Annotated in this window: 192 protein-coding genes, 2 tRNA genes and 1 other RNA gene (1 of these 195 cut by a window edge); 96 read left to right on the forward strand and 99 right to left on the reverse strand. The window is 47.9% G+C overall.

Translation table 11 applies throughout. From position 1 onward, the window contains the following. Positions 1-293: 293 nt before the first annotated feature. The gene (locus D1627_RS04880) at positions 294-1,328 is read right to left on the reverse strand and encodes an LLM class flavin-dependent oxidoreductase (protein WP_119431133.1); all 1,035 of its coding nucleotides are present in this window, start codon (positions 1,326-1,328) and stop codon (positions 294-296) included. Positions 1,329-1,545: 217 nt separating this feature from the next. Here D1627_RS04880 and D1627_RS04885 point away from each other — a divergent pair, with 217 nt between their 5' ends. After that, positions 1,546-2,043: an ankyrin repeat domain-containing protein gene (locus D1627_RS04885; RefSeq protein ID WP_119431134.1), complete on the forward strand. Its 498-nt coding sequence runs from the start codon at positions 1,546-1,548 to the stop codon at positions 2,041-2,043. A gap of 81 nt (positions 2,044-2,124) precedes the next feature. After that, positions 2,125-2,613 carry a GAF domain-containing protein gene (locus D1627_RS04890; protein ID WP_199688384.1) on the forward strand — a complete coding sequence of 163 codons (489 nt, stop codon included), beginning with the start codon at positions 2,125-2,127 and terminating at the stop codon, positions 2,611-2,613. Positions 2,614-2,698: 85 nt separating this feature from the next. Here D1627_RS04890 and D1627_RS04895 read toward each other — a convergent pair whose 3' ends face one another. Continuing rightward, a complete protein-coding gene (locus tag D1627_RS04895; RefSeq protein ID WP_119431135.1) occupies positions 2,699-2,908 on the reverse strand; it encodes a Sec-independent protein translocase subunit TatA/TatB in 210 nt (69 codons plus the stop codon). A gap of 459 nt (positions 2,909-3,367) precedes the next feature. Here D1627_RS04895 and D1627_RS04900 point away from each other — a divergent pair, with 459 nt between their 5' ends. From D1627_RS04900 to D1627_RS04915, 4 genes are all read left to right on the forward strand, one after another. Beyond that, entirely contained in the window at positions 3,368-5,056 is a 1,689-nt protein-coding gene (locus tag D1627_RS04900) for a chloride channel protein (RefSeq protein ID WP_158607144.1), read from the forward strand. Between the two features lie 254 nt (positions 5,057-5,310). Continuing rightward, complete coding sequence (locus D1627_RS04905; protein WP_119431137.1) at positions 5,311-5,568, forward strand: hypothetical protein; 258 nt, start codon at positions 5,311-5,313, stop codon at positions 5,566-5,568. Between the two features lie 323 nt (positions 5,569-5,891). Beyond that, a complete protein-coding gene (locus D1627_RS04910) occupies positions 5,892-6,746 on the forward strand; it encodes a TIGR02587 family membrane protein (protein WP_119431138.1) in 855 nt (284 codons plus the stop codon). Between the two features lie 6 nt (positions 6,747-6,752). After that, positions 6,753-7,169 carry a hypothetical protein gene (locus tag D1627_RS04915; RefSeq protein WP_119431139.1) on the forward strand — a complete coding sequence of 139 codons (417 nt, stop codon included), beginning with the start codon at positions 6,753-6,755 and terminating at the stop codon, positions 7,167-7,169. Between the two features lie 26 nt (positions 7,170-7,195). Here the strand turns inward: D1627_RS04915 and D1627_RS04920 are convergent, their stop codons facing one another. The 15 genes from D1627_RS04920 to D1627_RS04990 form a co-directional block, all read right to left on the reverse strand. Further along, positions 7,196-7,648 carry a YbhB/YbcL family Raf kinase inhibitor-like protein gene (locus tag D1627_RS04920; protein WP_199688385.1) on the reverse strand — a complete coding sequence of 151 codons (453 nt, stop codon included), beginning with the start codon at positions 7,646-7,648 and terminating at the stop codon, positions 7,196-7,198. A 684-nt stretch (positions 7,649-8,332) separates the two neighbouring features. Beyond that, positions 8,333-9,793 carry an NADH-quinone oxidoreductase subunit N gene (locus D1627_RS04925; RefSeq protein WP_119431140.1) on the reverse strand — a complete coding sequence of 487 codons (1,461 nt, stop codon included), beginning with the start codon at positions 9,791-9,793 and terminating at the stop codon, positions 8,333-8,335. 177 nt (positions 9,794-9,970) lie between these two features. After that, entirely contained in the window at positions 9,971-11,521 is a 1,551-nt protein-coding gene (gene nuoM / locus D1627_RS04930) for an NADH-quinone oxidoreductase subunit M (protein ID WP_119431141.1), read from the reverse strand. After that, entirely contained in the window at positions 11,518-13,404 is a 1,887-nt protein-coding gene (nuoL, locus tag D1627_RS04935; protein ID WP_119431142.1) for an NADH-quinone oxidoreductase subunit L, read from the reverse strand. The genes nuoM and nuoL overlap by 4 nt, the downstream gene beginning before the upstream one ends. 4 nt (positions 13,405-13,408) lie before the next feature. Continuing rightward, positions 13,409-13,717 carry an NADH-quinone oxidoreductase subunit NuoK gene (gene nuoK / locus D1627_RS04940; RefSeq protein WP_119431143.1) on the reverse strand — a complete coding sequence of 103 codons (309 nt, stop codon included), beginning with the start codon at positions 13,715-13,717 and terminating at the stop codon, positions 13,409-13,411. Further along, entirely contained in the window at positions 13,714-14,250 is a 537-nt protein-coding gene (gene nuoJ / locus D1627_RS04945; RefSeq protein WP_119431144.1) for an NADH-quinone oxidoreductase subunit J, read from the reverse strand. Before nuoJ ends, nuoK begins: the two co-directional genes overlap by 4 nt. Before the next feature lie 5 nt (positions 14,251-14,255). Beyond that, positions 14,256-14,750 carry an NADH-quinone oxidoreductase subunit NuoI gene (gene nuoI, locus D1627_RS04950; RefSeq protein WP_449421205.1) on the reverse strand — a complete coding sequence of 165 codons (495 nt, stop codon included), beginning with the start codon at positions 14,748-14,750 and terminating at the stop codon, positions 14,256-14,258. A 561-nt stretch (positions 14,751-15,311) separates the two neighbouring features. Then, positions 15,312-16,274: an NADH-quinone oxidoreductase subunit NuoH gene (gene nuoH, locus D1627_RS04955; protein WP_119431146.1), complete on the reverse strand. Its 963-nt coding sequence runs from the start codon at positions 16,272-16,274 to the stop codon at positions 15,312-15,314. Next, positions 16,244-18,973, reverse strand: a complete 2,730-nt coding sequence (nuoG, locus tag D1627_RS04960; protein ID WP_119431809.1) for an NADH-quinone oxidoreductase subunit NuoG — start codon at positions 18,971-18,973, stop codon at positions 16,244-16,246. The genes nuoH and nuoG overlap by 31 nt, the downstream gene beginning before the upstream one ends. After that, a complete protein-coding gene (gene nuoF, locus D1627_RS04965; protein ID WP_119431147.1) occupies positions 18,955-20,256 on the reverse strand; it encodes an NADH-quinone oxidoreductase subunit NuoF in 1,302 nt (433 codons plus the stop codon). The genes nuoG and nuoF overlap by 19 nt, the downstream gene beginning before the upstream one ends. An 18-nt stretch (positions 20,257-20,274) precedes the next feature. Next, positions 20,275-20,739 (reverse strand): NADH-quinone oxidoreductase subunit NuoE, encoded by a 465-nt coding sequence (gene nuoE / locus D1627_RS04970; protein ID WP_119431148.1) that lies wholly within the window; start codon positions 20,737-20,739, stop codon positions 20,275-20,277. Positions 20,740-20,984: 245 nt separating this feature from the next. Beyond that, positions 20,985-22,733: an NADH-quinone oxidoreductase subunit C/D gene (gene nuoC / locus D1627_RS04975; RefSeq protein ID WP_119431149.1), complete on the reverse strand. Its 1,749-nt coding sequence runs from the start codon at positions 22,731-22,733 to the stop codon at positions 20,985-20,987. 260 nt (positions 22,734-22,993) lie between these two features. Then, positions 22,994-23,632: an NADH-quinone oxidoreductase subunit B gene (locus tag D1627_RS04980; protein ID WP_119431150.1), complete on the reverse strand. Its 639-nt coding sequence runs from the start codon at positions 23,630-23,632 to the stop codon at positions 22,994-22,996. Positions 23,633-23,710: 78 nt separating this feature from the next. After that, a complete protein-coding gene (locus D1627_RS04985; protein ID WP_199688386.1) occupies positions 23,711-24,142 on the reverse strand; it encodes an NADH-quinone oxidoreductase subunit A in 432 nt (143 codons plus the stop codon). A 78-nt stretch (positions 24,143-24,220) separates the two neighbouring features. Then, positions 24,221-24,652 carry a CBS domain-containing protein gene (locus tag D1627_RS04990; RefSeq protein WP_119431151.1) on the reverse strand — a complete coding sequence of 144 codons (432 nt, stop codon included), beginning with the start codon at positions 24,650-24,652 and terminating at the stop codon, positions 24,221-24,223. A gap of 373 nt (positions 24,653-25,025) precedes the next feature. Here D1627_RS04990 and D1627_RS04995 point away from each other — a divergent pair, with 373 nt between their 5' ends. Both D1627_RS04995 and D1627_RS05000 read left to right on the forward strand, forming a co-directional pair. Further along, a complete protein-coding gene (locus D1627_RS04995; protein ID WP_119431152.1) occupies positions 25,026-26,315 on the forward strand; it encodes a hypothetical protein in 1,290 nt (429 codons plus the stop codon). A 448-nt stretch (positions 26,316-26,763) separates the two neighbouring features. Next, positions 26,764-27,123 (forward strand): SpoIIAA family protein, encoded by a 360-nt coding sequence (locus D1627_RS05000; protein ID WP_119431153.1) that lies wholly within the window; start codon positions 26,764-26,766, stop codon positions 27,121-27,123. Positions 27,124-27,252: 129 nt separating this feature from the next. Here D1627_RS05000 and D1627_RS05005 read toward each other — a convergent pair whose 3' ends face one another. From D1627_RS05005 to D1627_RS05020, 4 genes are all read right to left on the reverse strand, one after another. After that, positions 27,253-27,516, reverse strand: a complete 264-nt coding sequence (locus tag D1627_RS05005) for a hypothetical protein (protein ID WP_119431154.1) — start codon at positions 27,514-27,516, stop codon at positions 27,253-27,255. Between the two features lie 204 nt (positions 27,517-27,720). Beyond that, positions 27,721-28,800: an ABC transporter permease gene (locus D1627_RS05010; protein WP_119431155.1), complete on the reverse strand. Its 1,080-nt coding sequence runs from the start codon at positions 28,798-28,800 to the stop codon at positions 27,721-27,723. Beyond that, positions 28,797-30,188 (reverse strand): ABC transporter permease, encoded by a 1,392-nt coding sequence (locus D1627_RS05015; protein ID WP_119431156.1) that lies wholly within the window; start codon positions 30,186-30,188, stop codon positions 28,797-28,799. The genes D1627_RS05010 and D1627_RS05015 overlap by 4 nt, the downstream gene beginning before the upstream one ends. A 14-nt stretch (positions 30,189-30,202) precedes the next feature. Continuing rightward, positions 30,203-31,924 carry an ABC transporter substrate-binding protein gene (locus D1627_RS05020; RefSeq protein WP_233555519.1) on the reverse strand — a complete coding sequence of 574 codons (1,722 nt, stop codon included), beginning with the start codon at positions 31,922-31,924 and terminating at the stop codon, positions 30,203-30,205. A gap of 576 nt (positions 31,925-32,500) precedes the next feature. Here D1627_RS05020 and D1627_RS05025 point away from each other — a divergent pair. The 3 genes from D1627_RS05025 (at position 32,501) to D1627_RS05035 (ending at position 37,136) form a co-directional block, all read left to right on the forward strand. Next, positions 32,501-33,982, forward strand: a complete 1,482-nt coding sequence (locus D1627_RS05025; RefSeq protein WP_119431157.1) for a hypothetical protein — start codon at positions 32,501-32,503, stop codon at positions 33,980-33,982. A 263-nt stretch (positions 33,983-34,245) separates the two neighbouring features. Further along, positions 34,246-35,739: a hypothetical protein gene (locus tag D1627_RS05030; protein ID WP_119431158.1), complete on the forward strand. Its 1,494-nt coding sequence runs from the start codon at positions 34,246-34,248 to the stop codon at positions 35,737-35,739. 71 nt (positions 35,740-35,810) lie between these two features. Further along, positions 35,811-37,136 carry an MFS transporter gene (locus tag D1627_RS05035; RefSeq protein ID WP_119431159.1) on the forward strand — a complete coding sequence of 442 codons (1,326 nt, stop codon included), beginning with the start codon at positions 35,811-35,813 and terminating at the stop codon, positions 37,134-37,136. Between the two features lie 63 nt (positions 37,137-37,199). Here the strand turns inward: D1627_RS05035 and D1627_RS05040 are convergent, their stop codons facing one another. Together D1627_RS05040 and D1627_RS05045 are read right to left on the reverse strand one after the other, a co-directional pair. Continuing rightward, positions 37,200-38,849 carry an amidohydrolase gene (locus tag D1627_RS05040; RefSeq protein ID WP_119431160.1) on the reverse strand — a complete coding sequence of 550 codons (1,650 nt, stop codon included), beginning with the start codon at positions 38,847-38,849 and terminating at the stop codon, positions 37,200-37,202. Between the two features lie 15 nt (positions 38,850-38,864). After that, on the reverse strand, positions 38,865-39,638 hold the full coding sequence (locus D1627_RS05045; protein WP_119431161.1) for an AMP nucleosidase: 774 nt from the start codon (positions 39,636-39,638) through the stop codon (positions 38,865-38,867). Between the two features lie 89 nt (positions 39,639-39,727). Here D1627_RS05045 and D1627_RS05050 point away from each other — a divergent pair, with 89 nt between their 5' ends. Further along, the gene (locus D1627_RS05050; RefSeq protein WP_119431162.1) at positions 39,728-40,171 is read left to right on the forward strand and encodes a type I restriction enzyme HsdR N-terminal domain-containing protein; all 444 of its coding nucleotides are present in this window, start codon (positions 39,728-39,730) and stop codon (positions 40,169-40,171) included. Positions 40,172-40,220: 49 nt separating this feature from the next. Here D1627_RS05050 and D1627_RS05055 read toward each other — a convergent pair whose 3' ends face one another. The 3 genes from D1627_RS05055 to D1627_RS05065 all read right to left on the reverse strand — a co-directional run bounded on the left by D1627_RS05055 (position 40,221) and on the right by D1627_RS05065 (position 44,430). Beyond that, entirely contained in the window at positions 40,221-42,122 is a 1,902-nt protein-coding gene (locus tag D1627_RS05055) for an LTA synthase family protein (RefSeq protein ID WP_147383214.1), read from the reverse strand. Between the two features lie 170 nt (positions 42,123-42,292). Further along, positions 42,293-43,405, reverse strand: a complete 1,113-nt coding sequence (gene ald, locus D1627_RS05060) for an alanine dehydrogenase (RefSeq protein ID WP_119431164.1) — start codon at positions 43,403-43,405, stop codon at positions 42,293-42,295. Between the two features lie 239 nt (positions 43,406-43,644). Next, complete coding sequence (locus D1627_RS05065) at positions 43,645-44,430, reverse strand: DUF1573 domain-containing protein (RefSeq protein ID WP_119431165.1); 786 nt, start codon at positions 44,428-44,430, stop codon at positions 43,645-43,647. A 195-nt stretch (positions 44,431-44,625) separates the two neighbouring features. On the opposite strand from D1627_RS05065, the gene D1627_RS05070 reads away from it, so the two are divergent. Then, a complete protein-coding gene (locus D1627_RS05070; RefSeq protein WP_119431166.1) occupies positions 44,626-47,034 on the forward strand; it encodes an alpha-ketoacid dehydrogenase subunit alpha/beta in 2,409 nt (802 codons plus the stop codon). 84 nt (positions 47,035-47,118) lie between these two features. Here D1627_RS05070 and D1627_RS05075 read toward each other — a convergent pair whose 3' ends face one another. Next, the gene (locus D1627_RS05075) at positions 47,119-47,670 is read right to left on the reverse strand and encodes a hypothetical protein (protein WP_119431167.1); all 552 of its coding nucleotides are present in this window, start codon (positions 47,668-47,670) and stop codon (positions 47,119-47,121) included. A gap of 69 nt (positions 47,671-47,739) precedes the next feature. Between D1627_RS05075 and D1627_RS05080 the strand changes: the two genes are divergently transcribed. Both D1627_RS05080 and D1627_RS05085 read left to right on the forward strand, forming a co-directional pair. Then, positions 47,740-48,735, forward strand: a complete 996-nt coding sequence (locus D1627_RS05080; protein WP_119431168.1) for a long-chain-fatty-acid--protein ligase — start codon at positions 47,740-47,742, stop codon at positions 48,733-48,735. 33 nt (positions 48,736-48,768) lie between these two features. Then, positions 48,769-49,686 (forward strand): zinc-dependent peptidase, encoded by a 918-nt coding sequence (locus D1627_RS05085; protein WP_119431169.1) that lies wholly within the window; start codon positions 48,769-48,771, stop codon positions 49,684-49,686. 103 nt (positions 49,687-49,789) lie between these two features. Here D1627_RS05085 and D1627_RS05090 read toward each other — a convergent pair whose 3' ends face one another. The 4 genes from D1627_RS05090 to D1627_RS05105 form a co-directional block, all read right to left on the reverse strand. Continuing rightward, positions 49,790-50,956, reverse strand: coding sequence for a sigma-54-dependent transcriptional regulator (locus tag D1627_RS05090; RefSeq protein WP_119431170.1), 1,167 nt, complete (start codon positions 50,954-50,956; stop codon positions 49,790-49,792). 158 nt (positions 50,957-51,114) lie between these two features. After that, positions 51,115-51,585, reverse strand: coding sequence for a DUF4126 family protein (locus D1627_RS05095; protein ID WP_119431171.1), 471 nt, complete (start codon positions 51,583-51,585; stop codon positions 51,115-51,117). A gap of 144 nt (positions 51,586-51,729) precedes the next feature. Then, the gene (locus D1627_RS05100) at positions 51,730-53,211 is read right to left on the reverse strand and encodes a response regulator (RefSeq protein ID WP_119431172.1); all 1,482 of its coding nucleotides are present in this window, start codon (positions 53,209-53,211) and stop codon (positions 51,730-51,732) included. Next, positions 53,208-57,584 carry a PAS domain S-box protein gene (locus D1627_RS05105; RefSeq protein WP_119431173.1) on the reverse strand — a complete coding sequence of 1,459 codons (4,377 nt, stop codon included), beginning with the start codon at positions 57,582-57,584 and terminating at the stop codon, positions 53,208-53,210. Before D1627_RS05105 ends, D1627_RS05100 begins: the two co-directional genes overlap by 4 nt. On the opposite strand from D1627_RS05105, the gene D1627_RS18430 reads away from it, so the two are divergent. The 5 genes from D1627_RS18430 to D1627_RS05125 all read left to right on the forward strand — a co-directional run bounded on the left by D1627_RS18430 (position 57,490) and on the right by D1627_RS05125 (position 61,399). Next, positions 57,490-57,684: a hypothetical protein gene (locus D1627_RS18430; protein WP_199688408.1), complete on the forward strand. Its 195-nt coding sequence runs from the start codon at positions 57,490-57,492 to the stop codon at positions 57,682-57,684. The two genes, D1627_RS05105 and D1627_RS18430, sit on opposite strands and share 95 nt — an antisense overlap. A gap of 234 nt (positions 57,685-57,918) precedes the next feature. Beyond that, complete coding sequence (locus tag D1627_RS05110; protein WP_119431174.1) at positions 57,919-58,734, forward strand: MlaE family ABC transporter permease; 816 nt, start codon at positions 57,919-57,921, stop codon at positions 58,732-58,734. Between the two features lie 9 nt (positions 58,735-58,743). Further along, the gene (locus D1627_RS05115) at positions 58,744-59,517 is read left to right on the forward strand and encodes an ABC transporter ATP-binding protein (protein ID WP_119431175.1); all 774 of its coding nucleotides are present in this window, start codon (positions 58,744-58,746) and stop codon (positions 59,515-59,517) included. A 3-nt stretch (positions 59,518-59,520) separates the two neighbouring features. Next, entirely contained in the window at positions 59,521-60,549 is a 1,029-nt protein-coding gene (locus tag D1627_RS05120) for an MlaD family protein (protein WP_119431176.1), read from the forward strand. A 115-nt stretch (positions 60,550-60,664) separates the two neighbouring features. Further along, positions 60,665-61,399, forward strand: coding sequence for an EcsC family protein (locus tag D1627_RS05125; RefSeq protein WP_119431177.1), 735 nt, complete (start codon positions 60,665-60,667; stop codon positions 61,397-61,399). A 101-nt stretch (positions 61,400-61,500) separates the two neighbouring features. On the opposite strand, the gene D1627_RS05130 is transcribed toward D1627_RS05125, so the two are convergent. The 4 genes from D1627_RS05130 to D1627_RS05145 all read right to left on the reverse strand — a co-directional run bounded on the left by D1627_RS05130 (position 61,501) and on the right by D1627_RS05145 (position 69,240). Continuing rightward, positions 61,501-62,115, reverse strand: a complete 615-nt coding sequence (locus tag D1627_RS05130) for a DUF1684 domain-containing protein (protein WP_119431178.1) — start codon at positions 62,113-62,115, stop codon at positions 61,501-61,503. Beyond that, entirely contained in the window at positions 62,115-66,593 is a 4,479-nt protein-coding gene (locus D1627_RS05135; RefSeq protein ID WP_119431179.1) for a DUF7619 domain-containing protein, read from the reverse strand. Before D1627_RS05135 ends, D1627_RS05130 begins: the two co-directional genes overlap by 1 nt. Positions 66,594-66,746: 153 nt before the next feature. After that, positions 66,747-68,105, reverse strand: coding sequence for a M24 family metallopeptidase (locus D1627_RS05140; protein ID WP_119431180.1), 1,359 nt, complete (start codon positions 68,103-68,105; stop codon positions 66,747-66,749). Between the two features lie 127 nt (positions 68,106-68,232). Beyond that, positions 68,233-69,240 carry an endonuclease/exonuclease/phosphatase family protein gene (locus tag D1627_RS05145; protein ID WP_119431181.1) on the reverse strand — a complete coding sequence of 336 codons (1,008 nt, stop codon included), beginning with the start codon at positions 69,238-69,240 and terminating at the stop codon, positions 68,233-68,235. 240 nt (positions 69,241-69,480) lie between these two features. On the opposite strand from D1627_RS05145, the gene D1627_RS05150 reads away from it, so the two are divergent. The 5 genes from D1627_RS05150 (at position 69,481) to D1627_RS05170 (ending at position 77,006) form a co-directional block, all read left to right on the forward strand. Next, the gene (locus D1627_RS05150) at positions 69,481-73,542 is read left to right on the forward strand and encodes a DUF7149 domain-containing protein (RefSeq protein WP_119431182.1); all 4,062 of its coding nucleotides are present in this window, start codon (positions 69,481-69,483) and stop codon (positions 73,540-73,542) included. 47 nt (positions 73,543-73,589) lie between these two features. Beyond that, on the forward strand, positions 73,590-74,378 hold the full coding sequence (locus D1627_RS05155) for a hypothetical protein (protein ID WP_158607145.1): 789 nt from the start codon (positions 73,590-73,592) through the stop codon (positions 74,376-74,378). A gap of 13 nt (positions 74,379-74,391) precedes the next feature. Further along, positions 74,392-75,024: a DUF922 domain-containing protein gene (locus tag D1627_RS05160; protein WP_158607146.1), complete on the forward strand. Its 633-nt coding sequence runs from the start codon at positions 74,392-74,394 to the stop codon at positions 75,022-75,024. Between the two features lie 179 nt (positions 75,025-75,203). Then, positions 75,204-75,491 carry a hypothetical protein gene (locus tag D1627_RS05165; RefSeq protein ID WP_119431185.1) on the forward strand — a complete coding sequence of 96 codons (288 nt, stop codon included), beginning with the start codon at positions 75,204-75,206 and terminating at the stop codon, positions 75,489-75,491. Between the two features lie 261 nt (positions 75,492-75,752). Continuing rightward, positions 75,753-77,006: a hypothetical protein gene (locus tag D1627_RS05170; protein WP_119431186.1), complete on the forward strand. Its 1,254-nt coding sequence runs from the start codon at positions 75,753-75,755 to the stop codon at positions 77,004-77,006. 58 nt (positions 77,007-77,064) lie between these two features. Here D1627_RS05170 and D1627_RS05175 read toward each other — a convergent pair whose 3' ends face one another. Together D1627_RS05175 and D1627_RS05180 are read right to left on the reverse strand one after the other, a co-directional pair. Further along, positions 77,065-77,547, reverse strand: coding sequence for a DinB family protein (locus tag D1627_RS05175; RefSeq protein ID WP_119431187.1), 483 nt, complete (start codon positions 77,545-77,547; stop codon positions 77,065-77,067). 126 nt (positions 77,548-77,673) lie between these two features. Then, on the reverse strand, positions 77,674-77,865 hold the full coding sequence (locus tag D1627_RS05180; RefSeq protein ID WP_119431188.1) for a cold-shock protein: 192 nt from the start codon (positions 77,863-77,865) through the stop codon (positions 77,674-77,676). Positions 77,866-78,208: 343 nt separating this feature from the next. Between D1627_RS05180 and D1627_RS05185 the strand changes: the two genes are divergently transcribed. Then, positions 78,209-79,048 (forward strand): hypothetical protein, encoded by an 840-nt coding sequence (locus tag D1627_RS05185; protein ID WP_147383216.1) that lies wholly within the window; start codon positions 78,209-78,211, stop codon positions 79,046-79,048. An 81-nt stretch (positions 79,049-79,129) separates the two neighbouring features. Here the strand turns inward: D1627_RS05185 and dapA are convergent, their stop codons facing one another. The 3 genes from dapA to D1627_RS05200 all read right to left on the reverse strand — a co-directional run bounded on the left by dapA (position 79,130) and on the right by D1627_RS05200 (position 81,907). Continuing rightward, positions 79,130-79,999 (reverse strand): 4-hydroxy-tetrahydrodipicolinate synthase, encoded by an 870-nt coding sequence (dapA, locus tag D1627_RS05190; RefSeq protein WP_119431190.1) that lies wholly within the window; start codon positions 79,997-79,999, stop codon positions 79,130-79,132. A gap of 149 nt (positions 80,000-80,148) precedes the next feature. Then, positions 80,149-80,883: a LytR/AlgR family response regulator transcription factor gene (locus tag D1627_RS05195; RefSeq protein WP_119431191.1), complete on the reverse strand. Its 735-nt coding sequence runs from the start codon at positions 80,881-80,883 to the stop codon at positions 80,149-80,151. A gap of 4 nt (positions 80,884-80,887) precedes the next feature. Next, the gene (locus D1627_RS05200; protein WP_119431192.1) at positions 80,888-81,907 is read right to left on the reverse strand and encodes a sensor histidine kinase; all 1,020 of its coding nucleotides are present in this window, start codon (positions 81,905-81,907) and stop codon (positions 80,888-80,890) included. A gap of 313 nt (positions 81,908-82,220) precedes the next feature. Here D1627_RS05200 and D1627_RS05205 point away from each other — a divergent pair, with 313 nt between their 5' ends. After that, positions 82,221-83,156, forward strand: coding sequence for an ABC transporter ATP-binding protein (locus D1627_RS05205; RefSeq protein ID WP_119431193.1), 936 nt, complete (start codon positions 82,221-82,223; stop codon positions 83,154-83,156). A gap of 20 nt (positions 83,157-83,176) precedes the next feature. Further along, on the forward strand, positions 83,177-83,956 hold the full coding sequence (locus D1627_RS05210; protein WP_119431194.1) for an ABC transporter permease: 780 nt from the start codon (positions 83,177-83,179) through the stop codon (positions 83,954-83,956). A 73-nt stretch (positions 83,957-84,029) separates the two neighbouring features. On the opposite strand, the gene ligA is transcribed toward D1627_RS05210, so the two are convergent. The 6 genes from ligA to D1627_RS05240 all read right to left on the reverse strand — a co-directional run bounded on the left by ligA (position 84,030) and on the right by D1627_RS05240 (position 92,261). Next, positions 84,030-86,039 carry an NAD-dependent DNA ligase LigA gene (gene ligA, locus D1627_RS05215; protein WP_119431195.1) on the reverse strand — a complete coding sequence of 670 codons (2,010 nt, stop codon included), beginning with the start codon at positions 86,037-86,039 and terminating at the stop codon, positions 84,030-84,032. Positions 86,040-86,450: 411 nt separating this feature from the next. After that, positions 86,451-86,836, reverse strand: an RNA gene (rnpB, locus tag D1627_RS05220) — RNase P RNA component class A. 174 nt (positions 86,837-87,010) lie between these two features. Then, positions 87,011-87,964, reverse strand: coding sequence for a Smr/MutS family protein (locus D1627_RS05225; RefSeq protein WP_119431812.1), 954 nt, complete (start codon positions 87,962-87,964; stop codon positions 87,011-87,013). A 127-nt stretch (positions 87,965-88,091) separates the two neighbouring features. Continuing rightward, positions 88,092-88,931, reverse strand: a complete 840-nt coding sequence (locus tag D1627_RS05230; RefSeq protein WP_119431196.1) for a DUF2279 domain-containing protein — start codon at positions 88,929-88,931, stop codon at positions 88,092-88,094. A gap of 474 nt (positions 88,932-89,405) precedes the next feature. Continuing rightward, a complete protein-coding gene (locus tag D1627_RS05235) occupies positions 89,406-90,389 on the reverse strand; it encodes a pyruvate dehydrogenase complex E1 component subunit beta (protein ID WP_119431197.1) in 984 nt (327 codons plus the stop codon). Between the two features lie 87 nt (positions 90,390-90,476). Continuing rightward, entirely contained in the window at positions 90,477-92,261 is a 1,785-nt protein-coding gene (locus tag D1627_RS05240) for a tetratricopeptide repeat protein (RefSeq protein ID WP_119431198.1), read from the reverse strand. A 140-nt stretch (positions 92,262-92,401) separates the two neighbouring features. On the opposite strand from D1627_RS05240, the gene D1627_RS05245 reads away from it, so the two are divergent. Beyond that, on the forward strand, positions 92,402-92,620 hold the full coding sequence (locus D1627_RS05245) for a PspC domain-containing protein (RefSeq protein ID WP_119431199.1): 219 nt from the start codon (positions 92,402-92,404) through the stop codon (positions 92,618-92,620). Here D1627_RS05245 and D1627_RS05250 read toward each other — a convergent pair. From D1627_RS05250 to D1627_RS05330, 17 genes are all read right to left on the reverse strand, one after another. Continuing rightward, entirely contained in the window at positions 92,615-93,637 is a 1,023-nt protein-coding gene (locus tag D1627_RS05250; RefSeq protein WP_119431200.1) for a glycosyltransferase family 2 protein, read from the reverse strand. The genes D1627_RS05245 and D1627_RS05250 overlap by 6 nt on opposite strands. Further along, positions 93,627-93,962 (reverse strand): YbaB/EbfC family nucleoid-associated protein, encoded by a 336-nt coding sequence (locus tag D1627_RS05255; protein WP_025604989.1) that lies wholly within the window; start codon positions 93,960-93,962, stop codon positions 93,627-93,629. Before D1627_RS05255 ends, D1627_RS05250 begins: the two co-directional genes overlap by 11 nt. Before the next feature lie 148 nt (positions 93,963-94,110). Then, positions 94,111-96,045: a T9SS type B sorting domain-containing protein gene (locus tag D1627_RS05260; protein ID WP_119431201.1), complete on the reverse strand. Its 1,935-nt coding sequence runs from the start codon at positions 96,043-96,045 to the stop codon at positions 94,111-94,113. 129 nt (positions 96,046-96,174) lie between these two features. Further along, positions 96,175-97,665, reverse strand: a complete 1,491-nt coding sequence (gene hutH / locus D1627_RS05265) for a histidine ammonia-lyase (RefSeq protein WP_119431202.1) — start codon at positions 97,663-97,665, stop codon at positions 96,175-96,177. Between the two features lie 7 nt (positions 97,666-97,672). Continuing rightward, positions 97,673-99,070 (reverse strand): histidine--tRNA ligase, encoded by a 1,398-nt coding sequence (hisS, locus tag D1627_RS05270; protein WP_119431203.1) that lies wholly within the window; start codon positions 99,068-99,070, stop codon positions 97,673-97,675. Positions 99,071-99,141: 71 nt separating this feature from the next. Continuing rightward, entirely contained in the window at positions 99,142-100,026 is an 885-nt protein-coding gene (locus D1627_RS05275) for a glycosyltransferase family 2 protein (protein WP_119431204.1), read from the reverse strand. 47 nt (positions 100,027-100,073) lie between these two features. Further along, a complete protein-coding gene (locus tag D1627_RS05280) occupies positions 100,074-101,459 on the reverse strand; it encodes an undecaprenyl-phosphate glucose phosphotransferase (RefSeq protein ID WP_119431205.1) in 1,386 nt (461 codons plus the stop codon). Positions 101,460-101,485: 26 nt separating this feature from the next. Next, positions 101,486-102,751, reverse strand: coding sequence for an O-antigen ligase family protein (locus tag D1627_RS05285; protein ID WP_119431206.1), 1,266 nt, complete (start codon positions 102,749-102,751; stop codon positions 101,486-101,488). Positions 102,752-102,776: 25 nt separating this feature from the next. Beyond that, positions 102,777-103,895 carry a glycosyltransferase family 4 protein gene (locus D1627_RS05290; RefSeq protein WP_233555520.1) on the reverse strand — a complete coding sequence of 373 codons (1,119 nt, stop codon included), beginning with the start codon at positions 103,893-103,895 and terminating at the stop codon, positions 102,777-102,779. Positions 103,896-103,951: 56 nt separating this feature from the next. Further along, on the reverse strand, positions 103,952-105,073 hold the full coding sequence (locus tag D1627_RS05295) for a glycosyltransferase family 4 protein (protein WP_199688387.1): 1,122 nt from the start codon (positions 105,071-105,073) through the stop codon (positions 103,952-103,954). Continuing rightward, positions 105,054-106,160, reverse strand: coding sequence for an O-antigen ligase family protein (locus tag D1627_RS05300; RefSeq protein ID WP_147383218.1), 1,107 nt, complete (start codon positions 106,158-106,160; stop codon positions 105,054-105,056). Before D1627_RS05300 ends, D1627_RS05295 begins: the two co-directional genes overlap by 20 nt. Positions 106,161-106,354: 194 nt before the next feature. Next, entirely contained in the window at positions 106,355-107,353 is a 999-nt protein-coding gene (locus tag D1627_RS05305) for a glycosyltransferase family 2 protein (protein WP_119431208.1), read from the reverse strand. Between the two features lie 26 nt (positions 107,354-107,379). Next, positions 107,380-108,315 (reverse strand): glycosyltransferase family 2 protein, encoded by a 936-nt coding sequence (locus D1627_RS05310; protein ID WP_119431209.1) that lies wholly within the window; start codon positions 108,313-108,315, stop codon positions 107,380-107,382. Positions 108,316-108,395: 80 nt separating this feature from the next. Further along, the gene (locus D1627_RS05315; protein ID WP_158607147.1) at positions 108,396-109,175 is read right to left on the reverse strand and encodes a glycosyltransferase; all 780 of its coding nucleotides are present in this window, start codon (positions 109,173-109,175) and stop codon (positions 108,396-108,398) included. Positions 109,176-109,250: 75 nt separating this feature from the next. Continuing rightward, positions 109,251-110,243, reverse strand: coding sequence for a hypothetical protein (locus D1627_RS05320; protein WP_119431211.1), 993 nt, complete (start codon positions 110,241-110,243; stop codon positions 109,251-109,253). Next, complete coding sequence (gene glf / locus D1627_RS05325) at positions 110,243-111,358, reverse strand: UDP-galactopyranose mutase (protein WP_233555521.1); 1,116 nt, start codon at positions 111,356-111,358, stop codon at positions 110,243-110,245. Before glf ends, D1627_RS05320 begins: the two co-directional genes overlap by 1 nt. Further along, the gene (locus D1627_RS05330) at positions 111,351-112,628 is read right to left on the reverse strand and encodes a flippase (RefSeq protein WP_262697025.1); all 1,278 of its coding nucleotides are present in this window, start codon (positions 112,626-112,628) and stop codon (positions 111,351-111,353) included. The genes glf and D1627_RS05330 overlap by 8 nt, the downstream gene beginning before the upstream one ends. 230 nt (positions 112,629-112,858) lie before the next feature. Between D1627_RS05330 and D1627_RS05335 the strand changes: the two genes are divergently transcribed. Then, positions 112,859-113,590 carry a glycosyltransferase family 2 protein gene (locus D1627_RS05335; protein WP_119431214.1) on the forward strand — a complete coding sequence of 244 codons (732 nt, stop codon included), beginning with the start codon at positions 112,859-112,861 and terminating at the stop codon, positions 113,588-113,590. A 31-nt stretch (positions 113,591-113,621) separates the two neighbouring features. Then, complete coding sequence (locus tag D1627_RS05340) at positions 113,622-114,533, forward strand: Wzz/FepE/Etk N-terminal domain-containing protein (protein ID WP_119431215.1); 912 nt, start codon at positions 113,622-113,624, stop codon at positions 114,531-114,533. Between the two features lie 70 nt (positions 114,534-114,603). Here D1627_RS05340 and D1627_RS05345 read toward each other — a convergent pair whose 3' ends face one another. From D1627_RS05345 to D1627_RS05390, 10 genes are all read right to left on the reverse strand, one after another. Continuing rightward, complete coding sequence (locus tag D1627_RS05345; RefSeq protein WP_119431216.1) at positions 114,604-116,154, reverse strand: bifunctional GNAT family N-acetyltransferase/carbon-nitrogen hydrolase family protein; 1,551 nt, start codon at positions 116,152-116,154, stop codon at positions 114,604-114,606. Between the two features lie 165 nt (positions 116,155-116,319). Further along, complete coding sequence (locus D1627_RS05350) at positions 116,320-116,976, reverse strand: CoA transferase subunit B (RefSeq protein ID WP_119431217.1); 657 nt, start codon at positions 116,974-116,976, stop codon at positions 116,320-116,322. A gap of 17 nt (positions 116,977-116,993) precedes the next feature. Further along, positions 116,994-117,692: a CoA transferase subunit A gene (locus D1627_RS05355; RefSeq protein WP_119431218.1), complete on the reverse strand. Its 699-nt coding sequence runs from the start codon at positions 117,690-117,692 to the stop codon at positions 116,994-116,996. A gap of 124 nt (positions 117,693-117,816) precedes the next feature. After that, complete coding sequence (locus D1627_RS05360) at positions 117,817-119,688, reverse strand: DUF389 domain-containing protein (RefSeq protein ID WP_119431219.1); 1,872 nt, start codon at positions 119,686-119,688, stop codon at positions 117,817-117,819. 210 nt (positions 119,689-119,898) lie between these two features. Next, the gene (locus D1627_RS05365; RefSeq protein WP_119431220.1) at positions 119,899-120,828 is read right to left on the reverse strand and encodes a bifunctional riboflavin kinase/FAD synthetase; all 930 of its coding nucleotides are present in this window, start codon (positions 120,826-120,828) and stop codon (positions 119,899-119,901) included. Next, complete coding sequence (gene truB, locus D1627_RS05370; protein WP_119431221.1) at positions 120,812-121,510, reverse strand: tRNA pseudouridine(55) synthase TruB; 699 nt, start codon at positions 121,508-121,510, stop codon at positions 120,812-120,814. Before truB ends, D1627_RS05365 begins: the two co-directional genes overlap by 17 nt. 2 nt (positions 121,511-121,512) lie before the next feature. Further along, positions 121,513-122,346 carry an undecaprenyl-diphosphate phosphatase gene (locus tag D1627_RS05375; RefSeq protein ID WP_119431222.1) on the reverse strand — a complete coding sequence of 278 codons (834 nt, stop codon included), beginning with the start codon at positions 122,344-122,346 and terminating at the stop codon, positions 121,513-121,515. Continuing rightward, positions 122,347-122,565: a DUF3098 domain-containing protein gene (locus D1627_RS05380; protein WP_119431223.1), complete on the reverse strand. Its 219-nt coding sequence runs from the start codon at positions 122,563-122,565 to the stop codon at positions 122,347-122,349. Between the two features lie 4 nt (positions 122,566-122,569). Beyond that, positions 122,570-123,466, reverse strand: coding sequence for a cell division protein FtsX (locus tag D1627_RS05385; protein ID WP_119431224.1), 897 nt, complete (start codon positions 123,464-123,466; stop codon positions 122,570-122,572). Positions 123,467-123,565: 99 nt separating this feature from the next. Continuing rightward, entirely contained in the window at positions 123,566-128,047 is a 4,482-nt protein-coding gene (locus tag D1627_RS05390) for a translocation/assembly module TamB domain-containing protein (RefSeq protein ID WP_147383222.1), read from the reverse strand. A gap of 65 nt (positions 128,048-128,112) precedes the next feature. On the opposite strand from D1627_RS05390, the gene tsaD reads away from it, so the two are divergent. From tsaD to cphA, 9 genes are all read left to right on the forward strand, one after another. Beyond that, positions 128,113-129,120: a tRNA (adenosine(37)-N6)-threonylcarbamoyltransferase complex transferase subunit TsaD gene (gene tsaD / locus D1627_RS05395; protein ID WP_119431226.1), complete on the forward strand. Its 1,008-nt coding sequence runs from the start codon at positions 128,113-128,115 to the stop codon at positions 129,118-129,120. A 90-nt stretch (positions 129,121-129,210) separates the two neighbouring features. Next, a complete protein-coding gene (locus D1627_RS05400) occupies positions 129,211-129,630 on the forward strand; it encodes a thioesterase family protein (RefSeq protein ID WP_119431227.1) in 420 nt (139 codons plus the stop codon). After that, positions 129,631-130,098 carry an SsrA-binding protein SmpB gene (smpB, locus tag D1627_RS05405; protein WP_119431228.1) on the forward strand — a complete coding sequence of 156 codons (468 nt, stop codon included), beginning with the start codon at positions 129,631-129,633 and terminating at the stop codon, positions 130,096-130,098. A gap of 204 nt (positions 130,099-130,302) precedes the next feature. Further along, positions 130,303-131,079 (forward strand): C40 family peptidase, encoded by a 777-nt coding sequence (locus D1627_RS05410; RefSeq protein WP_233555522.1) that lies wholly within the window; start codon positions 130,303-130,305, stop codon positions 131,077-131,079. A gap of 80 nt (positions 131,080-131,159) precedes the next feature. Continuing rightward, positions 131,160-131,663, forward strand: coding sequence for an HNH endonuclease (locus tag D1627_RS05415; RefSeq protein ID WP_119431229.1), 504 nt, complete (start codon positions 131,160-131,162; stop codon positions 131,661-131,663). 622 nt (positions 131,664-132,285) lie between these two features. Then, complete coding sequence (gene rpsA, locus D1627_RS05425; protein WP_119431231.1) at positions 132,286-134,178, forward strand: 30S ribosomal protein S1; 1,893 nt, start codon at positions 132,286-132,288, stop codon at positions 134,176-134,178. Between the two features lie 415 nt (positions 134,179-134,593). Further along, positions 134,594-136,288: an asparagine synthase B gene (asnB, locus tag D1627_RS05430; protein ID WP_119431232.1), complete on the forward strand. Its 1,695-nt coding sequence runs from the start codon at positions 134,594-134,596 to the stop codon at positions 136,286-136,288. A gap of 255 nt (positions 136,289-136,543) precedes the next feature. Continuing rightward, positions 136,544-136,617, forward strand: a tRNA-Cys gene (locus tag D1627_RS05435). Between the two features lie 327 nt (positions 136,618-136,944). Then, the gene (gene cphA, locus D1627_RS05440) at positions 136,945-139,572 is read left to right on the forward strand and encodes a cyanophycin synthetase (RefSeq protein ID WP_119431233.1); all 2,628 of its coding nucleotides are present in this window, start codon (positions 136,945-136,947) and stop codon (positions 139,570-139,572) included. 178 nt (positions 139,573-139,750) lie between these two features. Here the strand turns inward: cphA and D1627_RS05445 are convergent, their stop codons facing one another. Next, on the reverse strand, positions 139,751-140,692 hold the full coding sequence (locus tag D1627_RS05445; RefSeq protein WP_119431234.1) for a hypothetical protein: 942 nt from the start codon (positions 140,690-140,692) through the stop codon (positions 139,751-139,753). Between the two features lie 116 nt (positions 140,693-140,808). On the opposite strand from D1627_RS05445, the gene D1627_RS05450 reads away from it, so the two are divergent. Continuing rightward, positions 140,809-141,405, forward strand: a complete 597-nt coding sequence (locus tag D1627_RS05450; protein ID WP_119431235.1) for a methyltransferase domain-containing protein — start codon at positions 140,809-140,811, stop codon at positions 141,403-141,405. A gap of 97 nt (positions 141,406-141,502) precedes the next feature. Beyond that, entirely contained in the window at positions 141,503-142,312 is an 810-nt protein-coding gene (gene kdsA, locus D1627_RS05455) for a 3-deoxy-8-phosphooctulonate synthase (protein ID WP_119431816.1), read from the forward strand. 75 nt (positions 142,313-142,387) lie between these two features. Here the strand turns inward: kdsA and D1627_RS05460 are convergent, their stop codons facing one another. Both D1627_RS05460 and apaG read right to left on the reverse strand, forming a co-directional pair. Then, positions 142,388-143,173, reverse strand: coding sequence for an O-methyltransferase (locus D1627_RS05460; RefSeq protein WP_233555523.1), 786 nt, complete (start codon positions 143,171-143,173; stop codon positions 142,388-142,390). A 73-nt stretch (positions 143,174-143,246) separates the two neighbouring features. Next, positions 143,247-143,633, reverse strand: a complete 387-nt coding sequence (gene apaG, locus D1627_RS05465) for a Co2+/Mg2+ efflux protein ApaG (protein WP_119431236.1) — start codon at positions 143,631-143,633, stop codon at positions 143,247-143,249. Positions 143,634-143,732: 99 nt separating this feature from the next. On the opposite strand from apaG, the gene ung reads away from it, so the two are divergent. Further along, on the forward strand, positions 143,733-144,395 hold the full coding sequence (gene ung, locus D1627_RS05470; protein WP_119431237.1) for a uracil-DNA glycosylase: 663 nt from the start codon (positions 143,733-143,735) through the stop codon (positions 144,393-144,395). A 65-nt stretch (positions 144,396-144,460) separates the two neighbouring features. On the opposite strand, the gene D1627_RS05475 is transcribed toward ung, so the two are convergent. After that, positions 144,461-146,005 carry a hypothetical protein gene (locus D1627_RS05475; RefSeq protein WP_119431238.1) on the reverse strand — a complete coding sequence of 515 codons (1,545 nt, stop codon included), beginning with the start codon at positions 146,003-146,005 and terminating at the stop codon, positions 144,461-144,463. A 165-nt stretch (positions 146,006-146,170) separates the two neighbouring features. Here D1627_RS05475 and D1627_RS05480 point away from each other — a divergent pair, with 165 nt between their 5' ends. The 5 genes from D1627_RS05480 (at position 146,171) to arsC (ending at position 151,041) form a co-directional block, all read left to right on the forward strand. Further along, on the forward strand, positions 146,171-147,337 hold the full coding sequence (locus D1627_RS05480) for a 2-isopropylmalate synthase (RefSeq protein WP_119431239.1): 1,167 nt from the start codon (positions 146,171-146,173) through the stop codon (positions 147,335-147,337). Between the two features lies 1 nt (position 147,338). Further along, entirely contained in the window at positions 147,339-148,733 is a 1,395-nt protein-coding gene (leuC, locus tag D1627_RS05485) for a 3-isopropylmalate dehydratase large subunit (protein WP_119431240.1), read from the forward strand. Beyond that, positions 148,733-149,329 (forward strand): 3-isopropylmalate dehydratase small subunit, encoded by a 597-nt coding sequence (leuD, locus tag D1627_RS05490; protein ID WP_119431241.1) that lies wholly within the window; start codon positions 148,733-148,735, stop codon positions 149,327-149,329. The genes leuC and leuD overlap by 1 nt, the downstream gene beginning before the upstream one ends. Then, positions 149,317-150,435 carry a 3-isopropylmalate dehydrogenase gene (gene leuB / locus D1627_RS05495; protein ID WP_119431242.1) on the forward strand — a complete coding sequence of 373 codons (1,119 nt, stop codon included), beginning with the start codon at positions 149,317-149,319 and terminating at the stop codon, positions 150,433-150,435. Before leuD ends, leuB begins: the two co-directional genes overlap by 13 nt. 264 nt (positions 150,436-150,699) lie before the next feature. Beyond that, positions 150,700-151,041, forward strand: coding sequence for an arsenate reductase (glutaredoxin) (arsC, locus tag D1627_RS05500; protein ID WP_119431243.1), 342 nt, complete (start codon positions 150,700-150,702; stop codon positions 151,039-151,041). Between the two features lie 7 nt (positions 151,042-151,048). On the opposite strand, the gene D1627_RS05505 is transcribed toward arsC, so the two are convergent. The 13 genes from D1627_RS05505 to D1627_RS05565 all read right to left on the reverse strand — a co-directional run bounded on the left by D1627_RS05505 (position 151,049) and on the right by D1627_RS05565 (position 165,512). Beyond that, positions 151,049-153,172, reverse strand: coding sequence for an ABC transporter substrate-binding protein (locus tag D1627_RS05505; RefSeq protein WP_119431244.1), 2,124 nt, complete (start codon positions 153,170-153,172; stop codon positions 151,049-151,051). A 224-nt stretch (positions 153,173-153,396) separates the two neighbouring features. Continuing rightward, a complete protein-coding gene (gene lepB, locus D1627_RS05510; RefSeq protein WP_119431245.1) occupies positions 153,397-154,503 on the reverse strand; it encodes a signal peptidase I in 1,107 nt (368 codons plus the stop codon). Between the two features lie 15 nt (positions 154,504-154,518). Further along, on the reverse strand, positions 154,519-155,235 hold the full coding sequence (dapB, locus tag D1627_RS05515; protein WP_119431246.1) for a 4-hydroxy-tetrahydrodipicolinate reductase: 717 nt from the start codon (positions 155,233-155,235) through the stop codon (positions 154,519-154,521). Then, entirely contained in the window at positions 155,232-155,906 is a 675-nt protein-coding gene (locus D1627_RS05520; RefSeq protein WP_119431247.1) for a DUF5683 domain-containing protein, read from the reverse strand. Before D1627_RS05520 ends, dapB begins: the two co-directional genes overlap by 4 nt. Before the next feature lie 6 nt (positions 155,907-155,912). Continuing rightward, on the reverse strand, positions 155,913-156,827 hold the full coding sequence (locus D1627_RS05525; RefSeq protein WP_119431248.1) for a ParB/RepB/Spo0J family partition protein: 915 nt from the start codon (positions 156,825-156,827) through the stop codon (positions 155,913-155,915). Positions 156,828-156,839: 12 nt separating this feature from the next. Beyond that, a complete protein-coding gene (locus tag D1627_RS05530) occupies positions 156,840-157,622 on the reverse strand; it encodes a ParA family protein (protein WP_119431249.1) in 783 nt (260 codons plus the stop codon). Positions 157,623-157,629: 7 nt separating this feature from the next. Beyond that, on the reverse strand, positions 157,630-158,310 hold the full coding sequence (locus D1627_RS05535) for a metal-dependent hydrolase (RefSeq protein WP_119431250.1): 681 nt from the start codon (positions 158,308-158,310) through the stop codon (positions 157,630-157,632). A gap of 358 nt (positions 158,311-158,668) precedes the next feature. After that, the gene (locus D1627_RS05540; protein WP_119431251.1) at positions 158,669-160,318 is read right to left on the reverse strand and encodes a beta-N-acetylhexosaminidase; all 1,650 of its coding nucleotides are present in this window, start codon (positions 160,316-160,318) and stop codon (positions 158,669-158,671) included. A gap of 170 nt (positions 160,319-160,488) precedes the next feature. After that, positions 160,489-160,746, reverse strand: a complete 258-nt coding sequence (locus D1627_RS05545) for a hypothetical protein (RefSeq protein ID WP_158607148.1) — start codon at positions 160,744-160,746, stop codon at positions 160,489-160,491. Between the two features lie 99 nt (positions 160,747-160,845). Then, positions 160,846-161,247 (reverse strand): DUF6438 domain-containing protein, encoded by a 402-nt coding sequence (locus D1627_RS05550; protein WP_119431253.1) that lies wholly within the window; start codon positions 161,245-161,247, stop codon positions 160,846-160,848. A gap of 167 nt (positions 161,248-161,414) precedes the next feature. After that, positions 161,415-161,945 carry a hypothetical protein gene (locus D1627_RS05555; RefSeq protein ID WP_119431254.1) on the reverse strand — a complete coding sequence of 177 codons (531 nt, stop codon included), beginning with the start codon at positions 161,943-161,945 and terminating at the stop codon, positions 161,415-161,417. Positions 161,946-162,038: 93 nt separating this feature from the next. Beyond that, positions 162,039-163,868 (reverse strand): membrane protein insertase YidC, encoded by a 1,830-nt coding sequence (yidC, locus tag D1627_RS05560; protein WP_119431255.1) that lies wholly within the window; start codon positions 163,866-163,868, stop codon positions 162,039-162,041. A 30-nt stretch (positions 163,869-163,898) separates the two neighbouring features. Continuing rightward, a complete protein-coding gene (locus D1627_RS05565; RefSeq protein ID WP_119431256.1) occupies positions 163,899-165,512 on the reverse strand; it encodes a CTP synthase in 1,614 nt (537 codons plus the stop codon). A 281-nt stretch (positions 165,513-165,793) separates the two neighbouring features. On the opposite strand from D1627_RS05565, the gene hslV reads away from it, so the two are divergent. The 3 genes from hslV to D1627_RS05580 all read left to right on the forward strand — a co-directional run bounded on the left by hslV (position 165,794) and on the right by D1627_RS05580 (position 168,820). After that, positions 165,794-166,336: an ATP-dependent protease subunit HslV gene (hslV, locus tag D1627_RS05570; RefSeq protein WP_119431257.1), complete on the forward strand. Its 543-nt coding sequence runs from the start codon at positions 165,794-165,796 to the stop codon at positions 166,334-166,336. Between the two features lie 175 nt (positions 166,337-166,511). Continuing rightward, complete coding sequence (locus tag D1627_RS05575; RefSeq protein WP_119431818.1) at positions 166,512-167,483, forward strand: deoxyhypusine synthase family protein; 972 nt, start codon at positions 166,512-166,514, stop codon at positions 167,481-167,483. 80 nt (positions 167,484-167,563) lie between these two features. Beyond that, positions 167,564-168,820 carry a porin family protein gene (locus tag D1627_RS05580; RefSeq protein WP_119431258.1) on the forward strand — a complete coding sequence of 419 codons (1,257 nt, stop codon included), beginning with the start codon at positions 167,564-167,566 and terminating at the stop codon, positions 168,818-168,820. 33 nt (positions 168,821-168,853) lie between these two features. Here D1627_RS05580 and D1627_RS05585 read toward each other — a convergent pair whose 3' ends face one another. Then, positions 168,854-169,405 (reverse strand): 2'-5' RNA ligase family protein, encoded by a 552-nt coding sequence (locus tag D1627_RS05585; protein WP_119431259.1) that lies wholly within the window; start codon positions 169,403-169,405, stop codon positions 168,854-168,856. Positions 169,406-169,749: 344 nt separating this feature from the next. Between D1627_RS05585 and D1627_RS05590 the strand changes: the two genes are divergently transcribed. Then, entirely contained in the window at positions 169,750-171,678 is a 1,929-nt protein-coding gene (locus D1627_RS05590) for an ABC-F family ATP-binding cassette domain-containing protein (RefSeq protein ID WP_119431260.1), read from the forward strand. Between the two features lie 302 nt (positions 171,679-171,980). Continuing rightward, entirely contained in the window at positions 171,981-172,709 is a 729-nt protein-coding gene (locus tag D1627_RS05595) for a hypothetical protein (protein ID WP_147383224.1), read from the forward strand. Between the two features lie 56 nt (positions 172,710-172,765). Here D1627_RS05595 and D1627_RS05600 read toward each other — a convergent pair whose 3' ends face one another. Further along, positions 172,766-174,373, reverse strand: coding sequence for an alpha-amylase family glycosyl hydrolase (locus D1627_RS05600; protein ID WP_119431262.1), 1,608 nt, complete (start codon positions 174,371-174,373; stop codon positions 172,766-172,768). A gap of 655 nt (positions 174,374-175,028) precedes the next feature. Next, positions 175,029-175,102: transfer RNA gene (locus D1627_RS05610), tRNA-Met, on the reverse strand. Between the two features lie 135 nt (positions 175,103-175,237). Here D1627_RS05610 and D1627_RS05615 point away from each other — a divergent pair. The 8 genes from D1627_RS05615 (at position 175,238) to bshB1 (ending at position 183,887) form a co-directional block, all read left to right on the forward strand. Next, complete coding sequence (locus tag D1627_RS05615; protein ID WP_119431264.1) at positions 175,238-175,642, forward strand: START-like domain-containing protein; 405 nt, start codon at positions 175,238-175,240, stop codon at positions 175,640-175,642. A gap of 98 nt (positions 175,643-175,740) precedes the next feature. Beyond that, positions 175,741-177,153: an LptF/LptG family permease gene (locus D1627_RS05620; RefSeq protein WP_119431265.1), complete on the forward strand. Its 1,413-nt coding sequence runs from the start codon at positions 175,741-175,743 to the stop codon at positions 177,151-177,153. Between the two features lie 111 nt (positions 177,154-177,264). Continuing rightward, on the forward strand, positions 177,265-177,540 hold the full coding sequence (gene rpsO, locus D1627_RS05625; RefSeq protein WP_119431266.1) for a 30S ribosomal protein S15: 276 nt from the start codon (positions 177,265-177,267) through the stop codon (positions 177,538-177,540). Positions 177,541-177,680: 140 nt separating this feature from the next. After that, a complete protein-coding gene (pnp, locus tag D1627_RS05630; protein WP_119431267.1) occupies positions 177,681-179,819 on the forward strand; it encodes a polyribonucleotide nucleotidyltransferase in 2,139 nt (712 codons plus the stop codon). Positions 179,820-180,011: 192 nt separating this feature from the next. Next, a complete protein-coding gene (locus D1627_RS05635) occupies positions 180,012-180,875 on the forward strand; it encodes a sigma-70 family RNA polymerase sigma factor (RefSeq protein WP_025605096.1) in 864 nt (287 codons plus the stop codon). Between the two features lie 151 nt (positions 180,876-181,026). After that, positions 181,027-181,965 (forward strand): thioredoxin-disulfide reductase, encoded by a 939-nt coding sequence (gene trxB, locus D1627_RS05640; RefSeq protein ID WP_119431268.1) that lies wholly within the window; start codon positions 181,027-181,029, stop codon positions 181,963-181,965. Positions 181,966-182,154: 189 nt separating this feature from the next. Next, positions 182,155-183,150, forward strand: coding sequence for a M23 family metallopeptidase (locus tag D1627_RS05645; protein WP_233555524.1), 996 nt, complete (start codon positions 182,155-182,157; stop codon positions 183,148-183,150). Positions 183,151-183,167: 17 nt separating this feature from the next. Then, positions 183,168-183,887 carry a bacillithiol biosynthesis deacetylase BshB1 gene (bshB1, locus tag D1627_RS05650; protein ID WP_119431269.1) on the forward strand — a complete coding sequence of 240 codons (720 nt, stop codon included), beginning with the start codon at positions 183,168-183,170 and terminating at the stop codon, positions 183,885-183,887. A gap of 78 nt (positions 183,888-183,965) precedes the next feature. Here bshB1 and accC read toward each other — a convergent pair whose 3' ends face one another. Continuing rightward, positions 183,966-185,465, reverse strand: a complete 1,500-nt coding sequence (accC, locus tag D1627_RS05655) for an acetyl-CoA carboxylase biotin carboxylase subunit (RefSeq protein WP_119431270.1) — start codon at positions 185,463-185,465, stop codon at positions 183,966-183,968. 213 nt (positions 185,466-185,678) lie between these two features. Between accC and D1627_RS05660 the strand changes: the two genes are divergently transcribed. Both D1627_RS05660 and D1627_RS05665 read left to right on the forward strand, forming a co-directional pair. Then, a complete protein-coding gene (locus D1627_RS05660; protein WP_119431271.1) occupies positions 185,679-186,917 on the forward strand; it encodes an aminotransferase class I/II-fold pyridoxal phosphate-dependent enzyme in 1,239 nt (412 codons plus the stop codon). Between the two features lie 105 nt (positions 186,918-187,022). Then, entirely contained in the window at positions 187,023-187,217 is a 195-nt protein-coding gene (locus D1627_RS05665) for a histone H1 (protein WP_119431272.1), read from the forward strand. Positions 187,218-187,293: 76 nt separating this feature from the next. On the opposite strand, the gene tyrS is transcribed toward D1627_RS05665, so the two are convergent. Next, positions 187,294-188,598 carry a tyrosine--tRNA ligase gene (gene tyrS / locus D1627_RS05670; RefSeq protein ID WP_119431273.1) on the reverse strand — a complete coding sequence of 435 codons (1,305 nt, stop codon included), beginning with the start codon at positions 188,596-188,598 and terminating at the stop codon, positions 187,294-187,296. Between the two features lie 231 nt (positions 188,599-188,829). Between tyrS and D1627_RS05675 the strand changes: the two genes are divergently transcribed. From D1627_RS05675 to D1627_RS05685, 3 genes are all read left to right on the forward strand, one after another. After that, positions 188,830-189,486: a hypothetical protein gene (locus D1627_RS05675; RefSeq protein WP_119431274.1), complete on the forward strand. Its 657-nt coding sequence runs from the start codon at positions 188,830-188,832 to the stop codon at positions 189,484-189,486. 45 nt (positions 189,487-189,531) lie between these two features. Beyond that, complete coding sequence (locus tag D1627_RS05680) at positions 189,532-190,047, forward strand: hypothetical protein (RefSeq protein WP_147383225.1); 516 nt, start codon at positions 189,532-189,534, stop codon at positions 190,045-190,047. A 94-nt stretch (positions 190,048-190,141) separates the two neighbouring features. Further along, entirely contained in the window at positions 190,142-190,735 is a 594-nt protein-coding gene (locus tag D1627_RS05685) for an acyl carrier protein (protein WP_119431276.1), read from the forward strand. A gap of 622 nt (positions 190,736-191,357) precedes the next feature. Here the strand turns inward: D1627_RS05685 and D1627_RS05690 are convergent. Further along, positions 191,358-192,425 (reverse strand): hypothetical protein, encoded by a 1,068-nt coding sequence (locus D1627_RS05690; RefSeq protein ID WP_119431277.1) that lies wholly within the window; start codon positions 192,423-192,425, stop codon positions 191,358-191,360. 176 nt (positions 192,426-192,601) lie between these two features. On the opposite strand from D1627_RS05690, the gene holA reads away from it, so the two are divergent. The 9 genes from holA to trmB all read left to right on the forward strand — a co-directional run bounded on the left by holA (position 192,602) and on the right by trmB (position 203,922). Next, positions 192,602-193,648: a DNA polymerase III subunit delta gene (gene holA, locus D1627_RS05695; protein WP_119431278.1), complete on the forward strand. Its 1,047-nt coding sequence runs from the start codon at positions 192,602-192,604 to the stop codon at positions 193,646-193,648. 234 nt (positions 193,649-193,882) lie between these two features. Then, positions 193,883-197,008: a tetratricopeptide repeat protein gene (locus tag D1627_RS05700; protein WP_119431279.1), complete on the forward strand. Its 3,126-nt coding sequence runs from the start codon at positions 193,883-193,885 to the stop codon at positions 197,006-197,008. 33 nt (positions 197,009-197,041) lie between these two features. Continuing rightward, positions 197,042-198,733: a porin family protein gene (locus tag D1627_RS05705; RefSeq protein WP_119431280.1), complete on the forward strand. Its 1,692-nt coding sequence runs from the start codon at positions 197,042-197,044 to the stop codon at positions 198,731-198,733. A 10-nt stretch (positions 198,734-198,743) separates the two neighbouring features. Continuing rightward, complete coding sequence (locus D1627_RS05710) at positions 198,744-199,901, forward strand: HU domain-containing protein (RefSeq protein ID WP_119431281.1); 1,158 nt, start codon at positions 198,744-198,746, stop codon at positions 199,899-199,901. Position 199,902: 1 nt separating this feature from the next. Next, positions 199,903-200,613, forward strand: a complete 711-nt coding sequence (locus tag D1627_RS05715) for a MotA/TolQ/ExbB proton channel family protein (RefSeq protein WP_199688388.1) — start codon at positions 199,903-199,905, stop codon at positions 200,611-200,613. 2 nt (positions 200,614-200,615) lie between these two features. Beyond that, entirely contained in the window at positions 200,616-201,011 is a 396-nt protein-coding gene (locus D1627_RS05720; RefSeq protein ID WP_119431282.1) for an ExbD/TolR family protein, read from the forward strand. An 11-nt stretch (positions 201,012-201,022) separates the two neighbouring features. Next, positions 201,023-201,949, forward strand: a complete 927-nt coding sequence (locus tag D1627_RS05725) for a hypothetical protein (protein WP_119431283.1) — start codon at positions 201,023-201,025, stop codon at positions 201,947-201,949. 20 nt (positions 201,950-201,969) lie between these two features. Further along, positions 201,970-203,265, forward strand: a complete 1,296-nt coding sequence (locus D1627_RS05730) for a bifunctional folylpolyglutamate synthase/dihydrofolate synthase (RefSeq protein ID WP_119431284.1) — start codon at positions 201,970-201,972, stop codon at positions 203,263-203,265. 3 nt (positions 203,266-203,268) lie between these two features. Further along, complete coding sequence (gene trmB / locus D1627_RS05735; protein WP_119431285.1) at positions 203,269-203,922, forward strand: tRNA (guanosine(46)-N7)-methyltransferase TrmB; 654 nt, start codon at positions 203,269-203,271, stop codon at positions 203,920-203,922. A gap of 95 nt (positions 203,923-204,017) precedes the next feature. Here the strand turns inward: trmB and trpF are convergent, their stop codons facing one another. Further along, positions 204,018-204,641, reverse strand: coding sequence for a phosphoribosylanthranilate isomerase (trpF, locus tag D1627_RS05740; RefSeq protein WP_119431286.1), 624 nt, complete (start codon positions 204,639-204,641; stop codon positions 204,018-204,020). Positions 204,642-204,884: 243 nt separating this feature from the next. On the opposite strand from trpF, the gene mnmA reads away from it, so the two are divergent. From mnmA to D1627_RS05765, 5 genes are read left to right on the forward strand one after another with little or no spacing between them, the layout of a single operon-like run. Further along, on the forward strand, positions 204,885-206,012 hold the full coding sequence (gene mnmA / locus D1627_RS05745; RefSeq protein WP_119431287.1) for a tRNA 2-thiouridine(34) synthase MnmA: 1,128 nt from the start codon (positions 204,885-204,887) through the stop codon (positions 206,010-206,012). After that, complete coding sequence (locus D1627_RS05750; protein ID WP_119431288.1) at positions 206,012-206,728, forward strand: hypothetical protein; 717 nt, start codon at positions 206,012-206,014, stop codon at positions 206,726-206,728. Before mnmA ends, D1627_RS05750 begins: the two co-directional genes overlap by 1 nt. A gap of 3 nt (positions 206,729-206,731) precedes the next feature. Then, positions 206,732-208,390 carry a S8 family serine peptidase gene (locus tag D1627_RS05755; protein WP_119431289.1) on the forward strand — a complete coding sequence of 553 codons (1,659 nt, stop codon included), beginning with the start codon at positions 206,732-206,734 and terminating at the stop codon, positions 208,388-208,390. 45 nt (positions 208,391-208,435) lie between these two features. Then, entirely contained in the window at positions 208,436-209,089 is a 654-nt protein-coding gene (gene rpe, locus D1627_RS05760) for a ribulose-phosphate 3-epimerase (RefSeq protein WP_119431290.1), read from the forward strand. Positions 209,090-209,106: 17 nt separating this feature from the next. Beyond that, positions 209,107-211,542: a TonB-dependent receptor gene (locus D1627_RS05765; RefSeq protein WP_233555525.1), complete on the forward strand. Its 2,436-nt coding sequence runs from the start codon at positions 209,107-209,109 to the stop codon at positions 211,540-211,542. 55 nt (positions 211,543-211,597) lie between these two features. On the opposite strand, the gene D1627_RS05770 is transcribed toward D1627_RS05765, so the two are convergent. Further along, a complete protein-coding gene (locus D1627_RS05770) occupies positions 211,598-212,362 on the reverse strand; it encodes a DUF2911 domain-containing protein (RefSeq protein ID WP_233555526.1) in 765 nt (254 codons plus the stop codon). 955 nt (positions 212,363-213,317) lie between these two features. Here D1627_RS05770 and hisG point away from each other — a divergent pair. The 4 genes from hisG to hisB all read left to right on the forward strand — a co-directional run bounded on the left by hisG (position 213,318) and on the right by hisB (position 217,694). Next, positions 213,318-214,169, forward strand: coding sequence for an ATP phosphoribosyltransferase (gene hisG, locus D1627_RS05775; protein ID WP_119431292.1), 852 nt, complete (start codon positions 213,318-213,320; stop codon positions 214,167-214,169). Between the two features lie 6 nt (positions 214,170-214,175). Further along, positions 214,176-215,465, forward strand: coding sequence for a histidinol dehydrogenase (gene hisD / locus D1627_RS05780; protein WP_119431293.1), 1,290 nt, complete (start codon positions 214,176-214,178; stop codon positions 215,463-215,465). Continuing rightward, on the forward strand, positions 215,458-216,501 hold the full coding sequence (gene hisC, locus D1627_RS05785; RefSeq protein ID WP_119431294.1) for a histidinol-phosphate transaminase: 1,044 nt from the start codon (positions 215,458-215,460) through the stop codon (positions 216,499-216,501). The genes hisD and hisC overlap by 8 nt, the downstream gene beginning before the upstream one ends. Before the next feature lie 89 nt (positions 216,502-216,590). Further along, positions 216,591-217,694: a bifunctional histidinol-phosphatase/imidazoleglycerol-phosphate dehydratase HisB gene (hisB, locus tag D1627_RS05790; protein ID WP_119431295.1), complete on the forward strand. Its 1,104-nt coding sequence runs from the start codon at positions 216,591-216,593 to the stop codon at positions 217,692-217,694. Between the two features lie 65 nt (positions 217,695-217,759). Here the strand turns inward: hisB and D1627_RS05795 are convergent, their stop codons facing one another. Then, positions 217,760-218,170: a hypothetical protein gene (locus D1627_RS05795; RefSeq protein WP_119431296.1), complete on the reverse strand. Its 411-nt coding sequence runs from the start codon at positions 218,168-218,170 to the stop codon at positions 217,760-217,762. Between the two features lie 283 nt (positions 218,171-218,453). Between D1627_RS05795 and D1627_RS05800 the strand changes: the two genes are divergently transcribed. The 12 genes from D1627_RS05800 to hisA form a co-directional block, all read left to right on the forward strand. Further along, positions 218,454-219,938, forward strand: a complete 1,485-nt coding sequence (locus D1627_RS05800) for a M20/M25/M40 family metallo-hydrolase (RefSeq protein ID WP_119431297.1) — start codon at positions 218,454-218,456, stop codon at positions 219,936-219,938. A 271-nt stretch (positions 219,939-220,209) separates the two neighbouring features. Next, positions 220,210-221,622, forward strand: a complete 1,413-nt coding sequence (locus D1627_RS05805; protein ID WP_119431298.1) for an anthranilate synthase component I family protein — start codon at positions 220,210-220,212, stop codon at positions 221,620-221,622. A 1-nt stretch (position 221,623) separates the two neighbouring features. Continuing rightward, positions 221,624-222,187 (forward strand): anthranilate synthase component II, encoded by a 564-nt coding sequence (locus D1627_RS05810; protein ID WP_119431299.1) that lies wholly within the window; start codon positions 221,624-221,626, stop codon positions 222,185-222,187. Positions 222,188-222,238: 51 nt separating this feature from the next. Further along, positions 222,239-223,246, forward strand: a complete 1,008-nt coding sequence (trpD, locus tag D1627_RS05815; RefSeq protein ID WP_119431300.1) for an anthranilate phosphoribosyltransferase — start codon at positions 222,239-222,241, stop codon at positions 223,244-223,246. A 65-nt stretch (positions 223,247-223,311) separates the two neighbouring features. Continuing rightward, a complete protein-coding gene (trpC, locus tag D1627_RS05820) occupies positions 223,312-224,127 on the forward strand; it encodes an indole-3-glycerol phosphate synthase TrpC (RefSeq protein ID WP_119431301.1) in 816 nt (271 codons plus the stop codon). Further along, entirely contained in the window at positions 224,124-224,750 is a 627-nt protein-coding gene (locus D1627_RS05825) for a phosphoribosylanthranilate isomerase (RefSeq protein ID WP_119431302.1), read from the forward strand. The genes trpC and D1627_RS05825 overlap by 4 nt, the downstream gene beginning before the upstream one ends. A 141-nt stretch (positions 224,751-224,891) precedes the next feature. After that, complete coding sequence (gene trpB / locus D1627_RS05830) at positions 224,892-226,082, forward strand: tryptophan synthase subunit beta (protein ID WP_119431303.1); 1,191 nt, start codon at positions 224,892-224,894, stop codon at positions 226,080-226,082. After that, positions 226,072-226,848, forward strand: a complete 777-nt coding sequence (gene trpA, locus D1627_RS05835; RefSeq protein ID WP_119431304.1) for a tryptophan synthase subunit alpha — start codon at positions 226,072-226,074, stop codon at positions 226,846-226,848. The genes trpB and trpA overlap by 11 nt, the downstream gene beginning before the upstream one ends. A gap of 1 nt (position 226,849) precedes the next feature. Next, positions 226,850-227,860: a bifunctional 3-deoxy-7-phosphoheptulonate synthase/chorismate mutase gene (locus D1627_RS05840; RefSeq protein ID WP_119431305.1), complete on the forward strand. Its 1,011-nt coding sequence runs from the start codon at positions 226,850-226,852 to the stop codon at positions 227,858-227,860. A gap of 143 nt (positions 227,861-228,003) precedes the next feature. Further along, entirely contained in the window at positions 228,004-229,347 is a 1,344-nt protein-coding gene (gene mgtE / locus D1627_RS05845) for a magnesium transporter (RefSeq protein WP_119431822.1), read from the forward strand. Positions 229,348-229,681: 334 nt separating this feature from the next. Continuing rightward, positions 229,682-230,263 (forward strand): imidazole glycerol phosphate synthase subunit HisH, encoded by a 582-nt coding sequence (gene hisH, locus D1627_RS05850; RefSeq protein WP_119431306.1) that lies wholly within the window; start codon positions 229,682-229,684, stop codon positions 230,261-230,263. Next, positions 230,260-230,686 carry the 5' portion of a 1-(5-phosphoribosyl)-5-[(5-phosphoribosylamino)methylideneamino]imidazole-4-carboxamide isomerase gene (hisA, locus tag D1627_RS05855; RefSeq protein WP_119431307.1) on the forward strand. Its footprint extends 296 nt past the window's final position, so 427 of the gene's 723 nt are visible here — the first part of the coding sequence; its start codon is at positions 230,260-230,262; its stop codon lies beyond the right edge, outside the window. Before hisH ends, hisA begins: the two co-directional genes overlap by 4 nt.

The following is a 230,686-nucleotide window of genomic DNA, read 5'->3' on the forward strand; positions in this document are numbered from 1 at the left end:
TCTTGCGTTATAGCAACAACACCACACCGGGACAGCGCAGGCGCTAGCAGTACTCTCTGGATTCTGGCTCGGACTACATAACTCGATTACTCTTGGATTTATACTCTGGTGTGTGCCGGAGGAGTAATCTGCTCCTTGATTGCTGATAGGTCTAATACAAGCTAGGCATTCAGGCCGAACACCAAATCATACTTTGCTTACATAGTACTCATTTGTAAATTTTTAGCCATAAGTGCTAAATATATTGCAATAACCATCAAGGGCCGGTTGCTCAATGCAGCCGGCCCTACTTTTTACTTTAAAAATGTAGCCTTTTCTAGTACCCCAAGTTCAGCAAGCAGTTCATAGGAATGGAGCCTTGCTGATTGCTCGTAGATACCAGTGGATATCATTAGCTCGTCAACCTGCGTCTCATCCAGGAAGGCCTGCATCTCTTCTTGTACAGTGGCTTTAGACCCAATAAAGGAATAGCGTAGCATTTGCTGCACGGCATACTTTTCAGAGGTATCCCAAAGGTCATCCATACTTTCGACAGGAGGGAGCATGGGGTTGGCAGTGCCCCGAATTACATTTAGAAAGGAAGTATACAAGGAGGTTGCCAGCTTGTTAGCCTCGTTATCGGAATCTGCAGCAACCACATTGACACAAGCCATAGCGTATGGCTGCTCAAGAGTTTCTGAAGGCCTGAAATTCTCACGGTATACTTTAAGCGCGGCATGTAAACTTGCGGGTGCGAAGTGGCTTGCAAAAGCGTAGGGCAGCCCTAAGTGTGCGGCTAAGTGAGCTCCATATGTGCTAGAACCAAGGAGCCAAATTGGTACGTTAGTTCCTTCGCCGGGCACCGCCCTTACGCGCGCTGCCGGATCAACTGGCCCGAGGTACTTAAGGAGTTCAGTTACATGTTGCGGAAAATCCTCTACGTTTCCCCTCAAGTCACGGCGTAAAGCTATCGCAGTTTGCTGGTCTGATCCTGGCGCTCTTCCTAATCCTAAATCAATTCTACCAGGGTATAATGATTCTAGCGTACCGAATTGTTCTGCAACAATTAGCGGTGCGTGGTTTGGCAACATGATGCCCCCCGAACCAACTCTGATCTTGAAGGTGCCGTTTGCTATATATCCTATCAAAACTGATGTTGCTGAGCTGGCAATTCCGGCCATATTATGATGCTCAGCCATCCAATAACGTGTAAAACCAAGTTTTTCAACATGCCTGGCTAAGTTAAGGCTATTTTTAAAAGAGTCCGAGGCTGATTTATTTTGTAAGATAGGAACAAGGTCAAGTACGGAAAGCGGTGTGTCTTCAAGCTTTTTACTTTGGCTATTCATGCTTTTAACTAATATATATTATACGTAATGGTCTAAACAAGTATAATAGTATAATGTTTATTAGGTAATTTATAAAGTAAAAATATATCAGTTCTGTATATAATAGCCAAATTAGATTTGGGTGAGAGTATACATTGAATGCTCAGAAATAAGAAGGCAGCCAATTAATCTTCAGACACGTAGGACCTGTAGGCACCAATTTTATATCAATTTATCTATGACACTTTATTCTAGCAACGAGAAAGATTTACTAATTGATGCTGCCCGAAGGGGAGATGTGAGTTATATCAAGCAAAAAATTGAAGATGGGATTGACTTGAATGCTACTGATGCCAGAGGCTACACAGCACTGATAATTGCTAGTTATGATGGTAACCTGGAGGTCACCCGTCTTCTTCTTAATGCAGGAGCAGAAGCAAATGCGCGCGATGCTAGTGGTAACACAGCCCTAATGGGGGTAAGTTTTAAGGGATATCATGAAGTTGCACGGCTGTTGATCGAAAAGGGGGCTGATATTAATGCGGTAAACGGCAACGGAGGAACGGCTTTGATGTTTGCTACTCTTTTCGGAAGAAACGAACTAGCTAAAGTATTGCTGGAATGTGGCGCAGATACTTCACTTAGAGATGTTCAGGGCCTCTCAGCGCTCGACCTTGCACATCAGCAGGGTAACGAAGAAGCTATTGTACTACTCACGCAGGAAAAAACAGAATAAGAGGCTTAAGTGTGATTCAGTTGATTACTATTTAAGTTTATAATTTCTCTGATCTTCCTAGTGTACTTTAAATCAGATTATATGCATTCTAAAACCGAAGCCATACTTTATACTTTACAAAATACTACTACAGAAATGCCCTGGAAGCACTTACTAGCAACAGTTATAGAAACTTTCAACTGTTCTACAGGCACATTACATACGTTGGATAATAAAAGTGATCACCTGGTAATAAAGGCGCAACAAGGCATTCCTGATTTTTTATTGCCTAAAATGGCGTCAATTCCTATAGGCAAAGGTATGGCCGGAATAGCTGCCGCGCGCAGGCAACCCGTCGAAATGTGTAACCTGCAAACCGATGAGTCGGGTGTGGCGCGGCCTGCTGCCAAAGAAACAAAGGTAGAAGGCTCCATTGCCGTACCCATGTTACTCAACGGGAAACTATATGGTACACTTGGAATCGCTAAACCTATACCCTATGATTTTACCGAAACGGAGAAAAATGATTTGATGAGAATAGGGGAGGAGATAAGCCGCTGCATTTATAAGCAAACAGCAGAGACAATATAACCTGACTTTAAAAAGAGCATAAGTAAAAAAGAGCAGCTCGTAAAATTGGGCTGCTCCTTTTTTATAGCATAAACTTGTCTACACCTTATGGGCGATGCTGGGGATTCTGGTCAGAATCTTCCAGGTCTTTTTTAACCTCATTGGTTGCATCCTTAAATTCACGGATCCCGCGGCCCATGCCTCTTGCCAATTCAGGGATTTTTTTAGCACCGAAGAGCAATAGCAGGGCTACAATGATTAAAAATATTTCCATCCCGCCTAAGCCCATAAACAATAATATCGTGTTACTTTCCATAATTTTAAGTTAGTAAAAAATAATAGCTTTAAAAACCTTACGTTTACTGAACCGCTCCAGAATTTTAAAACCAGTGAATATGACCAGCGGAAAAGCAGCACTAAGATTTAATCATAGTACCCTAGTTAAAGGCAGGAACAACTTTGATCAGGACCGAAAATTATACTTTTCAGTGAACTATACTTTAAAGTCTACGATGCTTACCCGGAAAAGGTGCAAATGCGTACTGCTAGCATAAGCGTTGTAGAAGCAAATAGGTAGAGTATGATGCAGGAGCAGGCTTGCTTGGTGTAGCTAGCCATATTCAAGCAGACTAAATAAAAATCCAGAGCGACTTATATTTTATGAAACCTATATAGGTTTATACTACTATATGTGTAGATGAGCAGGTTAAACCGATATCAACTGGCGTTTTTTAAGTGGCGTAAGCGGCAGCGTAATAATCGCATCATGCCATTCATGCTTAGCGTAATAGTTGGCTTAGTAGTGGGCCTCTCGGCCATCCTGATCAAAACCATCATCTTCTACATTGAGGGGTATGCAGTATACTTCGCGCCCAAGCTTTTGTACTTCTTGCTGCCTCTGATCGGGTTTCTAATTGTTACCTCTTTAAACCAGAGCGTATTTCGGAATATAGCGTACTTCAGCGGTGCTCGAAACGTTATAGAAGCCATCGAAAAAAATGCGTCGGTCATACGGTTCAGGCTCATTTATTCTAAATTTATAACTACCGGGTTAACAATTGGTTTTGGGGGCAGCTCCGGCGTGGAGGCCGCCATTATAACGAGTGGGGCGGCAGTAGGCTCTAACGTGGGGCGGTTTCTAGGATTAGGCTACCGGCTACGGACCCTGCTGGTGGGCTGCGGAGTAGCCGCAGGTATCTCGGCTGTCTATAACGCGCCGATGGGAGGGTTCATCTTTGCCTTGGAAACTATCCTGCCGGAGTTTACACCCACATTGCTTATTCCGCTGCTGGTGGCAGCAGCCGCCGGTAAGATCCTGTTCGAGTTTATTATGGGGCAGCACCTGCGTTTCGAGGTGCCCTTAACGGATTTTGCCTACGAGGAAATTCCGTTAGTCATACTTTTAGGTGTATTGGGCATGCTTATGTCTGCTTACCTGCTCCGTACTTATAGCTATTGCGCAAAGTATTTTTCCAGAATAAAAAACCCATATGTGCGTGCGCTGGCCGGCGGGCTTGCCTTAGGTAGTATAATTTTCCTGCTGCCGCCCATGTATGGCGAAGGTTATGTAAGTATAGACGCCCTGCTGAACTCAGAAGAGCACTCGCTTTTGGTTAACTCGCCGCTTGCCGCTTTGCCAAATACAGTTTGGTTCAACCTCCTTTTCTTCTTTCTGATAACCATGGTTAAACCTGTGAGTACGGGTATATGCGTAAACTCAGGCGGAGAGGGCGGATATTTTGCGCCATCCCTGATTACCGGCGGGTTTCTGGGCTTTCTATACTATAAGGTTGTCATCCTGATATTTCCTTTTTACGAGCTCAACCAGGCTACCTTTATGTTTTTGGGCATGGCGAGCGTATTTGCATGCGTCATGAATGCGCCGGTCACTGCTATATTCTTGGTGGCCGAAATAACACAGAGTTACCAGCTTTTCGTGCCGCTGATGCTTGTATGTGCCGTTTCATACTTCTTAAAGTACTACATCGAGAACCTGCGGCGTAGTGTGGAGCAACCAAAAGGGCAAGGCAAGGCATTTCGGGTGGACAGGATACTGCTGAACCAGCTTAACATTAGCCAGTTAATTGAAGAGGAGCATACGCCAGTGCGTGAAAATACAAGCTTTCGGGGAGTGTTGGAGAGCTTCTCTAATTCTAACAAAGATGTGTTGCAGGTTCTGGATGATCAGAATAATCTGCTGGGTGTAATTACCCTTAACGATATCCGGGGCATGCTGGGCGATATCTCAAACTACGATACAATCTATGGGAAAGACCTGATGCACCCACCCACAACCACTGTGGATATTGACGAGTCGGCGGCTGAAGTACTAGACAAGTTCGATAAGTATAAAGTATGGTCTTTGCCAGTGGTGCGTAAAGGCAAGTTTAAAGGCTTCATCTCCAAAAGTCGGCTTCTCACACAATACCGCAACGAACTTACACGGGTTAACAGGTTTTTCTAAGTATAAACCTTAAACAATTGCCAGCTTTGTGTTTTTAGTTAAAAGTGCTGAATTTCAGTGCAATAAAGTTGCTTGTGACGTATACTATAGTAGAAACTTGCAAAGGCTTGCATCCAAAATGCGTTATATCAAAACCTAGTTTGTAGCAATGGGCGGCGCGTTACAAATCAGGTTTACTTCCATCTCAACTTGGTTGACCCACCGCAACAAAGCAAGCAGGAATAGAGCCGCTCTAACCATTAAACCTACTAGCTATGGCACGTGCAGAAGAAACGAGGAAGGGTTTAAGAAAGGTGGCAAAGCACCCAACCATGGTACCTCCTAACCTTGAGAAATGGGCAAAGACCTCGGTAACCCCAAGCGGGTGCATGCGTGGCAACGACCGGCCCGCGAACAACGGTAGTGCATCGGCAGGCATTTACCCTAAACACCTGGAGCCAGTTGTGCCGGATCCACTGTCGTACAAGGATTTCATAAGTATGAATTATGGCTACAAACCCGATGGTATGTAATCCTTTTTTAACTGTTTCCCGGAAATACATGAATAGAACAGTCTAAAATTAATTTTATACACGGAGAGCGCTGGCAAAGAACTGGCGCTCTTTGTGTTTGCGTCATTACAGCAATGCGTTTATCCAGTTTTGTTAAACTATACTTTTAAATTCCAGTTGTGCAGCCTAAGAAACTGTTGAAGGATTGCACTCATTAAAGCAATCACGATACTGATAAATAATATATACTTTTTGCCAGCCTGCGCGTAAACACCAGCAGTTTTTCAGCCATCATGATACCTGGGGTTGCTAAACAGTTGGTTTAATGATAGGCATGGGGCTTAATGGCAGTAAAAATTAACGGAAGATCACTTCGTAAATCCTTAAAAGAGTACGCCCGCGGAATTGCAGGAGGATTACTTTTTAGTTTCCCACTGCTTTATACTATGGAAGTATGGTGGGCAGGTTTTGTTGCAGAACCCCAGGATTTACTCGTGTTAGTTATCGTGACGTATCTGCTGCTGTTAGGCTATAATAAGTTCGCTGGCATGCACCCGGATGCCTCCTGGCCCAGCGTTTTCATTGATTCCATTGAGGAAATGGGGATCGGCCTACTGATCTCCTTTGTAGTGCTCCTGATGCTCAATAGAATTCAGCTGTCGGGGATGATGATAGATGAACTTATGGGAAAATTGATCATTGAAGCAATGGCTGTATCTATTGGAGTTTCGATTGGTACGGCGCAATTGGGAGCCGAAGCCTATGAGGAGAAAAAAGAGCGCGACAACGAACGGCCAAGTCTTCGTGATTCAAAAAGGGCGCTCTTTGTGCTGGGGTTGTGCGGTGCCATTGTGATAGGGGGTAACGCCGCGCCCACCGAAGAAATAGTTATGATTGCACTGGAGGCTAGCCCGGATCATGTGTTTGCAATGGCACTCGGTTCGTTGTTACTAAGTATAATCGTAGTTTACTTCAGCGATTTTAGAGGTACTTCCGGGTTAAGTTCAAAGAATTTAGTTTACAACATGACGTTCGATACCTGCCTGAGCTACCTTACGGCGCTTGGGGCTTCGGCATTCATACTCTGGTTTTTCGGTAGGTTTGATGGGGTTAGCTTTTGGGTTGGGTTTAGCCAGGTTATCGTGTTGGGCGTGCTGGCCTCATTGGGTGCTTCCGCCGGACGCCTTCTAATAAAATAATTACGCATGAATCAGAAAAAACAAAGTGAAGAGCAACCCTTTACTACTGAGAAAAACTGGCTGGAGTGGTCGGTATTTGTTATAAGTCTGCTACTCGTGCTTGGCATTATCGGTTACCTAGGCTACAAAAGCTACATCCAAGAACCTTCTACTCCAGAGCTATTCGTGGAAACCTGGCTAGAGCCTGCTAAGCATGCCCCAAACCGATACCATGTGGTGTTACACAACAAAGGGGGTGCCACAGCTGAAGAGGTTACAATTGAGTTTACGTTGGTAAAACAAGGAGCAGAACCGGAAAAGGCCGAACTCCAATTGCCCTTTGCACCCCAGCAATCAAAGCGCGAAGGTTGGGTTGGGTTTTCAGGGCCAGCAGCGCCCACAGATTCGTTGCAGGCCAGGGTCGTAAGTTATAAAAAGCCCTGACCTTAATACGTAAGCAGTACCTCTACTTACCTGCTGTATACGCCCATTAATTCGCCACTGGCTAGTACATGGTTCCTCATTGCTTCTAAAAGCTCATCTTTCGTGCTGCCTTCTGGCAGATTTAACGTGCAATTGAGGGCATACATTCTAAAAAAGTATCGATGCGTTCCTAAGGGTGGGCAGGGGCCGCCATAATTTGTTTGGTTAAAGTCGTTGCGGCCTAGTATGCCTGGTGCTGCGCCTTCGGGTATACCATTGAGTGGTGGGATATCCCACATTAGCCAATGAGTCCAGGTGCCAGCAGGCGCATCGGGGTCATCTGCTATAAGTGCCAGGCTAAGTACACCTTCCGGTAATGCACCGATTTCCAGCGCAGGACTTATGTTTTCGCCATCGCAGGTATGCTTTGTAGGGATGTTTTCTCCCTCCTTAAAAGACGGGCTACTGATTTCAATCCGGTTAAGTATAAGTGTTTCCATAGGTACATTCTGTTTCTGTTCACTAGCAACGCAAACTAAAGGCTTCATAAAATAGCGCAAGGCCATACATAGGATATACGTTAAAAATCATATAACCAGCACGTTAGTATAAGTTGTTTTTTTATAGCCTGTGATGCAGCTTACTGACATTATCTCAGTAATTACGTAAAATATTATTAAGGAAATATTTAATTATTTTTGTATATTGAATCATGGAAACTTTAATAATAGGGTTGGTCATTGCAATTTATGGCATAGCTTACCTGGCGTACTACCTGTATGGTAGGGAAAAACCTTCCAAAAAATTCTACGACCAATTTTGGTAAAAATTAGTGCACACTGTTAATGCTATAAGCTGATTACAGGCGCTTTTTGCCATACAATACCCTCGTGTTGCAAAATGAGATACTATAAATCGCCTAGGCCATTTGTGTGTAATAGATAGCACGGACTTTTTATGTTTTTAAAGTATCTTAATCCTAAGACTTACATAATTTAGCTCCGAAAGTAAGGCCCGCGCAACCGTATTAGAGGAGGAATCTGGAGTTCAATAGGGAAGTTATATGTGGCAGCCGTTGCCCTCGTCTATTGGTTTACGGCTGAAATAATCTACAACAGCAAATCCAATTAATAAAGTATTGTAATTATTTATAAAGATGTGGCTTAATCATACAATGATTAACTCTACCTTGCCACCAGCGTAGGAACCTCGGCAAACATACTCTGTATCATATCCACCAAAGCAGTCGGGTATACACCCACCCACACCAGCAGCAGCGTTAGAACGGCCAATGTGCCCACGCTGGCGATGTAGATGGAAGGCCGCAGCCTGATGGCTGGTTCTTTCTCGGTATCGGGTTGCTGAAACATGACCGCGATGACCTTGATGTAATAGTATAAACCGATCACGCTGTTGAGCACAAGCATGGCTACCAGTAGCCATTTTTGCGTATTCACGCCTGCTGCCAGCACATAGAATTTACCCACAAAACCGGCGGTAAGCGGTATGCCAGCCAGCGAGAGTAGCATGGCGGTAAAGGCCGTGGCCGTCCAGGGGCGGCGCCAGAGCAGGCCTCGGAAATCGTCCATTTGCTCGGCATCGCGGCTGTTATCCGAGAGCATGGCAATCACGCCGAAAGCCCCAACTGTTGTGATGAAGTATGCGACGAGGTAAAAGGTAATAGCCTCCACACCCATCTGGCTACCTGCCAGAAAAGCCACCAATAAGTAGCCTAAGTGCGAGATGGATGAGTACGCCAGGATGCGCTTTACGTTTTGCTGCATCAGGGCAAGCAGGTTGCCGGCAAACATGGAGGCAACGGCCACGATGGTAAAGATCAGCAGCAGGGTAGGGTAGCGGAAACCATCCACCTCCATAAAAAAGCGAATCAGCAGGCCCAGCACACCGCCCTTGGAAACCGTAGCAACAAAAGCCGTAACCGGGGCAGGCGCGCCTTCATACACATCGGGCGTCCACATATGGAATGGCACCACGCTGAGTTTAAACCCGATGCCGATGATCATCATCCCAAAGCCGGTAAGCAGCAGCATGGGCAACTCTCGGTACCCCGACATAGCCGCCGCAATTCCCTCAAACGTCATGATGCCGGTGCTGAAGTAAACCAGCGCCATCCCGAAAAGCAGAAAAGCCGACGAAAAAGCCGCCAGAATCAAGTATTTAATACCCGCCTCATCGGAGCGTTCCCGTACCCGCAAGTATGAAATAAGCGCATACAAAGCCACACTGAGTACCTCCAGGCCCAGAAACAGCGAGGCGAAATGCTTGCTGATCACTAAGACGCATGCGCCCAAAGTAGCTAGAATCAGCAGGATATAATACTCTTCTTTCTGCTCCTTTTGCTGCTCGAAATAGGCATATGACAGCATGCTGATGAGCAGCGCAGTTGCCAGCATTAGGCCTATGTAAAACACGGCAAAGCCATCAATGACCAGCAGCGGCTCGATGGTATATTCCGTAACCGCGCGCAACTCAAAAAGTGAAAGAAAGGCAGCCACAAACGAAATGGCCGTGATGACATAAATGATTTTATGGTTGCGCCAAGCCGCGATCACTAGCATGATCAGCAGGGCCGCAAACGTGAGTATGAGCAGTGGCATCAGGTGTAAAAAATCGTTTTGGCTCATGGTTTTATTAATTTGGAGCTTTGAATATGTTCATCATTTTTGCTGGCACGAGCTTGCAGCTCGTGCCAGCAAAAATGCTAATTAATTTGCGTAGAGTTTGGGCCTGTGGCCCAGTTGGATTACAAATCCGACCTTATAGTTAGACACGGGTTGCAAACCCGCGCCAGCAAAATACTTTTACTCACTCATTTTCTCAATTCCTAACTCCACTTCCGGCACCTCTGCCACAACCACTTTCTTCTCTTCTACCTCAGGTTCCTGATAGGCTTCGAGCTGCTGGTTTATACTTGGCCGAGCGGTGTCGAGTATGGGTTGTGGGTAGAGGCCGAGCCAAAGTATGAGCACCACCATCGGAAGAGTGATGAGCAGTTCACGCGCGTTCAGGTCCGGGAGCGGGCGATCGGTGGGGGCGGGCTCGTAAAACACTTTCTGCATGATGCGCAGCGAGTATACAGTGGCCAGCACCAGCCCGATGGTGGCGAAAACCGTGAGCCAGTTATTAGCCTGCCAGGAGCCGACCAGTGTAAGAAACTCCGCGATAAAGTTGCCCAGTCCCGGCAGTCCCAGCGAGGCCATCACGAAAATAAGCGCAATCACGCCCATCTTCGGGGCTTTGGACCAGAAACCACCCATTTGCTGTATGTCGCGGGTATGGAGGCGCTCGTACAAAAAGCCAGCGATGACGAACAGCGCGCCGGTGCTCAGTCCGTGCGCGATCATCTGCATCACCACACCCTGCAGCGCCCACTCGTTAAAGGCAAACACTCCCAGAATCACAAAGCCCATGTGGCTCACGCTGGTATAAGCCACCAGCCGTTTCAGGTCGGTTTGCGAGAAGGCAAGTATGGCCCCGTAGATTATCCCTACCACACCGAGCAGCATGGCCCAGGGCGCGAACTCCAGGGCGGCACCCGGGAACAGCGGCAGCACAAAGCGCAGCAGGCCATAGGCCCCCGTTTTGAGTAGCAGCCCGGCAAGTATGATACTGCCCGCCGTGGGTGCTTCGGAGTGCGCATCGGGTAGCCAGGAATGGAATGGCACCACCGGCAACTTCACCAGGAAGGCGGCCAGAAAACCGAACATCAGCAGGCGCGCAGCCAGCGGGTCGAGGGTGGTTTCGAGCAGCTCAAAGTAATTGAACGTATAAATGCCCGTCTGGCTACCGTGGATGAAGTATAAACCAAGTATGGCTAGCAGCATCAGCAGCCCCGACGCCTGCGTGAACAGGAAAAACTTGTAGGCGGCGTAATTGCGGTTGGCATGGCCCCAAACCCCGATTAGAAAGTACATCGGGATCAGCATCACCTCCCAGAAAAAGTAAAACAGGAACAGATCCATGGTCAGGAAAACCCCGGTGATGCCAGCCAGCACCCAGAGCAGGTTAAAGTAAAAGAAACCGGATTTAGTACTGATCTCGCGCCAGGAAATAAGCACGGCCAGCGCACCCAAGAAGAAAGTAAGCAGCAGCATGAGCAGACTCAGGCCATCGAGGGCAAGTATAAAATTGACGCCCCACTGCGGAACCCAGGGAATTTCGAGGCGAACGAGCCAGGGCGACGAACCGGTAACAGCCGTTGGCGTGCCGAGCCAAAGGTAGCAGGCAAGTATAAGATCGGTGAGGATGGCGAACAGCGCAATCCAGCGGGGCAGCACCGGGTGCCACCTTTTAGCGAGCCAGGCCAACACGCCGCCAGCCATCAAAAGCACGATCATCCAGAGCAGTATCATAGGAATAGACTTATGGTTAGAATCATGATGGCGCCGACTACAATGCCCATCACATAACTTCGCAACACCCCGTTCTGGCTCTGCGACAGCATCACATGGAAACCCTCGGCCGTGCGGGCGAGCCCGGTATAAAAGCTGTCGATAATGTCGCGCTTATTAAGGTTGGCGAGGAACACGTAAGGCCGCACAAACAGGTTATCGTACAGCGCATCGAAGCCCCAGCCGGCAAACCAGAACTGCTGCAGACGCACAGCCAAGCCATTGTGCATGAGGCGGTGCAGCAGGTAAGGACTTTTGATGTAGAACAGGTAAGCCACAAACACACCTCCCAGCGATACAACCGCCGCCAGCAGCTGGAAAAGCCATTCGTTTGCCGCCAGGCTGGCGCTGGCCTCGATGGCAGGCAGCACCGGTTGCAGCAGCTCAGAGAACAACACCAAATGCCCGAAATTGTGGGGCAACTCGATAAACCCACCCACCAGCGAAAGTATGGCCAGCAAAATTAAAGGTATGGTGATAAGCTTGCCCGGCGGATGCGATACATGGGTTTTGGCCGGCCCATAAAACGTGAGAAACACCATCCGGAAGGTATAAATGGAGGTAACAAAAGCTCCGGCAAGGCCGGCAGCGTACAGCCATACATTGCCATTCTCGCCGGCCAGCGCATACCATAGAATCTGGTCTTTGCTGTAGAAACCGGCGGTAATCAAGGGCAGCGCAGCCAGGGAGCCAGCCCCGATCAGGAAGGTCCAGAACACGACGGGCATACTTTTGCGCAGGCCACCCATGTGCCGCATGTCCTGCTCGTGGTGCAGCGCCAGTATAATGGCCCCGGCACACAGGAAAAGCAGCGCCTTAAAGAAAGCGTGAATCATGAAATGGAAAATGCCCGCCGACCAGGCACCCACGCCCAACGCAAGAAACATATAGCCGATCTGGCTGATGGTGGAATAGGCGAGCACGCGCTTCAGGTCATACTGCGTGAGGGCCGAGAAGCCGGCAATGAGCAGCGTGGCCGCACCCACAACTGCCACCAGCAGCTGCGCCAACGGAGCCAGCTCAAACACCACGTTCATCCGCGCTATGAGGTATACCCCGGCAGTTACCATGGTAGCCGCATGGATCAGTGCCGAGACAGGCGTAGGGCCGGCCATGGCATCGGGCAGCCAGGTTTGCAGCGGCAACTGCCCCGATTTACCCACCGCGCCGCCTAAAAGCAGCAGGGCTACCAGCAAAGCACCTTCGGCACCCACCGGCCATACTTGCGGGGCATCAGAAAGTATGGTTTGGATGTTGAGCGTGCCGAAAAGCTGGAAGAGCAGGAACAGGCCAATGGCCATAGCCGTGTCGCCGATGCGTGTGATGATAAAGGCCTTGCGGGCGGCATAGCCGTTGGCGGGCTCCTTGTACCAAAACCCGATGAGCAGGTAGCTGCACAGGCCCACGCCTTCCCAGCCCAGGTATAAAAGCAGCAGGTTATCGGCCAGCACCAGTACCAGCATCGAGCCCACAAACAAATTCATGCAGGCAAAGAAGCGCGCGAAATCAGCCTCGTCGGCCATGTAGGCCGTGGCGTAGAGGTGAATCAGAAATCCCACAAAGGTTATCACGAAGATGAAAACCATGGAAAGCGCATCGACGTGAAAGGCAACGGAAGGCGTGAAGCCCGCCACACTGAACCACTGCCATACTTCCTGCTGGTAATAAAGCGGCCGCTCAGCCAGAAACTCAAACCCTAAAAGTATCGTCACCAGGGCCGATACGCCCACGCTGCCAACCCCGATAAGAGACAGCAAAGACTTAGGCAAGCGCCCTCCAAAAAGCACTAAAAGTATGGCTCCTAAAAATGGCAAAGCCGGAATTAACCAGAGTAGATTTTCCATAGCGTTATCCTTTCATGATGTTGGCTGCGTCGCTGTTGAGCGTTTTGAGCTGGTGATAGATCTGAAGTATGAGCGCCAGCCCCACCGATACCTCGGCGGCGGCCATGGTCAGGATGAAGATGAACATGATCTGCCCGTCGGGTTGTACCCAGCGCGTGCCCGCCACAATAAAGGCCAGTCCGGCGGCATTGAGCATAATCTCCACCGAAATCAGCATAAAAATGATGTTGCGCCGGATGAGCACGCTGATCAAACCGAGCATAAAAAGTATACCTGCCAGCAGCAAAGCGGCTTCCATGGATGCGGTACTCATGCGGCTGCGCTCCTTTCCTGTAAAAACCGGTGAATAACTTTCTTCTTCTGCCTACCCAAATGGTATGCGCCCACAATGCCCGCCATCAGCAAGATGCCGCAAAGCTGCACGCCCAGCAGGTAGGGCCCAAACAACGCCAGCCCGACCAGTTTGGCATCAACGGCTACCAGCGCTTCGGTTTGCGAGGGATTGGCGCCCAGCAAGATATAAGCCAGCTCGGCCAACAGCACCGCCGACAACAGGGCAGGGCCCACCCAAACCGAGGGCTTCAACCACTCTTTTTCGCGCTGCACGTCCTCTTGGATCATGTTTAGCATCATGATCACGAAAATAATGAGCACCACAATGGCCCCGGCATAGATGATGATCTCCAGGGCAGCCATAAACGGTGCGCCAAGCGTGAAAAACACCACGGCCACCGCCATAAACGACACCACCAGGTAGAGCAGCGCGTGGATCATGTTGTAGCGTGTGATGACCATGATGGTGGAAAGTATGGCAACCGCCGCCGCGATATAAAATGTGAGTTCCATAGGCCTTAGGGGATTAAGCTTTTAATGTCTACCGGAGGGGCTTCGTTCTCGGCCTCGCCCTTGCCTTTACCGCCAATGGCCATGCCGGCCACCTTGTAGTAGTTGTAGCCGGGGTACTTGCCCTCGCTGTTGATGAGCAGGTCTTTCTTTTCATACACCAGGTTCTGGCGGTTATACTCGCCCATCTCAAAATCAGGGATGAGCTGGATGGCATAGGTGGGGCAGGCGTCCTCGCAGTAGCCGCAGAAAATGCAACGCGAAAAGTTGATCCGGAAGAAGTCGGGGTAGCGGCGGCCGGTTTCGTCTTCGGTGGCTTGCAGCGCGATGCAGTCTACGGGGCAGGCGGCGGCGCACAGGTTGCAGGCCACGCAGCGTTCGCCACCATCAGGGTCGCGGGTGAGCACGATGCGGCCACGCCAACGGGTAGGGAGGATGGGTTTCTCCTCGGGGTAAAGTATGGTTTCCCGCTTATGAAACGCATGCAGAAACGTGAGCCACATACTTCGCAACAAACTAAACATAGCTGCTCCTTTCGTTTTATAGTTTCCTTTTTATACTTGTGCTGTACCGGGTCTAACCACCCCTAACCCCTCCTTGTCAAAGGCGGGGAATTTTCTTACTTCTTAACTTGAGTTGTTTTGTAGCACAAGCTATTTACACTATACTTAATTAACTTTTACAGTACTTGAGCTATCCTGAAACCTTTACTAACAGTAACCTTAACTCCCCTCCTTAAACAAGGAGGGGTTGGGGGTGGTTGGATGCCTTTGCTGGTGCGAGCTTGTAGATCGTACTTTTTTTGATGTCGTTTGCGGTACGAGTTACAAGCTCGCACCAGCGATAAACCCAAACTATACTATAGCTATGAGCCAACTCGCTAATGCCGGAAGTATAAACTTTGCCTGCGCTTAACGACACAAGCTTAATTTTACCAGTCATCATACTTCCGCAAGTTGAAAACTCGCCTCATTTCCACTCCAAGCTGAAAGCTCGATTAGGCTTTGTTTTTTATTATTCAATCATTCAAAATTCACTCATTCAAAATTCAGTTATTCAATCCCTCACTCTTTCACCCACAGCACCACGCCAGCCGTTACCAGCAAATTCACCAGCGTTATCGGCAGCAGGATTTTCCATCCGAACTCCATCAGTTGGTCATACCTGGGGCGGGGCATGGAAGCGCGGAGCAGGATGAAGATCATCAGGAAAAAGGCCGTTTTCAGGATAAACCATACCACCGGTGGAAGGAAATCCGGGCCGAGCCAGCCCCCAAAGTATAAGGTCACGATCATGCAGGAAATCAGGGTGATGCCCATGTACTCCCCGATGAAGAACATCCCGAACTTCATGCCAGAATACTCCGAGTGGAAACCCGCCACCAGCTCGCTTTCAGCCTCCGGAATATCAAAAGGCAGGCGGTGCGTTTCAGCGATGCCCGCAATGAAAAAGATGACAAAGCCCACGATCTGCGGAATGAAGAACCACAGGCCGCTCTGCGCCTCCACAATCTCCACCAGGCTAAACGAGCCGCTCAGCAGCACCACGCCCATCAGCGAAAGGCCCATGAAAACCTCGTATGAGATCATCTGGGCCGCACCGCGCATGGCACCCAGCAAACTATACTTGTTGTTAGAGGCCCAGCCCCCAAGTATGATGCTGTAAGCGCCCATCGACGACATGGCCAGGAAAAACAGCAGCCCGATGTTAAGGTCGGCCACAATCACGCCCGGCGCGAACGGTATCACTACAAAACTCATGAGCACGGTAACTACCACAATGGCCGGAGCAAGTATAAACACAGGCTTATCGGCGAAAGGAGGAATCCAGTCCTGCTTAAAAAACAGCTTGATGGAGTCGGCGGCCACAATGAGCAAGCCCAGCGGACCCGCCCGGTTTGGGCCGTAGCGGTCCTGGAACAAGGCAAGCAGGCGGCGCTCCACCCAGATGAGGGCGGCTGCCACGTTGAGCATCACGAACAACACGCCGCCGATGATCAGAAAGTAGTTTGGGGCTGCTTCTTCCATTTTATATCTCGGTTAAGTATGGCCCAGGCGGGTAGCTCGGCAAAGGGCACGCCCGGCAAACCGTTTGGCATGCCGGCAGCTCCGCTGGGTATCGTCTGGCTTAGTTTTATAGGTAATTGGTATACCTGCCCTTCGATGGAGAAGCTGAGGAGCTGTCCCTCGCTTAGCTTCATGCGTTGGGCGTCGGTGGCGTTGATGGCAACATAAGGCTCAGGGATGCGCTCTTGTATGGCGGCTGCCTGGTTGCTGAGCTCTTCGGAGCCAAAGGTATGGTGCAGCGGCAGCATAAATAAATGACCTTCTAAAGGTACAAATGCCTGCGGCACGGCTACGGAAAAAGGCGCGGTACCAATCGGTTCGATGAGCCTTATGCCGGGGTCGCCGCCTTTGAGATGGCCGCCCACTTCCTGCTGGTATTTGTTGGTGGCCTGCACCGAGTTCCAGCCCGGCGACCAGAAAAAGGGAATAACCGATGATGGCGGCTGGCCGCGGTAGCCCTCCATGGTATAAGAAAGCGGCGAATCCGGGTCTTGCGGCGGTTTTGGCTCGCTCACGTTAATATTGGCAAGCATAGAGGTGCGCCCGCTGAACCGGTGCGGCTCGCGTGGTATTTTCTGGCCTGCAATGCGGAAATCGGAGGGAGGCGCGGCCTTTTTTATACTTCGCAGCGCCGGAATCTCATTGGTCAGGGCTTTCACAATGTCGTCGTAGCCGTGCCAACTGCTGATCTGCTCATCGGCCATGATGGTGCCCAACTCGGCCAGCCAGTGCCAGCTTTCCTGAATTTCCTCAGGCGTGGCGTGCACCTGGAAAAAGCGCTGCGCCCGCCCCTCGTTGTTGATGAGCGTGCCGTCGGCTTCCGAGAAAGTGCCGGCTGGCAGAAGTATGTCGGCTTTTTCTGTGGTGGCGTTGTGCAGATGATCCAGCACGATGACCTGCTCGCAGCGGTCCAGGAACTGCGTTACGCGCGCGGTGCTGGCCCTCCGGAACAAATCGTTTTCCAGGATGATAACCGTATCGGCGTAATCGTTTAAAACCGCCTCGAAAGCAGATTCCAGCTTGTGGCCGCCCATCATCGCCAAGCCCATGCTGTTGCATTCCGGCACCACCAGGCTTATACTTGCTGCTTTCTCGCGGGCAATTAAAGCGTGGGCAATGTTGGCGGCAGCTTTCAGTACGCGCTCGTTTCCGGAGGATGTTCCCGAAATAACCAACGGCTTGCTGGCTTGCATCAGCGCATCGGCAATTTGCTGCGCCAGCGCCTGATCTTCGTCACTAATGCCCCGTACTTCCGGCGAATCCGGGTGAATGAGGTTGGCAACGGCAAAACCCAGGCGGGCAATATCGTCGGGGGCGTTAAAGTATGTTTTGGTGGCCAGCTCATCGAGCTTGGTCGGCGTGTAGTGCGCCATGAAAAGTGGCCCTTGCTCGGATTGAATTAGCGAACGGGCAGCGGCATCCTGCCATACCGGTATGTTGGCTTTGGATACTTGCTCCAGCATCGGTTTCTGCCTTACGGATTGCCGCACGGCCAGGGCCATGAGCGGCGCGGTATTCGTGAGGTCCTCGCCAAGTATGAACACGGCATCGCACTGCTCAATTTCCTGCAGGGTTGGTGTAGGGGCGGAGCCTTCGCAAAGTATGTTCAGGGCCATGTCCACGAGGTCATGGTTGGTATCCGACACGCCATGATGAAAATTATCCTCGCCCACCAACTTGCGCAGCACATAGTTAGACTCCAAAGAAGCGCGCGGCGAGCCGATGCCGATAACCCGGCCAGCTTTCAGCGCAGAGGCGGCCGCTTTGAGGGCTGTATACTTATCGGTGGCTTCGGGCAGCATCTGGCGCACCAGCGGCATGCGCACGCGGCCCGCGCTGTTCACAAACTCATACCCAAAGCGGCCCCGGTCGCAGAGGAAATAGCCGTTCACCTCACCGTTATACCTGTTGGTGATGTTGCGGAGCGTGCCATACCTTTCGCCGGCAATGGTGTTGCAACCCAGGCTGCAATGGTGGCAAACAGAAGGAGCAGAGGTTAGATCCCATTTGCGGGTATAGTGCTGCTTCAGGGTTTTATCAGTAAACACCCCTGTCGGGCATACTTCCGCTAAATTCCCGCTAAACTCGCTCTCCAATGTGCCATCCTCGGCACGGCCAAAGTATAAATGGTTATGCGCGGCGTACACATCCAGGTCCTTGCCGCCGGCATAGTCTTTATAGTAGCGCACGCAGCGGTAGCACTGGATGCAGCGGTTCATCTCGTGGTTAAGAAATGGGCCGAGGTTTTGGTTGATGTAGGTGCGCTTGTCGAAGCGGTACTGGCGGTAGTTGTGGCCGGTCATCACGGTCATGTCCTGCAGGTGGCAGGAGCCGCCCTCGTCGCACACGGCGCAATCGTGGGGGTGGTTGGTCATGAGCCAGCCAATGACGTGCGCCCTGAACTCTTTGGCCTCCAGATCGGCAATCGAAACACGCATGCCTTCGCGCACCTGCTCCATACACGACATAAAGAGCTTGCCCTTGGTGTCGTTCTCGTCGCGGTATACTTTCACGGCACATTGGCGGCATGCCCCAATCGAGCCCATGGCGGGGTGGTAGCAAAAGTATGGCAGGTCGAGGCCCAGCGAAAGACAGGCCTCAAGCAGGTTTTTTCCGGCTTTTACGTCGTAGGGTTTGTTATCTATATAGATGGTTGCCATGCGGTGGTTTTGCTCCAGGGACAATGATGTTCGTGTATATGCCGTTCAAAATCCTCCCTGAAATATTTCAGGGCGCTCTGCAGGGGTTCCATGGCGCCGGGGGCAAGCGCGCAAAACGTGTTGCCGGGGCCAAGGTATTTGGTATGGAAGTCGAGGGTGAGGAGGTGTTCGGGCTTGCCTTCGCCGCGATCCATGGCCAGCAGTATTTTCTCTACCCAGGGCAAGCCTTCGCGGCAAGGCGTGCAAAAGCCGCAGGACTCCTGGGCAAAAAAGTGCTGCAGGTTGTGCACAAAGCCTACGGGGCAGGTTTGGTCATCCAAAATTATCATGGTGCCCGTGCCCATGCGGCTGCCTGCATTTTGTATGGACGGATAATCCATGGGCAGGTCGAGGTGTTCTTCCACCAGAAAATCTGTGGATGCGCCGCCGGGCAAGAGGCCTTTAAAGAGATAGCCGTCCTGCATGCCGCCGGCGTGTACTTCCAGCAGTTCCCGGATGGTGGTGCCCATGGGCAGCTCCCAGCAGCCGGGCGTTTTTACGCGGCCACTTACGCCATATAGTTTGGTGCCGGCATCCTCGGTTAAGCCCAGTTTCTTAAACCACTCCGCACCGTTATTAATGATGTGCGGGATATTGCAAAGCGTTTCCACGTTGTTGACGATGGTTGGTTTGCCGAACAAGCCGCTGACCTGCGGGAAAGGCGGCTTGACTCTTGGGTTGGCGCGTTTACCTTCGAGGGCGTTGAGCAGGGCTGTTTCCTCACCGCACATGTAGCGGCCCACGCCGGTGTGCAAGTGCATTTCCAGGTCGAAGCCGGTGCCAAGTATGTTTTTGCCCAAGTATCCTGCTTCGTAAGCATCCTGTATTGCCTGGGTTATTTCCCTGGCCGCCAGCTTGTAGGCCCAGCGCATAAACACGTAACTTATACTTGCCTGAATGGCATAAGCCGACACGATCATCCCTTCGATGAGCTGGTGCGGATTTCCCTCCAGTAATACGCGGTCTTTAAAAGTGCCGGGCTCCATTTCGTCGGCGTTGGCTACCAGGTATTTGGGGGTAGCGGCATCCGGCCCCATCGGCACAAAGCTCCACTTCAGGCCTGTGTTAAAGCCCGCACCGCCACGGCCGCGCAAGTTCGAGTCTTTCACCAGGGCCTGCACTTCCTGCGGCGTCATCTCTTTCAAGGCTTTGCGCACCGATTGGTAACCTCCCACTTTCTCATACGCTTTGAGGTTGAGTGGTTTGCGGCCGGGTACAATGTGTTGGGTAAGCGGCTTTTCCATAGGCCCGCTTCTTTGGTTTTAGGTATACTTCATCAGGATCTCATCCAGTTGTTCCACCGTCAGGTTACGGTACAGGTCGTTATCAATCATAAGGGCGGGGGCACAGTCGCAGGTGCCGAGGCAGCAGTTAGGGAGTAGGGTAAAGCGGCCATCTGCTGTTGTCTGGCCATAATTTATACTTAGTTTTTCGAATAGTTTATTGCGGATGTCCTCGTAGCCCATCACATAGCAGCTGATGCTGTCGCAGAGCAGGATAACATGCCGCCCCACCGGCCTCCGGAAGATCAGGTTATAAAAGGTGGCCACACTGTCCAGCTCCGCTGTTGACATGCCCACATAGTCGGCCACATCCTTCAGGCTCTCATCCGATACCCAGCCATGGCTGTGCTGCACGATCTTCAGGGCCTCAATGCAGGCGTTCTTCGGTGTCGGCACCAGGCTGATCTCGTGGTCTATCTGATGTTTTTCCTCGGCAGTTAGCATTTTTAATTGTTTAATGGCTGATTGTTAAATTGTTGTTTTCTTATTTATGTATGCGTGTTAGTTTATATTTTCGTGTTGGTGCAAGCTTGCAGCGCGTACCTTTTTCCTTAATGCTTTTGAGGTACGAGCTACAAGCTCGCACCAGCGGCGGTTAGCTGATTCTAAACTTACCCACGGCTCGGACAGGTCGCGACCTGTCCCTTCGATTTATTATATACCTCTCAAACTCCCAAACTCTCTACCTCTTACCTGTCAATATCTGCCAGCACATAATCCATGGCGCCAAGTATGGAAAGCAGGTCTGCCACGGTGTAGCCTTTGGTGATGTAAGGCAGCATTTGCATGTGCGGGAACGAGGGCGTGCGTATCCGCAATCTGTAGGGTGAGGTGTTGCCATCGCTGGTAACGTAGTAGCCGTTGGCGCCTTTGGTGGCCTCTATGCAACTCATGGCCTCTCCGAAGGGCATCACCGGTCCCCAACTCACACCCAGAAAGTGCGTGATCAGGGTTTCTATATCGTGCATGGTGTTTTTCTTGATGGGCGGCGTTGTAAGTGGATGATCGGCTTTGTAAGGACCTTCGGGCATGTTTTTGAGGCATTGCTCGATGATGCGCAGGCTCTGGCGCATTTCTGCCACGCGCACCACGGCACGGTCGTAGCAGTCTCCGTTGGTAGCAGTAGGCACATCAAAATCGAACATCTCATACCCGGAGTAGGGCTGCTTTTTCCGGAAATCCCACTCAAAACCGCAGGCGCGGAGGTTCGGCCCGGTCACGCCCCATTCAATGGCCTCATCTAACGTAAAAATGCCGATGCCTTTGGTGCGTGCCTTAAACAGGCTGTTCTTCATCACCATATTATCATACTCCTTCAGCCGCTTCGGGAAGTAGTTGATAAAATTCTGTACCAGCGTTTCCCAGCCTTTGGGCAGGTCTTGCGCCACACCGCCAATGCGGAACCAGTTCGGGTGCATGCGCCCGCCGGTTATAGCTTCTACGATATCGAAAATTTTCTCACGATCAGTAAACATGTAGAACACCGGCGAAAGCTGGCCTACGTCTTGGGCAAAAGTGCCATACCAAACCAGATGACTGGCAATCCGGAACAGCTCACACAGCATCACCCGGATCACCTTTACCCGCTCTGGCACCTTGATGCCCGCCAGTTTCTCCACAGCCATCAGGTAAGCCAGGTTATTCATTACGCCGCCCAGGTAATCCACGCGGTCGGTGTAAGGGAGGTAGGTATGCCACGACTGCCGCTCAGCCATTTTCTCCTGCCCGCGGTGGTGGAAACCGATATCAGGTATGGCATCCACAATATCCTCGCCATCCAGTTGCAGCACAATGCGCAGTACGCCGTGTGTGCCGGGGTGCTGCGGGCCGATGTTGAGAAACATGAAATCGCTGTCTTCGCTTTGCCGCTGCAGTCCCCATTCCTCAGGCTTAAACTGCAGGGCCGCTTGCTCCAAGTCTACCTTATCATCATAGAGCGCAAAAGGACCCATTTCGGTGGCGCGTGCGGGGTGTTCTTTTCGGAGCGGGTGGCCTACCCAGGTGCGCGGCATGAGTATGCGGTACAGGTGCGGGTGCCCCGAAAAGCGGATGCCGAACATATCGTATACTTCGCGCTCGTACCAGTTGGCATTTGCCCAAAGGCTGCTTATACTTTGCACTGTCGGGAACTCGTCGCGGAAGCCGACTTTTAGCCGGATAAAGCTGTTGCGCTCAAAAGAAAGTAGGTGGTAAATGATGGTGAAGGCATAGGGCACATGTCCGTTCTCGTGTTTGCGAGTGCGCTCGTCGGTGGCGGTTAGGTCGTAGAGTAGGGGGAAAGGCTGCGGAATGTCGTGCTTCAGAAAAGCCAGCACGTCTTTGATCTTGTCGTGCGGCATCCAAAGGGTGAGGATATCATCCTTGGTGCTTTGCGGCTTGAACGTGTCGGTGCCAAACCGCGCTTGCAGTTGCGCTACTATGCTGTTCCCGTTTTCCATGGGTGAATTCTGAAAAATGACCTGACTATGTTACCTCATGTATGCGTATGTATTTCCCTGGTTTATTTCTTATGATAAGTAATGATCTATCAACTTTATTAAATAACTAGAGCCTTTCGCTGTTACGAGAGCCGTTCGCTGGTGCGAGCTTGCAGCTCGTACCGTAAGGTATTATGAAGGTACGAGCTGCAAGCTCGCACCAGCGAACAGTTTTAGTGTACAAGGCCTTTGACTCCCAAACCCTCTACCTCTATAACTCCCTACACTTCATCCGGCGAGCGGAATTCTGTCATATTTGCTCTGGCTTCCTGTCTTCTTTCCTTCACATCGATCTTGTTTGGCCGGATCACGCCCTGCTCGCCGATTGTCCAGCTGAGCGGCCTTCGCTCTTTGCCCACCGACTCTGCAAGTAGCATCAGGCCTTCCATAAAGGCATCGGGGCGGGGAGGGCAACCGGGCACGTATACATCCACGGGCAGAAATTTATCTACGCCCTGCACCACGCTGTAAATGTCGAACATGCCGCCGGAGTTGGCGCAGCTTCCCATCGAGATCACCCAGCGCGGCTCCATCATTTGCTCGTGCAAACGTTTAATTATCGGGGCCATTTTAATAAAAACCGTTCCGGCAATGATCATCACATCGGCCTCGCGCGGTGTGCCTCGTATCACCTCTGCCCCAAAACGGGCCACATCATACTTGGGCGTCATGCTGGTGGCCATCTCCACAAAACAGCAGCTCAACCCAAAATGGAAGGGCCACATGGAGTTTTTACGGCCCCAGGCCAGCAGGTCCTGCATGGTGCTGAGCATCACGCTTTGTTGCATGGTTTCCTCGTAAGAGCTGGTTCCGCTCGCTGCCTTTACAGGGTCATCGGGTTTGCTTAGCCACCATTTCATGGTTAATTGTTAGATTGTTATATGGTTAAATTGTTGATTATTAGTATGTAAAGATGTTGTGCCAATCCATTTAAAAAATCAGGCGGCTGGCTTTTGCAGCAGGCGCTTATAGGCGGCCAGTATTTTGCTGCCGCTCGGGCCGAAATCCAAGGCACCATTGCGCCACTCGTATACCAGCACCACGGCCAGCATCACAATAAACACCAGCACGCCTAAGTAGCCATACCAGCCCAGTTCCCGAAAAGCAATGGCCCAGGAAAGTATAAATACCGTCTCCACGTCAAAAATGACAAAGAGCATAGCCACCAGGTAAAACTGCGAGGAAAACCGTGTGCGTGCAGAACCCGCGCTAAGTATGCCGCCCTCGTAAGGCTCGCCGGTTGCGCGATCGTTGTGGCGCTGGCCCAATACATAAGAAAGGCCAAGTATGACTGCAACTAAACTCAACACAATAGCACCATAGACTACCATAGGCCACAGCAGCGTAGCATTTTCCTCTGGAGCATACATATCCCTTATCGCCTCCTGCGATTAATTTTTATGAACTGTTTGATGAGCGGCAATGCCCGCACCCCTGATCTGCCCGCGTTAATGCCCTGTTATATAATGCTCGAGGTTCTCGATGATAAATTTCTGTTCCTCGATGATATACTTCACAATGTCACCGATAGAGACAAGGCCAATAAGTTTATCGTCCTCAATGACGGGTAGATGGCGGATGTAACGCGTTGTCATGAGCGACATGCATTGCTCTACCGTTGTGTCTGGTGTTACGGTGGCGGGGTGCTCACTCATAATATCCCGAATCAATGTCTCCTTAGATGCTTTTCCTTTCAGAATCACTTTTCGGGCGTAATCTCTCTCCGTAAAAATGCCTGCAAATTTGTCGTTTCCCATCACTAAAAGAGAGCCAACGTCCCTTTCAACCATTAATTCGAGTGCATTATAAACGGTGGAGGTGGGGGCAATCGAAAAAATACGGTTGCCTTTTTTCTGAAGGATGTGCCTTACGGTTCCCATGCTGCCTCCTTTTTTAAAGGTTGTACTAAAAACTTTTGATTATTTTTTGGTATACGGAGATAAATTGAAATAAGTATAAAAAATATTAAAAAAGTAAATAAATAAGTATAAAACTATTCCTACGCGGCTATAGACACATATTTTAATATTAAAGAATTTTAAAATATGTGCAATGATTTGATTTCCAGTTAGGTAAGTGTGGCTTGACGCTAGAGGTAAAAACCTGCTTGCATAAACATAAATAAGCTTGTGATTATGTTATGTATGCAAGATGATTTTAGGGTTTTGCTAATTAAATATCTGGCTATAAAACATATACAGTATCTAATAGTAAAAAATAGAGAGTTAACATCGAGTTTTAACCAAAATAATTATGGCAAAGCAAGGCATACCTCCCGGCTTTGAAGACATGCTGAATTTCGGATTGGTGGATGCCCTCTTAGGCCGGCGCTCGCGACGTTTCTTTAAGGGCGCAGAGATTCCAGACGGGGTATTTGCCTTTAAATCCAAGCATGATCCGCTTCCACTCACCGAGTTAGAAAAGCTGTTAGTAGTAACTGCGTGCGCTGGCAATACTGGTTGGCACCACATGATTTACCGAGCACAGCGCTATGCACCCCACTTATCAAATTATGCCGGCGCGGCAGGAGGCAGAACGTTTCCATCAGCGGCCGGATTTCATACGAGCAAGACCTTTTTCACGGATGACAGCGGGGTTTATGTGCTAAATAACCGTGACGCAGCCGCATCTGCAGATAAGGCCTCAGATGGAAGTATGGACTTAGAAACTGTGCTTAGCGCTCTAAAATCTCAGGTTCATAAGCTTAGCAATGGCAGACTGAGTATACCCGCCGAAGTGCCATACGTGGAGGCGCATAATACCTGGGTGGCCAACAAGCCAGGCACGCTACTGGTAATTCCGGTAGCAGACCTTTCGCAACACGTGCTGCTAGGCATTTGCTATATGCTGCAAAACGGCATGGTGCTAACAGATGATATAAACAAGCGGGAAATTCCTGGGATTGCAAAGTATAAGAACCTGGTAGATATTCGCAACAACTGGCCAATCACTTTTCTGGAACAACTCTCGCTGGCGGAAGTTTCGGTAGAGTTAAGCTCCAGTTGCTATGCCGGACATCTGATGTTGCAGGCAATGGGCCTTGGTGGTTGGGTCTATGACGGCATCGACTTATTTAGTGTGTTAGGTGCCAGTGGCGTACCTGGAGTAGATGGCCTGGGCTTTAGGTATGATACAGATGAGCGCTGGCCCTACCCTAACCCCACAGGCTTGCAAGGCGTGATGGAAGGTTTCTGCCCACCGCACTACCCGGATATGCGCGCAGCCGTAGAAGCAGTCTGTAATAGGAAGTATGGCACAGGCGGGCCTTTTAATGCAACTACCCCTGGGCCCTGGAAAGAATCGGCAAAAGTAAGAGGCGCTGCAGAAGTACACAGCGAAGAGTTCAGAGATTGTGTGGCTTTGCAGGCGCAGTACGTATTCGATACTTTCGGCAAGTTCCCGGGTACAGTGCCTTCCATATTTCTGTTAACCTACCTGCAGGCACACCACCTGGACCTCGAGTTTTACGATCATTTCTACAAAACTGGCGCATACTTGCACACCCATGCAAACCATATGGCACGCTGGCACCCAGATTCTTAGGATAATGAAGGCTGCTTGGCGCTTAAGTAGTTTAAGAAAATACTTTGGATGATGAGGTATGTAAAATGATGTGTTTAACACGCACAAGCCACATCTACAAAATTTTGGGGAATTTACTGTTTAGTCATAGCTGGTATCTATTCGAAAGCATATTTAAAACATAAGCCTGCTTTTATGTTTTGATGTGTGCAAGTTGTGTAGTAATTGAGAGCTGCCTATGCTTTTTAACAACCGTAACTTATATCCGGAACTGCATTATATTTCAAATTAGTAGGAAATGAGCTATCGGAAAGTAAGATATTTAGAATAAATATATAATAAAATATAACTTTTTGCATAGCATACGTATCACTAGCTTGGGTCGTAACTTGGCCAGGGGGATAACATATTTTTTATGGTAAAAAGTGAGTGTAGCTGCTATACTATCCGGTATAGTGAGGCTCTAAGTATGACGGAGATGATATGGCATCAGCAAGTTAGTGGTGATGTTTTACAAGAGGGGTTAGATTTACTGCTTACCAGCCTACAGGAAGATAAGACAAACTACCTGTTAATAGATACAAGGAGCCTTGCCTTTTTCGGCCCAACTGACCAGCGATGGATCAGAAAAGTATTTCTGCCGAAACTTAGTGGCAAGCATGTGAAGAGGTTTGCCCGCATAATAGGGCCAGATACACTAAATCAGGCCATCATCAGCAATATTCTGTGCTCGGTTCAAGAGCGCAGGTCAACCTATACCTTCGTTGTGGAAAGTTTTTATGAACGGGATGAAGCCTTGGAGTGGTTGCTGGAGCCAATTTGCGTTTAATCAGCAAAAGCCCTGCAGGGGGGAGCTACAGGGCTAATTGCCTAATCTAAACACAAACAACCAACAAATTTCAATAAATCAACTAAACTAAAGGGTAATTGGGGTATAGTAAAAAGTTTTACATTAAGGTTAGTATCGCACAAACGGTGTTATACTAATGGATTGGTAAGTATCTGCGATACCTACAAAATAGTCTCCGATAAAGATGCCGGCACCATTGCTCACTGCGTCTGAGCCAGCTAAATGGGTAACCATGTTACCGTCAATTGTTGCATATCCAGCAGGTTCGTCATCAAACGACACCACTTTTATGCAAGGCTTCGTTGAAATGCCTGCTATTATATAGCAGGCTTCGACCAAGGCATTTGGTGAAGGGGTAAGGGTTGTACTCATGTAACGATGGGGTTTTGGGTTCTAACACATTACAAGTATACACACCGCTACTGCTAAGAAACAGGAATATTAACTACCAAAAGTAACATTGAAATTGTTGGGTTTTATTTGCGCTGAAATTGCTTTAAAGCCTGTTTTGAGTAATTATACGCACGGTGTTATACTATAAATGTCTAAAATGATGTAGAAAGTAACATTTTACACCTATGCTTTTGCAGTAAGAATTTTAGACAAATAGTGGCCACAAGTATAAAGCGCCAAGACTGTTATTGATAGAAGGCTACCAGGCAATACAACCAGCCACCATGCAGCTGTATTAGTGCGGATAGATGAAATCGTTCGACCCCAGCTTACAAGGGTACCAGGCACGCCAATGTTAAGAAAGGATAGGGTGGATTCGAGGGTTAGTAATCCGCCAAGCCCGAAAATATAGGCAATCAGGACAGGTCCAATTAAGTTTGGGAAAGCATGATGCCAGAGTAATCTAATAGTTGGGCTACCTATGCTCAGCGCAGCCTCGAAATATGAAAGCTGTTTGATACGCAGCATTTCTGCACGGGCAAGGCGCGCAGAGGCTGGCCACATGGTGAAGATAAGCAGCAAGCTAAGTAACGGGACTGATGGCGGTAGAAAGGCTGCTAATACAAGTATTAAAACAAACCTGGGGACAGTGCTTAACGATTCCACGAAGCGCATAATTACTGCATCAGCAGGCAACACCCAAACACGCCTGAAACAGGTAACCTTGGCCAGCAAAAACCTGCAAACAATCCATAAAACAATCACTAGACTAAAGAAGGTGAGCAGCGCATAACCAGCAGGCGAAGTGCCTAAGCCTAATTTTATACTTTTGGCCGGGACATAAACACTGTAATAGAGAAAGGCTATGCCAGCTAACAGATAGAATAACGCTTGGTAGCGTAAAAGCTTAGCTCCCTGGTGATGGTAAAAGCCAGCTACAACCCCTAATGCTGTTCCTAGTAAAGTAGCCAGTGAAATAACAGGAAAGGCTATGAAAAAAGCTGTTCTGGCACCATATAACAGGTTGGAGGCGAGGTCTCTGCCGAGGGTGTCTGTACCTAAAATATGCCCGCTTGCCCAAGCTCTCTCAGAAAAAGGCTTGACTGACGTATAATCCAAATCGAGGTGATTGGGGGCGAAAGGCAAAGGGAGCCATGGGAGCAGAAGCACTATGGCTAGAAGCAACAGCAAGTATGAGGCAGAAACTTTAAACCCCAATTTTGATTGCCAAACCCCTGAAATTTTCTGCCACAGCAAACTCATGATAGCTCTTGTTTAATGCGAGGGTCGGCCCAGGCATAGCCCCCTTCAGCCAGTGCATAGGCCAACATACGAACCGCCAATACGAGAACCACAATAGCCACTAGCACTGGGTAATCTCGTGCCAGAACCGATTCAACCAACAGCCTGCCAGTGCCTGGGATGGCAAATACTGTTTCGATGATAATGGACCCATCAACAAGGGCAGGCAGAAAATCAGAGGTTAGCGTAATAATAGGCAATAAGGCATTAGGTAACGCATGCCTGCGGATAACGGCTACCTCTTTCAGGCCTTTAGCTCTGGCAGTTTGCGCGTAATTAGCATGAAGGGCGGCTTGCAAAGCACTATAAATTTGATTGGTAATGTATGGTAGATTTACTAGTACCAGGCACGTTATCGGGAGAGCCATAAACTGGAGCCATTGTGCCGTGCGCTGTAAATAAGAAAGATCTGGAGCTTGGTAATAACCCATGCCGTAGACTGGAAAAAGCTGCAGGAAATTGGGGTTAGCTAATAGCACCAACAGCAGCAAGGCAAGCACAAACATCGGAATGCTATCCAGTACGAATAAAGCCGGGAGAGATAGTCTCCGCAGCCATGCCATTTTGCCTCTTGACATCTGGATGCTTAGTAGTAAACCCAGCGCCATGGTAAGCAGCATGCTGCCGAATAACAACCAAAACGTATTTGCAATTGCTTCCCAAAGCATTTCAGATACAGGCCTGCTTGTTCGGTACGAACTACCTGCATCGCCTTTTATGATGGCGGATAGCCATTGATGGTACTGATTTTCTAGGCCATTCCATCTTAATTCAGGTAGCAAAAAGGAGTATGGTTCAGAATTTTTAGAAAGAGTGTTGAAAGCTAATGTAAGCTCATTATAGTAATTCTGCGGTGCCCCTAATTCTGCGATCTTCTTTTGAATAGTAGTAAGAGCTCCCGCTATTTCAGTCTTCTCATGGCTGAAACGGATAACTTGAAGCTGGCTAGAAACTTTGCTTTTTATACTTGGAGTCAAAGGGTTAATGAATCTCTCTAGAGCCTCATCATAGGCAGCGACGTCTTCCCAGGAACCATGTTTAAAAGCTAGTTGCTGGAGTTGCTGGCGCCTTGCTTCCGGGAAAATCTGGCTCAAAGTGTCAGGTATGTTGTCAGGGGAAATCGAGATGTAAAACAGGGGGAGGGTTTGGCCGCTCTTTTTAAGGTATGCTGTGTAAGCAGCCTCCCGGCTAGCTGCATCGCTCTTGTTATAAAATCCAGCATCAGACTGTAATACACGCTCCTCTGCAAAAGACCCGGGCAGCAATCTGCTCAGGAGGAAAACAAGGGTTGCTAACGCCCAGAATGCGGGTATTACCAAAAGTATTCTCCTGAACAAGTATAAAAGCATAGGGTGATTTGCAGTTATTCAGCCGTTAATGTGAAAGCACTCACATCGTAATTTGGCTTGAGGCCTGAAACCTTTGTGTTTGTAAACCGGCGATGGATAGCCACTCGCTCTTTTACATAGTACAACGGGATAAATGCAGCTTCGTCGTGCATAATTGCCTGAAGTCGCTTTAGGAGAGTGGCAAGCTCTGCTTCTGAGGTAACGGTTGTGCTGATGCGGTCAAGTATGCTGTCGCTTTCGGGTGTGCCAAACCCTGTATAGTTTAGGCCCCCTTTCTCGGCATAGGAAGTATGAAGCAAAGGCTTGAAATTAAAGGCAAAGGGGTTCCCGGACAGCGAACGGAAAAATACATCAAACTGATGCTCTTTGGATTGCTGACTTAGTAAACTTCCTTCCATGGCTTGCACCTGAACGGGTATGCCTGCTTTAGCAGCGTTCTGCTGGAAGATCACAGCCGCATTTTCGAAATTAGTATTACCAGCACGGTAGCTGACCACTATGGCAAGTCGCTCTTTTCTGCCATTGGTAATTTTGTACCACCCATTGTTCTCCCAGGTCCAGCCGCTTTCAGAAAGTAATTTCTTGGCTTTATCTGGATGATAAGAGTATGACTGGAGGCTGTCGTTATAAAATTTTCTGATAGAAGGCGGTATTACACCTACTGTTGGTGTGGCATAACTCTGATGCGAGACTTTGATTAAATTTCTCGTATCTAGAAGATAAGCCAAGGCCTGCCGTGTTCGCTTATCCAAAAACCTAGATGAGCGAGTATTTATTCCGGCATACACAAACTCAAAAGCATCAGGGGCATGGAGGCTATAGTCCTTTAAGAACTGCTTACTCTGCTTTAACTGCTCAAACTCAGCAGCGGGGATGTTCTCAAGAAGATCCAGCTGCCTATTGTTTAAGGCAAGGAGTGCCGTGGTTATATCCGGGATAACCTGAAAGCTGATGCGCTGCGGATTGGCTGTCAGATGTTGTGTGTTAGAAGTTTTCCCCCACCAGTCTTTTTTGCGCTTCAGCGTCAGGTATCGTCCGTTTTCCCAGTGTTCTAAAGTATAGCCTCCACTGCCTTGCAGTAAGTTTGAATCTCTGCCATAAGCAGGCGTATTAAACTTGGCTGCAAATGCTTTTAGTTTTTTATCGTTCTCAAGCTCGGAAGGATCTCTGCTCAATGCAGCCACACGAATGTGCTGCAGTAAATTTTCAGGGTCGAAGAGGTATGCGGGCAGGATAAAGAAATCGCCTGTCAGCAATTCCATTTCCGGCGCATACCCAGCGCATACAAAGGTAAAGCGCTTTGGGTTTTCGCTATCGATCTTAATATCCCGGATAAACTCTAGCTGTGGCTTCAGGCTCTCGTTATTCAACAAAGGGGCCTTAGCTACTTTAAGCGTAAAAGCTACATCCATTGCTGTAACAGGCGTGCCGTTTGACCATCTTGCCTCTTCCCGTATAGTATAAGTGAAGAGGGTAGCGGAGTCTTCTCGTGTTACCGTGGGCATCTCTGAAGCCAAGAAAGGCTTTATCTCATTAGTGCCTAAGTCGGCGCTTAACAGACTCTGAAAAATCAGGTTTATGATCTGTAGTGCGCCGGCATCACTATAGCCAATAGGGCTAAGCGTCTCCGGTTCCGATGCCAGCCTTACCCGTACTTCCTCAGGAGCACGCTCTGGCTGGCTACAGCATGTTACTAGTAAAAGGAAGCAAATTAATGCTAAACTAATTTTCCTCATGTACCTACCGTTTGGCTACAAGCTTTTATAGGCAAGTTAGAGAAAAAATCAGGAAATCTAATTTTATAAATCTTAGCCTTCAGTCCAATTGCCTGAACCACCGAAAGTACTTACTGTTTCTGTTTCAGCAGGAGCAGAGGTATTTGATGATGGATCTGTGTTAGACTCGTTACCACCTAAAACCGATAAGTTAATTAAAAGTGTAATTATTAGAGTTACCATAACGTTTGACTTTTTATACTTTTTATTGATTTACTAAGGCAAATATAGGGCACTTGCTACACGTGATAAAGGAATGTTTTCTAGTTAAAGTAACTTAAACTGTTAAAGTTTTTGATATAATTATTTCAATTAAATGTTGTTGTAAACGGTTTTTAATTAACTTTAATGAGGAGGTGAATAATACTAGTATCTTAAAGGTAACAAAAAAATAGTTGATATGGGATTAACTATTATATTGCAAGTCTACTATTATTTAAAAGTAGCTCAAATGAACATTAACTGAAAAAAGTAACTTTGATTATTTTGATAAATGACTTGCTTTTTTGTGGGTGTATGATAAGTTAAAGTACAAAAATGGAAGAAATTAGAAGACTAGCAGAAATTGCTGCTCATGATTGCAGTCTAAACCATATCTTCCCCGAAGAAAGCAAAAAGAATAGGGAAGGGAAGTTTTATAGCCATGTACTTAAAGGCGATTTTGATGATGATAATCAGGCTTCAGTTTTGCTATACGGCTCAAATGCAAATGATGTTAAATATAAAATGCTAAAACATAGATTGAAGAAGAAACTTTATAATAGTTTATTCTTCTATGATTTTAGTAGATTAAAGACCCCTAGATATCATCAAAAAGAACAAGAGTGTATACATCTCTTACATCATGCTCATCTACTTTACAGATTGCATGAAGTTGAATTGGTGATAAATTTGACATCTAAGATTAAGAAGATTTCTAATACTTACGAATTCTTAAACTTCGCTATTGATGCTCTGGAGTTAGAAATGCTCTGTTATTCTCAACAAGGCGACTTGTCTAAATATAATTCGTCACGAAAAGAACTCGATAAATGTCTTAAACTTAAAGCTTATGAACGGGAAGCACTTACTCTCTTTCAAATGCTTAGAATCCAGCTTAAAAAGTCTGTCAAGATACGTAAAAAGCACTTGCCTGAATTTGTGCAGGATATTGAGCGCTTGAAAATTATATGGAAAAAAAGTAAGTCCTTCGAGTGCTTCAATGCTTATTATAAAGCTACAATAATATACTACGAGCTAACAGGTAATTTTGAAGCAATTGTAGAACTAACAGTTGCTTCGGAAGCTTTATTAAAAAATAACTTGGTAAACAGCTTAAGGTTTGATGCAAAGTTTAATAAGTACATTTTAGTCTATGCTCACTTTCGGGCGAAAAAATTAAAAATGGGTCTAGAATATGCAGCTAAATATCTAGAAGATTTTATTGAAGGGTCGCCTAACTGGTTTGCATATCTAGAAAACTACTTTCTAATAGCTATGTACGACAAGAAGTACGAACTTGCTGAAACAATTATCCATAGGGCGTCTTCTAATTCGATGTTTATTAAACTACCTGCGGCAGCTAAAGAACGTTGGACACTTTATCAAGCCTACTATTTGTTGTTCGCATCAACGGATCGTAAAACTAATCGAATAATCAACCCTTTTCTGCTCTCTTTGCCAGAGTACAGTAAAGATAAACAGGGGTTTAACGTTGCAATATTAATTTTACAATTTATCTTCTACTTACAGCGCAAAGAAACTGAAGCATTACTTTATCGCATAGAAAGTTTAAAAAAGTACATACTTACACACTTAAAAGATACTTTCAGTTTAAGAAGTAAAACATTATTAAAATTGCTGATCATTACCGTAACGGAAGATTTTGATGCACAAAGTAGCAGTAAAAAAGGGGCTAAATTGTATCAAAGGCTTATAGAAACGCCTATTCCTGGTGATGCCTTTGCTGAAATTGAAATCGTCCCTTATGAACATTTATGGGAGCATATCTTATTAATTTTAAATTCTCAGTACAAATAATCTTGCTTGTTGGAGATTAACTAATCAAACCACAGCCACCCAATACAGTTGTTTGCGCTTAAATGAAAAAAGTAAACTTCAAACTACAGTGCCTAACAGAAAAATTTGACACATAAATTGTGATATAAAAGTTATAATTTCAATAAAAATTTAAGCGTTTCAGTCTTCTTAGAGCGTTTAAATGAAAGTTAGTATTTTAACTTATTGTTATTTGCTAAATATTTTATTCAGTTACTTGAAAGTAAAGAGATAGAGTTCAAAAAATGGAAGAACTTAAGAGGCTTGTCGCATTTATAGATAAATATAGCTTAAGCCCAAGCCCATTGCTCAACCTACAAGACGAATCAGTGCTTGACACTAAGCTGTTTCACCTGCTTAAATCAGGCGAGATAGAAACTGATGAAGATGCAGCAAAAAAACTTTATGGGAACAGCAAGTCAGCAACCAGTTATAGAATGCTGAAGTCAAGATTCAGGAAAAAGCTGTATAACCATCTACATTTTCTTAAAGTACCCACCCAAGCTACATTAAGTATTAATGAAGCAAAATATCAGTGTTCGGTTTTAATAACGGAGGCGTATGCGTTACGTGTTGTTTCAGAGCTAAAACTATCTACTAAAGTATTAGAGCAGGCACTGCAGATTGCTGATAAACATGAATTGTGGGGTATACGACAACGTGTCCTGGAAGATATTAAGTTTAACTATTACGGTCTTGGGGATCAGAAAAACTATGAACGAATCAGTGATCAGTTATCGGAATGTTATCGACAGGAAATCTTTGAACGTGAAGCAAAAGAGCTTTATGAATTCACAATGCTTTGTGGTGGTGGGTTAACATCCGATCGTAGGGAGTTGATTAAATACTTGCCGGATGTGATTGTTCAGTTTGAAGAACTGTGGGGTAAATCGAAGTCCTCTATGATATACAACTACCTTCATCAATTGAAGGTTTTGTACTTAGAGCAGTTAGGAAATTACGCTGAAATAGCAGCCATTATTGATGAGGCTGAAAGTCTTGTCAAAAAAGGTGTCGTAAACAAAAGTTGGTTTAGTAATCAATATAATAACTTTATTAGAATTTATGCCTTGCTGCAAAGCAAGCAATATAGCAAAGGGATAAGTCTGGCTGAAAAGCATTTGCCAGATTATAGAAAGTTTTCAGTGCACTGGTTTGCGTTCATTGAGAATTATCTGCTGCTTACTTTATACAATCAGGACTATGGAAAAACTGCTGAGGTATTAGCAGAAGCTTCTTCTGGAGGGCACTTTCTAAAGCTCAAAGCTAGCAGTATTGAACGCTTAGAGTTGTTTAGGCGGTATTTTGCGTTTATAATTCGGTGTAAAAGCTTAGACATAACTTCTTCCAATGTTCAACCTTTTACCGTAGACTTAAGTTTTGTGCCTAAAGATAAGTCAGGGCTAAATTTATCCTTACTGATTTTGGAGGTTATGGAAGATATTGCTCGGATGCGCTTTAAAGATATGGAACAGCAGGCTGAGCGTGTGCGCAAGTATAGGGTGAAATATTTAAAAGGAGAGAGAGCGGAACGCCCACGTCTGTTTCTCAGGCTCTTGCAAATGGCTTTGCTTGAACAGGATTATGAAACTACCAGAGTTAAAGGCGAAAAGCTCCTTGGGCAGCTAGCAGAAGCCCCCTTGCCAGGAGACGCCTTTTCTGAGGTTGAGATAATACCCTATGAGCATTTATGGGAACTTGTGTTAAATCTGCTTCAAAAGAAGCAAGCGGTTACTTAGGTAATAGGTGCTGGCATAAATCTTAATGGCTTAGCAGAATTTCGAGCGCGAATTTTTGCTATTATTACAGGATGGAAAAAAACAACCCGACTGTTACCAGAGCCTGGTGCTTCTATGATTGGGCCAACTCCGTTTATTCGTTGGTTATCACATCCACCATCTTTCCGATTTATTTCAGTGCCGTATCCAGAAAGCCAGATGGAACTTCTTTAGTAGATTTTTTAGGCTTCACACTGGACAGTTCCGTGCTGTTTACTTATGCCATTTCAGCAGCATTTTTGATAATTGCGGCCCTTAGCCCGTTTTTAACGGCAATAGCTGACTATAGCGGGCGAAAAAAGTTTTTTCTGCAGTTCTTCTGCTACCTCGGAGCTTTGTCATGTGCAGGGTTATACTTCTTCACCAAGGAAACATTTACACTTTCAGTCATACTGTTTGTGCTGGCCACTATCGGTTTTAGTGGGAGCATCGTTTTTTATAACGCTTACCTCCCCGAAATCGCCACTGAAGATCAGTATGACCGACTTAGCGCCAAAGGGTTTTCGATGGGGTATATCGGCAGCGTATTACTGCTGATTTTCAACCTGTTGATGATCATGAAACCCGAGCTTTTCGGCATCGCTCCTGAAAATACGTCTTTGCCGCCGCGCATTGCATTTCTGAGTACAGGTATCTGGTGGATAGTGTTTGCACAATACTCTTTTTACCATCTACCGGGCAATGTATACCAGCGCAAGCCGAAGGGCAGCTGGATCCTGAACGGCTTCAAAGAACTGCAACACGTGCTGCATCAGGTCAAAGGCTTGCCCATGTTAAAGCGCTTTCTGCTGGCCTATTTTTTCTATAATATGGGCGTGCAGACGGTTATGTACCTAGCGGCAATTTTTGGGGAGGTGGAACTCAGGCTTCCGAGCGAAGTGCTTATACTTACTGTGCTTATCATTCAATTAGTAGCTATTGCTGGAGCGTATGCATTTGCAAAACTATCCGGTAAGTATGGCAACATAAAAGCGCTTGTGGTGGCCGTTTGTGTCTGGATTGGCATTTGCATAGGCGCGTATTTCACGCACGGCGAAATGCAGTTCTATGCCTTGGCGGCGGTAGTAGGTTCTGTGATGGGCGGTATACAGTCGCTTTCGCGCTCAACCTATTCTAAGCTTATACCTGCTTCCACCATAGATCACGCCTCATACTTTAGTTTTTATGACGTTACTGAGAAAGTGTCAATCGTTTTAGGCACCCTAGCCTATGGCGCTATTACGCAGCTAACTGGTTCTATGCGCTACAGTATACTAGCGCTTATAACATTTTTCATCCTTGGCTTAATCTTTTTATTGATGATTAAGAGTAGACAAGGCGTGGCGTTGCAGCCAGAGAGCGCCCGAATGAACGCGTAAGTACAAGCCATAAAAAAAGCCACTCTAACGTTAGAGTGGCTTTTTTTATGGCTTGTGCAGTACTTATTTCTTGTAAACTAGTTTACCGTTCAGGTAGGTGCGTAGCACCTGCGTGCCGCGCATTTCCTCTGGCTTTACGGTTATCAGGTCGCGGTCTACAAGTATGAAATCAGCGAATTTCCCGACTTCTATACTTCCTTTTTCTGATTCCTCAAAGTTTGATTTGGCAGCCCAAATTGTCATACCGCGCAGGGCCTGCTCGCGGCTTAGCGCGTTCTCTATCTGGAAGCCTTTCTCAGGCCAGTTTTGAGCATCCTGGCGGGCAACCGCTGCATGGAAAGTATAAAACGGGTTGATATCCTCTACGGGGAAATCTGTGCCTAACGGCAGGTAACCGTTTTGTTCCATCAGCTCTTTAAACGGGTACGCATGCTTCAACCTTTCCTGGCCTAACCTGTCGCCGGCCCAGTACATATCTGACGTGGCGTGCGTAGGCTGCACCGATGGAATGATGCTATACTTGCCAAACTTACCCATATCGGCTGGGTTGATGATCTGCGAGTGCTCAATGCGCCAGCGCTTATCGTTTTTGCCCCCAAGCACCTCGCCGTAGATATCCAGCAACAGGCGGTTGGCAGAGTCGCCGATGGCGTGCGTGTTCATCTGGAAACCATGCTCATACAACTTCTTGGCAACGTCTCTGAACTCCTGCTCTGAAGCCAGCAGAAAACCATAGTGGCCCTTGCGGTCGTGATAAGGCTCTATCAGGTTTGCACCACGCGAGCCAAGCGCGCCATCAGAGTATACTTTAAAGGAGCGAACATTCAGCCTGTCTGTTTTGTACGGGCCATTTTTGAAATAATACTCCTGGTTTTCAGGAGATGGGTCGAGCATGGCATACACACGAATCTGCAACTCACCCTTTTTGTGCATGTCATCGATCAGGGCAACAGTTGATTTTTCAAGCCCTGCATCGTCTAGGGAGGTAAGGCCTACGGCAAAAACGTTTTCCTGAGCCTGCTGCAGCGCCTGTCTTTTCTCTTCTTCCGTTGGGTCTGGAATTTTAGAAGTAACCTTGTCAACGGCGTTATCGATCAGGATGCCCGTCATTTTGCCTTCTTTTACCTCTACCAGGCCGCCAACCATTTTGGTGTTTACGGTTACGCCAGCCAAGTCAAGTGCTTTTTGGTTTGCAAGGGCAGCGTGCCCGTCAATGCGGGTGAGTATAACCGGCGTGTCCGGGAAGAGCAGGTCTAAAGTGTCTTTGGTCGGGAACTCCTGCACCGACCAGTCGTTTTGGTCCCAGCCGCGTCCAGTAATCCAATCGGCATCCGGGTGTTGCTCGCGCTGGGCTGTCACTTTTGCAACTACCTCCTTAAACGATTCGGTGTCCACCAAGTCCGCGGATTGCAGCGATAGGCCATAGCGGTAGAAGTGTGCGTGTGCATCAATCAGGCCGGGATAAATGGTTTTGCCCTCAGCATCCAACTCCTCTGTGGCGCTATACTTTGCCCGGATGTCGTCGGAGGTGCCTACGGCTAGGATTTTACCGTCTTTCACGGCAAATGCCTCGGCCATCTCGAAGCTGTCGTTTACAGTGTATACATTGCCGTTGAATACGATTAGGTCGGCTTGTTGCGAGCTGGTACAGCCGCTAAAAACAGCGCCGCCAAAAAGTATGGCGGCGGCTATTATTCTTAAATTGTATGTCATGTTAAGTTTTCTTACTTACTCAAAGCGCATGTGCTTCACCGATTCGCCGGAGTTGATGAGCTCCTGCAGCGAGTCGATACCGATGCTCAGGTGCTTCTCGACATAGTTAGACGTAACCAGTTTATCGCTTTCAGAGGTTTTCACGCCTTCCGGGATCATCGGGTTGTCCGAAACCAATAGCAGGGCTCCGTGAGGAATCTCGTTAATGAAGCCTACGGTGAAGATAGTGGCCGTTTCCATGTCCACGCCCATGGCCCGGATCTGGCGCAGGTATTCCTTAAAGTCCTCGTCGTGCTCCCAAACGCGACGGTTGGTAGTATAAACGGTGCCGGTCCAGTAGTCCATTTCGTGTTTCTTGATCATGGAGGAAACTGCTCGTTGCAGACGGAACGATGGCAGTGCCGGGATTTCAGGTGGAAGATAGTCATCAGAAGTACCCTCACCACGGATGGCAGCGATTGGCAGGATAAGGTCACCGATCTGCGTTTTCTTCTTCAGGCCGCCGCACTTGCCCAGGAAAAGGGCGGCTTTGGGCTTTATGGCAGAAAGCAGATCCATAACGGTTGCGGCCATGGCACTACCCATACCAAAGTTCACGATGGTAATGTTGTTGGCAGTGGCAGTTTGCATCGGTTTGTCGAGGCCTCTGATTTCCACGTCAAAACGATCGGCAAACATTCTCACGTAATTTATAAAATTGGTAAGCAATATATACTCACCGAACTCATCGAGAGGCACGCCGGTGTAGCGGGGTAGCCAATCGCTAACTATCTCTTCTTTCGTCTTCATGGATTCAATATAATTAATTATATACAAAAAAACCGCCTTGGCAGCCGGAGCTACTGGGGCGGAACCTCAGAAAATGGCTAACTTGCGGCATGGATGCCTTAAACTTTCCGCCATTTGATTACAAAGTTACAAAATCCGGCGCTAATTATCTGATTTTTGATATACTTCGGCGCAAAAACGTGGTGCTTACCCCGGAAGAGTGGGTCCGTCAGCATCTTGTCCATTACCTGATAAATGCCCTAGGCTATCCCAAAAGCCTTATCAGCATAGAGCGCGGCACCAGCTACAACAAACTTCAGAAGCGCACTGATCTATGTGTGTATAACAATCAGGGGCAGGCGCACCTACTCATCGAGTGCAAGGCCGCGCATGTGCCTGTTACGCAGCAGGTAGTGAAGCAGGTTTCTATATATAACCAAACGGTGCAGGCACGCTACGTGGTTATCACCAACGGCATGCAGCACTACTGCTGGGAAGTGGATTTTGAGGCGAGAACGTATAAGCCACTGCAGGACATACCACCCTTCTATTAGCTATATTTTGGGTTTTATATATACTTATCCTCCAACCGTGAACGGTAAGTCAATCAAAGTATAGCCTGTTGTTTACCATGCCGTTATTAAAATACTGGAGTAAGGCTTTTAGCTTTTGTGCGGCTTTAGGTTCGGTAGTTGGGGAAGGGGCCAGGTCCGAGAACGTATAAAAACTTACGGCATCGTTTGCCTTTAACTCTGCAACCACATTTGGCTGCACTAATACATAGGCATTCCCATTAAAGAATATTGCGTGCCCGCCAAAATTATCGTCCAAAAGTGAGTGGCCAAATGGTAAAAGCTTATCCGTTGGCAGGTTCAGGTAATCCACTACTGTGGCCGGGATATCCGCGTGCTGCGCTACTTTATCAGGGTTAATTCTCGGCAACCTCCTGGCAGGGTGGAAGAGGAGCAGCGGCACCCGGTAATGCCCTAGCTCGTTCTGGTAAGCTGGGTTTATACTTTTCTGCGTATGGTCTGCCGTGATGATGAATAAAGTGTTGTGATACCATGGCTGCTTTGCCGCAGACTGAAAAAACTCCTTCAGGGCGTAATCGGCGTAGCCAATCGATTCATGAATCTCGAGCTCTCCTTTCGGGAAGGTATTTTTATACTTGTCAGGTATTGTATATGGTTGGTGTGAGCTGAGCGTGAAGATGGTAGCCATGAAGGGTTTCTCAAACTCAGTAAGCTGCTTGGAAACGTACTGCAAGTATGGCTCATCAAAAATGCCCCATTGCCCGTCAAAGTCATTCTTCCGTAATTGTTCTGGGTACTCATCCATACCGAAATACTGCTGCACACCTGCACGGCGCGAAAAATCGTTAAAGCCCATAGAGCCATTGGCTGCCCCATGAAACATTGCAGTTTTATAATTTTGCTGCTGCAACAAGGTGCCAAGGCCGTACACATTGTTAGCCTGGTAAGGCGACGTGATAAACGGCTCCAGCATGAGCGAAGGCACCCCGGCAAGGATGGATGGAAGCGCCTCGATGGATTTTCTGCCGTTAGCAAAGGCATTCCTGAAAAGTATCCCTTCGGTAGCCAGCGAGTCCAGAAAAGGCGTATAGCCCTGTCCGTGATTAAGCGCACCAACGTATTCGGCGGCAAAACTTTCCAGGATCAAGATAACCACATTGTCTTTTTTAATCGGACCATCCTGTGCGGCATAGGCACCTGGCGCAAACTCCATGGCATTGAGCAAGGCGTCATCGGAAGTGAAATAGCGCTTTTCCTCCAGTTTGGTCTGTCCTATCCCTTTTATGAAAGTAAAAGGGCTATTGAGGGTAAGATGCCCTAAAGCGGCAGGTTCTAACACGAAAGCATGGCTTGGGCGCAAAGGCTTCAGTTGCAGGCCACCCCGAATGCCTAACACGATAAATCCGGCGACCAGTATTAGACGCACGCCTCGCAGCCATACGTTTGGTTGTGTTGCTTTGGATGCCTGCTGGCCAGTTTTAGGATATACCTTGGCGAGGGCGTAGATAAGCACGGCAAAGCCTAGTATAAGGTACCAATAGTAGGTTACCAGCTGCCCAAACTGCTCTATAATATCATCGGTGATGGCGAAGATCTCGTTGCTGGATCTGCGGCCAATGAACTTGAAAAACTCAACATCAACCAGCGCTAATGCTATAAACGGTAGGTTAGAAAGTATGAAAATCCACTTTAATGCCCGCTGATAAGTCGGGTTTAAGGTATTGCCCACCGGAAACAGCGACAGAAGTATAAACAGGCTGTTCACGGCAAAAATAGCCGCCACATCAAATCGTAGGCCATGTAAAAAAGCCAACAGCGTAGTTCCGAAGCCAGCTTCGGCAAATGTGCTATAATTCAGTAGATAAAATACTACTCGCAACAGCATATACAGGCCAAATAACATGCCCAAGCGTCGTAACAGTAGTTTAAGGGAAATATCGAACATGAAATGATCGTGTAATGAAAAGCGCAAAACGCATGGCCGCAGGTTTTGCAGCCCTTGTATTTATTTTTATATCTTCCAAGATACTGCCGCAAACCTAACGCCTGTCAGCGTGCAGCAGTTCGTTTAAGGTATGGCAAAAATAAGGGCGCCTTCCTGACAAAGTCAAAAAGGCGCCCTCAACTATCTATTTGTGCGTACTAAAGCACGTTCTCAGCCGGTACGAACTCCAGGCCAAATGCTTGGGCAACGCCTTCGTATACCACTTTGCCTTGTACTACGTTCAGGCCTTTCAGCAACTCTGCATTGTCGGCGCAGGCTTTTTTCCAGCCTTTGTTAGCCAATTGCAGCGCGTATGGCAGGGTAGCATTGGTAAGGGCAAGCGTAGAAGTATAAGGCACGGCACCTGGCATGTTGGCCACGCAGTAATGCAGTACATCATCGATCACGTAAGTTGGATCCTCGTGCGTAGTTGGCTTGCATGTTTCGATGCAACCTCCCTGGTCTACGGCAACGTCAACAACCACAGTGCCTGGGCGCATTTCCTTCAGCATGTCTCTGGTGATAAGGTGCGGAGCCTTTGCACCCGGGATAAGCACCGCGCCGATGATTAAGTCGTGCGTAGGCAGTAGCTCACGGATGTTATACTCGTTAGACATGAAGGTATTCACGTTGGCCGGCATGATATCATCCAGGTAACGCAGGCGCTGTAAGTTGTTATCAAGTATGGTTACGTCTGCACCCATACCGGCAGCCATTTTCGCAGCGTTGGTTCCTACCACACCACCACCCAGGATCATAACCTTGGCAGGGCGAACGCCTGGCACGCCACCCAACAGAATACCACGGCCTTTCAGCGGCTTCTCCAAATACTTGGCACCTTCCTGCACCGACATGCGGCCGGCAACCTCAGACATAGGAACCAGCAGTGGCAACGATCTGTCAGCCTTCTCTACGGTTTCATAAGCAAGGCAAACCGCCTTGCGCTCAATCATGGCGTGAGTCAGCGGCTCGTAAGATGCAAAGTGGAAGTATGTAAATAGCAACTGGTCTTCCTTAATTAGGCTGTATTCAGACTCAATTGGCTCTTTAACTTTAATGATCATTTCCGCGATGCCGTATACATCCTCTATGCTTGGCAGGATAGTAGCACCGGCAGCCGTATAATCATCGTCCATAAAGCCGCTGCCTTCGCCGGCAGTAGACTGAACGTAAACGGTGTGGCCATTGCGCACCAATTCAATCACACCGGCAGGGGTTGCGCCTACGCGGTTTTCGTTATTTTTGATCTCCTTCGGAACACCAATTATCATGTCGCGATCAGTTTAAAAAGTAACAGTTTTTTTGTTTAGCTGCGCAAAGATACCATTAGTTTGCAGAAATAAAATACTTATGCCTAAGCGCGAATTAAGTGCTTGAGTATGAGTTTGTAAAACTGCCTGTAGCGTATACTGGACTTGCCGATCAAAAAACGCCTAGCGAGAAGGTATAAAATGAAAAAAGGCAGCGATAGAATCACTGCCATTAGTACAAAATAAAACTATGAAAAAAACTATCTGAAAGGTACCGGCTTTACGCCTTCCCTTAACATATTTTTTGATGCCTTGTTTTCCTGCACATCCGCTTTAAGCGTGAGCCTTAGGGTAGGCATTACAATATCATTTGATGAAACCGTTACAACTTCGGTTTGTTCCTTTAACACTGCCGGAACGTACGTTAGTTCCAGTGTGGCTACTTGCCCTGCCTTAATTTCTGCCACCGACGAGCGGTAAGTTACGCAGTTACAGGCGCTTTGCACACCTTGTATGATAAGTGGCTGGCGGCCAGTATTTCTTACTTTAAAGCTAGCCACCGCTTTTTGTCCTTTTTCAAGTTTTCCAAAGTTATGGCTTGTGCTTCCGACTGCCAAACGCGGCGATAATGCTTTTTGTTCCGCAGTGTAACCGCTTTTTAAATCTTTTGTGCTCACCTCACCTTTAATGTACAAAGTATGAGTTGGCTCCTCAGAATTATTAGAGGTTACGGTAATGGATTTATAAAACGGGCCCGGCCGGCCTTCTGAATTATACACAGCTTTAATCATGCCAATTTTACCCGGCAAGATCGGCTCTTTGGTCCAGGTAGGGGTAGTGCAGCCGCAGGAAGCCTGTACTCCCGTAAGAACCACGGGGTCTTTGCCTACGTTTTTTACCCGAAACACATATGAAGCCAGTGTGCCTTCTGCTATGGTGCCAAAGTCGTGGGTTTCTTTTTCAAGAATGAGTTTGCCCTGTCCCTTAGCTACATAGCTTGCAAATATAAGGCACAAAAAAGTAAGGATGTATAGCTTACGTATCATAAAACCAGCAGAAGCAAATAAGGCGCAAAATATGCTTTGTTATATCCAGCGCAAAGCAAATGTACAACTTTCTTTTTTAACATGAGCGTTTCCCTGGCGCTTCAGGCTCTACAACAAAGCGCTCTCAATTTGAAATAAGGGGAATCTTCAGTACTTTTGATCAGAAAAAACTCATTTTGTTTTAAACAAGACAACATGCAAACTGCTGAAGCATCAACAACTCACAAAATAACTGCTGAAGAAATTCTGAATGATTACCGCCTTGCCTGGGAAAGTCGCCACGCAAGCCTTGCCGGACGCAAAGAAGTGTTCATGGGCAAAGCTAAGTTTGGTATCTTCGGGGATGGAAAGGAAGTGGCACAACTGGCTATGGCTAAGTTCTTTAGGAACGGGGACTTTCGTTCGGGCTACTACCGGGATCAGACGTTCATGTTTGCCATCGGCGAGCTGACGCTGCAGCAATACTTTGCACAATTATATGCCCACACCGATGTGGATGCAGAGCCATCTACGGCTGGCCGTGCCATGAACGGGCACTTTGGCACACGTTTGCTAGATGATGAAGGCAACTGGAGAAACCTGATGGAGCAGAAAAACTCCAGCTCTGATGTTTCTCCGACGGCTGCACAAATGCCACGATTAGTAGGGCTTGCTTATGCCTCAAAACTGTACCGTGAGAACCCGGAACTCCAAAATCTGAAAAGCTTTTCCGTAAATGGGGACGAGGTAGCCTTTGGAACTATCGGCAATGCCTCTACTTCAGAAGGCATGTTCTTCGAAGCCATTAACGCTGGCGGGGTGTTACAGGTGCCTATGCTTGTTTCGGTTTGGGATGATGGATACGGAATTTCCGTACCAGCTAAATACCAGACAACCAAGGGAAGTATTTCAGAAATCTTGGCCGGTTTTCAGCGCAACAGCCCAGGCGAGCAAGGTTATGAGATTTTTAAAGTAAAAGGCTGGGACTACGCAGCGCTTTGCGAAACATATGCGCGAGCCGTACGAGTGTGCCGCGAGCAACATGTTCCGGTTCTAGTGCACGTGGAGGAACTTACACAGCCACAAGGCCACTCCACTTCAGGCTCGCATGAGCGCTATAAAACAAAAGAGCGCCTGGATTGGGAAGCCGACCACGACTGCCTTCTGAAAATGCGCGAATGGATGCTTCACAACGATGTTGCCAGCGCAGAGCAACTGGATCAGATCGAAGCAGATGCTAAGGAAGCCGTAAAAGTAGCAAGAACAAATGCTTGGAGCGCTTTTTCTGAAGCCATTAAAGCCGATCATGAGGAGGCGTTGCACCTTTTAGACAACCTGGCAACGGCCAGCGAGCATATAACCGAAGTAGCCACTATAACAGAAGAGCTCCGCAAAACGGCTACTCCAATCCGCAGCGATGCAGTTAGGGCGGTGCGCAAAGCCCTTCGCTACGTGCGCGACGAGAACAACCAGGCAAAGCGCGAGCTGGTTGGCTGGTTGGAGCAAGCCATGGGCGAAAACTCAGATCGCTTTAACTCATACTTGTTCAGCCAGTCTGAGCAAGCTGTGCAATTAATAGAAGAAGTTAAGCCGGAGTTTGACGACAACTCACCGGTTGTGGATGGCCGTGAGGTGCTGCAAGCCTGCTTTGATGCCATGCTTGCCCGTGATCCGCGTGTGTTTGCCATTGGTGAGGACGTTGGTTTTATCGGTGACGTAAATCAGGCTTTTGCCGGTCTGCAGGAAAAGCACGGTGAGCTGCGCGTAACAGATACAGGTATCCGTGAGTGTACCATCATCGGGCAGGGAATAGGTGCTGCATTGCGCGGCCTGCGCCCAATCACCGAGATTCAGTACCTGGATTACCTACTGTATGCTATTCAAATTCTTTCTGACGATGTGGCTTGTTTGCAGTACCGCACCAAGGGCGGGCAGAAAGCCCCGCTGATTGTGCGTACGCGTGGGCACCGCCTGGAAGGCATTTGGCATTCAGGCTCACCGATAGGCATGATCCTAAATAGCATACGTGGTATGCACGTGCTTGTGCCGCGCGACATGACCCAAGCTGCAGGTTTCTATAACACACTTTTAAAAGCTGATGAGCCTGCAATTGTGATCGAGTGCCTGAACGGTTACCGCCTGAAAGAACGCATCCCGAACAACATCGGTGAGTTTACGGTGCCACTTGGCAAACCGGAAATTCTTCGCCAAGGTACGGATATAACCATCGTGACGTATGGCTCTATGTGCCGCATCGTATTGGATGCCTCCAAGCAACTGGAAGAATTCGGCATCTCTGCAGAAGTAATTGACGTGCAAACGCTACTGCCTTTCGACGTGGACCATGTAATTACGGACTCTATCCGCAAAACGAACCGTGTATTGTTCACCGACGAAGATGTGCCAGGAGGCGCCTCTGCTTACATGATGCAGCAGGTTGTGGATGAGCAGGGAGCCTGGAGGTGGCTGGATTCTAAACCGCAGTGCCTGTCGGCGCAGGCGCATAGGCCAGCATACTCTTCAGACGGAGATTATTTCTCTAAGCCTAACCCTGAAGACGTGTTTGAGTCTGTGTATGAGATCATGCACGAAGCAGACCCAGAGGCTTATCCGAAGATCTACTAAAACCAGACTATAAAAAGAGAAGCCCCGGCAAGTTGCTTGCCGGGGCTTCTCTTTTTATACTTATATCTAAAGCGAATTTAAACCCTAACGCCCTTGACCCTGGTATATAACAACGTCATCGGTGTAAACGACATTGCTCTTGTTCAAGTCGCGGTCATATATAAATATCTCGAAGCGAACGGTATCGCCGGGTGGGAAAGCGTCTGATGAAAAACTGTCGATGGTATAGCGAATCTCGCCTTCAAGCGTTTCCGGGCTATCACTACTTGAAAGCCTCGGAAAACGACCATCGAAATTAACAAAGCTGTCCACGTAGGTGTTGCCGCGCTTAATCTGAAGCTTGGCGAAAAAGTTATTAAAATACAGGGAGCCTGAATTGAAGGGTGGCTCAAAATCGGGTCCGGATTGCGTACCATCTAGCCCAACGCGGTTTAAACCCAAGTTACCATCACCATCCTGAAAATCAATGGCGATGATTAAGGTGTCTGAGATGATTTTATTATTAGTATATGTATACTGCTCTACCCTGTCAAACTCGATATGGGGTATTTCGCTATAGTTCGGTTCCTCGCGGCAACCGGAAGCAATAAGAGCCAGCACCAGTAGCATGGTGCCATACTTTAGCATGTATTTCATGTGGAGTGTCAGAAAATGAAGCTAAATTTACTAAATCAAACGCAGGAAATATAGCATTTGTTGTATTCAATGGATTTCAAAAAGCACCATATCAGCCTACTGCGGCAACAAGAGCCCTTTGACTTTAATTCTACGGCTTTGGCATTGTTCCGTTTTCAGGCTCAGCATAATAATGTGTACCGCCAGTACCTGGATTACCTGAAAGTTAAGCCGAATAAAGTTGATACGCTCGCTAAGATCCCTTTTCTGCCGATCGAATTCTTTAAAGAACAGCAGGTCGTAACAGGAGCCTTTGAGCCAGAAGCAATATTTTATAGCAGCGGCACTACACAGCAAGCGCGCAGCCAGCACTTTGTAGTGGATTTGAATCTTTACCACGAAGTGTCCGAAAGAATTTTCGAGCACTTTTATGGTTCCCTGCAGGATTACGTGATACTTGCGCTGCTACCATCCTACTTAGAACAAGGGGGCTCGTCGCTGGTAGCCATGGCCGATGACTTTATAAAAAAAAGCGGGCAGCAGGAGGAGGGTTTTTACCTGCAAAATCTTGATAAATTGCTGGAAACCATTCGGCTTGCTAAAGGCCGTGGAAAGAAGGTGCTGCTTTTGGGCGTTTCATATGCCCTGCTGGACCTGGCGGATAAAGTACAAGGCAAACTGGATTTTGCAGGAGTAACTGTGATGGAAACGGGCGGCATGAAAGGCAGGCGCCGTGAGATGATCCGGGAGGAATTGCACGCCCTGCTAACCAGTGGCTTAGGCGTTGCCTCTATCCACTCAGAGTATGGCATGACGGAGCTGCTCTCGCAAGGCTATTCGCAGGGCGAAGGCATCTTCTGGCCAGGCTATACTATGAAAATTCTGCTCCGCGACCTGAACGACCCTTTTGATGTGCGCGATGATTTGCGCAGCGGCGGCATAAACGTCATCGATCTTGCCAATGTACATTCCTGCGCCTTCATCGAAACGAAGGACATTGGCCGCAAACACCCTGATGGTAGTTTTGAGGTTCTGGGCCGCTTTGATAATTCTGATATCAGGGGTTGCAATTTGCTTGTTGGGTAGCATCTTTCCTGGCATTTGTACGTTTGAGTGCCCATGGGATACATAGCTTTTGCAGTTTTTGTAGCAGGCATCTGCCTGTTTTTTTATAGATGGGCCACCCGTAAGACAAGGGCCCGCAAGCAAATTATAAAAAAGGATTTTCCGGTTGAATGGCGTAAAATTCTGGAAGATCGGGTTGGTTTTTACCACACGTTGCAGTCTGAAGAGGAGAAGCGGCGCTTTGAGAAAATGCTGCAGCTTTTCCTTTCTGAAAAACGAATTACCGGCATAGATGTGGAGGTGGATGACCTTACAAAAATTCTGGTTGCCTCCAGCGCCATCATTCCTATCTTCGGCTTCCGCGATTGGGAGTATCATAATTTGGGCGAGGTACTTGTGTTTCCGGGGAGCATCAAGAAGTATAAAAACAAGGATAACCAGGCGGTGAGTGAGGTGCTCGGGCGCGTGAACCCATTCCAGAACGACCATTATGTCACGCTATCTAAACCAGCGCTGGAGCGGGGCTTCAATGACATGGCTGACCGTAAAAACGTAGGCATTCATGAGTTTGCACACATGCTGGACCAGGCAGACGGAGAGATCGACGGAACACCGGAAACATACTTGCCGGATGAACTGGTTGAGCCCTGGCGTGAGCTGATGTACCGCGAGATCAAGAAAATTGAGAAAGGCACGTCAGATATAGATAGCTACGGCGCTACCAGCGAGGCAGAATTTTTTGCAGTAGTTACAGAGTACTTTTTTGAAAAGCCTGACCAGCTAGCCGAGAAGCACCCAAAACTTTATGCCTTGCTCACGCGTGTATTCGACCAAAACCCCAAAAAGCGCTTCCGTATTAACTTTAAAAAGCTGCTAAACCCTTATGGCAAACGCCTAGGACGGAATGAGCCATGCCCTTGCGGAAGCGGTAAAAAGTATAAGCAGTGCTGCAGATTAAAGCGAAATAAATAAGCTTACCAAGGCGTGCAGAACTATGAATTTGGCTAATGCATAGTATGAAAAAGGCCACTGCATACTTGCAGCGGCCTTTTAAGTATAACGTATACTTCAGGTCTTAGCTAACCACTGGCCGGGCAAATGCCTTGGCATCTTCCTCGGTTATCTCGTTTCCGCTCATAATTACCAGGCGCTCTACCACGTTTCGGAGTTCGCGCACGTTTCCGCGCCAGTCAAGCTGTTTTAAGAACTCCAGCGCGCCGTTGGTAATGGTTTTGGGTTTGTTGCCGTAATCGTTGGCAATGTCGTTCAGGAACTTCTGCACTAGGTCCGGAATGTCCTCGCGGCGGTCGTTAAGCGGTGGCACATGGATCAGGATTACGCCTAGGCGGTGGTACAAGTCTTCCCGGAAATTCTTATTCTCGATCTCTTCCAGCAGGTTTTTGTTAGTGGCTGCTACTACGCGCACATCTACCTGAATATCCTTGTCGCCGCCTACGCGGGTAATTTTATGTTCTTGCAGAGCGCGCAAAACTTTGGCCTGCGCCGATAGGCTCATGTCGCCCACCTCGTCCAGGAAAAGCGTGCCGCCGTTGGCCTGCTCAAACTTACCGATGCGCTGCTTCACCGCCGATGTAAATGAGCCTTTTTCGTGGCCAAACAGCTCACTCTCGATCAGCTCACTGGGGATGGCAGCGCAGTTTACTTCCACCAATGGGCCACCACTCCGGTTGCTATGCTCATGTATGGCACGTGCCACCAGCTCTTTACCAGAACCGTTGGGGCCAGTAATCAGTACGCGGGCATCTGTTGGGGCAACTTTCTCGATGGCTTGCTTTACCCGGTTAAGGGCAGGGGAGGAGCCAACCATCTCGTAGGTCTTGGATATTTTCTTCTTTAGGATTTTCGTCTCCGTCACCAGGTTCGATTTATCCAGCGCGTTACGCACGGTAACCAGCAAACGGTTTAGGTCCGGTGGCTTCTGCAGAAAATCATAGGCACCTTTCTTGGTGGCTTCCACGGCTGTATCAATGTTGCCGTGCGCCGAGATCATGATAAACGGAGAATCTGGCGAGTCCTCCATGGCTTTCTCAAGCACCTCGATGCCATCCATGCCAGGCATTTTTATGTCGCAGAGCACCACATCATACTTCGTTTTACCGAGTAGTTGCAGTCCTCTTTCTCCATCCTCAGCCTCATCCACCGTGTAATTCTCAAACTCCAGAATTTCCTTGAGGGTGCTTCGGATGGCCCTTTCATCGTCTATAATCAGAATTTTGGGCATAGTTTTATTTTAAATCTTCGTCTTAATTGATAGCTAATTGAGCGGCACGGGCCAAGATACAGCAAAAAACAGAAAGTATGAACGGTTAAAGTATACCAGGCAGTTTATACTTCACAACTCCAAAACTCATACTTTATACTTTAAAGTATGGGCCTAGCTTACATTTTTGCTACCTGCAAACCGCTGCTTACTACAAGTGCGTCTTCCAACGCACCAAACACAGGGTCGGCAATACCAGTAGCCTTACCAAGAGATTTACGCAGGTAAAAGCTGGCGTATGTGGCAGCCACAGCGCCTAATGCGCCAAGAGCAGCTCCCTCAGCGGCGTTTTTTCTATCGGATAGGTAAATGGCGGCGCCAACCAGGGCTCCTGATGCCCCCCGAAAAAGAAGCGAAGGCAGTTCAATCCTATCAGGGATTCCCGGTAACTTATCTCCAAGCAACTCGGTGGCAGATAGCCCGGATAGCACTGTAGCCACAGTCTTATTTTCTAGTAAGTGCAGCGGTGTATTTTGTAGTAAGCCTTCGTTGCGGCTGCTTAGGTTTCTGCTAAGCAGGGCAGGCGCCGAAAGTGAGCGTAAACCAGCTAGTGCGCCAAGTGCCAATGTTTTGTATAGTATCTTTTTCATCAGTTATATCTTGTTAAATTTTTATACCATACGTGGCGAATGCCCCATAAGGTAGTATTATACTTAGCCCAATGAAATTTATACTTGTTGCCCTGCTAGTAATGAGGAGTTAAAGTCCAGCCCTTAATTTTATCATAGGCATGCTTAGTGTGCTATAGGTATTGTAAAGCTAAATGTGCTTCCTTCACCTTCCTGGCTGCTTATAGTCATTCTGCCGCCATGCTTTTCCACGAAATCCATGCACAAGTTTAGGCCTAGGCCGGAGCCTTTTTCATTGTTCGTGCCAAAGGTAGAGACGCTCTCATGGCTTCGTTTCAGGAGTTTCTGCAGGTTATCCTCGGGTATGCCTATGCCTTCGTCTGTAACGGTTATACTTGCCATACTGCCTTGCTGCCGCGCGGCTATATACACGTTCCTACCTGAGGGGGTGAATTTGATAGCGTTAGAAACCAGGTTGCGTAAAATCGTTTGGAGCATGTCAGTGTCAGCGTTAACTACGATGCCCTCTGGCACCTTATCGTCTAGTTGCACGCCTTTTTGGCTTGCTTGCTGGCGCAAAGGCTTCAGTACGTTGTGTAACTCGGGCTTCAGTGCTAGCGGCACAGGCTCAAATCTAACACGCTCAAACTGGCTTTGCGTCCAGAGCAGTAGGTTATTCAGTAGCTCAAGCGAGTTGCCTGTGCTATCTTTTAGCTTCTCTACATAGCTCACAATCTTATCTTTGCTCAGCTTCTTCTCGTTTTTAGAGATTAGCTCCAACAAAGCCACAGTGCTACCCAACGGCCCTCTCAGGTCATGAGCAATGATTGACAGCATCTTATCTTTATAATTGTTATGCTGCATCAGGCGATTGTTCAAGGCACTTATCTCTTTTTGCTGCTCTTTTAGCGCTGTTACATCTACAGCCAATTGCAGAAGTGCGGGCTTATCGGTACCTGAGAAAGTAAAAGGCAGTTTAGTAGTCTGGTAGAAATGACTGGTGCCGTTGTTGAGTTGCAACTTTTCCTCGCAGGTCGAGTCTTGGAATGGATCGTCTTCTTGGGGTGTGATGTATTGCGCCCCATCAGGTAAATCTGGTTCCGGCTTGCCTAAAAGCACTTCTACGCTGGTATTATGGAAGGCGGCAGTGGCGTTGTTCGCCATTATCACATTGCCCTCAGAGTCTTTTGCAAACAGGCGGTAAGGCACTAAGTCTATGACCTGGCGGAGCCGTTTTTCCGCATGGCGCAGGGCAATCTGAGTTTTAATGCGCGCCAGTACCTCTTTGGCTTTAAATGGTTTGGTTACGTAATCTACGCCGCCAACCTCGAAGGCTTTCAGAATATCCTCTTCCTCGCTTTTGGCTGTCAGGAAAATGATCGGAATATCAGCGGTGGAAGGCATGCTTTTTAACTGCTCACATACTTGGTAACCCGACATGCCAGGCATCATCACATCTAATAGAATGAGGTCTGGTTGCTTTTCGGTGGCAATCTTTATGGCCTTGGGGCCACTATCGGCCAGCAAGAGTTTATAGTGGGCATTCAGCACCGAAGCGGCAAGTTGCAGGTTCTTGGGCTGGTCATCCACGATCAGGACAACACTTACATTCTTGCGTTGCTCGGATAATATATTTGCTCTGTTCATAGCTTCTCTTTGGTTTGTCTCACACGAGTTTTCAGGTCATTTAGTAGTTGCGTCATGCGTTCAATATCAAAGCTGCTGTATGCCTGCGAGAGTAACTCCACATGGCTTTCCAGGAAATGGTACAACTCGTGCTGCTCCATGTATAACTTCAGGCCGTTTATCAGATCCGCGATGGCATCCAGGTCCATGATTTCGGCAAGCTCGGCAGCCGGAACAGCATATTTCTCCTCAATAATGTGTAAGTGCTGGCGTAACGCGTCTCTCTGGTCGGGGGTAAGGCCAGTTAGGTCATCAGGGGCGGGGGCTTTAGCGTTGGCTTCTTCCTGCTCCTCCAAATGGTGTGGCAGGTGTGCGGTAAGTTCTTTCAGTAACTGGCTTTTATGCACAGGCTTGCGTAAGAATCCGTCGAAATGCTCACGTACCATATCTTCATCCTGCTTTAGTATAGAGGCAGTAAACGCTACAACAGGAATATCCTTTGTCTCGGCAATTGATCGGAGGGCAGTAGTGGTATCATAACCATCCATCACAGGCATGCGCAAGTCCATAAGTATGAGATCGGGTTGGTGTTGCTGAGCCATCTGTAGCCCTGCCTGCCCGTTGTTAGCTTCTAACAGATTAATGTCATACTCGGCCAGATAGGTGCGCACAAGTTGCACGTTGTGCGTGATATCATCCACGACAAGTATAGTAGGATGGAAGAACTGAACCTTTGCTGTGCTCCAATTATACTGCTCGTCATGAGAGACATCGATATCCAGAAACTCTATGTCATGGAGGAGCACTTTAAAGCTGGAGCCTTTGCCCAACTCACTGCTTACTGCAATTTCGCCGCCCATTAGTTCTACCAGTCTGCGCGTAATGGCCAAGCCTAAACCTGTTCCGCCATAGTGCTTCACGCTTACACCTTTTGCCTGCCGGAACATGTCGAAAATAATGCTCAGATCGGAAGGTGCTATGCCAATGCCTGTATCTGTAACGCTTATTGATAAGTCATACTGGTGCTTTTCAGGGTTGATCTTCTCAATGGATACCTCAATGGTTATAAAGCCATTATGTGTAAACTTCATGGCGTTTCCGACCAAGTTAACAAGTATCTGGCGCAACCTAATCTCGTCCAGGACCAGCGATTTAGGCAAGCTAGAGGCAATACTGATTTGTATGCCGATATTCTTATTTTCCGCCGCTGGCAAGAACATCATCCGGATATCCTCCAGCACATGCTCCAGGTTTACAGGTTCCAGGTCAAGGGCAAGTTGGCCTGCTTCAATTTTAGAGAGATCGAGCAGGTCGTTTATCAGGCTAAGCAGGGTTTTGCCGCTCGACAAAATAGTGCGCAAGTATTCTTTGGAGATGGTATCTGAAGTGGTGTTCAGCAATATCTCGGAGAAGCCAAGAATTGCGTTCATCGGGGTTCTGATCTCGTGGCTCATATTAGCGAGGAACTCGCTTTTTGCACGGTTCGCGTCTTCTGCCTCTTCTTTTGCTACCAGCAGCTCCTTGTTCGCGCGCTTATTATACTCCAGCGCCGTTTCCAACTGCGACTGGTATTCTTTTATTTCCGTAAAATCCTGAACAATGGACCATAGTAATTCGCGGCCATTTTTATCCCGGAAAACCATCCCGCTCACCAACACTGGAATACTGGTTCCATCTTTACGGATAAGCTCCTTTTCGTAGGGGCCATAGGTATACTTATGGTTTAGGGCCTTATGAAAAAGCAGCTCCTCATACTCACCGTCAAGGTGGGCAATGTCTTTAAATTTTTGCTGTGATAACTCTTCCCAGGTATAGCCGGTGCTATGGAGTAGAGCATTGTTGCCTTCCACAAACTGGCCAGTGTACAAATCGTTAAGCGCGATGCCAACAGGGCTCAGGTCAAAGAGACCACGGAAGCGCTCTATACTTTCGTTTAACGCGAGATCAGTCTGCCGGCGGTTTTCTGCGTTGGTCAGCAGCTCGGCAAGTACAGTCAACAAGCTCAACTCGCGTTCTTGCCACTGGCGGTTATGCAGCACAGAATCAAACCCGATAAAGCCCAGGCACTCCGAGCCATTCATCATAGGCACGGTGATAAACGTTTTAATGTCCTGTGATATCAGGTGTTGCCTCAGCGGTAATCCTGAGTCCAGCTCTTGTGTATCGGGTATGTAAAAAGCCTTCCCCTCCCGGTGCATTTTTACCATTTCAGGTGCAATAGCTAGCGGTAAGGTTTGCAAGTTGTGGATTTGCGGGCTGATTCCTGGGGCGCACCACTCATATGTGTTTGATACTGTCTGCTCGTTAAAACTATACCTGAATACGTAGGCGCGATCTACCTCGGCATAGGAGCCGGTCTCCTCTAAGGCAAAATTGATCGCATCGTCGAGCTTACCCAAGGGGATGTTTACGAAATCGGTAGCCAGTTTCATCAGAACGCGCTGCAACTCATTGCTCTGCAGCAAGGCTGCCTCGGTACGTTTGCGTTCTGTAATATCACGCATACTTCCTTCTGTGCCAACAACTTTTCCGTTCTCGTCCCAGATCAGGTGTGCATTAATGGAAGTATAAATTACCCGTTCATCCTTAGTTTGTAACCTGGCCTCAAAGTCTATCACCTCACCGCGCTCCTGCAAGAGCCTTGTAAGCTCATCGCGCTCGCTTTCATCGTAGTAGAAAAAGCTAGAAGACTTGCCCAATACATCCTCGCGGGTAAAGCCGGAGTTCCGGAAGATAGATGGGCTGATTTCGGTGGCTACGCCTTCTGCATCAGTTTGGTAGAAAACGTCCTGGATGTTTTCAAAAATACGGCGGTATTTCTCCTCGCTTAACTTTAAGGCGTCTTCTGCTTTTTTACGCTCTGTAATGTTATGGAAGATAGTTCGGGAAGAAATGAGCTTTCCATTCTCGTAAATGCCAGACGTGTTTCCTTCAACAAGTACTTTCTCACCGCTTTTGGTGATAAGTTGGGCCTCAAAACTAGGGATCTCCTCACCTTTAAGCAGGCGATTAAAGAGCATCTTACAATGTGCTGCACAGTCCGGATGTATGATTTGGAAGAGATCCAACTCGGGGAGTTCATCCTTGGTATAACCAAGTGTGTCTTGCCAGGCGCGGTTTACAAACTGCAGTTTGCCGTCTTCCTGCACCATTTGGATCAGCATGGGCGCGTTCTCGAAAAGGTCGCGGTACCGCTCTTCACTTTCTTGCAGTCTTCGGTCACGCTCTACCCGGTCGGTGATGTCGCGAATATGGCCGTACCAGGAAACGCTTCCGTCTGCCTGCCGGCTAGGAGTGGCACTACCGTCAAGCCAGATAATACGGCCATCAGGCATACAGTATCGGAAAGTGTCTTTCCAGCGGTTTAATGTCTCTGCAGACTCCATAATGCATATCGACACGCGCTCAAAATCATCGGGGTGTATGTTTTGGAGCACAATGCTGGCGTCTTCTTTTACCTCTTCCGGTGTAACACCATATATCTGCTTAATGCCATCGCTGGAGTAAGGGAAGTGGGCCGTGCCATCGGGCCGGATGCGGTATTTATAGATCATGCCCGGCACGTTGTGGGCAATGGACGTGAGCTGCTCGTTTTCGCTCATGCTCTCTGTAATGTCAGAAAGGGCACCGACCAATTCCAGGAAGTTGCCATCATCATCCTTTACGGCGGCCAGGCGGTCCTCAACCCAGTTAAGCGTTTGGTCTTTACAGGTAATTCGGTAAGTGAGGGTAAGTACGCCCGTTGCACCTTTATCCAGCCACCGCTTAATCTTTCTTGCCCTGCTGTCTTTTTCTGCTGGCTGCAGCACAGAGTTTAGCCAGTTTGGATGCGCAATAACTTCGGCACGGGTATAGCCTGATATTTTCTCTATATCCTGGCTAATAAAGGTAAAGCGCCTTGTATTTGAGATATCCAGGGCATAAATAACGGCGGGGCTTGCCGTCATAAGGTTTTCGAGCCGCTGCTGTAAGTGGCTAAGCTCTTGCTGCTTTTGGTTTAGGGCGCACTCGGCTTGCTTTCTGCTGTCAATATCCTGCACCAAGGCAATGGCCAAGTCACTATTGGGCCCCTGGTTCACCAGCGATACGGTCAATAGTGCCCAAAATTCGCTGCCATCTTTACGGATGTACCTTTTCTCGATCTCATAAAAGCCAAGGTTGCCGCCTATTAAATCGTTAAAAAGATTAACATCCTTTTCAACATCGTCCGGGTGGGTAAACTCTTTGAATGGCATTTCTACTAGCTCGGCGGCTGTATAGCCTAACATAGTAACAAGCTTACCGTTAACCCTGTTAGGTTTGCCCTCTGATCCTACAATGGCAATGCCAACGCCAACGTTATCAAATAATGAATTAAAGAGAAGATCACCGGTTGCGGCTCTGAAAGGCGACATAAGAAGAGATTTATTTTCTTATAAAGATAAAAAAATGGGTAGTATTAGGCAGGGTTTTAAAGCAAAAGCTCTTTCAAATGTTCAAAAAGTTGAAAAATAACAGGGTGTTTTTAGGAATTATGCAACGCGGCTAAGAATAATGGGTTTTAATGTTTTAACCTTGGTTTAGGATTCAAATTATGGCGCAAAACACAGAACACCGAAAACCTGTTACGCTTTAAGCATGGGTACTTAAATGTATAATATGCGTTAAAGTATATTTTAATTTTTAATTTTAGCCTTCCGTAAAGCTATACGTGATAAGTTTGCGGTAAATACTGAACAAATACTTTTAATGGGATTACAAGACAATAAGGCAGACACGGGAACAAAGCGCAGGTATTTCCTGACACGCAGGCTGGACCGCCTTTTTCTGGAATTGTATAACATCTACGCTTTCCATGTTCGCTTTTTTAAAGAGGTGCTAGTCCCGCCCTATGAGTTTAAGGAAATTGTGCGGCAGTGTTACGAGGTGGGGGTTCGGTCGTTACCGCTTATCTCGCTAACAGGCTTCATTATCGGCATTGTATTTACAAACCAATCCAGGCCCTCGCTAGCTGAGTTTGGAGCTGCTTCCTGGTTGCCCTCGCTTGTTTCCATTGCCATCGTGCGGGCCCTTGCCCCATTGGTTACGGCACTGATTGCTGCAGGGCGTGTAGGCTCTAACATTGGCGCTGAGTTGGGCTCTATGCGCGTAACCGAGCAGATTGATGCCATGGAGGTTTCGGCCACAAACCCTTTTAATTTTTTAGTGGTAACACGGGTGATAGCCACAACACTCATGATACCGGCACTGGCGATGTATACCATCCTGGTGGCGCTAATGGGTGCGTATCTGAACGTGAGCCAGAACGAGCTTACAAGCTTTACGACCTACATTACCCAGGTTTTCGATGCCATCACTTTCCTGGATGTGTTCTCCTCTATCATTAAGTCGTTCATCTTTGGCTTTACCATTGGTATGGTGGGCTGCTATAAGGGGTATTATTCTTCTAAGGGCACAGAAGGTGTAGGTAAGGCTGCAAACTCATCGGTAGTAACGGCCATGTTTATGGTCTTTATAGAGGAGCTGCTGGCTTTGCAGGTAATAAACTTACTAAGAGCGATGTAAGTTGAGCGTATGAAGAAACTAAATCCAAAGATAAACAAGGAGAATAAGGTTATAGAGATTCGGGGCCTGCAAAAGGCTTTCGATGATTTTGAGGTGCTGAAAGGCGTGGATCTGGATTTGTACCAAGGCGAAAACCTGGTGGTGCTGGGCCGTTCCGGCACCGGTAAATCCGTGCTGATCAAGATTATTTCTGGCCTGCTTGGCTCTGACGAGGGCATGGTAAAAGTGCTGGGCAAGGAGGTGGACAAACTAAAGCCGAAAGAACTGGACCAGCTACGCCTGAAGATAGGGTTCTCTTTTCAGAACAGTGCCCTTTACGATAGTATGACGGTACGCGAAAACCTGGAATTCCCGTTGATACGCCACGCAAAGGAAATGACCAAAGCCGACCGCGACCGCGTGATACATGTGGTACTGGAGGCTGTTGGCCTGCTGCAATCTATGAACCAGATGCCTTCGGAATTATCAGGCGGGCAGCGCAAGCGTATAGGTATTGCTCGTACGCTTATCCTAAAACCGGAAATAATGCTCTACGATGAGCCTACAGCCGGCCTGGACCCTATAACAAGTATGGAGATCAACAGCCTGATAAACGAAGTGCAGAAGCGCTTCAACACATCGGCTATCATTATCACCCACGACCTTACCTGCGCCCGCTCCGTCGGCGACCGCATGGTTATGCTGCTGGATGGCCAGTTTCAGCGTCAGGGTACCTTTGAGGAAGTGTTTAACACCGAAGATGAGCGTGTTAAAATGTTTTACGATTACAACTTTGTAAACTAAGCAATGAATACTGCAGAAAATAAACGTGCTATCATGGTCGGGATTTTTGTCCTGGTTGCTATTGTCATATTTGTGGTAGGCATCCTGACCCTGGGTGGCCAGCAGAAAAAATTTATCCAGAGCATCACTGTTAAAACTGTTTTTGAGGATGTGGAAGGCCTGAAGATTGGAAACAATGTATGGTTCTCGGGTGTGAAGGTGGGGACTGTTAAAGCAATCGAGTTTTACGGGGATGCCCAGGTGCAGGTGGTAATGAGCATTGAAGAGGAGGCGCAAAAGTATATCCGCCAGAACTCAAAGGCGCGCATTAGCTCGGAAAGCCTCATCGGTAACAAAATTATCGAGATTTTTGGAGGAACAGCCAGTTCGGGTATGGTGGAAGACGGCGCCATGCTGGCTTCGGAAGCTAACCTGAACACTGATGACATCATGAAGACGCTGCAGGAAAACAATAAAAACCTGGCCACTATTACAGGCAACTTCAGCGAGATTAGTAATCGTTTGGTAAAAGGGCAGGGCACCATCGGCACACTGCTAACAGACTCCACACTTGCCCTGAACTTTAAGAACCTGGTGGCCAGCCTGGAGCAAACATCCGTGAACACGGTGCGCGCCTCCCGCGACCTGACTCGTTTTACAAACAACCTGAACACCAAAGGCAGCCTGACAAACGAGCTGCTCACCGACACGACAGTGTTTAACAGGCTGCAGGCATCTATGGCGCAGCTGGAGGAAGCCACCAAATCGGCATCAGCCATGACCCAGAACTTGCAGGAAGCAAGCAATAAGCTGAACAACGAAAACAATGCCATGGGCGTGCTTCTATCGGATCAGCAATTTGCCAACCAATTGCAGCGCACCATGCAAAACCTGGCTACGAGCTCAGCCAAGTTTGATGAGAATATGGAAGCGCTTCAGAGCAATATCCTGTTTAGGGGCTTTTTCAGGAAACGCGAAAAAGAAGCCGAGAAAGCAGCCGAAGAAGCCGCTGAGCAAGCCGAGGAACTAAAGGAACAGCAACAAAACCAGTAAGTAAGAAAAGCCAGCACGTTGCTGGCTTTTTTGTTAGTAGTTAGATGATTATACGTAGCTTATACGGAGTTGCTGCGTATCTTAAAATCCATACTTATCCGGCTTATTTCAGACAATGTCTACTCCTTACGAAGCACATGCGCTCTATGAACTAAATGTTTGGCAGCAGGAAATGCAGCGCAGCCCATCCCTGATGAATGCTTTGGCGCAGAAGGCTCAGGTAAAGCTCAACAGCTTTATCCCGGAGAAGGTGCACCAGGCTATAACTACAGCCATAAAACACATGATTCGGGGGGTATTGTTTGGGGCGGGCTACGTGGCACCTAAACCCATGGCGCAAACCGATCTGCTGGTGCGAGAGGCTCAGGTGCGGGAGCGCGTTAAGTATTACCGCCATGCAGCAGCAGCGGAAGGAGGCGTGACGGGTGCAGGGGGCATACTTCTTGGCCTGGTTGACTTCCCGTTGCTGCTCGGCTTAAAGCTGAAGCTTCTATATGATGTAGCGGCCATCTATGGCTATGATGTAAAGGATTACCGCGAGCGGGTATACGTGCTGCATATCTTTGAATTAGCGTTTAGCTCGCAACAGCATCGGCGCAAAGTATACAAACACATTCAGGATTGGGAAACGCAGGTGCAGCAGCTACCGGAGGATATCAATCAGTTTAACTGGCGCAGCCTACAGCAAGAGTACCGCGATTACATAGACCTGGCAAAAATGGCCCAGATGATCCCGTTGCTGGGTGCACCAGTGGGTTTTGTGGTAAACTACCGCCTCATGGGCAAGCTGGCAGATACTGCCATAAACGCCTACCGTATGCGCTGGAAGGAGGAAGGCTTGCTTCGGTAAGGATCATCAATATTTACGCCTAAAATTAGAAAAGGCACCGGTCGCCCAAATGGTAACCGGTGTCTTCGCTTTTTAAGGATCACATTTAGAGCTTTATACCATTATTTGGGGCTCTTAACGCCGGCTAAAATCTGAATAGGTAGCCGGTTTTCCTTGGGCGGAATAGGGCAGGAGTATACCGGGCTGTAGGCGCAGAACGGGTTGTAGGCTTTGTTAAAATCCAGGGTGATGGTATTGTCTGCCGGAATGCGCAGATCGAGGTAGCGGCCGCCGCCATAGCTGCTATCGCCATTGGAGGCATCGGTGAAAGGCAGAAACAGGTAATCATGGTAGCCTTCGCGGGCGCGCAATGTATGGCTTTGGTACACATTCAGCACAAATGGCTTGCCCTGCAGCTTAAAATGCACCTCGCCGTACTTCTCGTACACGGCTTGTCTGCCGGTGGTAGTCGGCATCTCGAAAGGCAGCTGGTTCGGCGTCCGGATAAATTCTGCTTCGAGCCGATAGCTACTGTCTGCCGGAAAAAAGGCCAGCCCCTCAAACTTTTTAAGTGCAGCTTTTGGCAACGGAGACCGGCCCGGGTCGCCGAACTCCTCGTTCAGCTCTTTCTGGAAATCGGCCACCTCGTGCTTCCAGTCGGGTTTGGCTTGCTCCTGGGCCAAAGCGGCAAAACCACTTAACAGTAAGGCCAATGGGAGTATAAATTTTAGTTTCATTAGAGAATTGTGAGTTTTTTAACAATAAGTCCGCGGTCTGTTTGCAGTTGCAATAAGTAAACGCCTGGCTTGGCCGTTTCGAGGTTTACCTCCAACTTTTCGGGGCGCGGCTGCGGCAAGGCCATGGTTTGTACAAGGCTGCCCGTTGCGCTGAACACGTGGAGCTTTTGCAAATCAAAATCGGCATGCACAAAGCTGAGAGTTACCAGTCCCGTAGTAGGGTTAGGGTATAGTTCAACCGACTCTGTAGGGCTTGATTCCTCCACCTTAAAATCTGTAGCGCTGCTTGCCTCGCCGCCTATGCCATACATGCTTATTTTGCCTGTGGCAGCCCCGCGAGGTACCTGAACTTTATACTTTGTGTCTGAGGCTGCCAGCACCAGTGCCTTTGTGCCGTTAAAACTAATCTCATCTTGTACCTGCAGCACGCCAAAATTAAGGCCGGTTATCTCCACAACACTACCCACACTGCCGCGAGCCGGGTTAAACGAGGTAATGCTTGGCGCAGGTATCACCTCAAAGGCAATAGCGCTGGTGGCAGTGCCTCCGGGTGTATGAACGGTGATGTTGCCTGAAGTGGCGCCAGCAGGAACCGCAAGAGTAAGCTGCGTGGTGGTAGCGGCCAGAACCTGTGCTTCTGCTGTGCCAAAGTATACATTGTTTCGGGCGGCATCGGCAGCGAAGTTTTGCCCGCTGATCTGCAGCGTGGCACCCACCTTGGCGCGTGGGCTACTGAAACCCGTTATTCCAGGCTGCTGCCATACTACAAATGCGTTGCTAGTGCTTGTCTTTCCGCCTTTGGTAGCTAGTTCAAACGTACCGGTAGTTGCCTGGGCCGGGACCTTAACCACGAGACTTTGCCCGTCGTTACTGATTAACTCACACGCATGGCTACCCAGTTTTATACTTTCGAGCAGCGCCGGGTTCAGGTGTTGGCCTTGCAGCGTCACGTTTGCTCCTGCAATGCCTTCTATCGGGCTGAAACTTGTAATTACCGGTGGTTGGTATACTTCAAAGGCATCAGAAGAGCTTGCGCTTCCATCCGGGGTTAGTACCTTAACCGTGCCGCTGATAGAAGCAGTTGGTACAAGCACCTTCAATTCAGCTGCGGTAGCGCTTAGCACCGTGGCTGCCACACCGTTAAAGTATACTTTGTTGTCGGCGGCTGTTGCTGCGAATTTCCTGCCCGTAAGTATAACCTCCGCTCCGAACTTGCCGGCAGCAGGTGCAAAGCCGCTGATGCTTGGTGAGGCAATAACCTGCCCGGCATTCAGCTTGGCTTCCTCGTTAATTTCCAGTGGCATATCGAAGATGCGGTTTACCGTGGTGTTGGTGCGCACCGGGGAGTTGAAATCGAAGAAGATATCGGCAAAATTCTCCACGCTGGACTTCTCTGCCAAATCAGCTTTTGGCTTGATGCTGAATTGGATGTAGCCGTGGCTGCCAGGCTCATTGGAAGTGCTGTCGGGCAGCATGATGTTATCGAAGGTCCAGGTTAGTACGGGTTTGCCCTTTCCGCTTACATTGAAGCGGTAAGTATGCGAGGCTGCGCCTACTTGCAGCGTGCTCAGGTCGAGGTGCTCGGAGAGCGTATCAACCACCACCACGCGGTAAGCCACATCGCTGCCGGTATTCTGGAACCTGATTTTATACTTTAGCGCGGTGCCCGTGGCGGTGTAGTTTGCTTCCGTCAGGCCAACCGGAGATACCAGCTTGTCGTTCGGGTCATAGGAGTCGAGGATAGTGAGGCATTCTTCGGCCACTTCCGGGGCCTCGTCGCTGGTAGGCATGGCGTTCACAAAACCAGTGCTGAACGGTACACGGTTCGCGATAACGCGGCATGCCTCCACAGTGGCGCTAGCGAAGGTTTGCGTTGGGTGGCCCGCAGCCTGGTCGGCCTCAACGCGAATGGTGCGGCCCTGTGCCGGCACACGTAGCACCATGCTGTCGGCGGCGGCCAGTCTATACTTCTGCACCATGGCCAGAGTGGCATCCTGGTACACGCGTAGCTGCAGGCTATCCTTCATGTTACCCTGGCCCATGTTCTTGAGCACGAAGCGCGCAGTACCGTCGTTGTAAAAGCAGCGGCCGCTCACACGTATCTCTGATTGGTCCCAGGTTGCTGGTGGCGTGTAGTTATTCGGTGGCGTTATCCAGGCTTTGGTGCACACGGTCATACCCCTGAACGATTCATCGCCGCATTTTACTTTGTCCTGGATGGTTACAGTGCCCGATGTACCAGCAGCCAGCGTGCCTACCTCAAACACATAGGTGCCGTTGGCCAGCTGCGTAAACGGCTTGTCTGCCGAGAGCAGTTCTACCTGCTCGGGTAGTTGCAAGTATACTTTGGCATTGCTGACAGGTGCGTACCCCTTGTTGTTGTAATTTAATGAGGTAGTGCTCTCGAAACAGCGGCGGCGGCGCGTGGAGGAAAGGCTAACGGAGAGGTAAGGGGAGAGGGTGACCTGGTTGGCGAAGTTAACATCGGAAACCCTGCTGCCTTGTTCTTTAAAGTTTACATTATTAGGTAACGCATTGGCAGGGTTTAGTTGCTGTATCTCCATGCCTGTTGCTTTAGGCAAGATCTGTTCTACTTCATATGAACCATTTTCGCGAACATCAATGCTATACTTGCCCTGCAAATCAGTTTTTCCAAAATAAGGGCCAGGCTCTGCTTTAACGATTATGTTTGGAAGCATAATATCCTGTGCGGTCAGGTTGCCAGATAAATCCACATCATGGAAAACTGTACCAGTTACAGTATTAAATTTGCCACTGGAAGCGCGGTTAAAAACAGTTAGTTGCCTTTTTTGGAAATAGCCAACCAAAACTGCGCTTCCGTCCGCACTTGTTACAATTCTATCGCCTAAATAAGGTAGAAACCCTACAGATTTACCTTCAGTATCGAAGATTTTAACAACGCTACCGGCAGTATATACTTTGCCGTCCTTCGCAACACTTACACTTTGAACTCTACTTTCTGAGAAGCGACCCAGTGAGCTAAAATCAAACTCAAACAGAAACTCACCCATATTGGAGTATTTAAACAACTGGTAAGTATAGGTAAAGGGCTCCGGCCCAAATCTGTACTTAACCAGATAGATACTGCCTTGCTCGTCCACTGCAAAATCAGGGTAAGTGTAGCTGTCATTATAGTCAGAAATGTTGATGCTGGTTAAATATTTACCCTCGGGTGTATATTTTAACAAACTTCCATTTTTGTATACATACAGGTAATTATCCAGGCCAAACTTCAGCCGAGCTTCACGATTATTAAAAGTTTCATCAAAGGCTGAGATAAATTTACCGGTTGGGGTATATCTCTGGATCTGCGCTGTTTCAATGCCATGAAGCACGTATATGGAGTTATCCGGCCCAACTGTAATGTTTTCGATGGGGTGATCGAAGCTTGAGCCAGGCCCATTCTTTCCAAAACTCCATACTTTCATGCCTTGGTTATTATAAACCTGAATTTGTTTTGTAAAACCGTCTGATAGTAGGCTGTATAATCCATCGTTGGTAATTGCCTGCCCTGAGATCAGGATATTGTCTTGAATATTATTGCTAATCAAATAATCTACCTGAGTGCCATTTGGATTGATTTTGAGTAGATTGCCGTGGCTAAGTTGGAATGATAAAGATCCGGAAGTGGTAATAAAAGCATTGCCTGCATGGTCAAGGCCAATGCCTATGTGTTCTTCGCTCATAACCCCAGTAAGCTTTACCTTGTAGCTTAATTGGCCATTCTCATCAAATGCGTAAACAGTAGCGTTGCCAGAATCTGCAGCGTAGATTTTTCCATCTTTGCCAACGGCTAAGCCTGATAGCTTTATAAAAGGTTGCGACTCGCTACCAGGCTTTGTTATAATAGCGATAAGTTCTCCCGAACTGTTAAATTTTGTGATTTCGTTATTTCCTGTGTTAGCCACTAAAATAAAACCATTAGGATCAATCGCTATTGCCCCGGGTGTTTTAACGTTCTCAAATGAGAATAAGTAATTCCCGTTTGGGTCAAACTTCCAAATCTTATTTTCGTTGGCTCTGGCAATGTAAATATACCCGTCAGGGTCTATAGCCATGCCTTCTACTACTGAAGAAGAGTAGTATGATATCGTGTGGCGCGCTTCGAAAAGCTTGTCACCACTTTTGTTATACTTAGTGAGTATCCCATCGATGGCATTCCACACAAAAAGATTTTCCTCTTGGTCAAAAGCAATCGATCTGTACTGCCCGACTTTTGGGTAGGCCGTGTTAATTGCATCTTTTATGAAATTACCTTCACTATCAAGTATTCTAACATGGTACCTGTTAGCGATGTAAAGATTTCCTGAGCTGCTAACCAATACACCTTCTGGGGTCAGTAACTTATTGCCAATAACATGGTTGGCTCCGGCACTACTATTCTGAGCATGAAGGGCGTGACCATAGCAGAGAATGAATAGAGTAATGGTTAAAGTAAGCAGTAAAGCTGTTCTCATAGGCTAAAAGTAGGTTTGCATGATTTCGACAGCCTAAAGATATGCAAATTGTACTATGTTTTAATCGGGTAACATGCTAATAGTTATCTGATTAACGAACATAGCCTTTGCTGATAAGCAAAGGCTATGTTTAATAAGGCCTGCTACGTATGGTTACGGCCGGGGCGAGCTACTGGCCCGTGGGATAAGCAACAGCGCTGTCTGCCGGCCATCAATATAATGCATTCCTGTTGGGGTGAGCGCGGCTTGTTCTTCCAGCATCACCCTGATCTCTTTATTGTTCCAGGCGGGTAGTGTTACTTTTGCATTCAGCTCGATGGCATAGGCTGTGTTGAGGTGCAGCGGGTAATCGCCGGTGCCGGGCACACCTTGCTGCATGTCCCACATGCCGATGGCCGGGCCTGCGCCGTGGCCGTGATACCCGATGGGATGGGAGTAGATACTGGCGTTTATTTTCTCTTTTTTTGCCTGGGCAAGCGTTTCACGAAGTGCCTCGTTCCCTGTCTTTCCGGGCTTCATGTGGGCGGTAAGTATGTCCTGGAGGCGGTTGCCGGTGGCGAGTGCTTTTTTTAAGTAGGCAGGCGCATCAGTTTCGCCGGGTTTCAGGACGTATGCCAGCCGCTGCACATCGGTGTTCAGGCCAAGGTATGTTATGCCCAGGTCTACGTGCAGCAGGTCGCCGGGCTGTATAACATCTTCGGAAGGGCGTTGGGCAAAGCTGCGTTGCGAGTCGCCGGCACCGGGGTTGGCGCGTTGTACATCCACGGTAGGATGAAACCAGGCCTCTAGTCTTAATTCAGCTATCCGTTCCCGGAACCACCAAACCACATCTTCGGTAGTGGTAACGCCCGGTATAACGACTTTCTCAGAGAAACCTTCTGAAATGATGTCGTGACCAATTTTGCTGATCTGCTCATACAAGGCCAGTTCCTGTTCGGTGCGCGTTTGCAGCCAATCTACAGCCAATTGCTCAGCGGATACTACGGCTTTTTGCTGAGCGGCTGGCAAGTAGTGCATCAGGCTGTCATACTCTGCCTTTGTTAAGCCATCGGCATGCGCAAACAGCGGCGAAACGTTTAAGCCGATCTTTTTGGGATTCCGCTCGGTGATCAGTTGTGCCAGCCTTTTCCATTGGTTAGGTTCTTGCTCCGGTGACCAGGCACCTTTAACCAGATTACCTATATCGTAGCGGGCTACAGCAAGTTTCTCAACCCCCTTGCCTGCACCGCGGTCGTGGAAAAGCAGGATGGTGCGGCGGCGGGCCGACAGCCAGGTGGCAGGCAACATCGTCTGGACCACGGGGTCCTCGTTGTACTCACGGGCTATCAGCACCCACATATCCATACCTTGCCGGCGCATCAGAGTGGGCAAAAGTGTTTCCAGGCGGTTTTGTAGCAGCGAGTCTTGCAGCGCGGCGCGCTCACGGAGCGGAAGTATGGTTGGCGAATGTTGTGCGCTACCAAGCACGGGGTAGAGCAACAGTAGCATCATGAGCGGTAAAAGTCTTTTCATACAAGCGCTGTTAAAGTGTAGTGGAGGTAACAAAGATAACAACTAATGCCACTTTTGCCAGTGCGTGCTAAACGCAGCACAATCAAGAGTATCGCTCTGAAATACAGTTGTATTGCAAACTGCCCGGCTATCTGGTAAGCGCCAATTCCACATAGATAGGGAAGTGATCTGACCCGAACTTCGGGAGCTTTTGCAGGCTTATCACTTTAAACTCACCGGACACAAAAACGTGGTCCAGGGGCCATCGCATAATGTAAGATTTTGCATCGAAGGAGTTGTAAAGCCCGCGCCCAATACGAACGTCTCCTAGATTGCTTTGGGTGCCGAACAAGCGGGATGTGTTGGACCAGGCGACATCGTTAAAATCACCTGCTACCACAGTAGGCAATTGCCTTTGCTTCACCATGCGGCCTACTTTAAGCAGCTCCACTTCTTTTTCTCCTATGTTATCGGGGTGTTTGCTGGGCTTAGGAGGTACCGGGTGCATGGCATGTAATGTAAAGGAAGCGTTGCCTGAAATTTTTATATCGGTATGGATAGAGGGGACCTCCTTGTGGTTCAGGAATTTGATCTGCGTATTCTGGAGCGGCAATTTAGAGTAGAGCGCTATGCCATAAGTGTTATCGAGCGGGTAAATTACTCTGTGCGGGTAAACCTTATGCAGCGGGGTGAGGCGTTCTGTCCACCATTGGTTTGTTTCCATTGCCAGCACAACATCCGCGTCTGCCTTGTTTACTGTTTCCAGGAAATCGTTTACCTGCTCGTTTTTCATCCATACGTTGGCAAGCAGCAGGCTAACAGTATGGCTGTTTTCAGCCTCAGCCGGCGATATGGTACCAATAACTTTTGAGGCAAGTGGAGTATAAGGAAACACAAAATACAGCTGTAAACTAATGCTGCTGATCAGACCGGCCAGAAATAGGTAAGACGGAACCTTCCAGTGCTTGCTTGTATGTACCACCACAAACAGTATGAGGGTAAGAGTAAGCCCAATAAGCACCTGCACCCTCGGGAAATCCAGCACTTTCAGAAACCAGAACCGAACATCGTACACCAATGACAACAGGGTAGCCAAAATCAAAAGCGTGCCTATTACCAACAAAATATAAAAACCTAGTTTTCTTGCTTCCTTCATAGTATGCTTTCATACGCTTTTTAGGTGATGTTAAGTTATGCTTACGTGTTTGCCATACCCAGAGAAGGCCATAGTAGCCGGCATGCCCTTGCCATAAATCACGTATTAAGTAACTGCCCTGCACCTTTTCAGCTTTGGAGGCAGTGTGCCTACTGCTTAAAGTGCTTCCACACTTTCAGTATTTCCAATTCATATTTCCGCATTGATGCTTATCTTGCTGTTGAAAACAGACTCCAACCCATGCAGCACACGCTACTAAACCCGCGACAGGCCTTAAACAAAGCATACCTCAGGCTAAAAACGCCACGCACCGACATGGAAGCCTTTAAAGCGGCGCTCCAACATTTGCTGGATAGTATAAACCTGAACGAGAGCGAGGAACACGCCAAGAACCACCTGCGCGACTTCCTGAAAAGCACGTTCTACGAAAAGTATGGCGTAAACACCAAAGGCAAAACCGACCTGGTGATACACACTGGCGCTACCACAAAAAGCAATGCCGGCGTGCTGCTGGAGGTAAAGCGGCCCACCAACAAGGCCGACATGCCCACCCCCGAAAACCTGAACTACAAGGCCACCCACGAGCTGCTGCTATACTACCTGCGCGAGCGCGTGGAGCACCAGAACCACGACCTGCGCCACCTGGTGGTAACCAGCGTGCACGAGTGGTTTGTGTTTGATGCCCTGGAGTTTGACCGCCTGTTTTACCGCAACACGCAGCTGCGCAAAGATTTTACCGACTGGGCTGCGGGCCGCAAAGCCAGCACCAGCACCGATTTCTTTTACAAGCACATTGCCGCGCCATACATTGCCGGCCTTTCCGAAAGCATCGGTTTCACGCATTTTAACCTGCTCAGCTACGAAAAGCCGCTGCGCAACAAAGACCTGAAAGACGATGTGAAGCTGGTGGCGCTGTACAAACTGCTCTCGCCGGCGCACCTGCTCAAAGAGCCCTTCGCTAACGATGCCAACTCCCTGGACAAAGGCTTTTACCAGGAGTTGCTGCACATTATTGGCCTGGAGGAAGTGAAGGAGGGAGGCCGCAAACTGATACGCCGCAAAGAGAAACCAAACCACGGCTCGCTGCTGGAGGCTGCTTACCAAAAGCTGCGCTCCGAAGACCTGGTGAGCGGCCTGAATAACACCCACAGCTTTGGCAGCACCCGCGAGGAACAGCTGTTTAACGTATCGCTGGAGCTGTGCATTACCTGGGTAAACCGTATCCTGTTCCTGAAACTGCTGGAGGCGCAGCTCATTAGCTACCACCAGGGCGACAAGCGCTTTGCCTTTATGAGCGCCCAGAACCTGCAGGAGTTCGACGACCTGAACGAACTGTTTTTTGACGTACTGGCCGAGCGACCTCAAAACCGCGCCGCCAACGTGCGCCAGAAGTATGGCCATATTCCATACCTTAACTCCTCGCTGTTCGAGACCACTGAGCTGGAGAAACGCACGCTGCGCATCTCTAACCTGAAAGACCGCAGCCTGCTGCCGCTGCACCCGCAAACCGTGCTGCGCGATGCCCAGGGCAAGAGCCTGGCTAAAAGCAAAACCCCGGAGCTGCATACGCTGGAGTACCTGCTGCGCTTTTTAGGTAGTTACGATTTCGGGGCCGAAGGCAAAGAGGAGATTCAGGAAGAAAACAAAACGCTGATTACAGCCTCGGTGCTGGGGCTTATTTTTGAGAAGATAAACGGCTACCGCGACGGCTCATTCTACACGCCCGGCTTTATAACCATGTACATGAGCCGCGAAGCCATACGGCGCGCGGTGGTTCAGCGGTTTTCTGAAAAGTATAACTGGGACATTGATACCAGCGCTTCCGGCTCTGGGTTCGAATCCCTGCAACTCCGCATCCACCAGAACTATACCTTAAATAAACTGCAGGAATATAACGAGGTGCTGAACAGCCTGCGCATCTGCGACCCAGCCGTGGGCTCGGGCCACTACCTGGTTAGCGCCCTGAACGAGCTGATCGTGATTAAGGCAGAGCTGCGCCTGCTGCTGAACCGGCAGGGCAAAGCGCTGCATTACGGCAGCATTGAGGTGCAGAACGACGAGCTGATCGTGACGGACTACGCCGGCGAGTTGTTCAGCTACACGGTGCACCTGCACCCCGACGGCCACCGAAGTATAAACCCGCAGGTGCAGAAGCTGCAGGAAGCCCTATTCCATGAGAAGCAGACCATTATCGAGAACTGCCTGTTTGGCGTGGACATTAACCCAAACTCGGTAAAGATCTGCCGCCTGCGCCTCTGGATAGAACTGCTTAAAAACGCCTACTACCTGGAGCATGATGTACAGGATGCCGGCGTGGGCAGGATTTCCATGCAGGGCGATGCTGACGCAGCAAGCCCGGTGTGCTATGCCAACACCAGCAGCCTGCGCAATGGTTTTGAGCCTGAAACGCGCCCTGACAAGTACACGCAGCTGCAAACGCTGCCCAACATCGATATAAACATAAAGCAGGGCAACTCGCTGCTGAGCCGCTACCCGCTCTCCGCCGACCTGCACGAGGCCTTTGGCAAGAAGGGCCATAGTTTGCAGGCTTACCGCGAGGCTGTGCGCAAGTATAAACACACCAACTCCAAAGCTGATAAAAAGCAGCTGGTTACCTTTTTAGAGGAGATTAAGCAGGGCTTTAAAACCACGCTGGCCAACAACGACCCACTGCGCCGCGACATGGCCAAACTGCGCGGGCAAATTGCCGTGATGCAGGACCCCGACCTGTTCGGAGCCAAAAAGATTGACAAGAAAGAGCTGCAACGCAAGCAAAAGCAACTGCAAAAGCTGGAAGACGAACGCGAGCAGATCGAAACAAACAAAGTATACGAAGGTGCTTTTGAGTGGCGCTTTGAGTTTCCGGAGGTGCTAGACGAGGAAGGCAAGTATAAAGGCTTCGACGTGGTGATCGGTAACCCGCCGTATATCAGGCAGGAGGAGCTTGGCAACTTTAAAGTATACTTGCAGAAGGCATTTAGCACCTATGCAGGCACCGCCGATTTGTATGTATACTTTGTGGAGCGCGGTTTAGAGTTGCTGCACGCAGGCGGCCAGTTTAGTTACATTATCCCGAACAAGTGGATGCGTGCCGGTTACGGCAAGGCGCTGCGCCAATGGCTGCAAAACCATGCGTTGGTGCAGCTGCTGGACTTTGGCGATTTGCCTGTGTTTGAGGAAGCCACCACGTACCCGCTCATACTTGCCGTGGCAAAGTATAAACCCGAGGCTGGTTATACTTTTGAGGCGGCAACGATAAATACGTTGCAATTTGAGCAAGGGCTGAAAGGCTATGTACAGGTTCATAAGTATGATGTGCAGGCCGACCTTTTACCCGACTCAGGCTGGACGCTCTCCGACAGCACCGCACAGCAACTGCTGGAGAAGCTGAAAAACACCGGCACACCGCTGGGCGATTATGTGGAGGGCAAAATTTATCGTGGTGTTCTTACAGGGTTGAATGAGGCTTTTGTAATTGATGAAGCCACCAAAGATCGCCTTATTGCCGAAGACCCGCGAAGTGCAGAAGTTATAAAACCATTTTTAATTGGCAGAGATATAAAACGATACTTAGCACCGAAATCTAACTCATATCTGCTATTCATACCTTGGCATTTTCCGCTACATAACGATACTACAATATCAGGTGTATCATTAGAAGCTGAAGAATTATTTAAGAAAGAATTCCCTGCAGTTTATAATCATCTACTTTCTTTTAAAGTAGGATTGAGCAACAGAAATAAAGCCGAGACAGGAATAAGATATGAATGGTATGCTCTACAGAGGTGTGCTGCGACATACTTTGAAGAATTCGATAAGCCAAAATTGTTTTGGCCTGGTATATCTCTAGATATAACTTCCTTCACTGCAGATTATAGTTTTCAATATTATGGAAATGATAATACTCAAATTATTATAACTGATGAAAACTATTTGCTTGGTGTACTAAATTCTAAAATATCTAAGTATTTCTTGATGCAAGTCTGCGATTTCGTTCGAGGAGGTTATTGTAGACTTAAAGTAAATTACGTTTCTCAACTCCCCATCGCCATCCCAGACGAAGAAACGAAAGCAAGTATAACCGCATTAGTCGAGCAGATATTAAGTATAAAACAAGCCGATGCCGCTGCCGATACATCGGGGCTTGAGGCGGAGATAGATGTGCTGGTGTACCGCCTTTACAAACTCACCTACGAGGAAGTGCTGCTGGTAGACCCAACATTCGCCCTGCCCAAAGAAGCTTACGAGCAGCAGCCCAGCACAGCCCTGGCAGCATCCGGAGGCCCAACGGCGAACGCATAACTACCAAATAGCAACGCAAACCATACATTCACCCTAAATTAATGAATATGAAAACACGCTTACTCTACCTGCTGCCATTGGCCGTACTGCTTTGGGGCTGCCCCTCCTCCGACAGCGAGACCCCTGAGCCTGAAGAAACCTGCTACCTGCAAACGTACACCAAATTCCAGCCGCTTGGCGGCAACAAGAAAGTGGCGTTCAGCACAAAGTATACCTACAACACACAGGGTCAACTCACCACCGTCGCCCTCGATTCTGCCAACGTAACGCTGCGAACCGGCCAGGTAAGCTACGATAGCCAGAAGCGCCTTTCCGAAATTGCTTACCCTAACAGTAAGGTGGTTTATACATACAACGCCCAAAACCAGCTTACCCGGCAAAGCCGGCACATTGCTTCCGGCAACGGAGCTTATACAGAAAATGAATACTACACCTTCGCCTACGGTAGCAAGGGGCATCTCAGCGAGGCCAGGTATCACTTTGCGGGCACAGACCAGAGCAGTTGGTATTACACCTGGAAGTATACTTACAACGACAGCGGTAACCCCACTCGCATCGAAATGCTCGACGCGCGCGGCGACAGGCTTAGTTTAACAGAAATTAGTTTTGATAATCATCCGTCGCCGCAAAACAGCCTGCCGCCGGGCTTCTTTGAGCCGCTTTTGGCAGCGTCAGCGCATAACCCTGTTGCCGTTACCGTAACCAATCAACACCAAGGCACGCTAAGTTTTGCCGTAAGCTATACTTACAACCCGGAAGGGCTTCCGGTAAGCGCGGTTAAAACCTATGGTTCCGGGGAGCAGGAGCAAATGGCCTATACTTATACCTGTTTCTAGCGCAGCAGCAGGCATGTTTCATACAAAAAAAACTACTGTGCATGCGCTACGCAGGCTGGTTAGCGGTGCCCTGCTAAGTATAGCTTTACTCTTGATGAGCGCCATTTGCTTTGGGCAGGAGGTGGAGCAATTGTTCTGGTCAGAAACTCCGCTACAAGCGCAGGATTATACTTTAATGCCTGATAACATAGATACTGGCAAACTAGGGGTATTTACTTACACCCACGTGAGTTATAAGTATACCTTTGTTAGGCCAGGCAGTATACTGCACATGAAAATGGTAGTTACCGCTGGGTTTATCAAGGAGAAATCCTGGATTAAGGCACACGCCATGAAGGACAAGAATGCGTTAGCCCACGAGCAACTGCACTTTGACCTGACTGAGCTGTATGCCCGCAAACTAACAAAAGCCTTTGCAGAGGCAAAACCAACAGATAATTTTAAAGAAGCCTTTGATGCAGTGTTTCAGCAGGTTTTTAATGAGCTAAAGGAACAGCAGCAGCAATACGACCTGGAAACGGATCATGGCTTTCGGGGCAAAAAGCAGCAGTATTGGCACAACCACGTAAAAAACGAGCTAAACGCACACGCAGCCTGGGCGGATAAAGTGCTTGTTTATAATGTTGACAGGAGTCAGGCAAGCTAAGCCAGTGAAAGGGGGGCGCCGCAAGTATACTAAGAACGTTTATACTTACAGCGGCCCCCTTTATCTCGACAACGATCATGCTAAACCAAGCATTAATCTTTCCCGGTTAAGCAGGGATTAAGCCACCTCTCAGAACTGCTTTGGCGCATGGCCGTACAATAGCTTGAACTAATGAAGAAATGATGAAACGCAACATAACCAAAACTCTTGGTGCCGGGCTGATGGCTCTTTCTTTTCCGTTAATGCTTAGCTGCTCCGTAATATCTGGCGGTGGCGGCGTCTCCAACGATCCGGAAGTAAGCGCCCAGCAGGAGGAAGTAAGTAGGTTAAAGCAGGAACACCGTGAGGCAGAACGCCGTGCCGAAGAAGCCAGCCAACGCGAAAAAGCTGCAAAAGACAGGCTTAAAGCCGCAGAGCACGAGTTAAAGGCGCTTGAAGAGCAAGCCAAACGCAGAAACAGTAATTAGCGCCTAGCCAGTTTCGGATACTTGTGCAAAAGGCACTTTTAAACAAAGGTATCTACTTTACATGGCAATGCCAGAAGCACGCACTAGTATACTTCTTGGTATGTTATAGTGCCCATTCTAGTATGCAAAATTGTATCAAGTTGGTAAAGGGTAGTATGAAATAAAAGAGTTTTTAATTTTAAATTGATAATTATTTTAGTTAGTTTAGAACTAATAATAATTCATTACAATTCACTATTAAAAATTAAACAAACTCACCTTATGAAATTGAAGAACTTTACCCTTGCACTACTTTGCGGTGGTGTTGGCCTCCTAACTGTGTCCTGTGATAAAGAAGATGCCGCCGCCTTAGTAGAACCTCAAGCCAGCTTCGACACACTTTCTGTTAACAATGCCACAGCTGGCCACGGAAACCTTAGCCTCGACGCCAGCGCACTGGCTGCCAATACATTTAGCTGTTCTTATGATACCTTCAGTAAGGCACTTGCAGCCACCTATAGCAGCAATGCTGTAAACCCAAGCACATGCGGCCCAACACCTTTCAACAGTGCTATATCGCCGTATGCCCGGCAGTTCTCCGCCCAGGATTGGGAATGGTACGACCTGATGTCTACGCTGGCACAGCTTTATACCTACCTCGATGATTCAAAGCAATATTTCGGAGCGGATGGGAAGCTAACAAACTTTGCTGCCAAGCATAAGCGCAACCTAGAGTCGTTTTGGGACATGAAGGATGAGATAACCCTGAACGGCCAACACACCAGCAGCCTGCAAAACCGCGATGCCATTGCAGCGGTTTACGTTAATTTTGCCGGCCTTACGCCTGCGCAAGCCTTCGCCAACGCCGATTTTATCATCGCGAACATTATCCAGCCAAGTACTGCTTTCAAAACCACTCCTTTGCTGTCGTTTGACGGCTTTGCCACTTCCGGTGATCTGATTGTGGTAGGAGATGGCATTGTGCAGGTTATGACCGATGCCGGTGTAGACGAGCAAGTAACTTTTGCAGGCATACTTGCCCACGAGTGGGGCCACCAAGTGCAGTTTAACAACTATGAGCGCTGGTATGGCCCACGCCAGAACACGCCGGAGGCAACACGCAAGACAGAACTTGAGGCCGACGTTTTCTCGAGCTACTACATGACCCACAAACGCGGCGCTACCTATAACTGGAAAAGAGCGGCTGAGTTCTTTGAACTGTTCTACAACATCGGCGATTGCAGCTTTACTTCCAGTGGCCACCACGGCACGCCAAACCAGCGCTTGGCTGCTTCGCGCCTCGGCTGGATTATTGCGCAGGAAACAAAGCCAATGGGCCACATCCTGAGTGCTGATGACTTGCATAGCATTTTCATGGCTGCCCTGAACGATATCATCGAAAATAAGATAGATAGCTCAGCGGCTATGGCTAGCCTGAAAAATTCGCAGTTAAAAGCTGTTTACGGAAACGTACTCAACCACAAACAAGAAATCCAGGCTATCATGAGCGGGCAGGTAGATGCTAAGAATCTGTAATGCCATAATAATCACCTAGTAGAAAGGGCCTGTTTTGCAGGCCCTTTTTTTATTCCTGCTACTTAATGTTTCCGAGCAATCTCCTGAGTACGATGATCTCACCGAGATGATAGGCGCTGTGCTCTGCCATCAGCATAGCCTCGCGGAGCAGTGTTTGGCCGTCGCCATGTGGAATAGGGGTAAACAGGTCGTTGTTTGTGTCCTGCACCAGGCTTACCATCGCATGTAAGTCGTTGGTGAGTGCTTGCAGCGTTTGTTGCAACTCGCCTTCGCTTGGTGGCTGTGCGTTTTTAGGCCAGTAGTCGTCAGGCCAGGTGGGTTCCTTGTAATCGGGGTTGCGGCAAAAGTTCAGTATATCGTGCTGCGCAAAACGCATGTGCTCCAGTAGTTGCCACAGGGTATAGGGGAGGTCTTTTACTTTTTCGCTGGCTTCCTGCAGCGTAATGCCCGCCAGCAGTTCTTGGCGTGGCCGGAAAGCCTGCCCTGTCTGCATCATATTTACAAGCTGTTCTCGTAGTTGCTGGTCCTTGTCCTTGTCCATGAAGTAAGCGTTTAGTTACTTCAGTGCATACTTGGTACAGGGCGTACGGGTTAAGTAAGGGGGCTGTAAATCAAAAAAGCCCTACACTTGGTGTAAGGCTTTTCTGGTGATCAATGTATGTTTACACTAAGCGCGTTTAACATTCACAGCGTTTAGTCCCTTTCTTCCTTCTTGCAGGTCAAAAGTTACGTCGTCATTTTCTCTGATTTCATCAATTAGACCAGTTACATGTACGAAATACTCCTGATCTGTGCTCTCATCCTTAATGAATCCGAAACCTTTCTCGTCATTAAAGAATTTTACTTTTCCTTTATTCATATCTTTTATAATTGTACAACTAAGACGTTTACATCAGTAAAAGTGTTCATTTTATTTTTAATATTCAGCATTTATTTTTGGATAAAATTATAAAAGCCGCTCAACTAGCTTAAAATAGGGGTTTTGGGTCAAAAAAAAATTTAGCGAAATTTTCTTACTCGGTTTAAAAGCACTTAGGAGTGGCAGGTTGATGCTGTTCTTCCGTTTCTGTGTATAAGCACTAGGACTGATACAGATGGGTACATGTGCTACTAGGGGGTTTCTGAAAGGTGCCACCTTTATAAGCCAGGGTCTGGCATTACAGCCCGTTAAGCCTTATCTTCGTAGCTATAGTTGTATGTTTATGAAAACAAGATTTCTCCTGTCGATTTTTGGGTTGCTGGCACTCTCTGCCTGTACCAGTGACGACGAGCCGACGCCCGTTACGGCAACCCCTGATACATCCAACCTTTGCTACCTGCAGCAACAGGTAGTGCGTCAGGCTGCTAATGCAGTTACCACGCGCTATACATATAACGAAGAAAACCAGATCGTCCAGTCTGCTCACTTTGTGCAGGATGTGCTGCGCGAAACACGCAAGTACACGTATGATGCCGCAGGCAAATTAACGCGGGAAGAGCTGCAGCCAACCGACGGCGATGCCACTTATACTGTGTTTAGTTATGACCCAGCCGGTAAATTGACCAAGTATGAAGTGCAGCGGCCGCTAAACCTTGGTGTGGTACACCACGTGGCTGCCTTCAAAGCCACGTACGATGTGCAGGACCGCCTGACGTCCGCAATCAATTACCGATACGTGGATAACAAGCTCGTTCAGAACGGCTCCTTTACCCAATCATATCCTGCCGGCAAACCCATCAGTGTAGTAGTGAAAGATAATACCGGCCAGGTAGCGTATAACGCCACGTTTACCCAGGATGACCAGCGCTCCCCACTTTCTGCGGTGCCTGCCTTTATTGGTGCCAGGCCAGCCATTGGCTTCCCTAACACCAATAACCTGCTCTCGGTAAGCGCCACTACCACGGCCACGACAGGCGGCGTAAGTACCACTGTAGGTGTGCCTGCCGAAAGCTATAGCGCAGTGTATACCCTGAACGAGCAGGACTATCCTACAAAGGCAACCCTGACTTATAACGATGGCAAGGTAATCACGATAGATTATACCTACAGCTGCGAAGAGTAGCAGAATTAACTAAGCCCGTTAAAACAAGCAGCCCCGTCTAAGTATACTTAGGCGGGGCTGCTTGCTTTAGGCTGGTTCTTGTTACAGGAGCTTGAAAAGCCTGTCTTTTAACCCGGAGGATGCTTCTACCAGCGGAAGTCTTACCTGGGCCGAACATACGCCGAAGCGCTCCAGCACGGCTTTTACACCAACTGGGTTGCCTTCTTCATACATCAGCGGGTTCATGTCCACAAAACTAAGAAGTAAGCTCTGTGCCTCCTTAAAGTTGCCATCCAGCGCCAGTTGGATCATGTTGCTGAACTTGCCCGGGAAAGCATTGGCCAGCACCGAGATAACGCCTTCTGCGCCCAGGGTAACCATTGGCACCGTGAGTAGGTCATCGCCACTGATCAGCATGAAGTCCTGAGGTTTGTGCTTGGCAATGTACATACACTGCTCCATGTTGCCTGATGCTTCCTTAATGCCAATGATGTTCTCGTGCGAGGCCAGCTTTACCGTGGTGTCGCCGGCCATGTTGCTGCCTGTGCGGCCCGGTACGTTGTAAAGTATAACCGGCACTGGCGAGGCGTTGGCTACCTGCACAAAATGCTGATAAATACCTTGCTGCGAGGGCTTGTTATAGTATGGGCTCACCGAGAGTATGGCAGCTATACCATCCAGGTCGGTAGCATTCATGGTTTCCAGCACATGCTGCGTGTTGTTGCCGCCCAAGCCATACACCAACGGCACGCGGCCATTAACGTGCTGCTTCACTACTTTCAGGATCTCGGCTTTCTCTGCGGCAGTCGTGGTTACCGATTCGGCGGTGGTGCCGTTTACCACCAGGTAGTTTACGCCGCCATCCAGCACAAAATCAAGCAGTTTGCGCAGCGCGTCGTAATCTACGGCTAAGTCTTTTGTAAAAGGGGTTACCAGGGCCACGCCCGTGCCTTTCAATTTTTCTCTAGTCATCACACACTTCATAAGGATTCTGAACTACGAATTACGAATTATGAATCGGAATCTGCAAATATCATACTTCGCGTTTCAGGTTTGAAACCTCGTGTGTAAGTATACGCAGCGGGCCGGCAACCCTGTATGTTTCTATACCTGCCTGAGAATCACTGGATATTGTTTTCCTCCACCCACTTCAGGAACTGCTCTTTGTATACTTCCCCGATCGGGATTTCTTTGCTGCCTATGCGGATGCGGCTTTTCTCGATGCTGTCTATTTTCTGAAGCGAGGCGATGAAAGAGCGGTGCACCCGTAGGAACTTTGTGTCGGGCAGCTTTTCCATCATTTTGTTCATGGAGAGCAGCGTGATGATCTTCTGATCCTTGGTCTGGATAATGATGTAATCTTTGAGGCCCTCGATCCAGAGCACGTCCTTAAAGTCCACCCGGATGGTTTTGTAATCGGCCTTCACAAACATAAAATCGTGCTCCGGGGCGGCTTGCTGTGGTGCGGCAGGCGCTTCTACAGTTTTACTGGCACTGCGCTGCAGTCTTTCCTGCGCTTTGGTAACAGCCTTCAGAAAACGATCGAAGGGGATGGGCTTGAGCAGGTAATCCACGGCATCCTGGTTAAAGCCCTCGAGGGCGTAATCGGGGTAGGCGGTGGTGAAGATGATGAGCGGCTGGTGCTTCAGTATGTTCAGGAACTGAATGCCGGTGAGCTCAGGCATCTCAATATCCAGAAACATCAGGTCTATTTGCTCTTCCTGCAGCACCTGCATGGCCTCGGTGGCGCTGGAGCAGGTTTTCACCAGTTTCAGGAAGGGCAGCTTGCTAACGTAACTTTCAATAATATCGAGGGCGAGCGGCTCATCGTCCACGGCTAGGCATCGGATTGTCATAGTTTTATTTGGCTTTAGGCTTGAAGTATAGTTTAAGTGTGGCGTAAAACGTTCCTTCTTTCTCCTCGAAAGTCAGTTCGTGGCGTTTGTTGTACAGCAGGTTCAGGCGGCGCTTCAGGTTCTCGAGGCCAATGCCCCCGAACTGGCGTTTCTTGTGCTGGCTGGTGTTGTTAATGGTGCTGAACAGCAGGAAATCGTCTTGCACCACCAGGTTCAGGATAATTCCGATCTCGTTTCGGCTGACAAGGCCGTGCTTAAAGGCGTTCTCTACCAGCGTCATGAGTAGCATGGGCGCGATCTGCTTGCCTTCCAACTCGCCCTGGATGTTCAGTTTTATACTTGTCTGCTCGCGCAGGCGCAGTTTCTGCAAGTCAATAAAATTGCGGATGTGGTCCACTTCCTTCTCCAGGCTCACCAGCGTGTCGTTGCTCTCATACAGCATGTAACGCATCAGCAAAGAAAGCTTCATGATGGCATCGGGCGTTTCGGGGTGCTGCTTGTAGGCCAGCGAGTATATGTTGTTGAGCGTGTTAAACAGGAAGTGCGGGTTCACCTGCGATTTTAAGAAGGCAAGCTCAGCGGTAAGTTTCTGCGTTTCCAGCTCCTTGTTTCGCCGCTCGTTGCGGATGTAATTGCCCGTTACTTTCAGGGCCGAAGAGATAAAGACCAGTACCAGGCCACCCATTATGTACTGCATCATGCGCTCGTAAGTATAGAGCGTGCTCATTTCGCGGTTATACTCCCGGAACACGTAAAAATCCAGGGGAGCGCGGATGGCTGCGATGCTTAGCAGGGTGGTAAGCACGGCGGCGATGTATAAAAGAATGCGGTTGCGGGCCAGGTACTTCGGGATCAGCACATACCAGTTAAAGTAAAAGATAAGTATGTTGATCAGGAGGCCCACCAGCACATCCAGCACCTTCCCGAAGGAGAGCGTGCTGTTACCGTACAGGAAATAAAACACCCACGCACCGAACAGCAGCCATGCCGCCACGTGCAGGGCAATGGTGTATCGCTTTTTCATGGTGGTTTCCGGTAAAACGAGGCTGGCGTTGGGCAAAGTTGTTAGGGTAGTTATACGTAAAGCGGGCAGCCATCCCTTGGTGCCTTTCCATTACCTTAAAGATAAGCAAAGTATCAGATTTAATCTTTTCCGGCGCTGATGTCTATACAAAAATGACTTATGTGGCTACCAAAGGTAAATTTTACCGGATTAAACGCAGCACAGGTATACTTTGGTATTTGGTATAGGGAATATTCTTGTTTGTATATTCTATTTTTTTGATACTGAAAGTAATAGCTCTTTTGTAGGGTGCACCTACAAACGCCATCATACTATGAATCCATACATCATCGAAACCCACGGCCTGAGCTATAGCTTCGGAAAACGGCAGGTGCTGCAAAACCTGGAACTGCGTGTGCCTAAAGGTACGATCTTCGGTTTCCTGGGCCCGAACGGTGCCGGTAAGTCCACCACCATCCGGATTTTGCTTGGGCTGCTGCCCGTACCCAAAGGGCAGGTTTTGCTGCATGGGCTGGACTTAAAGGATAACCGCCTGGATATTTTGCGCCAAACCGGGGCCCTGATTGAGATGCCTACACTGTACCGCCACCTTTCCGGCTACGATAACCTGGAGATGCACCGCCGCATGGTTCGCGCGCCAAAGCACCGCATTGCCGAAGTGCTCAAAATTGTAGGTCTGGCCCAGGATGCGCACCGCAAAACCAGCGAATACTCCTTAGGCATGAGCCAGCGCCTCGGTATCGCGCTGGCACTGCTACCGGACCCGCAACTGCTTATACTTGACGAGCCGACCAACGGCCTTGACCCGAGCGGCATCCGCGAGGTGCGCGAGCTAATTCTTCGGCTCAACCGCGACCTCGGCAAAACGATCTTCTTATCGAGCCACCTGCTCTCCGAAATTGAAAAGTGCGCCACCGAGCTCGCCATCATCGACAAGGGGGAAACCTTGTACCAGGGGAGCTTAAAGCAGCTCTACCAGAGCGCCTTCCGAACCAATGTGCTGCGCCTGGAAACCAATAATAACTCTGTGGCGCACAAGCTGCTGCAAGACCATCAGTATCAACTACTAGCGCAGGAAGCCGACATACTTACCGTGCAGGTAAAAGAAAAGGAGCAGGCAGCGGCCATTAACAAACTGCTGGTCGAGAACGGAATTTCTGTGTACAGCCTGCAGGCCAACTCCCAAAACCTGGAAGAGCTTTTCCTGTCCATCACCAACAAGGGCGCCATCACGCCAGCCATGCACTAATTTATACTTTGCCCCGAACTATGAACGCTATACTTTACTACCGCAGCAGCCTGAGCGCCGAGGCGCTTAAACTGAAAAATACCTTCTCGCTATGGCTTGCCATACTTGCGCCGTGCGCGCTGGTAAGTATGTATGTGATTGTGTTCTGGTCGAAGGGGGAGCATTTTGTGCCCGCCGACGCGAATGCCTGGCACCGCTTTGCGCAGCAAAACTTCGGTATTTACACGCTGCTGCTCATGCCCATTTTTATTGCGCTGCTCACCAGCCTTACCAACGGCATAGAGCACAAGGCCAACGGCTGGAAGCACCTTTACACCACTCCGCTACCCAAAAGCACCATTTATATCGCCAAAGCCACAACGGTAGTGGGCTTGGTACTGCTTAGCACGGTGGTGTTTATACTTGCTTTCCTGGCGGGCGGGTGGTTTCTGAACCTGGTGCGGCCCGAGCTCGGCTTCGGCAGTACGGCAGGCTTGGGGCTCGTTTTTATCACCAGTTTGAAGCTATTTCTGGCTACGTTTGTAATTATAGCCGTGCAGTTTTGGCTAAGTATGCGCTGGAGCAGCTTTGCCCTAAGTATGGGAGCCGGCGTAGTGGCAATCATTACCGTGGTGGTAGGTATGCGCTGGGAGCACATGCACTACTATCCGTTTGCCTACCCGTTTTTCACCATCTATACGTTCCCCTCTGGCCCAAACACAGCTACAATTTTCACGCAGGAGGTGCTGCTTAGCCTTGGGGTTGGGTTGCTAGTGTTTCTGTTAGGCTACTTCGATATTTCCCGGAAGCGCATCGCTTAAATTGATCTTACACTAAAAAGCCCTGCCAAAACATACTTTCGGCAGGGCTTTTTATACTTAGTATGTGTTTGATCTACTCGATCATACTTAAAAACTCACTTTCGCTTAGGATCCTGATGCCTAGCTTTTCGGCTTTTTCCAGCTTAGAAGGGCCCATTTTATCGCCGGCAACCAGGTAGCTTAGCTTTTTGGAGATTGAGCTGACCACCTTGCCGCCATGGCTCACAATAAGTTGCTGCAGCTCGTCGCGGCTTACGCTTTCGAAAACGCCCGAGATAACGAACGTTTCACCAGCCAGCCTGTCGCTTTGTATCTCCGGGGCCGTGTGCTGCGACTCAAACTGTAAACCGGCAGCTTTCAGGCGCTCGACCAGCTCCACGTGCGCAGGCTCCTGGAAGTACTCGATGATGGATTGTGCTATCCGGTCACCGATCTCGTTGATGGCAATCAGCTCCTCATAGGTAGCTCCGCGGAGGGCTTGCAAATCCGGGAGCGCTTCGGCTAGCTTTTTTGCCACGGTGCTACCCACAAACCGAATGCCCAGTGCAAAAAGAACGCGGTCGTAAGGCGTTTCCTTAGACTTCTCCAGGCTTTTAAGAATGTTGTTGGCAGATTTCTCGCCCATGCGCTCCAGTTGTACCAGTTGCTCAAACGTCAGGTCGTAGAGGTCGGCCACGTTATTTACCAGGCCGGTGCTGTAAAGCTGCTCAATGGTTTCGGGGCCCAGGCCATCAATGTTCATGGCTTTGCGCGAGATGAAATGCTCCAGCTTGGCCTTGATCTGCGGCGGACAGCCTTTCTCATTGGGGCAATAGAAATTCGCCTCGCCTTCTGTTCGCACCAATTCTGTTTGGCAGGCAGGGCAGTGGCTAGGGTAAAGTATAGGTTCACTATCGGTAGGGCGCTTGCTGAAATCCACCTCCGTTATTTTCGGGATGATCTCTCCGCCTTTCTCCACAAAAACCGTGTCGCCCAGGCGCAGGTCCAGGCGCTGGATCTCGTTGGCGTTGTGCAGCGAGGCGCGTTTTACCACCGTGCCGGCCAGGTGCACCGGCTCCAGCAGGGCGACAGGCGTAACGGCCCCCGTACGGCCCACCTGGTACTGCACACCGGTAAGTTTGGTGGCAGCGCTCATGGCGGCATACTTGTAGGCAATAGCCCAGCGCGGACTTTTAGCCGTGAAGCCAAGTTCTTCCTGCAGCGCGTAGCTGTTCACTTTCACCACCACGCCGTCGGTGGCAATAGGCAGCTCAAAGCGGCGGCTTTCCCATTCGTTAATATAGTCCAGCACACCCTCAATGCTGCTGCACTTGCGCCAGGTATCGGAAACCTTAAAACCCCACTTTTGAACAGCCTGCAAACTTTCGGAGTGTGTTTCGAAGTGGCTGTGAGCCGTATGGAAGCTGTAGCAGAAACAGCCCAGCTTACGGCTTGCCACTACCGAGGAATCCTGTTGCTTGAGCGTGCCGGAGGTGGCATTTCTTGGGTTAGCCAGCAGTTGCTCCCCGTATTCCTCGCGCTCGGCATTAAGCTGCTCAAACACGCGCAAAGGCATGAACACCTCGCCACGCACCTCAAAAAGCTCCGGGAAATCGTTGCCATGCGCCTGCAAAGGCACATCGTGTATGGTGCGCACATTGGCCGTAATGTTATCGCCACGCGTGCCGTCGCCGCGGGTAGCGCCCTGCACAAACTTGCCGTTCTCGTAGGTCAGGCTTATGGCAACCCCATCAAACTTCTGCTCGCATACATACTCTACTTCGTCGCCCACAATTTTGCGCACGCGCTTGTCGAACTCACGCATTTCTTCCTCAGAGTAGGTGTTGCTGAGCGAGAGCATTGGCCATTTGTGCGTAACAGTCTCGAAGTTTTTGGTGATGGTACCGCCCACACGCTGGGTAGGGGAGTGCGGCTGGCGCAGGTCGGGGTGCTGCTCCTCCAGTTCCTCCAGGCGCTTCAGCATCAGGTCAAATTCCTGGTCTGGTATTTCGGAAACGCTGTTTTGATAATACTGGTAATTCAGGTGATTTATCTTTTGTATCAGCTCCTGTATTTCCTGAGCCGGGTCGTGTGTTGTCGCCATTTGGTATAGGTTATACTTCCTGTAAAAATAGGAAAAATGTCCGAATCGGGGTTTTTGGATGGACGGGAAATGTTTGTGATTTTAGAGGAGTAAAGGGATATTTCGCTAAAACTTTCTGACTGCTGGTTTTGGCCTTTCAGGCCAGTTGCATCGCAGATGCAACGCTATACGTCGGCACGAATCCGAGATTCGCGCCAGGAAAGACTTACCGCAAGTTTAGCGCAAGCGTAACTTATGGCTAACTTAATGGGTCCGTTTTTAACTTGCGTTAGGCGAAGTTATACCTGGTCTTTAAGAATGATTGGTATATCTGCGTTGTAGCTGAAAATATAAATCAGCATTTTAAACGGGTATAAAAGCTAGATGATGTGTTTGGAAATATAGCTCAGGCCGGGAAATGCAGAACAAAACATCAACGACAAGCTTGTAAGCCGGGTTCTGTCGCGAGGCCCGGGGGCCGCACGTCTTATCATTTATCTAGGCCTGCACTCACGCACAGGCTCCATCGACCTACCCACTGACATCGGGCGAGCCGCCCTTAGCCCCACCGAAGCGAGGCGCTGCCAGCCTATTTGGTCTTTCAACTCCTAAGGTTTACCCAGCCGGACTGGTCACCCAGCCGCTGGTGCGCTCTTACCGCACCTTTTCACCCTTACCAGCACAAGGCTGGCGGTTATTTTCTGTGGCACTGGCTGTATCCCGCTTGCGCAGGACCCTTCCCGTTAGGAAGTAGGATGCTCTATGTTGCCCGGACTTTCCTCTCCCCCCGATAGGGCAGCGATAAGACGGCTTGCCGTTGATACTTTATTCTGATACAAATATAAGCATAAATCAGCTCTAGAAGTTAGAAAGTCTGAAAGTTAAAAAGTTGGAAAGTTAGAATGTTAAAAGGTTGTCTCACACTTAGCAAACAACTCACAAACTCTTAACCTCTCTAACTTTTTAACTTCCCGACTTCCCAACTTTCTAACCTACTTCAGTCTTACCAGCGTGGCGCCGAAGCCGAATTTCTCTTTGCGGGCATCCTCGAAGAATTTGATGCCTTGGATGCGGCTCAGAATTTTCTGAAGTTCCTTGCGTAGCACACCGTTGCCAGCGCCATGTATAAACACGATTTCGTGCATGTTGGTGGCCATGGCACGGTCCAGGGCATCCTGGAAGCGCTCCAGCTGTAGTTTTAGGATGGCGTTGTTGCTCATGCCGCTGTGGTCTTCTACCAGTTTCTCGATGTGCAGGTCTACCTCGTGCTCCGGGGCGGTGAGTTTATAGTTCTCGCTTTTCTCCACTGCCTCTGAGAGCTGCTCTTTTATCTTGTTCGGGTCAACGCTTACAGGTTTCTGGTCGAGTTGGAACAAGTAGGCTTCTTTGTTAAGCACTGGTGCCGTACGCTTGCTTTTGTAGAAGGAGCTGGCCTTAAACTGCACGCGCTTTACAACTGGCTCAAACATGGTTGGGCTGCCGTTGCGGTGCTGAATAAACTGGATCAGCAGGTTTGGCCATTTCTCGAACTCCTTGAGGTGGTAGTGCGTGATAACGCGGGTAGCTTTAGGGGCCAGTTTGTCGTTTTGCAGGCCACGGTAGTTCTTTTCGCGCTCCTCGCCGCTGGTAAACAGCACATCGTAGTCCGAGTTATTCACCACCGTTACGGCCAGCAGCTCATCGGATTGGTGCACTAGCGCCAGGTAAATGCCCTGCGCCGCCAGAACAGGCGCGACAGGCTCTTTACGCTTACTTGGCTGGATCACGTCATCGTCCTGCTGCATATATTTTTTTTCCTCGGCAGCGATAACCACAACCTCGCGCTTGGCAACAGGTATGGTAAAATCATTGTCGATGGCTACTTCTACTATATTATTATCCAAAAGTCGCGTGATGATGCCTTCCTCGCGGCCAGACATCAGGCGAACACGGTCTCCTACGTTCATATGTATGCTCTTCGGTTTATGGTTAAGTATGATGCCGCCTTTATAAGATTGGCAGCTCAATCATACGTTAACAAAGATACGGATTTATACTTTGGGTTGTCGTGCCCGGTATTTTTGAATGACGCGGCTAAAAATACAGCGGATGCACTTTAAAGCCATTCTTGCGGTTGTACTCCAGGGCAGGGGCGGGGATTTTGATGATGCTGAGCACATATAGGGCAGTATTCCATACTTTGCTACGGCCTTTAAAGTACATCAGGTTCAGGTCGGGGCTAAGATAGAACTGGCGGTAAGCATCTAAGCCAGCTGCTGCGTTTACCTCGGGGTCGTTGTACACCATTTGCTGGGCGCCATAGCCTACGGCAATGTTCAGCCATTTAGGGTAGTTGCTTTTCTCATTCAGGAACGCGCCAACATCCACAGATAGCCAGTAGGTTTGCCCGTTATAGTCTTTTAGCGCCTGCTCGCCGAGGTTGCTGCCCAGCACGCTGGGGCGCATATCGGCATAGCGGGTCGTGTGGAAGGAGTACTTGGGCATAATGCGTATTTCCTGCCAGGCCAGTTCCTGGGCTACTACAGCGGCAGAACCAACAGTGTTTGCCACTAAGTCGCCAACCGATGCGCCGTAATCAGCCTGATAGCCATCAAAGATCTCGATTGGAGTTTGCAGGGCCACACCCAGCAAACCGCCGTAAAGGATGGCTTTTTTCTCGGGTACACCTGCCCAGCGCAGCATGTCAATGCCGGCGCGACTCTCATGGAAAGCGCTCCAGAAGTGCCCGGCCTTATCTACCTGCCGCCACTGCCGGTTATCGTTAAAGAAATGAAAGTCGGTACGCTCTTCCTCAGAGTACCAGGCCTTGTTAAGCGACACCAGCATGGACGTGTACCCAACTCCAAACGTAGCCCCAAGCACAGCCAGCCGCTTTTTTTGGATAGCCGCACTATCGACTGGCGCCTGTGCCATACTTTGAAAAGGCAGGCAAAGTATAAAAAAGTATAGTATACGTCGCTGAAGCATCAGGGCAAAGATAAAGCTTATTCTTGTGTTTATTTTGTTGATAGTTGCTGAGAAGAGAGGGCTAAGCAAGGAATTGACCTAGCTTGAAATCAGCATATGTATTTTTCTGCTTGCGCAGAAAGCCAGTTACAAACTGGCTACATGTAAAGCCACAAGTTACACTTCCGCTAAAGTTGCGGCATGTAAGTCTCTCCTGGCGCGAATCTCGGATTCGTGCCGACGTATAACGTTGCGTCTGCGACGCAACTGGCCTGAAAGGCCAAAACCAGCAGTCAGAAAGTTTTAGCGAAATATCCCTTTACTCCTCTAAAATCACAAACAATCCCGTCCCTCCAAAAATCCTGATTCGGGCAAAGTATAAACAAAAGCGGCGAAGCTATTAGGCTTCGCCGCTCGGAGTATGTTCGACAGAAAGTATACTTAGGCTTTCTTATACATTACTTTTTTAACAGCCTCTACAGTGCGCTCTACGTTAGGCAGGGAAGCATCGATAAGGGTTGGCGCATACGGAAGCGGCACATCGCGGCAAGTAACGCGTTTTACAGGGGCATCCATGTAGTCGAATGCGTTGCTTTGGATGTGATAAGCGATCTCAGATGAGATAGAGGCCAGTGGCCATGCTTCTTCTACCACTACCATGCGGTTAGTCTTCTTAACAGACTCGATCAGCGTTTTGTAATCGATAGGGCGGACAGTGCGCAAGTCAATTACCTCGGCATTGATACCTTCCTTAGCAAGTTCTTCTGCAGCAGCCAGGGCCACTTTCATCATCTTGCCAAATGACACAATAGTTACATCAGAGCCTTCGCGCTTGATATCGGCTACGCCAATTGGAATAGTGTATTCTTCCTCTGGAACCTCGCCTTTATCGCCGTACATCTGCTCAGACTCCATGAAGATCACAGGGTCGTTGTCGCGGATCGCTGATTTTAGCAAGCCCTTTGCATCGTAAGGGTTAGACGGAACGATCACTTTCAGGCCTGGCGTGTTTGCGTACCAGTTCTCAAAGTTCTGCGAGTGCTGCGAAGACAGCATACCGGCGCTACCTGTCGGGCCACGGAACACCATCGGCGCACCGTACTGGCCACCAGACATAGACATGAGCTTGGCGGCAGAGTTGATCACCTGGTCGATGGCAACCAGAGAGAAGTTGAATGTCATGAACTCAATGATCGGGCGCAGGCCGTTCATGGCGGCACCCACACCGATACCTGCAAAACCCAGCTCGGCTATGGGTGTATCGATGATACGCTCCGGACCAAACTCGTCCAGCATGCCTTGGCTAACTTTGTAAGCACCGTTGTATTCGGCCACTTCTTCACCCATCAAAAACACGCTCTTATCGCGGCGCATCTCTTCAGACATCGCTTCGCGCAGGGCTTCTCTAAACTGTATACTTCGCATATATGATGTTTAATTCTCGGTTCAGAAGGTAAAATTAAAAGAACTCTGCGAATTTACAATGTAGAGTTGCGTTTTCTGCAAGCCTGGTTAGCGGATAAGAGCGTCTTTATAGGCCGGTTTGTCGCGGTAGTTGCTGAACTCCAGATCAGTTATAGCTTTCTGCATGAGCGATTTATCTGCATTTACGGCACGGCGCAGGTTTTGCTCCAACAGCTGCTCGTTTTGCGTTCGGGCACCTATCAGTGCCAGGCTATAATAGGCCATTCCGTCGTTCGGCTTCAGTTTCAAAGCCTTGTTGTAGAATTCCTCAGCGCCTTCGTAGTTCTCCTTCAGCAAGTAACTCAGGCCAAGGTTCATGTTGGTCTGGTAGGTATCGCCGGCATACTGCAGCGATTGTATCGCTTCGTCATACTTACCGGTTTCGATTTCAAGGGCGGCCTTGTCGGCAAAAATGCGCGTAAGGGTTTGCTCGTCGCCGGCAAGGGTAGGGGCGTAGGTATAGTACTCCATTGCCTCCTCATACTTATCGAGCAGGTGGTAGGCGCTGGCCAGGCTGTAGTATACTTTAGCGGTCGGGTTTCTGTAGCCGGCGTAGGTCAGGTTATGAATGGCCTGCTCCAATAGTGCTTTTTTAACCTTCGGGCGATATTCTTTGCGGGCCATTTCGGTGTACACCACGCCGAGGTTATAGTATGCGGGCCACTTATCTGTGGTTTTAACGGCTGCCTCGTAGAGTTTGCGCTTTTCAGCTAGAATGGGCGTGAGCGTGGCGGCGTGCTGCAATTCTTCCTCGGTTAGAGTTTCTGCGCTTGCTTTCTCGTTTGCCAGCTGTTTTGCCAATACATACAGTTTGTAATCAGGCTTGCGGCTTCTATCATAGTTTACCTGAACTTCGGCGGCACGCAAACCCGGGAAAACATATTGCTTCAGATAAGTGTAAGCCTGCGAGTTTTGCAGGGCCTGTAGCTTTTCCGGTTGGCTTTGGTTACCGTTAAGTATGTTCAGAACTTCCTGCTTCTGTATTTTAGGAAGGGCAGTGGCTCCTATCTTTTCACGCAGGGCCTCCAGGGTGTTTGCTTTCACCTCGGTGCTGATGCTCACTTTTTTGCCGCTGTAGTCTAGGGCTTTTACCTTTTGCTGGTAGTACTGCTCCAACTCCTGGGCACGTTTAGCTGCCAGTCGCGTTCCTTTCTCGTTGGGTGCCTGCCAGGCCGTTATTTTTATGGTTTGGCTGGGCACGTTATCCAGCGCATACTTTTCCAGGGCAGGCAGGTTGGAGCCTGTGTAATTCTTTAACTCGGTGCTGTTCTCCTCAAAATAGAAAATCAGTTTGCCCGCTGCATTCTCGGCTTCTGCATAAGTATCCTGTGTAAAAGTATACGCGTTGTTGCGCACGAGCAGGAGCGGGGTTGTATTAAGGCCCACGGCCACTTGCCTCGGGGAGGTATAGGCCATGTCGCCATCTTCCTTGTCCACGGCGCGGCCCTGCACCATTAGGCGGCCTGTTGTTTTCTCGGGAGCGTAGGGGAAGGTGATTTGTTGGGTAATGGTGGGCTGTTTGTCTTCGTACAGGAAATTGCCAAACTCAAAACTGTAGGTTGACAGGTTCTCGCGCTGTTGCTGTTCCCCGTACTCGTAGTATACATCTAGTTTGTAAACTTCTTTATCTCGGATGAGTTTTTCGGGCACCTGCGCCTTCAGCTCGAAATTTATACTTTGGCCATTAGTAACCAGCGGGGATGGCTCCACGGTTATCTGCTGGTATTTTTCGGCGGTTTTAACCATGCGTTGCAGCGTGCAGCCGCTGCTGCCAAGGCCAACGGAAAGCGTAAGAAATAGGAGGATTTTTTTACTTTTATGGTACTGTTGCATATCCTGATTTTTACTATCGACGTAAAGTGGTGTACACCATAAACCTAGTTTGTTCGTTTAGGGTTATACAGCTTTAGGCATCTTTTTTAATTTTGATGTCTTGCGAACAAAGTATAATTTAGATTTTAAACCAGATTCCAATGAAACGGCTTCAGTACTATATCGAATCACAGGCATTCGGCGTGTGCACGATGCTGGGGGAGAAGCTTGGCTTTGCTTCCAGTAGCATCCGCCTGACTTTTATTTACGTTTCGTTTCTCACGATGGGCTCTCCTGTGCTCATTTACCTGATGCTGGCGTTCTGGATGAACGTGAGCAAGCACCTGCGCCGCGAACGCAACACCGTTTGGGATTTATAGATCCTGCACTACGCGTTTCTGCTGAATAAAATACTTCCAGACAATACTACCGTCGTAAACACCAGACTGCTGTGGGAAACTGCCCTTAGGTTGCTGTTCGCGCCTGCGCCTGCGCCAATAGGCACTGTTGCGCAAAAGGTCGGTGTGCGCATCTAACACAGCACGTGCATCTTTGTGCTGGCCTGCAAATATCATCCGTAGTGCGGCCACCCAATCCAAAAGCACGCGCAGCATTATGCTTGATATCAGCTCTTTGGTGGGCGTATTCTTGTATAGCAGGGCCAGGCCATTGCGGAAGTTGAGGTATGTTTTGCGCGGGTTTGATTTATGCAAGGTGCCTCCACCCACGTGGTACACACGGCTGTGGCCGTTATACATCACCTTGAAGCCAACATTCTTGGCGCGCCAGCAAAAGTCAATTTCCTCCATGTGGGCAAAAAATGCGGGCTCTAGGCCTCCCAACCCATGAAAAACCTCCGCGCGCACAAACATGCATGCACCGGTTGCCCAGAAAACCTCCTGCACATCGTTATACTGCCCCAGGTCTTCTTCCAGCGTCTCGAACAGGCGGCCGCGGCAGAAGGGGTAGCCAAGCACATCCAGCATGCCGCCGCCCGCTCCGGCGTACTCAAAAAAGCCAGGGTGCTGCTGCGAGAGTATCTTGGGTTGGCACACGGCTATACTTGTGTCCTGCTCCATCAGCTCGATGATCGGCTCCGTCCAGCCGGGCGGCACCTCCACATCGGAGTTAAGCAGCACATAGTATTTGGCATCGACTTGTTGCAAGGCTTTGTTGTACCCCTCGCAGAAACCAAAGTTTTCGGAGTGAAGTATAAGCCGCACCTGCGGGAAGTGCTGCTGCAAAAAAACAACAGAGCCATCGGTGGAGGCATTATCAGCCACAATGATTTCCGCGTTGCCGCTGTTAGCCACCACCGATGGCAGGAACTGCTGTAAAAAGCGCAAGCCGTTCCAGTTCAGGATTACGACTGCCGTGTGTGCCGGATTATAGTCCAAAGCTGCCGAGGTCTAAGCCTGGGATATTAGGGATGAGTCCTTCGGTGTGTTTGCGCATTTCCTCTTGGGCGCGCTCGCCGGCAGTTAGCATGGCGTTGTTCACGGCGGCCACCACCAGGTCGTTTACCATTTCGCGGTCGCTTACGTTCATGATGGACTCGTCGATCTCTATTTTCAGGAGCTGGCGCTGTCCGTTTACGGTGGCTTTTACCAGCCCTGCACCCGACTCAGCGGTTACGGTTACGTCCTTCAGTTTTTCCTGCGCCTCTTTCATTTTGGCCTGGGCTTCCTTAATCTTGCCCATCATGCCGAACATATCAAACATAGTTTTCTTCTTTTATAGTATGTGTACGTGCTAAAAGGCCATTTATTGGCTGGCCCGCGCAAATATAAGCAATAAATATACTTTGCAGTGAAGGCGGCAAGCCCGAATGCTGGCTCTTGAAGTATGATTGGCCGCTTGCCAGACCAAGTTAACGAAGCAAGGTGACTGTGCCACGCCTGCTTTTAACGGTGCCGAAGCTGGTGGTAAAGGTTAGCTCATAGGCATAAGCGCCTGCCAGTGCCTTCTGGCCGTTATCGGTACCGTCCCAGGCCGGATCAGCATTGGTGCCCTCAAAAATAACATTGCCCAGTCGGTTATAGATGCGCAACGTGTAGCTGCTGAAAAACTTGCCTTTGATCTCGAAGGTGTCGTTCAGGCCATCGCCGTTTGGGGTGAAGGCACTCGGAATGTAAAGCAGCGCATCCTGCTCAACCTGCACCACATTGGAAAAGCTTTGGTAAGCCCCATCCTGCGAGGTGGCTGTAACCCTGTAGCGCAAAACCTGCAAGGCGTTGCTAAGTGTGTTGTCGGTGAAGGTTAGGCCAGTGGCCGGGTAAGCATTTACGGTATTTCCGCTGTCGTCTAAAAGCTCAACAGTATAGTTAGGGGCACTCTGAAAGCCATTATAGGCGGACCAGGTAAGTATAACACTGCCATCGGTTTGGCGCTCGGCAGTAAGTATAACCGGGCAGCTTGTGTTACTCACGGCGGCGCTGTTGCCGCAGGCATTGGTAAAGGTTGCGCGGTAGCAAACGGGTTGTACACCGGCTTCTGTATCAAGGTAAACGGGTTGGGTAACGGTTGACAGTGGCTTGTAGGCAGCGCCGTTAATACTTCGTTCAATGGCTGTGCGTCCATCCGGCTCTGTGCCTTGCAAGGTCAGCTCTATTTGGTTGTTCATGTTAAAGCTGCTCAGCAGAAAAGGAGTGGCAGGTATGGCCGTGGAGGTTACTTCGGTTTGGAGGGTAGCCGAAACGGAGGAGTAGCTATCGCCTTGCGGGTCCGTGCCTGAGCCTACTATATAGTAGCTGTAAACCTGACCGCAGCCTACATCGAGGTCAGTGTAGTTGCGAGCATCAGAGTCGAAGGTTTGCAGAAGCGTTCCGTTTCGGTAAAGATCATACTTCTCAAAATCGGGGAGGTTATCCCAGGTGACATCAACTTTCAGTTCATCAGTGCTTAGCTCCAAATAAATTGCGCTTACGATGTTGGAGTTGATCGAGAAGCTGCCGCAGGCATCAACGGGGCGCACCAAGTACCAGGTCCCTTCCTCGGTATCGATGTTATTGATAGTATGCGTTAGTGTCGCGGCGTTTACGTTTTGTATCAGGCCAATCTCGCGGTAAGGATTTCTGAAATCGCCTGTGTACTGCTCCACGGCGTAATCATACCCCGGAACAAGGCCCGAGAGCTCGAGTTGTACACTTCCATTAATATCATCTTGGCGCAGCACGGTCAACTTGTTTAACTGCGTAGGGTTTTCCTCATCGAGAAGCGGGAGAGCGGTTACCGTGGTGGTTTTACTGCCTCCGCAGGCCAGAGCGTCGTCATAATTGCCCGTAAACGTAACGGTATAATCTCCGGGGGAGCTGTACCTGGTGCTTATGCCAACACCGGGTGTTACGGTACTGGTGCTGCCGTTCCCGAAATCAATGGTATAGGTATCGTAGTTTGTGTCCGTAATGGAGAAGTTTACGAACCCGTTAGAACAGCTCTGCACGTTAAATTCTGGCTCAGGACTGCCCTTTACCTCAAAAGTCTGCTCAAAAACCTGGGTGCCACCGCCTCCTTGCTTGTTAATGACCTGCGTGATGATGTATGAGCGGGGATTTGTGAATGTGGTACTTGCTTCGCCTTGCAGCAGGTCGTTTTGGTTAAAATTTTGTGGGTCGAATTTGCCAGGGCCTGGATAGTAGAAAATGACTGCGCTAGGGTCCGGGTTGGGGGTGCAGTCGCGGAAGTATACGGGGATGTCTGCACAGATCACCTTTACAGGCTGTCCGTTTTGGATGGCCTCAAAGCAGCCTTGCGCCCAAAGTGCCGGGGCGATAAGCAAAAAAAATATGGAAAGCAGGTATTTCAACAGTGTCTTTTCTGATGCCTCTACGAAGTTATTTAATTTAAGTACAGCAGAAAAGTATAATCTCCAGCAAAAAAAACTCCCCTGCCACGGCCGCAGCAGGGGAGTTTTTACTTAAAGCGAAAGCAACTGCTAAATGCTATACTTTCTCAGGAAGCTGATACTCTGCTGTATATCGTCGTGCAGGATTCTGTCGGTGGATACAAAGGTAACCACTTTACGATAGGCTTTTACCAATTTTTCCAACGGGGCTGAGCTTTGCATGGGTCTTCTGAAGTCTAGTGCCTGAGCGGCGTTCATCAGTTCGATGGCCAGCACGCGCTCGGTGTTGTGCACCACCTGGTATAGTTTGGTAGCGGCGTTGGCTCCCATACTTACATGGTCCTCCTGGTTGTTAGAGGAAGGGATGGAATCTATGGAGGCCGGGGAGCACAGCTGTTTGCTCTGACTTACGATGGAGGCTGCCGTGTACTGGCTGATCATGAAGCCGGAGTTTAGGCCGGGCTCAGCAACCAGAAAAGCCGGTAAACCGCGCAAGCCAGAGATAAGCTGGTAGGTTCTGCGCTCAGATATGCTGCCCAACTCGGCCATGGCGATCGCCATAAAATCCAGGGCTAGCGCCAATGGCTGCCCATGGAAGTTGCCGCCCGAGATGATCTCGTCCTCGTCCGGGAAAATGTTCGGGTTATCGGTAACGGCGTTGATCTCGGTCAGGAAAACCTGTTCTACATAGGCCAGCGCATCTTTAGAGGCACCGTGCACTTGCGGCATGCAACGGAACGAGTAGGGGTCCTGCACATGCTGTTTTTCCTGAGCGGAAAGTTTGCTGCCATCTAGCAAGGCTCTTACGGCTTCCGCAGTTTGCAACTGCCCCTTGTGCGGGCGCACCTGGTGTATAAGCTGGTTAAACGGCTCTATGCGGCCATCAAAGGCATCCAACGACAGTGCGCCAACCACATCTGCCTGCCGTGAAAGCCGTTTGGCCATCAGCAAAGTATAAACACCATATGCGCTCATAAACTGCGTACCGTTAAGCAGGGCAAGTCCTTCTTTGGCTTTCAGGGCAATGGGCTCCCAGCCGAACATTTCGAGCACATGCTTGCTATCTAAAGTATAACCCTGATAACTCACTTGCCCTAGGCCCAGCAGGGGCAGGCACAAATGCGCCATCGGGGCCAGGTCGCCGCTGGCGCCTAGCGAGCCAAGCTGATACACCACCGGGTATACTTCGCGGTTAAAGAAATCGATCAGGCGTTTCACGGTTTGCAGTTGCACGCCGCTGTGCCCATAGGCCAGCGACTGGATCTTAAGCAGCAGCATCAGCTTTACCAGCTCCTGCGGTACCTCAGCCCCTGTGCCGCAAGCATGCGACATAACAAGATTTCGCTGCAATTGCTCCAGGTCAGAAGGGGAGATCTTTTTATCGCAGAGCGAGCCAAAGCCCGTGTTTATGCCGTAAATGGTTTGGCTGCTTGCTTTTATTTTCTGATGCAGGTAATCGTGGCAACGCACTATTTTCTGCTCCGCCTCTTCTGAAAGCGCAAGAGATAAGTTTTGTGTCAGGATGCTTTCTATAACCTCCAGGCTTAGAAACTCGCTCGAAATATAATGATCTTTTGCCATGATTTACCTAGGCTTTTAATTGAGCAATGATGTCGTCGATGTACAGTTCATCCTGCTCGCCGTTCTGCATGTCGCGGAGCTTTAGCTTGCCGCTTTTCATTTCTTCGGAGCCGATCAAAAGCACAAACGGAATGTTTTTCTGGTCGGCGTAGCTCATCTGCTTTTTCAATTTGGCGGCCTCAGGGTATAGCTCGGTGGCAATGCCGGCATCGCGCAGCTTTTGCAGTAGCGGCAGCGAGTATAGTTCAGACTCCTTGTCGAACTGCACCATCAGCACTTTGGTGCCCACCTGGCTACTAGTTGGGAAAAGCTCCAGTTCTTCCAGCACATCGTAAATGCGGTCTACGCCAAACGAAAAGCCCACACCCGACACGCCTGGCATGCCAAACATGCCCGTTAGGTTGTCGTAGCGGCCACCGCCACTTATGCTGCCCATACTTACGTTATTCACCTTCACCTCAAAGATGCAGCCGGTATAGTAGGAGAGGCCTCTGGCCAGCGTTACATCCAGCATCAGGCGCGGTTGCCCCGATGGGTTTTGCGTGCTGAGTGCGTAGCTGCCAAGTTGCTCCAGGTATTGCCATACTTCGCGCAGGTCCTTCAGGCCGCGCTGGCCTTCCTCGGTGTCGCCAAGTATGGATTGCAGTTGGTCCAGAATTTCCTCGTTGGAGCCGGAAAGGGAATAAAGCGGCTCCAGCTTATTTACAGCCTGCTCCGATATGCCGCGTTCCAAGAGCTCTTTGCGTACGCCTTCCTGGCCAATTTTATCCAGTTTATCGATGGCCACGCAGATATCTCCCTCACGCCCTTTCTCGCCAATGGCTTCCGCAATGCCGGCAAGTATGCCACGGTGGTTTATCTTAATGGTAAAATCCTTCAGCTCCAACGAAGTAAGCACCTCGTCGATCATTTGCACGATCTCGGCCTCGCAAAGCAGGGAGTTCGTGCCCACCACATCGGCATCGCACTGATAAAACTCGCGGTAGCGGCCTTTTTGTGGACGGTCGGCACGCCAAACCGGCTGTATCTGGTAGCGCTTGAACGGGAAGGTGATCTCGTTGCGGTTCATCACGACAAAGCGCGCAAAAGGTACGGTTAGGTCGTAGCGCAAGGCTTTCTCAGAGATCTTGCGGGTTAAATGCTTGGAGCCCTCTTCAATGTCCTCGGGCTTTGTCTTGCTTAGGAAATCTCCGGAGTTTAGAACTTTGAAAATCAACTGGTCGCCCTCGTCGCCATACTTGCCGGTGAGCACAGAAAGCTGCTCCATAGCCGGCGTTTCGAGTGGCAGGTAGCCATACTTCTCGAAGGTGCGCTTTATTACGCCAAAGATATAGTTTCGCTTGACCACTATAGCTGGGCCAAAATCGCGGGTTCCTTTCGGTATAGAGGGTTTTTCTTTGCTCATGTCATTCAGGTTTGCCGGCGAAGTTACTAAAAGCTTGGGAAAGGAGGGAATGAGATGTGTAAGTTAAGGCATTAAACTGTTGTCTGGTGCAAAGCTACTGTCTTTGTTTTACGCATAGCTGCTTTATTAATCGCTTTCCGTTGCGGGTCCGAAACCCAACCCCATTTGTTAAAATACTTTACAAAAGAGTGAATGTGATGAAATAACGAGCTTAAATGCTTTGCGGAGGCCCTTTCATAGACGTGGTAAATATACTTTTCGCCATAATATACCACCTGATATAACCTGCTGATACGCCGGCACAAATCCAGATCTTCCATGTACATAAAATACCGTGGGTCAAAGCCGCCGCAGTTGGCCAAAGCCTCTGAGCGGATAAACAGAAAACACCCTAACAAAAAAGGCACTTCAAGTACTTCCTCTACTGACACTTCCTCATATTGTTTAGCGGCTACCTGGGCTTTCAAAGCCTGTTTAACTATAGGAAGCCGGCGAATAATCAGGTCAAACGGAGAAGGTAATAAGCGTCTGGATATCTGCGGACTGCCATTGGGGTACCTTACCTGTGGGGCGGCAACACCTATCCTAGGGTTCAGTTCTAGATGTAGAAAGAGCGAAGGCAATACATCTGGTGAAAAGTATACGTCTGGGTTTAGGACCAGGAAATATTTACTGGCCCTCACACTCTTCTCTATAGCTACATTGTGCCCAGCTCCGTACCCTAGGTTAGCGGGCCTGTGCAGGTAGGTTATTCTTTCATCTGGAGGGAGTGTTTTATGCAGACCTGAAGTAGGAGAGTTATCTATTATATACAAATGCACTTGCAGTGTAGTATCTAAAAAACTCTGAATGGCACGGTTTATAACATCATCATCGGAGCAATAAGCCACAATTGAAGCAATTACATCCAATTGGGGCTTTTCTTCTTTGGTATAAGGTGCGTTTGATTCACGCATAGATTGTTGAATTATCCAGTGCTCTTAAGCCGCTGCAAACCTTGCGCTTAGCAGGCCTGCTCGTCTCCTCTTACAATATTAAGAATTGTAATAAAAATTATCTTAATATCGAGAAAAAATGACCAGTTCTCCAGATAAAATAAATCCAACTTTACACGCCCCCGAACCTGGTAGTCAGCCGATGTTTCTCCTCTGTAACCGCGCACCTGGGATAAACCAGTTATTCCGGGTTTAACAAGCTGGCGCACCATATATTTGTTGGCAATAAGGGCGTATTCCCGATTAGCTTTAAGCATGTGCGGCCGTGGACCAACCACAGACATTTGGCCTAAAAATACGTTGAAGAACTGCGGCAACTCATCGAGGCTAGTTTTTCTTAGAAATGCACCCACTGGAGTAATTCTGCTGTCGCCGCGCTTTGTCAGCAGCAAGTTGGCATCGCTGTTTATGTACATGGAGCGTAGCTTGAGGCAGCGAAACGTTTTGTTATTTATGCCTGATCTTTCTTGGCTGAAAAAAATAGGACCTTTAGAATCTAATCGGATAATTAGGCCAATTAGTGGTAAGAGCCATGATAATAGAAAAATAATCACAATCGAAGAAAACACAAGGTCAAACGTACGCTTTAAAAACTTATTAATGACATCATCCAGCGGTAAGGTACGAATAACAAGCACTGGCAGTATATCATAGAAGTCAATTTTCAAGTTTTTATTTGGCAGCACATGCGGGCCGGGTAAAAATTTCATGCGTACCATATTGTTATCTACAAACTCCAGCAGTTCTTGCACTTGATTTTTCTTAAGGTCAAAAGGGCTGCAGTAAATTTCATTTACCTCGTTCTCAATCACGTAACGCTCCACATCAGCTATGGAGCCCAGAATATTTGCGGCCTGCTGGTTTGCGTTATCATCGAAGAAACCCAAGAAACGATAGCCATACTCGGGATGGTCCTGAAAAAATTGCTCTAATTCCCTACCGCTTTCTCCGTAGCCAGTTATGATGACTTTCCGAGAGTTGTAACCTTTCCTCCTAAAAATATTGATGGCTGTGATTACTAAAAGCCGCCAGAACATTACCAGCAGCGACAACAGCATGTAGTGAATAAGCCTGAAATTTTTTGGAAAAAGATCGATTGCAAGTAAGTTTAATGTTGCTTCGACGAGAAGAATATAGAGTAACGTTACTTTTAAAACACCAAGTATGATCGAGGTCATACTTGTAACTCTTGTAAGCTGATACGCACTGATAAGTGCTGTACAGATGAACCAGGCGGGTATTGCGAAGTATAGTAGTTTCAGATATCCCGAGGCAAAAAGCCCACTAAACGCGCCATGATAAAGCACATAGGTAATCACAGATGAAAACACAATGGCTGTGAGGTCTCCGCTGACGTGGACTAGCTTATTATATTTAGAATAAAGGCCTGGCATCGCTATTCTTGTTCTGCAAGTTACTCCTAAGATATTATTTTCTTAGCTTGCCTTGTGCCTTTAAGATTAAAACTTTCTGTGTTTTCTGTGGAAATTAGTAAGGTTGATAAAAAAACAAAGAAAATAATGCCCTTTTGTGTTTCTAAAGTGCTTTCGGTTATAGCACAACTCATAAACAGCAAAACAAAAGCCGCTAGCAGGTGATTTTTATACTTAAATGCAGTATATAGCATTAAAACGAGATAAGCCATAAACACAGAAAAGCCAGTAAAACCCAAAGCCAATAGTATTTGTACATATTGGTTATGTGGGTCCATCTGGTCTGCAAAGGCTTCTGAATAACCATCTTGATGAAACTTTGCCGTAAGCTCTCGTTTAGTGTCACCGGAGCCAACTCCAAATATTGGGTTTTCTGAGATGACGCTTGCACTTGCCATCCAAAGCTGTTGACGTTGGTTAATTCCGTAGCTGTTTTCCAGTTTCATTTTCAAATAAGGCGTGCTCAAAACTACGATTAGACTTATCACAAATAGTAATGCAGTGGAACCTATAGCAAACCATATTTTCTTATTATATGCTAAATAAGCAAAGCCTCCTGCAGCCAATATTAATAAGCCAGCAATTAAAGCCGTTCGAGAAGACAAAACAACGGTAAAACCCAGTAAGTATAAAAGTAGTACCAACCAATGCCAGTATCCTGAAAACCGTTTGCCATTAGCTAAGCTAGCAAGTATCACATAAAAGACCACCAGCGCGGCCATCATTGTATACATGCTAAAGTATGGCGGATGAAAATCAATTTGCTTGGGCAGGAAATAGGAAAAGTATATCCAGTCAATTTCAGATGAATTTCCTGTTACCCTAAATTCATTCAAGAGAGCAACCTTGTAAACCATAATCGATAAGGTGACTAAGGTAGCGAGTGTAACAGTTCCTACAAAGGCTTTCAGAAAGTTTAGCCGCTCAACGTCTTTAAGCCTAAGCGATGAGATGACTAGCGGGAACAACAGTAAGGTACTCTTTAGCTCCAACTGAGCCAAAGCGGCTTTAGTATCTAAACTATTGGGTACGCTGAGAATATAAAGTGCATAAAGTAAGTACAGGAGAATATACGGTGGCTTCTTAAACGAACTCTTTGCATCCTGAAGTATTTGGAATCTGCTTATCCAGGCTGCAACAATTAAAATTATCGAGAAAGAGTTGAGCGTTATGCCGAAAGGCATGGTAAGTATAAAGGCGTAAATAGCAAGTATTAGCAAAGTACGCCTGCTAAGAGAATTTTTTTTAATCATGCTACAGGTTTCTACTGATAGGGGCTTAGGCTGTTGTGGGTAATTTGCTGGAGACCAGTGCTGCTATCTTGGCACGGAATTGATCTTTGTTGAACCGCTCCGCATGCCCCCTAATTTGGCTTGGGCTAAAAATCAGACTTCCAGACTCAAATTCTAGTATTGCTTCTGTTAGTGAGGCGACCGTTTGTTCTGGATAAAGTATCCCTGTTTTTCTATCTAGTACTGTTTCCACGGCCCCGCCCTTGCCAAAAGCTATTACAGGCGTACCGCAAGCCTGCGCCTCTACCGGAAGTATGCCGAAATCTTCCTCCGCAGCGAATACAAAAGCCTTTGCTCGTTGTAAATAATCTTTCAGCACGTCGAATGGTTGGTAACCCAGCATAGTTATGTTTGGAGTAGCCTGTGCTTTAAGCTTTTCGTAATTTGGCCCGGTGCCTATTATGACAAGCTTTTTATCCGGCATTTTTGCAAAAGCCTCTATAATAAGATCTACTTTTTTGTATGGCACCAACCTTGAGGCGGTTACATAGAAATCCTCCTTATTTGCAGCTAAAGTAAAATTTTCTACATCTACTGGCGGGTAGATAACTGTTGCCTCCCGTCTGTAAACTTTTTGGATTCTTCGGGCAATGTAGCTGGAGTTTGCGATGAAATGATCCACACGGTTAGCGGTGCTGTAGTCCCAGATTCGGATATAATGCAGGATTAACTTTGCAAGAGTTCCCTTAAATCCGCTAGTTAAGCCTGCTTCCTTTAAATACTGCTGGTATAAATCCCAAGCATATCGAATAGGAGAGTGGCAATAGCATATATGCGTCTGGTAACTATGTGTGAGGATGCCTTTGGCTACAGCATGGCTACTACTAATAACCAACTTATATGCGGATAGATCAAGTTGTTCAATAGCAAATGGCATAAATGCCAGGTAACTGCGATAATGTTTTTTAGCGAAGGGAAGCTTTTGTATAAAGGTTGTATGTACCTTTTTTTGCAATAAGTGTTTCCGGAGATGCTCTGGCATGAAGTCAATCAGCGAGAAGAGGTCTGCACTAGGGTAAAGCGTTAGCAACTCTTCTACAACTCTTTCTGAGCCAGCATACTCCACAAACCAATCATGTACGATGGCTACTTTCAATCCTTCCAAACCAGAGTAGTCGTTAATTATGTGTTTATAAAAAATATTTTACTAGATAAAGGCTCTTACGTCTTAAGTAAGGATTCAAAAACCCTTTGATGTTGTATAGCTGATTGCTGCCAACTATACAGTTCTATTTGTTTTAAGCCGCGTTCAATTAAATCTGAACGCAAGATTTCGTTAGTCAAAGCTTGGTGCATGCGGTGCTCCAAAATTGAAGCATCGGATGGTGGGAAATACAGGGCGGCATCTGCACATACCTCTGGCATACTGGCCGTTTCAGATACTATAACAGGGCAACCACATGCCATTGCTTCGAGAGGAGGCAAGCCAAAACCCTCATACAACGATGGAAAAACGAACAAAGATGCGGAATTATATAGAAGTTGCAGCTGCTTTTCTGAAACTTGACCCGTAAAGAAAACACGCTGATTTAATGTGTGGTTAGCCTGAAGCAATTTAAATACGTTTTGATCGCTCGTGATGAAGCCATCCTTTTTCCCAACGATTACTAAAGTGTACTTCTCATCCAGGGTTTCTAATAATCCCGAAAATGCCTTAACCAGCGTGCTGAGGTTTTTGTGTGGTTTCACGTTACCTACATAAAGTATAAATTTACCCTCCGGTAAGTTTGGTATACTTTGTTTTAAGGCCGTCTGTGCTTCAACTTTATCTAACTGCCTAAATATTTCCTTATCCAGGCCATTATGAATGACCTCAACATCTGCCGGCCTTAGGTTAAGGTATTTTTGCAATTCCTTCTTAGAAAACTCTGAAACCGTGATAACTTTATCTGAGACCCTGGAGCCAGCCCATAATAGCAGGTTGCAATAGAGCCTTTGGGCTAATGAAAGGGTATGTTGGAACGCCAGGTGATAGGTATCGTGGATAGTTACCACACGTTTATGGGCGGGCACGGGCAACAGTGGTATATTATAGTGCGGTGACCAGAATATATCGCAGGTAGGTGCAAACTTGTAAAGCTCCCATTGCTCTTTAATAGTATAGATGCGAGTTTTAGGAGCTATAACCTTTGTGCTTGGGGGTAAATTGAGTTTTGCTACTTCCTCTGGGTTGCCTAATAGTCTGACATCGAAGGCTTGTGCCAATGATGGAATAAGGTTTTGGAGGTAGGTGCCAATACCCGAGGCTCCTAGCATCCGAGCATCAACGACTAGCGAAGCCATATATTTTTTTCTTTTCAATGAGATGCTCTCCAACTAAAAGACCAAAGAGTATCCAGTAAATAATAAAATTTGTTCTGCCGGCAAAGGCTGAGTTCAGAAAGCTGGCAGCACCGAAGTATACGCTAAAGCATATGAAAGACATGCACAGTTGTTTCTGCAACAAATTACGGGTGCGATAAAACTCCCTCAGAGCGAAGGTAAAGCAACTCACATAAAAAAACAGATAAAGCGAGCCAAGTAGTATGCCGTTCTCTAAAAACAATTGCAGCCAATAACCATCTGTAATCATTTTGCTGCTACCACCACTTGGTCCTTGCGAGCCCACTCCAATCCCAGCAAAGGGACGTTGGGCCAAGTATGAAAGTGATGCTTCGATCTGGGTGAAATGCTCATTGTTAGATTGCAACGAGTTTATGTCCTGCCCTGTGAAGCGCTTGATCATGAGGGAGTCTTGGTAAAAAATATAGGCTCCGAGAGCAAGGATTACAAGCAGAAGGGCTATTCCGAACATCCTTAAGATAAATGACACAGACAGGCGCCCGTAGCGCAGGTATAATCCAACAAAAACAACTATGATAAGTCCAGCTAGCGCCGCCCGTGTAAAAGTCAGCAGCGTTGCCACTGCTATAAGCAATAACACAAAAAAGCACTTCCAAGTGGTGTTGTATAAATATTTTGCGAAGTAAAAACTGAACAGTATAATCGTAAAGCTGGAGAAGATTATCGTATTACCTACGAGTGCCGTAGGTCTGACTATGCTTGTGCCCCAAAAGCCAAAGGTAGCTTCGCTCCTGAGTACCATCAGTGATTTTGGAAGCGATGTGGCAAACACAAACTGGAAGTACGAAAATACGACGAGCAGTAAGCCGATAGCTATCAAAAGATTCAGCGTTTTGATTATATGCCTTTCCCTTTTGAAAAAGAGCGGGATGTAGAGCAAGGGCGCGATATAAATTAGATTATTCCGCAGGCCTAGCACTTTCTCAGGGAAAGGATTCCTATCGATAAGCAATAGTTTACCAAGCGTTAAGATGAAAAGTATGCTTAAGCTGCCTAGAATGAAACAGTATACTTTATCTACCTGCACGCTGTAGTACAAACTGTAAGCATACCAAAGCAGCAGGTGTATAAGTATGAGCGAGAGTAAAAGGTCAACGAGTACAGTACCGGTATTGATCTGTGAAAAAGACAGGAAGTTTGTAAAAAAGCCACTCAGGAGTAAAGCTATGATGATAGCTTTTACAAGCAGCGCCGATAGAGAAAATTTAGCCAGTATAAACATTACACGCCACGTTGGATCATCAGCCGTAAAATAGACTTTGCTCTATTAAACTGCAACCTCTTTAATCGCAGGAACACTGAAGCTAGCAAAATCAAATAGAGTAACGGCATTTTCGCGGGATAAAACTTTTTGACGAAGTGTATTTTGCTCCGAACCCCTTCAATGTCGGCCAAGATGCTTTTCTTCGCTCCATTAGAACTAGACCCAATAGTCTGGCCCTCTTTATGGTATACCCTACTTTCGGAAGCATACCCTAACTGAAAGCCTTTTTGCCTGCCTCGTGTGGCCCAGTCTAGCTCCTCAAAGTATAAAAAGTAATTTTCGTCAAGCAGCCCTACTTTTGTAACAAACTCTGCGCTCACAAACATAGAGGCACCTACAATATAGTCAGCTTCCAGAACAGTCTCATCTGCTGCAGGGGAATCAGCTTGGTTTTCGCCGATATGTTTGGTTGTGAAGGTCGTATGGTTAAACTTTCCGCCTAGGGCTTGAATGATAGTGGGTCGGTGATAAAAAAGAAGCTTTGATCCCCATATGCCAATGTTGTTGTTTTTTGAGCAGTCATTCACGGCCTGATTTATCAATGCTGAAAGGCTTTCCTTATCAACGGTTGTATCATTGTTTAAGAGCCACAGGTAGTTAAAATCCGCTTTACCGAGCGCGTACTGCATAGCAATATTATTGCCTGCAGCAAACCCTCTGTTGGCGTTAGCCTCGATAAAAATGATGCGGGCAGCCAGTTCAGAAGTCGGCTTGCTGCGCGTATTGCTTAGAGCTTCAGACTCCTTGAGTACAGAAAAAGCATCGGGAGCATTCTTAAAATAGGTGTTAGCCCACGTTGTAAGCTGACTGAACGAGTGGTCAGGGGAGTTATTATCAACCACCAGTATCTGGTAGTTATCATACTTCAAGCTCAACACACTGATAAGGCACTCAATGGTATCTTTCCAGCCCTTATAGTTAAGAATAATGATATATACTTTAGCAGCTTGGAACATGGCAATAGGTATGATATTACTAATTTTTAAGCCCTTAGTAGTACATTGGCTACTTTGGTCCACGTGCTACCGAAAAATGAATATTTGAAAATCAGCCATTTTCGATATATAAAGTTACGTGATTTTAAGGAAATAAAAGCTTCCAGAATTTTTCTGTCTTCTAAGCTGAGTTGATTTAAGTATTTTTTGTAAAATGAGTCTGCCTGAGCTATTTCATCGTTGAGAAGCCGGAGTTTACCCTGACGCATCTTTCTGTAAAGTTTAACCAATTTTTGAGCGCGATTTTCTCGCGCTGCCCCAACAACATTACGGCCATGCTGACGATACAAAACCAATGGCTTATTTACGTATCCAGTTTGACCGAAACAGGTAGCAACCAACGTTAGCCAAACATCGTGCATCAGGGCTTCAGGAGGCATTGGCTGTGCTTGATCAAGAAGCGGCCTGTTGATTAGCGCCGTGCAACCGGTAACCACATTTTCGACAAGCACCCGATTCAATTGCTTATAGTTTGGGTTTAACTGCATGTATTGCCAATATGAGGGGCAAATGCAATTCAGGTCTTCGTTAACTACTTGTAAGTCGGTATACACAAGTGCAGGAGTGCCAGCAGGGGCGTTAGCCTCCAGATCGTTCATTTTAGCAAGGCTGAGTTGAAGTTTCTCCGGTAGCCATACATCATCCTGGTCGCAAAGGGCGAGGTACATGCCTGATGCCAATTTCATTCCTTTCGCAAAGTTCTGCACTACACCTAGTTTTTCTTGGTTGATATAGTACTTAAGCCCATGCACTGATGCATAGTGTTGCAAAACTTCGTGTGTGGCATCATCAGATCTGTCATCGCATACAATCACTTCTATGTTTTTATAACTTTGGCCATACACAGAGTTCAATTGCGCCTCCAGAAACCGAGCGCCATTATAGGTTGCAATCACTACTGTGATGAGAGGAGTATTTGCCATAAAAGCTTTAGAACTATGTTTGCCTGCGTATGTTCAGGGTAAGCAAGTATAGTAAAACAGGGGTCTACTTTGAGGAATGATTATTTGTGATTGTATCTGCCAAACTTTCTTCTTTTAAAGTCCAGGTAGCCTAGTATAAAACTTTTAAGCTTTCTAAGTTTATCCTTTTCAAACGCCAGGACTTTAAGTATTTCTACAAAGTTTTTATTTTTTTCCGAAGCTGCAAATTCAGGAAAATACTTTTTAAACTGATGTAATATTTCCAGTCTGTTTCTAGTGATGTAATACCTTCTCAGGTAATTGTGGTTGCTTGTGCAGAGCCGCCAGCCGAACAGATTATGACATGTTTGGTTGCCAAGTTGATGCGATAGCCTAGCCGCGTGGTTTATGATGATTTTATACTTTTGCACCTGTAACCTAAGGCAATATTCATGGTCCACGAAATCTATAAACAGATTCTCTCGAAAAGGCCCCACTTGGGCATAAGCCCTTAGGTTCAAAATACTACCGGAAGTAATGGCGGAATTAACCTCCTCGAGTAATGCTTCGGTGTGAGAGGTGGGCGCTGCTGTGTAGCCTGCCGCCACAATGCCAATTTCATTTAGTGGCTGTGCTTTTAGCGTGGCAAGTAGTTGTTCTATCATGCTAACGCCACATTTGCTGTCCTGGTCCATCATCAAGAGCCAGCTATAACCGGCCTCCAGCGCTTGGGTTGCGGCAATGTTGAGCGCCTTTGCCATACCCAAATTTTCACCAAGACTACGGTATACAGCATGTGGAAACCGCTTTGCCATCTCCTCAATAAATTGGGGCGACACTTCCTCTGAATTATCTATAACATACAGTTTTTCAACTGCCATGCTATAAGATGCCATGTTGAGAAGTACATCTGCATCCGGGCGGTAAAGTACGACAACTGCTGCAATCTGCATCCCTTATATTTCCTGCTTCTTGAAAATGGAAATAATCTCGTGCTCAAAGTGTTTTTCCTCCTGCAAGACACGCTTTCTGTACAAATCAAAATCTTGGGTCAGTGTTTCAAAGTGGGTAAAGCATTGTTTAATCAAGTTTATAATTTCAGTGGACGACGATGCTACGTGCTGGAACTTATACTTATCCAATATGGGCACGTCCTCTTGGAAATTAGCGGAGCCATCCCGGCCTGTAATCACGCAACATTCGTTCATAACGGCTTCCCTGGGGAAACGGTCTTTGCCAGGGTGCGCACCAAAGTCAACGTAAACTTTACTTTTGGCGAGCAGTTGTTTCACTTCAGGAACCGTCATGTTTTCTATCGGAATCCAAGTGATTTCCGGCGATGCCTCAATGAGTACCCGCGTGTTCTCAATACCTTTTTTGGGATTGTAAAGTACTTGGTCGTGCTTTTTCTGCCTGGTATAGCCCTCAAAATAAGAAGCGTTCAGATAATCTGAAAGGTAATAAAGGTTTGCGATGCCGCGGTTCTCTAAAAAAGTATAGGCATACGTTGATTGGGCAAAATGATAATGCTGGTTCGCCTGCGTATCGTCCAGACGAAAATGCCTTTTGAGCGTTATCAGCCGCTTCAGTGCGCTAAAGCCTGATCTGTTTCTTTCAAGAGCCAGAGAGGCAAAATAGTTATCAACGCTTAACCACCAGATGGCTTTCTGGATATGTTTGTAAGTGCTGAGCAGAAACGTTGATACCTCGGGCACAATAAGTACGTGCTTTGCGTTGTCCTCTATCTTTGTAACAAATGTGGGCTTATATTGCTGATAGCGTGGTGGTACAGGGTCTTTAGTGTTTCCCGGGAAATAGTAAAGTTGCGCGTTATAGCCCAGGCACGTCAGTTTATAAAAAAGCTGGTGCATGGCTTCGGGGCCACCGGTTACCTCCCTGGCCGGGCAGGCTATATAAATGACCGAATCAGATGAAAGAGTAACTGCCATTATACTTTCTGGGCTTTTATTGCTTTAACCTTAGCCAGCGCCGACCCCACAATCTGGTGCATGTCATAATATTTGTATTCTGCCAGCCGGCCTCCAAAAAGAACACCGGGGCACGACCTGGCAAGCTGCTCATACTTTCGGTACATGGCGTTATTCTTCTCGTCGTTTACCGGGTAGTAGGGTATTTTGTCGCGGGTATAAGTATCCGGATACTCCCATGTTACCACGGTATGCTTTTGCCTGCCGAAGTTAAAATGCTTGTGCTCTAGCACGCGTGTGTAAGGCACTTCGCTATCGGTGTAGTTAAACACGGCATTGCCTTGGTAGTTGCCTTCCAGCAGCTTCGTTTCAAACCGAAGGGAACGATATTCCAACTCTCCAAACCTGTACCCAAAGAACTCATCAATCTTGCCGGTGTAAACAAGCGTTTTGGCCAATTCGTTAAAATGCTCTTTATCAGAAAAGTAGTCAGTGTTTAGTCTTACTTCTATGCCTTTCAGTAAGTTTCCGATCAGGAAAGTATAGCCCTCTTTTGGAATACCCTGATATATATCCTCAAAGTAATTTTCCTCAAAGTTTAGCCGAATGGGTAGGCGCTTGATGATAAAAGCCGGCAGTTCTTTAGGATGTTTCTGCCATTGTTTCATCGTGTAGCCCTTAATAAACAGCTCATACAGCTCCAGCCCAACTTGTGACAGAATCCACTCTTCTAGGTTGGCCGGGTTAGCGATTGTCACACGCACTTCTTGTAGTTTTTTCTCAGCTTCCTGCGGAGTTGTTACACCGTAGACTTGATACAGCGTCATAAGGTTAATAGGGAAGGAGTATACTTTGCCTTTGTAATTTACCTTTGGCTTGTTGATATAATGGTTGAATGTGGCAAAGCGATTCACATAGTCCCAAATACCTTTATCGCTTGTATGAAAAATGTGCGCGCCATACTTATGCACGTCAATTCCCTCTACCTTTTCGGTATATACATTGCCGCCAATGTGCGGGCGCTTGTCTATTACAAGGCATTTGTAGCCGGCATCGGTCATCTCACGGGCAAAGACTGCCCCAAATAATCCTGCCCCAACTATTACATAATCATACATACGCTGAGCTTTAGACACGGCTTTTCAGCAGCCTGAATCCTTTTCTACGCAAGGTAATAAAGAAGCTGACGGTTATAAACACTTCTGTGACTAGCCAGGCCAGTGCAGTGCCTTTTTCGGCTAGGATGGGAACCAGTATAAGATTTAAGGCAACTGATGTAACGGCTCCTGTTGTGGTTATCATCAAAAAGATTTTATCCATTTTCAGATTCAGAACACCTTGCGTGCCGAAAATATTGTTAAGGCCGATTACAAATGGCAGGAAAGCCAGAATGCGCAGGCTGTCGGCGGCGGCAGTAAACTGAGCACCATAAATAAGGGTTATAATGTAATCCGACAGTAATAAGATGCCGCAGGAGAGTATGAAGGTGGCCCCTCCTACAAGGTAAGTCGCTTTGCGCAAGGCATTCATGCCACTTTGGTGCGATATGCTAAGCTTTTTCCCTATAAACGGGAACAAGGTTAAACCCACAGGAAACATAACGGCGGAAACAAAAATTAAGATCAATTTACTGGAAGCCGCATAATAGCCAACCACCGTATCTGAGACCATAAACCCAAGCACAACTAGGTTTGTAGTTGTATAAAGATTAACTGCAACTGTAGATGCAAAAATTGGCAATCCTTCACGTAATGAGCTTACTACTGCCTTAAGTTTTGCCACATAAGGCTTTAAATTAAATAGCTTGATGGCAAGGATAAACGAAACCACTCCTACAAGAAATTGACCGATTGCCGTACTTAAGGGGATATATAGATAATCTGCATTACTTTTTACGAGCAGGAAAATCAAACCAGTAAAAATTATCCGGATTCCAAAGCTGAACAGCGCAATATAACTTAGCCTCTCCATGCCTTGGTATAACCAACTTGGCATAAGTATAATACCGATGTTAACCAAAAACGTAATCAGGTAAACGTCAGCGTGTGCAGTAAACTTTGGAATTGTATAAATTACCGGAAAATATACCAGTAGAGTAAGCGCAAATAAAAGAACTTTGGCTGAAATTGTAGTACTGAAAACGGTGGAGATTTTCTGCGTATTGCCCCGGTTCGCGGCAACTTCCCTTGTAGCGGTATAGTCAAACCCGAAGTTTATGAACAGCGTGGTATACCCGATAAATGCTTGGGAGTAGTTAATCAGCCCGAAGTTCTCGACAGATAATGTACGGGCAATATAAGGTACTGTAACCAGCGGCAACAGGTAATTGGCACCCTGTAACAGAACCATGAAGAGAAAGTTCCTAAACAGTACCTTCTCTGTGCTCCGCGAGGCCAGCGATTTCACCTGATTTATAACGATGGAAAACAATACAGATTTACTATTTATAAGCTTATAACATTCGCTTCGAGGTGTCAGAATGCTATTTTGGAAACACAACAAAGTATATAGCCAGCAAAGGTAAATTGATTTAGTTTATAATCTTTAACTTGTTGCTTCATTTTGCTTTAAGCCGTTTGTAATACTAACTTCTGCAAGCATTATTTCAGTACATTTGATAGGTAAATTAATCACCCATGGAAATCAGTTTTGTAATACTTACCTGGAATCGCTACAAGTTTCTGGAAAAATGCCTTGAGCAACTCTTAAGTAGCATTAAAGATATTAACCAGTGTGAGGTTGTGGTGATGGATAACGGCTCTACAGATGCAACTGCCGCAGTTCTGGAGGCTTATGCTGACAACAAGCATGTTAAAGTGATTACCCGGGATGCTAACTACGGTCTTAACGCATATAAAAAACTGTTTAAGGCTGCGGCAGGCGAGTATATCGTTATCGTTGATGATGATGTGCTCGGCTTTCCGGAGGGTGTGGATAAGATTTTCCTGGATTACATGAAAGCTTTTCCAGATTATGGTTTCTTAGCGCTGAACGTTATCCAAAATGAGTTTACAAATGGCGCCAAGCCAGGCCCGGAGGCTTATGTGGAAGAAACTCGAGACGGCAAAGTGATTGAACGCGGCCCTACTGGCGGTTGGTGCGCATGCTTTAGAGCAAAAGAGTTTAGAAAAATTAAATTTTTGTTTTCGCTTATGAATCTCAATATGAAGCGCAGCGAAGACGGTCTTTTGGCTAAGCTTTTCCAAAAAAGACTTGGCCTAAAGTCTGGGCTGATTAAGGAAGCAACATGTTTCCATGCCTGCGGCCCGTACTACGCCAAAGAATTTGGGCACTTGGAGCGTGAAATTGAGAAATATGCAAAATCGGGGCTCAAAAATTTTGTGGATGAGTACAAAAAGTATATATAGGTTTACCAGAGAGTGATTGAGACGAAGCAACATGTACAAGAAACTTCAGGACGAACAAGAAGAAAGAATAGCCCGTTACAACGACGAGATTGACCTGCGTCTCGTCTTTAACCGGATCGGCAATGCCTTCGAGCGCATGGGAAACGGATTGAAATATCTACTGAATATTGCGATTAAGCGCTTTATACTTATTTTGATATTTACAGTTGCAGGCCTTGGGTTAGCCTATGCTATCTTTGCAACAGCACGCCCTTACTACACCTCCTCCATGACACTGGTACTGTCCAAAATCCGTAACGACTTTGTGGAGACTCAGCTGCAAAGCCTTTCTGACATGATTAATGAAGGTAACCTTGTTGGTGTTTCAGAAGAATTGGAAATCACGCCTGAATCGGCGCAATCGCTAAAGGAGTTAAGTTTTTCTAATTTGGATGATGATATGATAGGAGATGACAGCGTGCTAACTGGTTCGCCTTTTAAAGTTGAGTTGTCGCTATATCAAAACAGCCTGTTTGCAGCGATGGAGCCTGCCATTGTTAGCTATTTGGAGAACAATAGCTATTTCATGCGCCAGAAAAAAATCCGGGAGCAGGAGCTGAGAAGCATGATCGAGAAACTAAACCAGGAAATTAGCTCCATCGACAGCCTAAAACGTGCTGTTGGGGACCCGCGCGGGCCTGTCAATGGATTCGTTTATGGCGAGCCCATCGACCCGACAAACCTTTATAAAGAAAGCATTGCAATGTATGAGCACAAGGTTGAGCTAGAGGCCAAGCTTAACAGCCTAGATAATATACAGGTGGTGGGCGGCTTTACGCCAAGGTCAATGCCAACCGGGCCAAGCCTGCTTAAATATTTACTAATTGGCGGAAGCGTTTGTTTTCTGTTTGGTTTGATAATCGCTGTATACTTGGAAAGCAATAAAAATCGGCGACTGGCTTAACAATAAACAATAGCTACAAAAAAGGGCTGCTATTTCAGATAGCAGCCCTTTTTTAAGTCAAATTTTGAGACTAGTCCTCTTTCCGGGTAACCCAGCTCAGGTTATACAGGTCGCGGCGGCGGTCCTTTAGGTTGCGCACGCTGCCTGCGGTGTTCAGGTCTTTCAGCAGATCCAGGTCAAGGTCTGCGATCAGGGTCATCTCGGTGTTTGGCGTGGCTTCGGCAATTACCGCATCATGCGGGAAGGCGAAGTCAGAAGGGGAGAAGACAGCAGATTGAGAATACTGAATGTCCATGTTTTCTACCCGTGGCAGGTTGCCTACACTACCCGTAATGGCCACGTAACACTCATTCTCAATGGCACGCGCCTGTGAGCAAAGCCTTACGCGCAAGTACGCATTTTTGGTATCCGTCCAGAATGGTACAAAGAGAATCTTCATATCCATATCCGAGAGCATACGCGCCAGTTCCGGGAACTCCACATCGTAGCAGATCAGGATGCCGATCTTACCGATATCTGTATCGAAAATCTTGAGCTTATGTCCGCCACGCATTCCCCAATAATGAGATTCGTCTGGGGTAACGTGCAGTTTGTACTGGGCATCGTAGGTGCCATCGCGGCGGCAAAGGTAGCTGACGTTGTAAAGCTTGTTATCGTAATACTCCGGCATACTACCGGCAATTATATTGATGTTATACGACAAGGCAAGTTGCACCATACGCTCCCGAATTTCCTCGGTATACTCAGCCATACTTCTGATTGCCTCCGAAGGTGATTCCTCATTGGTCAGCGCCATTAAAGGCGCATTGAAGAACTCCGGGAACATCACGATATCCGATTTATAGGAGCTCACTGTATCTACGAAGAACTCAACTTGTTGCATAAAATCGTCGAGGTCCTTAACGGCGCGCATCTGCCACTGCACAATACCGATGCGCACAACGGTTTTGCGCCCACCAATTAGCTTTTCTTTCTCCTCGAAGTATACGTTTATCCATTCCAGCAGCGTAGCGTAAGCCTTGGAGTCTGTGTCATCGGGCAGATAGCCCTTCAGGATACGGCGCACGTGGAAGCCATTGCTCAACTGGAAAGATAGCACCGGGTCGGAAAGTTCCTTGTTACGCACCATCTCAATATACTTGGCTGGGGTAAGCTTGTTAGAGTAGTCCTTATAGCCAGGTATGCGGCCACCGGCAATAATTCCACGCAGGTTCAGTTTTTCGCAAATCTCCTTGCGGGCATCGTATAAGCGGCGGCCCAGGCGCAGGTTACGGTACTCTGGGTGCACAAAAACATCGATGCCATATAAGGTGTCGCCCTCTGGGTCGTGGGTTTTGAAGGAGCCTTTGTCGATGATCTGATCATACGTATGCTTATCGCCATACTCATCGTAGTCGATAACAAGGCTAAGGGCCGCGGCTACTACTTTTCCGTTATCTTCAATGCAAATCTGTCCTTCAGGGAATTTCTTTAGCAGGTTAGAAAACTCCTTGCGGGTCCAGGCGCCGTCGATGCTGGAGTATACGATCTCCATGATCTCCTTTACCTCTTTGTAATCCTTCAGCTCTAGTTGGCGGAGCAGCAATCTATGTTCAAAACTGGTTTCTTCTCTTTCACTCATTTTATGTAAGTAATTTTTATACTTTTAGGGTGTATACGAGGCGCAAGTATGATTTTGGTATAATATACTTATAGCGCCAGATAATGCAACATACGCGTTACGAATTTAACCAAAAAAAGCGCAGCCATAAAGCTGCGCTTTTTTTGGTTAGGGCCTTTTAAATAATTATACCTGAGTTTCTGGCACTTCCCCGTCAATAATCAGGTTGCCAGCTGTGGCTGCCTTAATGTCGTCCACGCTAACGCCAGGGGCGCGCTCAAGAAGCTTAAAACCGCCGTCCACCACTTCCAGCACAGCCAGATCGGTTACAATTTTCTTAACGCACTTTACACCAGTTATCGGTAAGGTGCAAGCCTTTAACAACTTGGAGGAGCCATCGCGGGCAGTGTGCTGCATGGCCACAATGATGTTTTTAGCTGAGGCTACTAAGTCCATGGCGCCGCCCATGCCTTTTACCATTTTACCCGGGATCTTCCAGTTGGCAATGTCGCCGTTTTCAGATACCTCCATGGCGCCAAGTATGGTCAGGTCTACGTGCTCGCCGCGTATCATGCCAAAGCTTTCGGCAGAGTTGAAGATAGATGATCCTGGCAGCGTGGTAATGGTCTGTTTGCCGGCGTTTATCAGGTCGGCGTCTACTTCAGCTTCGGTAGGGAAGGGGCCCATGCCCAGCAAGCCGTTCTCCGACTGCAGCACCACCTCTGTGCCTTCCGGAATGTAATTGGCAACCAGGGTCGGTATGCCGATGCCCAGGTTAACGTACATGCCGTTTTTTACTTCTTTTGCAATGCGTTTCGCTATTCCGTGTTTATCTAAGCTCATAACTAAGTCGGGTTGGGTTAAACTACTCTTACCGTGCGCTGCTCAATGCGTTTCTCATACTTCTCGCCCTGGAAAATGCGCTGCACATAAATGCCCGGCGTGTGGATCATGTTCGGGTCCAACTCGCCGGCGGGCACCAGTTCCTCTACCTCGGCAACGGTAATCTTACCGGCAGCGGCCATCATGGGGTTAAAGTTACGGGCTGTGCCTTTGTAGATAAGGTTGCCGGCAGTGTCGCCTCTCCAGGCCTTTACAAATGAGAAATCGGCTTTCAGCCAGCTTTCCATCAGGTACATCTTGCCGTTAAACTCGCGGGCCTCTTTGCCTTCGCCCACCTCGGTGCCGTAACCAGCCGGCGTAAAAAAGGCCGGAATGCCTGCTCCGCCAGCCCTTATGCGCTCAGCCAGCGTGCCCTGCGGAATCAGCTCCACCTCCAGCTCGCCGCTTAGCAGCTGGCGCTCAAACTCCGCGTTCTCACCAACATAACTAGAAATCATTTTCTTAACTTGGTGCTGCTGCAAAAGCAGTCCAATGCCAAAATCATCGACGCCGGCATTGTTAGAGATACAGGTAAGGTCTTTCACGCCAAGGCGCAGCAGTTCCGAAATCGAGTTCTCCGGTATACCACACAGTCCAAATCCGCCAAGCATCAGCGTCATGCCGCTTTGGATGCCTTGCAATGCCTCTTGTGCGTTTTTTACAGTTTTATTTATCATAGTTTTTAACCAGTGGATGTTGTAGGTAATTTATATAGAAAAAGGGCCATATCGAAATATACAAGCCGCTTTCAGCTGAAATATTGCAGGCCGCAGGCAAAAATATTAGTTAAAGAGCACTTTTTTATCGCTTAATGCTTAGGATTATCTCTAGTTCCACTTCTTTGCCAACTTTTGAGGCGATAGCGTTCTTTAGTTGATCGAGCTTTGACTCACTCACCGGTTTATCAGAAACGAGCCGAACTTGCAAAAGCATGGGCTCGCCGCTTTTAATTACACTAACATCCCGTATAACTACGCCATCCACGGAATAATCTTTCAGTGAGTGGATCACATTGTTCTCACGGACCAATTTCACGAAACCAAAGCCTAATGGCAGACTAACCAGCATAACCACCATCATGGAAATAATCAGGCCTTTCCGCGCCAGATGAAACGGGCTGAAACCAAGCAACATAAACGTAATCGATCCGGCAAGTATAATACCGGTTAAGTTGGTTGTAAACAGCAAGAGTGCTCCCGAGAAAACCTCCCAGTCGCCCCACCCGATACCAATGCCAGAAACAGCCAAAGGTGGCACCAGCGCAACGGCAATAGCAACGCCCGCCAGTGTTTTAGCTACCTCTTTGCGAGCGTGCGCGTAGGCTCCTGCTATGCCTGAAAGTATGGCAATGCCCAAATCAAGCAGGTTGGGGCGTATGCGTGCAATTATCTCTCCGTTAAGGTTCTGAAGCGGCGTGATGAGCGTCAGAAGTATGGCTGCGCAGTAACTCAGCAGCAAACCCAAGCCAATGGTTTTAGCACTAGTATAAACCAGGCTTTTTTCCTGCCTAAGCACCCCCATAGACATGGATATGATAGGTGCCATCAGTGGTGCGAGAATCATGGCCCCGATTATTACCGGAGATGAATTGGAGAATAAGCCCAGTGTGGCCAATAAGGTGGAAAGCACCATCAGGCTAAGGAAAGGATTGGTGGCCCTCGCGCTCTCACGGAGCATTACAAAAAGGTCCTTAAACTCCTCGGTTGAAGCATGATAAATAAGCGATAATGGCTTAGCTACAATTTCGCTCAGGTAAGCTTCGCCTTGTGGCATGTTGCTCACCTTATATACTTCAATGGGCTCTCCCGCCGGCACCTCGGCATCAAGGTTGCGCCCCGGAATAATTTGCAGCGCATCCTCCAAAACCTCGAAGCTTATACTTTTTGCGCTTACCAGGTTATTGTCGTGGGCATAATTAATCGGCTCCGGGCTATCTATAGTTATAGCCTTCGACTTAATATGCCCAATAAACGAGGGCAAGCGGCTCTTGCCGGAATCAAACACGGATTTTGCGTAAAACCGTACTAGCTGCATGATGCTCTTTGGGGCTAATATCAAACTGTGCATCCGGGCATCGTTCAGGTAGGAGTCTTTGAGCAATTGGCGCGAGAGCAAATTGCTTCTGCCATGCAACACGGCTATGATACCGAGTGCAGCTGTTTGCAAAGGTGCATGGTTCTCGGTAGTGATGGTGTATGCCTGTGGCACATGTGTTACCGTGAAAACCTTGCCTAATTTCTCGAAGGCCGCTAAAAAGGTATTTCTAGCTACACTGCCTGACATCAGGCTTAGGCTCTCCCCGATCACCACTTTGCTGAAAACAGGTTTGCCGTTGCAGAGCAATAAATCAGCTTTTATGCTTTTCTCGGCGCGCTCAATGTCTGCTACCGCTTCGTTCAAGTCGGAGGAGATGCCATAGCCCTGCCGGGCCTCCTTCATGTCGGGGTGCGGCAGAAAAGAAAAGCTACAGTTTTTGCCGAGTGCCTGCATTACCACATCCGAAAGCATCTCGTCGCTTAGGTAAGTCATATAGCAGGAATCAGAAAGTATAAGTCGTTCATCCGCCTTGCTGTACGGTACTGCTTCTAAGGCTAGTGCCCTGAAGGCGGGTATAATCTTCTCGTATACAAATTCCTCCGATGAGGGGTCGTAAAGTAAGGTAAGCACATTCATGCGGCTTTTTCGGGCGTAAAGTACAAGTAATGTTTTATCCGGAGCCGTGCAAGGTATCGCCTTGAGCAATCCACGCTAAGCTATTAAGCGATACTATACGGTAAGAATGCTGGCTTAGCTAGGTAGCAAGGGATTATTTACATAGAATAAGGCACAAAAAAAGCGACTGCTGCTGCAGTCGCTTTTTAAGGTATAAATGGGTTCGCAGATCTATGCTCTCAGCACTTGCTCGCTTTCTCTTTTGTCTTGAGCCAACTGTGCCTGCAGTGCCTCCAGGCTACTGAATTTACGCTCTTTCCGTATTTGCTCCACAAACTCGATGGTCATTGTTTTTCCATACAGGTCGTCGCGATAGTTTAAGAGGTGTGCCTCCAGCCTCAAGTGCTTACCGTCTACTGTTGGGCGCAGGCCTATATTCATCATGGCTGGGTGGCGCTCTCCGTTCACGGTTGCCCATACGGCATACACACCGTTGCCTGGTATAAGTTTATGAGATGGCGGCAGTGCCAGGTTAGCCGTCGGGAACCCTATGGTGCGCCCAAGTTTGTCGCCTTCTTCCACATAAGATGTAAGGCTGTACTTTCTGCCGAGGTAGCGGTTGGCCGTTTCAATATCACCACTCACTAGTGCTCTCCTGATTTTTGTGGAGCTCACGCCGATATCATCTACATCCTGTCGCGGAATCTCTTCCACTTCAAAGCCATACTGCGCAGACCTTGCTTTCAGGTGCTCGAAGCTGCCTTCGCGGTTCTTGCCGAAGCGGTGATCGTACCCGATAACGAGCAGTTTGGTGTTAATAGCCCGAACAAGTATGTCAGTGATAAAGCTGCGCGATGAGGTGCGCGAAAACTCTTTGGTAAAAGGGATGATCAGCAAGTAATCGATGCCGAAGCTGCGCAGCTGCTCAATGCGCTCATCAATGGTGGAGAGCAGCTTGAGGTCGTTGTCTTCGGGGAATAGCACCAAGCGTGGGTGCGGCCAGTAGGTGATCACTACACTTTGTCCATTACTCTGGCGCGCACGCTCCATCACACGGCGCAGAATTTTCTGGTGGCCAATGTGCACGCCATCGAAGGTGCCACTGGTTACTACGGCATAGCTCAGTTGCGGAAAATCAGCGATATCACGAATTACTTCCATCCGTTTCCTCCAGCTGCTTTTTTCTTATAGCGATAATATCCTCTATAGTGAGGGCATCTTCGAGTTTATACTCCCCGATGCGCGTGCGCTCCAGTTTGCTTAGGTGGCCACCTACTCCAAGCTTCTGCCCCAGATCATGCGCCAAACTGCGTATGTAAGTGCCTTTACTACAAATTACTTTAAATGTAACCTCCGGGCCATTTATACTTGTAATGTCAAAAGCCTGAATCGTTACGCTACGAGATTTTAGCTCTACTTCTTTGCCTTTTCGGGCCAGATCATAGGCACGCTTTCCATCAATCTGCACAGCAGAATAAATAGGAGGGATTTGATCTATCGTTCCTACAAAAGTTTGCGCAGCGGCTTTAATATCGTCCTCCGTCAGGTGGCTAATGTCTTTAGTCTCGGTAACTTCTGTTTCGCGATCATAGGAGGGCGTGGTTTCGCCGAGGCGGATGATGCCCGTATACTCTTTTTCCTGCCCCTGAATCTCATCGATGCGCTTGGTAAACTTACCAGTGCAAAGTATGAGCAAACCAGTGGCCAGCGGATCTAATGTACCAGCATGGCCTACTTTCTTTACACGGATGGTGTTGCGTACTTTTTTTACCACATCGAAGGATGTCCAGTCGAGTGGCTTGTTTATGAGCAGTATTTCGCCGGCGGCAAAATCGTATTGCATAGTTATACTTTTAAATCCACACCCATGGCCAATAGAGCCAGCAGGGTTAAGCCTAAGGCAATTCTATAATAGCCAAACATTTTAAAGCCATACTTTGTCAGGAAACTGATGAAGAAGCGGATGGCAACCATAGCTACCACAAACGCTACCACATTCCCGATCAGCAGCAGTTCAATGTCTTCCTGATGGATGACTTCAAAGCTGTTCTTAATCTTTACGAGGTCAAACTTCACCAAGTCAGAAATTTCCAGCTTCAAAAGGTCCTTCACGAGTTTATAGCCAGCGGCGGCCAGCATGGTGGGCACTGCCAGAAAGAACGAGAACTCAGCGGCCGCCTTCCGGCTCACGCCCTGCGATAAACCACCAATAATTGAAGCAGCAGACCGAGATACACCCGGAATCATGGCGATGCACTGGAAAAAACCTATGACTAGGGCATTTTTATAGGTTACGTTCTCGCGGGTGGCGTTGCTGAACCATTTGTCCACGAACAGCAGTACTATACCGCCTAGCATAAGCATGACGGCGGTGATGGCAACGCTCTCAAGCATGGCATCTATCAGGTCGTTAAGGGCGAAGCCTATAACGGCGGCAGGTAGAAATGCCAGCAATAGTTTTTTATAGAAATCCAGCCCCTGCACAAAGCGCCGCCAATAAAGCACCACCACCGAAAGTATGGCACCGAACTGGATGTTAACTTCAAAAATCTTTGTGATCGGGAGTTCGTTAATGCCCATCAGGCTGGAGGCAATAATCATGTGCCCCGTAGATGAAACAGGCAAGAACTCTGTTAAACCTTCAACAATGGCTAATATAATAGCCTGCCAAGTACTCATTTATTCCTGGGTTTTATCTTTAGCCATAATCGCGAAAAACTCCAGGGCAAAACCTGCCAGCACCACCAATGGGCCCAGTGTTATTCCCAGAAAGCCAAGGCCATACGGCTCGGTATCAAGCGTCATGATAAAAAAGCCGATCGCCAGCGCCACGATGCCTACCAGCATCAGGATGTAATTCTTTTTGCCAAAGGCAAGGTTGTTTTTCTTATCCTCCATTGTATTAATAAAGTTCGTCTAAAGACATGCGCAGGTATTTGCGCACAGAACGGTATGAGCTCATAAAGCCGATAATCAGCCCGATAACCACTAAAGCGGCCATCAGGATGTAAGTTTGCTCGTCGTCGCGAAGTAATTGCAGCTCTGTAATCTCGGTGTAGGCATATTGCATCAGCACAAACAGGAGTATAGAGGCGAAAACGCCGCTCATTATGCCCTGCCAGGCCGCACGGTTCAGGAATGGCCGCTGAATGAAAAACGAGGTAGCCCCAACTAACTGCATACTTCTGATGAGGAACCGCTGCGAGTATAACGCCAACTTAATCGTGTTATTAATAAGTATGGTTACAACCAGCACCAATATGCCGGCAAAAGCCAAAAGTATAATGCTGATTTTCTGGATGTTTGTATTGATTGACTCGATCAGGCTTTCCACATACTGCACCTCATGCACACCATCGATTTCCTCCAGGTCCAGTTTTATACTTTTAAGCATGGCTGAGCTGGAGTGGTCTGCATTGATGCGCAGGGTATAGGCATCGCGCAGGGGGTTATCGCCCAGGAAAGCCATGAAATCCTCGCCGGTTTCGTCCAGAAAAGCTTTGGCACCTTCTTCTTTAGAGATAAAGCGAACCTGTGCCGTGTCGTTTTTATAGGCGATGTATTCTTTGGCGGCAAAAGTTTTTTGTAAGCGTACCAGCTGCACCTCTGTCAGGTCACGGTCCAGGTATACTTGCATCTCAATGCTTTCCTTCACCTTTTCTGATAACTTGCCTGCATGTATCAGCAGCAAACCGAACAAGCCGATTACAAACAGCGCCAGCGTAATGCTGAACACCACCATAAAGTGTGGGTAGCTGCCTAATTTCTTTTTCTTGATGTGTTTTACTTTTGTTGCCATACGTTACGCTTCATCACAAAATTAGAAATATATTTTACAAATGTGCAGGCGCAATTCCTAAAGAAATGAAAAAGCCCGCTTTGGTAGCGGGCTTATGTGCTAAAGTTCTAAACGTGGGTCAGAGTCGAGTATGATGCGGTCGCGTTCCATTTCCATGCGCTGCCTGCGCCGCTCGCGCTTCTCGCTCCCAAAAAGCTCGCGCAAGCTGTCAAAGCGCTTGGTGTGCAACAAGCTGATACTCTGGCTTTGCGTGATGCGCTGGGTATAAATATTTGGTGTGGAGTTGTACTCTAGTCGCGCGCGCAGCTCACCAGTTTGGGAAATGTAATAGTCCAGCAACCAGTCGCCTACATAGGCATTTCCGGTGACATCGTCGGATGTCCCCCCAAAGCCTGTTTCGTTGGTAACGCGCAGCCTGCCCTGGAAGAACGTATAACTCAGGCGCACCTGGAGCGAGGCCAGGGCATCTTGGCCGAGGTTTCCGAGCCCGATGTCTACTTCCAGGTTACTGTCTATACTATTAAAGAAGTTGTTCAGCTGGCTGGAAAGCAAACTGCCCAAGCTGCCACCCACGGCACCCGCACCCACGCTGCTATCAAAGGCAAGCGTGCCTTGCGGAGACAGGCGTTGAAGAACAAGCAGGCTGAATACCTGTCTGTTCAGTTCGCTTTCATCGCTCTTTATAGAGTTAATGAGCGAGTATTGTGAGGTTTGCACCTCCTGCGGCAGCTGATCGAAGCTTAGCCCGAGCTGAATTTGAGGCGTAAGCAATGGGCCGTTCAAGTCTATGACAGCCGTAACAGGATAGCGGCCCGATACATCTGACTGGCTCCCCGACAGCCCACTAAACGACGTAAGCTGGGTATAATTCGCGGTGATATCCATGACGCCGGCCGTTGGGTCACCGTTCCAGGTAATGGTGCCGCCTGGTACAACCCTGAACTCCTTAGATACCAGACCTTCCAGCAGGTTCAGGTTGTAAGCTCCCTGGGTTATTTCGAAGGTGCCAAACATGTTGAAGTCTCCGCGTGTGTCGATCGTCATTTGGATGTCGCCGTTGCCGGTTCCCCGGATCACGTCTCCTGTAGTGCGATCAATGATGATTTCAAAGTATGCGTCATCCGTCACATCCAGGTTAAAGTCCAGGTTTATTCCGGAAAGGTCAATGGCTGTGTTTTCAGCGGCTATCTCCACACCGGTGCTATCGCCTTGGTTGCGGTTCACGAACTTGATAAAGTCTTTGCGTGCCACGTCGGTCTGGTAATCAAGTGGGAGCACAATGCGCGTATTGTCTTCGCTGCGGGCATCTACCTTTACCTTAAGGTTCTCGGTTGGGCCCAGCACGCTAGCGGTGCCGGTAGCGAAAGCAGTCCCATAAAAGAGCTCGTTCTGATCTTCTGTGGTGTTAAGCACCATAAAGTTGCGGTAGCGTGCTTCCAGGTCTATCACCATATCCCGGAAACCGTCGTGGGTAATTCCGCCGCTAACGGTGGCGCGGTTGCCATAGAGGTCTTGTAACTGCGCGTTTCTGAAACTGATGCTGTTTGGGCCAAAGTATACCCGATCGCTGAAGCGGTAGGCGGTATTAAGGTAATCAAAGGTAAACTGACCATCTGATACCATTACCGAACCCTTGAGCACTGGGTAAGAAAGGCTGCCAAGTATACGAATCCTGCCCTCCATGGAGCCATCCAGGTCAGAGAACAAGCCTCGGAGCACAGGCTCTACCAATTTCATGTTAGCTTGGTCCATAACGGCAAGCAGGTCCAATTGGTCGTCTTGCGCCTGTGGGTAATAGTTTCCGGAAACAGAAAGCACTTTTTTACTGTCTCGCTCGATGCCAATATCAACTACAGCCTGGCTGTTGGCTTTGCTCCAGTCTGTTTTGCCCGATATATTTCCAATAAATACCTGATCGAGGTAAAAGGAGTCGACTTGCATGGCTGCGGTTACCTTTGCCTGGTTGTAGATGTCCTGCGCTGTGAGTTCTGCCGTTAAATCGCCGGCGATTTTCATGGAGAGGAGCGGGTTAAGGTTGCGCAGGTCGAAGTTTTCAACGTTTAGGAGCAACTTACTTTGAGGATCGTCTGAGATTGTGCCTTCCGCTCGAATAACCTGGTTTTGGTTAGTTAAGGCAAAGTTTTCGAACTGCAGGTTTTTTCCAGCTTCGCTTATATAGATGGTGTTGCCAGGCACAAAAGCCCAAGGGTTTTGCTGTAGCGTAATATTCGACTCATCAAAAACGATCTGCAGCTGGTTTTGCAAAAAATTAAGGTCACCGGTTATTAAGGCCCGGTTATTTTGCTCGGGTTGGCGAATGCTGGTAGAAAACTGAATGGTGCGCTCACTCCAGATTCCCTCCAGGAAAAAGTTTTGCGTGTTCCCGGCTCCGGGCAGCATCTGCTTTTGCGAGGTAAACAATGCGGCTGCCAGCACGTCCGGGCTCTGCTGTATCTTAGAGGTATTGATCTCAATGGCGTTGCCATAAAGCTGGTAATCCTGGTATTGAATAGTGTCAATGTCTGCGTAGAGCTCAAGTATAGCTGTAACGCCGTGGCGAAACGAGCCTTCCACAGTGGAGTAGTCAGAGATTTTTAGGTCTGGCAGTATCAGGTTAATTAGAGGGTTAACCTTTTTCAGCTGCAAAGTATAGTTCATGGCGTAATCATTAACGCCTGTGTCTGCTTTTCGGCTGTAGTACGCTGCTGTGGCAGCCTGATTGCTTTCGAAGTTAAGCTTGTACTCCTGCACCAGTTCCCGCAGGTCAGCGAATAAGGTAGAGTAATCAAAGTTTCCCTTTACCTGGAGTGCCAATTGATCCGATGACAAGTATAAGGCACGCTGTCCGGCATCAATTTCGGAAAGGATTTGTAGCGAGTCGATTGGCAGCTGGTTGCCATTGTAGCTAACATAAGCACTATCGAAGCGAGCGGCTCCTTCAAAATCATCCAGCCGGAGGCCCTTAAAATCAAGGTTGGCTTTAGCCCGAATAATGATAGGCTGCTGCGTCAGTTTTAGTGCCTGCAAGTCTACACGCTTCAGGTTGGCTACCATGTTAAATGCCTTAAGCTGCTCTGCCAGGTTTACTTCTCCTTGGGCGCTGAAGATAAGGTTAGGGTCATTGGCTGAAATCTCACCGGTGAAGACCTGCGATTTAAGCGTGCCATCAGCCTTGATGTTTCTGTAGTCATAACCCAGGAGCTGCAGTTGGTCTATGGTAACATCAGCCTTTACATTGGCGTTTTTTAGCGTAAAACCAGAGCCTTCCAGGCGGCCACTCATTGATATTGTCTTAATTCTGTTCTCAATGTTGAGCAGCCTGCCGATGTTAAAGCCACGCGTCGTCATAAAGCCACTGTAAGACGAGGCTCGGGTATTGTCGTCTATTTTCAGGTTGATGTCTGACTTCAGGTTGCCAAGCGCCGTAACGAAATCGCCATTGGCCACAAAGTCGTTATAAAAACCCAGAAAGCGGCCTTCCAGCGATACAGTGCCAAGCCTGGCCGCTATCTCATAGGCATCTTTGGGCAGGAAATGCCGTAGGTCCCTGGCATTGATCGTGGATGGCTTCAGGCGCAAATTTGCAAACGTTTCTTCCGCATTCGGCAGTCCGTCAGCGCTTACGCTCCCAACGATGTGGGTGTCGTTTCCATACTCCAGGTCCACGTTCTTTGCCTTAAAATCTTTCACCTTGCCCTCCAGAGTGAGCGAGTTTATCTGCAGGCTATCCTGGTACTCGTATAGCTGCGGCGCAAAAACAGCGATATCCTGTGCATATAAGGTGGCATTTTGGATATCGGCCGTCATGGTAACACTGTCTATAAACTCAGTAAAGTCACTGAACGTGCTGTAATCAAACCGGACGTAGTTTTGCAGGTTACTTTTATTAAGCCGCAGGTCCAGGGCATCCCACTCCCAAAACGTGGCGGCGTAACTCATGCGCGTATCCAGGTTATGCAGTTTGGTGTTGGAGCGGGTTTCATGTGCCTGCAGCCCCGACACATTTACCCGGATGGTATCCTCCAGCTGAATCTCGTTAAAGCGCCCGTTCAGGTTTGTGAGCGATAAATGGCTGTAGTCCATACCTTGCTCAGCGCGCGGCTTATTAAAATCGTCGTAAGTGAATTGGCCGTTCTTTATAATGAGCTCGCCGACCTGAAAGTTAAAGGGCGTGGAGGGCTTGGTGGTGTCGCGCACGAACAGCTCGCCGAGCGCACCGAAGAAGCTGCTCATGTTCAGGGTGTCGCTGCCTGCATACTTCACCAGGTTTGCCCGGGGCGTTTCAAGCTCCAGCGTGCTGATGGAAAGGTCGTTCGGTGAGAAGATGGAGAAGGCGTCGATGGTGGCGTCGGTGCGGCCAACGTAAAACAGCTCGTTGTTGCGGTTATCCAGCACTTGCAGCTGCTCAAGTATAACGTGGCTGAAAAACTCGATGTCCACGCGCCCGATCGTGACCTGGTGCTGGGTGGCCTCGGAGAGGTAGGCCGCCACGCGCTGCGCCACCTTTGTTTGCACCGATGGGAAGCGAATTGCTACAAAAATACCGGCAAACAGCAGTAAAAGGAACAGGAACAGCCCCAAAACTATTTTTAGAATAGCTTTTCCTATAACTTTGAAGTAATTTATTGACTGTTCTTTTTCCAAAAATGACTGAACCTACAATCTTAGCGATAGAATCTTCGTGCGACGAAACCTCGGCCGCGGTTATCCGTGGGGGTAAGGTGTTGTCTAACATCGTAAACACACAAGCCGTGCACGAACAGTACGGTGGCGTGGTGCCGGAGCTAGCCTCAAGGGCGCACCAGCAGAATATTATACCAGTTGTTGCTCAGGCCTTGCTTACGGCAAATGTAGAAAAAAGTGAGCTAAATGCAGTTGCCTTTACACGCGGCCCCGGCCTTTTAGGTGCACTGCTGGTTGGCTGCTCGTTTGCCAAGTCGTTTGCGCTCGGTTTAAACATCCCTCTTATAGAGGTAAATCACATGCAGGCGCATATTCTGGCGCATTTTATTGATGAGCCCAAGCCGCAGTTTCCGTTTCTCTGCTTAACCGTGAGTGGCGGCCATACCCAGATCGTGCTGGTAAAAGACCACCTGGACATGGAGATTATCGGGCAAACCACCGATGATGCCGTGGGCGAAGCCTTCGACAAGACCGCCAAAATGCTTGGACTGCCGTACCCGGGCGGGCCGATGCTGGATAAGATGGCCGCGCAGGGCAACCCCGATGCCTTTGCCTTTCCGGTGGGTAACATGCCGGAGTATAATTACTCGTTCAGTGGCCTCAAGACCTCGGTATTATACTTCCTCAGAGATAAAACAAAGGAGAACCCAGACTTTGTTCAGCAAAACCTAGCCGATATTTGCGCCAGTGTACAGAAAACCTTGATCAAAACCTTGCTAAAAAAACTGGTGATGGCCTCCAAGGATCTGGGCATTCGCGAGATTGCCATTGCAGGCGGCGTATCGGCCAACTCGGGGCTGCGTAAAACATTGCAGGAGTATGCCGGTAAGTATAACTGGAATGTGTATATCCCTGCCTTTCAGTATTGCACCGATAATGCAGGTATGATTGCTATTGCTGCTCACTATCAGTATCTTAAAGGAGATTTTGCCACGCAGTATGTGAGCCCCGAGCCAAGGCTGAAGTTTTAATGGTTGGTTGTTTGTAGTTACTTGATAGCTTGGTAAATTAAGCGGCCATTTCAGCTCAGCATATTCAGTTTATACTTTTACGGAAGAAGTATGAAAGTCAACAAGCAGCAATCAGAAAACAAGAGGCTTAAAATAGGCGACACACGCACGTATGTAAAGCAGGTAACTGCCGCAGACTTTGCCCGTTTTGAGGATGGCCTGGTGCATGCCGTTTGCTCTACCTTCTCGCTGGCGCAGGCCGCTGAATGGGCTGGCCGCCTGTTTGTGTTGGATATGAAAGTAGCGGATGAGGAGGGAATAGGCACTTTTCTGACAATCAACCACAAAGGTCCTGCGTTTGAAGGCGAGGAGATCGAGATTGTTGCCACGCTGCAAAAGTGTGAAGGCAACGAGGTAGTATGCAGGTTTGTGGCCAGGGTAGGCGAGCGGCTGGTGGCTGACGGAGAAACAGGGCAGAAAATTTTGAAAAAAGAAAAACTAGCCAAAATTTTGGCGCCGAAGAAAGTATAAATGGCAAAAGATAAAGACAGAATAAAGAAGCACGTGAACATCGTGAACCGCAAGGCCTCCTTCGAGTTTCAGTTTATTGATAAGTATACCGCAGGCGTGATGCTGAAAGGGACGGAAATTAAATCGATACGTGAGGGCAAGGTAAACATGCAGGATGGCTACTGTGTATTTACAAACGGTGAGCTATGGCTGCACAACCTGCACATTGCCACCTACACCGAAGGCACGCACTATAACCACGAGCCCATGCGCGCGCGCAAGTTGCTCCTGAATAAGAATGAGCTGCGCAAACTAGAGCGCGGTACCGAAGAGCAGGGTGTAACTATTATCCCAACACGCGTGTTCGTAAACGACCGTGGCTTTGCTAAAGTAGAGATTGCACTGGCGCGCGGTAAAAAGCTGTACGACAAGCGACAAGACATCAAAGAAAAAGACGTAAAACGCGAAATGGCCCGAAGCGGGTTTTAGGTTCAATGTGTGAATGAGTGGATGAGTGATTGTGTGAATGAGGGGACGTAATTCTTTGTCTTGTTTCTGTAGAGATGGATCAGCTTCATACTAATTTCAGGTACGGTAACTTTCAGACCTCACGACTAAATCACACAATCACTCATCCACTCATTCGCCATATCACTCACTCATTCGCACATCCACTCATTCAAAATTAACCACATGGAATACGGTATAGGCATGTTAAGCGTGGTGCCCATGCGCGCGCATACTTCGGATAAGGCTGAGATAGTGACGCAGCTTGTTTTTGGCGAGTGCTACGAGATTGTGGGGCAGGATGCCAATTGGCTGCAGATCGAGTTGGCCGCCGATGGCTATACAGGCTGGATCGATTTTAAGCAACATACACCGGTTTCAGAAACATACTTCCGCGAGTGGAAAGAAGCCCGCCACCCACGTGGCACCGAGCTGTTGCGATTCGTAGAAACTCCGGAGCAGCGTATTCCGGTTGGTCTGGGCAGCTACCTGCCTTTCTTCGATGGGGAAGCCATTCGCGTAAACGATGAGCGCTATTCGTACAGTGGCCAGGCATCCGACCCAAACGTAAAACCCGGTTTGCCATACTTGCTTGAGATTGCAAAGCTTTACCTGAAAGCGCCCTACTTGTGGGGCGGTAAATCCGTGTTCGGGATCGATTGCTCAGGCTTTACGCAGCAGGTTTTCGGAATTTGCGGCTACCAGCTGCCACGGGATGCGTACCAGCAGGTAGAGCACGGCCAGGAGGTGCACTTCGTAACGCAGGCACAGCCCGGCGACCTGGCTTATTTTTCTAACGAAGAAGGCAGGATCATTCATGTGGGCATTGTGCTCGAAGATCAGAAAATCATACATGCGCACGGCGAGATCCGAATCGATACCCTGGACCACAACGGAATTTACAATGCCACCCGCAAGTACTACTCCCATAACCTGCGCATAATTAAACGGGTTGAGTTATAAAACCTGCTGATTTCTTTGAACTTACGCTATATAGTGGCGGTTAAATCCGTAGAAGCTTAGCGTAAGCCCAGAAATCGGCCATGAAAGAAAAAGTCCTTATCCTAAACCAGGATTTCAGCGCCATTGCCGTTTGCACCGTGCAAAAGGCCTTTCTGCTCGTGTACCTTGATAAAGCAGAAATGGTGACGAAATCCGATGGCGCCTTCCTGCACTCTATCAGTGCGGCATACCCTGTGCCATCTGTCATCCGTTTGCAACATTATGTGCACGTGCCATACTACGGCATCTCTCTGAGCAGGCACAACGTAATGCGCCGCGACAATTACAGCTGCCAGTATTGCGGAGCTGTTAAAAATCTGACACTCGATCACCTGCTGCCGCGCTGCCGAGGGGGAGAAACTAAGTGGCAAAACCTAGTGACAGCCTGCTCGCGCTGCAATGCCCGCAAAGGCGACCGAACCCCCGAGGAAGCTGGACTGAAACTGAGTCGGAAACCTACACGCCCATCGCTGCAAACCTTCCTGCAACTGCACCTGAATCCGCATAATAATGACTGGAGAATATACCTTGGTCTGGAAAATTAACTGGATTATACTTCTACTAATAAAATTAGTGAATAATCTATAATTGCCTTGCTATCAGGAATAATTTAGCTGTTAAGTAAATTACAAGATTAAGTATAAAGTTGGCTCGCTGTGGCATACTACAATGTATAGCTGTTACTGCAATAGCGTATGGCAAGCGTCCACTTTATCGTGTTCCAAAACTCTTAAATCTACCAGTTTAAGGGCGGGGACAGCCCTTGGTTTGGTATGCAGCCAGTTTTCAAATTGTTGAAAGTATAGCCTAAGATAAGGCTAGTCATAGAATAGCCATCTCGAATGCATTAGGTGTTACAAGCCCTCTAATAAATTTCATCTGTTTTAAAAGTGATGGCAAAGTGCGATTCAGTCTATTAAAATATACTTTATGGGAAACCCCTTCAGTAGCGCCACTAATTTCTTCCTTGCTCTGGCTTATTTCTTTAAAGTGCTCACCAAAAGCCATTTGTAAAAGTTGCAGAATCTGGTATTTGTAGAATTATTTTCTTAATTTTGCGGTTCATTCGATTGAGTGAGCCTTGGCTTAACCACCAGGGTATGTATAACTAAACCAAACCGGCTACATTGCTCTAAGCCGGTGGCTACTCAAGGGCAATAAAACAATATGAGTAATTCTCCAGAAAATTTCGACTGGGACAAGTTTGAGTCTCAGGGTTTCGGGTCTGGCTACAGCAAAGCTGAGAAAGCCGAAATGGAAAAAATGTATGACGACACCCTGACTACCGTACAGGAGCAGGAGGTTGTTAAAGGAATCGTGGTAGGTATCACTGATCGTGACGTGATCCTGAACATTGGTTTCAAATCTGATGGCTTAGTGGCTGTTTCAGAATTCAGAGATCTGCCTGAGCTGAAAGTTGGCGACGAAGTTGAAGTATTTATCGAAGACCAGGAAGATCCAAACGGTCAGCTTATCTTGTCTCGCAAGAAAGCGAAAATCGTTAGCGCCTGGGCTCGCATTTACGATGCACTTGAGAACGATAACGTTCTTGAAGGCGTGGTTAAGAGAAGAACCAAAGGTGGTCTTATCATGGATATCCATGGTGTGGAGGCCTTCTTGCCAGGATCTCAGATCGACGTTAAGCCGATCCGTGACTTCGACGTGTTCGTAGGCAAGAAAATGGAAGTGAAAGTTGTGAAAATCAACGCCGCTTTCGACAACGTGGTTGTATCTCACAAAGTACTTATCGAGAAAGACCTGGAGCAGCAGCGTGCCGCTATCCTGAACAACCTGGAGAAAGGTCAGGTTCTGGAAGGCGTTATCAAGAACATGACAAACTTCGGTGTGTTCATCGACCTTGGTGGCGTAGACGGTCTGCTTCACATCACAGATATCTCTTGGGGCCGTATCAACCACCCAGAGGAAGTATTGCAGCTTGACCAGAAAGTTAACATCGTTGTTCTTGACTTCGACGAAGACAAGAAGCGTATCTCTCTGGGCATGAAGCAGCTTACACCACATCCGTGGGATGCACTTCCTGCTGAGATCGAGGTTGGCTCTAGAGTTAAAGGTAAAATCGTTAACGTGGCTGACTACGGCGCATTCCTTGAGCTGATGCCAGGCGTTGAAGGTCTGATTCACGTTTCTGAAATGTCATGGTCACAGCACCTGCGCAACCCACAAGACTTCATCAAGCAAGGCGATGAGGTTGAGGCAGTTGTATTGACACTTGACAGAGAAGAGCGCAAAATGTCTCTTGGCATTAAGCAGCTTACTGAAGACCCATGGACGAAAGAAGATGTGTTGACGAAATACGCTATCGGTACGAAACACACTGGTATCGTTCGCAACCTGACAAACTTTGGTCTGTTCCTGGAACTGGAAGAAGGTGTTGATGGTCTGGTACACGTATCTGACCTGTCTTGGACTAAGAAGATCAAGCACCCATCTGAGTTCGTGAAAGTTGGTGAAAACCTGGATGTAGTTGTTCTGGAGCTTGATGTTCCTAACAGAAGACTTGCATTAGGCCACAAGCAACTTGAGGAAAACCCTTGGGATACGTTTGAGTCTGTATTCAACATCGGTTCAGTACACAAAGCTACTGTACTTGAGAAATCAGACAGAGGTGCTACACTGGAGCTGCCTTACGGTATCGAAGGTTTCACTTTCCCTAAAGGTCTGACGAAAGAAGACGGATCTCAGGTGGAAGCCGGCGATACGTTAGAGTTCAGAGTAACTGAGTTCTCTAAAGAAGATCGTAAGATCATCCTTTCGCACACTGCTACGCACACTGAAGTAGAGCCATCTCCGAGAGCGGCAAAAGCTACTAAGAAAGCGGTACCTGCAGGTGAGAAGAAAGAAGCTAGAGCTCCTAAAGTTCAGAAAGAAGCAGATCGCTCTACACTGGGTGACCTGGATGCACTTTCTGCCCTGAAAGAGCAAATGCTTGAGAACGAGAAAGAAGCTGGCGTTAAGAAGTTAGAGGCTGCTGCTGCTAAAAAAGCAAAAGACACTGACACTGAAGGCGAAGCATCTTCTGAAGAAGAAAACAACGCTTAATTATTTAATCTTTAAGCTTGTTATACAACAAGAGGGCCCCGGAGGAATCCGGGGCTTTTTTTGTTTTTCGGCCTCTTCATATTTGCTGTCATAGCATCGGGTTAACGCCCTTAACAGACCATTTCTATACTTTGTCCTGTGGCTTTGCCTTAGCACAACCGTGATAAGCTAGCTTGCAAATTTTATGGTAAAGCGCTTAATGTTATACTCTAAAACCCACAGTCTTAAACACGGTAGATATGTATATGTAATTATGCGAATGGTAACAAAACGTTTACAATTAATTAAAATTAAATATAAATCGTGTTATTTTTTATTAATTGATAATAAATTTCAAAAATAAGTAACAAAATCGTTTTTAATATCTATTCCTTTTGCGTTATTTGGTTATTGTCAACCTAAAACTTAGAACATCGTGTGCGGAATAGTTTGTGCTTTCGACTTAAAAGAGAAATCTGAGGCATTGCGCCCCCAGGTACTAGAAATGGCTAAATGTATACGTCACCGTGGCCCGGACTGGAGTGGTATATACAGCAATAACAAAGCCATACTGGCCCATGAGCGCCTGGCCATTGTAGACCCTACCTCGGGCAAACAGCCCCTATTAAGTGAAGACGGTAATCTGGTGCTGGCAGCTAACGGAGAAATTTATAACCATCTGGAGCTGCGCAAGCAGCTGCGCAAAGAGTATAATTTCCAGACTAAATCCGACTGTGAGGTTATACTTGCCCTCTACAATGAGAAAGGGTCAAAGTTTTTGGATGAATTGAATGGAATATTCGGCTTTGCCATCTATGATATAGAAAACGACGAGTACTTGATTGCCCGCGACCACATGGGCATTATTCCGTTATACATAGGCTGGGACCAGAACGGGACTTTTTACGTGGCTTCAGAGCTTAAGGCGCTGGAAGGAAAGTGCGCTAAAATTGAGCTTTTCCCGCCAGGTCATTACCTGTCAAGCAAAGAGGATGGCTTCCAGAAGTGGTATGACCGCGACTGGATGGAGTATAAGAATGTAGCCGAAAACGAAACGAACATAATTGCCCTGCGCGAGGCGCTGGAGGCAGCCGTGCACCGCCAGTTAATGAGCGACGTGCCCTATGGGGTACTTCTTTCGGGCGGCCTGGACTCTTCCATCACTTCGGCAATCGCTAAAAAGTATGCGAAGAAGCGTATCGAAACCAATGGTGTAGAGCCGGCTTGGTGGCCTCAACTCCATTCATTTGCCATTGGCCTGGAAGGTTCTCCTGATCTTGCAGCGGCGAAAAAAGTGGCGGATCATATTGGCACAGTGCATCACGAAATTAAGTTTACCATCCAGGAAGGCATCGATGCCCTGAAAGATGTGATCTATCATTTAGAAACCTATGATGTTACCACCATTCGGGCTTCAACGCCTATGTACCTGATGGCGCGTGCCATTAAAGCGATGGGCATTAAGATGGTGCTTTCCGGAGAAGGTTCTGATGAGATTTTTGGCGGGTATTTATACTTTCACAAAGCGCCCAACGCGAAGGAGTTTCATGAGGAAACCGTTCGTAAATTAGATAAGCTGCACATGTATGATTGTCTCAGAGCAAACAAATCGCTGTGTGCGTGGGGGATTGAGGGGCGCGTTCCGTTCTTGGATAAGGAATTTATGGATGTGGCGATGCGCATTAACCCGGACGACAAAATGATAAACGGTGAGCGCATGGAGAAGTGGGTGCTGCGCAAGGCCTTTGAAGATTGCCTGCCAGAAAGCGTGGCTTGGCGACAGAAAGAGCAGTTTTCTGATGGCGTAGGATATAGTTGGATCGATATGCTGAAAGAAATGGTAAACGCCAAGGTAAGCGATGAGCAGCTGGCAAATGCCCATTTCCGCTTCCCGATTCAGACACCATCTTCCAAAGAAGAGTATTATTACCGCTCTATCTTCACGGAGCATTTCCCGAGCGATGCAGCGGCACTTTCGGTGCCATCTGTTCCATCGGTGGCATGCAGTACGCCCATAGCGCTGGAGTGGGACGAAGCCTTTAAAAATATGAATGACCCATCAGGTAGGGCAGTTACAAATGTGCATACCGATGCCTATCAGAAAAATAGCATTGAAGAGGTGAGCGTTTAACATAAGATCTCACTAATCACAAAGCCCCCGCAGACCTAGTGTCAGTGAGGGCTTTGAAGTTTATATAGTGTGCTTCCACTATTATAAAGTATATTGCACCCGACATACTACAACCTAAGCTATACTTTCAGTCAAAATTAAGGCAATGCAGGTCAGTTAGTTAAGCTAAACAGACTCCTTTAAAGCGAAAAATAGGTGATTTAAGTTTGACAAGTATGTTTCTGTACGTATATTTGCACTCCAATCGAACAACACGGTAACGTGGCCGAGTGGCTAGGCTCAGCTCTGCAAAAGCTGCTACAGCGGTTCGAATCCGCTCGTTACCTCCAAAACCCGCTAAGTATGCTTAGCGGGTTTTTTGTTTTCAATGGCTGTGGTAGCCCCAACCAATTTCTGCTTCTTTTCTGGTCTAGTCATAATCTTTTGGTACAGGAATCCGTACTCACCATTAACCAAGTCTAGTTCTTAGAACTCAACTTAGGCCATAGTAAATGCCTTTAAAGAACGAAACGTATCCTAGGCTTTATCGTAATCTGTTGATCATAATTGCACCATAACCTAAAAGGTCACTGCGTCTCAGGTATGAGATTTTAATAAAGTGATAGATCATAGCGTCAGAAGTTAAAAAGCATCGCCTACGCATCGAATACAAACCCATGAATATTATAGATTTGCGCATCATGCGCGGACCAAATTACTGGTCGGTAAAGCACCCTAAGCTTGTTGTACTAAAATTAGCACTGGAAGGCCAAAGCCAGAAATTAACCAACGAAGCCCCTCATTTCTTGGCCAGATTACAGAAAATGTTTCCGGGGATGCAAAGCCACCGCGCTGCAGAAGGGGTTGAAGGCGGATTTTTTAAGGCTGTGGAGGAAGGAACCACCTTTGGACATGTAGTACAGCATATCGGCCTGGAACTGCAAACCATGGCAGGGATGGAAAGCGGCTATGGGCGTTGTTATCCTGCCCACGAAGAAGGGCACATGATGGTTGTATTCTCATACCAGGAGGAGCGTGCCGGAGAATACGCGGCTTATGCTGCCGTACGCATCACAAACGCACTCATCAATGCTGAGAAGTATAAACTTAGCGACGATATCCACCGCCTTCACGAAATCAGAGAAGATGAATATTTTGGGCCAAGCACATACTCCATCGTGTCTGAGGCGGTTAGTAGGGGCATACCTTACATCCGGCTGAACCGGCACTCACTCATCCAACTTGGGTATGGCGTGCATCAAAAGCGCATACAAGCTACCATGACGTGCAAAACCGCTTGCTTTGCCGTTGAAATTGCGGGAGACAAGGATGCCACCAAAGCAATACTTGATGAAGCTGGCATTCCGGTACCAAAGGGAACCACGGTTAGCTCGCAGGAAGAGCTGAAGCGCGCTATAAACTGGCTTGGCTACCCTCTGGTGGTGAAACCGCTGGACGGCAACCATGGCAAAGGCGCAACCATAAATATCTCTAACCTAAAAGATGCCCAGCGGGCCTTCACCGAAGCACGTAAATTTTCGCAGCGGGTTATGGTGGAGCAGTTTATTGAGGGTTTTGATTTCCGGATGCTGGTCATTAACGGGAAGTTTGTAGCAGCCGCTAAACGAACGCCAGCTATGGTGACGGGTGATGGAACATCAACTATAAAACAGCTGATAGACAAAGAAAACAAGGATCCGCGCCGTGGTATTGGCCACGAAAAGGTGCTAACCAGAATTAAAATCGACAAGCATACGCGCAGCATCCTTAAAAGCATGAACCTTACAAGCCAGTCTGTGCTGCCAGCCGGGATGCCGCTGTACCTTAAGAGCACAGCCAACATTAGCACAGGTGGCACAGCTACCGATGTAACTGACCTTGTTGACCCTTATAACATCCTGATGGCAGAGCGTATTGCCGGGCTGATCGGTTTGGATGTGTGTGGCATTGATGTAATGACGACGGATATAGCCATTCCGCTAAACGAAGGCCGTGGCGCCGTTCTAGAAGTAAATGCTGCTCCAGGTTTCCGGATGCATATTTCACCAACCTTTGGCTTGCCGCGCAATGTGGCGGAACCAGTGGTTGATATGCTTTTCCCGCATGGCAAGCCAGCCCGCGTGCCAATTATTGCCGTAACGGGCACTAACGGTAAAACCACCACCACACGCTTAATTGCCCACATGGTGAAGCGCAAAGGTTATCAAGTAGGTTACACTACTACAGAAGGCATTTACATACAAGACAAAATGCTGGAGAAAGGCGATACAACGGGATCTTACAGCGCCGAATTCGTACTTAAAGACCCAACCGTGAACTTCGCCGTGCTGGAGTGCGCCAGGGGCGGCCTTCTGCGGTCAGGGCTTGGCTTTGAGCAATGCGATATTGGCATTGTAACCAACGTGAGCTCCGACCACCTGGGCCTACGCGATATTCATACACTGGAAGACCTCGCCAAAGTAAAAGCAGTTATTCCGAAAAGCGTGAACAAAGATGGCTTTGCCGTGCTCAACGCTGACGACGATCTAGTGTATGCCATGGCCAAGGAGGTGGAGTGTAAAGTAGCCTTCTTTAGTATGGACGAGAACAACCCGCGCATACTTAAGCACATTGCCAAAGGCGGCTTGGCAGCTGTGTATGAAAACGGCTATATCTCCATCTTTAAAAACAGCTATAAGATAAGAATAGACCGCGTGGCCGATGTGCCGCTAACCTTTGGTGGAAAGGCCAAGTTTAACATCGAGAACATACTTGCCGCCACCTTGGCTGGTTATATCTCGCATTTTGAAGTGGAGGATATCAAAACCTCACTGCGTACATTTATACCATCACCGAGCAAAACGCCGGGCCGCATGAACCTGTTCAAGTTTCCTAATTTTGAGGTGCTTGTAGACTATGCACATAATGTTGGTGGCCTAAAAGCCATAGGGCAATACATGGATGCACTGGAAGTCACTAAAAAAGTGGGTATTATCGCCGCCGTGGGTGATAGAAGGCTAGAGGACTTTTATGAGATTGGGCAAGTAGCCGGGCAAATTTTTGATGAGGTGATCGTAAGGCTGGATTCTGACCTGCGCGGCAGAACAGCCGAGGAGATTATGGGGCCAGTATTGCAAGGTATAGAGGATGCTGCACCGCACGTCACGGTCAGGCAGATACCGGAGGAGATGCGTGCCATTGCATTTGCCCTGGAACATGCCGAGCCGGGTTCATTCGTGGCAATTTTTACCGAAGACGTGCACGAGTCAGTGAAGATGGTGGAGAGTTTTAAAGTAATTCAGGACCGAAAGGTCTTTGTAGAATAATATTTTCTAACTATTACGTTAGAGTAAATACATGTGAACGATGGACTAATGCCCTTGCCCCAGGTAAGGGCTTTTTTTATACTTTAAAAAATGGGTCTATAGGTTTGCAAGCCGTCCGAAAATAAAAGAGGCTTCCGGACACATGCCCGGAAGCCTCACACTCGGCTAAAAGTGAAATTTATTTCAGAACGAAGGTGGTTTTACCAATCAGGAAACCGTCTGCGTAAAGCTCAATGGTGTGCTGGCCCTTTTTATACTCAGCGTTTTTATCATAAGTGAAGCTAAGTGGCTGCTGCGTGTTATCAAACACAAAATCGCGTTTGGCTGTGAAGTACATGCTCTCTCCATTTATCTGGAATGAACCGGAACCTGTAGAAAGGTTATAAAGTGCCGCCCCATCAGGCTCAATAAGGCGCATATAAACTGTTTTAGGCTCTTTTTTAGCCACATCGTTTTTAGCCAACTTAAAATCCACGCGAATCTTATCGACGCGCTTCGCACGGAACTCGTTATCGTTATCGTCTTTTTCCTTGCCGCGCTGGTTTATAATGTTAACGCTTAAACCCTGCGCTTCCAGGCGAGAGGCTACGCGAACTTTCTCGTTCAGCACCTCATTGTTAGATTTCATGGTTGTGAGGCTGTCGGCCAGGCGCGTTTGTGTGGTTTTAAGGTCAGTGTTCTCAGTAAACAGCACCTCATTATCCTGTTTCAGGCTGGCAATTTGTGAGTCTTTCTCTTTAAGCTGTTGCTCAAAGGCAGAGGCTCTGTCGCGGAAGCGACGCTGGTCGGCAAGGCTGTAGCTTCTGTTTCTGAAGCCGCGCAGTTCGTTCAGGTCAGCAGAGATAGCAGCGATTTTAGATTCCAGTGAGTCGTTTTCCAAGCCCATAGATTGTAACTCCTGGCTTTGGCGCTCAAAATCAGCTTTTAGGGCCTCGTAGACTTTAATCTGGTTTTCAAGCTCGCTGTTTTTAACGTTAATGATCTCGGCCTGCTCCTCAGTCTTCTGCTTTTTCTGATAGTTCATGTAAATCAGAATACCATTAATGCTGATAAGCACCACTAGCAGACCGCCGATTAACAATTTCCGGTTACTTCTGTTTTCAGGAGTATTCGCTGACATAGAGTATTGTGTTTGTTGTTAGATTCGCTTTACTTACTGTTATTAAACTAACACCGCTTAAGCAAGTGTTAGCGAAAAAATCAAATATATAAATTAGAATCTATAATTCTAGATAGATGAACCAAGAATTTACGGCGGAATATTGGCAGCAGCGCTACCAGCAGAACCAGACAGGTTGGGATGTTGGAAGTATAACGCCTCCCTTGCGCGAATATTTTGATCAGCTTGAAAACAGGGACCTGCGCATTTTGATTCCGGGATGCGGCAATGCCTACGAGGCGGAATATCTGTTTAACCAGGGTTTTACAAATGTTTATGTAGCTGATGTGGCTGAAGCGCCTTTGCAAAATTTAGCAGGCCGCGTACCGGGTTTTCCCAAAGATCACCTGCTGCGCCAGGATTTTTTTAGTTTAAGTGGGCATTTTGACCTAATTATGGAACAAACGTTTTTTTGCGCCCTCGAGCCATCGTTGCGGCCTGCCTATGCTAAAAAATGCCATGAGCTGTTGCAGCCAAAAGGTAAGTTAATGGGTTTGCTCTTTGATACAACTTTCGCCAAAGCCGGGCCGCCATTCGGAGGTAACCGCGATGAGTACCGCACATACTTTGCGCCATACTTTGATTTTATACATTTGGATACCGCAACCAACTCCATCCCACCGCGCCAGGGCAGCGAACTATTTATACTTCTGAAGGCAAAAACACAGGAGTAAGCATAGGTTTGCTATTTGAGCAGATAACTGAGCCTGAATTCAAAATTGATATTTAACTTTGCTGGCCCGTAAGGGAAAGTATGAAAGTATAGAAACTATGTTCGAGATACCGAAATTAAAACATACCGATAGCGGAAACTTCTTTCTGATGGCCGGCCCGTGTGCCATTGAAGGCGAAGACATGGCGATGCAAATTGCGGAACGCATTAAAACGATTACCGATAAGCTGCAGGTGCCCTGGATTTTTAAAGGGTCCTACCGCAAAGCCAATCGTTCCAGAATCGATTCTTTTACGGGCATCGGCGATGAAAAAGCGCTTCGTATTCTGGAGAAAGTGGGAAAGGAGTTTGATGTGCCTACTGTAACCGATATCCATGAGTCTAATGAGGCTGCCATGGCCGCTGCGTTTGTGGATGTTTTGCAGATTCCGGCTTTCCTTTGTCGCCAAACCGACCTACTGATTGCCGCTGCAAATACAGGCAAAGTAGTGAACGTTAAAAAAGGGCAATTTCTGTCGGGTAACTCCATGCGTTATGCTGTGGACAAAGTGCGCGAGTCGGGCAACGAAAAAGTGATCCTAACGGACAGAGGGAACAGCTTCGGCTACTCCGACCTGGTAGTGGATTTCCGTAACCTGCCCGAAATGCAGGCAACCGGTGCGCCGGTGGTGATGGACGTAACGCACTCTTTGCAGCAGCCAAACCAAAGCTCTGGTGTTACGGGCGGCAAACCAGCCCTGATCGAAACCATCGCGAAAGCTGCCATTGCAGTTGGTGCCGACGGCCTCTTCATCGAAACCCATCCGCAGCCAAGTATAGCCAAGTCTGATGGCGCGAACATGCTGCCGCTAGATCAACTGGAAGATCTGCTTCAGAAGCTTATCCGCATCCGTCAGGCGGTTAGATAGATATTAGTAGTAGTACTTAGATGTTAGAAAGCGAGAAATGAGAAAATCTAACTACTTACATCTAAGTACTAGCATCTAAAATGCTAATGTAAAATGCTCTTTTGGCTGTTGTTGCCGGAAGAAAACCAAGCCCACAAAGTATAGATCCACGGTTTGGCGCACGTGCGGATGCCGTTTTATCTCGGCCCAGGCCCGCTTCATCCCCGACGACCAGTAAATATCATCCACAACCAGCACACTGCCCTCGTGGCATTTGGTAAGGCAGGCCTCAAAGTAGCGCATGGTTGGCTCGTAGCGGTGGTTACCGTCCAAGAAGGCAAAGTCCAGTTGCTCAAGTTTTGCCAGGGTAGGAGCCAGCGTATCGTCCAGGTTTCCTTCTACCAGGCGAATGTTTGTCAGGCCAAGCTGCTTAAAGTTCTCCCGGGCCACCTGCGCAATGTTGGGGCATCCTTCAAAAGTATAAACCTGAGCATTTTGGCGGGCCGCTGCCAGGTAGCTGGTGGAAAGGCCCAAAGAGGTGCCGAGCTCAAGGATGGTTTGGGGCTGAAAATAATTGGCTAGCCTAAAAAGCAGTTGCCCATACTTTGCTGGCTTAGCCGATGTGGCGGCAATATCCTTTACTTTGCGCGTTTTGCTTTTTATACTTCTGGAGCCGGCGCCAAGGTCTGTCAGGCTAAGCTGGCGGTTGTCCTGCAGTAGTTTATCGCGCAGGCTTTCTACGTTGTGGTAAGCCAGGTAATCGCCGGTGTGGTGGATAACATGGTTAAAAAGATCGAAAACGAACGGGGAGTGCACGCCGTGCAGCTTAATGGCACGCAACCTATAAAGCAGGTAGTCAGCGGCTAAACGGATGTATGACACAATTATAAATTGGGTAGATAAAGCAAGAGCAGAAGGATGGCTTGGGCTAAAGTATAAATGCCCCAAGCCATATTTAATTGAGTTTGTAAGGCACCACCAGCGTAAACTCCGGAATGTTAGCTTCAAACTGGCGGCCGTCCACGAGTCGCTCCATTAAATAAGTGCCGCGCATCTTGCCAATGCCGGTTTTCAGGTTGCAGCCCGAAACATACTCATGTACTTCGCCAGGCTCCAGCACGGGTTGTTGCCCTACTACGCCTTCTCCCTCCACTTCGCGAACCACACCAGTGGCATCGTGTATGTACCAATGGCGGCGCAGCAGTTTTACCGTAAACTCGCTGTTATTTTCTATCTTTATTCTATACGCAAAAACAAAGTGCTGCTGCACCGGGCTAGAGTAGTCCGGGAGGTAATTGGTCGTAACCGTTACTTTTACACCTTCAGTTGTTTTTGTATCCATGTTCCAGAGTTTTTTGTATACTTAGAAACCTTGAGAAGCGCCTGCCGCTATATACGGCGCAGGTCTCTTTAAATCGTACCCACAAAGCCTAACTAACCCATGAATGTAAAGATAGAAGAAAGCTGGCAAAATGTCTTGCAAGATGAATTTGAAAAGCCATATTTTAAAAACCTGGTATCTTTTGTAAAGGACGAATATACAACCCAGAAAGTTTACCCCCCCGGCAGCCAGATTTTTAGCGCTTTTGAGTTTTGCCCTTTCAATAACGTAGAAGTTGTTATACTTGGCCAGGATCCTTACCACGGGCCAAAGCAAGCCAACGGCCTTGCTTTCTCTGTCAGCGACGAAGTCCGCACGCCACCTTCGCTGCTCAATATTTTCAAAGAAATTAAAACCGATTTGGGCAAAGATATTCCGGCAACTGGTAACCTGGAACGCTGGGCTAAGCAAGGCGTGCTGCTCCTTAATGCCACCCTTACGGTACGTGCCGGAGATGCAGGTTCGCACCAAAAAAAGGGCTGGGAGGAATTTACCGATGCCGTGGTAAAGAAGGTCAACGACGAAAAGGAGAACGTAGTGTTTATGCTTTGGGGAGCCTATGCCCAGAAAAAAGGCGCTTTTATTGACGAGCGCAAGCACTTGGTTTTAAAGGCCGCGCATCCATCGCCGTTTGCCGCTGATCGTGGTTTTTTCGGTAGCAGGCATTTCAGTAAAGCTAACGAGTACCTGGAAACGCACGGCAAGACAACCATTGCTTGGTAAATGTGATATACTTTTAAGTAATAAGCCAGCTCAACTTCAAACAGAGAGCTGGCTTTTTTGTAGCCTTACTTCAGCTGTTTAGACTTTTGCTGCATAATCTGCTGCACGGGCACATTGGTAATCTTGCTATCCAGCCAGGAAATGATGTCAAGGTATAAAAATGGCCTTTTATACAACGGGTTTGCCGAAATTTTCAGGAGTTTTTCCTTAAGTGCCGCGAAAGCTGCTTTCAGCTCCAGCGGTTTAATATCAGGCAGCTTGCGCAGGAAGTTAAATATAGCCACCTGCATGGGCTGCTGGTCGTTCATTTTGCCTAAAAAGTGGTACACCGATTTTACCTGGTACTCTAGCAGTTCGTCTTTACCGGCCTCGTAATGGGCAATCAGGTTCAAGATGCGGGCAAAGCACTGTATATCCTCTCGCAGGCTGATGTCTTTATAATGTATGATCTTCTCGAGGTAAAGGATCGTGCTTGCATAGTCGCCGCTGCCAAAGTATAAACTCGCGATTTTGTAATAAAACACAAGTTGCCTGTGAGGGTCCAGTTGCTGCTGAAACACGCGCAGGTTTCGCCGGATCTCTGGCACAATCTTTAATCCCTCGGTAAAGCGGCCCTCCATATAGCAGGCGTTAATCTTGTTAGTATAGATATAGAGGAATAGCAGCATCTCGATATTCGGGTTGCTACGCCTGTTTGGGTCAGCGGCGAAGTCTTCGAGCTTTTTCAAGGCATCCTTAAACTTGCTAAAGTATAGCATGCCATACAGGGCCAGTAACAGGTTATGCAGCCCCTTTATGTAATTGGTTGTTTGCTGCTGCTTCATCTGCGGCTCCTCCTCAAACAAATCAACCCACTTTTGCGCGTAACGGTAGCATGCCTTAAAATCCAGCAGGATGTAATGGTACCATACATGCGACTGGTAGTAAGCTAGTTTTTCGGCAAAACCGGCTTCGCGCGGATTTAACTTTGGCACGTTAGCCTTAAAAAATGCCGTTAGTTTGGCACAGTCTTCCGGTGTTCTTGCGTGGCCAAACTTTATGTACAGGCCATACAAGCGCAGCGCCAGGCTGGAGTTATGGTGCAGTCGTTCCAGGTGCTTAACCGTGTCAGTGGCCTCGTTTGTCAGGGTTTCAGCACGGCCTTCTAGGCTTCTGGTAATGTACTGCTGCTCTATCTGCTTTTCAAAATTAATGGCCATCAGCATAACATGCGGAAAAGATGCCTGTTGTGCCGCTACTTTAACCTTTTCCAGCATTTTAAGGCTTTGCTGGTACAAGCCTTTGTTATATAGCACGCGCGCATAATCCAGTTGCTCGTGCAATTGAATATCGGTGTTTTGGCTGGCGTGGTAAAGCCGCAGGCTCGAGAGCAACTGTTTGTACAGGTTGGCCTTCAGGTTGGCAAGCTGTGCCTTTTTTATACTTGGCACCAACTTCATCACTTTCTCCTCATCATACTGCGGCAGGCTGTCTAGGGCATCAAACAGTTGCAGGAACTTAATGTCGCCGTTAGAACCCTGCCGGGTGGCAAACAGCCTGAAATGCCGCTTCTCAGAACGCGCAAGCGACTTTATAAGCTGAAATACAGCATCTGATGAAGCATTAGACATTGTAATAATTGTTTGATTAATATGTTGATATTCAATAATTTATCTAATTAAAAATGCGGGTTAGAAATAGTATTGACTGCAAAAAATTGTTTTTGCCGCTGCACTAAAAGCCGCTACTTGTAATCAAGTTTATATGTAAATGTAGCCCGAAAAGATTTAAAACGGATGTCGGCACACAAAATTCAGATCTTCGATACCACACTGCGCGATGGCGAGCAGGTTCCTGGCTGTAAACTCAACAAGGAGGAAAAGCTGGTAATTGCCCGCCAACTGGAGCTGCTGGGTGTGGATGTAATAGAGGCAGGCTTCCCTATTTCTAGCCCTGGAGACTTTGATGCCGTGTGTGCCATTGCCCGCCAAACGAAGGAGGCAACCGTTTGCGGCTTGTCACGGGCCGTGGAAGAGGATATAAAAGTTGCTGCCGAGGCCCTGCGCGAGGCGCGCTACCCGCGCCTGCACACAGGCATTGGTACCTCAGAATCGCATGTAAGGTATAAACTGCGCGCTACACAGGAGCAAGTGCTGGAGCGCGCCGTGCAGGCCGTGAAGCTGGCCAAGTCTTTTGTGGAAGACGTGGAATTTTACGCCGAGGATGCAGGCCGCACCGATAACGAATTCTTAGCCAGAGTATGCTCAGCGGCGGTAAAGGCAGGAGCCACGGTACTCAACATACCCGATACCACCGGCTATTGCCTGCCGCAGGAGTATGGCGCCAAGATAAAATACCTCTACGAAAACGTAGCAGGCATTGAGCACGCACGGCTTTCTACCCATTGCCACAACGACCTGGGGCTGGCAACCGCCAATTCCATTTCGGGGGCTATTAATGGGGCGAGACAGATAGAGTGCACGATAAACGGGGTAGGAGAGCGTGCCGGAAACACGGCCCTCGAAGAAGTAGTGATGATCATGAAGCAGCACCCATACCTGGGCCTGCATACTTCCATCAACACAGAGCTGCTCTCCGAAACCTCGGCGCTGGTATCGCATATGATGCGCATGCCGGTGCAGCCAAACAAGGCCATTGTGGGCGCTAACGCCTTTTCACACTCGAGCGGTATTCACCAGGATGGCGTGATCAAGAACCGCAGCACCTACGAGATCATCGACCCGAAAGAGGTTGGCGTAGATAGCTCTTCTATTGTGCTAACGGCCCGCTCTGGCAGGGCAGCCCTGGCGTACCGCCTGCAAAAGTTGGGCTATACACTGGAAAAGGAGATGCTTGACATTGCCTATACTTCCTTTCTGTTGGTGGCCGATGTCAAGAAAGAGGTGGAGGATAAGGACCTGCACCAGTTGATTGAAGCGAAAAAATTAAGCGTGGCGAGTTAATATGGCTAAGACACTTTTTGATAAAATCTGGGATGCGCACGTGGTGCGCTCTATACCTGGCGGTCAGGATGTGTTTTACATTGACCGGCACCTGATACATGAGGTAACCAGCCCGCAGGCCTTTGATGAGTTGGAGCGCCGCAAGCTGCCGCTTTTCAGAAAGCAGCAGGTAGTAGCCACCGCCGACCATAACGTGCCTACGCGCAACCAGCACCTGCCGATTCAGGACCCGCTGTCCCGGTCGCAGGTGGATAAGCTTACCGAAAACTGCCATAAGTATGGCGTGGAGCTTTTTGGCCTGGGCCATGAGAACCAGGGCATTGTGCACGTTATCGGGCCGGAGCTTGGGCTAACCCAACCCGGCATGACGATCGTGTGTGGTGATAGCCATACTTCAACCCACGGGGCATTTGGGGCTATTGCCTTTGGCATAGGCACCAGCCAGGTGGCGCAGGTTATGGCATCGCAGTGCCTGCTGCAAAGCAGGCCAAAGCGCATGCGCATCAACTTGGACGGGGATTTGCGTAAAGGCGTGTCGGCCAAGGATGTTATTCTATACATTATCGCGCAGCTGGGCACTGGCGGCGCAACAGGCTATTTCGTGGAGTATGCCGGCAAAGCCATCCGCTCGCTAAGTATGGAAGGCCGCATGACGGTTTGTAACATGAGCATCGAGATGGGCGCACGCGGCGGCCTGATCGCCCCGGACGAGGTTACGCTTGCTTATTTAAAAGGGAAAAAATACGCTCCGAAAGGAGAGGAGTGGCAGAAGGCCGTGGCTTATTGGAGCACCTTGCACACCGATGCAAGCGCAGCCTTCGATGTAGAGTATACTTTTAAAGCTGAGAATATCAGCCCGATGATCACCTATGGCACTAACCCTGCCATGGGCATGGCCCTGAACGAGGTAATCCCGGCTTCTACCATGGAGGTGGATAGCCAGGGCATGCTGAAGTCGCTCAGCTACATGGGCTTTGCCCCAGGCGAGTCGCTGCTGGGCCATGAAATCAGTTATGTTTTTATTGGCAGTTGCACCAACTCCCGCATCGAGGACCTGCGCGTGGTGGCCGAGTACGTGAAAGGCAAGCAGAAAGCCAGCCATGTGGAGGCCATTATCGTACCGGGCTCGAAACTGGTTGAGCAGCAGGCCCGTGAGGAGGGTTTGGATGCCATACTTGCAGCAGCAGGTTTTGAACTGCGTGAGCCGGGCTGCAGTGCCTGCCTCGCCATGAATGATGATAAGATTCCGGCTGGAGCCTATTGTGTCTCTACTTCCAACCGCAATTTTGAGGGCAGGCAAGGCCCCGGCGCACGTACCCTGCTGGCAAGCCCCTTGGTGGCTGCCATTACAGCCGTGGAGGGCAAGATTGTAAACATCATGGACTACGTGAACTGATGGAGAAGTTTAGCATATTAAATAGTCAGGCAGTGCCGCTACCCGCTGAGAACGTGGATACGGACCAGATCATACCTGCCCGTTTCCTGAAAGCGACTACGCGCGAAGGCTTTGGCAAGAACCTGTTCTGTGATTGGCGCTATGCCAGTGATGGTACGCCCAAACCGGATTTCGTGCTGAACGATACACGCTACAGTGGCCAGATATTGCTGGCAGGCAAAAACTTTGGTTGCGGCTCCAGCCGCGAGCACGCCGCCTGGGCTATTTATGACGCTGGCTTCCGGGCAGTGATCAGCAGCTATTTTGCCGACATCTTTAAAGGCAACGCATTGAATAACGGCTTGCTGCCGCTACAGGTATCAGAAGAGGTGCTTCAAGCGCTTATTAACCAGGTGCAGGCACAGCCAGATACTAAGATCAGCATTAACCTCTCAGAGCAGCAACTGCACGTGGGAGCAATTGGGCTTACAGTTTCGTTTGAGATTGATGCCTATAAAAAAGAATGCCTCCTGCATGGCTATGATGATATTGACTTTCTGGTGAACCAGAAGGAGGCTATTGTAAACTATGAAAAGAACAGACAATGGGTGTATTAGCGAAGAAGATTGTGGTGCTGCCCGGCGACGGGATTGGACCTGAAGTGTGCCAGGAAGCTGTAAAAGTGCTTCAGGCGGTAGCTGAGAAGTATAACCATTCGTTCACGTTCCGTTCGGCACTGCTAGGCGCATGCGCCATCGAAAGCACAGGTCAGCCGCTACCAGAAGATACTTTGGCTGCCTGCGAGTGGGCCGATGCTGTATTACTCGGAGCCATCGGTGATCCGAAGTATGACCAGGACCCTGCTGCTAAAGTACGTCCGGAGCAGGGCTTACTCGGGTTACGCAAAGCACTTGGCCTATACGCTAACATTCGTCCGGTTACGGCTTATGATACCTTGTTGGAGCACTCGCCGCTTAAACCAGAGCGCATCTCCGGGGCAGACATACTCATTTACCGCGAGCTAACTGGCGGCTCATACTTTGGGGAGAAAGGCCGCGACAGCAGCCTGGCATACGATACCTGCACCTACACCCGCGAGGAGATCACGCGCATAGCGCATTTGGCCTTTAAAGCAGCTGAGTCGCGGCACGGTTTGCTGACACTGGTGGATAAAGCCAATGTAATGGAAACTTCCAGGCTGTGGCGCGAAGTGGTGCAGCAGATTGCCATAGAATACCCGAAGGTAGAAGTTGATTACCTGTACGTAGATAATGCGGCCATGCAGCTTATCCTTAACCCGCGGCAGTTCGACGTAATCCTTACGGAGAACATGTTCGGCGACATACTTTCGGATGAGGCTTCTGTGATCGGGGGCTCTATTGGCTTGCTGCCTTCAGCCTCGGTTGGGGCGCATACGGCCTTGTTTGAGCCGGTGCATGGTTCTTACCCACAGGCTAAAGGCAAAGGCATTGCCAACCCGATTGCGGCCATACTTTCTGCGGCCATGCTGCTGGAGTACTTTGAGCTTAAAGAGGAGGCGAAAGCCGTGCGCGACGCCGTGCAGAAAGCCATCAGCAGCAACATCCTCACGCAGGAGCTGAACCAAACCTCGCCTTATACTACCGAGCAGGTAGGCACATTCATCGCCTACACTGTGCTGGAGGGATCTGAGGTTGAGTTACATAGAAAGAATATCGAGATTGGTCTAAGTACCATCATTTAGATAAAAGATAGTTTTGATTAGTTTTTAATTCCAGATTGACTAAGCTGCTTTCTCTTGGATTGCAGTTTTTTAAAAGAACATGACAACAGAAAGTTGCATGAAAAAGCCGCTGATTTGGGTTTCAGCGGCTTTCTTTTTTTGCAGAATATGTGCTCTCATCTCTGCACGTAAATAAATGAGCTTTTATCGCTCTATACTTTAGTGTACATTTAAGGGGGAGATTTACGATAGCGAAATCATCAAAAACCTAATACAAGGTATACTATGATACAGATTTACCATAACAACCGGTGCAGCAAGAGCCGCCAAGCCTTGCAACTGCTTCAAGACAAGAACCAGGAAATCGTGGTGATTGATTACCTTAAAAACCCGCCAACAGCCGATGAGCTGGGCCATTTGCTGCACAAGTTAAGCATGCGCCCGGAGGAATTACTGCGCAAAGGCGAAGCGGTTTATAAAGAGCAATACAAAGGGAAAAGCCTAAGTGCTGAAGAATGGATTCAGGCAATGGTGTTACACCCTGTGTTGATCGAGCGGCCTATTGTTGTAAAAGGGGATAAAGCTGTGGTCGGAAGGCCTCCGGAAAAGGTCATGGAATTGTTTTAAAGTGATATTACGACACAATCAATAAAGTAAAAACGACAATAATTGCCGGAAATACATAGTGTTGGTATACTTTGGCAATCTGGCTTTCGGTATCATACTTTTTGCGTTTCACAAACTGCACAATAGATGTCCCTATCAGCGAGGTGATCATAACATAGGTAAATATAAAAATCTTGTCTGATATAGTGGCATACTCCATAACCGGTTTATAGGCAGAAAAGTACAGCGCAATAGAAGCCAACAAAGAGGTTACCTGCATAGCCTCCATGGTTTCGAAGCGGTGCAGCGGGATGAATACCGAGAAATAGGAAACGATGAGTATAACAAGCAAGGGCGTAAGTACCTTCAGGAAAAAATCTACGCGGGCACGGGCAAGTACGTATGTGTAGCTGAATTTATAAAATGGCAGCGTTCGCTGTTGGTCTTTAAATGTGTTCACAAAAGAGACAAGGTCGTGGTCATAGCCAACATACTGGTCTACATACTCCCAACCTTTCATGTCGAAGATAGAGTCATTCAGTGCTGTGGCAGATGGCTGCACAAGAAAAGGCTGAACTGCGGCGGATGGCTGGAAATGAATGGAGAATTTCTGTTTGTCGAAGGGGTAGTTACGGAGGTCAGGCTCAAACAGAAACTTACCTGAAACTTTATACAAGTACTCATACAAAGTTGGCAACACAGATTGTCTTGTCCTGCTGAGTAGCTTTATATCGAGGAGATACTCGTGACTGGTCTCGCTGCGGGCAGCATTAGTGAAGTCTATCTGATTTATGGCTATCTCGCTGTTTGTAGATAATTGCAGGTAGAAAGTAGCATAAAAACTTCTGTCTAAATCGCTGACACGGTTAATTTGCACCATATCAATGTGTGTGTACAGCACGGGTACCTGGCTAAGCGAGTCGTTGATCCGCAGATATTGCTCCGGAGCTAAGATATGCCGCGACAGCGAAGGAGGCTTCCAGGCAAGCAGCACATCGCCTGCTTTAGAACGTTCCGGCGTGAAATACCAATCATCGAACCAGCCCCGGTAAATACGGCTGCCACTTATATACCGTTCGAGCCCACGGTTTATTCGTGTGCGGATATCCGGGGACTCGTTGGAGTTGTCTTGAGCTGCTGATGCCATTAGGCCAATGGCATCAGCCATGCGCGCGCCAAAACTGAGTTGCAAGTCTAATTTCTCGCCTGGCACAACCTCTTTCTGAAACGCTGGTATTTGCTCCTGAAGTCTCAAATTGAATGTGCCAGGGATGCCAATCACACTCAGATCGTATAACTCACCGTAGATTTCACCGTCCGTTTGAGAAGCAACAAACCCTAAATCCCCTAGTCCTGTGAAAACAGGTAGGTTCACACCAGTTTTCCGCAAGTGTTTAATCAAAGTGGAACTGATGACGCTTTCAAATGATAATAACAGAAAATCTGAATTACCGGCCAACAAATGGCTAAGGCTATCCAGGTCTGCCTGTTTAAATTGGTAGTTGGCTGGGTACCACTTTTCCAATACAACTTTAAATTCCGGGTCAGTTTTTTCCAGCGCGCGCATTTTATCCAGCAGGGCAAAAGAGTAAAGGTCTCCTGCCTTACCTATAAATGAAGGCCGCTTATACTTTCCCTTTAGCAGTAGCTCAAAGCGTGCCTCTACATCTTTTATACTTTGCTCATACGTGAACATATTGGGGTAATCCTTAAAAAGCGGAGTGAGGGAGTAACCACCGATAAAGGGCACGCCGGCAGGACCAACTACTTCAGAAATTGCCTTGGACCGGGTGGAGCTCCAGCAACCAACATAGCCAATCAGGTTCCTATCACCGATGGTTTCTTCTACCACTTTCCGTGCTTCGGCGGGGCTACCTTTATCATCGAGGTATTTAACCCGCAACTGCCTGCCATCAATGCCGCCTTGCTGGTTGATGATATTGACATGGGTATCAATTACAAAGTGTACAACTTCAAGGTCGTTTTTGCTGAGCTCTATGTTATTAAGTATAACGCCGATAGTGTAATAGCCCGTTAAGCTTGTATGGGCATAGAAATGCTTGTAGAGTATAAAACCCACAAGAATGGCTCCTGTAACAAGTACAGCAATCTGATAATAAAGAGCCCTATGGATTGTTGCTATGCCAGACATCCCCTGAAACACATAAACGACTCAAAAGCGCATTTTTTGCAGGCCTTTTAAGTATAAATAGTTATATATCAGATATATACGAGGTTTGGGTGAGATGCGCTTTATTTTTAAAGTTTATGTTAGGTTAATGTGTTAGCTCACAAATGACAATCTAATAAATTGCATAAAAAAAGCCAGGCTATATAAGCCTGGCTTTTCCTGATATTGAATCAAACGAAGGTGCTCTAATCTATGATGTTAAAAATGCGGTTCCAGCGAATTCTGCTGAAGAATGAGCCTTCCGGGTTGGTAGACATCCAAATCATTACTGCTTTACCCACAACATGATCGGCAGGTACGTAGCCCCAGTAGCGTGAGTCCAAAGAGTTGTGGCGGTTATCGCCCATCATAAAGTAATAGTCCTGCTTAAAGGTATACTGTGTTACTTCTTTGCCATCTATGAAAAGCTTTCCGTCGCGCACTTCGGCGTTTTCGTTGTGCTCGTATTCAGTGATTACCCTTTCGTAAAAAGGCAGCGATTCTGGGGTAATGGCTACCGTAGCCCCTTCCTTTGGAATGTATATTGGGCCGAAGAAATCGCGGTTCCACTTATACTTGCTCGGCACCTGCGGGAAAATCGCCGCTTCAACCTCATCTGGAGCGGCTCTGTAAAGTATAACCTCTTTAATGAAGTCGAGCTGCTCAATCTCTTTGGCAAGTTCGGGTGTGGCATCAATCAGGTAGCCTTTATCGAACATTTGCTTATCGGCCAGGTTGATGTTGCGGTCCTGGAAAAACTTGTCTGAAAGCTGCATGGTAGGTATAATAATATACTTAAACTGCATCTTCTCAGGGTTTTCGATGGCCTTGCCGTTGATGTAGACCTGCATATCCCTTACCTCCAGCGAATCGCCGGGTAAACCAATGGCGCGCTTGATGTAATTGGTGCGCAGGTCCGCGGGGTGTTGCTCCTCAGGCGGATAGTTGAACACTACCACATCGTTGCGCTGTACTTCTGAGAAGCCCGGCAAGCGGTATGATTTCAGCTGGATGGCATCAGAATAGGAGGGGATGTTAGTGCCCCAAATAGTCTGGTGCGTCAGCGGCACCTGCAATGGCGTCATAGGAGTGCGTGGCCCGTAATGCAACTTGCTCACAAACAGGAAGTCGCCTACAAGCAGCGATTTCTCCATCGATGGCGTGGGTATGGTGTATGCCTCAAAAGTTGCCCAGCGGATCAGGCTTGCCGCGATCACAGCGAAAAGTATGGCATCGCCCCACTCACGGGCAAAGCTTTTCTTTTTCTTAGGCTCTTTTGTTACGGGTTTCTTCTCCCAGAATTTTACGTTCATTTGCAATAGCTATGGTTATAGATTCAGCATGTCTTTCATGCCATACACGCCTTGTCGGCCCTGTATCCATGCGGCAGCCATAACAGCGCCCTCTGCAAAACCGGCGCGGCTGTGCGCAATATGCCCCAGTTCGATCGTGTCGACATCGGAGTTGTATGTAACGATGTGTGTACCCACAACGTCCGGCTCGCGCTCCGAAGCGATGTTTAATTTAGTTTTTTCTTCCGGATTATCACTTACCCAGCCCTCTAAATCTTTGTAGCTGGCAAGGATGCCTTCGGCTGTAGTGATGCCGGTGCCACTTGGTTTGTCTACTTTTTGCAGGTGATGCACTTCCCGGATACTTACCTGGTAAGCTTTATACTCCTGCATCTTGCTGGCTACAAACTCATTGAAGTGAAAAAACAGATTCACGCCTACGCTATAATTAGAAGCATAGAAAAAGGCACCGTTATTTTCTGCGCAAAGCTTTTTGGCATCTTCAAACTGATCGAGCCAGCCAGTAGAGCCAGAAACCACAGGTATGCCATGCGTGAGGCAGTAGCTGATATTAGCAAAAGCAGACTCAGGATGCGTAAATTCAATAGCTACATCCGTATTCTGTCCGGTGTATTCTTTCAGTTCAGCAGTATTGGAGTGGTCAATTTTCCCAACAATCTCATGACCTTGGGCCAAGGCCATTTGCTCAATGGTTTTACCCATTTTGCCGTAGCCAATCAATAATATCTTCATTTGGGTCTGGTATAAAGCGTAAGCGTAAAGCCTGGCGTTAGGTTGCCGGGCTGTGAGGTTAAGTGCAGCAAATTAGGCCGTACTTGCAAGGCTAACTCGTCGCTGATATCGAAATCTTTCATGTGGGCGTGCACATAAGCTTCCGCAATTTGTAAGGCGTAAGCCCCAACAGAAAGTATGATCGTGAGGTCGCGGTTACGGCGCCAGAAGTCCCGGCGGTATCGGAGTGCGTTAATTGCGGTTTGTCCGTTGGCTGTACCTAAGTATTGATTATCTGCAAACTGGTCTATAGTGGTAGAGTCGCCGTCTACCCGTATATTTAGCGCTTCTCGGTAGTCCTGATAATTTTTGTTATTGTCAAAATAGAAGTACCCAAGCACGGCACCCGTCGCATAAACTAATGGCAGCTTCCAGTAGGCTTTGTTGTAGAACTGCCCACCGCCTGGTATAACAGCAGAAAAGAGCGCTGCCTTGGCAGGTTTATCCCAGCTGCTGAGCGGCTGCTTAAAGTTTGACAAGAAAAACTTATTCTTCTCTGCTGCTACGGTATCAGGCACGAGCACACGCACTGAGTCAGGGCCTGAGGTAATTACTTGGCCATGTACAGTTTCCGGTGAAACGTAAAAAAGCGCGGCCAGGAGCCATACTGCAATACCAGTCTTCAGCCTCATTAAGCTTTAGTAGTTTAGTATTTCTAAAATCCGGTTCAGCTCATCTACCGATACAAAAGGTATTTTGATTTCGCCTTTGCCATCGTTATTGGCTTTCACCTGAATTTTGGTGCCGAACTGCGAAGCAAGCTTCGTTTCAACGGTTTTCAGCTCTTCGTCATACTTGCCAAACTGCAGTTTCTGCTGCGCGTCAGGTTTTTTCTTAGCGTTCTGCAGGTTGCGCACCAGTTCTTCTACCTTACGCACCGATAGTTCTTTGGCTACAACTTCCTTGAAAACGTCAAGTTGCTGCTCAATCGTATCAATGTTGATGAGGGCACGGGCATGGCCCATCGAAATAACATTGTCGCGCAGGGCGATCTGGATATCAGGCGGCAATTTTAAAAGGCGCAGGTAATTGGTAACAGTCGTGCGCTTTTTACCCACGCGGTCGCCAAGCTCTTCCTGCTTCAGGCTGCACTCCGAGAGGAGGCGCTGGTAGGAGAGGGCAATCTCGATGGCGTTCAGGTTTTCGCGCTGTATGTTCTCGATCAGGGCCATTTCCAGCATCTGCTGGTCATCGGCCTTGCGGATAAACGCAGGAATAACGGTTAGCCCGGCAATTTTGGAGGCCTGGTAACGGCGCTCACCCGAAATTAGCTGGTAGCTGTTCTGGCCAAGTTGGCGAACGGTAATAGGCTGAATGATGCCCTGTACTTTAATAGATTCGGCCAATTCCTCCAGCGCAGCCTGATCAAAATGGGTGCGGGGCTGGTAAGGGTTGGTCTCTATCTGGTTAATGGCTATATCTGCGATGGTATTGACTTCGTTTAGGATGGAAGATTCTGTTTTCCCGGTATACTTGTTGCCCTCCAAAAGAGAGCCCAAGCCTCGGCCGAGGCCGCTTTTGCGTTTCGCTGCAGAATTTTTGTTATCAGACATGTACTCGTATTGTTATTTCGCCAGCACTACACTGTTCTTCTCTGCTATCTCGCGGGCCAGGTTCAGGTAGCTAAGGGCACCCTTGCTCTCTGCATCGTGCAGCAAGGCCGGTATGCCAAAGCTTGGCGACTCACTCAATTTTACGTTTCTAGGGATGATCGTATCGAAAACCATCTGCTGGAAGTGTGTTTTAACTTCTTCCACTACCTGGTTACTCAGGCGCAAGCGCACGTCATACATAGTCAGCAGGATGCCTTCTATAGCCAGCTCTGTGTTCAAGCGCGACTGGATGATCTTGATCGTGTTAAGCAGCTTGCCAAGTCCTTCGAGGGCAAAATACTCGCACTGCACCGGAATCACCACAGAATCTGCGGCTGTAAGTGAGTTAACCGTAATCAAGCCAAGCGATGGCGAACAATCGATGATAATGTAGTCGTACTGCTGCTTCAGGGCATTAAGTGCCACGCGCATCTTCTCCTCGCGGTTGTCCATGTTGATCATCTCAACCTCAGCACCCACTAAATCTATGTGAGACGGAATCAGGTCTAGAAATTCTATACTTGGCGACTGCAGGATAATATCTTCGGCTTTAACATCCTCTACCATGCATTCGTAAATGCTGCTGGTAATGGTGGCCGGGTCAAAACCCAGACCGGATGTGGCGTTTGCCTGAGGGTCTGCGTCTACTAAAAGTGTTTTATATTCTAAGGCTGCCAGGCTGGCGGCCAGGTTAATAGCCGTGGTGGTTTTTCCTACTCCACCTTTCTGGTTGGCAACCGCAATAATCTTTCCCATTCTTTCCTTATAGTTCAATAGTTTGACCTATCTCCATCAAAATAAGTTCCTTATCAGCCATCTGCGCCACTTCCATCACTTCCTCCTTGTCAATGGCAATGTAAGGGAAGGTGTCGAAGTGCATGCCAATCACCTTGTCAACCTGTACAAAATCAGCGGCTATCATGGCATCGTGAATGTCCATAGTAAAGTTATCGCCAATTGGCAGCAAGGCAAAATCCACGTCAAACTGCTCCGGTATAAGCTTCATGTCATACGTCAGGGCAGTGTCGCCGGCGAAGTAGAACGTTTGTGTTTCTGTTTCCACTACAAAGCCTGCAGCACTTCCGGCGTACGTGCCGTCGGGCAGTGAGCTGGAGTGGATGGCATTCACCATTTTAACTGTTCCGAAAGGCAGTGTTACCTTGCCGCCCGTGTTCATTGGGTGCAGGTTCTCGAGCCCTTTCTGGCCATACCAGTTGGTGATCTCAAAAGTGGCTACAATAGTGCTGTTGTTATTTTTGGCAATTTGTTCTGCATCGTGCACGTGGTCCTGATGGCCATGCGATAGCAGGATATAATCGGCCTTTATATCGTCTACGTTGATGCTGGATGCTAACTCGTTAGGGGAGATGAACGGGTCGAACAACACGCGTTTTTCTCCAATTTCAAACAGGAAGCAAGACTGGCCGTAGTACGTTATTTTCATAATCTTATCAAATTTGAGTAGTGATATTTGCTATGCAAGATAGTTTATACCTGCACAAAGATACATTTTTTTAGCCATAAAGATGAGTTGAACTTTAGGCCACAGGCGTTTATTTTTCCACAAAAGCGGGGCGTTTTTCAATTATTTAAAGTGGCCTGTAGTTATGAAACGCATAAGTGGACGATTCGGTATATGCCTGCCCTGCACAAGCCAAAGTATGATGCCAGGCGAGGCAAGACAAGTATAGCTCTTCCCTCCAAGCGCATCGAAATGTATACTTCTGGAAGCCAAGTATAAAACGCAAAAAGGCAGACGGTTAACGCGTCTGCCTTTTCAGTTATGTTTTTAAGCTAAAGGATTATGGTAAACTCTTCACCGTCCAGTTGGCATAATCGGCAAAGTAGTTGGCATTCCAGCTTTTATAACGCGGCACCATGTGCTGCTGCAGCCGGCGCTTAAAGTCCTCGAAGTTCTTCTGTTTCGGGTTAGTCCAGAGAGCCTCGCTCAAGGCTGTCATCCGCGGGAAAACCATGTATTCCAAGTTGTCCACAGTCGGGATGTACTCGGTCCAGACGTTGCCTTGCGCGCCTAAAATATACTTAGCCTCCGGTTTGCCTTTCAGTTGGGCGGGCAGCGGGTTATAGTTGTAAACGGCATCTAGCGGGTTGTAACCGGGTATCTGCAGGCTGTCGGCTTTGGTCTTGGCCTGGTAGAGGTTAAAGTATAAAGGCTTCAACGGCGTCATGATGACCGGGTGCTTTTTCAGGGCGGCTTCAGCTCCCTTTTTGTCATCGGCCCAGTTCATTACAATAGCCGTAGTATCCAGGTCACCTTCCAGTATCTCGTGCCAGCCTATGATCTTCTTGTCCTTTTTGGCCAGGTAGCCCGCCACTTGCTCTATAAAGTATGTCTGCAGCCCTTTTTCGTCTTTCAGGTTATGCTTTTTTATGAACTGTTGCGCCTGTGGGCTTGCCTTCCACCACATTTTGCTGGTTTCGTCGCCGCCAATATGTATGTACTGCGATGGAAACAAGTCTGCCACTTCCTCGAACACGGTTTTTAGGAACTTGAAAGTTTCCGGTGTGGGGGCCAGCACGTTGTTCTGGCGGTTATACATGCCCCAGGTAAAGGCTACGTTCCAGGTCGTGTCGGGGCGTGTGCTAAACTCGGGATAAGCCGCAATGGTGGCGCGGCTGTGGCCCGGTATGTCGATTTCGGGAATGATGTTGATGCCACGAACTTGCGCATATTTGATCACCTCTTTCACCTCTTCCTGCGTAAAGAACCCTCCGTAGCGTTTCGGGTTGTAGCGCACCGGCTTATCGAAGAAATGGCCGATGAGCGTTGAGTCGCGCCAAGAGCCGATACTGTTCAGTTTAGGGTAGCTCTTGATTTCGATGCGCCAACCCTGGTCGTCGGTTAGGTGCCAATGGAAGTTGTTGAACTTATGGAAGGCCAGGTAATCGATATACTTTTTCACGAACTCCAGTGGGAAGGTATGGCGCACCACATCTAGGTGCATGCCCCGGTAAGCAAACTGCGGGTAATCGGTGATTCTTACTGGCTCTACCGTAATGGCTTTTTCCGGAGTGATAGGGAGCAGTTGCAGCAGGGTTTGTTGTCCGTAAACAATGCCGTTTATATCCTGTGCGCTTAGAGTTATACTTCCGTTGCCAGCCTGCAGTACATACATTTCTTTGCGTGTGGCAATGGCTGGGTCATACTTCAGGTGTATTCCCTCTGCTGCGGTTTCGCCTTTTGCTAGTTTCTTGGTAGCTAGCTTAATCCCTAGCTGCGCCTGCAGTAACTCTTGAAGGTAGGATGCCTGTGCCTCGAGCGGCGCATCAAAGAAAATGGTGCTCCTCCGAGTTAAGGTTACTGGCCCTTGTTTAAGGATTACCACTTGCTGCGGCTTCGGTATGATGTTGGCCGCACGCTGGGAATTTGCTAAAAACGGCGCAAATATGGCGCACAGGAATAGACCCAGTAATTGTAAGTTTTTTCGCATGAAGTATAGGGTTTGGCAACAGCTCAAAGTTAACCCTTTAGCTGCTTGTCTATGATACATGTTCTGCTATAGATGTTTAACCAGAAACCAAATATACCCTATACTTTACATAGGTCTTAACAACCGATGCATTATCTGTGAAATTATAAACTGAATGTCGAGATGTGCTTTTAGTGTTTGCCGTAGAAAGTTGATATATCAAAGTATACTTTCTTATTTATGCCGACTTCGGTTATAATCTCAAGCAGATCATAGGGCTTTTTATTATGAAATAGCAGCGATTGTTCTACCATTTGCCCGCCCGGATAATGTGTACGCAGCCATTGGTATTCTTCCGCCACCGATGCTACTTTTATTGCTGATTCAAAAGAAGAACCAGCTTCATAGCTCTCCATGTCTGCAGAAGATGCTGGTTTATTGGCTGCCAATGCAGCGTTAGGTGTAGATTCTTGTGCTGTGGTATTAGTGGAACTTGAAACAGGCTTCGTAGTGCTGCATGAGGCGCAAAGCAGAAGCGTCAAAACAAACTAACGGTTTTTTTCCGTTGCCAGCCGTGCCACTTCTCCCTCTAAGTAAGTCACGAATTGCTGCAATGCATCAGGGCCGCCGCGCTGATGTTTCACCCTTTTTGCTTCCATGCCATTCTGATAAAAAGTGAAGTAGGATGATGGCAGGTCGGTGTAAGGGGAGAGATAGCTATCGTCCAGGGAAGTATACTTCAAGTCTTTAAGCTGCTTCTGCAACGTATGAAGTTGCTGCCCGGAGAGGTAAAAGGTAGCCGTGTCCTGTAAGGGAGCATAGCGCAAGCCTTCGTAATACACTTTCCCATTGCTGTAAAAGGTGGCGTTATACGCTGGGCAAGTACCGTAGCAAGGGGTTTTCTGGAACATTAAAATCGGAATTGCCTCTGTTCGCTCAACGCCTGCCATAGAAGGAGACACACTTTTGCACGCAAGCAGCCATATACAACTAACCACGAGTGGTAAATACGCTATTTTATACTTAGAGAGGCATGTTTTCATACTTGCTGTGCCGGTTAGTCTACTCTACGGAATTTCCCGTTTTCAAAAACATAGGCTTCAGGCGAGCACATCGTTCACTGAGCATAGTTGCGTGTGGAGTCGGGTGGGTTTATGATCAATAGGCGGCTTTTGGTGTTGAAGGTTGCGCCCATGCGGCTTTCGATCTTATCAAGTACTTTGCCGGTTTCCCGATCTATAACATAGTGCTGCTGGCAGTTTGTGCCACAGCTAATGCTTACAACTGTATACTTACCGGCAAAATTTACGCCTTCCTTCATGCCTTTTTGGAGCATGCTTCGATGCGTAGGTGCATCCGAATGGCTGCTCTCATCCAATGGAGCAAGTTTGCCGCGGTACATGGTGCCTACACCATAATCACCGCTGTGCATATACTGTTCAGTGGTAATACGGTAACGGTCGTAGAGTTTTCTGTTGGTCGTGTCGGTGTACGGTAATGTCAAGGAGTCGCGGGATAATTTTTCGCTTAGCTCAGGGTGCGTGCTGGCTATATCATTTTCCTGCCGGGCACTTTCCTGGCAAGCGCTTATGGCTAAGGGTAAAACAAGCCAGAGTATATTTCGTCGGTTCTTTATCTTGTTAATCATATATAGTATATACGATAATTTGAGAGTGTCAGACATAAAAAAAGCCTTTCCTGTTACAGAAAGGCTTTTTTTATATTTTACAAGAAGTTGAGTTTATTTCTTGGCTTTGCGCTTTTGCTGCTGTTGTTCAGAAGCTTGGCGCATGGCTTCCTGCATACGCTCGGTAAACGATGGGCCGCCTTTTTTCTTCTTCTCTTTTATCTTGTGCTTGTTGTCCTCCAGTTTGGCTCTTACCTTTTTCTCATCCACAAACTTTCGGATGGCAGCCTGCTGGCCGAAGGTTACAAGGTTCGAAACAAAGTAGTAAAAGCTAAGACCTGCAGGGAAGGAGTTCAGTACGAACATGAAGATCACAGGCATCAGGTAGCTGTAGAACTTCATCGGGCCCTGCATCGAAGAGTTTATCTGGTTGTTAGACCACGTATAAAGTATGGTTGATGCCGTCATCAGCAAGGTAAACATACTTACGTGATCGCCATAAAACGGAATCGTGAACGGCAGCTTCGCAAATACATCGTAGGTAGAAAGGTCCGTAGCCCAAAGGAAAGCTTCCTGGCGCAGCTCAATCGAGTTCGGGAAGAAGTTGAACATCGCGAACAGGATTGGCATCTGCAGCAGCATTGGCAAGCAGCCACTCAGTGGGCTCACGCCCATTTCCTGGTACAGCTTCATGGTTTCCATCTGCGTTTTCTGCATGTCGCCGTCGTTGCGCTCCTTAATGGCATCAATCTCAGGCTTAAGCACCTTCATTTTCGCCATCGATACATACGACTTGTATGTAAGCGGGAAAAGGATGGTTTTGATGTATAGCACAAGCAACAGGATGATAATACCGTAGCTGCTGAAGTAATTCTCAAGGAAGTCGAAGGCAGGGATAATAACCCACTTGTTCACGTAAGAGAAAATACCCCAGCCCAGGTATAAGTTGTCCTCGAAATCGTTGCCGATCTTGGTAAGGATGTTGTAGTCGTTGGGGCCAAAGTAGAACATGAACTCGCCGTTCCCGCTCACAAGGTCCTTAGTTGGGATGTAGATCTCTGAAGCCAACGTTTTCACAACGGTTGAATCGGCCAGGTCTACAGTGCTCACCATTTTGGCGCCAGCGAACTCGTTACCGGCAATGATACCCGCCGTAAAAAAGTTTTGCTTGTTAGCGATCCATTTAAGCGGTTGCGTTACGGTTGCCTGCTCCTCATCATCAGAAATGCTCAGGTCGTCAAACCCTTCTTCTAAGGTATAGAAATTGATAGTAGATTTGGCTCTGTTTTGCTTCAGGTCGCGCTCTAGTTGCTTCAGGCGGTCGTTCCAGGTAAAGGTAACTGTGTTGCCAGCAATTTGCTGCTCCAGCCCTTTAAAATCCAGCTTATAGCCCATCAGGAAGTTCTCATCATACAACGTATACACTTGGCTGATGGAGCGTCCGTTGCCTAAATCGGCACGGAAAGAAATCGTTTTGCCCGACTTGCCGTCTGCGGATACCTCCTTAACTTCTGAAGGGGTAAAGTATAAATCCGACAGTTTTACCTTTTTGCCTTCTTTGCTGGCGAAGGCGATGTCGGTTTCGCTGCTTTCGCTGTCGAATAATGTCAGAGGGTTGCCTTGATACGTCTTATAGTTTTTCAGCAAAACTTCCTCAACCTGTCCGCCTTTTGTGTTAAAGGTAACGCGGATGTTCTGGTTTTCGAGGGTGGCAGTGCTTGCCTCGCCGGTTGCGGCAGCGCCAAAAGCACCCAGAGCCGTAGCTCTGCGGGCCTGCGCCAGCGAGTCGTCCTCAGCAACTACAGTTGGCTGCACTTGCTCTATCTTGGCTGTTTCCTGAATTGCATTCTGCTGCACGCTTTCGTCCGGACTTGAGAAGAAGAACGAGTACGCAAGTAGCAGTACGGCAATCAATCCAAAGCCAATTGCTTGATTTCTATCCATTTAATTTTTTTGAATTGTGTTGTATTGTGCTTATTTAGATTTAGCAAAATTAATAGCCGCCTTCACGAATTTAACGAAAAGCGGGTGCGGGTTGAGCACGGTGCTCTTAAGTTCGGGGTGATACTGCGCCGCTACAAACCAAGGGTGGTCCTGAAGCTCAATAATTTCCACCAAACCAGTGTCAGGGTTTATGCCTGTAGCGTGCATGCCAGCTTCTTCAAAAGCCTGTAAGTACTTGTTATTGAACTCATAGCGGTGGCGATGACGCTCAGAAATCTTAGACTTCCCGTAAATAGAATAAGCCTTTGAACCCTTTTTTAGTTCACAAGTATAAGCACCAAGGCGCATAGTACCGCCCATTTGCTTAATTTGTTTTTGGTCCTCCATCATATCTATCACTGGGTGAGGAGTTTCAGCGTCAATCTCGGTAGAGGCGGCTCCTTGCAGACCAAGTACGTTGCGCGCAAACTCCACAGCGGCGCATTGCATACCCAAGCAAATGCCCATAAACGGAATGTTATTTTCGCGCACAAACTTAATGGCTTCCAGCTTGCCCTTGAAGCCGCGCTCCCCAAAACCAGGGGCCACCAACACGCCATCCATTTGCTGCAGCATGCTTGCCACGTTCTCATCGGTAATGTTCTCCGACTGGAACCACTTAATGTTTACCTTGCACTCGTTGGCAGAGCCTGCGTGTACAAATGATTCAATAATAGATTTGTATGCATCCGGAAGCTCCACATACTTACCAACCAGTGCGATATTTACCTCAGAGGTTGGGTTTTTCAGTTTGCCTAAAAACTCTTTCCAAGTGTCCAGGTTTGGCTCCGCCTTGTGCGTTAGCTTCAGTTTTGAGATAACACGCTCATCAAGTTTTTCTTTGCGCATGAGCAAAGGCACATCATAGATTGTCTCTGCGTCGATAGACTCTATAACAGAGTTTTGTTTCACGTTGCAGAACAACGCAATCTTGCGGCGCAGCTCAGAGGGAATCGGGTGTTCGGAACGGCAAACCAGAATGTCTGGCTGAACGCCGGCCTCTGAAAGGTCGCGTACAGAGTGCTGTGTTGGTTTTGTTTTGAGCTCTCCCGCAGCTTTAAGGTATGGCACCAGTGTGAGATGGATCACGCAAGTTTCGTTTACACCAAGCTCCCAGCGTAACTGGCGCACTGCCTCAATGAATGGCAGTGATTCAATGTCGCCTACGCAGCCGCCAATTTCAGTGATAACAATGTCATACTCACCGCTTTCTCCGAGCAGCAGCATGCGCCGCTTAATTTCGTCGGTGATATGCGGAACTACCTGCACGGTTTTGCCTAGGTAGGCGCCCTCACGCTCCTGCATGATCACATTATAATAAATGCGGCCAGTGGTTACGTTGTTCGCCTGCGAGGTTGACACATTAAGGAAGCGCTCGTAGTGGCCCAGGTCCAAGTCGGTTTCAGCACCGTCTTCCGTTACATAGCATTCGCCGTGCTCGTATGGGTTCAGCGTACCTGGGTCGATGTTAATATAGGGGTCGAATTTCTGGATGGTTACAGAGTAGCCTCTTGCCTGAAGCAGTTTTGCAAGAGATGCGGAAATGATGCCTTTCCCGAGAGAAGATGTTACGCCGCCTGTAACAAATATATATTTCGTTGCCATAAGTTAGGTTAAGTCTTATGGACTGCAAAGGTACTGGATTTATTAGAACTACCTGACATTTTAAGAAGAGATATGTCGGGGTCATATGGATATCTTTCTTAAAAAGAAAGCAATTTGATCGAAAATGCCGCTTTCTCAGGAAGTATAAATATGCATTTGCGCCAATCTGGCACAGCCGTGCGCTTTGGCTTTTTGTTTGCTTTTAGTGTAGCTTTACATGTGGCCAGCCGCCATATTTTGGCTGGCTGTTTAAGTATAAATTCACTTTAGAATCTATCAAAATGGTTAAAATAAGGTCTACCACGGTATGTGGCATTTACCACAACGGCGAAGTGGCACTTGGTGCAGACGGGCAAGCGACGATGGACAAGCATATCGCGAAAAGCAATGTGAAAAAGATCCGCAAGTTGCTTGATGGCAAGATTGTTACAGGTTTTGCCGGCTCTACCGCAGATGCCTTTACACTACTTGAGCGCTTTGAGGAAAAGCTGAACGCATACCAAAGCAATATGAAACGTGCAGCCATAGAACTGGCGAAAGACTGGCGAAAAGACCAGTACCTGCGCAAGCTGGAAGCCATGATGGTAGTTGCCAATAAAGACGAGCTTCTGATCATCTCTGGAACAGGGGATGTGCTGGAGCCCGACAACCAGATTGCTGCCATCGGTTCAGGAAGTATGTATGCACACGCTGCCGCTTTGGCACTAAAGAAACATGCTCCACATTTATCCGCAGAGGAAATGGTGCGCGAAGCCCTAACCATTGCCGCTGATATTTGCATTTATACCAACCATAACCTGATCATCGAGAAGCCGGCGTCCTAAGTATAAGTTGTCTCGTTGAACAGATTGATAGAAAGTAGTTTATGGCGTATAGTCTGGCTGGGTAAGATTAACCTTATCCTTGCAATCAACGAATAACGGGAAACGAATAACGAAAATGTCTTAACTTGCCGCGCGTTAGCCCTATTTGGCTAAGTATGGCTTTAAGCTACAAACTATGAACGTATCAGAATTCCTTAAGAAACACTACAAACACTTCAATGCAGCATCTGTGATAGACGCTGCCGAAGGCTATAAGGCACACCTGAATAATGGTGGCAAAATGATGATCACGCTGGCAGGGGCTATGTCTACGGCTGAGCTGGGTATAATTCTGGCTGAGATGATCCGTCAGGATAAGGTTCATGCCATTTCTTGTACAGGCGCCAACCTGGAAGAAGATATCTTTAACCTGGTAGCGCACGATTTTTATGAGCGCGTACCGCATTACCGCGAGCTTTCTGCTGCCGATGAAGAGGAGTTGCTTAGCCGTCACCTGAACCGCGTAACTGATACGTGCATTCCGGAAGAGGAGGCGATGCGCCGCTTGGAGCATGTGGTACTTAAATACTGGGAGAAAGCCGATAAGGCCGGAGAAGCATACTTCCCACACGAGTTCTTCTACCAGATGTTGCTGAGCGGAGATTTGGAGGAATATTACCAGATAGACCCAAAAAACAGCTGGATGTTAGAAGCTGCCAAGAAGAACCTTCCGATCATCTGCCCAGGCTGGGAAGACTCTACCTTGGGTAATATCTTTGCAGGCCACGTTATTAGCGGCGACATCAAGAATGTGCATACTGTAAAGACCGGAATCCAGTACATGATTGAGCTGGCTGAGTTCTATACCGAAACGGCAACAGATGAATCGACGATCGGCTTCTTCCAGATTGGTGGCGGTATAGCCGGCGATTTCCCGATTTGCGTGGTACCGATGCTGCACCAGGATTTACAGCGCACAGGCGTTCCGCTTTGGGGATATTTCTGCCAGATCTCTGACTCTACTACCAGCTACGGCTCATACTCGGGCGCTGTGCCAAACGAGAAAATAACATGGGGCAAGCTGGGCAAGGATACGCCAAAGTATGTTATCGAGTCTGATGCCACCATTGTGGCACCGCTTATTTTCGCGATGGTGCTGGATATGTAATTGTTTAAAAGTTAACATATCTCTATATTTGAAGGCTGCTATAATACATAGCAGCCTTTTTTATTGCCTCACAACACAACATGAAAACAACTTTACTGGCAGCTTTTTGCCTCTTTTCGCTTAGCGCAGCCGCGCAGTCCGGATTTAAAAACGGCTATTACACCTCAACCGCCGGCGACACCGTGCAAACCCAGATCCAGGATGAGGACTGGATCAAAAACCCCGATAAGATCTCCATTACACAGCAGGGCAACACGCTTTCCTTGTCTCAAAGCCAGATGTCAGGCTTCGGGATAACGCAGGGCGATGTTTACCGCAAATTCGCCGTTAATATCGACACCTCGCCGGTTAGCCTAAATACGATGGAGCTAAACCAACCTGCCGTTATTGTGCGCGATACCGTTATGCTGCGCTTGTTGGTTAGTGGCACAGCCAACCTGTACGAGTTGCGCGATAAGGAAGGCAAGCTTCATTATTACATCCAGAAAGGAGAGGAGGAGCCCGCGGAGTTGATGTTCCGTAAAATAAAAACCGAGGTGAACGGCAAAAAAGTGATTGCTACGCTCGAGCCATACAAGGGGCTACTACAGGTATACCTGTCTGATTGCGGCATAACCGAGCGCATGATAAACGGCACTTCGTTTAAAGCCGAGTCGTTTGCCAGCGTGATAAATGCCTATAACACCTGCAAAGAGCCCGCTAAGCAGGAGTACATGGCTAAGGAGGAAAAGGTGCGCTGGTACTTTGGGGCAACAGCCGGGTATGGCCTTGCCAGTTATACTATCTACAACAAAGGCATGTATGATGAGCTTGCCGGCTCGGAGTTCTCGAGTCTTAACCCAAACGCTGCCGTGCTTGTAAACATGGTGCTGCCGAGGGGGCACGGCCGCTGGGGCATTTCTTCGGAGCTTGGGTACAAGAGGTATAAAATGAGCGGATCCTATGCCGAGTTTAAATCTTCGAGCTCATCCTCAGAATATCAAACGGAATTTAACCTGCAGTATGCCGCTTTTAACACACAGGTGGTGTATACTTTTAAGGGAAACAGCTGGCTAAGGCCATTTGTAAGCGCGGGCCTGGCGCTGAACATGCTAGTGGCGGATAACAGCTTGCAGACATCCACCAGAAGGCAATATGGCGTTGAGCGGAGCTATGAAAACCCGCCGCTGGCAGAAATGCGCAAACTGGAACAATCGCTGCTGCTGGGAGGAGGGGTAAACTATAGCAAACTTATACTTTCGGCAAGGTATGAACGCGGCAACGGTTTCTCGCCATACAACGGGCTTAAGGTTGTGAAAACGGCCACCACCATGCAGCTTGCGTATTTGTTTAATTGATCAGTAAAAGGAATAAAATAAGTACGGCTCTACTCAATAGATCAGTTCGCGCCTCCCAAAACGGAATTCCTCGTCTTTAAGAAAGAACTCACCGCATTTTTGAAGGATGGTCAGGTTGTCCAGGGTTATCTCCCAATTAAAGTTAAAGTTGCACAGGAAAGCTAATACAGGGCCAAGCATTTCAGGGGTAGTATCGCCGAGAGCCAGGGAAATATGGGGTAACCAAAGGTTTTGGTTATAGTACACACCCATTTCGGTGCTCATTTCTGATATTTCGCGATGTAGGCGGCTATGTACTTGGTTTAGGGCGGGCGTTCGGAGAACGGGAATGTATACTACAGGGTTCTCGCCGGGAAAAATGCCGAGCCCCGTGGTTCTAACGTTAAAACTCTCCAGGTCCATGCAAGTTTGCTCTAAATACTGCTTGAGTTCTTCATTGTCCGGAACTTCAGCGGTAAGCAGCGTCAAATGAGGGTAGGGAGTCATCTTAACACCATTCAGCCCAAATTTCTTCTCCAGGTGCTCTGTCAGTTCTGACACACGTTCTGAGGATTTTTTGTCTAAAAGCGAGGCGATCGCGATCATATAGTTAAGCTCTCTTAGTATCAATTTTGCCGCAAAACAGCCGTTGTGCGCAGTATAAAGCGTAAATTATCTTAACGTAGCGGATAGGTAATGGTTTACATCATGCGTTCTAGGGCTTGAGCTATCGCGAGCGTCTCTGCAACATTACACAGAAACTAGCACAACTGTATAACCCCGTATCCTTAATTTTAGTGCGTCCTAAGTGTTTATGCATGAGTATCAATGAATTTGTGCTTTATTATGCTTCATAGGCGAGTAACAACAGTGCAATGCTAAGGCAGAAAAGGTGTTTTTATCTCATATGTAAAATTGAGTACCTTTGTTATTAAAGTATATCAGATCGCATGATTTCCATTAACAACCTGAATTTCCATTTTGGCAGCCGCATTATGTATGAGGATGCCAGCTTGCATATAAAACCTAAGGATAAAATTGGCCTTATCGGGCTCAATGGCACCGGTAAGTCTACCTTGCTGCGCCTGATTGTTGGGGAGTACACCCCTGACAGCGGTAGCATACAAATGAGCAAGGAAACCACTATCGGCTTCCTTAACCAGGATTTGCTGAGCTACCAAACCCACGAAAGCATACTTTCGGTGGCGATGCAGGCTTTTGGAGAAGCCATTCATCTGCAAGAGCAAATCGATAAGGTGCTGGTTGAGTTTGAGAATAACTTCCATGATGATTTGGTAGATAAGCTTGCCGGTTTACAGGAACGCTTTGAGGCACTTGGCGGGTATACCATGCAAGCCGAAGCGGAGGCGATTCTGGAAGGCCTTGGCTTTACCACTGAGGAACTGCAGAAGCCGCTGGCATTATTCTCCGGCGGCTGGCGCATGCGCGTCATGCTGGCAAAGATTCTTCTTCAGAAACCCTCCCTGCTGCTGCTGGATGAGCCGACCAACCACCTCGACCTACCTTCCATTAAATGGCTCGAATCATACCTAGAGCGTTACGAAGGATCTGTGGTGATTGTATCCCACGACCGCGAGTTTCTTGACAAGACGACCAATATGATTGTGGAAGTATATGGCGGAAAGCTGAACGTGTATGCCGGTAACTACAGTTTTTACTTAGAGGAGAAGGCGCTTCGCAACGAGATCCAGAAAGGGGCTTACGAGAACCAGCAAGCCCAGATCCGGCAGGCAGAGCGCTTTATAGAGCGTTTTAAGGCAAAAGCCACCAAGGCCAAGCAGGCGCAAAGCCGCCAAAAAATGCTGGACCGCATGGACCGCATTGATGAAGTAGCCTCGGAGGCGGCAAGGGTTAATTTTAGCTTTAAATTTAACACGCATCCGGGTAGGCACATCCTGCGTTTGGAGCACATGAGTAAAGCCTATGGCGATAAGGTGATTTTCCGGGATACTAACGTGCATATTGAGCGGGGCGATAAAATAGCCTTGATCGGTGCCAACGGTAAAGGTAAATCTACGTTGCTGCGCATCATTGCAGGTACAGAGCCAATCAATGGGAAGCGTGAACTGGGGCATAATGTTATACTTTCGTTTTATGCCCAGCACCAGTTAGAGTCGCTGAACGTGGAGAACGACATGCTGACGGAGCTACAGCAGGCGGGCTCCAAGAAAACGGAGATGGAACTGCGCTCTTTGCTCGGCTCTTTCCTCTTCACCGGCGATGAGGTTTTCAAAAAGATAAAAGTACTGTCGGGTGGCGAGAAAAGCCGCGTTGCCTTGGCTAAAACACTAATCTCAGAGGCAAACTTCCTGATGCTGGACGAACCGACCAACCACCTGGACATGCAATCGGTAAACATCCTGATTCAGGCGCTGGAGCAGTATGAGGGAACATTCGTGGTTATCTCCCACGATAGGTACTTTGTGGAGAATGTTGCCACTAAGATTTGGTACATAGAGGATTTCCAATTGAAGGAATACCCGGGCACGTACCATGAGTACGAGGCATGGCAGGAAAAACGAGATAAAGAGGTTAAAGCGCATGCCGCCGCCGAAGCCCCGATCGTGAAACAGGAGAAACAACCCCGCGAGAAGAGCGAGTTTACCCAGTTATCGAACCAGCTGAAGCAAGTGAACCGGCAGGTTAGTGAAGTAGAGCAGGAGGTTGCAAAACTGGAAGAGCAACTCGCCGCTCAGGAAAGACATATGGCCGACCCAACTGTGTTCAGCGATGTAGACAAACTACAGCAGGCTACGCAAACCTTCGAGGAAATAAAAGCTAACCTGGATATGAAGCAGGAGCAGTGGGAAGAACTCATGCTGCAAGCAGAAGATCTAGAGTCAAAATTAGCGGACTAAACCTGTTATTTAGTGCGTCAAATGGTAACGGCCCTGATGTTCAGTCATCAGGGCCGTTACCATTTAGCATGCATCTGTGTTGTTAAAACATTAATAATTTGTTAATGTTTTGCAACTTTAAGTAGAGTATAGGGATATAAGGATAACGTAATAATGTTGAAACGTACCTCCCATATTAAATGAGTCAAACCTGTACTGCTACTAACCCACCTCTACCAAAAGATTCAAAACCTGTTTCCAAAGTTTCGCTGCGTATCAACCTTTCTGGCAATAGTGCATTGCTAGGTATTAACTGGGTTGCTGTGTTGTTAGTAACTTTAAATTTAGTTGCTGTTTTTTGTAAGTATTATACCAGCCACCCCAATGCCTGGGGTATAATCCCTCAGTTTGAGCTGGATGGCGAAAAGAACATTCCAACATACTTCTCCTCGTTTATACTTATACTTTCCTCCATATTGCTATTCACTATCTCCTTGGTAAAAAAACACGAGCGTAACAAATACACTAAGCACTGGCGTTTGCTAGCCTTTGTGTTCTTATACATGTCCGTGGATGAGTCTGCGGGTCTGCATGAGATGTTTATTTACCCGCTCCGGGATCATTTTCAACTAGCAGGAATCTTTTATTTTTCGTGGGTAATAGTTGGTGCTGCCGTAGTGCTGATTCTTGGTTTATACTATCTCAGATTTTTACTGGAACTTAACCCTAAGCTACGCCTCAGAATGATCAGCGCTGGAATGGTGTATGTCGGCGGAGCATTGGGCGTAGAATTGCTCGGGGGGTATTATTATGATGCGAATGGCGGCCACAACTTAACATATAGCCTAATCACAACCGTAGAGGAAACCCTTGAAATTACAGGTGTTTTAATTTTAATCCATTCACTTTACAGTTATCTTAAAAGGCATCTTTTAAAGTTTACGCTGCAACTCGGTGATGAGCCTCAGCCAGGTATACTTAAAGGGGATAGTAACCTCCTCAAGCAAAACTCCGATTACGCGGAGGCAAACAAAGACTTGATGGCTGTATAACAAGAACTGCACAGGTTGTACGTTTTTTTAAAGTATAACCTGTGCAGTTCGGATGCCTAAGCATTGTCTAACGCAATCAACAAACCTTCATCGCCATAAAGTGCAATGTTGCCTGATACGGTTTTTTCTTCCCTCTCTGGGTCAGTGGCAATAATGATTTTACCTCTGTAGGTTTCTGTTTGCGCCCGGAAGATACAGGGTTTATGGCTTAGGTTAAGGAGTATTAGGAATGTGCTTCCCTCAGCTTTGCGTGTGTAAGTAAGTATGGGGCCGTTGGTTAGCACGGGTGCATAATCGCCTATGCTTAGTGCTGCTTCGGACTGCCTTAGTTTTATCAGGCGGCGGTAAAAATGAAGCATGGAATAGTTATCTGCCTGTTGCACCTCTACGTTTATGCGCTTATAGTTATCCGGCAGGCGCAACCAAGGCTTGCCATCTGTAAAGCCTGCGTTCTTAGCAGGGCTCCACTGCATAGGCGTGCGCGCAGGGTCTCTGCTTAGGTCTTTGTCGGGCATATTCAGCCCTTGCGGGTCCTGCACCTCATCTGGCGGAATAGGTACATCGCGCATGCCTAACTCATCGCCATAATATAAAGTAGGGGTGCCCCGGAGAGTTAAAAGTAACATGGCGGCCACCTTTGCCTGCGCGTTGCCAACCCGGCTCGTGATACGGGGCTGGTCGTGGTTGCCTATAACCCAGTTGGGCCACCCGCCTGCTGGCAGTGCGCCTTCATACTCATCTATATGCGATCTGATGGTGCGGGCGTTCCAGTCTAGGGTTACCAGCATAAAGTTAAATGGCAGGTGAGCACCTTTATTGTCCTGGCCGTAGTAAGTTACTAACCTATGGATAGGCAGGTAAATCTCACCGATCATCACACGCTCGTCATACTCATCCATTACCTGCCTCATTTTTGCAACTAGATCATGTATGCCGGGTTGGTCTGTGGAGTAAGCCGGTATAAGCTGGTCATATGTGGATTTGCTGGCCTCATAGTCAGGGTTAGTGGGGTTGTCGCGCAGTTCTTCATCTTTAAGCATGTGCCACATCACGTCTACTCTAAACCCGTCAACGCCCTTATCCAACCAGAACCGCATCACATCAAACATGGCTCTCTGCACTTCAGGGTTTCGCCAGTTAAGGTCTGGCTGTTCCTTTAAGAACGCATGGTAATAATATTGTTCTGTTTGCTGGTCCCATTCCCAGGCGCTGCCGCCAAACACACTTAGCCAGTTATTGGGTTCTGCCCCGTCTTCCTTTGCATCGTGCCACAAGTACCAATCCCTTTTTGGGTTGTCTCGCGAGGACCTTGACTCCAGAAACCAGGGGTGTTGATTGGAAGTATGATTAGGCACCAGGTCAAGTATAAGTTTCATGTCGCGCTGATGCACTTCCTTTAGTAAGGCATCAAAATCTTCCATCTGGCCAAATAACGGATGGATGCCGCAATAATCAGATATGTCATAGCCAAAATCCGCCATTGGCGAAGGGTAAATAGGTGAGACCCAAATAGCCGTAATCCCCATCCATTTAAGGTAATCCAGCCGTTGTATGATGCCTTTTAGATCACCTACGCCATCGCCATCAGCATCCTGAAATGAGCGGGGATAAATTTGGTATATGATTCCGGATTGCCACCAAAGGTAGTGTTGTTTTTGCTCCATAGTTTCGCTTTTGTTGTGTCAGTTAGCATTCTACGCAAGCAAAGCTTAACTGATTGCCGAAGTACCTTAGCTATGGGCACATAGTTTGAATTTAAGGGGTAGAGCGGCCATGGCCAAAGACTGTAAGCTTGAAAGTTGAACTCTTTAAAAGAAAACACATCAACTTTATACCATTTACTATTGGTTTTGTAGTGTAAAACACTGAATAAAGCCTACAAGTAAAGAAGGTTGCTGTTTTTGCATTATTTTATTTAATTTTTATATAAAATAACTTTTATTGATTTTTAATTATATATATTTGTATTATATAATACTACATGAAGAGATTCATTTCATCAATAACGGAAACCATCACCTTAAACAATTCATACATTATGAAAGCACTTTTATATAAACTCCTAATGTTCTTGTTTGTGGCAGCTTTATTCTCTGCCTGCCAGCGCCAAACGTCTTGCCCGGCTTATGCTAGCCATAAAGCTAAACCAATGCAGAAGCCTACTTTCTTAAAGGATCTTGGCAGGTAATAGGAGGGTGCTATGGCAACATTAGCCAGCAAATAATGTAAGCCATGCCTGCGGGTATGGCTTTTTTGGTAGGGCAGAAAGTTATATGTTGGATAAAAACAAAAAAGCTTCGGAGGTTATCCGAAGCTTTGTAGCGGGGAGCAGAATCGAACTGCCGACCTCAGGGTTATGAATCCTGCGCTCTAACCATCTGAGCTACCCCGCCGAATTGTGGTGCAAATATAGCGGAATCGTTTTCAAATATGCAAGCATCGGCTCAGAAAAAAAATATTTTATTTTTGAGATATACGTATTGTGGAGAATAAACACTATACTTACTCAGACACTTACCTTACTCCATATGACGAGAGAGACGAAGACGAAATTTGTGCGTGAGTACCCTATCAACGCCTCCGCAAAGCTACTTTACCCTTATTTAAGCACCCCAAGCGGCCTTACACAATGGTTCTGCGATGACGTGAATCTAGATGAAGACAAAATTCTGAATTTTGTATGGGATGGCCGCAGCCATTTTGCTGAGGTTACCAGCCACCGCACCAATCGTTCCATCAGGTTTTTGTTCCTGGATGAAAACAAGCACCACCAGACCGACGCCTCTTATGTAGATTTTTCCATCGAATCCAGCGAGCTGACACAGGAACAGTTTCTGAAGGTGGTAGATTACTCTGAAGAGGATGACGAGGAGGAGTTGGAAGAGCTATGGGAGAACCTGATGCAAAATCTGCGCGAAATAGTAGGAGGGTAGCAGGTTTGCAGGAGTATCTGCTTATCTTTGCATGGTAATTGCTGGGTTAACCCGGATATCAGCAGCCGGATAATAGATGGCTGCTCATTTTATTGCGCATGAAGAAACTTGATAAGCTAATTTTACGGGCCTTTTTTGGCCCATTCTTATTAACCTTTGCTGTGGTGGAGTTTATACTTCTCACCCAGTATATGCTAAAATATCTCGATGAACTGGTGGGTAAAGACCTGGGCGCAGAAGTGTTCGGGGAACTGCTTTTCTACTTTAGCGTGAACATGGCGCCCGTGGCATTGCCGCTTGCCGTGCTCTTATCCTCGCTCATGACTTTTGGCTCGCTTGGCGAGCATTACGAACTCACCGCTATCAAAACCTCGGGCATTGCGCTTACCCGCATCCTGCGTCCGGTTTTGATCGTGGTCACGTTTATCACCATTGGCGCATTCTTCTTTAACAACTATGTAGTGCCCAAGGCTAACCTGAAAGCCTATAGCTTGCTATGGGATATCCGCCAGAAAAAGCCAGCCATGAACTTTAAGGAAGGTGCTTTTTACAACGGTATCCCTGGCTACAGTATCAAGGTAAACGAGAAAATGAATGAAGGCCGGACGCTTAAGGATGTGATGATCTATGATCATACCAAGGGTGGCACCAACACTACGGTTATACTTGCTGACTCCGGTGAGATGTATATGGACCATGATGATGCCTACCTGGTGCTGGAGCTTTATGATGGCAACACCTACGTGGATCAGAACAACTCCTCTTTTAGGAACTCCAGCGAGCAGTTTGTCCGGCAGGAATTTGATGAGAGCAAGCTGATGCTAAGTATGGCTTCTTTCAACTTCGACAGGACCAAGGAAGAGCTTTTCTCGGACAACAAGATGATGAAAAACATCAAAGAGTTGGATGTGGTAACTGATTCGTTGCAGCGCCATAACAGGCGCGATGTGGAAATGTACGCACCAAATGTTGATCCGTTTTACATGTACTTTAAGGCTGATACGGGGCAAGTGAAAAATGGTATGCGGCTAAACGGAAAGGCGTTAGAGCGCGAGCTCCCAGCACCAACTAGCGAGACGATGTTGCTGGCCACTAATAAGGCCCGCAATATCAAGAGCTTTACGGGTAGTTATGTAGAAAGAATCCAAGCCACTCAGCGTGAGGCAAATAATTACGAGGTTGAGATCTGGCGCAAGTATACGCAGTCGGCCTCCATCATCATCATGTTCCTTATTGGGGCGCCGTTGGGGGCTATTATTAAAAAAGGCGGCTTGGGTGTGCCAGTGGTAATCTCGATCGTGTTTTTTATTGCCATGTATGTCATGTCCATACTAGGGGAGAAGTGGGCACGCGAAAGCATTGTGTCGATTGGGGCAGGTATGTGGGGTGCAAACCTGATCCTGCTGCCGATCGGCTTGTTTTTCCTGTATCAGGCACGAAACGACTCCAGTTTACTTGAGATCGACTTCTGGCGCAAGCTGATGACTAGGCTGCGGCGCAATAAACTGTAAAACCACTATATAAAGATTTGACAAAAGTTTTTTTTGTAAAAGTAAATGATATACCTTTGTGGCTTGTATAGCAAGCTTTGCAAGATAAAAACAGATTGATATTTTTACGCAATGAGATTAACTACTGAAGCGAAACAAGAGATTTTCGAAAAGCACGGGTTCAACAAGTCTAAATCTGATACAGGATCTCCTGAAGCTCAGATCGCCCTTTTCACGAAGCGCATTGCAGACTTAACCGGTCACCTGAAAACTCACAAGAAGGACTTTAGCACACGCCTTGGCCTTCTGAAACTTGTAGGTAAAAGAAGAAGACTTCTTAACTACCTCCAGAAAAATAATATTGAAAGATACAGAGCTATCATTAGCGAGCTAGGTATCCGTAAATAAGCTTATTGTGTTAGGGAATTCATTCAAGGGATTCCCTAATCTTTTTTTAAGCATTCCCTTCTTTCCTTCCTCTGAATTGCCAGTACCGGCAGTGTTGCAATGGGTAACCCTGCCTTTTTTGATGATAACGATAATTGAAGATGTCCTACAACGCGATTAGTAAAACTATTCTTCTTCCGGATGGCCGGGAGATAACGATTGAAACTGGTAAACTAGCCAAACAGGCTGATGGCTCGGTAGTAGTGAAAATGGGTAACACCATGCTACTGGCTGCTGTTGTTTCAAACAAAGAAGCCCGTGAAGGGGTTGACTTCCTGCCGCTTTCTGTAGACTACCAAGAGAAATTTGCCTCTTCAGGCAAGATTCCTGGTGGTTTCCTTAGAAGAGAAGCGAGATTATCTGACTATGAGGTTTTGGTTTCTAGACTGGTAGACCGTGTGCTGCGCCCGCTGTTCCCGGGAGATTACCACGCTGAAACACAAATGACAATACACCTGATCTCTGCTGATACGGAGATCATGCCAGATGCCCTTGCTGCTCTGGCTGCTTCAGCCGCGCTAGCCGTATCTGATATTCCTTTCAACGGCCCGATCTCAGAAGTGCGTGTAGCACGTATAGATGGCCAGCTAGTTATTAACCCAAGCGTAAGCGACCTGCAGCGTGCGGATATCGATATGATGGTTGGTGCCTCTATTGATAGCGTAGTGATGGTTGAAGGCGAGATGAACGAGGTTTCTGAAGCGGAAATGCTGGAAGCTATACAGTTTGCGCACGAAGCAATCAAATCGCATTGCCAGGCCCAGCTTGAGCTTGCTGAAATGGTGGGCAAAACTGTGAAGCGTGAGTATTCTCACGAAACGCATGATAATGACCTGCGCAAGAAAGTTTACGAAGCTACGTACGAAAAAGCTTATGCAGTTGCCAAACTTGGTAGCGCCAACAAGCAAGAGCGTTCGGAGGGCTTTAGAGCTGTGCGTGATGAGTTCATCGCATCGTTGGGTGAAGACCACGGCTATGACGAGACGCTGATCAAAGTATACTACCACGATGTAGAAAAAGAGGCTGTTCGCAACATGATTCTTGATGAGCGTGTTCGTTTGGATGGCCGTCAGTTAGATGAGATTCGCCCAATCTGGTCTGAGGTTAACTACTTGCCTGCCACGCACGGCTCAGCAGTATTTACCCGTGGCGAAACGCAGTCTTTAACCACTGTAACGCTCGGTACAAAGCTGGATGAGCAAATGATCGACAGCGCCATGGTATCTGGCACGAACAAATTCCTGCTTCACTATAACTTCCCTGCGTTCTCTACAGGTGAGGTAAGACCAAACAGAGGCCCGGGCCGTCGCGAAATCGGACATGGTAACCTGGCGCTGCGCGCTCTTAAAAAGGTGCTTCCACCAGAAGCTGAGAACCCGTACACGATCCGCATTGTTTCTGATATCCTGGAGTCAAACGGTTCATCTTCCATGGCAACGGTTTGTGCCGGTAGCTTAGCGTTGATGGATGCAGGTGTACCTGTGAAAGGTGCCGTTTCAGGTATCGCCATGGGTCTGATTACAGACAAGGAAAGTGGTAAGTTTGCCGTTCTTTCTGATATTCTGGGTGATGAAGACCATTTAGGAGACATGGACTTTAAAGTAGCTGGTACGCAAAAAGGTATCACTGCCTGCCAGATGGATATCAAAATTCAAGGATTGTCTCACGATGTGATGACGCAGGCTTTACAGCAGGCTAATGCCGGCCGTCTGCACATCCTAAATGAGATGTCTAAGACGCTGAGCTCACCAAATCCTGATTACAAGCCGCATACACCACGTTCGTTCAACATGGTGATCGATAAAGAGTTTATAGGTGCCGTAATCGGACCAGGTGGTAAAGTGATTCAGCAGATCCAGAAGGATACTGGTGCAACAGTTATCATTGAAGAGAGAAACGAAAAAGGCCACGTAAACATCTTCGCAAGCGATCAGGATTCAATGAATTCTGCCATCGGAAAGATTCGTGCTATTGCTGCTCAGCCTGAAATCGGCGAAACTTACATTGGTAAAGTGAAGTCTATCCAGCCTTATGGTGCCTTTGTAGAGTTTATGCCAGGAAAAGACGGCCTGCTGCATATCTCTGAAATTAAGCATGAGCGCCTAGAGACAATGGACGGCGTGCTTGAAATCGGTGAAGAAATCAACGTGAAGCTTATTGATGTAGATAAGAAAACAGGTAAGTTCAAATTATCCCGCAAGGCTTTATTGCCAAAGCCGGGTGCTGACGAGAACAAATAACACCTGATATAGTATAAACTCTTGGTGCCCTTTTCCTCGGAAATAGGGTGCCAGGAGTTATTATATTTAATCGCCGGAGGGCGGCGTCTTGATTTTATTCTTAAGATGTCAGAACTTTGCGCGATTTTCTGATGTTAAGTCACCGAGCCAAATTATAAGTATCACACATTTTTTGAATAACAATATACTCTGATGAGACAACTCAAGATAAGCAAACAGATTACGAACCGTGAAAGCCAATCACTGGATAAGTATCTACAGGAGATTGGTAAAGTTGATTTGCTTACTCCCGATGAAGAGGTGTCGTTGGCACAGAGAATTAAGGAGGGAGATCAGTTTGCTCTTGAGAAATTAACCAAAGCCAACTTGCGATTTGTGGTATCGGTGGCGAAGCAGTACCAAAACCAGGGCCTATCGTTAGGTGACCTGATTAATGAAGGTAACCTAGGCCTGATTAAGGCTGCCAAGCGATTCGACGAAACAAGAGGTTTTAAATTTATCTCATACGCAGTATGGTGGATCCGCCAGTCTATTCTGCAGGCTCTGGCTGAGCAGTCGCGTATCGTGCGTTTGCCGCTGAACCGGGTAGGATCACTGAATAAGATCTCTAAATCATTCTCTGAGCTTGAGCAAAAGTTTGAGCGTGAGCCATCGCCGGAAGAAATCGCCGAAGTTTTGGAACTGACTACTGCAGAGGTAGTAGACACACTGAAGATATCAGGTCGCCACGTGTCTGTGGATGCACCGTTTGTACAGGGTGAGGAAAACCGCCTATTGGACGTGTTGGAAAACGAAGATGAAGAGTCTCCAGACATGGGTCTGATGAACGACTCGCTTCGCAAAGAGGTACAGCGTGCCCTTTCTACCCTGACAAAGCGCGAGGCTGATGTTATTACGTTATACTTCGGGCTGAACGGGGAGCACTCCCTAACACTGGAGGAGATTGGTGAGAAATTTAACCTGACCCGCGAGCGTGTACGTCAGATTAAGGAGAAAGCAATCCGCAGACTTCGCCATACTTCAAGAAGCAAAGCATTAAAGCCTTACTTAGGTTAATAGCACCGTAATCGAAAGAAAGCCCTGGCCAAAAGCCGGGGCTTTTTGTTTTAGCGAGATACAAACTGTGGCATTTTGACGCCTCTAATGCAGGCAGAGGCACAGAAATTTTGTATACTTGCAACCAAATTTCTTTTAGAACAAAGTAGTAATGGAAATAGAAAAAGTAAAATGCCTTATCATTGGCTCTGGTCCTGCTGGCTATACAGCGGCAATTTATGCATCCAGAGCTGGTCTAAACCCCATACTTTACCAAGGCTTGCAGCCAGGCGGCCAGCTAACCATCACCAACGATGTGGAAAATTATCCTGGTTACCCAGAAGGAGTTATGGGGCCTGAGATGATGGAAGACTTTAAGAAGCAGGCAGAGCGTTTCGGTACGGATGTACGCTATGGTATTGCCACTTCAGTTGATTTTTCCTCCCAACCCCACAAAGTGGTTATTGATGATCAAAAGACAATAGAAGCAGATACAGTTATTATATCAACAGGTGCATCAGCTAAATGGCTGGGTATGGAATCTGAATCGCGCTTAAATGGTAGCGGGGTTTCTGCGTGTGCCGTTTGCGACGGATTTTTCTACCGTGGACAAGATGTAGTGATTGTAGGGGCAGGGGACACAGCGGCTGAAGAAGCTACTTATCTTTCTAACCTGTGCAGCAAAGTATACATGCTGGTGCGTCGCGATGAAATGCGTGCTTCCACTATTATGCAGGAGCGCGTACTCAATACTAAAAACATCGAGGTGCTTTGGAACACGGTAACCGATGAGATCTTAGGGGAACATGCCGTAGAGGCAGTGCGTGTTAAAAACGTACTGACGAATGAAACCCGCGAAATTCCTGCCAAAGGGTTTTTTGTGGCTATTGGGCATAAGCCAAACTCGGACATATTCGCTGAATACCTCAACCTGGATGAGAATGGGTACATCCGTACAATTCCGGGCACGGCCAAAACAAACATTGATGGCGTGTTTGCCTGTGGCGATGTGCAGGACTTTACTTACCGTCAGGCTGTAACAGCCGCTGGGTCAGGATGTATGGCAGCATTGGACGCTGAACGCTACCTGGCTTCGAAAGGATTGCACTAATAGTTATGCAAGAAAGCAGTTGGCAAGCACTTTATTTTAAACGCTGATGTTAACTGTATTTACAATAAAATGGCTGCGCTGCAGTTTAATTTAGCGAATGGTGTGCTGAGGAAAGGCAGCGCAGCCAACCTATTGATGCAAATGTTAAAATCAAAAGCACCTTTTAGTTTTATACTGTGCGCCCTGTGTTTGTTTTTCTGCACAGCCGGAGCCTTTGGCCAGGTAAAAGATCTGTTCAAGATTAAATCGCCTAAAATCCAGTATGTACGCCCGGATACAACCATACTTATAAAGTATGAGGATTTCCCGGATGATGATTCTGATGCTGACCAATCAATCTACTTCAATCCAAAGAAAGAGCTTTCTATAGTTAGCGAGGATACTACAGAACTGGATCTTGGTGAGCAGCATATTGTTGAAACTTCGGAAGAGGTTTTAGTAGATTCTACCTGGGTTAAGATTGCGGGCTATTATTCCATTTGGGATACCCGCAACATCAACCCGTACCGCATGGATAGCCGCCAGCTAAAAGACACGGTGAACATTAAACTGTATGACCCGGCAAACAACCGCGACTATAGAATGCCATTGGAGAAAACGCCCATTACCAGCCATTTTGGCGCTAGGGGAGGGCGATGGCATTATGGCACCGACATTGACTTGGATACCGGAGACTCTATTTTTGCTGCTTTTGACGGCGTTGTACGCATTAACAAGTGGGACGGCGGTGGATATGGCAATTACATTGTGTTACGCCATTACAACGGCTTGGAAACCCTTTATGGGCACATGAGCAAACCATTGGCTAAACCCGGTGACTTTGTGAAGGCTGGGGAGCTAATTGGTTTAGGAGGAAGTACAGGCCGAAGCTCAGGACCACACTTACATTATGAAGTGCGCTACCAAGGCAACCCCATGGACCCTGAAAACCTGTATGATTTCCCGGATTACTTGCTTAAGGGAGACAGCTTCCAGATTACCTCTGCTGTGTTTAATTATTCGAACCGCTCCAGAAGCGGGAGCAGCAGCAATGGTAGAAGGGCAGCTTATCACAAAGTACGGAGCGGAGATACTTTATCTGGTATATCCAAGCGTTACGGCGTATCGGTAAGCCAGTTAACACGACTTAACGGCATTAGTACCCGTACCACTTTGCGTGTAGGTAAATCCTTGCGCATTCGTTAATCTTTTCTTTTGAAATCATGAAATTAGATATACTTGCTTTTGCATCTCACCCGGATGATATTGAGCTAGGTTGTGCCGGTACCCTGATTGCCCACGTGGCTGCCGGGAAAAAAGTTGGCATTGTAGACCTGACCACAGGGGAGCTTGGCACGCGTGGTACTCCGGAGATTAGGTTGGAGGAGGCAGAAGCTGCTGCCGAAATTATGGGCCTAAGTGTTCGTGATAATCTTGGTCTGGCGGATGGTTTTTTTCATAACGACAAGGAGAGCCAGTTAAAAGTAATCGAGAAAATCCGTGCCTATCAGCCCGAAATTGTGATTATGAATGCGATTTACGATCGCCACCCTGATCATGGCAGAGGTTCTGAACTCGTTTCAGAGGCATGCTTTAAGTCCGGCCTAAAAATGATCCATACCCAGGATGCAGTAGGTAACAAGCAGGAGCCTTGGCGCCCCAAGGTTGTATACCATTACATCCAGGACCGTTTTATCACGCCAGACATTGTAGTGGATGTTACACCATATTGGGAAAAGAAAATGGAAACGATTCGGGCGTTTAAGTCGCAGTTCTACAACCCGGACGATACCTCACCAAACACGTATATTTCTTCCCCGGAATTTTTAAAGTTCTTGGAGGCCAGAGCTTTGGAGCTAGGGCATGCCATAGGCACAACTTATGGCGAAGGTTTTACCAAGGAGCGCTACATCGGGGTTAAAAACCTGTTTGATCTCGTTTAAACTAAGTATAAGTATAAAAAAGCGGGGCCTTTACTCACAAAAGTAAAGGCCCCGCTTTTTTATAAATTGCATGTTATCTTAGGTCCGGTTGCGGCGCCAGTTAGATGTTGTTGTTGCAGTAGTTTTTGATGATGCAGCAGTAGTGGCTGGCTTTTGATTATCCATGAGCATGGCTGCCAGTGCAACGGCAATCTCGTCAGCTCCTTCGTCAGGTTTGCGGTCAAGCATGTCGGGGCTGAAGTGGCGCTCTATAAACTTGGTGTCAAAGTCCCCACTTACAAACGCTTCGTGCTGCAATACAAATGTTCCGAAGGGCAGTGTGGTTTCTATACCTGTAATCTGATATTCTTCGATGGCACGCAGCATTTTATCAATGGCTTCCTGCCGGTCTTTACCAAAGGTTACCAATTTGGCAATCATTGGGTCATAATAGATCGGTATTTCCATACCTTGCTCAAAACCATCATCCACCCGAACTCCCATGCCCTGCGGCCTTCTGTACGTTTCCAGTTTCCCGATATCAGGTAGGAAGTTATTGGCAGGGTCTTCTGCGTACACGCGCAACTCCAGGGAGTGGCCGTTTATCTTAAGATCCTCCTGACGGAACGATAGCGCCTGGCCCTCTGCAACAAGTATTTGTTCTTTAACAAGGTCCAGCCCCGTAATTTGCTCTGTTACGGGGTGCTCTACCTGCAGGCGGGTGTTCATCTCGAGGAAATAAAAGTTCTTGTTCTCGTCTAGCAAAAACTCTACTGTGCCGGCACCCACATAGTCACATGCTTTGGCAACATTCACGGCATTGCGTCCCATTTCTTCGCGCAGGGCAGGAGTAAGCACAGCCGATGGAGCCTCTTCGATCACTTTCTGGTGGCGGCGCTGGATAGAGCATTCACGTTCAAACAGGTGCACGATGTTTCCGTGGGTATCGCCGAGCACCTGAATTTCGATGTGGCGCGGCGAACCGATGTACTTCTCAATGAAAACGGAGCCGTCGCCGAAAGCGGAAGTAGCTTCGCTTACAGCCAGCTGCATTTGCTCCTCAAAAAACTCAACGTTATCAACCACGCGCATGCCTTTGCCGCCGCCGCCTGCGCTTGCTTTGATAAGTATGGGGAAACCTACCTGCGTGGCTATTTGCTTGGCTTCCTCCACGTCGGTGATGGCCTCTTCGGTGCCGGGCACCATGGGGATATTATACTTGGCCACGGCTGCTTTGGCGGCAAGTTTGCTGCCCATTAGCTCGATGGCCTCCGGTGAGGGCCCGATAAAAATAAGGCCTGCCTCTTGCACGGCTTTTGCAAAACCAGCGTTCTCTGAAAGGAAACCATAACCCGGGTGAATAGCATCAACGCCCAGATCTTTGCATACTTGAATGATCACGTCGCCGCGCAAGTATGACTCGTTGGATTTAGGGCCACCCACACAAACAGCCTCATCGGCAAAACGCACGTGCAGGGCATTGCGATCGGCCTCGCTGTAAACGGCTACTGTCTTGATACCCATTTCTTTAGCCGTTCGCATCACGCGTAAAGCAATCTCGCCGCGGTTGGCTACCAGAATCTTATTGATTTTTCTCATTCAGAAGCTATGGTTTAATTTACTCCAAAGAAAAGCTTTTGGGGGCAAAGTTAAAAATCATGGCTTTAAAAATGAGCACATGAGTATAGCTCACAGATTGTATATGAATCGAATAAACCATAACTTTGTGCCGCATTATACCCAATTTCGTTTAAAAGGGTATGAAGCCAAAGTTAAATTTGAAATTATCCCGATAACCTAATTATTACACAAGTGGATTTATTTGAAAAGTTGTTGACCAACAGAGGCCCGTTAGGCAGCCACTCACATTACGCACACGGATACTTTACGTTTCCTAAGCTGGAAGGTGAGATTTCTCCACGAATGAAGTTCAGAGGCAAAGAGGTGCTTACCTGGAGCCTTAACAACTACCTTGGCCTTGCTAACCACCCTGAGGTTCGCAAAGCTGACGCTGAAGCTGCTGCTGAGTGGGGTATGGCTTATCCGATGGGGGCACGCATAATGTCTGGTAACTCTAACCTGCACGAGCAACTAGAGGCTGAGCTTTCTGATTTTGTGAAGAAAGAGGATACTTTGTTGCTGAACTTCGGTTACCAGGGCGTAGTATCTATCATTGATGCATTGGTTGACCGCCACGATGTGATTGTTTACGATGCCGAGTCTCACGCCTGTATCATTGACGGTGTGCGCCTGCACCAAGGCAAACGCTTTGTGTATGGTCACAACGATATGGAGAGCTTGGAGAAACAGCTGGAGCGCGCTACGCGTTGGGCTGAGAACACAGGTGGTGCCATACTTGTGATCACGGAAGGTGTATTCGGTATGTCTGGTAATCTGGGCAAACTGCGCGAGGTAGTAGACCTGAAAGAGAAATTTAAATTCCGTCTGTTGGTAGATGATGCCCACGGTTTCGGTACAATGGGTGCAACAGGCGCTGGTACCGGTGAGCACTTAGGTTGCCAGGATGGTATTGATATTTACTTCTCTACGTTTGCCAAATCAATGGCAAGTATAGGTGCCTTCGTTTCTTCTAATGAGCAAGTAGTAGAGTACCTTCGTTACAACATGCGCTCGCAAATTTTCGCGAAGTCGCTGCCTATGCCATTGGTTGTAGGTGCCCTTAAGCGTTTAGAGTTGCTGCGCAACAAGCCTGAGCTAAAGAACAAACTATGGGAAGTGGTGCACGCACTGCAGAGCGGCTTGCGTGAGAAAGGTTTCAACATCGGCACGACAGAGTCTCCGGTTACGCCTGTGTTCCTGAATGGCCAGATTCCTGATGCCACCCAGTTAACCCTTGACCTGCGCGAGAACTACAGCATTTTCTGCTCTATCGTGGTTTACCCGGTAGTTCCAAAAGATGTGATCATGCTGCGCCTTATCCCAACAGCCGCGCATACGCTGGCTGATGTGGAAGAGACAATCTCTGCTTTTGAGAAAATTGCACAAAAACTAGATAAAGGCTTGTACTCCAGCTCTGCAGTTACCGCCTAACAGGCTTGAAAGGCCTATATTAAAATTATTGAATCTTTGCTTGTTTGTAACTAATGTGTATATTAGAGCTATAAAATCAAATGTTTCACTATAACAATTGCTCTAATGAACAACAACTTTAGCAAACTGAAGGACTTGGTTATGTCCCTGGAAGGTGACTTCGAAAAGTTCTACGACAAAGGTAATGCTGCTGCAGGTACTCGTGTACGTAAAGGCATGCAAGACCTTAAAAACATGGCTCAGGACATCCGTAAGGAAGTTCAGGATCTGAAAAACGATAAAGCTGAGTCTGCTAAGTAATTAGTTGAATACAGTATAAATAAAAAAGGTGGTCTGCAAAGACCACCTTTTTTATTGTATTTACCCTTATAAACAGTTAGTTAACGGAAATAAGGTAGTAATTCTTCTTGCCTTTCTGCACTACCAGGTACTTGCCCTGCAGCAGCTCGAAATTCACGGCATCATCGGCGTTCTGCACCTTCTGGCGATTTACGCTTACACCACCGTTCTTAATCATTCGGCGGGCTTCACCCTTAGACTCGAATACCTGGCCGCCTGTTAAATCAGAAAGCAGGTCGGTTACAGAAGCAGCGCTTGCATAGTCGGACTGGCTAACCTGCATCTGGGGCACACCCTCAAAAACAGATAGCAAAATATCCTCTTTCAGGCCCTTCAGCGTCTCAAAATCGCCTTTTCCAAATAAAATTTCAGAGGCATCTACGGCTGCATTATAATCTTCTTCGGAATGTACACGAATTGTAACATCCTTAGCGAGGGCTTTCTGTAATAAACGCTGGTGAGGCGCCTGCTTGTGCTCTTCGGCTATTTTTTCGATCTCTTCCTGCGGAAGAAGTGTGTACACTTTTATGAGTTTCTCGGCTTCCTCATCCGACAGGTTAAGCCAGAACTGATAGAATTTATACGGCGAGGTTAAGGCAGCATCCAGCCATACGTTGCCACCCTCAGACTTTCCGAATTTTGTTCCATCCGATTTCGTGACAAGCTTTCCGACAAGGGCATAGGCCTTGCCGCCATCCATGCGGCGGATCAGTTCTGTGCCTGTGGTGATGTTACCCCACTGGTCGGAGGCGCCCATCTGTAGTTTCAGGCCTTTGTTCTTATATAAGTGGTAAAAGTCGTAGCCCTGGATCAGTTGGTAAGCGAACTCGGTGTAGGAGAGACCCTCGGCACGGTCGCCATCCTCATCGGCGTTGATGCGCTTCTTCACGGAGTCTTTGCTCATCATGTAGTTCACGGTGATGTGCTTGCCCACCTCGCGCAGGAAATCCAGGAAGCTGAAGTCCTTGAACCAGTCGTAGTTGTTCACGATCTCGGCAGAGTTTGCTCCGCAGTTAAAATCAAGGAATTTCTCCAACTGGCTTTGAATGCCTTCCTGGTTCTCGCGCAGCACATCCTCAGAGAGCAGGTTGCGCTCCGCGGATTTGCCCGATGGGTCACCGATCATACCTGTGGCACCGCCAACCAATGCTACAGGCTTGTGGCCGGCACGTTGCAGGTGCACCAGTAGCATAATAGTGGCCAGGTTACCTATATGCAGCGACTTAGCCGTTGGGTCGAAACCGATATAGCCAGCCGTCATTTCAGAGGCGAGTTGTTCTTCTGTACCCGGCATGAAATCATGGAGCATGCCTCTCCAACGCAGTTCGTCAATAAGATTCATCTATACCTTAGTCTTCTGTTTAAGGCAAATATAAAAAAGAGTTGGCAGATTAGGGGCGGGGAAGTATGGAAAGCGTGAATGAATGGTGTTAGATTATATTCTTTATACTATATTAGAAGGTAAGGAAATGAAACTATAGTATAAGAAAGTCTTTTTACTCCACACATAATGCAGATAGTAGGAGTAGGTACTCCTGTTATACAACAGTTAGCACATAATTGAAGTTAAGAAATGAACATCTTTGACAAAGAATATTTTCCTCTGCATCACTTCAGCTATGAAGTGTTTGTAAGGTGCCCAAAATGTAGTGGGCTCGGAAAAGTTACGACCGTCAAAGAAGGCTACTTTTATGAAAAGGACAAAAGCGCCAAGTTCAGTTGCTTAGAATGTGGACACTTATCAGCAAGTCTGAAAGAATGGTTGGGGTATTATGTCGGCTACATTGGGTTCGACTACAAAGGTAAAGCTTGTGGTAATTGCGGAAGCATATTCCAGAAGGAATTTGAAATAACCAAAACACCTTACAAATCTGGAATGGCTGAATGTCCTGTTTGCCATAAAGAAAGAGAGTATGAAATAAACTGGTACAGATACAGGGGCGAATCACCAACTGACCCTTTCTTTGGTCTGGACTTATACTTTCAGAAGCAGGTAAAAAATGGACTCCTGTGGGTCTATAACCTTGAGCACTTGCAGTACTTAAGGGACTACATTAATGCAACCGTAAGAAAAAGGGAGCGAGTAGGACTTTACTCTATGATAGCCAGACTTCCTGATTTTATAACTTCATCTAAAAATAGAGAAGCAATAACCAAACAGCTCAAAAACTTCGAAGAAGAAATAAGAAAATCAAGTGCTAACAAGGCACACAAGTTAAACATAGGCTGACGCCATGTTCACCTTATGTGCGAGCCGTTGCCAATAATTGTAAGTATGAATAAAACCGCAATTTACCTATTGGGCCTCTTAATGATAATGATCAGCTCATGTAGCTCAGGAATGTCAGAAAGTGAAGTGTACCAAATATTGAATCAGGTAATTGCAGATAATAAACTGCAGGTTAATAGAGTCTGTCAAGACTTTAAAAGCCTGCATCTCAAGAATGAATACAAGGAAGAGTTTTCTAAGGACCTTGAGTTTATCAAAAAGCAGAAAGAGCAGTTCTCTGACTTGAAGATTAAGCCCAATAAGCTAAGATATTACAACGAAAGAACAGGCAACTATGACTTTATAGAAGTTGATACTACCTGCAGCGAAGGCTTTCTCTATCATATCTCACTACCTATAGTCTCCGAAGACAGGCAAAAGGTCTTAATCGAGTTTAATGAAGATTGTAACTGTATGTTGGGTGGACAAGGAAGCAAAGAGCTTTATGTGAGAAGAAATGGGCGCTGGGAGAAAGAAAAATCTTTTGATAGGTGGATTAGCTTAGAAGGCTCGCCTATATGAAAAACAACAGTGGTAACAAGGCATATAAGTCATACTTCGGCTACGCCTCGTTTGCCTTCTATACAAGACTTTGTACAATAATTAAGTTATAGAAATGGGATTAGATTCAGTAGAACTACTTTTTGAAATTGAAGAAAATTTTGGAATTCAAATCCCAGACTTAGAAGCAGAAAAAATCTATACTGTTGGTGACTTTGCTGACACCATTTATAAAAAAATAAAAACAGTTCCCAATCAAAAGTGCTTGACCCAAGTTGTGTTCTACCGTATCAGGCAGGCTATGGTAATCATGGGAAATGTAAGAGACAACATCTCGCCTGATTCTAAAATCTCAGAGTTGCTTCCAATTGGAAATGTTCAAGCTGAGTGGGAAAGGCTACAAAAAGAAGTACAGCTGAAATTTCCTGAACTGGTCAAAATGGACATTGACAAAACCATTGAACAGGAAGTTAAGCTCTTTGGAATCAAAATCTACAAACGAACAGAGCCAGTAACAGAACATTCTATCAAAAAGCTGATTGACTGGGTTATCTCATTGAATTTTAAGCAGCTAATTGATATTGAGCAAATCTCAAACAAGTATGAAGTTGAGAGAATTGTTGCTGGTATAATAAGCGAGAAGATGGGCATTCGAATCAATAAGATTGAGTTGAGACATTCTATCACAGACGATTTGGGCGTTGATTAAAAAATCATTGAATCGCAAGGTTTATATCCTATGCTTCGGCTGAATGCCTTGTACACGGTATACACTAGACGTTAGGTGGAATTATAAAGTATGAGTTTATTATCAAATATTGGTATCGTCAGTTCTATTATACTTTCAGCATATTTGTCTTCCTGCGCAGGTAGCAATACTACTATACCAGAAAGCGAACTATCTAGGAATACAGGAATTATCATCGACACATTCTCTGATCATCCACCTGAAATTAAAGGTTGCTCGTGTTTATTCTCCAATAACAAGAATGACTTCGAAAGTGAGAAATACATTTACGCTGATGATTATCAAGGTCATGCGTTTATCTCAATCAATGGGGAAATGAAACGATTTACCTTGAGTAACTCTCATAAAGTTTCTGATAAGCACTTCATCCGAACTTGGACTTGAGAAGACTTTAATATTACTCTCGACTATAAGCAGGTGGGAGAAATTGAAGAGACTTGGCAGCAAAAAGGAACAATAAAAATCAAGTCAAAAACTGGTACATAAGTAGCTAAAGAGTTTTATGGAGAATGTGGTTGCTAAAAGAACAACAAGCCATATCCACACCTATAAGTAAGCTATGCCACCTTATAGCCAAGCAACCTCATAACCTCCCCAACTCCTCCGCAACTCTCTTATTCCACTGCTCCTGGGCAGTTTTGTTTAATCCGTGTTGGGTTTCGGCGTCATACTTCTCCTGAAGTTGGTTCATCTCGCGGAACGATTCTATGAAATGGTACTGGATGATGCTGTTGTAATCGGCCACGGAAAGTATATCCGGCGTTATTTTTTGCTTAAAGCGTTCGGCTACCAGTTTGGCTATGTCGAAATGTTTTTGCTCGTGGTTTAGGCCATAGGCATCCAGGGTGCCGGCTTTTGCCCACGACGAACTTTGGAGCATGTATACTTTCAGGTTGAGGTAGAGCAGCAGCGTGCCATTTTTTACCTCCGTGCGCCCGTCATAGGAAAAGCTGGGGAAGATGGCGGCCGCATACTTGCTCGGTTTGGAGGGGCTGCCTTTAAAATCAGACCAGGTCAGCGGCCTTTTAGAAGTATAAAATACGGTATCGTTTGTTTCCTTTTCAGGATGGTCCGTGAAAATAACTTTAATGCTGGTGGCGAGTTTGGGATTACTGGCAGCTTGCTCATCCATCCAGTTATTCAAAAAAACCATCGATTGCACCAACGTTTTTCGAAGGGCCGGTTCTGCCACGTTCTGCTGGTTAGCCGGCCGGTCGTAGCGTAGGCCGCCGCGGTACTGGGTGAGGGGCACCGTTTCATCCTCGTTCAGTTTCAGCTCGAAATCCATCACTACCACAGCCTCGCCTTTTACGCGGCCTGGCGCCTCTGCTTTTTCCGAGAGGCGCAGTTCTTTCAGGCGCACAGTAATGGGCCGCAGGTTTGCGTTGCGTTTGAGGTTGGCAAGTATAAACTGCTGCACGGCTTTGTGCCCTCCGCCAGCTAAATCCAGTTTTCCTTCCGGTATTAGCTGCGCAACCGAAGATTTATCGGGGCGCTCATCAATCACCTCAGCAATATAAAACTCCTTTGGCGTGAAAGGCAGCGGCTCATGCTTTAGAACCAAGGGAGTGTTGCCTCCGGCCTCGGCACTAGCGGCAGGCGCAAGTATGAGCAGGAGCGAGAAAGTCAGCAGGGAAAGTATGATTCTCATAAAGTATAGCAGGTAGTAAGCACAGCGCGTGCTTGAAGAGAACAAGCGGCCATACTTTTGAGTTCTGCCGATGAAATAACCTTTGCCATACTTTCATTTCGTGGGAGATGCCTTAATTTTGTAGGTGCAACAAGTGGCTGCGATCACGCGCATCCCTGAAACCGATACAACCACATATGGCCCTGACACCCGAATCCATTTTAGAGCAACTAAAGCAAAGGCAATTTGCCCCGGTATACTTTCTGCAGGGCGAGGAGTCTTATTACATCGATACCATTGCCGACTATATTGAGGAGCACGCGCTGCAGGAGCACGAGAAAGGCTTTAACCAGGTAGTGCTTTACGGCAAGGATGTGGATGTGTCGACGGTGCTGCTGCAGGCCAAGCGCTTCCCGATGATGTCTGAGCGCTCCGTGGTGATCGTGAAAGAAGCCCAAAGTATAGCCGACATCGAGAAGGAAGAAGGAATGAGGCAGCTGGAAGCATACTTGCAGCACCCGCTGGCATCTACCATACTTGTGTTCTGCTTTAAGCACAAAACCCTTGATGGGCGAAAGGCACTTGCCAAAGCGGTAAACAAGCATGCCGTGCTGCTCACCACAAAAAAACTCTACGACAACCAGGTGCCCGCCTGGGTTACAGGTTACCTCAAAAGCAAAGGCATGAAAGCTACGCAGCAAGCCGTGCTGCTGCTCAGCGAGTTTATTGGCTCGGATCTATCGAGGCTGGCCAACGAAATAGATAAGCTGCTGATAAACCTGAAACCGGGAGCCACCGTAGACGAGGGGCTGGTGCAGGAAAACGTGGGAATCAGTAAAGAGTACAACGTATTCGAGCTGCAGTCGGCCCTGATTGCCCGCGACGCCCTGAAGGCCAACCGGATCATACATTACTTTGAGGCGAACCCGAAGAACAATCCGCTCATCCCGAACCTGACGCTGTTGTTCACCTTTTTTACCAAGCTGCTCACGCTGCACACGCAGCAGGATAAATCGGAGCAGGGCATACGCAAGGCGCTGGGCAACCGTGGCTTTCTGGCGAAAGAGTACATGCAGGCGCTGCGCACTTTCCCGTTGCAGCGCTGCATCGATATTATACACTTTGTGCGTGTAGCCGACCTGCAGGTGAAGGGTATAACAGGAGGCGATAGGAGTGATGCCGATATTCTGCGCGAGCTGGTGTTTAAGATCCTGCATCCGGTGCCACGGGCCATGGCTTCATAATTTCAGCGGTTATTTTTCCACAGGATAACAATAATACCAGCTTCCTGACTTTATATAGTAGTTAAGCCATATTAAATGATAGAAGCGTCAGAATTCTGGTAAATCCGGTGGCTGCTTTCTAAAAATTACTAACTTTGAATGAGGTATTGGCCGCGGTTAATGATTGCCGTGCAACGCATAATTCCTCTATTAAACAGAATAAAACGACGTGCCCACAGTGGCGAACAGGTAAATATGAAGATAGCTTACAAAGTAGCGCTTGCATCCGTACTGGCCGGAGGCTCCCATGTGGTAGCGGCCCAGCATACGCAAGTTTTCACCTCTGAAGAGAGATACTTCCACGAAGGAATCGAGCTTTTCGACCGCGCCAAGTATGGCTCGGCGCAGGAAGCTTTTAAGAAGTATATCGAGCTGATCGGAAATGACGCTAGAACAGCAGACGCACGGTATTACTATGCTCTAAGCGGCTTATACCTGCTACACCCGGACGCGGAGCAGCTGGTACTTGACTTCGTGAAAAAGTACCCAACGCACCCTAAAACGGCACTGGCCAATTACGAGCTCGGTTTATACTACTTCGAGCAGAAAGACTACAAGAAGGCCGTTGAGCTTCTAAAAGATGCCCCGATACACCTGCTGAGTACCAAGCAGAACGACGAACTAGAGTTTAAGCTAGGCTATTCATACTTTGCCACCAAGGATTTCGAGAATGCCAAGATCTGGTTCGATAAGAACAAGACGACCGGTTTCGAGCAAAACGAGCACCGCTTTGCCTATGCCTCTAACTACTACGCCGGCTATATTTCTTACCGCCAGGGCGATTACGCAGCAGCCAAAGCTGACCTAAAGATTGCAGAGAAAAACGAGGCATACGCCAGCATCGTGCCTTACATGATCACCGAGATCCTGTACAAGGAGAACGATATCTACGAAGTGATCCGCTACGGCGAAGCTTCATTGGCCAGAAAACCACAGGTGCAGCAAGCCGATGAGATTGCCCTTTTGGTAGGCGATGCCTATTATCAGAAAGCGGATTACAAAACGGCTGAGAAGTATTTTAGCCAGTACGCCAAAGGCAAGCGCACGCTGGAGCCAGTTATTCAGTACAAGATTGCCGTAACCGACTACAAGAACAACAACTACAAAAACGCTGTCGCCAATTTTAAGGAGGTCGCGCTTAAAAAGGATGCCCTTGGCCAGAATGCCGCTTACTATTTAGGCTTGAGCTACCTGAAGGAAGATAACAAACAGTTTGCCCTTACCGCCTTCGACCAGGCCCGTAAAAGCGACCTGGATAAAGACGTGACCGAAGCCGCTACGCTGAAGTATGCGCAGGTAAACTTTGAACTTGGTAACTTCCGGGAGGTGATTAACTCGCTGGCAGATTTCGGCAAGAATTACCCGAACTCTGACCAGGCTGAAGAGGCTGACCGCCTGTTGAGCGAATCATACTTTGGCTCGAACGATTATGCCGCTGCTATCCGCCACATTGAGGGTTTGGAGAAGAAAAGCTGGCGCATTCTGCAGACCTACCAGCGCGTAACGTATTACCACGGCGTAAACCTGTTTAACGACAGTAAGTTTCCGCAGGCTGTGCAAATGCTCGATAAGTCGCTGCAGTACCCTTATGATAAGGAAGTTACGGCTGCCAGCCATTTCGTAAAAGGCGAGGCATACTCTATTGGGCAGCGCTACAACGATGCTATCAACAGTTATGCCGCCGTTTTCCGTACAGCACCAAACGCTAAGGAAGATTACTATATTAAATCGCGCTACGGCATTGGGTATGCATACTTCAACACCAAAGAGTATGACAAGGCCCTGACACACTTTAAAGCTTACCTGGATAACATTCAGCCAAGCAACCCGAACTACAACGATGCGACGGTGCGCCTGGCGGATACTTACTATGTAAACAAAAACTATAACGAGGCGCTTAACCTCTATGAGCGCGTTATTTCCACTAGCTCCCCAGACCGGGATTATGCGTTTTTCCAGAAGGGCGTAGTGCTCAGCATTCTTAACCGTAACGATAAAGCCAAAGGCGCGCTGCAGGAGCTCATCAATAAATTCCCGAACTCACGTTACCGCGACGATGCCATGTACCAGTATGCGGTGATCGATTTTGAGGGAGGTAACTACCAGGCTGCCGTCCAGGGCTTTACAAAGCTCATTAACGGAGTGCCGGACAGCAAGCTAGTACCAAACGCTCTACAGAAACGCGGTATAGCATACTCAAACCTGCGCCAAAACGACCTGGCTATTGCCGACCAGCAGCGCGTGCTGAACGATTTCCCAGATTCTAAAGTAGCCAGCGGCGCTCTATACAGCTTGCAGGAAGTGTTGGGCCAGGAAAACAGAAGCAATGAGTTTGATCAGTATGTAGACAAGTATAAATCTGCCAACCCGGAGAGCAGTGCTCTGGAAAGTATTGAGTTTGAGGCGGCTAAGACCTTATACTTTAACCAGAAGTATGACCAGGCTGTAGTGAAACTGGAGAACTACATAAAGTCTTACCCGAAAAGCAGCTTCGTGCCGGATGCGCGCTACTACCTCGCAGATTCATACTTGCGCAATAACAATGCAGCTACAGGTATAAAACTGATGAAGCAGGTTGCAACCGAAAACCGCTCGGAGTTTGTGAACCGTGCCATCCAGCGTGTGGCCGATTTAGAGTTTGAAGCAAAGAATTACCCAGAGGCCATAAAATATTACAGCCGCCTGCGCGATGTGGCAACCAACCGCAAGGAGCAACAAACTGCATTGCTCGGCCTGATGCAGACATACTTCCGCACCAGCGATTTCGCCGGTACGAAACGTGTAGCCGCCGAACTCATTAGCCAGGGCAACGCCTCGCTTAATGCTTACAACTCTGCTTTACTGTTTAGAGGCAAAGCTACTTATGCACAGGGAAGTATGGAGCAGGCGCTAACTGAATTGCGCGAAACCAGCAACTCGGCCAACGACATAAACGGAGCCGAGGCGCATTACCTTATCTCTGAAATTCAGTACAAGCAGAAGAAGTATAAAGAGGCACTGGATCATGCCTTTGAGTTCAGCAACAAGTTCGGCAGCTACGACTTCTGGCTGGGTAAAACGTTCCTGCTGATCGCTGATATTTATACGGCGCAGAACGAGACGTTCCAAGCACGCGCTACGCTCAACTCTATCATCGATAATGCTCCTAACCAGGAGATTGTGGCAGAAGCGAAGCAGAAATTGGCTAAAATGGATGGCAAAAACGCCTCTAAAGCCACACAGCAGGCGCAACCGCAAAATTTGCAGCCAAACGCTCAGCCAGCACGCATCGATACCACGATCAATGAGCAGCCAGCCGACACAACCGGACAGCAGAACTAGTCAGAATTACAGTATTAGAAGAGATTCATCCCCATGAAAAATAAAATAAGATTAGCTTCCCTTGCCATCGTGATGTCTGTTGGGTACAGTTACCTGAACACGGCGCAGGCGCAGAACCAAGGCTGGAATGAAGGCACCAAACTAGAGGATGCTGAGGTAGTAGTGGAAAAGAGCCGTGTGATCGAACTGCCGCAGGCTGCCCGTAACTACGAGAAGTTCCGAATTAACCCGCCCCAGATCGGCGACCGCAACGTGCGCTACCGCTTCAATGATTACCGCCTGCCGTCGCAGGATATTGAGCTGCAGATGCGCGTGCTTACCATTAAGCAGGACGAGCTCACGAAACTTTACGGAAACTACTTGAAAGCCGGCCTGGGCAACTATGGCTCGCTTTACCTAAAGGGCTATTTCCACAACAAGCGCAGCGATGTTGCTAGCTACGGCGCGCAGGTTAGCCATATTTCTTCTTCGCGCGGGCCGGTGGATAAGGACAACTCAGCAGTCTCTAACTCAGACATCAGCCTGAACGGAGAGCGCTATCTGAAAGGCTTTACCGTTGGCGGCGACCTGAAGTATGGCCGTGAGAAGCGCTATTTTTACGGGTACGAGCCGTTGGTTGATGGCGCCGAGGTTGACCGCGATACCATCAAGCAGGTGTTTAACAGAGTGCAGGCGCAGGGCTTTTTCCATAACCAGACCTCCGGTGCGCCTTTCCTCTACAAAGCCAATGCCCGCGTGCAGTACATCAACGATGCCTACGACATGAGCGAGAGCAACTTTGCCGTAGACCTTCGCAGCGAGTATGGCATAGATGAGCTTTCAGCTTTTAAGGTAGATGCTGATCTGTCATTCCTGTCGCACCAGGATTCATCCTCGGTTAGCCGTGGCTTCTTCAAAGTGCATGCCGCTTACGAACGCAAACTAAATGCACTTCGCCTGACTTTAGGTGCTAAGGTGGCTTACACCGGTGATGATGTAAACTCCACGCGCAACTTTAACGTGTACCCGATGGTGCAGTTGGGCCTTGAGCCGGTAGAGGGTAACCTGTTGATTTACGGTGGAATAGGAGGTGATCTTGAAAGAACTACTCTATACAGTCTGACTCAGGAAAACCCATACCTTGCGCCAAACGTGCAAGTGGCTGATGTAAACAAAGGACTAGAGCTTTACGGTGGTTTCCAGGCGAACATTGCCAACTATGTGCACCTGAATGGCCGCGTAGCCTACCAAAACTTCCGCAACCTATACTTCTTTAACAACAACGCAGCCGACCCTTCTAAATTCGATTTGATTTATGACGATGGAGTAACAAATGTGTTCAATGTTTTTGCAGAGGCTTCATTCAACTATTCCGATGAAATCCGTTTGGGTTTAAAGGCTGACTATAACAGCTATAACACGGATGACCTGGAGCAACCCTTCCACCGCCCAGAGCTGATGGCAAGTGTTTACGGCACGTACAACTTCTACGACAAGATTCTGTTTAATTCAGAACTTTATTATATTGGGGATTCATTTGGCCAAATCACGCAAATGGACGGTACCACTGTGTTGCGCCAGACCGATTCTATCATCGATCTGAACCTGAAAGCAGATTACCGTTTCACGAATAACTTTACAGTTTTCCTGATGGCCAACAATATATTTGGTAAGAAATACGAGCGTTTCGTAAATTACCCGAACAAAAGTGTTAACCTACTTGGAGGAGTAACATATTCCTTCTAACAAAGTGCCTATGGTTGAGAAACATATAAAGTCTCTGCTCTACGATCACGACTGCGTTATCATCCCTGAATTTGGAGGGCTGATTGCGCGTTATGTTCCTGCCCGTATAAATCCGGTAAAGCATACGCTGGCACCACCATCCAAAAAGATTGCTTTCAACGAAAAGCTGATCCTGAACGACGGTCTGCTGATCAGTACGATTGCGCATTACAACGACATCACCAAGGAGGAAGCTCATCGGCGCGTGGCGGAGTTTGTGCATCAAGCCAAAAGCAAACTGCATCACTATAACCGCTTTGAGCTGAGCGACATCGGTGTTTTCCGGTACAACGCTGAGCGTAGGCTGGTTTTTGAGTATGTAGAGGCTGATAACATGCTGGAGGCAAGTTTTGGTTTACCTGAGCTTATTGCCAGGCCGGTACGTGTGGAAGAGCCTGCCGTGCTGCGCACGCTTATTAAAGAGCGGCAGCAGGAACTGGCTGAGGAGAAGCAGCCGCTGCGCCGCCGCATCAAACGCGCCTACCACATGGCTGCCGGCTTAGCGTTGGCGGGTTTATCTGTGTCTGCTTTGTACTTCCTGTCTTTGCAGGCGGATTATAACCTGAGCAGCCTGAACCCAATGGCCTTGTTTGCGAACGGGTATAGCAGCAGCGCACATATTATGCCTAACCGTTACGATGTAAATTATGTGCCTTTCACAGAAGATGAGCGACAACAAGCTTATTCAGCCATACTTCCTGTGGCTGGTGCAGATGGTTCCGGGCTATCAGAGGAGTTTACAACGGACGAATCTGTGGATGATTCTGTAGCTGTTTCTGAAAGTATAGCTACAGCTGGTTCTGATGAATGGCTTGCTGCTGAGCAAGTTATAGAGGAGCCTGAAGCCGCGAAAGAGATTGTAGAATCAAAAATACCGGCACACATAATTAATAACCGAGATGGGCGTTCTTACATTATCTCTGGCGGTTATGCCCGTTTGGAGAATGCTGAGATGAGCCGGGAGCAGTTCAAGGAAAAAGGTCATCAAGTTAAAATCCTGACGCCTTATCCGGGCAGCCGCTTGTTCCGTGTGGCCGTAGCTGACTTCAATTCACCGGCAGAAGCGCAAGAGGCCCTGGACACTTATAGAAAGAAATTCGGAGACACACTTTGGGTACTTAATAATTAACATGACATCACTCTTATTACAAATCACTACATCGGCTGCGGCCGATACTACCGCAGCACTGGCAGAGGGGACTGAAGCTGCAGCGGACACCTCCGTATCGCTCTTTGATTTGGCCATGAATGGCGGGTGGGCCATGATTCCGCTTGCCCTGCTTTCGCTTGGTGCTATTTATATCTTTATGGAGCGTTATTTAACACTGAAGAAAGCTGCAAAAAATCCTGATGGGTTTAACGATCGCATTAAAAGTATGGTGTTGGCCGGTGATATTAACGGCGCCAAAATGCTTTGCGCCCAAACCAACACGCCGGTTTCGCGCATGATCAGCAAAGGCGTGTCGCGCATTGGCAGCCCGCTGAAAAACATTGAGACATCCATTGAGAACGTAGGCAAGATCGAGATCAGCCGCCTGGAGAAAAACCTTTCGGCACTTGCCACCATTGCGGGTGCGGCGCCAATGCTGGGTTTCCTGGGTACGGTAACAGGTATGATCGGTGCCTTTATCGCGATCGCGCAGGCCGAAGGTTCTGTGAGCCCGAAGCTGCTTTCAAGCGGTATCTACGAGGCGATGGTAACTACGGCAACTGGCCTGATTATTGGTCTGCCAGCCTACGTAGGGTATAACTACCTGGTGTCTAAGATCGATAGCATTGTGCACGCCATGGAATACTCTTCCATCGAGTTCCTTGATCTACTACAAGAACCACAGCTTTAAGAATGAATTTCCGCTCAAAAAACAGGATAAATGCAGAGTTCAGCATGTCGTCCATGACCGACATTATTTTCCTGTTGCTGATCTTCTTCATGCTTACCTCAAATTTCGTTACGCCATCAGGTTTACCAGTTAGCTTGCCTAGCAGCAAAACCTCTGACATTGTGATGCAGAAAATCAGCGTGACAATTACTGAGGACATGCAGTATTACTTGAACGACAAGCCAATTGCGTTGGAGGAGATTGAGCCACAGCTGACTGAATTGCTGCAAGGAACAGAGGAAGGCGCCGTGGTGTTACACGTTGATAAGAGTGTGCCGGTAGAGCACCTCGTAAAGGTTGCCGGCATCGCCAAAAACCTGAATGCAAGTGTAACTTTGGCCACTGTGCCAACTGAATAAGGATTTATACTATGGCAATTGCCCTATCACAGGAAGAAGAGAAGAATAAACGGATAGCAGCCGGTGTGAGTATTGGCGTGCACGTCCTTATTCTGCTTTTCCTGATTTACATGCTCGCATGGCGCGCCCCAGACCCGCCTGCACCCGAGTTAGGCATACAGCTTAACTTTGGTATGGATAACGTGGGCAGTGGTGATGTTCAGACACAGGCAACCCCTAACGAGTCGAAAAACGTGGAGGACAGCAAGCCTGCGCCCACGCAGCCAGACCCTGAACCGGAGCCGCAACCTGTGCCTGTTACCCAGCCAACACCGCCAGCGCAGCCAGTCGAGACGCCGAAGGTGACTACCACCACCGCCGAAGCACCTGTTTCGGTGAAAGAGGTAGTGAAGCCACAGCCAAAACCTACACCTACCAAGGAGCCGGCAAAGGAACCAACGCCTAAGCCACAGCCGCCAAAAGAGGAAGTGGTGAAGAAGGAGCCTGAAAAACCACGGTCATTGTATCCGGGCCAGCCGACAAACAGCACCGGAACCGGTAAAAACGGAACCTCGGATAAAGCCACAGGTAACAATAACGGCGACGACACGGGCAAAGTAGGCGATAAAGGTTCTCCCGACGGTGACGTGAACGCAAAAGCGCTATATGGCAAGTCTGGAGGTGGAGCCGGTGGCTCGCTTAACATGCCAGGCTGGCGTTATGATATTGAGCCTAAACGCGACCCTTACAGTAACGAAACCGGCCTGATTCGCTTCAGAATCAGAATTGACGCTGACGGAAACTTTATGGGGGCCGAGGTTTTAGAGAGCAATGTATCTCCTAAGGTTTTAGACTGGTACAAGAAGCAACTCGAAAAAACCACCTTCAGCCCAACCGGCTCAGGAAGTGCCACCTCTGGCGCAACTGGTGTGGTTACCTTCCGTATTACTGCCCGCTAATTTTAAATTATTTACATTTGATGACTTATCAAGCCTGTCTTGATTACTTATACCAGCAATTGCCGATGTACCAACGCATCGGCAATGCTGCTTTTAAGAAGAGCCTGGACAATATTATAGCCCTGTGCGATGCCTTGGGCCAGCCGCAGCACAAGTTTAAAAGTATACATGTGGCCGGCACCAACGGCAAGGGGAGCAGCTCTCACATGCTGGCTGCTGTTTTGCAGGAGGCTGGCTACAAAACCGGCCTTTATACGTCGCCCCACTTAAAGTCTTTCACTGAGCGCGTTCGGATAAACGGGGAGGAGTTGCCGCAGGCATACCTTGTGGACTTCGTGAAGCAGCACCAAGGTTTGTTCGAAAGTATAAAGCCTTCATTTTTCGAGATGACGGTGGCGCTCGCTTTTCAGTATTTTGCCGAAGAGCAGGTTGATGTTGCCGTGATAGAAGTAGGCTTGGGTGGCCGACTGGATTCCACGAACATTATCACACCCGAATTATCCCTGATCACCAATATCAGCTTTGACCACCAAAGTATGCTAGGTGATACACTCGGGGCAATTGCCGCAGAAAAAGCAGGTATTATTAAGCCAAATGTACCGGTAGTAGTTAGCATGCGCCAGCCCGAGGCAGAGGAGGTATTTGTTGCCAAAGCCAGGGAAACCGGCTCTGATCTATACTTTGCCCCAGATTATTTTAGCTTAGATCCTACAGAAAGCAGTCTTGAAAAGCAGGTTTACAATGTCTACAAGCAGGGCCAGTTATACTTGTCTGAACTGGAGCTTGACCTAACAGGCATTTACCAAAAGTATAATTTGCCGGGCGTGTTGCAAGCCGTGCAGGTGCTGCAGGAGCAAAAAGAATATTTTATTTCTGAAGATGCCATGCGGCGTGGCCTTGCCAATACTAAACGTAATACTGGCTTAAAAGGCAGGTGGCAGGTTTTATCGCATAATCCTTTAACTATTTGCGATACAGGGCATAACGAGGACGGTATTAAGCAAATACTGCAAGGCTTAGCCAGTCTAGACCCCAAGCAGGTGCACATGGTCTTTGGCGCCGTGAACGACAAGGACGTCAGTAAGATTCTGCGATTGTTACCTCAAAGCTATACTTACTATTTTTGCCAGGCCGAGATTCCGCGCGCGTTGCCGGTAGAGGATTTAGTAAAGCAGGCCAAAGAAGTAGGCTTGACAGGCGCTGCTTATGCTTCTGTGGCATCGGCTATACTTGGTGCGAAGGCAAATGCAGCCTCGGATGAGGTTATTTTTATCGGAGGTAGTACCTTTGTGGTTGCAGAAATAGAAGAACTATAAATAATGGGAAGATCGAAACTGGCAAAATTTGCCGCCATTGCAGAACGTGAGAATGTGATAGAGCCTGGAGACGCACTCTACGGCCAGCTGAAAGGAAAATGGCGCGAGGAGCACTTCGAAAATCAGAATCCTTTGGTGCTTGAAGTGGGCTGTGGCCGTGGGGAGTATACCGTGGGTATGGCACGCCTGTTCCCGGAGAAAAATTTTATAGGCACCGACATTAAAGGCGCACGCATCTGGAAGGGAAGCTCGATGGCAGAGGAGGAGGAAATGGATAACGTTGCTTTCCTGCGCTCCTTTATTGAGAATTTGGAAGAGAACTTTGCTGAAAATGAGCTGGACGAGATCTGGATCACATTTCCTGACCCACGCCCGCGTGACCGCGACATCAAGCGCCGCCTTACATCACCGCGTTTCCTGGATATTTATGAGCGCCTCGTTAAGCCAGGCGGAATCATCCACCTTAAAACCGATAACGGCCCGCTGTTCGACTATACTTTAGAAGTGCTGCAGGAGCGCAAGGTGAAAGGCTTGCTGCATACTGCAGACCTTTACAACTCAGACCTGCAAGATCATACCATGGGTATTTATACTACCTACGAGAAACGCTACCTGTCAGAAGGCATTTCAATAAAATACCTGCAGTACACGGTATAAGTATAAGTTCTGGCCAAGTATAGAAAAAGCCCGCTAACCTAAATTAGCGGGCTTTTTCTATACTTAGAACTCAGAATTCTTAACTCAGAACTAAATTAAGCTTCCTCTATTTCCTCAAAAATCTCAGCGAGTTCATCAAAATCCTTCAGGCCAGGCTTAATTTCGTGGCCGCCTTGCAGGCCTATACCGGCTGGCTTTATACTATTCAGGATAGGGGTGATGTTATCTTTATCTATGCCGAAGCCCAGGTATATTTTGTGGTTGGCAGCTAGGCTGGCCAGGAAACGCGTGTTCGTTTCATCCACAGAGCTGAAGTCATCGGAGAAGATGATGAACGAGTGCACATACGGGCTGTAAAGCTCCATCATTTCCATCAACTCGCTCTCTACGGTGTCCTTGTTAATGAACACCTTTTGAATTACCGGGCGATTTATTTCCTCAATTTCATCAATCAGGTAAGGCACATCCAGCTGTATGTAGTCCAGGTTAAACTCCTCAGCCAGTTCGTTGATCAGGTCAGGGCGGGCACGCAGGAACTCACCGGCAATCTGTACACCGGCAATCCAACCAGCAATCTCTTTAATTGTTTCAGGCTGCACGCGCTCAGGATCATCCAACTTTAGGTTAAATCCAACGATATCTACACCCATGCCGGCACAGTAGCGGGCGTCGCTAAGGTTGTTTATGCCGTTCACTATCACAGAGGTACGTAAGGCCATGTTGTTTTATACTTTAAGTTTTTAATTCGATTTGTATACAATTTTCAGTAGTTCAAAGTAAATGCGATTTTCCGTCCAAAGCCAAATTTTTTTACTTTTTTTAGGCAGCAAGGTGCATTTGCATCAGGACTCGGGCGGGTACTGCACCATTATTTAGAACCTTAATCTGTATAACTCTGTTGTTGTTGCTATATTTGCATCAACTAGAAATTATTTTTAAATAGAGACATACCTTTAATATAAATGAGTACAAAAGGAAGGGTATTAGTAGCCATGAGTGGCGGCATCGATAGCTCGGTGGCGGCCGTAATGCTACATGAGCAAGGCTATGAGGTAGTAGGGATGACCATGAAAACCTGGGACTATGCCTCCAGCGGTGCAAGCAAGAAAGAAACTGGTTGCTGCTCCCTTGACTCCATCAACGATGCCCGCAATATTGCCGTTCAACTTGGATTTCCGCATTATATCATTGATATCCGTGATGAGTTTGGTGATTTTGTGATCAACCACTTTACAGATGAGTACCTGGCGGGTCGCACCCCAAACCCGTGCGTGCTGTGCAATACCCACATTAAGTGGGATGCCTTGCTGCGCCGCGCCGACCAATTAGGCTGTGACTTTATAGCGACTGGCCACTATGCTAACCTGCGCCAGGAAAACGGCCGTTACGTTATCTCAAAAGGTCTTGACGAAAACAAGGATCAGTCCTATGCGCTTTGGGGAATTTCGCAGGAAAGTCTGAGCCGCACCATATTCCCGCTGGGCAAACTTCATAAGTCTGAGATTCGTGAGATGGCCTTGGAGCGCGGTTTTACGGAACTTGTGAACAAGCCGGAGTCTTACGAGATATGCTTTATCCCGGACAACGATTACCGCGGCTTCCTGAAGCGCAGGGTAGAGGGCCTGGAAGAGCGTGTGGCCGGCGGAGAGTTTGTGCTGGAAGACGGCACCGTAGTTGGCAAGCACGAAGGGTATCCGTTTTATACCATTGGTCAGCGTAAGGGACTTGGCGTAGCGCTGGGTTTCCCGGCTTATGTAACCAGAATAGAGAAGGATAACAACCGCGTAGTGCTTGGCAACTATGAGGAGCTTTCTAAAAATGCCATGACGGTGGGTAAACTAAACATGTCTAAGTATGAGAACCTGGTTGGCCAGCCAATTCCCACAGTTACCAAAGTGCGCTACAACGATGGCGGCACAGAGGCTATTATAGAGCAGGAAGGTGATAAAATGAAGGTTCATTTCTTGAGCGGGGTGCATGCCATTGCGCCGGGCCAGGCTGCTGTTTTCTACGAAGGCGACGATGTAGTAGGCGGTGGTTGGATTGAGTCTAACTACAACTCAGAGTTTTCCCTGAACGTGTTGCAATAATGAGAAACGTACTGTTACTTTTAGTGCTGCTTACAGGCCTTTTAAGTGCCTGCAACGACAAGTATAAAGATCCTGACCCAGAAGCGATGGGCTATGATTATTTTCCGTTGGAAGTAGGTGATTTTCGAATCTATAATGTAACAGACATTCGCTTTAAAAGCAATAAAGGAGATACCACGCGCTTCCAGATGCGTGAGCGCGTGGACGCTACCTTTTACGACCAAACTAACACGCTTAACTATAAGGTTATCCGGTCTATACGTGTAGATGCATCCACGCCATGGGTTGATGATTCGGTTTATACTATCATACAGAATAAAACCAACCTTCTACTGACCAAGAACAACACCAAGTATGTGAAAATGGTCTTTCCGGTAAAAGAAGGCAAATCCTGGACAGCCGACGCTTTCAATGACCGTTTCATTAACGTAGATGAGAAAGAGCGGTCTTCATACACAAATGTTGGTGAGGCTTATACTGCAGGTGAAAACACCTATGGTAACACAGTTACCGTAATACAGGGCACACCCAGTGATGGTATTCTGATACTGGACGATCGTAAAGAAGTTTATGCAGCCGAAGTAGGTCTAGTGTACAGGGTGTTCAATAAAGTTATTTATTGTAATGATTTTAATGGTGAATGTGAGTTCGGTACAGGCTATAAGCTGTTTGGCCACGAACGTCACGAAACACTGCTAACACACGGCAAAGAATAACCCATGCGCTACCATCTTCTGCTTTTTCTGAGTATGTTGGTACTGCCGCTTAAAGCGCAGCAGACAACTAATGCAGCAGAGGGGCAGAAGCGCTTAGTATACTTCACCGATAAGGAAAAATCTCCTTATTCCTTTTCTGATCCTGAGCAATTTTTGTCAGCAAAATCAATCGCGCGGCGGCAAAGGCAAAACATTCCGCTTAACGCCCGTGACTTGCCTGTAGACCCTGCCTATGTTGCCGGGCTAAAGCAGACAGGTATTACAGTGTGGTATACGTCACGGTGGTTTAATGCTGCGGTAGTCCAATGCACCGATGAGCAACTGGAACAACTATCCGGTCTCTCCTATATCAAAAGTACCCGAACCTTAAACCGATCGGCTCAACCAGAAGCCAGCCAGTTACGCGAAAACCAACACAAACTCGAGCGTGCCAGCAGTGTGCCTAATTACAGCCGTACCGCAAGTATAGACTACGGCCTTACGTTTCATCAGGCCGACATGCTTGGAACCGATGAGTTGCATGCGGCAGGTTATACTGGTACAGGCATGACGGTTGCCGTGTTTGATGCAGGCTTTCCGGGAGTTAACACCATCTCGGCTTTCTCACATTTATTTCAAGGTGAGCGCTTAAAAGGCACCTTTGATTTTGTAAAAAAAGAGGAGAACGTTTTTAGCGCAGACTGGCACGGAACGGCTGTATTGTCAACCATGGCGGCTTATGAACCCGGAAAAATCATTGGCACTGCCTATGATGCTAACTATATCCTGCTACGTACCGAGGATGCTGCCACTGAACATAACATCGAAGAGATCAATTGGTTAATCGCCGCTGAGTATGCTGACAGCGTAGGAGCGGATGTGATAAACTCCTCGTTGGGTTATACTTTGTTCGATGCACCATCCACGAGTTACTCCTACGCGGATATGGATGGGAACACCAGTTTGGTTACGAAGGCAGCCGACTTAGCTGCAGCAGTAGGAATACTGGTAGTAGTGGCAGCCGGAAACGAGGGAAATAATACCTGGCGCTATATTAGCGCCCCTGCCGATGCTGACTCTGTGCTGACTGTTGGGGCTGTGGATTCATTGGGCGCGAAAGCTTTCTTTAGCTCATTTGGTCCAACCGCTGATGGAAGGATAAAACCCGATGTGGTGGCCATGGGTTACAAAACCTATGTGTTACAGGCTTCTGGCAACTTGGCGCAAAGCAACGGTACCTCCTTTTCCAGCCCTATTATGGCCGGCTTTGCAGCAAGCTTATGGCAGGCCAATCCATCCAAAACCAACCTTGAAATAATAGCATTGTTGCGTCAGATAGGCAGTAATAGCGCTAACCCAAACAATAGCATTGGCTATGGCATCCCGTCTTATAGTACCTTGGTTACAGCCCTTCCCGTAGTTAAAAATGAGGGTTCAGCATTTATAACGAACCCTGTACAACACGGGCCTATTGTACTTACCTTGGGGGAGGAGTGGCATCAGCAATCTGTTGATGTTCAGTTGATTGATATAACAGGTAAACGAGTGTTTCAGCAGCGTATAACCAGCGCGCTGCCAAAACAAGTGTTAGAGTTGCAGCCTCAGCGCCTGCAGAAAGGCCTGTATGTTTGCCGTATCCGTTCCGGCAGCCGAACCCATACTTTGCGTTTTGTTAAGTTATAAGGTTATCGCCCTTAATTCATTGTTAAAAAAGTTACCTTTACAGGTATGAGACCGATCATTGCGCCTTCACTACTTGCTTCAGACTTTGCAAACCTACAGTCAGAAGTAGAGATGCTTAATAACAGCCAGGCCGACTGGCTTCACATCGATATTATGGACGGGCGCTTTGTGCCTAACATTTCCTTTGGCTTTCCGGTGATGGAGGCAGTTAAACGCTTTTCCAAAAAGCCGATGGATGTGCACCTGATGATCGTGGAGCCTGAAAAGTATATTGAGCAGTTTCGGGAGGCTGGCGCTGACTATATTTCGGTGCATGTTGAGGCCTGCACACACTTGCACCGCACCTTACAGCAAATCAAAGCAACAGGAGCTAAGGCTGGCATTGCGGTTAACCCCCATACATCGGCACGTCTGCTGGAGGATGTTATCACTGATGCAGACTTGGTATGTATCATGTCGGTAAACCCAGGCTTTGGGGGGCAGAAATTCATTGATAATACCTATCGCAAAATTGAGGGTATAAAAGACCTTATTATCCAGCGTAACTCTCAGGCGCTTATTGAGGTGGATGGAGGCGTTAACCTACAAAACGCGCCGCTGCTGCTCGAAAAGGGAGCTGATGCACTGGTGGCCGGTAGCTTTGTGTTCTCATCTGCCAACCCAACACAGACTATTGCCAACCTAAAATCTGCCAAATAAATTACGGGTTTACTCTGATGCTGAGATATTTGCTGGTATGGATTAGTATACTTTTGCCTGTTGGCGCTTTAGCGCAGCAGGCATCACTTACAGGAACTATCCGAAACCAGCAGCATGAACCATTAGAAATGGCTACCATTGCCGTGGAAGGTTCTACCATAGCTACCCAAACGAATGCGCTGGGTGAGTTTTCCTTTACCTTGCCCGCGCAACAGGACGTGGTGCTAATCGTACGCTACCTGGGCTACAAAACGCAAAAGCAATCGCTTCGGTTTAAGCAAAACGAAAAACGCAAGATCGGTTTCGTACTTCAGCCCGACCCGCAGCAACTCCAGACGGTTGATGTAAGAGGGAAAAACCAGGATGCCAGCCGCGAACAGGTCAGCGTTACCAAGCTGGATCCCCGGGATGTGAGGCAGCTACCCTCTGCTTTTGGTGATTTTAACAAGATGCTTGCTACTTTGCCGGGCGTTTCCAGTAATAACGAGCTTTCGAGCACCTATTCGGTTAGGGGTGGTAATTACGATGAAAACCTGGTCTACGTGAACAACATCGAAATATATAGGCCATTTCTCATTTCTTCGGCGCAGCAGGAGGGGCTATCCTTCGTAAACCCTGACTTGGTCGCTGATATTCAGTTTTCATCCGGTGGCTGGCAACCAAAATATGGCGATAAGCTTTCTTCTGTGCTGAATATCCAGTACAAACAACCTAAAACATTTGCTGCGTCGGTTAGCGGCGGATTAACGGGCGGAAATATCCATGTAGAGTCTTCCTCCAAAAATAAGAAAGCATCTTACCTTTTCGGTGCCCGCCACAAAAACGGGCAGTATATTCTCAACGGTCTGCAAACCGAAGGTAAGTATAACCCTATCTTCACCGATGCGCAAGGCTATATAAGCCTCGATCTTTCTAAGGATTCGCTAAACCCCGGCCGCACCAGGCTTGGTGTTTTGGCAAGCTATGCGAAAAATGATTTTCAGGTAGAACCGGAATCGCAGGTTACTACGTTTGGCACCAGGCAAACACCTTTGCGCCTATTGATTGGCTTTGATGGGCAGGAGCAGATGGCCTACACCACATACCAGGCTGGCATTAATCTGACACACAATTTCAGCACGAGCTATACTTCAGAATTTATACTTTCGGGGGTGCACTCCCGTGAGCGTGAGTTCAGAGATGTAGAGGCTGGCTATCGCCTTTGCGATGTGGACATGAACGGCAATAACTTTGGCGAATGCCAGCAGGAGCGAGGCGTTGGTAGTGAGTTTAACCATGCCCGTAATACCTTGTTGGCTCGCATGTTAACTGCCGAACTACGTAACGATCTCAAGCTCAACCAGCGGAGCAACCTGCAGTTCGGAGCTAAGGTGGGGTCAGAAAATATTAAAGACGCACTCCAGGAATACGGCTTCACGGATTCAGCGGATTACGTTTCCGCTGATTACTATCTGAATACTTCCCTCGACCTGAATACACTCCGATACAGTGGCTTTGCGCAGCATACCTATGAGCTGGATTCGCTGAAAACAATAACCTATGGTATCAGGGCAACTTACTGGGACTATAACCAAGAGTTTAATATTTCCCCAAGGATCCAGTACTCGTTCATCACACGCCACAACCCTAATTTATCTTTTAAAACAGCACTTGGTATATATTATCAGCCCCCTTTTTACCGTGAGCTCCGTGATTTTGAAGGCAACCTGAATCCCGAGATAAAAGCGCAACGATCTGTACATGCCATTGTAGGTAGCGATTACCTTTTTGATGCATGGGGCCGTAACTTTAAGCTAACTGCAGAGGCGTATTATAAATGGATGACCAATGTAATTCCTTATGATCTGGATAACATTCGTTTACGCTACTATGCCAAAAACAATGCTAAGGCATACGCGGCAGGGTTTGATGTACGTGTAAACGGAGAGTTTATTCCGGGTGCAGAGTCTTGGTTGAGCTTGGGCGTATTGACCATAAAAGAAAATGTGGAAGGCGATTCAGTTTCTACATTTAATGGGCAAGGTGAGCTTACCGGTCGCAAGGAGCAGGGCTACATCAGCAGGCCCACCGATCAGTTACTGAATATTGGCGTATTCTTTCAGGACCACCTGCCAGACAACCCCACGGTGCGCATGTATTTGAACCTGGTGTATGGCAGCGGACTTCCTTTTGGCCCACCGAAGCAGCCGCAATACCGAAATGCCTTTAGTGGCAGCTCCTATAAGCGCGTAGATATCGGATTTTCCAAGGTTATTGTAGTAGAGAGCGATGTGGTGCAACGGAAAAAGCTAGGGCTGGAAAGCCTTTGGATAGGATTGGAAGTTTTAAACCTGATCGATGCCAATAACCGCGTTTCCTACAACTATATCAGCGATGTGAACGGTGTAACGTATGCCGTGCCAAATTACCTGACAGGCCGACGATTAAACCTGCGCTTCGTTGCCAAGTTCTAAAGCAAAGAGTGGTGGCTATTGTGCTACCACTCTTTGCTTTATGATTTTGCTGGACCTATCTTCTTCTTTTCCACTCGCTATGCGCAGTTTCGATTTGCTTAGCATAGGTTTTGTAGCTTTCAGGCTCTGTATTGCCTAACTGCATGGCCTTTTGAGACAGCGCCGCAGCAATCTGGAACTCATTGTTATAAGCGTATAACTTCGCCTTAATCCAATTGTTATAAAAATTCTCTTTGATAGAAATGGATTTGTTGACCCACTCCAGTGCTTTTTGATGGTGTTCTTTGCGTGGAAGCATGTATTCTGCACACTGTGCCCACGTGTACCAATCATCGGCAGCAGCGTTCTTCAAAGCTTTGTTGATGTTGGCTAAAGCTTTTTTTTCCAGCTCAGTCTCTATGGACAAAGTAATTTCCGTGTTTTCCCAGGCAAGGTTGAGCTTGGCTTGATTCGTAGATATATCAGAAAAGTAAAAGCGCATGGTTTCCGTGAAGGCCGTTTTATGGGGTTTAACCTCCAAATAGGCTACATCGTCTAATTCGTTGTAGCCTTCCAAACCCCAAAGCGTAGTGTCCTTGTTAAGCACTACATGCCACAGCGAATCGCTTTGAGGAAGTATAAAGAACGAATAAGTACCAGCCGGAACACGCTCATTATTCAGAAAAAGCTCATCTTCAAAAGTGATAAGCGTTGCCTCGTTAGCTCCAGCCCGCCAAAGCTCTTTCATAGGCACAAGACCCCCAAAAACCTTTCGGCCTTTAACACTTGGCGCATGGTAGTTTACAGTAACATTAGTAAGGCCAATGGTTTGCTTAATCATAGCTGCTGGGCTAGCCTGCGGTAATTGTACCTGCGCTAATACCTGATTGCCTGCTAAGGCAAGGCAAAAAAGTATAATAAACCTTATCAAGGGGGTTTTCATAATCAATATGTGCTTGCTTTTAATATGCCAACTTTCAGATTACAATGCTGAAAAAATTATGCCAATCCTATGTGCATCACTGGCTTTAAGTTACAAATCTAAAATATTTTGGCTTACTGCCTTCATTTCGACTTATAAGTATAGTTAAGGTTTAGTTCATTATATCACATTACCTTGAACTTATAATTTAAACGATTATTGTACAGCTCTGGTGAGCGCATGCTAAAACAATTTCCTTACAAAAAATCATATAAAAATTTACCCTGATTCTATGGTTTTAATAGCGGCGGCTATTTGCTTGGCTCATAGGTAATTCCATAAACCGGCTTTCTTTTTAACTTTAATAATGAACATTTGTAGGCTTGTGGCATTAGCGTTTGGACAACAACCTTTTGAAAAAAGGGCGGTATAGTAGGGTAATTACTTATGCTTTGCGGCGGCCTCTGACTAAACAGAGCTGTAAGCAGGCAGCCTTTTACCATGATCGTTTGCAGAATTATTTTTAGAAGACTGATTAGGCTTATCTCCGAATAACATAAGGCTTTAGCAGACCAGCTTCAGCCAGCGAAGGAGAAAACTTTTTAAAGTTTGTTTTTTATATAAACAAAAACAGCTTTACTTTGTACCCAAGTACATGAGCACATACTATTCATATAGCATCCTTTCTGATATGGCAGCGCCAGTTGCCAGGGTTGCGCATGTACATTTCCATCACTTCCATCATTCCTCGTAAGAGGAAAACTACTACTATATTGCCCCCGCTGGGCGTGTGCCCAATTTAAACTTGCCCGATTTTTTTTCAGGCAACATCTCATATTATTGTTAATTTCATACCTTACTATACTCTCATAGCATGCTACGATTAGCTATCCAGAAATCCGGCAGGCTGAGCGACGACTCGCTGAACCTGATCCGTGAATGTGGTATTTCCTTTATAAGCAGTTCCCTTAAACTTAAAACCGAGTGCACTAACTTCCCGCTGGAAATCCTGTTTCTGCGCGACGACGATATTCCGGGCTATGTAGCCGACGGCGTGGCCGATATAGGCATTGTTGGGGAGAACGTGCTGGTTGAGGAAGGGAAACAGTCGCTTACCGTGGAGAAGCTCGGTTTCTCTAAATGCCGGCTATCCCTGGCTGTGCCTAAAAGCGCAGAATATAACTCCATTGCTGACCTTAACGGTAAGAACATTGCCACATCATACCCTAACTTGTTGCAGGCATACTTGGATGAGCAGGGTGTGCAGGCCAACATTCACACCATTAGCGGCTCCGTAGAGATTGCCCCAAGCATAGGCTTGGCGGAGGCCATCTGCGATATCGTGAGCTCGGGCAGCACCCTGATCAGCAACGGACTGAAAGAAGTAGAGCGCGTTTTCAAGTCTGAAGCAGCGTTAATTGCCTCGGAGCAACTCTCCGATGAAAAACAGCAGATCTTGGAAAAGCTTCTTTTCCGCATCCACGCCGTGCAGCGTGCCCGCAAAGCCAAATACATCCTGCTTAACTCACCGAACGATAAGATAGAAGAGATCAGCGACCTGTTGCCGAGCGTAAAAGCGCCTACGGTTCTGCCTTTGGCCGAAGAAGGCTGGAGCTCGCTGCACTCCGTCGTAAACGAAGACGATTTCTGGGAGATCATTGAGAAAATAAAGGAAGCCGGTGCGCAAGGTATACTTGTGGTGCCAATCGAAAAGATGATTATCTAGACTGTTATGCGGAAGATAATTAACCCTGCTCGCGAGACCTGGGCAGAACTTGCCACGCGGCCCACCAAGAACCTGCAGGAACTTGAGCCCGGCATTATGGAAACGTTCCGGCTTGTGCAGGAGAAGGGCGATGCCGCACTGCTGGAGCTTGCCAAAAAGTATGACGGCGTGAAACTGGATAGCCTGTTTGTGTCTGCAGACGAGTTTAAAGCCGCAGAACAACTGGTGCCCCAGGAGTTAAAGGAGGCCATACTTCAGGCCTACAGTAACATTCAGCTTTTCCATACGCAGCAGGCAGAGCCTGTAAAGCAGGTAGAGACCATGGCTGGCGTAACGTGCTGGCGCAAAAGCGTTGCCATTGAGCGCGTAGGCTTATACATTCCCGGTGGCACAGCTCCACTGTTCTCTACCTTGCTGATGCTGGGCGTTCCCGCGCGCATTGCCGGGTGCCAGGAGCTGGTGCTGTGCACGCCACCCGCTAAATATGGAAGTGTGCACCCTGCCATACTTTACACGGCCTCGTTGCTAGGTATAAACCGCATTATAAAGGCCGGAGGTGCACAAGCTGTTGCGGCAATGGCCTTCGGTACGGAAAGCGTGCCTGCTGTTTACAAGATCTTCGGGCCCGGAAACCAGTATGTTACTGTGGCAAAGCAGCTTGTAAGCAAAGCAGGCGTGGCCATAGATCTGCCTGCCGGGCCTTCGGAGGTGTTGGTGATGGCAGATGAATCGGCTAACCCGGCGTTTGTGGCTGCAGACCTGCTTTCTCAGGCAGAGCATGGCGCAGACTCCCAGGTGGTGCTATTAACAAACTCCAAAGAAGTACTGACCCAGGTGCAGCAAGCGCTGGAGGAGCAACTACTCGTATTACCACGCATGGAGTTTGCGCAGAAGGCTTTGCAGAACAGCCTAGGTATTGTGCTGCGCGATACGGAAGAGATGCTGGCGTTCTCTAACCTTTATGCGCCCGAGCACCTTATACTTTCTGTTTCTGATTTTGAGGGGCTGATGGATGGCATTACCAATGCCGGTTCCGTATTTCTGGGGCATTATAGCCCGGAGTCTGCCGGCGACTATGCCTCCGGCACCAATCATACTTTGCCTACCAATGCCTATGCGCGCGCTTACAGTGGCGTGTCGCTGGATAGCTTCGTGAAAAAGATTACGTTCCAGTACATCACTCCCGATGGGCTGCAGCAGATTGGCAAAACCATAGAAACAATGGCCGCCGCCGAAGGGCTGGAGGCGCACAAAAATGCCGTAAGTATTCGTCTTAAAGAACTGAACCGTGTTTAACCTGAACGATATCATCCGCCCAAACGTGCTGCGTATGAAGCCCTACTCATCCGCCCGCGACGAGTTTAAAGGCACAGCCAGCGTGTTTCTGGATGCCAACGAGAATAACCTTGGCAGCCTGGCAGGCGAAAATTATAACCGCTACCCAGACCCGCACCAGAAAGAGCTGAAGCAACGCATTGCCGAAATTAAAGGCGTAGAGCCAGACCAGATTTTCCTAGGCAACGGCTCCGACGAAGCTATTGACCTTCTTTTCCGGATGGTGTGCCGCCCGGGCCAGGATAGTATGCTGCATTTGCCCCCAACATACGGCATGTATGAAGTATCGGCCAACCTGAACGAGGTGCGGCTGGATGCCATCCAGCTTACCGCCGATTACCAGATTCCGGTGGAGGAGGTGCTGCTTGCCATCAAGCCCGAAACTAAAATTATATTTATCTGCTCGCCTAACAACCCTACTGGCAACCTGATCGAGCCGGAAAGTATAGAGGATATTCTGCGTGCCTTTAAAGGCTTAGTTGTGGTAGATGAGGCGTATATTGATTTTGCGTCGGATCAAAGCTGGACCAACCGCCTGCAGGAATTTCCGAACCTGGTTATACTTCAGACCTTTTCCAAGGCCTGGGGAATGGCCGGTTTGCGTCTGGGCCTGGCCTTTGCCTCTGCCGAGATCATCAGTGTGATGGATAAGATAAAGCCACCTTACAACATAAACGAGGCCACCCAGGAACTTGCGCTGCAGGCTTTAGAGCGTGAAGAAGCGCTGAAGGACATGGTGGAAGAGATTGTGCAGGAGCGCGAATTGCTGATTAATGCCTTGCCAGCTTTAGCCACTGTAGAGCACGTTTACCCGTCGGATGCCAACTTTATACTTGTTAAAGTAAAAGATCCTAACGGACTGTATAACTTCTTACTGGGTAAAGGTATAGTTGTGCGGAATCGAGCGTCTTTGCCGGGCTGTGAAGGCTGCCTGCGCATATCGGTAGGCACCTTAGAAGAGAACCAGGAATTACTGAAAGCCATAGCAGAGTTTTAGACTGTAGCACCTATTCCGCGTCACTATGAGCAGTTTTTATTAGTCTCCCCACGACTCGGGATACATGCTACGCGATACAAAAATTACCAATGAAAAAAGCGTTATTTATAGACCGTGACGGCACCATTCTGGTTGAGCCTAAGTCTGATTACCAGGTAGACTCCTTCGATAAGTTTGCCTTTATCCCTAAATCCATCAGCAACCTGGCTAAAATCTACCGCGAGCTGGATTATGAGTTTGTAATGGTTACCAACCAGGATGGGCTCGGCACCGATTCTTATCCGGAGGATACGTTCTGGCCCTATCAAAACAAGATGCTCGAGATACTGGAAACCGAAGGGATCAAGTTTGATGATATTTTGATTGACCGCAGCTTCGAGCATGAAGGCCTGGAGTCGAGAAAGCCGGGTATAGGTATGATGAAGCGCTACCTGGCCGGCGAGTATGACTTGGCTAACAGCTTTGTGATCGGCGACAGGCTGACGGACGTGAAACTGGCCGAAAACCTGGGGGCGCAGGCAATCTTTATCGGGGAGCAGCCGGCAGCGGGTGCTGCCCTTTCAACAGAGAACTGGGATGAGATTTATACTTTCCTGAGGCAGCAGAAACCAAGCAGACGCGCCAGCGTGCGCCGCGCCACTTCCGAAACCGACATCCAGGTTGACCTGGATTTGGACGGCAGCGGGAAAATGGATATAAAAACTGGCCTCGGCTTCTTCGACCACATGCTGGAGCAGGTTGCCAAACACGGCAAGTTGGACCTGACCATCAAGGTAAAAGGCGATCTGCACATTGACGAGCACCATACAATCGAAGATACTGGGTTAGCGCTGGGTGAGGCCTTTTTGCAGGCGCTTGGAGATAAGCGTGGCATTAGCCGCTACGGATTTTCCCTGTTACCAATGGACGAAACGCTAGCGCAGGTGGCCATCGATTTTAGCGGTAGGCCGTGGGCTGTGTGGAACGCCGAGTTTAAGCGCGAGAAAGTAGGGGATATGCCCACTGAAATGTTCTTCCACTTTTTCAAGTCGTTCTCGGATGCGGCAAAGGCCAACCTTAACATAAAAGTAGAAGGCGATAACGAACACCATAAAATTGAAGCGATTTTTAAAGGCTTTGCCCGTTCCATACGAATGGCGGTAGAGCGAAACCTACTGGATAACACCATACCCAGCACAAAAGGCATCCTATAATTTGCCTCACCAACAAAAAAGGGAAGCCATTACAAGCTTCCCTTTTTTGTTGGTGAGAAATAAGTTTATACTTGTAGTCGTAGCCAATCTTGCGCTAAATCCAAATCATCAAAAACCTTGACTTGCTTCGGGAAATCAGCTAATTTAAGAGTCTTGTCTGTAGAAAGGCGGCTTAGCGTGCTCGGCGAGTAAATCCAGGCAAATGATTTTAAACCGGCTTCAAACATAGCCGGAAACCATACATCAGCACCCCATTTGGCGGCAGCAGACCATTGTCCTTCTACCCGAGTATTGTCGTTTAAAATACGATAACAAGCCTGAGCCTTCATTAGCTCAAGTATTTTTTCGCAGCCAGCCACCACAGTATCGTAGTTTTGATAGCCTTTCCAGTTAACGTAAATCCAGTTATCAACTGCATTATACTCTAAGGCAATGAAAGTATCTCTGTAAAGGATTTCTGTGCGGTTTCGTATCATTTAAGTAGGACGTAATTATTCTGTTTATAGCACCTCTAAAATCACAGATTCAGATTAGAGAACCTATGCTTACTGCAGGAGCAAAACGTATGCTAAGATAAATTATTGATACTACATACGAAGCAACAACTAAGCCCGATCACGTTATTTTCTAATAGACGGCTTAAAGTGCCAATGTAACAGTTAGTTATGTTGTTGCAAATATAATGGCATAAGGAATAATTTTCCAAAAAGTAGAAGTTTACACATTGAATTTTCCAGTAGAGGGACCAAAAGACTTATTATGAGCCGGATATTTTTAATTTTTATACTTTGTGTATTGCAGGTTACTGGCGAACTATATGCAACAGACACTACAGCTGTAGGTAAGCCTGCACGCACTGTATTAAAGCTGGCTAAGGCCATTCGTTATAAAACCATCTCCGCAGTAGATCCAAAAAAAACTAATTACAGTGAGTTTGCAAAGCTTCATCGGTGCCTGCAGCTATCCTTTCCAAGAGTCAGCGATGAGTTACAGCGAGAGGTCATCGGGCATAGCTTGCTTTACACCTGGAAGGGGAGTAACCCACAGCTAAAACCTATACTACTTAGTGGCCACATGGATGTAGTGCCTGTGGAGCAGGCATCTGCAGAGGCTTGGGAACACCCACCGTTCGAGGGTATTGTAGAGGGAGGGTATATTTGGGGGCGCGGCACCATGGACGATAAGTATAGGGTGGTTGCCATGCTAGAAGCTGTGGAGCGCTTGCTTGAGGAAGGTTATAAGCCAGACCGCACTATACTGCTAGCTTTTGGGCATGACGAAGAAGTTGGCGGCTATGAAGGGGCAGGTGATATGAGTAAGCACCTGGCAAACAAAGGTATAAGCTTAGAAGCTGTGTTTGATGAAGGGTTAGCTGTAGCTGAAAACATCTTACCAGGCGTAGACCAGCCAATTGCTTTAATAGGAACGGCCGCAAAAGGCAATATTAACCTGAAACTTACCGTGGTTGGCCCTGGAGGGCATTCATCCGTTCCGCCAGATGAAACGCCGATAGGTATACTAAGCCAGGCTATTTACAAACTGCAGCAGCAGCCGTTCGAACCCCGCCTTACACCCACCACTCGGGAGACCTTGGAAAAGTTAGCCCCTCTCTTGGGTGCCAAGTATGAATTTGCCATGCAGCACTATGGGCTTTTTAAAGGCAGAGTGCTAAAAGCTTTGTCCAGGGATCAGGCTACAGATGCATTGATCAGAACGAAAATGGCACCTACAATTATTAACGCCGGAGATAAGTTTAACGTGTTGCCCAGAGAGGCCTCCGCCATAATTAATATCAGGATCTTAAATGGAGAGAACGAAGAAACAGTGCTCGGGCACGTGCGTTCTGCCATTGGAGATGAAAGGGTGCGAATTGAGCGGTATGGTGTCTATACGCCCCCATCAGCTGTTACGCCAACAAATAGTGCGCTCTATGGTGCTTTAGAAAAAACAATTCTGGAAGTATATCCAGAGGTTGTAGCGGCTCCAGCGCTCTTTCCGGGGGCAACTGATTCGAGACACTACGCCAACTTAACCGAAAATATTTTCAGGTTCGCCCCGCAGGTAGTTACCAGGGAAAAAGCACAATTGGTACATAATGTGAACGAAAGACTGGCAGTGGATATGCTTGAAAACTGTGTCTTATTTTATAAACTACTACTAAAGAATACTTGTGGAGTTGGCTCAGGAGGTTTTTTAGTGGAAGAAAACAGTGCAACCTTACCGAAACTTATCCCGGTAGACTGAAAAAAATTTAAGAACAAAAGTTTGGACTTGCCGTTTTACAGTATACTTTTGTATCAGGAAGCGAGAAAAACAGATTTCGTTTATAGCATTCAGAAAGAAAAATGACTCAGAATCTTCATATGGCATGGTGGTGGCACGTTACAGAAATGAACGTGAACAGCACTGCTATATCCATTATGAAGCGATAATATTAGCAATAAGATAAAGGTTTAAAGGCCTGCTGTTCACCCCGAACAGCAGGCCTTTTTTATTTTCTACACCTTACCAAACTATGAGCAAGTATAAACTCCACACCACCTACAAGCGCCTACTGGCCGATACCCTGACTCCGGTGAGCGTGTACCTGAAGCTCCGCGATAAATTTTCGAACAGCATTCTGCTGGAAAGCTCTGACTACCACGGGGCTGAGAACAGCTTCTCATACATCTGCTGCAACCCAATGGCAAGTATAAAAGCTGAGAACGAGGTGCTAACGGAGGTATTCCCGGACGGCAGCATACGCAAAACAGGCATTACCACGGAAACGGATGTGCCGGGTTTACTGGGCGAGTTCTCGAGAAGCTTTGAGGTGGAGGAAGATGCCCAATTTGGCTTTATACACAATGGCCTGTTCGGCTACATGAGCTACGATGCGGTGCGCTATTACGAGGATATTAACCTGACAATGCGTGAGGGACGGGCTGATATTCCGGACTTATACTATGCCGTTTACCGTCACATCATCGCCATCAACCACTTCACGAACGAGGCATACATCTTTTCGCACAGCTACAATCAGGGCACTGACGATGGCATTGCGCAACTCGAAGCCCTCCTGAACAGCCGCAACATTCCGAGCTATACGTTTAAAACTGCCGGTGAGGAGGAACATAACATTACAGCGGAGGATTTTCTGGAGAACATTGCTAAAGCTAAGCAACATTGCTACCGGGGTGATGTGTTTCAGTTAGTGCTTTCGCGGCGGTTTGCGCAGGGCTTTCAAGGGGATGAGTTTAACGTATACCGTGCCTTGCGCTCCATCAACCCGTCTCCATACTTGTTTTACTTTGATTACGGCAGCTTTAAGATCTTTGGTTCCTCGCCTGAGGCACAATTAGTTATCAAAGATCAAAAGGCAAGTATTTTCCCAATAGCAGGCACTTTCCGGAGAACAGGAGATGATGCCGCCGATGCTGCTTTGGCCGAAAAACTATTGGCTGACCCTAAAGAAAATGCCGAGCACGTGATGCTGGTGGATCTTGCCCGCAACGACCTGAGCCGTAACGGACATAGCGTACAGGTAGAGACTTTCCGGGAGATCCAGTTTTACTCGCACGTTATACACCTGGTTTCTAAAGTATCAGGCACGCTGCATAGCCAGGAAGATGCCCTACAAATGGTTGCAAGCACTTTTCCGGCTGGCACACTTTCCGGAGCACCAAAGCACATGGCCATGCAACTTATAGACAGGTATGAAACAACAAACCGTGCTTTCTACGGTGGCTGTATCGGCTTCCTGGATTTCAACGGGAACTTCAACAGTGCCATCATGATCCGTTCCTTCCTCAGCAAAGACTATAAATTATACTTCCAGGCTGGTGCTGGCATTGTGGCGGCCTCCAACCCAGAGAGCGAACTGCAGGAAGTTGACAATAAATTAATGGCGCTGCGCCGCGCCCTTCAACTAGCCCAAGAGATAAACTGATATGGACGTTCTGGTAATAGATAACTACGACTCGTTTACTTACAACCTGGTGCACCTGCTGCAGGAATTAGGCGCCACGGTTACGGTTCGTCGCAACGATAAAACTACGCTGGAAGAAGTTGCGAACTTCGACAAGATCATGCTTTCGCCAGGGCCGGGCATTCCGGATGAGGCAGGCTTGCTCAAGGAGATCATCCGAACCTTTGGCCCTACAAAAGACCTGTTTGGCGTGTGCCTGGGGCATCAGGCAATAGGTGAGGTATACGGCGGCAAGTTGTTTAACAGCAACGAAGTATGGCACGGGATAGCTATTCCGGTGCAAGTGGTAAAAGAGGATGAACCTCTTTTCAAAAACCTGCCAAAGCAGTTTGGTTCTGGGCGCTACCATTCGTGGCTCGTGGAGCAGCAGCTGCCGGATTGCCTGGAAATTACAGCTACAGACGCGCAAGGCCACATTATGGCGCTGCGCCACAAAGAGCACAAGGTGCGTGGCGTTCAGTTCCACCCGGAGTCGGTGCTTACCGAGCATGGCAAGGAAATAGTTAAGAACTGGTTAGAGAGTTAAGAGTTAAGAGTCGTGATACGTGTGTCGTGATACGTGATACGCCAATAAAATATGAAAGAAATACTAAACCACTTATTCGAGCATAAAACGCTGACCAAAGCGCAAGCCAGGGAGGTTTTGGTGAACATTGCCGGCGGTAAGTATAATCAGAGCCAGATTTCCAGCTTCCTGACGGTTTACATGATGCGCAGCATTACCGTGGAGGAACTGGAAGGGTTCCGGGATGCGCTGCTGGCCCTTTGCCACCGCGTGGACCTGGAGGCCTATAACCCGATAGACCTTTGCGGCACTGGCGGCGATGGAAAGGATACCTTTAATATTTCGACGCTATCTTCCTTTGTAGTAGCGGCTAATGGTGTGGCAGTGGCCAAGCACGGCAATTATGGCGTATCGTCTTCCTGCGGATCGTCTAACGTGCTGGAGGCGCTGGGAATAAACTTTACCACAGATACAGATGCCTTGGAGCGCAGCATAGAGAAGTATAATATCTGCTTTTTGCACGCGCCGCTGTTTCACCCGGCCATGAAGAGCGTGGGCCCAATCCGGAAGGAACTTGGCGTGAAGACCTTCTTTAACATGCTCGGCCCAATGGTGAACCCGGCCTTCCCGAAACGGCAGCTGGTCGGTGTTTTCAGCCTTGAGCTGGCCCGCATGTATGGCTACCTCTATCAGCAAACCGATACCCGCTATACCATCCTTCATACCCTGGATGGCTACGACGAAATCTCCCTGACCAGCCCGTTTAAAGTGATCTCTGATAACAAGGAGGCACTGCTGGATGCCGCTGCATTAGGGTTGCCAACCTTGGAGCACGAGCAGATAAAAGGCGGCACAGATGTGGCCACATCCGCAGAAATATTTGTTAAGGTACTGAAAGGTGAGGGCACGGAAGCGCAGACAGCCGTGGTATCTGCTAATGCAGGCATGGCGCTGCAGTGCGCCCGCCCCGAGTTAGGCGTGCAGGATGCAGTAAGTATAGCGAAAGAAACACTTGAGTCTGGCAAGGCTTACCACCTATTCCAGAGCTTAGTAAAAGATCAGAAACTAATCAAAGTATAAACTGGGTGCGGCTTACACATCGCCTCGCTCTTTCAACAGAATCTAAAAAATATCAGCATACAACCATGAACATCCTAGACGAAATTATTCAATACAAATACAAAGAAGTAGCCGAGCGCAAAGAACTGTACCCGGTCAAGCTGCTGGAGAAAAGCTTATACTTCGAAACGCCATGCATCTCGCTGGAGCGCTACCTGCTGCGCCCGGATAAGAGCGGTATCATCGCAGAGATCAAGCGTAAATCTCCTTCCCGTGGCGATATTAACCCTTATGTATCGGTGGAGCGCACCTCCATCGGCTACATGCAGGCGGGAGCCTCGGCGCTGTCTATTTTAACGGATGGTCCATACTTTGGAGGCAAGAACGAGGACCTGATGACCGCCCGCAAGTATAACTACTGCCCGATTTTGCGCAAGGATTTCACCGTGGATGAATACCAGATCGTGGAAGCGAAGTCGATTGGGGCCGATGCCATACTTCTGATTGCTGCTGCCCTGGAGCCCGCCCGCCTGAAAGAACTGGCTGCCTTTGCCCGCTCGTTTGGCTTGGAGGTGCTTTTGGAAGTGCGCGACCGCGAGGAGCTGGATGCCACACTAACGGATGACATCAATGTAGTTGGGGTAAATAACCGCAACCTAAAGGATTTCGTGACCGATGTGAACACGTCTTTCGAGATGGCCAATTTCATACCAAAGGGAATCACGAAAATATCCGAGAGCGGCATCAGTAACCCAAAAACACTGCTTGAGCTTGGGGCGGCGGGTTATAACGGTTTCCTAATCGGGGAAAGCTTTATGCACAACAGTCGGCCGGAGCGTGCGGCAGCAAACTTCATCAAGGAGTTTAGGCAGTTGCGCGATAAGCAAGGGGTGCTAGCATGAAAGTGAAAGTATGCGGCATGCGTAACCCGGAGAATATCCGCCAGGTTGCGGCCCTGAACCCCGATTATATGGGCTTTATCTTCTACGAGCCATCAAAACGTTACGCAGAAGGCCATATTACACCGGAACTGCTGCAGGAGTTGCCTCAAAGTATAAAAAAGGTGGGCGTGTTTGTAAACGCTTCCGCAGAAAGTATAGCGGGCACAGTGGCAAAGTATAATTTGGATGTCGTACAACTGCATGGCCGCGAAACGCCGAAAGTATGCGCTGCCGTGAAGGATCTGGGCGTGGAAGTAATAAAGGTTTTTTCGGTGGGTGATGCCTTTGCCTTTGAGAACACGCTGCTCTACGAGTCATGTGCCGATTACTTTCTCTTCGACACCCGTGGCAAAGAGTATGGCGGTAATGGCATTCCCTTCGATTGGGAACTACTGACAGGCAACCTTTCGCCGAAACCATACTTCCTGAGCGGTGGACTTAACTTGGAGAATGTAAAACATCTGGATAAAGTCAGACCGACGCCTTTTGGCATCGATGTGAACAGCGGCTTTGAAAAGGAGCCAGGCCTGAAGAATGTTGAGGAACTGGAGCGCCTAATGGCGGAATCAAAAATTAGAAATTAGAAATTCAAAATTAGAAGTTAAGGTGATTAGAATAATAAGCTGGAAAAGTAATGCTTGCCTCTCCATATCAAACTTGGTGGCGTAGGTCAAATCAATATCCGGCATTTCTAATTTTTAATTTCTAATTCATAATTATAAGAAATGAGCTATCACGTTAACGAAAAAGGATTTTACGGTCAGTTTGGCGGTGCATACGTGCCGGAGATGCTGTACCCCAACGTAGAGGAGCTGCGCCAGAATTATCTGCGCATCATCCAGGAACCTGATTTTCAGGAAGAGCTGCAGTTGCTACTGAAAGATTACGTGGGCCGACCGACGCCTTTATACTTTGCCCCACGGCTATCAGAGAAATATAACACCAAAGTATATCTGAAACGCGAGGATCTAAACCATACAGGTGCGCACAAAATCAATAACACCATCGGGCAGGTTTTACTTGCAAAGCGATTAGGCAAGAAGCGCATTATCGCCGAAACCGGTGCCGGCCAGCATGGCGTGGCCACCGCTACGGTTTGCGCGCTCATGGGCTTGGAGTGCATCGTATACATGGGCGAGGTGGATATTGAACGCCAGGCCCCAAACGTGGCCCGCATGAAAATGCTAGGCGCACAGGTGGTACCTGCCACCAGCGGAAGCAAAACTTTAAAAGATGCCACCAACGAGGCTATCCGCGACTGGATTAACAACCCCGAAGACACGTATTACATCATCGGATCAGTAGTTGGTCCCCACCCATATCCGGACATGGTGGCACGTTTTCAGGCGGTAATTTCGGAAGAGATGCGCGCGCAGCTTTTGGAAAAAGAAGGAACAGAAAATCCGAAGTATGTTATTGCCTGTGTGGGCGGTGGCAGTAATGCGGCAGGTGCCTTTTATCATTACCTCGATGAACCGAATGTTGAGCTGATTGCTGTGGAAGCAGCCGGTAAGGGCATCGACTCCGGCGAGTCGGCGGCCACATCCATACTTGGCAAAGACGGCATCATACATGGCAGCCGCACCTTGCTGATGCAAACCGAGGACGGGCAGGTTACAGAACCATACTCTATTTCGGCGGGGTTGGATTACCCTGGTGTTGGACCGCTGCATGCGCACCTTTTCGTGAGTGGCCGTGCTAAGTTCATGAATGCCACCGATGAAGAAGCTCTGCAAGCGGTGTTGGAATTAACGCGCCTCGAAGGCATTATTCCGGCCCTGGAAAGTGCGCACGCCTTGGCAGTGCTCAACAGGCTGGGAGCCAAACCAGAAGAAATTGTAGTGATCAACCTTTCCGGGCGTGGCGACAAAGACCTATCTACTTACCTTAAGCATTTCCACTTCGATGAACAATAGAATCAAGAACCTTTTTGCCAACAAGCCGAAGGGTTTGCTATCGGTATACTTTACGGCTGGCTTCCCGAGCCTCAACGATACGGAGACCGTTATTCTGGAGCTGGAGAAAAACGGTGTGGACCTGATAGAGGTTGGTATGCCTTTCTCGGACCCGCTGGCCGACGGGCCTACCATTCAGCAAAGCAGTACGGTTGCCCTGCGCAACGGCATGACCATCCCGAAACTGTTTGAGCAATTGCAGGGCATCCGCCAGAAAACCGACATCCCGTTGGTGCTGATGGGCTACCTAAACCCAGTTATGCAGTATGGCGTGGAGCGTTTCTGCCAGAAAGCTGGTGAAATCGGCATAGACGGCATCATTCTGCCTGATCTGCCGTTGCGCGAGTATGTGGATGAGTATAAAGCGATTTTCGAGAAGTATAACTTAAGTAAAGTTTTCCTAATCACACCGCAAACGCCGGAGGAGCGCATCCGTGAGATCGATAGCCACACCAATGGCTTTATCTATATGGTGTCATCGGCCTCTACAACAGGCAAAACCCTTGGGCTGGCCGAGCAGAGCCAGGCATACTTCCAGCGAGTGGCAAGTATGAAATTGCAGAACCCTGGCGTCATTGGCTTCGGCATACATGATAACGAGACTTTTGCTTCTGCCTGCAACCATGCCAGCGGCGCTATTATTGGGAGTGCCTTTGTAAAGGCGCTGCAGCAGGAGGGAAGCCTGCAGGAAAATATTTCAACATTTATTAAAAGCATCAAACACTAATATGATCATTAAGCTGCAACAAGGAATCCCCACCGAACTGAAGGAGAATATCCTGAAACAAGTGGAGGCTATAGGCTATAAAGCCAACGAAGTAATAACGCAGGAATCCCATTATCTGGTGGCTATCGGCAAAAAGGATTTTGACATACGCCATATTGGCCAGTTGCCGGGCGTAGCCGACATTCATCGCGTGTCAGAAGACTATAAACTTATCTCGCGCAAGTGGCGCGTAGAGCCAACCCGCATCGATTTAGGGGATGGCGTAGTGGTTGGCGAAGGCTCGTTCAGCATCATGGCTGGCCCATGCTCCATCGAAAGTGAAGCGCAAATTGAGCAAGTAGTGGCCCATCTGAAGGAAAATAACGTGAAAATTATGCGTGGCGGTGTATTTAAGCCCCGCAGCTCGCCGTATGCCTTCCGGGGTATGGGTATGGATGGCCTGAAGATGTTCCACCGCATCTGCCGCGAGAATGATATCAAAATCATCACCGAAGTGATGCAGGTATCGCAAATCGAAGAGATGATTGATTATGTCGATGTTTTCCAGGTGGGTGCCCGAAACAGCCAGAACTTTAACCTGCTCGATTCGCTGGGCGAGGCGCAGAAACCAGTGTTGCTTAAACGTGGTATTTCCGGTACACTAGAGGAACTATTGCAGGCGGCAGAGTATATTTTCTCTCATGGCAACGAAAAAATTATGTTGTGCGAGCGCGGCATCCGCTCTTACGAGGGCGCTTACCGCAACGTGCTGGACCTGAACGCGGTGCCAGTGCTTAAGGAGAAAACGCATTTGCCGGTTATCGTGGACCCATCGCACGGCATTGGCCTGCGCGATTACGTGGAAAGTATGTCGTTGGCGGCGGTAATGGCCGGTGCTGACGGGGTGATTTATGAAACGCATCAGGTACCCGAGAAAGCTTTCTCAGACGGGCAGCAAACCCTTAATTTCTGGGAATCAGAGCGCGTAATTGAGCGCATGCGCAAAGCCTACGATTTGCGCGAGAGTTTCTAACGCAGTAACATATTCATACTTGTGCCTTTTAGGTGGAGCTTCCATGCTTCTACCTGAAAGGCATTTTGCATATATCCTTTTACTATACTTCCTGCGTACTAGTACCGACCTGCATCAAGCCGATCCAAGCCCATACCTTATTTATGACTCCGACAAGTACCGACGTAAACCTGCGTGACCTGCGCCACAAGCACCCGAACGACATCGCCGAAACCATCACGGAACTGAATGTCAAAGAGCGCATTCTGGCGTTCCTGCTGCTCCCCGGCGACATGAAGGCCGATGTGTTTACTTATTTCAACCATACGGTGCAGGAAGAGATTCTGAAAGAGCTCGGCTCCACCGAAACGGCTAACATGCTGGAGAACATGGCCCCCGACGACCGCACCGAGATCTTCGAAAACTTTCCAGATTTGCTTATCAAGGAATCTATCAATCTGCTGTCGGCGGAAGAAAAAAGCATTGCGCTCAACCTGCTGGGTTACCCAGAGAAAAGCATTGCACGCCTCATGACGCCCTATTACATACAAGCCAAGAAAGGCTGGACCATAAAGCAGGCGCTAAACAACATTAAGAGGTATGGCAAAAAGGCTGAAACCCTGAACCATATTTACGTGGTGGATAAGGAGAACAAGCTGGTCGACGACATCCGTATCGGCAAGTTGCTGATGGCAGAGGAAGACCAGACTATGAGTTCGCTGATGGACTATGAGTTTGTGAGTCTCACCACAACCATGAACCGGGAGGAGGCCATTGAGCAGTTTAACAAGTATGATCGCGCTGTTATGCCTGTGGTTTCTGAAAGCGGCGTACTGGTTGGTATCGTTACTTTCGATGATATTTTTGATGAGATTGAGCGCCGCGACACCGAGGATATTCAGAAATTCGGTGGTTTGGAGGCGCTGGAACTCTCCTATACCGAAACACCTTTGCTAACATTGGTGCGCAAGCGGGCCAGCGTGCTCATGATTTTATTTCTGGGAGAGATGCTTACGGCCTCAGCCATGGGCTTTTTTGAAGAGGAGATCGCCCAGGCAGTTGTACTGGCACTTTTTATACCTTTAATAATTTCGAGCGGCGGAAACTCCGGCTCGCAGGCAGCTACGCTAATTGTACGGGCAATGGCTATCAAAGAGCTCGACCTTCGAGATTGGTGGTATGTGATGCGGAAAGAGGTGTTCTCCGGAGTGTTGCTTGGGCTTATACTTGGCACCGTCGGTTTCCTGCGTATACTTTTGTGGCAACAGGCCGGCTTTTACGATTACGGCGCACATGCCTACCTCATCGGCCTAACGGTAGGTTTCTCACTGATTGGCATTGTGCTTTGGGGCACGCTTTCGGGCTCCATGATTCCGTTCCTGCTTCAGAAACTGCGCCTCGACCCAGCTACTTCATCGGCTCCCTTTGTAGCCACACTTGTGGATGTTACCGGTTTGATCATCTATTTTTCCATTGCGGCAACCATACTCAAGGGCACCTTACTGTAGTAATATGAACAGTTGTACTGAAAAGTTTTTCATTTTCTAGTATACTTTATTAAATGTATCGTATATCTTTGTCATACAATGAAAGGCACTACAGCTCATATGCACCATCATCATGCACGAAGCAATCGTTTCGGAGCTGCTTGCCTATGGATTTTCTGAAAGTATACTTTATACATATCCAAAAGCCTGACTCCGAAACGAGTCAGGCTTTTTTGTTTCTCTAAATAGTATGAGGTATAATTCAGCCAACCTGGAAAGTATCATCTTATTGTGGTGAATTAATATAAGTAAGAATGTCACCATTTAACGTCTAAAATCTAACATCTATCAACTAATGAACTTAGTTATTGTTGATTACAAAGCCGGTAATGTACAGTCGGTGCTTTTCGCGCTGGAGCGGCTGGGGGTACAAGCAACCCTGAGCAGCGACTTTGAAACGATTAAAGCCGCTGACAAAGTAATCTTTCCGGGCGTGGGAGAGGCTTCTTCAGCCATGGCGCAACTCAGAGCCCGCAACCTGCATAAGCTACTACCAACGCTGCAGCAGCCATTCTTTGGCGTATGCCTGGGCATGCAGCTTCTTTGCCAGCACTCCGAAGAAGGCGACACCGATATGCTTGGGATCATTCCGTTGCAGGTGAAGCGCTTCCAGACGGATTTGAAAGTGCCGCACATGGGCTGGAACCAGCTGGAAAACCAGCAATCGCCGTTGTTTAGCGGTATAAACGAGAAAGACTATGTATACTATGTGCACAGCTTTTACGTGCCTTTAAGCGAGTATACTATTGCCCAAACTTCTTACCCTGAGCCGTTTTCAGCGGCTTTACAGTATAAAAACTTTTACGCCGCGCAGTTTCACCCCGAAAAAAGCGGGCCTGCCGGTTCTCAAATCCTCAAGAACTTTTTAGCCTTATGATGGAAATTATCCCTGCCATAGACCTGATCGGCGGCCAGTGCGTACGCCTGACCGAAGGCGACTTTGCACAGCAAACCACTTACGACAGCAACCCGCTAGAGGTCGCCAAGCGCTTTGAAAGTCACGGCATTAAACGCCTTCACCTGGTAGACCTGGATGGTGCCCGTGCACGCAAGCCTGTAAACCTGAACGTTCTGGAAAGCATCGCCGCCAATACAAGCTTAACCATCGATTTTGGCGGTGGTTTGCAGTCTGACGAAGCTGTGAAACAGGCTTTTGATGCCGGAGCAGCCCAAATTACGGCCGGAAGCATTGCCGTGCGTGAGCCTGAAACCGTGAAAAGCTGGCTTTTGAAGTATGGCTCTGATAAGATCATCATAGGGGCAGATTTTAAGGGTACAAACATTGCTATCAGTGCCTGGA

Source organism: Pontibacter oryzae (genome assembly GCF_003576375.1).
GTDB classification, from domain to species: Bacteria; Bacteroidota; Bacteroidia; order Cytophagales; family Hymenobacteraceae; genus Pontibacter; species Pontibacter oryzae.

What these genes read in the sequence shown, in the direction of transcription:
- D1627_RS04880 (WP_119431133.1), bottom strand. Translation starts at nt 1,328, where the DNA reads ATGAATAGCCAAAGTAAAAAGCTTGAAGACACACCGCTTTCCGTACTT.
- D1627_RS04885 (WP_119431134.1), top strand. Translation starts at nt 1,546, where the DNA reads ATGACACTTTATTCTAGCAACGAGAAAGATTTACTAATTGATGCTGCC.
- D1627_RS04890 (WP_199688384.1), top strand. Translation starts at nt 2,125, where the DNA reads ATGCATTCTAAAACCGAAGCCATACTTTATACTTTACAAAATACTACT.
- D1627_RS04895 (WP_119431135.1), bottom strand. Translation starts at nt 2,908, where the DNA reads ATGGAAAGTAACACGATATTATTGTTTATGGGCTTAGGCGGGATGGAA.
- D1627_RS04900 (WP_158607144.1), top strand. Translation starts at nt 3,368, where the DNA reads ATGCTTAGCGTAATAGTTGGCTTAGTAGTGGGCCTCTCGGCCATCCTG.
- D1627_RS04905 (WP_119431137.1), top strand. Translation starts at nt 5,311, where the DNA reads ATGGCACGTGCAGAAGAAACGAGGAAGGGTTTAAGAAAGGTGGCAAAG.
- D1627_RS04910 (WP_119431138.1), top strand. Translation starts at nt 5,892, where the DNA reads ATGGCAGTAAAAATTAACGGAAGATCACTTCGTAAATCCTTAAAAGAG.
- D1627_RS04915 (WP_119431139.1), top strand. Translation starts at nt 6,753, where the DNA reads ATGAATCAGAAAAAACAAAGTGAAGAGCAACCCTTTACTACTGAGAAA.
- D1627_RS04920 (WP_199688385.1), bottom strand. Translation starts at nt 7,648, where the DNA reads ATGGAAACACTTATACTTAACCGGATTGAAATCAGTAGCCCGTCTTTT.
- D1627_RS04925 (WP_119431140.1), bottom strand. Translation starts at nt 9,793, where the DNA reads ATGAGCCAAAACGATTTTTTACACCTGATGCCACTGCTCATACTCACG.
- nuoM (WP_119431141.1), bottom strand. Translation starts at nt 11,521, where the DNA reads ATGATACTGCTCTGGATGATCGTGCTTTTGATGGCTGGCGGCGTGTTG.
- nuoL (WP_119431142.1), bottom strand. Translation starts at nt 13,404, where the DNA reads ATGGAAAATCTACTCTGGTTAATTCCGGCTTTGCCATTTTTAGGAGCC.
- nuoK (WP_119431143.1), bottom strand. Translation starts at nt 13,717, where the DNA reads ATGAGTACCGCATCCATGGAAGCCGCTTTGCTGCTGGCAGGTATACTT.
- nuoJ (WP_119431144.1), bottom strand. Translation starts at nt 14,250, where the DNA reads ATGGAACTCACATTTTATATCGCGGCGGCGGTTGCCATACTTTCCACC.
- nuoI (WP_449421205.1), bottom strand. Translation starts at nt 14,750, where the DNA reads ATGTGGCTCACGTTTCTGCATGCGTTTCATAAGCGGGAAACCATACTT.
- nuoH (WP_119431146.1), bottom strand. Translation starts at nt 16,274, where the DNA reads ATGGAAGAAGCAGCCCCAAACTACTTTCTGATCATCGGCGGCGTGTTG.
- nuoG (WP_119431809.1), bottom strand. Translation starts at nt 18,973, where the DNA reads ATGGCAACCATCTATATAGATAACAAACCCTACGACGTAAAAGCCGGA.
- nuoF (WP_119431147.1), bottom strand. Translation starts at nt 20,256, where the DNA reads ATGGAAAAGCCGCTTACCCAACACATTGTACCCGGCCGCAAACCACTC.
- nuoE (WP_119431148.1), bottom strand. Translation starts at nt 20,739, where the DNA reads ATGCTAACTGCCGAGGAAAAACATCAGATAGACCACGAGATCAGCCTG.
- nuoC (WP_119431149.1), bottom strand. Translation starts at nt 22,733, where the DNA reads ATGGAAAACGGGAACAGCATAGTAGCGCAACTGCAAGCGCGGTTTGGC.
- D1627_RS04980 (WP_119431150.1), bottom strand. Translation starts at nt 23,632, where the DNA reads ATGAAATGGTGGCTAAGCAAACCCGATGACCCTGTAAAGGCAGCGAGC.
- D1627_RS04985 (WP_199688386.1), bottom strand. Translation starts at nt 24,142, where the DNA reads ATGTATGCTCCAGAGGAAAATGCTACGCTGCTGTGGCCTATGGTAGTC.
- D1627_RS04990 (WP_119431151.1), bottom strand. Translation starts at nt 24,652, where the DNA reads ATGGGAACCGTAAGGCACATCCTTCAGAAAAAAGGCAACCGTATTTTT.
- D1627_RS04995 (WP_119431152.1), top strand. Translation starts at nt 25,026, where the DNA reads ATGGCAAAGCAAGGCATACCTCCCGGCTTTGAAGACATGCTGAATTTC.
- D1627_RS05000 (WP_119431153.1), top strand. Translation starts at nt 26,764, where the DNA reads ATGACGGAGATGATATGGCATCAGCAAGTTAGTGGTGATGTTTTACAA.
- D1627_RS05005 (WP_119431154.1), bottom strand. Translation starts at nt 27,516, where the DNA reads ATGAGTACAACCCTTACCCCTTCACCAAATGCCTTGGTCGAAGCCTGC.
- D1627_RS05010 (WP_119431155.1), bottom strand. Translation starts at nt 28,800, where the DNA reads ATGAGTTTGCTGTGGCAGAAAATTTCAGGGGTTTGGCAATCAAAATTG.
- D1627_RS05015 (WP_119431156.1), bottom strand. Translation starts at nt 30,188, where the DNA reads ATGCTTTTATACTTGTTCAGGAGAATACTTTTGGTAATACCCGCATTC.
- D1627_RS05020 (WP_233555519.1), bottom strand. Translation starts at nt 31,924, where the DNA reads ATGAGGAAAATTAGTTTAGCATTAATTTGCTTCCTTTTACTAGTAACA.
- D1627_RS05025 (WP_119431157.1), top strand. Translation starts at nt 32,501, where the DNA reads ATGGAAGAAATTAGAAGACTAGCAGAAATTGCTGCTCATGATTGCAGT.
- D1627_RS05030 (WP_119431158.1), top strand. Translation starts at nt 34,246, where the DNA reads ATGGAAGAACTTAAGAGGCTTGTCGCATTTATAGATAAATATAGCTTA.
- D1627_RS05035 (WP_119431159.1), top strand. Translation starts at nt 35,811, where the DNA reads ATGGAAAAAAACAACCCGACTGTTACCAGAGCCTGGTGCTTCTATGAT.
- D1627_RS05040 (WP_119431160.1), bottom strand. Translation starts at nt 38,849, where the DNA reads ATGACATACAATTTAAGAATAATAGCCGCCGCCATACTTTTTGGCGGC.
- D1627_RS05045 (WP_119431161.1), bottom strand. Translation starts at nt 39,638, where the DNA reads ATGAAGACGAAAGAAGAGATAGTTAGCGATTGGCTACCCCGCTACACC.
- D1627_RS05050 (WP_119431162.1), top strand. Translation starts at nt 39,728, where the DNA reads ATGGATGCCTTAAACTTTCCGCCATTTGATTACAAAGTTACAAAATCC.
- ald (WP_119431164.1), bottom strand. Translation starts at nt 43,405, where the DNA reads ATGATAATTGGTGTTCCGAAGGAGATCAAAAATAACGAAAACCGCGTA.
- D1627_RS05065 (WP_119431165.1), bottom strand. Translation starts at nt 44,430, where the DNA reads ATGATACGTAAGCTATACATCCTTACTTTTTTGTGCCTTATATTTGCA.
- D1627_RS05070 (WP_119431166.1), top strand. Translation starts at nt 44,626, where the DNA reads ATGCAAACTGCTGAAGCATCAACAACTCACAAAATAACTGCTGAAGAA.
- D1627_RS05075 (WP_119431167.1), bottom strand. Translation starts at nt 47,670, where the DNA reads ATGAAATACATGCTAAAGTATGGCACCATGCTACTGGTGCTGGCTCTT.
- D1627_RS05080 (WP_119431168.1), top strand. Translation starts at nt 47,740, where the DNA reads ATGGATTTCAAAAAGCACCATATCAGCCTACTGCGGCAACAAGAGCCC.
- D1627_RS05085 (WP_119431169.1), top strand. Translation starts at nt 48,769, where the DNA reads ATGGGATACATAGCTTTTGCAGTTTTTGTAGCAGGCATCTGCCTGTTT.
- D1627_RS05090 (WP_119431170.1), bottom strand. Translation starts at nt 50,956, where the DNA reads ATGCCCAAAATTCTGATTATAGACGATGAAAGGGCCATCCGAAGCACC.
- D1627_RS05095 (WP_119431171.1), bottom strand. Translation starts at nt 51,585, where the DNA reads ATGAAAAAGATACTATACAAAACATTGGCACTTGGCGCACTAGCTGGT.
- D1627_RS05100 (WP_119431172.1), bottom strand. Translation starts at nt 53,211, where the DNA reads ATGAACAGAGCAAATATATTATCCGAGCAACGCAAGAATGTAAGTGTT.
- D1627_RS05105 (WP_119431173.1), bottom strand. Translation starts at nt 57,584, where the DNA reads ATGTCGCCTTTCAGAGCCGCAACCGGTGATCTTCTCTTTAATTCATTA.
- D1627_RS05110 (WP_119431174.1), top strand. Translation starts at nt 57,919, where the DNA reads ATGGGATTACAAGACAATAAGGCAGACACGGGAACAAAGCGCAGGTAT.
- D1627_RS05115 (WP_119431175.1), top strand. Translation starts at nt 58,744, where the DNA reads ATGAAGAAACTAAATCCAAAGATAAACAAGGAGAATAAGGTTATAGAG.
- D1627_RS05120 (WP_119431176.1), top strand. Translation starts at nt 59,521, where the DNA reads ATGAATACTGCAGAAAATAAACGTGCTATCATGGTCGGGATTTTTGTC.
- D1627_RS05125 (WP_119431177.1), top strand. Translation starts at nt 60,665, where the DNA reads ATGTCTACTCCTTACGAAGCACATGCGCTCTATGAACTAAATGTTTGG.
- D1627_RS05130 (WP_119431178.1), bottom strand. Translation starts at nt 62,115, where the DNA reads ATGAAACTAAAATTTATACTCCCATTGGCCTTACTGTTAAGTGGTTTT.
- D1627_RS05135 (WP_119431179.1), bottom strand. Translation starts at nt 66,593, where the DNA reads ATGAGAACAGCTTTACTGCTTACTTTAACCATTACTCTATTCATTCTC.
- D1627_RS05140 (WP_119431180.1), bottom strand. Translation starts at nt 68,105, where the DNA reads ATGAAAAGACTTTTACCGCTCATGATGCTACTGTTGCTCTACCCCGTG.
- D1627_RS05145 (WP_119431181.1), bottom strand. Translation starts at nt 69,240, where the DNA reads ATGAAGGAAGCAAGAAAACTAGGTTTTTATATTTTGTTGGTAATAGGC.
- D1627_RS05150 (WP_119431182.1), top strand. Translation starts at nt 69,481, where the DNA reads ATGCAGCACACGCTACTAAACCCGCGACAGGCCTTAAACAAAGCATAC.
- D1627_RS05155 (WP_158607145.1), top strand. Translation starts at nt 73,590, where the DNA reads ATGAAAACACGCTTACTCTACCTGCTGCCATTGGCCGTACTGCTTTGG.
- D1627_RS05160 (WP_158607146.1), top strand. Translation starts at nt 74,392, where the DNA reads ATGTTTCATACAAAAAAAACTACTGTGCATGCGCTACGCAGGCTGGTT.
- D1627_RS05165 (WP_119431185.1), top strand. Translation starts at nt 75,204, where the DNA reads ATGATGAAACGCAACATAACCAAAACTCTTGGTGCCGGGCTGATGGCT.
- D1627_RS05170 (WP_119431186.1), top strand. Translation starts at nt 75,753, where the DNA reads ATGAAATTGAAGAACTTTACCCTTGCACTACTTTGCGGTGGTGTTGGC.
- D1627_RS05175 (WP_119431187.1), bottom strand. Translation starts at nt 77,547, where the DNA reads ATGGACAAGGACAAGGACCAGCAACTACGAGAACAGCTTGTAAATATG.
- D1627_RS05180 (WP_119431188.1), bottom strand. Translation starts at nt 77,865, where the DNA reads ATGAATAAAGGAAAAGTAAAATTCTTTAATGACGAGAAAGGTTTCGGA.
- D1627_RS05185 (WP_147383216.1), top strand. Translation starts at nt 78,209, where the DNA reads ATGAAAACAAGATTTCTCCTGTCGATTTTTGGGTTGCTGGCACTCTCT.
- dapA (WP_119431190.1), bottom strand. Translation starts at nt 79,999, where the DNA reads ATGACTAGAGAAAAATTGAAAGGCACGGGCGTGGCCCTGGTAACCCCT.
- D1627_RS05195 (WP_119431191.1), bottom strand. Translation starts at nt 80,883, where the DNA reads ATGACAATCCGATGCCTAGCCGTGGACGATGAGCCGCTCGCCCTCGAT.
- D1627_RS05200 (WP_119431192.1), bottom strand. Translation starts at nt 81,907, where the DNA reads ATGAAAAAGCGATACACCATTGCCCTGCACGTGGCGGCATGGCTGCTG.
- D1627_RS05205 (WP_119431193.1), top strand. Translation starts at nt 82,221, where the DNA reads ATGAATCCATACATCATCGAAACCCACGGCCTGAGCTATAGCTTCGGA.
- D1627_RS05210 (WP_119431194.1), top strand. Translation starts at nt 83,177, where the DNA reads ATGAACGCTATACTTTACTACCGCAGCAGCCTGAGCGCCGAGGCGCTT.
- ligA (WP_119431195.1), bottom strand. Translation starts at nt 86,039, where the DNA reads ATGGCGACAACACACGACCCGGCTCAGGAAATACAGGAGCTGATACAA.
- D1627_RS05225 (WP_119431812.1), bottom strand. Translation starts at nt 87,964, where the DNA reads ATGAACGTAGGAGACCGTGTTCGCCTGATGTCTGGCCGCGAGGAAGGC.
- D1627_RS05230 (WP_119431196.1), bottom strand. Translation starts at nt 88,931, where the DNA reads ATGGCACAGGCGCCAGTCGATAGTGCGGCTATCCAAAAAAAGCGGCTG.
- D1627_RS05235 (WP_119431197.1), bottom strand. Translation starts at nt 90,389, where the DNA reads ATGCGAAGTATACAGTTTAGAGAAGCCCTGCGCGAAGCGATGTCTGAA.
- D1627_RS05240 (WP_119431198.1), bottom strand. Translation starts at nt 92,261, where the DNA reads ATGCAACAGTACCATAAAAGTAAAAAAATCCTCCTATTTCTTACGCTT.
- D1627_RS05245 (WP_119431199.1), top strand. Translation starts at nt 92,402, where the DNA reads ATGAAACGGCTTCAGTACTATATCGAATCACAGGCATTCGGCGTGTGC.
- D1627_RS05255 (WP_025604989.1), bottom strand. Translation starts at nt 93,962, where the DNA reads ATGTTTGATATGTTCGGCATGATGGGCAAGATTAAGGAAGCCCAGGCC.
- hutH (WP_119431202.1), bottom strand. Translation starts at nt 97,665, where the DNA reads ATGGCAAAAGATCATTATATTTCGAGCGAGTTTCTAAGCCTGGAGGTT.
- hisS (WP_119431203.1), bottom strand. Translation starts at nt 99,070, where the DNA reads ATGAGCAAAGAAAAACCCTCTATACCGAAAGGAACCCGCGATTTTGGC.
- D1627_RS05275 (WP_119431204.1), bottom strand. Translation starts at nt 100,026, where the DNA reads ATGCGTGAATCAAACGCACCTTATACCAAAGAAGAAAAGCCCCAATTG.
- D1627_RS05280 (WP_119431205.1), bottom strand. Translation starts at nt 101,459, where the DNA reads ATGCCAGGCCTTTATTCTAAATATAATAAGCTAGTCCACGTCAGCGGA.
- D1627_RS05285 (WP_119431206.1), bottom strand. Translation starts at nt 102,751, where the DNA reads ATGATTAAAAAAAATTCTCTTAGCAGGCGTACTTTGCTAATACTTGCT.
- D1627_RS05295 (WP_199688387.1), bottom strand. Translation starts at nt 105,073, where the DNA reads ATGGCTTCGCTAGTCGTTGATGCTCGGATGCTAGGAGCCTCGGGTATT.
- D1627_RS05305 (WP_119431208.1), bottom strand. Translation starts at nt 107,353, where the DNA reads ATGTTCCAAGCTGCTAAAGTATATATCATTATTCTTAACTATAAGGGC.
- D1627_RS05310 (WP_119431209.1), bottom strand. Translation starts at nt 108,315, where the DNA reads ATGGCAAATACTCCTCTCATCACAGTAGTGATTGCAACCTATAATGGC.
- D1627_RS05315 (WP_158607147.1), bottom strand. Translation starts at nt 109,175, where the DNA reads ATGGCAGTTGAAAAACTGTATGTTATAGATAATTCAGAGGAAGTGTCG.
- D1627_RS05320 (WP_119431211.1), bottom strand. Translation starts at nt 110,243, where the DNA reads ATGGCAGTTACTCTTTCATCTGATTCGGTCATTTATATAGCCTGCCCG.
- D1627_RS05335 (WP_119431214.1), top strand. Translation starts at nt 112,859, where the DNA reads ATGGAAATCAGTTTTGTAATACTTACCTGGAATCGCTACAAGTTTCTG.
- D1627_RS05340 (WP_119431215.1), top strand. Translation starts at nt 113,622, where the DNA reads ATGTACAAGAAACTTCAGGACGAACAAGAAGAAAGAATAGCCCGTTAC.
- D1627_RS05345 (WP_119431216.1), bottom strand. Translation starts at nt 116,154, where the DNA reads ATGAGTGAAAGAGAAGAAACCAGTTTTGAACATAGATTGCTGCTCCGC.
- D1627_RS05350 (WP_119431217.1), bottom strand. Translation starts at nt 116,976, where the DNA reads ATGAGCTTAGATAAACACGGAATAGCGAAACGCATTGCAAAAGAAGTA.
- D1627_RS05355 (WP_119431218.1), bottom strand. Translation starts at nt 117,692, where the DNA reads ATGATAAATAAAACTGTAAAAAACGCACAAGAGGCATTGCAAGGCATC.
- D1627_RS05360 (WP_119431219.1), bottom strand. Translation starts at nt 119,688, where the DNA reads ATGAATGTGCTTACCTTACTTTACGACCCCTCATCGGAGGAATTTGTA.
- D1627_RS05365 (WP_119431220.1), bottom strand. Translation starts at nt 120,828, where the DNA reads ATGGAAGTAATTCGTGATATCGCTGATTTTCCGCAACTGAGCTATGCC.
- truB (WP_119431221.1), bottom strand. Translation starts at nt 121,510, where the DNA reads ATGCAATACGATTTTGCCGCCGGCGAAATACTGCTCATAAACAAGCCA.
- D1627_RS05375 (WP_119431222.1), bottom strand. Translation starts at nt 122,346, where the DNA reads ATGAGTACTTGGCAGGCTATTATATTAGCCATTGTTGAAGGTTTAACA.
- D1627_RS05380 (WP_119431223.1), bottom strand. Translation starts at nt 122,565, where the DNA reads ATGGAGGATAAGAAAAACAACCTTGCCTTTGGCAAAAAGAATTACATC.
- D1627_RS05385 (WP_119431224.1), bottom strand. Translation starts at nt 123,466, where the DNA reads ATGGCAACAAAAGTAAAACACATCAAGAAAAAGAAATTAGGCAGCTAC.
- tsaD (WP_119431226.1), top strand. Translation starts at nt 128,113, where the DNA reads ATGACTGAACCTACAATCTTAGCGATAGAATCTTCGTGCGACGAAACC.
- D1627_RS05400 (WP_119431227.1), top strand. Translation starts at nt 129,211, where the DNA reads ATGAAAGTCAACAAGCAGCAATCAGAAAACAAGAGGCTTAAAATAGGC.
- smpB (WP_119431228.1), top strand. Translation starts at nt 129,631, where the DNA reads ATGGCAAAAGATAAAGACAGAATAAAGAAGCACGTGAACATCGTGAAC.
- D1627_RS05410 (WP_233555522.1), top strand. Translation starts at nt 130,303, where the DNA reads ATGGAATACGGTATAGGCATGTTAAGCGTGGTGCCCATGCGCGCGCAT.
- D1627_RS05415 (WP_119431229.1), top strand. Translation starts at nt 131,160, where the DNA reads ATGAAAGAAAAAGTCCTTATCCTAAACCAGGATTTCAGCGCCATTGCC.
- rpsA (WP_119431231.1), top strand. Translation starts at nt 132,286, where the DNA reads ATGAGTAATTCTCCAGAAAATTTCGACTGGGACAAGTTTGAGTCTCAG.
- cphA (WP_119431233.1), top strand. Translation starts at nt 136,945, where the DNA reads ATGAATATTATAGATTTGCGCATCATGCGCGGACCAAATTACTGGTCG.
- D1627_RS05445 (WP_119431234.1), bottom strand. Translation starts at nt 140,692, where the DNA reads ATGTCAGCGAATACTCCTGAAAACAGAAGTAACCGGAAATTGTTAATC.
- D1627_RS05450 (WP_119431235.1), top strand. Translation starts at nt 140,809, where the DNA reads ATGAACCAAGAATTTACGGCGGAATATTGGCAGCAGCGCTACCAGCAG.
- kdsA (WP_119431816.1), top strand. Translation starts at nt 141,503, where the DNA reads ATGTTCGAGATACCGAAATTAAAACATACCGATAGCGGAAACTTCTTT.
- apaG (WP_119431236.1), bottom strand. Translation starts at nt 143,633, where the DNA reads ATGGATACAAAAACAACTGAAGGTGTAAAAGTAACGGTTACGACCAAT.
- ung (WP_119431237.1), top strand. Translation starts at nt 143,733, where the DNA reads ATGAATGTAAAGATAGAAGAAAGCTGGCAAAATGTCTTGCAAGATGAA.
- D1627_RS05475 (WP_119431238.1), bottom strand. Translation starts at nt 146,005, where the DNA reads ATGTCTAATGCTTCATCAGATGCTGTATTTCAGCTTATAAAGTCGCTT.
- D1627_RS05480 (WP_119431239.1), top strand. Translation starts at nt 146,171, where the DNA reads ATGTCGGCACACAAAATTCAGATCTTCGATACCACACTGCGCGATGGC.
- leuC (WP_119431240.1), top strand. Translation starts at nt 147,339, where the DNA reads ATGGCTAAGACACTTTTTGATAAAATCTGGGATGCGCACGTGGTGCGC.
- leuD (WP_119431241.1), top strand. Translation starts at nt 148,733, where the DNA reads ATGGAGAAGTTTAGCATATTAAATAGTCAGGCAGTGCCGCTACCCGCT.
- leuB (WP_119431242.1), top strand. Translation starts at nt 149,317, where the DNA reads ATGGGTGTATTAGCGAAGAAGATTGTGGTGCTGCCCGGCGACGGGATT.
- arsC (WP_119431243.1), top strand. Translation starts at nt 150,700, where the DNA reads ATGATACAGATTTACCATAACAACCGGTGCAGCAAGAGCCGCCAAGCC.
- D1627_RS05505 (WP_119431244.1), bottom strand. Translation starts at nt 153,172, where the DNA reads ATGTCTGGCATAGCAACAATCCATAGGGCTCTTTATTATCAGATTGCT.
- lepB (WP_119431245.1), bottom strand. Translation starts at nt 154,503, where the DNA reads ATGAACGTAAAATTCTGGGAGAAGAAACCCGTAACAAAAGAGCCTAAG.
- dapB (WP_119431246.1), bottom strand. Translation starts at nt 155,235, where the DNA reads ATGAAGATATTATTGATTGGCTACGGCAAAATGGGTAAAACCATTGAG.
- D1627_RS05520 (WP_119431247.1), bottom strand. Translation starts at nt 155,906, where the DNA reads ATGAGGCTGAAGACTGGTATTGCAGTATGGCTCCTGGCCGCGCTTTTT.
- D1627_RS05525 (WP_119431248.1), bottom strand. Translation starts at nt 156,827, where the DNA reads ATGTCTGATAACAAAAATTCTGCAGCGAAACGCAAAAGCGGCCTCGGC.
- D1627_RS05530 (WP_119431249.1), bottom strand. Translation starts at nt 157,622, where the DNA reads ATGGGAAAGATTATTGCGGTTGCCAACCAGAAAGGTGGAGTAGGAAAA.
- D1627_RS05535 (WP_119431250.1), bottom strand. Translation starts at nt 158,310, where the DNA reads ATGAAAATAACGTACTACGGCCAGTCTTGCTTCCTGTTTGAAATTGGA.
- D1627_RS05540 (WP_119431251.1), bottom strand. Translation starts at nt 160,318, where the DNA reads ATGCGAAAAAACTTACAATTACTGGGTCTATTCCTGTGCGCCATATTT.
- D1627_RS05550 (WP_119431253.1), bottom strand. Translation starts at nt 161,247, where the DNA reads ATGGCAGGCGTTGAGCGAACAGAGGCAATTCCGATTTTAATGTTCCAG.
- D1627_RS05555 (WP_119431254.1), bottom strand. Translation starts at nt 161,945, where the DNA reads ATGATTAACAAGATAAAGAACCGACGAAATATACTCTGGCTTGTTTTA.
- yidC (WP_119431255.1), bottom strand. Translation starts at nt 163,868, where the DNA reads ATGGATAGAAATCAAGCAATTGGCTTTGGATTGATTGCCGTACTGCTA.
- D1627_RS05565 (WP_119431256.1), bottom strand. Translation starts at nt 165,512, where the DNA reads ATGGCAACGAAATATATATTTGTTACAGGCGGCGTAACATCTTCTCTC.
- hslV (WP_119431257.1), top strand. Translation starts at nt 165,794, where the DNA reads ATGGTTAAAATAAGGTCTACCACGGTATGTGGCATTTACCACAACGGC.
- D1627_RS05575 (WP_119431818.1), top strand. Translation starts at nt 166,512, where the DNA reads ATGAACGTATCAGAATTCCTTAAGAAACACTACAAACACTTCAATGCA.
- D1627_RS05580 (WP_119431258.1), top strand. Translation starts at nt 167,564, where the DNA reads ATGAAAACAACTTTACTGGCAGCTTTTTGCCTCTTTTCGCTTAGCGCA.
- D1627_RS05585 (WP_119431259.1), bottom strand. Translation starts at nt 169,405, where the DNA reads ATGATCGCGATCGCCTCGCTTTTAGACAAAAAATCCTCAGAACGTGTG.
- D1627_RS05590 (WP_119431260.1), top strand. Translation starts at nt 169,750, where the DNA reads ATGATTTCCATTAACAACCTGAATTTCCATTTTGGCAGCCGCATTATG.
- D1627_RS05600 (WP_119431262.1), bottom strand. Translation starts at nt 174,373, where the DNA reads ATGGAGCAAAAACAACACTACCTTTGGTGGCAATCCGGAATCATATAC.
- D1627_RS05615 (WP_119431264.1), top strand. Translation starts at nt 175,238, where the DNA reads ATGACGAGAGAGACGAAGACGAAATTTGTGCGTGAGTACCCTATCAAC.
- D1627_RS05620 (WP_119431265.1), top strand. Translation starts at nt 175,741, where the DNA reads ATGAAGAAACTTGATAAGCTAATTTTACGGGCCTTTTTTGGCCCATTC.
- rpsO (WP_119431266.1), top strand. Translation starts at nt 177,265, where the DNA reads ATGAGATTAACTACTGAAGCGAAACAAGAGATTTTCGAAAAGCACGGG.
- pnp (WP_119431267.1), top strand. Translation starts at nt 177,681, where the DNA reads ATGTCCTACAACGCGATTAGTAAAACTATTCTTCTTCCGGATGGCCGG.
- D1627_RS05635 (WP_025605096.1), top strand. Translation starts at nt 180,012, where the DNA reads ATGAGACAACTCAAGATAAGCAAACAGATTACGAACCGTGAAAGCCAA.
- trxB (WP_119431268.1), top strand. Translation starts at nt 181,027, where the DNA reads ATGGAAATAGAAAAAGTAAAATGCCTTATCATTGGCTCTGGTCCTGCT.
- bshB1 (WP_119431269.1), top strand. Translation starts at nt 183,168, where the DNA reads ATGAAATTAGATATACTTGCTTTTGCATCTCACCCGGATGATATTGAG.
- accC (WP_119431270.1), bottom strand. Translation starts at nt 185,465, where the DNA reads ATGAGAAAAATCAATAAGATTCTGGTAGCCAACCGCGGCGAGATTGCT.
- D1627_RS05665 (WP_119431272.1), top strand. Translation starts at nt 187,023, where the DNA reads ATGAACAACAACTTTAGCAAACTGAAGGACTTGGTTATGTCCCTGGAA.
- tyrS (WP_119431273.1), bottom strand. Translation starts at nt 188,598, where the DNA reads ATGAATCTTATTGACGAACTGCGTTGGAGAGGCATGCTCCATGATTTC.
- D1627_RS05675 (WP_119431274.1), top strand. Translation starts at nt 188,830, where the DNA reads ATGAACATCTTTGACAAAGAATATTTTCCTCTGCATCACTTCAGCTAT.
- D1627_RS05680 (WP_147383225.1), top strand. Translation starts at nt 189,532, where the DNA reads ATGAATAAAACCGCAATTTACCTATTGGGCCTCTTAATGATAATGATC.
- D1627_RS05685 (WP_119431276.1), top strand. Translation starts at nt 190,142, where the DNA reads ATGGGATTAGATTCAGTAGAACTACTTTTTGAAATTGAAGAAAATTTT.
- D1627_RS05690 (WP_119431277.1), bottom strand. Translation starts at nt 192,425, where the DNA reads ATGAGAATCATACTTTCCCTGCTGACTTTCTCGCTCCTGCTCATACTT.
- holA (WP_119431278.1), top strand. Translation starts at nt 192,602, where the DNA reads ATGGCCCTGACACCCGAATCCATTTTAGAGCAACTAAAGCAAAGGCAA.
- D1627_RS05700 (WP_119431279.1), top strand. Translation starts at nt 193,883, where the DNA reads ATGAAGATAGCTTACAAAGTAGCGCTTGCATCCGTACTGGCCGGAGGC.
- D1627_RS05705 (WP_119431280.1), top strand. Translation starts at nt 197,042, where the DNA reads ATGAAAAATAAAATAAGATTAGCTTCCCTTGCCATCGTGATGTCTGTT.
- D1627_RS05710 (WP_119431281.1), top strand. Translation starts at nt 198,744, where the DNA reads ATGGTTGAGAAACATATAAAGTCTCTGCTCTACGATCACGACTGCGTT.
- D1627_RS05715 (WP_199688388.1), top strand. Translation starts at nt 199,903, where the DNA reads ATGACATCACTCTTATTACAAATCACTACATCGGCTGCGGCCGATACT.
- D1627_RS05720 (WP_119431282.1), top strand. Translation starts at nt 200,616, where the DNA reads ATGAATTTCCGCTCAAAAAACAGGATAAATGCAGAGTTCAGCATGTCG.
- D1627_RS05725 (WP_119431283.1), top strand. Translation starts at nt 201,023, where the DNA reads ATGGCAATTGCCCTATCACAGGAAGAAGAGAAGAATAAACGGATAGCA.
- D1627_RS05730 (WP_119431284.1), top strand. Translation starts at nt 201,970, where the DNA reads ATGACTTATCAAGCCTGTCTTGATTACTTATACCAGCAATTGCCGATG.
- trmB (WP_119431285.1), top strand. Translation starts at nt 203,269, where the DNA reads ATGGGAAGATCGAAACTGGCAAAATTTGCCGCCATTGCAGAACGTGAG.
- trpF (WP_119431286.1), bottom strand. Translation starts at nt 204,641, where the DNA reads ATGGCCTTACGTACCTCTGTGATAGTGAACGGCATAAACAACCTTAGC.
- mnmA (WP_119431287.1), top strand. Translation starts at nt 204,885, where the DNA reads ATGAGTACAAAAGGAAGGGTATTAGTAGCCATGAGTGGCGGCATCGAT.
- D1627_RS05750 (WP_119431288.1), top strand. Translation starts at nt 206,012, where the DNA reads ATGAGAAACGTACTGTTACTTTTAGTGCTGCTTACAGGCCTTTTAAGT.
- D1627_RS05755 (WP_119431289.1), top strand. Translation starts at nt 206,732, where the DNA reads ATGCGCTACCATCTTCTGCTTTTTCTGAGTATGTTGGTACTGCCGCTT.
- rpe (WP_119431290.1), top strand. Translation starts at nt 208,436, where the DNA reads ATGAGACCGATCATTGCGCCTTCACTACTTGCTTCAGACTTTGCAAAC.
- D1627_RS05765 (WP_233555525.1), top strand. Translation starts at nt 209,107, where the DNA reads ATGCTGAGATATTTGCTGGTATGGATTAGTATACTTTTGCCTGTTGGC.
- D1627_RS05770 (WP_233555526.1), bottom strand. Translation starts at nt 212,362, where the DNA reads ATGATTAAGCAAACCATTGGCCTTACTAATGTTACTGTAAACTACCAT.
- hisG (WP_119431292.1), top strand. Translation starts at nt 213,318, where the DNA reads ATGCTACGATTAGCTATCCAGAAATCCGGCAGGCTGAGCGACGACTCG.
- hisD (WP_119431293.1), top strand. Translation starts at nt 214,176, where the DNA reads ATGCGGAAGATAATTAACCCTGCTCGCGAGACCTGGGCAGAACTTGCC.
- hisB (WP_119431295.1), top strand. Translation starts at nt 216,591, where the DNA reads ATGAAAAAAGCGTTATTTATAGACCGTGACGGCACCATTCTGGTTGAG.
- D1627_RS05795 (WP_119431296.1), bottom strand. Translation starts at nt 218,170, where the DNA reads ATGATACGAAACCGCACAGAAATCCTTTACAGAGATACTTTCATTGCC.
- D1627_RS05800 (WP_119431297.1), top strand. Translation starts at nt 218,454, where the DNA reads ATGAGCCGGATATTTTTAATTTTTATACTTTGTGTATTGCAGGTTACT.
- D1627_RS05805 (WP_119431298.1), top strand. Translation starts at nt 220,210, where the DNA reads ATGAGCAAGTATAAACTCCACACCACCTACAAGCGCCTACTGGCCGAT.
- D1627_RS05810 (WP_119431299.1), top strand. Translation starts at nt 221,624, where the DNA reads ATGGACGTTCTGGTAATAGATAACTACGACTCGTTTACTTACAACCTG.
- trpD (WP_119431300.1), top strand. Translation starts at nt 222,239, where the DNA reads ATGAAAGAAATACTAAACCACTTATTCGAGCATAAAACGCTGACCAAA.
- trpC (WP_119431301.1), top strand. Translation starts at nt 223,312, where the DNA reads ATGAACATCCTAGACGAAATTATTCAATACAAATACAAAGAAGTAGCC.
- D1627_RS05825 (WP_119431302.1), top strand. Translation starts at nt 224,124, where the DNA reads ATGAAAGTGAAAGTATGCGGCATGCGTAACCCGGAGAATATCCGCCAG.
- trpB (WP_119431303.1), top strand. Translation starts at nt 224,892, where the DNA reads ATGAGCTATCACGTTAACGAAAAAGGATTTTACGGTCAGTTTGGCGGT.
- trpA (WP_119431304.1), top strand. Translation starts at nt 226,072, where the DNA reads ATGAACAATAGAATCAAGAACCTTTTTGCCAACAAGCCGAAGGGTTTG.
- D1627_RS05840 (WP_119431305.1), top strand. Translation starts at nt 226,850, where the DNA reads ATGATCATTAAGCTGCAACAAGGAATCCCCACCGAACTGAAGGAGAAT.
- mgtE (WP_119431822.1), top strand. Translation starts at nt 228,004, where the DNA reads ATGACTCCGACAAGTACCGACGTAAACCTGCGTGACCTGCGCCACAAG.
- hisH (WP_119431306.1), top strand. Translation starts at nt 229,682, where the DNA reads ATGAACTTAGTTATTGTTGATTACAAAGCCGGTAATGTACAGTCGGTG.